The following is a 230686-nucleotide window of genomic DNA, read 5'->3' as shown; positions in this document are numbered from 1 at the left end:
ATCATTGTAAAATTGGTCGGCTTCCGTTTTACGTACTTCAAAAATTTCGTCAAAATCCTCAAAACTATAATTAGCATCTTCAGACAAACGAAGGCGCAGGCTCAAACTTTTCCCGGCCGGGATATTCAGATCATAGTTTACCGCGGCCTTGGTGCCCATGTTTTTGGGATTGACCGTATCGGCACCGTGAACAATATAATCGTTTATGCCATCCTTATAATATTTACGGCCATCATCATAATTATAAAGCCTGCGCGAATTGGTTTCATTATCACAAAACAAAAGGCGGCCATCACCTTCGGTATGTAACCACATCTGCCCAAGGTCTTTATGAAAAACACTGATCACTTTATCGGAAGATCCTACAAGATCGGGCTTACGCGAATCATACCCCCATCCCCAGGTATTCCGAAACCACAAGGTAGGCATCACGTTCAGCGGCGCATCTTGATAACTCCGGTTATGAATGGTTATTTTAATGAGGATATCTTCCTGGGCGTTTTTGGCATATTCGGTAAAAACATCAAAGTATTCGTTATGGTCAAATATGCCGGTGTCCATGATCTCAAACTCAGGGTCCTGACGGCCACGGCGCTTATTTTCATCCACCAGCCAGCTGTACGGGAACTCATTTTGCGGGTATTTGTACAAGGTTTTCATGTACGAGTGTGTAGGCGTACTATCCAGATAATAATACATCTCCTTTACATCCTCACCATGATTGCCTTCCGGGTTACTTAAACCGAAGTACCGCTCTTTAATAATAGGGTCTTTTTTATTCCAAAGCGCTATAGCGAAGCAAAGATATTGTTGCCTGTCACAAATCCCCGCTATACCCTCCTCGCCCCAGCGGTAAGCCTTACTACGGGCCATATCATGGGTGATATAGTTCCAGGCATCGCCGTTGGCGCTATAATCCTCGCGTACGGTTCCCCATTGGCGATCACTTACATAGGGACCCCATTTTTTCCAGCCTGTGTCCTTTAACCTTGATTGTTCTGCATTCATATGGGTAGTGTTAGGCAAAACGCCTAATTTAAAGCATGTGTTTTGCAAAGTATGCTTAGTTGGGTAAAAATACAGTAACGCTCGATTTGTTTTACTGTATTATGAAGAATAAGAGGAATAAAGGCTTATTTATTGCCCATGAAGCAGAATGCTTCTATGCTTTTTTCCTGGTCGAAGTTTAGCGATAGCGTAACTTCGTCCTAAAACTACTTAAGCTTTCAGCTTAAGTAGGCCAATAATATCAGTTTGAAATCCTAAAATCACGGAAGCAGAATGCTTCCATGATTTTAGGTCGAAGTTGCGCTATCGCTAAACTTCGACCAGCGTATCGTATATATTACTGCTCATCGCAAACTAAGAACTGCCCACTGATCAAGCCCAGGCTTTTCTTAAGAAACGCAGCCAGTTACCGTGCATCATATTTTGAATATCCTCGTCAGTATAACCGCGTTTTTTTAGCAGATCAGGAACTTTTTGCAGATCGGCAATGGTTTCCAGATCATACGGGCATTGCTCGCGACCAAAAGCTCCATCAAGGTCGGTACCCATACCTACGTGCAGGGCGTTACCGGCTATCTGGCAAATATGATCTATATGATCAACCATTACTTCCATATTGCAGTTCATGCCTTTAGGTGTGGATACTCCCCTCACCCAACCCGGCACCATCATCCAGGCGTCAAGCGCTGCACCAATAACGGCACCACGGTCAATCAGCACTTTAATCATTTCATCGCTGTACTGCCGGTTGTGGTTTACCAATGCGCGACAGTTATTATGACTTGCCCAAACATGGCCATTAAAATGATCAAGCGCCTCCCAAAAGCTGTCGTCACATAAATGAGTAGCATCTAAAATGATATTCAGGCGCTCCATTTCTTTTAATAACTCGTGTCCTTTTGGCCCCATGTACCCGGTAGCATCTGTACCTTGTGCATACCTGCCCGGACCATAATGCGCCGGGCCAACGGCCCTGAGACCATAGTTATAAGCCCGTTCCAGGTGTTTAACCGTCACAATCGAATCTGCACCTTCCAAACTTAAAATGTAGCCTACTGGTTTCTTTTCAGTTGATGCGCCATCGCTCCAAAGCGACAGATGTTTTTCAAGCGACGCAAGATCGTTCACCTGTACCATTTCCCCGGCATCTTCCATGGCTTTGTACCAGGCTACCTGCCCTTGGGTTTGTGCCCAGGCCTGCTCAGGCGAATGCCATCCAGGTAACGGATTATCAGGAGCTACGTAACGCCCTATCTGTGTGGCTACAACCAGGCCAATGTTACCTTTACGTAATTCGGGCAGTGTAACAACAGCTTTGGCACGATCTGGCTTATCGGTTAAGCCTTCTTCGCGTTGATTTACCTCGGCAAGCGGGCGCGTAAGGTCGCGGTTCCACTCCAGGGCGTTCATGCTTAAATCCAAATGGGCATCTATAACAAACATGGTTTCGGGGGAGATTTAAATGGTGATTTTGCGGTCGCGGGCTTTATTCAGCCATTCGCCGCTAATATTTTCGTTCTCAATAGTATAAACGCGCTCATAAAGCGCAACCGTAGGACAAACATGGTGCGGAATGCCATAAAGCACATCGCCCACCTTGTATTGATGATTAGCGCCGGCTTCAACTACCAAATGCTCTTCGCTTTGACTTACCGGGTAAAGCGCAGGCGCGTTTAAAAAGTAAATACGTTTGCTCAATTCGTTCTCGGCCGATATCGACTTATGTCCAACATCCAAACAAAGCTTGCCTGGGCTGGGTAACGAAATCACCCGTGTAACAACCAGCGCGGCAGGTAAAAAATCCTGCTCGGGCATTTCCAGTTGGTACCCTTTGTCCCAGTAAACAAATGTGCCGGGGCTGCATTCAACATATTTTCGTTTGGCATGGATAGGAAAAGTAGGTGATCCACCCGCAACTATAACCGGCTCAGGGTAACCCTTGCTTTTTATGGTTTGCTGTAATTTAAGCACAGGATCAAACGCGAAGTTGCACCTATCCGCCCGTTTCTGTAAATCCACATCATGAATATGACCATCATAAGCATGCAAACCTACAGGGTTAATTCCAGGCAATACTCCGCAATCCATATAAAGCTGTAAGGCTTCAAAGCCAGGAACTATACCGGTGCGGTTCATGCCCACGTTCATATCCAGGTATACATCGATATTGGTTTTAAACCTAACCGCCGCGTCGGAAATTTCCTTAGCCGATGATGAATTATCAACTAAACAAGAAAAACGCGTTTGAGGATATGCATGGATCAACCGGATAAAACGGTGCAGTTTTGGCCCTTCGGGCTGGTAAGCCAGCAAAACATCAGGAGCATTGCTCATGGCCAATAACTCGGCCTCGGCAATGGTGGCACATTTAAACTTACGGATGCCGGCATTTAACAGCAACCCGGTAACCTCGGCATTTTTATAGGTTTTAACATGCGGGCGCAAACGGGCAGCATCATCAATCATACCCGTAAGCGTGGTTATGTTTGTTTTAACCCTATCGGGATAAACAACCAGCGCCGGGGTATCCAGCTTATTAATATCCTGTATAGTATACCAGTTAGGGGTCATGGTTTTAAGTCGGAAGTATTAAGTAGTAAGTCGTAAGTCGTGCAATTTTTGTAGAGATGCATATTTGCTTCTCTACAAAATCGTATCGAATTATTTATTCTAATTCAAACAGTGCTTCAATCTCAACAGGGATATTATCAGGTAGTGATCCCATGCCTACTGCGCTGCGTACACCAATACCGTTCTCTTCGCCCCAGATTTTAGCAAAAAGTTCGCTGGCGCCGTTAATAATGAAAGGGTGTTTTTCAAATTCGGGAGTACAGTTAACCATACCCAACACTTTGATAACGCGTTTTATTTTATTAAAACTGCCGATGTTGGCTTTAATGGTAGCCAACATGGTTAAACCAACCTGCTGTGCAGCAAGTTTGCCATCTTCCTGGCTAACGGTGTCACCAACGCGACCGATAATCAATGAGGCATCGTCCTGCACAGGGCCATGGCCCGACAGGTAAAGATATTTGCCATCAACTAAACATGGTTTATAAACGCCAAGTGGCTTTGGTGCAGGCGGCAGGTTTAAACCCAGCGCTGCAAAGTTTTCTTCGGGAGTGTTCATGGGCATAAAACTATTGTTTTTAAATAAAAAAGTATCATAAAAAACAAAAAAGCCGGGGATCTCACTCCCGGCTTTATCCAAAATCAACTAAGTAGAATATATAATCTCAAAATTTAAACGACACACCAAAATTGATAGCATAATCGGCAAATGCCGCGTCGCCGATAACATAAGTACCGGTAGCTATCGAGTTCTCTTTGTCAGTAACGCTCTGTGTGCGGTCACGTTTTAGCGCGATTGGTACGCTGGCGAAAATATTCACCCTTTTAAACGCGTAGCTTAGTGAAGGCTCGGCAGAAATAATATACCCCGGGCGACGGAAGCCATCACTTTTGCCAATCAAATCATGAACCGGGATCCCTTCAATCCGGCCACCCGCCGAAATAGTAAATACATGAGCGATAGTGTAGTTAACACCCACACGTGCCAGGTACTGATCCGGCACGCTTGAAATAGCTTCATTAGCCAGCGTTGCGCTCAATGTTTCGCGGTAAGTACGTGTACCGTTCATATTACGCGGATTGCTCATGTAGTATAAATTGCTGTAGCCGCTAAAGCCGCTGCCAAAACCTAAATAACCGTTTGCCTCAGCAATGATACCCAAACCGCCATCACCTAACTGGATTGACTGATCAACAGGGCGCTCAGACGGAATAACATTGTAAAAATGTGATTTGTAGTTAAAATCGCCTGTAGGAAGCTTAATACCTAAACCAACCTGGATATTACCATTGCTTTTACGGCTATCGAACAGCCAGCGGTTAACGATGATACGTGAATCACCAATACCATCAGAGTATGATTTATGACGCTCTTTACCACCATGTTCATATAATGACGAACGGGTATTTACCAGGTAAGGTATACCTACCGAAACCGACCAGTATTGGTTAAAGTTACGGGTAAGGTTGATATCGATGGTATGCTGATGGTTGATCACCTCGTTACCTATAACCTGACGTTGCTTTTGCTCATCGGTACCCTTAAAGTGGCGGAACGATTTAAAATAACGCCATGAAGCGGTTAGTTCCCAGCCTTTGTATGAGGTATCCTGCGTGGTGTGTTCCATATTGGTAAAAGGACCATCACCTTTTATAGCAACGCAACCCTGGGCATGGGCGCTGGTATAGGTAAACAGGCCACATATAGCTGTGCAAAAAAGAATTTGTAAAGTATGTTTCATAATATGTTGTTTATATGTAATTGCATTTTGTAATCTAAGGTTAAATAAAGCCGGAGATCTCACCTCCGGCTTAAACAAAACCAATTCACTATTTAATTCTAAAAGTTACTCCTACGTTAATGGCGTAATCCGCAAATGCGGCATCGCCCTGGGTATAAACACCGGTTAAACTGGTCGAAATTTTATCCGGCACACTTTGCGTACGGTCGCGTTTTAACGCTACAGGTACAAAGGCATAAATTGAAAATGATTTAACACGGTAAGTAACACCGGGCTCAGCCGAAATGATATATCCTGGCCTGCGGAAACCATTGCTGCCACCTACAAGGTCATGAACCGGTAGGCATTCATAACGTACACCTGCAGAGAAATCAAACTTGCTGATACCATAGCTGGCGCCTCCGCGGATCATTACCTGATCCGGCACGCTCATTACATCGCTTCCGTTAGCAACGGCTTTAGCACTCGGGACACTGCCGCGGGCCGAAGACACGCCGTTTTGCTCCCTTGGGCTAATCAGATAGTAAAAACCGCCGTATAATCCAAAACGCTGCGTAAAATTGTAGTATGTATTGATCTCGGTAGTAATGCCTGTACCGCCATCACCCAACTGGATAGACTGATCAACAGGGCCAAGCGTTTTCCCATCGTTGGCCGCTGTATGGTAAAAATAATCCTGATAATTGTAATTTCCGGTTGGCAGCTTTAGCCCTAAACCAACCTGAATATTACCACGGCGGGCTTTTGCCGGGTTTAATAACCAGGCGTAGGCAGTTAAGCGCACATCGCCCAAACCAAATGAATGGGTTTGCAGGCGTTCTTTACCACCGTGCTCATATAATGATGAGCGGCTGTTGTCCAGTATCGGCAAATCAACCGCAAATGACCAACGGTTATTGAAAATGCGTGTCAGGGTTAAATCCTGGGTATAAGAATGATTGATAACATTTGTACCCTGTTCAATACGTTGTTTTTGCTCTTTGGTACCAACAAAATGTTTATATGAGCGAAAGTAGCGGTTATTGCTGTTCAGCAGCCAGCTGCCACTGCTGGTAATACTGTCCGGGTGCTCATCCATGGTACATAAGCCGCCCGTGCTTCTTATAGCAACGCAGCCTTGCGCATTTGCTTTCGCAAAGCCTGCAAATATGATGATCGTAGTAACGTAAGTAAGTTTCAGTATAAATTTTTTCATAGAGTTAGTAGTAGTATTTGTATGCATTTGCGATTGTTTAGATAATAGGTTTACAAGGCAGGGTAATTTTTCACCCTGCACATAAGATATTGATATGTTTTATTGACTTAGCTTGCTTTTAAATGTGATGTTTGTTTAAAAGGCCAAAGTATAGATCCAGCCGGTGCTTTTTTAACCGCGAACCACAAGGCCAGCAGCACACCATAGCTTCCGCCGCGCTCAATCCATTCAAACATTTCGTATTTGGGATAAAAGAGCTCGCTGGATATTTTCCATATGATAAAAACGAGTAGTATATTTTTAAAAGGACGAATAAGCACCATCGCGGCAGCCAATACTTCAAACAAGCCAACCACCTGTGCCGTTTTAGGCGGATCGGCAAAACCAAGGGTGTGGTATTGGTTCAGCAAGCCTTGTTTCTGAATCAGGTTAAGCCAGCCGTGACCTATCAGCAGCATAAAGGCAAATACCCTTAAACTGGTGATAACTTTGGCTAAAGTATCGGCGTTGATACTTACATGATCATCCATACGGGCAAACCATTGCTTTTTCCCGATTTTGACCCCACCCTGCAACAACAGCAATACAAATGGTGCTCCGTAGTTACCGGCGCGTTCGATGAATTCGGCAAAAGGTTCTCCCGATAAAGGGCGCATTGATGCTGTGGCCAATCCCCAAACTACCAGCCATGCGGCTACAGCACGGGTAGGATAAACCAGCATAGATATGCCCATCAATATATCAACAGTACCTACATAAGGCATCAGGGTATAGGCCATCTCTTTACCTATCCCAAATACGCCGAAATAGTTACACCAGATCTGTTTGGTGATTATTCCAAAAGCGCCATGCCCGATAAAGCACATGGCTACCGCCAGGCGAAGTGTATAATATATTTTTTGATCGTTTGTTAAGCTGCGCATTGTTTATTCGTCCTCAATTCAACATCCTTTTATTTTGCGTCGGCACCATCTGCCTTACCCCTGTTAACCGCGTATTGGCCAACTTTATTACCGGTTGTTAAACCAACCTCGCAATCACTACGGTAGTGAATGGCACCATATAACCTTGACATAGCCGCTGCATGCGCCATATCGGTAAACTTGCTTCCCCTATCGGGCAATAAATAAGTTAACACTGTTGATGCCGCACCACTAAAGTTAGAGTGGCCAGATGTATAGGCCGGAAAGTTTGGCACACCGGTTAAGGTTTTGATATTAGGGTTAGCTTGCGACGGGCGCTGGTTAAAGTAAAAATACTTGGTATCCCAGCACACAATAGCAGCATCCATTTCGGCCATGTTCAATAAAGCAAAGTTACGCGCCCAGCGCACTTCACTGTAGTTTTGTTTTACAAATTCATCTGCGGCAATGGCATTCCAATGACCGGCCGGCGTATAAGTACCAACACCATCGGCCCAAAAAGCAACCAGCTCTTCATGGTCGCGGCTGTGGTCTTTGCTGAATGAAAGCACCTCTTCCGTTTCCTTTTTAAACTCAGGCGAATTAGTTGCATACGGTGCCGGTGGCCTGATGGAAACAACAGTAGCCGAATCAAACAGGAATGGGGTAACTTTTGAAAACAATGGCAACATCGGCGGCCTTTTGGGGGTTTCCAGGCTCACCCAAAATTGTTCGCCTTTTGCTGCTGTAACTGTTTCAAAGCTTTTCCAGATATCTGGTGTACCAATAGCTTTACCGGCACGATCATTACGGGCACGGGTTGCAAATAGTAAAGCAACCTGCCTGCCTAACGACTCGCCGGCTGTAAACTCGCCACGGGTATTTGCACCTGAGGATATTCTGTACAACCTTTCTTCGTCAACCTTGCTTTGTATGTAAGCAATCTCGGTTGGGAAAAGCAGCTTCATAATCTCAGATGTAGCACCAGATACAACAGCGTCTTCACATGGATATGAAGGCAGATCAGATGCCGGGATCAGCGCTTTAACACCCGAATCATTTTTATATGGTGCAGTGCGTTTGTAAGTATTTTTGAAGTGCCATGCTGCAACCAAAGCATCATACTGTGCAGCACTTACGTAAGCGTAAGCACGCGCAGCATAAGGCGGGTTTGAAAATGGAAACTCCGGATAATTGAACGGATTGGCCGAGTTTGGCGCCGGATATGTACCGTCGGCGTTTTGATATGGCGGCACGTTGTGTTTAGCTACAAGTTCGCGCAAAATCTCATTCCACCTTAATACCGAGCCGGCGCTCCAATATTGAATTTTTGCCTGTTGATCACTGCTCAGGTTTTTCTGCAATGCCTTGATCTCATTTAAATCAGCCACATAGGCTGGCGATGTTAAAGCATCAGGCGTAGCCACGTTTAAGGTACTAAAATCTGTAACCAGCACCGGTTTCCAGGTATCGGCAGTAAGGTCAAGATTTGAGGGTTTAAGCGCGGGGTAGAGCGATGTGCGGTCTAAAATATCCTTTCGGCATGAGCTAAAAGTTACCGCTGCCAGTGCCGTGATTGTAAATATATTAAGTATAGTTTTTTTCATTTCATTGATCATTTGTTGTCCAACCTCTTATTACTTCTCCTTTTTTGTGCTAAACACGTAATACACACCTGCAAAGCCCGAACGGGTTTGCCCTACGTTACGCCCGTCTAAAACATAGTTACCACCTGCGGTAAACTCAAGTCCGCTTATTGATTGGAAGCTATACTTAAGTATCAAACCAACAGCTGTACTGTTCATGCGGTTACTTGGAAACGGCATATCGTTTTTACGGATATCAAAACCGCTTGTGCTTGTAATTTTGGTAAATGTAGCCTCGGCATTAAACTTAAGACTGCGGTAGCCGCTGCTAAACATAAAGTTGGTAGCGTTTGGCAACTGCACCTCATTGGTGTAATGCATCTCGGTAGTGTAGTATGAATTTCTGTCGATGGTAATGTTGTCACGGCGGATGTACTGGCCAGAACCAGCTACGAAAAACCGGCCTGTCTGGTAGTTAAGCAATGCACGTAACGCAACGCTTTTGCTATGTAAACCTACAGACAAAGGCAAATAATCAGCTTCGTAATTGGCTAAAGGCAAAGTACCGGTAGCAATAGCGTGAACGCTGAATAAGCCACGGCCTATCTCCTCTTTTACTGCCATCCACTTAAATGTAACCGCAAGATCCTGAAATGACTTTTCGCCACGTAAAGTACCTGCAGATGCATTTGTGGTTATATACGGAACCATAAACAAGAGATTTATGCGATTTGAAAGACCGTAGTTACCGCCCAAACTGTAAACATTGGTGCTTACGGTACCTAAGTTTTGATTATCCCGTTTAAATGTACCTTCCCAGTAATGGTCCCAACTCCCATGGGTATATACTGCGGCAGCACAAAAATAATTTTTAGGGATCATCAACGCGTCAGCATCGGTTTGCGCTTTGGCACGTTGTGTTACAGCTAATAAAAAAGAAACAACAATACAACATCTGTAAAAATACAGCGACATAAATTTCATTACGTTTAAATAATAAGGGTAATAACTAATTGTAAAATGGTTGAACAAGCCGGTTGGGTGCTATCAATCTTGATTACCAAGTAATTGAAAACACATCAGCATTAAGGAACATGATCAAAGCCGTAAAAATGGATCTGTTACAACAGCAATCGGCCATGCATGGCGATGCGCCGGTTAAAACAGCTAAATGATAAAAAACGGTTTGTATCCTTAAAACACAGGCACACAAATCAATTTAACTCATAATTTACAGGCAATAATCAGCAGGCAGAGTTAGGCGGTTTGCCGGGTGACTCGATGAAGGGTGAATTTACATGGTAGGATATAGGGTTCGGTTTTACCGTTAACGTCCTTCCATAGGATAAGAATTGGTAGTGCATAACCTGGAAGCTGTATTCGCCGCCAGCGCTTATTTTCTTTTGTGATGAATCATGCGCACCTTTTTTGCTCAGTGGCACGTCACTTATCTCCTTGGCAATAATGAGGTTTGCATTAACCAAACGGGTTTTAACGCTGTTGGCTATACAAATAAACGACATGGTATCCTGCGTAACCTTATAACGCAGGTAGTTGTAGTAAACACCTTTTAACTGGAGTTGTCCCTGATCATGCACATAACCATTCCAGCTGTGGATCTTGGGAAGATGTACCGGAATCTTGATTTCAACAAGCTTGGTAGCATCAACCTTGTTTTCGTAGATCTCTTTAACAATTTGCGCTTCAGATTGATGAATAAAATACTGAAATACCAAATTGTATCCGCCCAAATTGAACAGATGCACATTTAATAATAGTATCGCTATAAGCTTTTTCACCAAAAGAAATTATTGTTCGGGTATATAATCAACAGTAAATATATGTAACAATATTGTTAAAACAAATAAAATGTAAAATTGTATAAATCACAATTACAACGGAACGCAATTAATATTTTGCCAATTTACATCAGCTATATTTGCAGGATAAGTAATCTGTAAATTATGGATCTGATAACCCAACCCTGGCCGTGGTACGTGGCCGGACCGCTGATTGGCCTTGTTGTACCAGCCCTGCTCATCATCGGTAATAAAACTTTTGGAATATCCTCTTCATTAAGGCACATCTGTGCAGCCTGCATTCCGGCTAATATTTCATTTTTTAAGTACGACTGGAAAAAGGAAAGCTGGAACCTGTTTTTTGTTGCCGGGATTGTTTTAGGGGGCTTCATAGCTGCGCAATTTCTATCTGCCAATCACGGGGTTAAAATCAATCCGCAAACGCATGTGCTATTGCAGCAACAGGGTGTTAAGGATTTTAACGGTTTATTGCCGAAGGATATTTTCAGTTTTGATGAGTTACTTACTTTAAGAGGCTTTATTTTTATGGTGATAGGAGGATTTCTGGTTGGCTTCGGTACCCATTACGCTGGTGGTTGTACATCAGGCCATGCTATTATGGGTATTTCAAACCTGCAATGGCCATCGCTGGTGGCTACCTGCTGCTTTATGGCGGGTGGTTTTATCATGACCTGGTTTATTTTACCTTACCTTTTACACCTATAACATGCGTAATATCAAATACCTTTTTGCAGGCCTGCTTTTTGGCATAGTACTGGTAAAATCAGAAGTGATTTCCTGGTTCAGGATCCAGGAGATGTTCAGGCTGCAATCTTTTCACATGTATGGCATTATCGGCAGCGCTATTGTAGTTGGGATAATTTCTGTCATGATCATTAAACGCTTCAATATCAAAACTCTTTCCGGCGAGGCCATTGTTATTCCCAACAAGAAATTTAACTGGGGCAACGTGTACGGCGGGCTGATATTTGGTTTAGGCTGGGCAATTACCGGCGCATGCCCCGGTCCGTTGTTTGCGCAAATCGGAAGCGGCTTTTTGGTTACTTCTGTTACATTATTGAGCGCTATTTTAGGAACCTGGGTTTATGGGTTGCTAAGGGAAAAATTGCCGCATTAAATTGATTTCACGAGCAGGGCTAAGCTTCTATATACTATGATCGCACCAAAAAAGATATCGGTTTCAAACATTTTCAGTATCCTGATCATGGCGCTGGCGCTGCTGGTTATTTTTAACCCCAATGCCAAAGGTTACCTGATCAGGGGCTTAATGTCATTAGGTCTTTTCCAGCCCGATCCGGAAGGCTATGCAAAACATAGCGAAATGCTTGCCAATGTTTCCGACATACAATTTAAGGACGCTGATGGCAATACCACATCGTTAAGCTCTTTAAAATCTAAAGTGGTATTCATAAATTACTGGGCTACATGGTGCCCGCCCTGTTTAGCCGAAATGCCCAAAGTAAATGAGCTCTATAAAAAATTCAAAAACGATTCTAAAGTAGCCTTCCTGTTAGTGGATGTAGACAATGACTTCCCCAAAGCCAAAGCATTTATGCTCAAAAACGGTTACGATATGCCTTTATACAACCAGATCAGCAATGTACCCGAATCGTTGCTCGATGGCACTATCCCTACTACATTGGTTTTTAATAAAGACGGTAAGCTTGTTTATAAACACTCTGGTGCCGCGGATTACAGTAGCGAGAGGTTTGAAGAGTTTATTAAGAACCTTGATTAGCCTGATTAAAGGATTTCCTGATGATACTCATCTTGCGGGATAATCAACTATTTTATTTCCTACATACTTATAAATTAAAGAAAGTAGTTAGTTCCTTTATCACTGAATGTCTTTAACAAAAAGCATTGATTAGGCTGATTTAAGGATTTCCTGATAACTCGAATCTGACAGATTAGCCACCGGCTTGGTTTCCAACATGCTTATAATTCAAGAAATCCTTAAATCAAGCCAATCATGGTTCAGATATTTTTATTGTTATTTTAACACTTATTAACAAATTTTTCTTTTCTTTACTGTACAATCAGTTAAATCCTAAGTTTCAATGAAAAAGAACCCGTTTTTACAACTCGGCGTCATCGCTTTGTCTTTATTGAGCTCGGCATCCTACGGGCAAACAGGTACACTTAATATCAGTACCGATTCAAAAACAACTATCAGCAAACACATTTATGGTCAGTTTGCCGAGCATCTTGGTCATGGCATTTACGGTGGTTTCTGGGTTGATAAAACCCTGCCCGTAAAAAAACAAGACCGTATCAGGCTTGATATTGTTGATGCTCTCAAAAAGATAAAGATTCCTAACCTGCGCTGGCCAGGCGGCTGCTTTGCCGATGAGTATCACTGGCGCGATGGTATTGGTCCAGCAACCGAACGCCCGCGCATGGTAAACACCAACTGGGGCGGCATTACTGAGGATAACAGCTTTGGTACACACGAGTTCCTGGAATTGTGCGATTTATTGGGTTGTGAGCCTTACATTGCCGGTAACGTAGGCAGTGGCACCGTTGACGAAATGTCTAAATGGATTGAATACCTTAACTCAAACAGTACCAGCACCGTGGTACAGCTACGTAAAAAGAATGGTCATCCGGCCCCTTATAAAGTAACATTTTGGGGTGTAGGTAACGAGAGCTGGGGTTGCGGTGGTAACATGACACCCGAATATTACACTGACTTATTTAAACGTTATGCTTCATTCGCTAAAGATTACCCGGGCGGCAGACTTAAAAAAATAGCCAGCGGACCAAACTCCGATGATTACCACTGGACAGAAGTATGCATGAAAAACATCCCCAACTGGATGATGTCGGGTTTATCATTACATTATTATACTATACCAACCGGCAACTGGGGCAAAAAAGGTTCTGCCACTGATTTTAGCGAGAAAGAATATTTTGGCACCATGGTTAACTGCCTAAAAATGGAAGAGCTGGTTACCAAGCACTCGGCCATTATGGACAAATACGATCCTGAAAAAAAGGTAGCGCTTGTTGTTGACGAATGGGGCGTTTGGACAGATCCTGAACCAGGCACAAACCCGGGTTTCCTTTATCAGCAAAACAGCTTACGCGATGCTTTGATAGCCGGCACAACACTTAATATATTCAATAACCACAGCGATCGTGTTAGAATGGCCGCACTTGCACAAACCATCAACGTATTGCAGGCATTAATATTAACCGATAAAGAAAAAATGGTGCTTACACCCACTTACCATGTGTTTGACATGTATAAGGTGCACCAGGATGCCAAATACCTGCCTATTAAACTAAGTGTACCTGATTATGAAGTTGATGGTAAAAAGATTGAAGCGGTAAATGCTTCTGCCTCACAGGATGCATCAGGCAAGGTACACATCTCATTAGTAAACCTTGATCCGCATAATACCATCACCATTACAACCGGCCTTAGCGATGTAAAATGGCAAACTGTTAGCGGCCAGGTATTAACTTCGGCTAATTTAACTGATGTGAATACATTTAAAGATACTAACAAGATCCACCTGAGCACTTTTAGCGGCGCTAAAAAAGACGGCGACAAACTGGTGGTAAGTCTGCCTGCAAAATCTGTAGTAACACTTGAATTAAAATAAACACCCTTTTCCCTAAAAAGCAAACGGCCGGGCAATTTGCCTGGCCGTTTTTGCGATAGGATTTTTTATACTTTTTGCTTAGGCCGATCTGCGGCTATTGCTGATCAATGCCGATTCATATACTGCACTGATAATGTCCTCAGCAGAAAAAGTTCCCAGGAAATCCCAGTCGATGTGGCTGTAAATAACCTGTTTTGATGGCTCGATAATATAAGTAGCCAATAAGGGTGCATTTTCATCGATGCCCGAAAAGCGGTCCCATACAGGGTAATCATCAGAATATACCCTGAACTGTTTTGCTATTTCATTATTGGCATCGTGATAAAAATTAAGCGTTAGACTTTGCTCCCAGGCCCATTTTTCAAGTTCCTCGGCCTGACCATCGGTGATGATAAGCAGGTTGCCCCCGCTTGCTTTAACTTCATGCTGAAGAGCATTCAATTGTTTAAGCTGTGCTAAGCCTTGTTGCCCCCAATGGTGCGAGAAAAAAGAGATCACCAGCGGCTTACTCAATAAATTCCTTTGAGAGATAGCCCCGTGAGTTTCGGCACCATTGTAAAATTGCTGCCAGCGGCTGTAATCATTGCTTAGCTTAAACTCCGGCACAAAATTGCCTGCCTTAACCGGGTGCAACGATTTTATTTTACGAAAATTAAGATCGGGGTCGGCAACAACTTCAAGCAGATCGAAAAAAGGATATTTATTGTGATTTGTAGTTTGCATTTTAAATAGTTTTATGATGTTATGGATAATGTTTTAAGGCATTTGTAGTTGAATTTTAATCAATCAACAACAGCGGCATAATCCATAAATTACCCTGTAACGTATCAGCAAGGCCGGCGGAGCACTATCGCTTATTTGTTTGTTGCGGGATGGGTTCATAAAATTCTTTTAATTATATAGTGAGGTCAGTAATTTTAATTGAGCTTGAGTAACGCGGAGAGGATCTCAACAACAGCAACACACGGGCATATACATCCCGCCCCTATCTTGAGCCGATATGTACTTGTTGTCGATGATTAAATTGTTGCCCGTCATGTATTTTTGAATGTTACGCAACAAATATACTATAATATCTATAAACTTAGTAGAATTTATTAAAAATATTATTTCCTCTCTTTTTAGCGGGCTGATATTTGCCACCCCCGTCCCTATTAAAACAAAACCTTGTAATTTGCGTTCCGTATAACCAATAAATTAACTATGCAGAACAGGCTAAAACCACAGTATATCATACTCCTTATTTTAAGCGTTTTAGCCCTATCTAACTGTAAAAACGGCAGCAAAAAACATCATACCTTAAAAGCCGACTCCCTTAAAAAGAAAATGGCTAAGGAGTGGACCAAAACCATTCCGGGTAACTTTAGTAACCAAACAGAGTTGGTATTTGACAGTGCACAGATTGTTACCTTTATGCAAAAACATCCTGATTTAACCCCATATGAGCAGGATCTCAGAAATTTTTACCGCAAGCGTAAATTTGCTTATGCCTGGTATGAAAAAGGTATACTCATTGAACAGGCAGGCAACCTGAACGACAGGTTAATGAACCTGCAAAATGAAGGTATATATAAAGGTATCCCCTACCAAAAAGATTTAGACTCGCTGATATTTGATAGTCACTCCAAAACCCAAATTAAAAAGCCCGATGTTGGTACCGAATTAATGCTCACGGCGCAATACTTCGCGTTTTCAAAAGTGGCCTTCCGGGGTATGAGTGATTCTGTTAGTCGCGCGGTAAACTGGTTTCTGCCACGCAAAAAGATAGCTTATGATGATTACCTGGATACATTGCTTAAAAAGCCATCGAAAGAAGCGTCTAACATAAATGAGCCGGTATATCGTCAGTATGATTTATTGAAAAACTTCCTGGCTAAATACCGTACGCTTGAGGCCCATGAGAGCTGGGAGCCAATCAAGATCAGCAAAAAACTTAAACCAGGCGACTCATCTGCTGTAGTTGCACTAATAAAAACAAGACTTTATAAACTGGAAGATTTTAAGGGCGATACGCTAAGCAACATCTTTGATGATGAGCTTAAAACCGCGATAACCCAATTTCAGCAAAGGCACGGCCTTAGTGCCGATGGCTTACCGGGGCCCGGAACTGTATCCGAAATGAATGTTCCGCTCAAATCAAGGATTAAACAAATCATTGTAAATATGGAGCGTTGCCGCTGGCTGCCGGTAAGCTTAAACAGCGAATATCTTGCAGTTAATATCCCGGAGTTTAAGCTGCATGTTTACCGTGGCGACAGTCTTTTATGGAGCTGCAATGTAGTAGTTGGCCAAAAGGTACATCAAACAGTTATTTTTTATGGAGAGATGCAATACGTGGTTTTCAGCCCCTACTGGAATGTACCCGAAAGCATTGTCCGTGCCGAAGTACTTCCGGCCATAAGAAGCAACCGTAATTATCTTAATGAACATAATATGGTTATGGCCGGCAAAGAAAATGGACTACCGATAATTCAGCAAAAACCGGGGCCTTCAAACTCATTGGGGCTGGTTAAATTCCTGTTTCCCAATAGCTATAATATATATCTCCACGACACTCCTTCAAGATCGCTTTTCGGCGAATCGTCACGCGCTTTTAGCCATGGTTGCATCCGCGTTGGCGAGCCGGCCAAACTTGCATCATTTGTGTTAAACTACGATAGCACATGGACAGCGCCCCGAATTAATAAAGCGATGCATTTAGGCAAAGAGCAGGTAGTAAAGCTTAAGAAAAAGCTACCCGTATTTATAGCGTATTTCACCGCCTTTACTGATAGAAATAATCTTCTGAACTTCCGCAAAGATATTTATGACCGTGATGACCAGCTTGCATCTATGATCATGTCGGGCACGGGACAATATTAATTTCATTTTCTTCTTATTACTTCTTGCAGCAGTTTAAAATACTGGTAATTAATAATTGTAAAATATTTTTTACGGGTTTGTAGGCAATCGCTAAAATTTAATTGTCCTCACTTTAAATCACCCTTGTGCTCCCTACAAAGGAACATTTTTCCCTTTGGCACGGTGATTCATTAACCAAACTATATGACATTATTAATAAACCCAGGAAAACTGATGCCTATGTAAAAAAAGCTTACTCTCCCCACTACAGGCAATAATTACCCGGAGGGAATTTACTGCCCCGAAAAAAGATTTTTGAATGTTTATAACTGCGTAGTGCTTTCCAGGGCGCTTCGCTATTAACTCCCTTTAAATTCAATAAAATATGAAATTTTTCAAACACCCGGTGGGTGTACACAGGCCATGGGTATCAAAATCCCTTAACCTGTGTAAATTTGCCCTTGCAGGTATGGTGCTCTTGAACATGCAGGCTTCGGCTGCTGAAGCGCCAAAAGCAAATGCCAAATCAAACTACAATTTTAATTTAAACTTCGCTAAGCTTACCGGTAAGGTAGTTGACGAAAAAGGCGAAGCGCTTGTAGGCGTAAGCATCAGAATTAAAGGTACTACAACAGGTACCCAAACGGATGCAAACGGTAACTTTACACTTGATGTGCAGCCCAATGCCGTATTAACCGTAAGCTATATTGGTTACGGCACCAAAGATGTTGCCGTGGGAGGTAAATCAACAATAACAATTACCTTAAACTCAAATACTAACCTGAACGAGGTTGTGGTAACGGCGTTAGGTATTAAAAAAGAAGAGAAAAAGTTAGGTTACGCGGTAACAACAGTTAAAGGCGACCTGCTTGACAAAGCTAAAGAATCAAACATTGCTTACTCGTTAGAAGGCCGCGTAGCAGGTGTAAGCATCAGCGGTGTAAGCGGTGGTCCAGGTTCTTCGGCACGTATCTTATTACGTGGTGTAACCAGTGGATCTGCGGGTTCTCCTTTATTTGTTATCAACGGTGTACCAATGGATAACTCTTCACGTGGTACATCAGGCGAATGGGGCGGTGCTGATTATGGCGATGGTATCGCTAACATTAACCCGGATGATGTTGAAACCATGACCGTACTTAAAGGTCAATCGGCTTCAGCTTTGTACGGTGCCCGCGCAGCTAACGGTGTTATTTTGATCACTACCAAAGGTGGTAAAAAGAACTCTGGTTTTGGTGTTGAGGTTAACAGCAACTATCAGGCCGACAAACCTATCAACTACGAAGATTTCCAAACTCAATATGGCCAGGGCGAGCATGGTGTAAGGCCGGCTAACGTAGCTGCTGCCATATCAACCGGTAACTTAGGCTGGGGCGAAAAACTGGACGGTCAACCAACAATCCAGTTTGATGGTAAAATGTACCCATATTCAAACAAGAGCAACTATCTTGATTTTTACCGTACAGGCAACACTTTTACTAATACCGTATCATTTGACGGTGGTAATGAAACAGGCGCTTTCAGGTTATCATTATCTGATGCGCATGCTAATTCAATTGTGCCAAACAGTAATTTAGACAGGAAAACCTTCAACTTAAACGCTAATCAAAACGTTACCGATAAGTTGAACATTGCTGTTGTTGCTAACTACCTGGTTGAAAACTCTAAAAACAGGCCAAGCTTAAGTGATGGTCCGGGTAACCCTAACAACGTATTGTTCCTTGCGGCTAACGAAGACCAAGCTGCTTTAAGCCCTGGTACAACTGCTTCTGGTGCCGAGCAACAGTGGAACAATGACATTTACGTTACCAACCCTTACTTTGCTGCAAATAACTTCATCAATAACACCGGCAGGAAACGTTTAATTTCATCATTAACTGCCCGTTATGATTTCACAAAATGGATTTATTTACAAGGCCGTATCGGTTATGACAACATTAACGATAGCCGCTTCAAAGTAACCCCTACCGGTACTGCTTATTCAAGCAATGCTGCGGGTGGCTTAGATGAGCAATCAACCGCACAACAATACGAATTAAACTACGACGTATTATTTGGTGTAAAGCATGACATTGTGAAAGACCTGTTATCATTTGATTTTACAGGTGGTGGTAACATCCGCAAAAACAGCTATACTTATACCAGCTTAAGCGGCGGTCCGTTTATTTTACCTTACTTCTATAGCTATTCAAACCTGCAAACTAAAAATGCGGCAAGCTATACCTTCAATCAGTCAGAAGTTCATTCAGCTTACTATACTGCAGACTTTTCACTTAAAAATTATTTAGTGTTAAGCACCAGCGGTCGTTATGACACCTACTCTACCCTATATCCGGTAGTTGTTAAAGGTAATGGTGGTCTGTTTGCACCTTCAGCATCTGCCAGCTTTATCTTCTCTGAATTTACACACTGGCCTGCTCTTGACTTTGGTAAACTTCGCGTTTCGTATGCACAAACCAGCGGTGAGCCAACTGATAAATACATCACTCAACAGTATTATAACATCAACAACCCGGTTAACGGCGTAGTTACAGGTGGTTTTTCAGGCGATCTTCCAAACTACTTCCTGAAACCATTTACCTTAACAGAAACTGAGGTTGGTACCGAAATGAAATTCTTTAACGGCCGTGCTGGTTTAGATGTGGCTTATTTCCACCGCAAAACCAAAAACGAAATCCTTAAAGGTTCATTAGACGTAGCTACTGGTTATAACACCCGTTATATCGGTACACAGTCATTCCAGAACAATGGTATTGAGGTTGAGTTAAAAGGCACACCAGTTCAAACTTCATCATTCTCATGGTCACCATCAATAAACTTTACCTATGTTAAAAACAAGGTATTGAAAACTGATGATGCTATGACAACTCAAGGTTTAGGTACTTACAGGCCATTAAATGCTAACCTTGCATTTGTGGTTGGCTTACCTGGCCCGCAAGTTATGGCTACCGATTACAAACGTAATGCTTCAGGTCAAATCATTTTTGATGCAAACGGCTTACCTGAATCAGATGGAGTGCGCAGGGCCCATGGCACAACCGTTCCGAAAATTTACGGTGGTTTTAATAACGATTTCAGCTACAAACACATCAACTTATCATTCCTGGTTGATTACAGGTTTGGGAATAAAGTGTTATCAGCAACTAACTACTATAGCATGTACCGCGGTTTAAACAAAGCAACTTTAGTTGGCCGTGAAGGTGGTGTAGTTGGCGATGGTGTAACTGAAGATGGCCAGAAAAATACCAAATCAGTTGAGGCCGAAGTTTACTACCAGGCTTTAGCGCAAAGGGTATCTGCACTTAACGTGCTTGACGGCAGCTTCATCAAATTACGCCAGGTTACTTTAGGTTATACATTTACCAGAGGCTTCCTTACCGGCACTCCATTTAGCGGTGTAACTATTTCAGCGGTAGGTCGTAACCTTTGGACAATTATGAAACATACCAACAACATCGATCCTGAATCGGGCTTTGCTAACAGCGTAGCTTATGCAGGTATTGAAGGTACCAGCTTACCAAGCACACGTACCTACGGTATAAATGTTAACTTTAAACTTAAAAAATAACAGAGAGATGAAAAAACGACTCATATATAGCGGTTTATGTTTAGCCGCGGCTCTTGTTTCGGGTTGTACAAAAGATTTCACCAAGATAAACACAAACCCAAATGCTACTTCGGCAGCCGTGTTTAATCCTAACTTTCTTTTAGCACAAGCCCAGATCCAGTATTCACAAACTGGTTACGATCAATTGCTTTACCAAAGCATGTGGTCACAATCGTTAGCTTCAACTTACGATTATTATGGCAACGGTGATAAATACATCTATAAAGGTTCATTCAATGATTACAAAGCAAGGGTTTATAACAGCGGATACTCTGCCGAAACACTTGTACAGGAAATGAAAAACCTTACCGATGGTAAAGCTGAGTACGCCAACTTAAACAAAATTGCCACCATCATGAAGGTGTTCATCTTACAGCGTGTAACAGATGCTTATGGTGACGTTCCTTATTCTGAAGCAGGTATGGCTAAACAAGGTATCTTTACCCCTAAGTTTGACAAGCAACAGGATATTTACAACGCTATGTTGGCTGATCTTGATGGCGCTACTGCAGGTCTTGATGCATCAAAAGATAAGCCAAGCTCTGATCTTTTCTACACAGGTGATATCACCAAATGGAAAAAATTAGGTTACTCACTAATGGTACGTGTTGCTATGCGTTTGACTAAAGTTGACGCTGCTACTGCTCAAAAATATGTTGAAAAAGCATATGCAGGCGGTACTATGGCCAGCATTGACGATAACGCCAAAGTAAAAACTGATAACGCTAATGGTAACTCAAACAGCACCATCAACGCGTTAACTGTTCCTGACGATTTCAGGGAAGTACGTTGGTCAAAAACCTTGATCGACTACATGCAAACCACTGCCGACCCGCGGATTTCAGCTATCGCTGAGGTTGCATCAGGAACCGGTAAAGCAGCTAACTCAAACGAAACCGTTGCCGGTAATAATGATGCATCTGTTCAACACGGTATGCCAAACGGTTATGACCTTAACGGTGGTGCTACCGATATCAGCAAAGCACCTGGCTATCCGGGTACTTCACCTGCCGATCCAGCAGTTGCAAATGACGCTGCTGCACCAGATGGCAAATACTCACGCCCAAGGTTGCAGGTTTACTATACTTCAAGCACCAGCATTAACCCTGTTGACAAAAGCGGTATCAATATGCTTTTAACCTACGGCGAAACCGAGTTGTTATTGGCAGAAGCAGCAACAAGAGGCTGGAATACAGGTACTGCAGCAACACACTATGCAAACGCGCTTGTTGCCAATCAGCTTGAACTTGCTCAATTCAACGCGACTGCTACCATAAACAGTGCTACTGCTACTGCTTATGCAGCAGCACACCCATTGCTACCGGCTACAGCATTGCAACAAATCAATATGGAATACTACGTTGAAACATCTTCAACTTTTATCCATAACGAAACATGGGCTAACTGGAGAAGAACAGGTATACCTGTACTTACACCGGTTAAATATGTTGGTCAGTTCACTGATGGTTCAATTCCTCGCCGTATTATATATCCGCTTACCCTGATCACTACCAACACTGCTAATTATAATGCAGCTGTTGCAAGCCTGTCAGGCGGCGATAACTTTACGTCACGCGTTTGGTGGGATAAATAATAATACCCCTCTATAAATTCCCTTAAAAAACAAGGCTATGGCTTCATAGCCTTGTTTTTTAGTTTTACAACAAAAAGGATTAATAATCCGGTGGCAATTATCAATACAAATAATTAAATTTAAATCCCCTGCAACCCGGAAAAATAAAATCTGTTGATGATGTGTTGTTCTTCTCCCCTCTTTAATTTTAAACTTAAAAGATTAAACACTTTTACATTTTGCACTGTTGCCTTGCTTACCTTACAAAGCATGCACGGCAATGCCCAGCAACCACTTTTTAAGCTGCTCTCCCCGGACGAAACCAATATAAAGTTTCGCAACGATCTGGTTGAGGACGAAAAACTTAACGTACTCTCCTACGAGTATCTGTACAACGGCGGCGGTGTTGCTGTTGGCGATATTAACAATGACGGCCTCGAAGACTTGTTTTTTACCAGTAACCTTGGCCAAAATAAACTCTACCTCAACTTAGGCAATCTAAAATTTAAAGACATTACCCAGCAGGCGGGCGCAGGCCTTGCGGGCAGGCCAGGCGACTGGAAAACGGGTGTTACCATGGCCGATGTTAACGGCGATGGTCTCCTGGATATTTATATATGCTACTCTGGCCTTGGCGATAATGCCAAACGCCGCAACCAGCTCTTCATCAATAAAGGCAACAATAAGTTTGTTGAAATGGCCCAGCAATACGGACTTGATGATCCGGGCTACAGTACCCAGGCTGTATTTTTTGATTATAATAACGATGGTAAGCTGGATATGTTCCTGCTTAACCATAACGTAAAAAAGATCAGCAATCTTGAATTTGCACAGGCTAAAGCCGAAACCGACGAGCTGGCCAGCAATAAACTATTTGAAAACCAGGGCGGCCATTTTGTTGATGTATCCAAAAAAGCGGGCATCATTCAAAATCCCCTCACTTTTGGCCTTGGCGTAGCCATTGCCGATATCAATAAAGATGGATTACAGGATATTTATGTAACCAACGATTACAACGAACCCGACTACCTATATATAAATAACGGAAACGGAACTTTTACTGAGGACAGCAAAAAGTGCTTCAAACACATGTCGCAATTTTCGATGGGAGTTGATATTGCTGATATCAATAACGACGGCCTGCCGGATATGATGACGCTTGATATGCTCCCGCCTGATAACCGTCGCCAAAAACTGTTACAACTACAGGAAAATTATGAATCATTTGAGCTGATGCTGAACCAAAACCTGTATAAGCAATACATGCGTAATATGTTGCAGGTTAATAACGGCGACGGCACATTCAGCGAAATTGGTCAGCTGGCGGGTATTTCCAATACCGACTGGAGCTGGTGCCCCCTCATTGCCGATTTTGACAATGATGGCTACAAGGATATTTTCATCTCCAACGGTTACTTCCGCGATTATACCAATAAAGATTTTTTACGCTACTGGGGCGATTACAAGCTTAAAAAAGCTATGGATCGTGAGCCATTCCTGCTCATGGACCTGGTTAAAGCCATGCCCTCCACTACCCTGTCAAATTATATTTTTCAAAACAATCATAACCTCACTTTCACCGATAAGAAGCAGGATTGGGGGATCAACAAAGGCGGTATTTCCAGCGGATCGGTTTATGCTGATCTTGATAATGATGGCGACCTTGATCTGGTTACCAATAATATCAACAACGAGGCTTCCATATTGCAGAATATGACCATGGAAACCGGCAAGAAGAACTACCTCGCGATAAATCTTAAACAACCGGAAGGCAATACAAATGCCATTGGCGCAAAAGTTTTTGTTTATAACGGTAAGCAAGTGCAATACCAGGAAGCTAACCCTAACAGGGGTTATCTATCGTGCGTGTCAACCGTTTTAAATTTTGGCCTGGGAGACCAGCAACAGGTAGATTCCGTGCGGATCATCTGGCCCGATCAAACATCGCAATTGCTTACCAGTGTCAAGGCTAACCAACGTTTAAATATAACTTACAAAACGGGTAGCCCTGTATTTAAAGCTGATAGCAAAGCAGTTGCAAAATCAATCTTCAGCTTGGCAAAACCGGCCATTGATTATACTCATACAGAAAACACTATTAACGATTTTAAACGTCAGCCTTTGATGCTTTTCATGAGCTCAAAAACAGGACCTGTAATAGCTAAAGCTGATGTAAACAAAGATGGTCTTGAGGATCTTTTCATAGCAGGCGATCAAAATACAGCGAGTAAGTTATTCATTCAGAAAGCAGGCGGCACTTATACGGTTCAGGAAATATCTGATCTTAATAAGGAGAATACTTCTGCTGCCGCCTTCTTTGACGCTAACGGCGATGGCTTTCCGGATCTGTATATAGCCAAAGGCGGATATTCATTGTTGGAACCCGGCGCTAACGAATTACAGGACAAGCTATACCTGAATGATGGCAAAGGCAATTTTAACTTTTCAAGTACCTCGCTTCCCGTATTAACAGGCAGTAGCAAATCATGTGTGCGCCCCTGCGATTACAATGGTGATGGCAAGATTGACCTTTTTGTGGGGTCAAACGTTATCCCCGGCTATTACCCATCGGCCCCAAAAAGTTATTTGCTTACTAACACAGGAGGCGGCCATTTTGAAATTACGGATGCTCCGTTTACGGGCATTGGCATGATTAAAGATGCCCAATGGGCTGATTTAAATGGTGATGGTCGTAAAGACTTAATCATATGCGGCGAGTTTATGCCTGTGATGGTGTTTACCAACACAAAAACGGGGTTCGTTGATGAAACTGCCAAATACTTTGATCATCCGGTAAGCGGTTTTTGGAATACCCTCACAGTTACCGATGTTGATGGCGATGGCAAACCAGATATTATTGCAGGTAACCTTGGCGAAAACACACAGATCCACGCCAGCCAAACAGAACCTGCTGAAATGTATTTTGCCGATTTTGACGGCAATGGTTCGATTGATCCATTCTTTAATTTTTATATACAAGGTGTAAGCTACCCTTTTGTAAGCCGCGATGAACTGAACGATCAGATTTATCCAATGCGTAAACGCTTTACTTCATACAAAGCTTATTGCGATGCGACTATGAAGGATATTTTTACGCCTGAAGAACTTGCCAAGGCAACTAAACTCACCGCTAACGAGGTGGAAACATGCCTTTTCCTGAACAGGGGTGGTAAGTTTATAAAATCGGCTTTGCCTTTACAGGCCCAATATTCATCGGTATCGGACATCCTCACAGGCGATTTTAACCATGACGGCAAAACAGACCTGCTCCTGTTGGGTAATCATTCAGATAATCGCCTTAAACTGGGCAGTTTTGATGCAAACTATGGCTGCCTGCTTACCGGCGATGGTAAAGGTGGTTTCACTTATCAAAATCAACCTATAGCGGGATTATCAGTAAATGGTGATGTTAAATCGGCAACTGAAATAAAAATTAATGGCGCAAACTACGTGCTGATTGGCGCATCGGGACAGGCGCTGCAATTTTATAAGTATTAAGTCAGATGGCCTAAGCCTAAAAAGTGATTTAAAATGATTTCCAATATAAGATCGTCATTGCGAGGAACGAAGCAATCCCAAACTATACAGAGCAGACCTTCTAATCGGGGGTTGCGTCGTTCCTCGCACTGACGCTTCTTTCAAACAATTTTTCAGAAAGAGACTAAAAAATGATCAAACGAATATCCATATTGTTTTTAACGCTGATAGGCACTACTGCCTACGCGCAAAAGAATAAAAAGCCCATTCTTCCGTACCTGCATATTGACAAAACCGTAAACGCAATTTCGGCGGTTATGATCCATGATGTTGTAAATCCTCCGGCAGCCTCGCGTTATTATACTTATGTAACCCTGGGTGCTTATAATTTGGTTAGCCTCAACAATAAAGATGTAGTGCCTGCTGGTAATTTTATCAAAAGTTACACACAGGATAACCAGATCAGCATCCCGGCAGACAAATATGATTACCGTATAGCCGCAATGTATTGCATCCTGGAAACAGGCAAACAAATGCTGCCATCAGGTTTCATGCTGCAAGATGATGAAGATAAGTACCTGACCTTATTGAAAGAGAATGGCATCAGCGAAGATGTAATCAAACAATCTATAGCCGCCGCCACGGAAATGGCTGCTAAAGTAATCAAATACTCCAAATCGGATAATTATAATAAATTAAGCGGCAGGCTCCGGTATTCGCCTATAAAGGGTGGTAAAAACTGGTTCCCTACCCCGCCAATGTACATGGAAGCCGTTGAACCTAACTGGAAAACCATACGCCCGATGTTTATCGATTCGTCCGACCAATTTGTGCCCGTAAGGCCAGCAACTTTCAGCACCGATAGTACCAGCGAGTTTTATAAAGAAGCTTATGCGGTATACAAAGTATCCAAAAACATGTCGGCCGAGCAGATCATGATCGCCAACTTTTGGGATTGCAACCCTTTTGCGGTTACCACATCAGGCCACATGATGATCGGTTTTAAAAAGATCAGTCCCGGGGGGCACTGGATGAACGTTACCGGTATTGCCGTTAAAAAAGCAGGACTTAGTTTCGACAAATCCATACAGGTAACAGCCCTGGTGGCTATGACCGAAATGGATGCTTTTATCAGTTGCTGGGACGAGAAATACCGCAGCAACGGCATCCGCCCCGAAACTTATATTAACAAATACATTGATATTAAATGGGTGCCCATGCTACAAACCCCACCATTCCCGGAATACCCAAGTGGCCATGCGGTACTGTCAAATTCGTCGGCAGGGGTGCTGAGTTATTTATTGGGCGATAAGTTTAGCTATACCGATGATTCGGAAATTCCATACGGTGTTGGGCCGCGCGATTTTAAATCATTCAAACAAGCAGCCGAAGAAGCATCAGTATCCCGTTTTTATGGAGGAATTCACTTTATGGACGCCATTGTAAATGGCAATCAGCAAGGGCGGGATGTAGCAGCAACTGTTATAAAAAAATTAAAAGCAGCGGGAGTAAACTATTTGGGCAATTAGAACGTAGTTAAAAGCAAACAGCTTTCACTATGCGGATCAGGGGGACGGTTTTACTATTATTTTTTATTATTACCGGGCTCCTGAGCCTTAATTCATTCACCGCGAAAAAGAGACCGACAACCACCGCGATTGATGAAGAAGGCCACATTTTGTTTTTGCGGCATTGTACCGTTTGTCATTTAGCGCCTGATCCGGCGGGGCTTACTAAAAGTATCTGGGCTACCCACGTGCTGCCCGTAATGGCTGCCCGGATGGGGATTATTTACCCAAATTATGATCCGCTCAGGGGATTATCTGATGAAGAGCGCGCAATTGTAAAAAAGCATAATATCATCCCCGAAGAGCCCGTTTGTACTGAAACCGATTGGGCTAAGATTAAGGATTACATCATCAGCAATGCTCCGGACAGCGTTAGCCTGGATGAAAAGCGCCTCAGTCGCAATAGCCCGCTTACCCAGTTTGTAAGGCAGGATGTACAAATAGACAATAAAACCCCATCGCTTATTACCGGGCTCAAATACGATAACACAACAAAAACACTTTGGATAGGCAATTACTATAACCAGGTGTTAAACTGGCAATATGGCAAAGGAGTTATCAAAACCGCAAACACGGTCAGCCCGGTTGTTGATTTTAATTTTTATCAAAACAACACTTATCTCACCGAGATAGGTAAATTATACCCTACCGAGCTAAGTACTGGAATATATGCGCAGCTTAATGATACCACCAGTACACCAATCATCACATCCTTACACAGGCCGGTAAATACCCGAATAACTGATTTGAATAACGACGGCATTCCGGAAATTGTAGTATGCAACTTCGGCAATAAAACGGGAGGCTTATCGCTTTTTAAAAAGAACAAGGCAGGCAAATATATTGAAGATGTGCTATTGCCCTTACCTGGCGCTATCAGGTGTTATATCAAAGATATGGATGGCGATGGCAAAAAAGATATTGTGGCCATGTTTTCGCAAGGCGATGAAAGCGTTTACATCTTTTACCAAAAGGACAACCTTAAGTTTAAAGCCAAACGTGTACTACGGTTCCCGCCCGACTATGGCACTACAGACATGCTTTTGCTTGATTATAATAACGATGGGCTTACCGATATTGTAACCGTACATGGTGACAATGCCGATTACTCCAACATCCTGAAAGCGTATCATGGTATCAGGCTCCATATAAACCAGGGAGCAGACGTTTTTAAAGAAAAGTTTTTTTACCCGATATACGGTGTAACCAGGGTTTTAGCAGAGGATTTTGACAAAGATGGCGATATTGATTTTGTAGCGACTTCCTTTTTCCCCGAGACCGGCAAATTGGTTGATGAATCGTTTATCTACCTTGAAAACGTGAATAAAGATCAGTTTACTTTTAAACCGTACATTCAGAAAAGCGATGTTCCCATCAAAACCCTCACCCTCGAAAAAGCGGATATTGACGGTGATGGCGATATGGATATCATCACAGGCAATTTTGCCCAAAGCCCCGGCCCTGCCCCCGCAGCACTTGACGAAAAATGGAAATCGGCAAAGTATGGCTTGAGTATATTTTACAACCAATTATACCAGCCAAAGAAATGACCTTACGATAATTAAGTCGCTTAAAACAAGCGTAATTCCCTTGTTACCAACATCAACTTTACCTTTTGCTGACTTTTCGTGGTTGACATTAGGTAATATCAGGACTAATTTCACATCACAAAATCCATCTACTTATGAAATACAATTTTTTAGGAGGTACCGGCCTGCTGGTATCTGAAATTTGCTTTGGCACCATGACCTTTGGTGGCGGACAAGGCATTTGGTCGGCTATTGGCCAGCTTAAACAAGACGGAGTTAATGAACTTATGAAAACCGTTATTGACTCGGGCATTAATTTCATTGATACCGCCAACGTTTACTCTCAGGGCGAATCCGAAACTTTACTGGGCCAATCCATTATCGACCTTGGTTTTAACCGCGAGGAACTGGTTATTGCCACCAAAGTTCGCGGTAAAATGGGCGATGGTATAAACAGCATCGGCCTTTCACGTTTCCACATTTTTAATTCAGTTGATGCCAGCCTTAAACGTTTGCAGCTTGATCACATCGATGTACTTTATGTGCACGGCGTAGATAAACGCACGCCTATTGAGGAAACCATGCGTGCGCTAAACGATATTGTGTTAAGCGGAAAGGTACGTTATATAGCCTGCTGTAATTGGCCCGCCTGGATGGTAATGAAAGCCGCGGGTATAGCCGAAAAAAATGGCTGGAACAAGTTTGTAGGCTTGCAGTATTACTACTCACTCGCCGGCCGCGATATTGAGCGTGAGGTATTACCGGTTGCCGAAGATCTCAACCTGGGCGTAATGCCATGGAGCCCCCTGGCCGGAGGTTTCCTGTCTGGCAAATATACCCGCGATACTGAAAAAGCAGGTGACTCTCGTCGTGATACGTTTGATTTTCCACCTGTAAATAAAGACAAGGCTTATGACATTATTGATGTGATCAGCGACATTGGCAAACAACACAATGTATCTGCCGCGCAGGTGGCATTGGCCTGGGTTCGTTTACAGAAAGGTGTAACCAGCACCATCATCGGAGCAAAAAACATCAATCAATTAAACGACAACCTGAAATCTATTGAACTTGAGCTATCAGCCGATGAACTTCAACGAATAGATGAAGTAAGTGCCCTCACAAGAGAATATCCGGGCTGGATGGTTGAAAGGCAAGCAGCGGACAGAGGGTAAATATAAAGTCTCAATAAATTATGTCATTGCGAGCGAAGCGTGGCAACCGCATGCTATACAGAGCGGATTTGCTTCCGTGCGATTGCTTCGTCGTTCCTCCTCGCAATGACATGATTTTGGTGTTTTACAGCGATTTCAACGCATCTACAGTATATTCCACCTGCTCTGCATGCACATCTAAATGCGTTACAAAACGGATGCGGTGTTTATCGGTTTCACTTGCCCTGATGCCTTTTTCAGCAAACTTCGCAAGTACGGCAGCAGCTGGTTCAACGGTATCAAACAAAACAATATTCGTTTCAACCGGGATCACATTGCTCACCCATGGCAGGCGGCTCAGTTCCTCACCTAAAATGCGGGCATGGGAGTGATCTATTTTCAGACGGTCTACATGATGGTCAAGCGCGTAGATACCTGCCGCTGCCAAAAAACCGGCCTGGCGCATGCCCCCGCCTAATACTTTACGAATGCGACGGGCATATTTGATCGTCTCCTTATCAGCCAATAAAACCGAACCTACAGGAGCCCCTAAACCTTTCGACAAGCAAACTGAAATACCATCAAAGCATTTTCCATAATCAACCGCGGCATCTCCTGTATGGGTTAACGCGTTAAAAATCCTGGCGCCATCAAGGTGAAGCTTTAAACCTTTCTCCTGGCATAGCTCAGCGATTGGCTTAATCTGTTCAAGGGTATAGCAACTACCACCTCCTTTATTAACCGTGTTTTCGAGCACCACCAGGCTTGTATGCGGATAATGAATATTCTCGGCATTAATCTCAGGTTCTATCATTTCAGGAGTAAGAATCCCCCTGTAACCATTCAGCAAGCGGGTTGATACCGCCGAATTAAAGGCTATTCCCCCACCCTCATAACGGTAAACGTGTGCGGTTTGGTCGGCAATAAGCTCATCAAGCGGTTGGGTAAAACATTTAATAGCTATCTGGTTGGTCATGGTACCTGATGGGCAAAAAATGGCGGCCTCCATGCCAAACATAGCAGCTGCTTTGGCCTCGAGGGTATTTATAGTTTCGTCTTCACCAAAAACATCATCGCCTACTTTGGCGCTCCACATGGCTTCAAGCATGCCTGGAGTGGGTTTGGTTACCGTATCGCTTCGTAAATCAACAGTGATCATATTAAATTTATAAATTTTGCGTTCTTTGTATCAATACTCCAAACTTCTTATGCGCTCAATTTTAATCATTTTATTTTTCATGCTGTGTTTTGTATCAGCAAAATCGCAAAAATGGCAGCCAGGTAGCTTTACCGATGTAAAGGGCAACCGCGAAACCGGGCTCATTCGTACTAACCCGCCGGGAAAAGGCCCTATCAAAGACGAAGGCTTTATTGAGTTTAGAGAAAACGAAAAAAATAACCCATATAAACTGAGTGCCAGCGACCTCAGATCATTTGTTGCCGGCCAGGATAGTTTTGTGGTAGCCCACGCCCCAGCTAACGAGTCATGGACAAAAGAAGAAACCGACTTTGTTAAAGTAGTGCTTGACGAGCCTGTTAAACTGTACATGGCTAAAGGAGGCAAAGGCGGCGGAGGCAGTGGATTTGGCATCTCACCGGGAGTATCAGCTGGATATGGTACAGGCGGCTATGGAGGCGGTGTTGGCGGTGGTATTGGTATTAACCTTGGCGGCGGAGGCGGCCGTGGCAGTTCAAAAACAACTTACTATTACGGCGAATCAACTGCCGGTATGAAACGCCTTACCGACGAAAATTTTGAAGATATCATGAGCGATATTATGGGCGATGAACCTGACCTGGTTGACCAGATCCACGAACATAAATACAATATCAAGAGCATTGATAAACTTGTTGCAAAGTTTAACGAGCTGCAAAAAGCAAGGCAGTAATTAATTATCGCTTTTAAAGTTAAAGACTTACGAAGTTTTGAAAACTTCGTAAGTTTGGATTTCTAAATTTAGTATCGCTCGTTACTTCCCTTTTAACGTCGTAACTACCCGCCAAAACCCCTTTCGCGACATCCATTTTCTTCTTTTTTCTGGCTGAACATCATGTGTTTAACCACAAATGTCAATTAATTAAAAACCATTTAGCGTAATTACAAGTTATTAAACTATAGTAATTAACCAAATAAATAACTTTTAATTAATATTATCGAAATAACGGCTACTCATTACATTTTAATTCACCAACAAAAACAGAAAGAAAGATGAACATGAAAAAGTCAGTTTTAATAGCCGTTGCTTCGGTAGCTATCGGATTTTTCTCGACCCAAGCGATGGCTCAGACACAGGATACAACAAAAAAAGATACTGCTAAAACAACTGCTGCTCCTGCAGCCACATCAACAGCTGCCGCGTCAAATGATGTGGTTGGTGTTATGGCAACCTCAACTAATTACGCGCCTATGGCGCTTGCAATAAAATCAGCACAGCTTGAGCCAACTTTGCAGGCTCCCGGCCCCTTCACCATATTTGCACCAAATGACGTTGCCTTCAGCAAATTGCCAAAAGCACAGTTTGATGCCCTGATGAAAGACCCGGCCAAATTTGCGCCTATCTTAAAATATCACGTAGTTGCAGGTAAATACACCAAGGCTGATATCATTAAGGCTTTAGGTGCAGGTAAAGGAAAAGCCGATCTGAAAACCATTGACGGGCAAACCTTGCATTTATCTGTAAACGATAAAAGTAATCTGCAAATTACCGATGCCAAAGGTAACGCGGTACTGGTTACTGCATTTGACACCGAGGCAAGTAATGGTGTAGTACACGGTATTAATGGCGTTATGATGCCTTAATCACAGATCATTTTGTTTAAATTTTAAATCCACGAAAACCCGGTTATCATGACCGGGTTTTTCATTTAAGGATTGTTAGCCATATAATCAGCTTTGGCCAGCCTGAAATCAAGATATTTACTTCCGGTTTCCTCTTCAGTAAAATCACCGGTGAGGGAAAAACCTTTCTTCTGTAATAACTTTAACGAACTTTGGTTCCCTTCTTGTGGGCACGCGGTTATCAGTTCAAAACCCAGTTTATTAAAGCCAACTTCTAATACCGCAGAAACTACTTCCTGCATGTAACCCAACCCCTGATAAACGGGATTAAGCTCATAACCTATTTCTGCCTTTTTTTCGGCAGGCTGGAGGTTCCAGTAGCAAACGGTTCCTATTAGCTCCTTCTCCCCCTTTTGCGTTATACCCCAGTAATAGCCATTGCCACTATTTACAATACCTTCTATTTTTTTAATAAATGCCAACGCCTGCTCAATGGTGGTATCGTTAGGGCGGTCAAGATATTTATTAACCTCGGGGCTCGAACGGATAACCAAGATCCTCGGGGCATCCGATTCAAGCAATCCGCGTAAATTCAGGCGTTCGGTAGCGAGTGTTGACGTTTCCTGTGCATCCATAGCTATGAGATTTTCTTATTGTCCCTGCCGGCAATAAATACCACAGGTAAGCCAATACAAATTATTAAGGTAAGCATACCGATAAGGATAGTACTTACCGGAATATGGTAACCCGGCTTCATGGTTATTTTACTAAGCGGCACCACGCCCAAATTCATGATAAGCCAGGTAGCTATACCGTAAATAACCGCTACGAAATATTTATTGCGCAATCCGTTGTAAAAGAAGGGATAAAGCAGAAAAAAGACAGCGCTGAATAAAAAAGCAATGACATAATGAAAAATAACTCCCGCGACTATCATTTCGGCCCCGCCCGCGAAAGCAGCCGGCCCAAAGGCACCGCTGGCAATAAACTTAAAAATAATGCCCGGATTAAGCTTATAATTCAGGATCATGGCTGCAAGACCATCAAGTGTACCGGTTATAAACCCTGCAAAAAGGATATTAACGAGTTTACTTTTTTTCTTCGGATTTACTTTTTTTAGCATGGGTAGAAATTTTATCCAAACATAAAGTTATTGTTTAAAAACCTGTTTTTGTAATGAACTTTTTATTGATTAGATAAGCGTACATTGCTTATTTTAGCTACATGCACAATGCGTTCACTGTTGAAATACCTAAACTATTCAGTAACGAGCTTTACAGGAGGGTCCTGATAAGCAACAAGGGTATTACCATCGAAATACCTCAAATTCAAAACCTTGTATCTGCACCATCCAATGAACTTATAGCTTTTAGATATGGGGTAAAAGGAATAAGAGGATATGCGTTCACTATTGGCCGTCATTACTTTATCGAGATAAAAACCGCGCGACAAGATACGATCACCATAAAATTTAGCAGCTACTATGGCTTCCGCAGGAAAGTCTATCGGAAAGCATGGATTGATATCGTCAATAAATTATGGGATTATCACTTTGTGAACCATTATCTCAGCCATTACAACAGATATAAAAATGGCGAAAGTTTTGAATTTTGCGGCATGACCTTTCAGGAAGGTACAATCAGTTGGGATAACAAAAACATACTTCCGTATGCCCAGGTAGGCCTCGGGAACTATGTTAATTATTTTATGGTTTACCATAAAGAAAATAAAAGTCAGCAAAAAAGCTACAACTTTAGGAACGACTGGAACGCGCTGGCATTGCAATCGCTTTTGAAAACTATCGTAAAAGAGCACCAAAGTGCTACGGGTGAAATTACTTCAGATATTCATCCATAAAATAAAATACCCTTTTCCTAATATCTTCAGCATCAAACATTACCCCGTAATGAGGCGCGTTAGGTACGATGATGATCTCATTTTTAACACCTGCAAGTTTGAGATAAGAGCTTAACAATACCGACTGGGTATAATTGACAGATTCGTCCTTTTCGCCCTGAACGATGAGAAATGGTGGATCGTTTTTATCAACGTATGTAACCGGACTGGCAATATTGGCCAGATCGGGCCGGTCAATCGCATAAGCACCAAGCAGCAAACTAACCGGGCTTTTAGGATCATTAACATCACTGCCTTTGAGCGACAGGAAATTTGATGGCCCGTAAAAGTCGAGCGCCAGTTTTATTTTAAAATGAGGTTTGTTTCCTCCGGGATAAAATTCTTTGACATTGTTATTGTTTGATAGAGCCAGCAACGAAGCCAAGTGCCCTCCGGCCGAGAAGCCTATCACCCCAAACTTGTCTTTATTAAGCTTATATTTTGAAGCGTTTTGATACAGGAATTCGATAGCCTGGTTACAATCCTGAATTTGTGCCGGGAATGGTGCGGTAGTGCTCCAGCGGTAATCGATAGAAGCCACGGCATAACCATTATCGATAAAACCCTGAACAGTTTTCTGCATGTAACCCATATCTGCATATTTATCGTTCAGCATCCAGGCGCCCCCATGAATCCAGATGATAACCGGATAGCTATCCTTTACAACCGGCGGCAGGTAGATATCCAGTAAATGCTTTTTTAAAGTATCGCCCGCGTAGTTTACATCGCCATATAAAACAGTCCCCTTCGGAAAAAATGGCTGTTTAGGGCTTGAAGTTTGAGCGTGGACAGATGCAGACAAAGCGCAGGTCAGAATGATCAGCACGTTTTGGGTTATCTTTTTCATAATTGGTTAATCGCTTAAAGATAAGATATATCTCCAATCAAATTCCTAACGAAAAATATAAAACCCAGGCTATAAATAACAATTGCAAAGGAATGCGAAACCAAAGGTAGCCTGTACCGCTGCCGTCGTATGTGGCTTTTTCAAAATTTACATGCTTTATGGTAGCATTGATATTAGCCGGTAGCATTACTATAAACATCACGAGCAAAATAATGCCTGCGATATGCCTTGTGGAGTTAATAACCAATAACGGACCAAGGATTATTTCCATGACACCCGTTAAATAAACCAAGGCAACTTTAAACGGGATAAAGGCAGGCATCATCATCACCATCCCTTTGGTGAACATAAAGTGGCCCAATGAGGCAAACCAAAGCATCAGCATCATGGCAATGTTACCACTAAGCATAATATTCCAATTGTCCATAAAAAGGCGGGACAGAACAGCAGTAAGGATAAAACTTATGATGAGAACGAGCAGGACTTTCATAGTTAACTAAACTTTAGACATGGCAAATACACTTAAGTAACCAAAACTACCAAAATATATTGCGAAGAAGATAAAATCCCAAACCGTGATATCTCTGTTATCAAATAAATCTTTATATTGTTTAGTTGGCATACCTAACTCTTGCCCTTGAATTTTTCTGCTTGCTATTCTAAGTCCCTGGTATAAAAACAACAATATAGTTGTATTTAGCAAAACGCCCCGTGCCCCGTTGTAAACGGTATTGTTTTTCAATAAAAAGAATAAGCAGATATGAACTGCTCCAAACCCACACCAAATTAAAAAGGTTTTTAAATTTCTTAAAGAAACGTAGTTTAGAAAATAATTGAACAGTTGAAGGGGTACCGTGTAAAAAATTAAACTAACAACTTTATTGGGGCCTACATCGCAAAAGTTATAAAATATAAAAATTACTGTTACGACGCCATAGCCCCACACAGTAACTAAATCCCATGTGGATAATGGCTCAAAATAAAATAGTGGCTTTTTTAAACCTTTAGGTCCCGGCATTATTTTACGCCTTTATCAACTGCTCCCCTTCAATCTTCTTCTGCAGTTCTAAAATAGCGCCAATAAGCGCTTCCGGCCGGGGCGGGCAGCCTTGTACATACACATCAACTGGGATTACCCTGTCAACGCCTTTTACCACGTGATAGCCATGCTGCCAGTATGGGCCGCCGCAGTTGGAACATGAGCCCATCGAGATCACGTATTTAGGATCGGGCATTTGCTCGTAAAGGCGTTTAATGCGTTCGGCCATTTTGAAGGTAACAGTACCTGCAATGATGATCACATCAGCCTGGCGGGCAGAGGGGCGTGGGAAAACACCAAAACGGTCAAGGTCATAGGTAGAGGCCATCGACCCCATCATTTCAATAGCACAGCAGGCTATACCAAAACTAAGCGGCCATAATGATGACAAACGTGCCCAGTTGAGCAAATCGTTCATCTTGGTTATCACAATCCCACCATTCTCACTTGTTATATCGTTATTCATTTGCAGGCTTTTTAAAGGCAGGTTTAAACATAGGTTTGCGGGTGGGTTCGGCAGAAGGTGTAGTTGCAGTAGCAGCGGCAGTCGCAGTTGCAGTTACAGCAGCAGGCATCACGGTATCGGCATTGAAAGCTTTTACTGTAAATGTGCTTTGTTCCCGGTTTAGCTGCTCATACAATGATGGCGGGACGTGCACATCGGTATGGGGCACAACTGGGGTAGGTTTTATCCAATCCAGGTCGCCTTTGCGCCAAACGTAAACCAAGCCTATAATCAGGATGCCTAAAAACACAAACATTTCGGCAAGTGAAAGCCATCCCCAGCGCGTGTCCTGCGCCGCAATTTCATGGCTGCCAAATACCGTAGCCCATGGAAAAATAAATACCATCTCCACATCAAACAGCAAAAAAACCAATGCTATAACATAAAAACGAGGGTTAAAGGGCAACCAGGCATTACCGGTAGGTTCCTCACCACATTCGTATGAGCTTAATTTTTCGGCATTGGGATTATTAGGGGCTAAAAGTCTGTTGATAAAAAATATCACACACACCATTATTATCCCCGTAATAATAAAGATGAGTATCTTTCCAAATTCTGATATTTGCGAAACATCCGTCATGAGTACAAATTTAGTAAAACAAACAGATTTTGACGCTATAATAATTGGTGGAGGCGCGTGCGGCCTCATGTGTGCCGTACAAGCGGGCTTTTTGGGCAAACGTGTACTGGTGCTTGAAAAAAACGACCGTGTTGGCGCCAAGATCCTCATTAGCGGTGGCGGGCGTTGCAACTATACCAACCTTTACGCTACAGATCAGCAGTTTATTTCGCAGAATCCACATTTCTGTAAATCAGCCTTTTCGCAATGGACAGTTGATGATACTGTAAGCTTTTTTGAAACTTATGGTATCAGCGGTAAAGAAAAAACACTTGGTCAGCTTTTTCCGGTAAGCGACAAAGCGAAAGACGTTGTTGAGGTTTTCACCAACCTGTGTGATGATCTTGGACAGGAGATTTGGCTTAATGCAGAGGTAAAAGCCATTGAAAAAACTGACGATGGTTTTACAGTCCGCGCCGAGGTAAATGGCAAACAGGAATATATAAGCGCCGCCAGCGTAGTAATGGCGGCGGGCGGTTTGCCTATTCCTAAAATGGGAGCTACCGATTTTGGTCTGCGCACTGCCCGCAATTTTGGTTTAAAAGTTACTGATACCGCCCCTGCCCTGGTACCGCTCACCATTACCGGTAAAGACCAGCCCTGGTATGAGCAGTTATCCGGCAACAGCATTTTTTGCAGGGTTTGGAATGATAGGGCCAGCTTTGAAGAAAATATCCTGTTTACCCATTGGGGCCTTAGCGGACCAGCCATTTTGCAAATTTCTTCCTACTGGAAACCCGGCGAATCTATCAATATCGACCTGCTCCCTAATCAAAACATTGCCGACCTGATTCAACAGGAAAAGGAAACCAATGGCAAAAAAATGTTGCTGGCCTACATAGCATCGTTATATACCCGCAAATTTGCCGAGGCATTGAGTGATAAGCTACCAGCCGAGAAAAACATGGCATCGTTGAATAAAACCGATATAGAAAATATCAGCACACTTATTCATGATTTTAAGGTAAAACCTGCCGGCGATAAAGGCTATGACAAAGCCGAAGTGATGCGCGGCGGTGTGGCTACTGATGAACTATCGTCCAAAACACTGGAAGCTAAAAAAGTACCCGGGTTGTTTTTCGGAGGTGAGTGTGTGGATGTTACCGGTTGGCTCGGCGGCTATAATTTTCAATGGGCCTGGGCAAGCGGCTTTGTAATTGCGCAGAATATATAACCGTTGATTTTATTGATGCCGCTGATTGCGTTGATGCTATTTCACACGTGCCATCTTTCGATTCAAGCCGTGTACATCTCCACCACGTCATTGCGAGGCACGAAGCAATCCCTAATTAGCAGGTTCGCCCTGTATAGTTTGCGATTGCTTCGCACCCCGCAATCACGATAGTTTATCTATCGCTCCACTATTTTGTAGTTTTTATACTCACTAACCCTCCAACCGGTAATGTCTTCTACCTTCTGCAATAGCTTACGCCTGAAGTTCATCTGGTTTCTCAATTTCTTATGATCAAAGTCGATATTCCAATTGGTGGCAGCAATCCGTTTTTGCATTGGCGCAGGGTGTGTCCCGGTAAAACGGATGAGGCGATCTGCATTGCTGTAGTCAAACTCATAAGTTTCAGGCAGATGCTGCGCCATCCAGTTTTCATCATGATAAAACTGGTTAAAATTGCGCACCTTATTGCTTAAGCCTTTAGGTGGCTTGGCCCAACCATAATGATAGATATAAGCATCAATAAGTTTTACGTTTATTTTGCGATCATCAAGCCGGAAGCCCTGGGCATCCCGGTATGAATGGATACCTTTGATGTTCTTGAGCAAACGGATTTCCCGGCGGTACCAGCGTCTTGAATGTCCGTAATAATCATACGATCCGTAAAAATGCAGGTATTTAAAAAGCAGGCCTTCAATATTGGGTTTATTTAAAGCTTCCTGCATTTCTTTTTTTATCAGCGGATGGTATTTTTCATGTACCGCCTCATCACCCTGAATGTAAAAGCACCAGTCTGCATCGGGCGATATGGCGGCGAAGGCTTTATCCGTTTCGGCGGCAAATACTTTCCCCCCTTCTCGCTGGGATTCGTCCCAAACCGAATCGATGATTTTGATAACCGGTGAGTTGATAGCCTCGATCAGTCCGCGGGTGCCATCGTCAGAATTACCTACCACTACGATAAACTCATCGCAAAGCGGCAATATCGACGTAATGGCCTCCACAATAGGATAATCGTTACGTACAGCGTTCCTGATAAAGGTAAAACCGGATACTTTCATAGCTGCGAAGATAATTAACAGAATCAAGACTTATAGAAACAAGATTCGAGACAGTACTCAGTGGCTACAATCAATTTGTGACATTGGGATTAACGCATTTTGCCCGCCGATGCGTTAATTTGTAAATTATTAATTTATCGCATTATTAGCGATAACCCATATCAATCAATATCACTATGAAGGCACTCGCCAAACAGCTTTTTAAAACTTTCCTTTTTTCGGTAATCATATCCATCATAGCAAGTTGTGCTTATTACGCGCTTCAACACAAAGGCGTAGGTGAAGACTTGAAAGTAATACTACCCTCACTATCAGAAAGTTTAGCATTCCTTAATATCATCATTTTTGTAATGACGCTGCCGATGTTGTTTTTAGCAAACCCGGCGTATTATAACAATCTATCAATAAGACTTGTGCTTTATTATGCCGGCTCTATTGTGTTTACCATTACCGCATTCAGATTGCAGTTAAGCCCCGAAAACAAGGCGTTTTACTTTATTACCGCCATTACCTTTGTAATAGTACATAGCGTTTTTTATTACCTGATGACCAAAAAACGTCGTTGATTAGTCGTAGTTTAAAGCATTAATAGGCTTTTTGAAAGATTTAGGCTAAACTTGCAGTTGCAAAATATGAAAGCATTTTACGGAGATTTAAAACTGGGTATTTTAGGCGGCGGACAGTTAGGCCGCATGCTGATACAGCAAGCCATAAACTATAACGTTACTGTTAAAATTCTTGATCCTGACCGCGAGGCACCCTGCCGTAAACTTTGTGACGAGTTTACTGTAGGCTCATTAGGCGATTACGAAACGGTATATAACTTTGGCAAAACTGTCGACTTGCTTACTATTGAAATAGAGAAGGTTAACGTTGATGCCCTTGAGCAACTGGAAAAAGAAGGCGTTTTGGTTTACCCGCAATCGCGTATTATCAGGTTGATACAGGACAAAGGTTTGCAGAAACAGTTTTTTAAAGAAAACGATATCCCAACTGCCGATTTCCAGATCATATCATCACCTCAACAGCTTCAGCAAAGTTTAATTCCTTTCCCATACATTCAGAAGTTACGTAAAGACGGCTACGATGGCAAAGGCGTATATAAAGTAATTGACGAAAGTTACCTTGCAGGCGCTTTTAAAGAGCCAAGCCTTATTGAGCAATGGATTGATTTTGAAAAGGAGATAGCCGTAATTGTTGCCCGTAATGAAAACGGAGAGATCAGTACCTTCCCAATGGTTGAAATGGAGTTTAACCCCAAAGCCAATCTGGTTGAGTTTTTGATTGCCCCTTCTACTCTCCCATTCGCCATACAGCAAAAAGCCGAGCAAATAGCCAAAAAGATTGCCGACAGCCTTAAAATTGTAGGTTTATTAGCGGTAGAAATGTTTTTAGATAAACATGGCCGCATCCTGGTTAATGAACTGGCCCCACGCCCGCACAACAGCGGTCACCAAACTATTGAAGGTAATGTGGTATCGCAATTTGAGCAACATTTAAGAGCGATATTTAACCAACCTTTGGGTGATACCGCCTGCCTTAACAATGCCATCATGGTTAACGTTTTAGGCGAAGCAGGTTACGAAGGGCCCGCTATTTACCAGGGCATTGAAAAAGTATTAAAACTATCTGGAGTGTATATTCACCTATATGGTAAAGCGCTAACTAAACCGTTCAGGAAGATGGGGCATGTTACCATAGTAGATGCCGATAGAGAAAAAGCAATTGAAAAAGCACGTTTTGTGCAAAAAACGTTGAAAGTAATTAGTTAGTTATTACCACGCGTCATTGCGAGGAACGAAGCAATCCCAAACTATACAGGGCGAACCTGCTAACCGGGGATTGCTTCGTTCCTCGCAATGACGCTTATAAAATAAAACCATGAGTACCACTACAAAAGTCGCCATTATAATGGGCAGCAAATCAGACCTAAGCGTAATGCAGGATGCTGCTGATGTTTTAGCCGAATTAGGCGTTGATTATGAAATAACCGTTGTTTCGGCCCATCGTACACCTGATAGAATGTTCAGCTATGCTCGTGCCGCTGCTGATCGTGGTATAAAAGTGATCATAGCCGGTGCCGGTGGTGCGGCACACTTGCCAGGTATGGTTGCTTCATTAACTCACCTGCCCGTAATTGGCGTGCCGGTAAAATCAAGTAACTCTATCGATGGCTGGGATTCTATCCTATCCATATTACAAATGCCAAACGGCATCCCGGTAGCTACAGTAGCATTAAACGCGGCTAAAAACGCCGGTATCCTTGCAGCGCAGATCCTATCGACGGCAGATGAATACCTGGTAAAAAACCTTATGGACTTTAAAGAAAACCTTAAAAAGAAAGTTGAAGAGTCGGCAAAGGAAATGGAAGACGGGGATTAGTGAGTAGCAGTTTTTAGTAGCAGTGGTAGTTCCAGTAATAATTGACTATAAAAAGTAAAGGGCAAGTTTTATAAACATGCCCTTTATTATTTACTGCCACTGAAAACTGCTACTGCCACTAAAAATTGCCACTAATTCAAAGCCGGGTTTTCCGGAAAATTAGCGATGTGGGCATAACGCTGGCCGAGGCTGATTACTACCTGTCGCCACAGGTTTTGCTCATCAAGGGTGAACAGCGTTTCAACGTCAAATTTATTGGTTACTATCCAGCTGTCTTCTTTTATTTCTTCGTCAAGCTGTTGAGGGGTCCAGCCAGAATAGCCTGCAAAAAACTTAATTTCATCCGTTCCTAACTGATAATTGGATACCAGCTCTTTCACCTGGTCAAAATCGCCACCCCAATAAAGGCCATCGGCAATTTCAATCCCACCTTCTATTTTATCGGGAGCGCAGTGGATAAAATGCAGTGTATTTTTTGCAACCGGGCCACCTTCATAAACAGGCATTTCGGAGTATGAAACATCCGGCAACACATCGCCTAATAAATATTCACTTTGATGGTTAAGGATAAAGCCCATAGCACCATCTGCAGAGTATTCTGTCAAAATTATCACTGCTCTTCTAAAATTCGGATCCATCATAAAGGGTTCCGAAATGAGTAAATGGCCTGCCGCGGCCGCTATAGGACTAAGCATAAAGTTTAGCGTTTAAATACATAACAAGCATAGCAAAAATATGTTCAATTATGAATAATGATTTACATCATTATATACGGTTTAATTAATTTGTAAGTTTGCATTAAAATGAATCAGCAGGAAATACAAAATTTAAGGCAGGATTATAGTGCATCTACGCTGTCAGAAAACAGCACCAAGGGCGATCCTATTAAACAGTTTGAACAATGGTTTAACGAAGCATTGGAGGCAAAATTGCATGAGCCCAACGCCATGACGCTTTCAACCGCTACGGTAAACGGTAAGCCTTCGGCTCGTATTGTGCTTTTAAAAGGCTTTAACACAGGTGGTTTCATATTCTTTACCAATTACTTAAGCCGCAAAGGCAAAGAGATAGCCAAGAACCCGCAAGGAGCTCTAACATTTTTTTGGGGAGGGTTGGAAAGGCAGGTACGTATTGAAGGTACCATTGAAAAAGTAAGCAAGGAAGATTCTGAAAAGTATTTCCATTCGCGACCTAAAGGCAGCCAGGTTGGTGCGGTAGTATCTCCACAAAGCCAGGAAATTGAAAGTCGCGATGCATTGGAGCAAAAATGGAACGAGCTGGAAGCTGAATATGCCGACAAGGAAGTGCCTAAACCATCGTACTGGGGAGGGTATATCTTAAAACCGCAATTAATTGAGTTTTGGCAAGGCCGCCCAAGCCGTATGCACGACCGCATCCTGTATAAAAAAACTGATAAAAAAACCTGGAAAAAAGTACGCCTTGCACCATGAGTTTTGATGACATTAAACAACTGCTCGCCGAAAAATTTGGTGATACTGTAATAACAGGCGAAGAAACAGCCGGCTTACAACCGGCATTACTCATCAACCCGGATGATATTACTGCCGTATGCCTGGAATTACGCAATAACTCCAAAACTTATTTTGATTTCCTATCGAGCTTAAGTGGGGTGCATTATAATGACGAAACCAACCGCTATGGCGTGGTTTATCATTTGGCATCCATCCCGTATAAAACACAGCTAACCTTAAAAATCAGCAAACCACATTCAAAAGAAAGCGCTGAACTTCCCGAGTTTAAAAGCGTAACATCAGTTTATCGTACAGCCGACTGGCATGAACGTGAAGCTTATGATCTGTTGGGAATATATTTTGAAGGCCATCCCGACCTACGCAGGATCTTGTTACCTGATGATTGGGACGGTTTTCCTTTGCGGAAAGACTACCAAAACGCCGAGTTTTATAAGGGCATCCGGATAGATTAAATTTGCAGTAGGCCATCGTCATCAGGGTGATTATTTAAAATTCAGGCTTAACTATTTAAGCCCAATCCCGTATAATATCCGTAGTTTAAATAAATCTTTTTTGTAAGATTGTATAACCCTATTTACTAAACCATGGATATTATAAGGAGAGATAACATCACCTACGAGGAATTTATTGAGGAACATTACAAACCCGGCATTCCGCTGGTTTTTACCAAAGCTGCTAAAGTTTGGAAGGCCAATGGCCTCTTTACCCCCGATTGGTTTCGTGAAAATTATCCCGACCGTAAAACTGATGTCCGAGGTACCACTTATACCATGAAACAGATTATGGATATGGTAGAGGCCAGCACCGAAGATAAGCCCGCCCCCTATCCCATGATCTTTGATATCCCCTCAACCATTCCGGAGTTGATGCCGCTTCTGGATCCATTAGATCTGAATTATGCCTCGCCTAACTGGCTGCGCAATAAAATGTTCAACATTGGTAAATGGGGCGGCGCTATTGAAATGTTTGTTGGCGGCCCCGGCGGCAGGTTCCCTTATATGCACATTGATTATTATCACTTGAATGCATGGATAACCCAGCTTTATGGCGAGAAACGTTTCACGGTATTCCCGCGCGGCCAGGAAGAAATGCTTTATCCGCGACCTGATGATCCATGGCGTTCAGAACTGAACATTTTTGAACCGGATTATGAAAAATATCCAAAGTTTAAAGATGCTACTCCTATCCATTTTGTTGTCGGCCCGGGCGAAACATTGTTTATTCCTTTTGGCACGTGGCACTCGGCATATTCATTAACACCAACTATATCGGTTGCTTTTGATACGCTAAACAATAAAAACCATAAAGAATTTATGAAGGACGTTTGGACCTTCAAAAGCCGCGATAGCAAAGCAAAAGCCGTTGCTATGTATAGCTACGCGTGGCTGGTAACTCAAATAAGCAAAATGACCGACAAATCGTCCGTTAAATAACAGACCATTGATTTTACTTCATTTTTACCGGAAATTAGTCCGATAAATGAAAAAAAAAACTGATTTTTGGTATCCGGCCGCGCATCTCATGCAATATGGCCGGATACTAATTTAACAGGATATAAAATTGGTCATTACAAACCCCAAATACGAAGAAGCCCTCCTCAGGTATAATAAAAAAATAGCCGACGCCAGCGTTGAGGACATGATCCTGAATGTAGGTCCGCAGCACCCCTCAACCCACGGTGTTTTGCGGTTAGAATTGATTACCGATGGCGAGATCGTAAAAGAAGTTATCCCCCATATAGGTTACCTGCACCGCTGCTTTGAAAAACATGCCGAATCGTTAACCTATCAGCAAACTATCCCTTTTACCGACAGATTGGATTACCTGGCTTCCATGAACAACAGCCATGCATTTGTAATGGGCGTTGAACGCATGATGGGCATTGACAAAGATATCCCCAAACGTGTTGAATATATTCGCGTACTGGTGTGCGAACTTAACCGCATTGCATCGCACCTGATAGCTATTGGTACCTACGGAATTGATATAGGCGCCTTTACTCCTTTCCTATGGTGTTTCAGGGACAGGGAGCATATTATGGGTATGCTGGAATGGGCTTCGGGTTCACGCATGTTATATAATTACATTTGGGTTGGCGGCTTGTTTTATGATTTGCCGGTTGGCTTTGAAGAACGTTGCCGTGAATTTGTAGAATACTTTAAGCCCAAAATGGTTGAGCTTAACCAACTGCTTACCGATAACCAGGTATTTATATCGCGTACCGCCAATGTAGGCGTTTTACCGCTTGATGTGGCAATAAATTACGGCTGCTCGGGCCCAATGCTTCGTGCATCCGGCTTGAAATGGGATCTGCGCCGTATTGACAATTACTCGGCTTACCCCGAAATTGACTTTGAGATCCCGATTGGACAAGGCCTGATGGGTAAGGTTGGCGATTGCTGGGACAGGTATAAAGTACGTGTTGACGAAATTGAGCAATCATTAAGAATAGTTGAGCAATGCCTTGACCGCTTGCAAAAGGAATTGAAACGCACGCCTGATTTTGATCCGCGTGCTAAAATGCCACGTAAAACCATTCCCAAAGCTCAGGATTATTATGTACGCTGTGAAGGTGCTAAAGGCGAGCTTGGCTTCTATTTTATGACAGATGGTAAATCAGAGATTCCAACCCGTGTAAAATCCCGCGGACCAAGCTTTAATAACCTTTCTGTACTACCCGAACTATCCAAAGGTGTACTCATCGCCGATCTGATAGCCATTGTAGGCTCTATTGACTTTGTTTTAGGCGAGGTGGATAGGTAAACTGTCTGAATCAGAATTTACAGAATTTAAGAATTAGCAGAATTCATCAATTTTTAAAATGTAGAGACTAAGGTTAACTTAACCTGTTCTGAAAATCTTAAAATTCTGTAAATTCTGATTCAGACAAACAAAAAAGAGACACCTCACGGCGTCTCTTCTCATTTTAATATATTAATTTTTATTGAGTGGGCTATTGATTATTGTTTATACACTTTAACCATGAAAACATAGTTTTTAACCTTTTTGCTCTGCTGAGTACTACTTAAACCAGCTAATTTATTTTTAGTGTTCAAATTCAGTGTTTTCGATAATGAATCTGTTGGGATATTCTGTATCGTTTTTAACAAATAGGTCGACTTCTTAGCAAAAAACACGCCTGCAACCTGCGTTTGCCTTGCAGTGATAACGCCAATTACGTTTCCTTTTTCGTCAAGCAATGGTCCGCCTGAATTACCTGGATTTACCGGAACAGAAATCATATACTCTGTACTATCATTTGAATAATTTGCCGATGAAGCTAAATATCCAGCTCCGTAAACCATATTATCTGCAGGGTAGCCAAGTGTGTATAAACTTTCTCCTAAATCGCCTTCCGAGCGTTTAAGATTGTAAGGTATAGGGCCTAAGTTTTTAAATGCAGGGTCATTGATCTGCAGTATAGCCAGATCATATTGAGGCTCGGTATAGATAACCTTAGCGTGAAATGATTCACCTGACGCGTTTTGTACATAAACAGAATCGGCGTTTTTAATTACGTGATAATCTGTAGCCAAATAACCGTTTGATGTAAGTGCGAAGCCAGTGCCCCTGAAGTTAGCAGGTGTGATTACTTTCGGTTTTACAGGAGTACGCCCGTGGCCTATCTGAGCTACAGCATTCTCTACCTTATTAAGTTTCTCACTCAATTGCTGATATTTCGACTTATCGTTATTTAACTTACCAGTTAAGATCAGGATAGTCAAAACACCGAAGATAGCAACCGACGCCGCTACAGATATCTTTGAATGATGGTTACGCCACATACGCACAATCCACACGGGGTGAATTGTTACTTCTTCCTTCAGTGCGTGAACATCAATTTCACTGTGGATAGCGTTTAAACGGCTTTCCAATTCAATACGCTCGCCATACTGTTTAAGTAAACCTATAAACTGAAGGTGCTCGGTAACTTTACTTTCTACAGCCGCGTCATTTTTACGGAGTAGCTCAAACTGAACCCGTTCTTCGGCGTTCATGCTGCCGTCGAAATAGCGCTCAATAAATTCCGTAAGTTGGTTATCACTCATCTCTTGATCTCCTTATTTTTGCTGAAAAAATAATTTCTTCAGCCTTTGCAGGCATTTATACTTCTGGGTTTTGGCATTATCAGCATTGGTATAGCCAAAACGTTCGCAGATCTCCTGCATCGATCTGTTTTTAATATAAAAATCTTCCATAATGGTTTTACAGGGTTCGCCTAATTGCTGGAGAGCACTCTCCATTTTACCAAACTGAATATCCCTGTCACTATGGCTTTCAACTTCTTCTTCAACGGGCAGGTGCTCTTCAAAATCCCTGATATCGCCACCGTACCGGTTCATCTGGCTTAGCCTTTTAAGCCAAAGCCGCCTACAAACCGAATATATATACGTTTTAAGCTTACTGTTAAGCTCAAAATCCCCGCCTTTAATCTTATTGTAAAGAACTATAATGGCTTCCTGGTAAATATCCTTGGCATCGTCCTCATCGCCATTATTATTGATGATCAACTGCAATATCATCGGGAAGTATGTTGTATAGAGCCTTTTCAGCACTACTTCCGAGTTATTCAGTATCCCAAGAACTATTTCACTATCTGTTGGAGCCGAAGCTTTTAAGTCTTTATTCACTCTTAATACTATTTAGGTCAAATTGTAACCCACTATTATCAAAAAAAATCAAACTAAAATAAATTAATAACATTGGCATCACATTTTGTTGCTTGTAACAATTGTGTGTCGCGTTAAAGGCACTGTTTAATACCCGCAGGCAAACAAGGTAACCCAATGTTGAAAAAACTAAGCAAGCAAATCTGCAATAAAAAAATCGCTTGCAAAACAGGCATATTTAAACTAATAATCCTTAGAATTTACAATTAGTTAATTTTTATGGGTTACCTTTTTCATTAAAGCGTATTAATCCTCAAACGATCACAAAACATTAACATTTTAAAACTTCAAAAATGAAAAATTCATTCAAATTAGGTTTCGTAGCTTTAGTTCTTGCAGCTTCTTTCTCAGCTTGTAACGGTGACTCTAAAAAAGGTGGCGAAGATACTACTAAAACTACAGTAGTTGATTCAACTAAAGTTGTTACTGATTCAACTAAAACTGCAACTGATACTACTAAAGTTGCTGCTGATACTACTAAAAAAGACACCACTAAGAAATAATTTTTTCTGATAAAATAGAAAGCAGTTAAATATCATTTTTAATTTTTTTCTATTGATTTTTTAGTTATCCATCAATAATAAAGGTGACTTGTAATTTTTTTTCAAAATTATGGGTTACCTTTTTTCATTTCTTGTATTAAGGTGTAAACTATTAAATCACTTATTAAAAAAATTAAGAAATGAAAAACTTCAAATTAGGCTTTTTAGCTTTAGCTATCGCTGCTTCTTTCGCTGCTTGTAAAGGTTCATCTTCAGCTTCTTCTGCTGATTCAACTAAAGCTGATTCTTCTAAAATGGCTGCTGACACTACTAAAGCTGATTCAACTAAAGCTGACACTACTAAAGGTGCTGCTGCTGACACTACTAAAAAAGACACTACTAAAAAGTAATTTGACTTTTTTTGTTAAAAAACGCCCTGGTTTTCCAGGGCGTTTTTTTTGTTTAATACCTTCCAAACAATTTCATATTGTATTGCTTAATGTGATAAGCAACACAATATGAAATATTCTGAATGGAAATCGCTTGATGCTGATGAGCGTAAAAATATTAGCTGGCACCGCCGCCCTCACATACGTATCGCAACCCTCTTTACCATAGTTTTTGCTATCACGTTTATTGTTGTGATCATGGGCATAAGCAAAAACAGCACAGTGCACCTTAACCGTAAACCAACCTCCAAAGAAGCTTTTGCTATGGCAAAAGAGTTTGTGAAAGAAAAGTTAAAGCAGCCCGATAAAGCAGTTTTCCCTAACGCAGGTTTTAAATTTATTATTGATACAACAGCTAACATCTACCTCCTGCAATCAACAATAAAAATAGAAAACAACAGCGGCAAACTGGAACAATCAAACTGGGAGGTTAAAATGCTATACACAGATGGCGACTGGGCCGAAAAAAATAGCTGGCAGGTAAAATATCTCAATATCGACCCTCAACCACAAAACTAAGCTTTGTTTAACAACAAAAAAGGAGCAGTTGTAAAACTGCCCCTTCTGTTAGTCTAATAATAAATTGCCCGTTAGTTTAGTGAACACTGTCACGCAGGGCTTTAATCTCATCATGCGCATCAAGAAGTTCACTTTCCTGCTGACTGATAGTTTCGCGTAGATAAGCTGGTAAATTTTCATCTTCCAGCGCTGTGCGGTAGGCTTTTAAAATAGCATCTTCACCAAACTCACATTCCTCCAGCACATCATGAGTGTCGTGCCCGGTAAACGCGGCTTTCACATCAAGCCAAACCCTGTGAATTTTGCCGCCGGTAGTTGTGCCGGTTTCAATATCTTTTCCAAAAGCACTTACTTCTGTGCCTAAAGCAAGTTTGTAACCCTGGCTTTGACCTATAAGTCTTGTAAAAAGTGATTTTAGTTCGATATCACCATCCTTCAAATCTTTTGAAGCGCGTTGATAACCCTCAATCCTGTCATTGTTGATCTGGATCAGATCATTTAAAATTTGTACGGTTGCTTGTGTATTTTCCATGATTAGATGTTTTTATACCATATTCAACCAATCAGCAGTCAATTTGTTTAATTAATTATTTAATAATTAACCTTGAAAGAAAATTAACTTTTACCCCGAAACAAGGAAATGATCCAGATAATAACGGCAATAACTACAATAACAGCAATGATGCCCGTAATTGCTCCCGCCTTAAATATGCCGGTTATAACCGAACAACTGCTCAAAGTAAATAACACAAATGCAAATAGTAAAAAATGTAAGTTTTTCATGGTTGTTGTTTAAATAAATTTCAACAACAGAACGCAATAATCAGGCCTTTTTAGCAATCGGCCCGTCAGAGCGCATCTGTTTGTAACACATGAACTTTGGTGAGTGTTGGTGTATACAAATACATACAATAAAAGTAGTCGCGTCTCCTAACAAACCATAACGCAATCGCAATCCATTATAAATACTTTACAAATAACCGTTGACTGAAAAAACAAATGCCGGCAACATATGTTAATATAGCGACTTTGTAAACCGATAGTAAAATCAAAATTTTATTGAAAGTTCAAAGTCAAGCGTTGCTGCCCAGCAGTTATGTAATACGTTCTTATTATAAATCATTAATTAACAATCTATTTTTCACCGTCTATGACGATACAGATACAACCCAACATTCAATGTGAAAACTGCATTAAATGCGGCAGAAGACCTCATATTGAACAAAATAAAAAATACTGGGCAATAACCTGCCCTAACAGCAGCTGCAAAAATTCGGTGAAAGCACTTATTGTTGATTTTGACGCCTGGAACCGGCTTAATAAAAAGACTAATGAAATACCGGCCACAACCGAGCCACTAAAACGCATCGCTTAAGTTTACTGTAAGAAAGGAAGTTACCATTCTAAATTTATAAAAATTTCACGGCCTTGGCACAGATGAGTACATTTACGCGCTACTCTACTTGTTAAGCTATGACAAATGCACTTCTATCAATAAATAACGCCACAGTACGTTTTTTAAACACAACATTATTTACCGGCTTAAGCTTTAACATAAATAAAGGTGAAAGCTGGGCCCTGATTGGCGAAAGCGGATCGGGAAAAAGCGCCTTGCTACAAACCATAGCAGGGCGTTTTAACGTTACCGGAGGCGAAATAAATTACCATTTCTGGAACGATTACGCCGAACTTTTCAACGCCAATGATGTTGCAACACCGCATAAACTAATAGCCCTGGTTGAACCCAAGCACCATTTTCGTAACTTATCAAACACTACCGATTTTTATTATCAGCAACGATATAACTCGTCCGACTCGGAAGACGCACTTACCGTTGTAGATTATCTTAATACTGTACCCAAATTTTCGGCAACTACTGCATCGTGGACTTTTGACAAGGTGGTTTCCTTATTAAGGCTTGAGCAATTGCTTAATAAACAGATCATCAAATTATCTAACGGCGAAACCAAACGTTTAATGCTGGCCGCTGCCTTACTTAAAAACCCGATGTTGCTAATGCTCGACAGCCCATTAACCGGCCTGGATGTAAAAACACGCGAAGAATTTAACGGCATTATTGAGCAGATCACAGCTTCCGGAATTAACGTTATTATGGCTACATCAGTTCATGAAATCCCTGCAGCTATAACTCATGTTGCTGTATTGAGTAAAGGTGCTATTATTCACGAAAGCCCTAAACAGGATTTTAAGCCCGAATTATTCCAGATAGATCTTACAGATAGCATTGATACCGGCGAGCTGAGTGCCTTACTCAATATCGATAAAAACCCGGCCGCGTACAACCTCATCGTAAAAATGGAGAATGTACATATTAAGTATGGAGATAAAGTAATACTGGATAATGTAAACTGGCAAATCAACCCCGGCGAGCATTGGGCTTTGCTTGGCCCAAACGGAGCAGGCAAATCTACCCTGCTTAGCCTCATCAATGGAGATAACCCGCAGGCCTACGCCAATAATATTATTTTATTTGACAAAAAACGCGGCACCGGCGAGAGTATCTGGGATATTAAAAAGAAAATAGGTTTTGTTTCGCCCGAACTGCATCAGTATTTTCCTACCGATAACAGTTGTTTACAGGTGATTGAATCGGGCTATTATGATACCCTTGGCCTGTTCAGGCCAAGCAATAAAGAACGCGCTGAAATAGCCTTACGGTGGATGAAGGCTTTGGAGATTGAAAAATATGCCCGCGTGCTGCTCAAAAACATCCCTGCAAGCGCGCAGCGTTTGTGCCTGCTGGCCCGCGCCCTCATTAAAAACCCGGCGCTGTTAATTTTCGATGAACCATGCCAGGGGATGGATGACCACCAGCAGATTCACTTTAAAAACCTTGTTGACAGCATTTGTAGCCTTGGTAATGTTACGCTTATTTATGTAACCCACTATCAACATGAAATACCTAATAGCGTTGATAAGGTTTTGAGACTGGATAAAGGGACGGTGGTTTTTTAAGCTGAAAGCCAAAGGCGAAAAGTTGAAAGCTAAAGGAATAACAAGCTTTGGGCTTTCTGCTTTTCTATCTTTTTTGTCAATTATTTAACAGCGGGCAAAATCAAATTATCAACTTGCGTATATTTGCTTGATATGAATACAGCCGATCTGTTGCAACGCGCGTTGCGGTTTGATTTTTTAACGCTTGAAGAAGGCGTTTACCTGTATAACAACGCCTCAACTGCCGAGTTGATATATACCGCCAACGAACTTCGTAAAATACAGGTTCCACATGGTAAGGTTACCTGGCAAATTGACCGTAATGTTAATACCACCAACGTTTGTATAGCCAATTGTAAGTTCTGTAACTTTTTCCGTCGCCCCGGCCACGAAGAAAGTTATATAACCGACATTGAAACTTATAAAAAGAAAATCGAGGAAACTTTCCGTTACGGCGGCGACCAACTACTATTGCAAGGCGGCCACCACCCCGACCTGGGATTAAAGTTTTATACCGATCTCTTCCGCGAATTGAAACAGCTTTATCCTAAGCTGAAACTGCATTCATTAGGTCCGCCGGAAATTGCGCACGTTGCCAAATTAGAGGGCATGCCGCATATCGAGGTACTCAGGGCCATGAAGGAAGCCGGTTTGGATTCGTTACCTGGTGCCGGCGCCGAGATCTTGAATGATCGCGTGCGCCGCCTGATATCAAAAGGTAAATGTGGCGGTAAAGAATGGCTTGATGTAATGCGTGCCGCTCATCAGCTTAACCTGCCAACATCAGCTACTATGATGTTTGGTCATATCGAAACCATCGAAGAGCGCTTTGAACATTTGGTTTGGATCCGCGAGGTACAAGCCGAAAAGCCGGAAGGCCATTATGGCTTTATCGCATTTATACCGTGGCCTTTCCAGGACGACGGAACCCTTTTGCGTAAAGTACGTGGTATCACTAATAATGTTACCGGCGACGAATATATCCGTATGATTGCCCTGAGCCGCATTATGTTGCCTAACGTTAAAAACATTCAGGCATCATGGCTAACTGTAGGCAAGCAAGTAGCCCAATTATGTTTACATGCAGGTGCCAACGATTTTGGATCGATCATGATTGAGGAAAACGTAGTATCTGCTGCCGGTGCTCCGCACAGATTTACAGCCCGTGGCATCCAGGAATCCATAAAAGAAGCAGGCTTTGAGCCTCAGCTGCGTACCCAGCGATACGAATGGCGCGATATCCCCGTTGAAATTGAAGAACAGGTTATAAACTATTAAGTTACCGGTGTGCGGTTGGCAGTTTGCAGTTGAAACAAAACTAACTGCCAACCATCAACTGCCAACTGAACAAGATGGAACAATACATAGAAGCACTAATTTTTGCGTCAGAGCAGGCTATCCGGTTGGAAGAGATCATGTATTGTCTCCAGGCTGCTTTTGAGCGTGATTTTACTAATGAGGAAGTAACCGACGCCATAGGCAGGATCCACGAAAAATATCAGCATCATAGCTTAGCTATCGAACTGGTTAAAATCGGGAACGGCTATCAATTTTTGACCAAAAAAGAATACCATGCAGTTATAAACCTGCTACAATTACAACGTTCAAAGAAAAAGTTAAGCCAAGCCGCCCTGGAAACCCTTGCCATCATTGCATACAAGCAGCCGGTAACCAAACCGGATATTGAGCAGATCAGGGGCGTGAATTGCGACTATTCGATCCAAAAATTGCTCGAAAAAGAGCTGATAGCTATAGTCGGCAAATCGGAAGGGCTTGGAAAACCCATCCTTTATGGCACCAGCAATTTGTTCATGGATTATTTTGGCATAAACAGCATTGAGGAATTACCTCAACTTAAGGACTTTACAAACAATACTGCCACTATTGGCGAGCAATCAGAATAATTTTAATTTCTGTTTTAAAAAAAATCAATTTTAGTTATTTTTACTATTGAATCGATAGAGATAAAGGACTTCAAAAAACGCTTTTCTTAATCTGATTTAAATTATTATTATTGACCGAAGTTTAATTTATAAAATCCATTACAATGGGAGCGCCAAAGAAACCGAACACTAAAAAGATCCAAGACTCTGATAACGACGCGGAGGAGGATGATCTGGAGCCAACAAAAGCAACGAAGAAGTATGATGACGATGATGATGACTTTGACGGCCCTTTAGACGACGATCTGGGCAGAGGTGGTTATGAGTCATTTGATGACGAAGACGAAGACGATTATTAATAATTAAAAATATAGTATTTTGTAAAGCATTCAGACTATGCCTCTGGATGCTTTTTTTATTATCTACCGGTAACAGCACCAATGAAAGTAACTGAAGTACAGGACAAAGCATCAAAAAAAGCGTTTTTGGATGTGGCCCGCATCATTTATAAAAACGATCCGAACTGGGTTTGCCCGCTTGATAACGATATCGAGGCCGTATTCAATCCGGCAAAGAATAATTTTCACCAGCACGGACAATGTACCCGCTGGATCCTGGCCGATGATAACGGTAAATTGATTGGCCGCGTAGCTGCATTCATTAATGAAAAAAAGGCATACAACTACGAGCAGCCAACCGGCGGAATGGGCTTTTTTGAATGTATTGATAATAAAGAAGCTGCCTTCCTGCTATTTGATACCGCCAAAAACTGGCTCAAAGAAAAAGGTATGAAAGCCATGGATGGGCCCATCAATTTTGGTGAAAACGATAATTTCTGGGGTTTATTGGTTGAGGGCTTTACGCCTCCCTCTTATGGTATGAACTATAATCATCCGTATTACCAGGCTTTTTTTGATGAATACGGCTTTAAAACCCAGTACGCGCAGATCACTAACCATGTTGACGCGCATAAACCGTTTCCTGAGCGGTTCACTAAAATAGCTAACTGGGTAGCCAAAAAGCCAGGCTACGATTTCAGGCATTTCGAAATAAAAAAGATAGAAAAGTTTGCAGCGGATTTTATCGAGGTTTATAACGATGGCTGGAAAGATTTCGAAAACTTTGTCCCTATCAACTATAACACCATTATGGAAAGCTTTGAAAAAATGAAGCCCCTGATGGATGAAAATTTGATCTGGTTTGCTTACGTTGATGATGAACCAGCTTCGTTCATGATCATATTGCCCGATGCCAATCAAATGTTAAAACCACTTAACGGCAAGCTTAACCTGATTGGTAAACTTAAGTTTTTATATTACCGATGGAAGGGCGTATCCCGTATGCGTGCTATCGTTATGGGTACAAAGCAAAAATATCAAAAGCACGGTCTTGAATCGGCCATGTTTATCAAACTGAAGGAATATGTGTTGCCGTTAAAGCGTTATGATGAGCTTGAATTATCCTGGGTAGGTGATTTTAACGACAAAATGATTGCTATCCATGAAGCGGTGGGCGCTACATTTGGCAAGCGGCATTTAACAATGCGTTACATTTTTGAATAGCCCGGCACCAACCGGGCTTTTCAAAATTATGCGGTTACTTTTGAATGTCGAAGTTCTTCAAATAGTTCAATTACTTTTTTCTGCAAATCAATTACTTCAGTTTCGCGGTCCATTAAGCGTTTGTTAACAGTTTCCAGTTCGTTAACAAATTTTTGATCCTGCTCGGTATCATTAAAGGTAAGCAACTGAACCACAGACATTTCAAACAGATTTGCTATCTGCTCAAGCCTTGATAAGTTTATATCTGTTATCCCTGTTTCAATTTTTGAGAAAGCGGGAATTGAAATATCCAATCTCTTTGCAACATCCTCCTGGCTCCACCCCTTTTGATGACGTAATAATCTGATTTTTTTTCCGAGAGTTTTCATTTGATTAAATTAATAGTGTAGGTTTCGCAAAAGTTAATTACTTTACAATAATATTTATTATCACGCTAATTATCAACTAATTTGCGTAAAATTTTATTTAAAAGTGTAGTTAATTATTGCGACTGGCAAATCCTTTAAATTAAAGCAAAATAATCGTCCAAAAACATACCTACAAAGCGGTATTTTGAGGATAATTTAGGCCTGGAATTTTCATCCCATTGTAATTTAGTGCGCAAAAAAGCGTAAAAAATTCTTCTTTTTAAAATTTAAATTTCATTTTTGTACTGTAATATTTTTTATTACAGATAAATGAACGGACAATTTCAAATAGCCACCCACGTATTAACCCTGCTTTGCAAGCAGCCGGGCGAGCTGCTGTCTTCTGACTACGTAGCCGGAAGCATGAATGTAAATCCGGTTCTGGTGCGTAAAGAGATGCGCAAACTACGTGCCTGTGGCCTTATTGAAAGTAAGGAAGGTAAAACCGGCGGTTATAGCCTCGCTCTCCCGCCGCAAAAAATTACCCTTGCCGATGTTTATAAAGCTGTAAAGTTGCCACCTGCTTTAGGTCAGGCTAAAAACAAACCCAATCCGGATTGTCCCGTTGGCAAACAAATTGGTGCCCATCTCGATCACTTAGCCGATGATGTTGAAGCAGCCATTGTCAAAAAATTAAGCACCATAACCATTTTTGATTTTGTAAATCAATTCGATTAAAAAAATTTAAAACAAACTGTAACAAATTTAATTACAATATAAAACCAGAAAACAATGAAAATCGCACTAATTGGCGCCACAGGCTTTGTAGGTAAAGCCGTTTTAAACGAAGCATTACAACGCGGATATGAAGTAACCGCCATAGCACGTAACCCGAAAGCTGATATTGAAAACCCGAAATTAACGCTCAAAACTGCCGATGTATATAATATTGCTGAACTAACCGAAGCTTTAAAAGGACATGATGCCGTGGTAAACTCATTTAATGCCGGTTGGACAAACCCCGATCTGTATAATGATTTCATCAAAGGTTCTGAAGCTATACAACAAGCTACTAAACAGGCCGGTGTTAAACGTTTGTTGGTGGTGGGCGGAGCAGGCAGTCTTTACATTGCCCCTGGCGTACAGCTGGTTGATAGCCCTCAATTCCCTGCCGAATGGAAAGCCGGTGCTACCGCCGCCCGCGACTACCTGAACATCATTAAAAAAGAGAATGATTTAGACTGGACATTCCTTAGCCCTGCTATTCACCTGCATCCTGGCACCCGCACAGGCGTATACCGTACAGGTACAGATGAGCCGGTATTTAACGACAAGCATGAACACGAAATTTCTGTTGAAGATTTAGCAGTTGCTATTTTGGATGAACTGGAAAACAACCAGTTTGTGAAGAGAAGGTTTACTGTGGGGTATTAACAATTATATGTCATTGCGAGCGAAGCGTGGCAATCGCATACAATGCAGAGCGACTCTGTATACCATGCGATTGCTTCGTCGTTCCTCCTCGCAATGACATAAACTTTGTGGCTTTTACTTTATAAACTTAGCAGCAACCCACTCTTTATCCTTTTTGTGAGTGATATATTTCAGGCCATATTTACGGGCTTCATCAGTGATGATATCCAGGTCGGGCGATTCGTAAAAACCGCTGAAATAGATCTCACCGTCCGCTTTTAATACTTCGGCATAACGCTGCATCTGATCGAGCAGGATATTGCGGTTAATGTTTGCCAGGATGGTATCGTATTGTTCGTTAGGAATAACTTCTTTTGAACCACAAAGCGGCTTAATATCAGGCACATTGTTCAGGGCCGAATTTTCGATAGTACTTTCGTAACAAACCGGATCGTAATCAATGGCGGTAATATCATCAGCACCTAATTTGGCGGCCATAATAGCAAGGATACCCGTACCACATCCCATATCAAGTACTTTTTTACCGGCAAATTCATTTTCCAGCATCAGGCCCAGCATCATGGCCGTAGTTTGGTGGTGCCCGGTACCAAAAGCCATCTTCGGGTCGATAACTATTTCATAAGCAAACTGAGGTTTCGGCTCGTGAAAAGTTGCCCTTACGTAAATCTTATCCCCTATCTCAATCGGCTCAAAATTACTTTCCCATACCTCATTCCAGTTTTTTTGCGGAATAAGCGTTATCTCGTAGCTAAAGGTGAACAGGTCTTTGTAAGGCAGCAACTGCTCGTCAAGCGCCTGCTGATCAAAAACATCTTCAGGGATATAAGCCTTAAAACCAAGTTCAAGCTCTTCAAAAGTATCGAAACCTATCTCGCCCAAAGCGTTAATCAGCAAATCCTGCTGGTAATCTTCGGTGGTGATGGTTGTAAAAAATAGTTCGTAGTAATTCATTTTGATTTTTTTCGTCATTAACCCTAAACAGGAACCCAGTCGACCGGCAGAAATTTAAGTGGCAGGTTCAGCTTCAGGTTCAACCGGTTCGCTATCTGTGTTTACCCTCTTCCTGTCGAGCAAATACAGTACAACAAAGTTAACCATCCAGTATACTGCTTGTATTTCTGTCATATACCACCAAAAACTTAGCAAGGGTCTGTATCCATCTTCGGGTAACCATATAACGTAGCTAAGGCCGCCGGCAAATAATATGCAAACCAGGGCAATGCAAACGCCGGCAATAAAGCGCGCCGAAGCACCTTTATGCTTAACCCAGTTCCAAAGTGGTATAATGATCAGGTATTGCGTGAGAATGCCATCGACAAGCAGCAAGCCCCAAAAAAGGCTGAAATAAGCCATGAGGCTATACAAGTTCCCGTTACCAATTTCGCCAATGCGCATGGAGTGATGAGGCATATTGAAATACACAACTGCCCAAAACACGCCAAAATCGACCAAAACCGGTAAAAGAACTTTTAAAAGCTTCATGCTTTTTTAGATTTGAGACGTGAGATTTGAGATATGAGATTTTATTTTTCAATAAACATCACATACGCTCATTATGTTTGAAATTAAGCTCAAGTTGTCTCAATACTCAATACTCAAATCTCACATCTCATATCCAAATAATATTAATTAAATGTTTTAACGATATCTGTAAAATCGCGCGATTTCAAAGAAGCACCACCGATAAGGCCACCATCAATATCAGGCTGAGCAAATAGCTCGGCAGCATTGGTTGGGTTACAGCTTCCGCCATATAAAATGGTAGTAGCATCAGCAACTTCCTGGCCGTATTTAGCGGCAATTTCCTTACGGATAAACTCGTGAATTTCTTGTGCCTGTGCAGATGTAGCGGTTACACCTGTACCAATAGCCCAAACCGGTTCATAAGCAATAACCAATTTTGCAAACTGATCAGCATCAAGGTGGAAGATACCTTCAACCAGTTGAGTTTTGATCACGTCAAAATGCGTATTGGCTTCACGCTCCTGCAAAGTTTCACCGATACAGAAGATAGGGCGAAGATCATTTTTTAAAGCAGTATCTGTTTTTTTGGCAAGCAAGGCATTAGTTTCACCAAAATACTGACGACGCTCCGAGTGACCCAGGATCACATAAGCGGCACCGGTTGACTTGATCATCTTAGCAGAGATTTCACCTGTGTAAGCACCCTTTTCTTCCTGGTGGGCATTTTGCGCGCCAACAGCAACTTTATTATATCCTTTAGCCAATTGTACGAGGCTATGGATGTGAATAAACGGGCTGCAGATCACTGCTTCCTGCGTGCCGGTAGCCTCATCTTTAACCATGTTGATGATCTCTGAAAATAAAGCTAAACCTTCATTGTAATCAAGGTTCATTTTCCAGTTTCCGGCAACGATTTTCTTTCTCATGATTTTATTTTTAGTTGTTTCTAATTAGTGTGGAAGGTTATTTAGCTGATTAAGTAAGTGGTTATTTGGGTTATTATAAGCGGAAAGCTACTCTCCTAATCAACCCAATCAACTACTCACCAAACTTTCTGTACTCTTCTGTTAGTTCAAATATGGCTGTTAATATATTCTGTTCAGTTTCGTCAAAATCGCGGTGTTCGCGGCGGTCAAACACTTTCTGCACGGTTTCAAACATTTTATTGATCAGATAAACTTCAAAGCCCTGCGCGCCGCCCCATGAAAAATCCGGAACAAAGTGATTTGGAAAACCTGCGCCAAAAACATTGGCCCCCACGCCTACTACGGTACCGGTATTAAACATGGTATTGATGCCGGATTTAGCATGATCGCCCATGATCAGGCCACAAAACTGCAGGCCGGTTTTGCGCAAACGCTGGGTGCTATAATCCCAAAGCTTTACTTCGGCATAATTATTTTTCAGGTTGGAGTTATTGGTATCAGCACCAATATTACACCATTCGCCTAAAACCGAGTTGCCCAGGTAACCTTCGTGCCCTTTTGATGAATATCCCCAGATCACCGAGTTATTTATTTCTCCCCCAACCCGGCAGTACGGGCCAATAGTAGTTGCACCATAAATTTTAGCGCCCATTTTCACCTGTGAGTGTTCGCAAATGGCAAACGGTCCGCGGATATGTGTACCCTCCCAAACCTCGGTATTAGCCGACAGGTAGATAGGCCCGTTAGTAGTGTTAAAAGTTGAGCATTCGGCAACAGCCCCTTCTTCGGCAAAAAAATCATTGCCTATAACAACGTTGGTCGCGCTAATGGCGGCACTCGGGCGGCCCTTGGTAAGCAATTGAAAATCTTTACGAAGTTCGATATCATTTTTCCTGAAAATATCTTCAGGGTATTTTATCGACACATAAAGATTGGGATAGTTTATAATATCGCTAAATTCAGCACCGGCATTAAAGCTTTCCGCTTCCGAGGCATTAAGGTTGACTGCTATTAACAGATCGTTATACTTAAGCGCCTGCCCGCTTTGCAGCTTGCTGATTGCTTCAATCAGGTTTTCATCCGGACATATGGCACCGTTGATAAAAACGTTATCAGCTTCAATATTTACCGGAAACTTTACCTTAAGATAGTCAAGCGTTTTAAAAGAATATGCGCTATTTAAATGCTTAGCCCATTTTTCGGCAATGGTAAGTATACCGATGCGAAGATCGGCTACAGGCCTGGTAAAGGTAAGGGGCAGCAGCGACTGATGTGCGTTATCGTCAAAAAGGATAATTGCCATGGCGCAAAAATAAAAAAAGTCCCGACTGCAAAGCCGGGACTTATAAATATTGTTTGAACAAAAATTACTTTTTGTTGTAACGTGAGCGGAATTTATCGATACGACCTGCAGTATCAACCAGTTTCATTTTACCGGTGTAGAACGGGTGCGAAGTATGAGAAATCTCTAATTTAACCAATGGGTATTCGTTACCATCTTCCCATTTAACGGTTTCGCGGGTATCGATGCAAGATTTAGTGATAAAAGAGTAGTCGTTAGACATATCTTTAAATACAACTAATCTGTAGTTTGATGGATGCAGATCTTTTTTCATTATATTATATAAACTTACCTTCTGTACTTTACTTAAAAGAGGTGCAAATGTAATAATAAAAGTGAAAACTGGAAAAGCAAATTAAAAATAGTTGATAGCGCATAGTTCATGGTTCATAGTAGAATCAAAAACCGAACTGAAAAAACTGGCTATGAACAATTTATAAAACTCGCCTATCAGAAACTTATTATATATTTCCGGACTAAAATCCGTAGCATTTAAGAATTTATAGAAAAATTACTCTTATTTCTTTCGATTCCTAATTCCATAAACTAAATAAACACATTACCTATATCTTCTCTATAACGCGCAATGAACTCATCAAACGAATTTGCTACAACTTCATAAGCGCAGCCACAAATTGCATACACTTCATTTTTGTTACTATCATGTGCATACAACCTGATTGCAAATACCATAACATATATAGAATACTCTGCAAATACAAAGCAGTTTTCATGTAACGGTAAAGTATTAACTATATTTCTGTAATCCGGGATTCCACCATAATCACCCACCACTTCCTTTACACTTTTAAATTCAGGAAATTTAAAAAACGCAAACATATCCTCATTGTAGGCATCAATCTCTTCATCAGTGAGTTTTAAATAAGATCGTAAATCACCAGGAATCAACAATTGATTCCTGGATTGAAACAAATCAAGTTCTTCATCCAAAGTCATTTCGCCGGGTATATTTTTTTATTAGGATATACATGTTTTTTAAACGGGGCCCACTGACTTACTTAACACTGTTAAGCACCATATCTGTGTGTACCACTTTGCCCATGTCCAAATATTGTAAATTATTGGTCAGCTTTGATTATTTGCGAAGGTTTTTAGCTGAATTTAGATAAAAACTTGCGTATCTTTGTTTTGTTAATATATTTCAAAAGGACTATGAATATCCCAATTTATTTAGATAACAACGCAACTACACCAATGGACCCACGGGTACTGGAGGCTATGTTACCATATTTTAACGAAAAATTTGGTAATGCGGCAAGCCGTAACCATGCGTTTGGCTGGGTTGCTGAGGAGGCAGTTGATTACGCACGCGAACAGGTAGCCAAATTAATCGGCGCATCTGAAAAAGAGATCATCTTTACCTCTGGTGCTACAGAATCAGATAACCTTGCTATTAAAGGGGTGTTTGAAATGTACAAAGACAAAGGTAACCACATCATAACCGCGGTTACTGAGCACAAAGCAGTGCTTGACGCCTGCAAACACGTTGAAAAACTGGGTGGTAAGGTAACTTACCTTGCTGTTAAAGAAGACGGCCTTGTTGACTTAGCTGAGCTTGAAGCGGCTATGACCCCGGAAACCATTCTGGTATCTATCATGTATGGTAACAACGAAATTGGTGTGATTCAGCCGGTTAAAGAAATTGCTGCTATTGCCCACAAACACGGTGCTTTGTTCATGACAGATGCAACACAAGCAGTTGGTAAGATCCCTGTTGATGTAAATGCTGACGGTATCGACTTATTAGCGTTATCAGCTCACAAAATATATGGCCCTAAAGGTGTTGGCGCATTATACGTACGCCGTAAAGGACCAAGGGTTAAAGTTACTGCTCAGATGGACGGTGGCGGTCACGAACGCGGTATGCGTTCAGGTACCCTTAACGTACCGGGCATTGTTGGTTTAGGTAAAGCCTGCGAACTTTGCGGCTTGGAAATGGAAAGCGAAGCAAAACGCCTTTCGGCTTTACGTGATAAATTACAATCAGCTTTAACTGTATTGGAAGAAAGTTATGTGAACGGTAATGTTGAACACCGCTTACCACATGTAGCTAACATTTCTTTCAAATATGTTGAGGGTGAAGGTTTGATGATGGCCATGAAAGATCTGGCTGTATCATCAGGTTCGGCTTGTACATCTGCTTCATTGGAGCCATCATATGTATTGAAAAGCTTAGGCCTTTCTGATGATCTGGCTCACTCTTCTATCCGTTTCGGCTTAGGTCGTTTCACCACCGAAGAAGAAGTTGATTACGCTGTAGAAGTAACCAAAAACGCGGTTAACCACCTGCGCGAACTTTCACCACTTTGGGAAATGTTTAAAGAAGGTATCGACCTTAACTCAATTGAGTGGGCAGAACATTAATTTGATTTCGGATTTGGGATGTCCGGTTTCGGATTTTCCATTTACGATTTGATATATAAGGGTTTCAAAGACTCAGAACTTATAACTTACGACTTAGAACTTTAAAAAAATGGCATATTCAGATAAAGTAATCGATCACTACACTAACCCCCGCAATGTGGGCACTTTGGATAAAAGCAGCCACAAAGTAGGTACCGGTTTAGTTGGTGCACCTGAGTGCGGCGACGTAATGCGTTTGCAAATTCAGGTTGATGATAACAATGTTATCACCGATGCAAAATTTAAAACTTTCGGTTGCGGTTCTGCAATCGCTTCGTCATCATTGGCTACAGAGTGGCTTAAAGGCAAAAGCATCGACGACGCTATGAAAATAGACAACATGGATATCGTTGAAGAGCTTGCCCTTCCACCGGTAAAAATCCACTGCTCTGTATTGGCTGAAGACGCCATCAAAGCAGCGATCAATGACTTCCGCGTAAAAAACGGCTTAGCGCCAATTGAAAGCGAAAAAGTACATCACTAAAAAGATGTGAGATGTCAGATATGAGATTTGAGACTTATATCTGATTTAATATTGCATAATTGATTTGATGATTTGCGGTTGAGCCTGGTCTCATATCTCGAATCTCATATCTCAAATCTAAAAAAATGGTAACTGTAACTGATAAAGCAAAAAGCAAAATAGAACACCTGATGCAGGATGCAGGGCTTGATGCCTCTTATTTCCTGCGTGTGTCTGTTCAGGGCGGAGGGTGCTCGGGCTTATCGTACAATCTTGATTTTGATAACGAAGAGAAAAAAGGCGATCAGTTTTTTGAAGACCAGGGCGTACGTATGGCGCTTGACATGAAATCATTCCTGTACCTTGCCGGTACTGAGCTTGATTTCTCAGACGGCCTTAACGGCAAGGGCTTCAACTTCCACAACCCTAACGCCAGCCGTACATGCGGTTGCGGCGAAAGTTTTTCGGTATAAATTCAACCTTAAAATAATTGAAAAGAGGCGCCTAAAGCGCCTCTTTTTGTTTGTCAGTTTACTGCAGTGAGTCTCCATCTTAACTGCCGCGGGCTTCCAGCCCGTGGTTGATTATAGGTTCAGCTTTCAGCTGAACTACCTAAAACATATCTTCGGCTGTTACACCATCAGGTATAGCCTGCTCCACACTCCAATGCTCTTCAATTTTATTATTTGCTACCCGGAAGATCTCATAAAACATAAAGGCTTTGTCCTGCTTGTTCAATTGAGACTGTACAACAACAAAATCACCCTCAGCAATAATCCGATGAACTTTGACTGACATTTCAGAATTGGCAAGGTAGCCAGCTAATCCTTTTCCAGACGTGATCACCGATGCATCATGCTCAAGATATGCTTTATCAACAAACGGATCAGCAGGTTGCTTATCTACTACTGCTTTGTAAAATTGCTCAACAGCAAGTTTGCTGCTTTCAGCAGAAACATTGTGATCAATATCAATTGTGCCATTGGTAGCGGTGACTACCTTCCCGCTTTCATCAGGTAATGACTGTATAGCATCCCAGTGCTCGATCAACATGCCATCTTTTAACTTAAACAGATCGATCACTGCCATTCGTTTTCCCATAAATTGAACATCAAGATGGGTGACTACAAGGTCACCATCCTGTATTGCCCTCACAATGGGTGATTTTGCATCCTCAGGTGGCAGCGGCAGCTTTTTTAAATAATTGATCATTTCAGTTACGCCCTCCCTGCCCTGTTTAACTGTAGGATTATGTTGTTTATAATTTTCAATAATAAATTCGGGGATCAGCTCTGTTTTACGCAGCCCAACTATTTGTTTATAAAACGATAGTACCTTTTGTTTATTAGTTATAGTATCCATATAAGTATACGATTTTGCGGATTGGGCAAGGCACATCAAAATGCAGCACATGCCTAATGCCAATGTTGGAGTAATTTTCATTACCGGTTAAATAAAAACAGATCAGAAATTTTAAGACAATACTAAACACTGCCGCGAAAGCAGCGTATCACCGAACCTGTACCAACAGGCCGGGCCTTAGGCGACCCTTGTTTTATATGTGGAGATAGTAATTATGAAGTGAAGATAAGGAAAGTTTTCAGCACCAGACTTACGAAGTTTTAAAAACTTCGTAAGTCTGCGTTGGCTTTATCAAAAAACCTTGATCACCTGCCCGGTAATAGCTCCAAGCACGCTTTTTACGTAAGCGTTGGCTACCTTATCCATGGAAACCGGCTCATGACCCGGGAAATATTCAAAAAAGCCAGGCGAATCTTCAACAACACCGGGGCTTATGGCATTAATTCTCACACCATTTTCCAGTTCAATAGCCGCACTTATTACAAATGAATTTAACGCGCCATTGATTGTGCCCAGGTTAGCACCGTTTACAACCGGATCTTCAGAAAGAATGCCCGAGGTAAGCGTAAACGAGCCTTTGGCATTAATATGATGCTGCCCTATTAATACCAGGTTGATCTGCCCCAGCAACTTACTTTCAATACCTTTTTTAAAATCGGCAGGAGTTGTACTTGCAAGCGGACCAAAATGGCCAGAGCCGGTTGTGCTTATCAAGGCGTCAAACGGGCCAACCTTTTCAAAAAATGCTTCAATGGACTCCGGAGAGGTAATATCTAACTGAAAAGCGCCTGTTTTTGAGCCCGCGGTGATGATGATGTGTTTTCCTTCCAGCGCTTCCGTAACTTTTCTGCCTATTGTGCCTGAGGCACCAATTATAATTATTTTCATGGTTGTTGTTTTTTATACAAGTTAATAAGTGTTGGCATAAATCCGCATCAGTAAAAAGTAAAACAAAACACCTTTGTCAAATACCTGTGTCAATGCTTGTTTTTATAAAAATAGATTTAGATTTGTTTCCAATATCCAATTATATAAATGACTAACAATACCGAGCTTTCAACTGTTCCGAGTTTCATTCGCAATACCGTTGCCAATATCCATCCCTTAGATCATACTTTTCTGTTGCATAAAGTTAAAGATACCTGGGTTGAGATTAGCTATGGTGAGGTTTTAGAGAAGGTTGACGCTATTTCGGCCTGGTTCCTGCATATCGGCATAAAAAAAGGCGACAGGCTTTCGCTTATCATCGAAAACGGCCCAAACTATGTTTATTATGATCAGGCCCTGCAACAGATAGGCGCTGTTAATACTTCAATATATCCAACCCTTACAGAAAATGAGATTGAGTATATTCTGAACGATTCGGGAGCACGTACCATCATTTGCGGTAATCCGTTCCTGTTCAGGAAAGTATTAAAAGTAGCAAACAATTGCCCCGAGCTGATCCGCCTGATCCCTGCATTTGATGACTTTGAAAAATTCAGTGATAAGGTAAGCCTCAATGCCGGTGTTATTAGTTTTGATGAAGTTATAACCGAAGGCCGTAAATTGGTTGAGCAATACCGTTCAGCTATCAATGCAGCCCGTGAAGCTATTTTAACAACAGATACTTCATGCCTCATCTACACTTCGGGCACTACAGGCGTACCTAAAGGCGTAGTGCTCACGCATCATAACCTTACCCAAAACACGATCAACAGTCTGATCCAGATCCCGTTTGTTGAAAAAACAGACAGGTTCTTGTCGTTCCTGCCTTTATCGCACGTATTTGAGCGTACCATTTATCATATCGCAATTCACCAAGGTTCGCAAATAGCTTTCGCCCAAAGTTTGGAATTACTGGCCAAAAATATGGCCGAGGTTAAACCTACCATACTTTGCTGTGTACCACGGTTACTGGAGCGTATTCACGACAGGGCCATCAAAAGTGGTACATCTGCCGGTGGCTTAAAAACCAAGATCTTCTTATGGGCATTTGAGATAGGTAAAAAAGTACGCCTTGCACAGGAAGCTGGCAAATCGCCGGGCACTATCCTGAAAGCACAACATGGTGTTGCCGAGAAACTGGTATTCAGCAAGATCAAGGAAAAAACCGGCGGTCGTTTAAAATTCATGGTGTCGGGCGGTGGCGCGTTGCCTAAAAACATTGGCGAATTTTTCGGCGACCTGGGTATCGTGATATTGGAAGGTTTTGGTTTAACGGAAACATCGCCGGTAATGGCAGTCACCGAACGCCACAGGGTGATTTACGGTACTGTTGGCCGTATTATTCCGGGTATTGAAGTTGCTATTCAAAATGTAGATACCAAACATATCTACTCTGTTCAAACACACGATAACTTTAAAGAAGATACCCTTACCGAGGAAGGTGAAATTATTGTACGCGGACATTGCGTAATGAAAGGTTACTGGAACAAACCCGAAGAAACCGCTACAGTAATTGATAGCCATGGTTGGTTCCACACCGGCGATATTGGTCGTTTTTTCCGTGGCAACCTTCAGATCACCGACCGACTGAAGAACATGCTGGTTAACGCATACGGTAAAAATATCTATCCAACCCCGGTAGAAAACACCTACCTCAAAAGCCCTAAAATTGAGCAGGTATTTTTAGTGGGGGATAAACGCGAATATATCGCAGCCATCATCGTTCCCGCTCGCGAAGCCTTGCAGGAAAACTTTAACCTTCAAAACGAGTTTTTTGAACGTACTGAAGCTTTTGTTGACGAAAAAGAAATTGTGGACTGGATTGGTGCCGACATCCGCAAGTACAGCAACGAGCTTGCTAAGTTTGAAAGGATTAAATCATTCAAGGTAAAACGCAACCCGTTTAGTATGGAAGAAGGTGAGATCACCCCTACCATGAAAGCCAAACGCAAAGTCATCGAGAAAAAATACGCAGCCGATATTGATGAGCTTTATGTTGGCGAGGCTGAGGAAGATTAAACAGAACCCTGATTTTTAGGATTAAAGGATTCCTTGACAGATTATACATTCAAGGAATTCTTTAGTCAACTAAATATGCGTTATCCCAATAATACGTGTAGTACTATCAGGAAATCCTAAAATCAAGCGCATCAAGGTTCTGTTATTTTTACTAACTTTGTTAGTATGAAGCGATCGGGCAGTGCTGACTTACCTTTACATTATGGCTATGTACCGCAATGGCTTGCCGAACGAATGGCTAAGCTTGGCCTTGCCGTGGTGGAAACCATTGTGATGGATTATGGTAAGGATGAGGTGCTTCGCCGGTTAAGCGATCCGTTTTGGTTTCAGAGTTTAGGTGCCGTTATGGGGATGGACTGGCATTCATCGGGCATAACCACTTCAGTAATGGGGGCTTTAAAAAAATCCATCAATCCGCATAGCCGCGAACTGGGAATTTACATTTGCGGCGGTAAAGGCAAACATTCTACCCAAACACCGGCCGAACTTTTAAAAGTAGGCGAAACAACCGGGCTCGACGGTAATTACCTGGTAAAATGCAGCAAGCTTAGTGCTAAGGTTGATAATACCGCTATTCAGGATGGCTTCCAGCTTTATACCCATAATTTTATTTTAAGCGATACCGGCAAATGGGCCGTAGTACAGCAAGGCATGAGTGATGCCAGCGGCACAGCACGAAGATATCACTGGCATTCGGAACAATTAAGTTCATTTGTTGATGATCCGCATACTTTTATCTACGGCAAAAACAACGGTTATATACTTAATATGACAGACAAGGAAGCCAACGGCTCCCGCAACGGAGTTATGCAGATCGCGGCTGAAAATCCTGGTACCATGATCAATGAGATTAGCAAACTGGTAATGCCAAGTCATCACGAAGTACACGCCAAGGATGTTGACCTTAAACGTTTGGGGGCCGTGCTTTGGCTCGCTCACGAAAAACAGCCCAAAGACTTTGAAGATTTGCTATTGCTGCAAGGCTTAGGGCCGCGCACACTACAATCGCTGGCGTTGGTGAGTGAAGTGATTCATGGTACGCCTTCACGGTTTAAAGACCCGGCCAGGTTTTCCTTTGCTCATGGTGGTAAGGACGGTGCCCCCTTCCCCGTGCCTACCAAAGTTTATGATGAAACCTTAAACACCCTGCAAACGGCCATTCAAAAAGCCAAAATGGGTAACAATGATAAAAATGAGGCTATTAAACGCCTGTCTCAAATAGCAGAAAGAGCCGAAAAAGATTTCACACCCAATGCAAACTTTGATAAAGTGGTTGAAAAAGAGCGTAACGATTCATGGAAATATGGCGGTCGTACAGTTTTTGGCAAAGCCAAACCACCGGTTGAGCAGCAATTAAAGTTATTTTAAAGTAGTGCTGATCAGTTTCGCTGTATCTAAGTGAGCTTGTAAGCCGGGCAAGGTTTTGTTGGCAAAATCGGCAAGAGAAGCATTCTTTTTATCTTTCCCTACGGTTTTATATAATGCAATCTGATCTACGTGATCATTAATCACCATTTGGATATAAGCCCTGTCAAACGCCGCGGCTTTCTTAACATCCAGATCATTGATCATTTGCTGGTGAATAGGATTTATCGTAACCGAATCGGTAATAAGGTTATCCGTTTTTAGTTTCTTGAAATCATCCGCCAGCATAGTGTGATCATCAATCATCAGTTTGGCAAACTGAATAACACGTTGATTTTTTGAATTAGCTATGGCCAGACCCGATGCCTTGACTGATGCAAGGGTAGATTCTTCGCCGCTTTTGAGAAACAGCATGCCGTTATCATCTATCTGTGCTTTATTGTAATTATTAGCTTGCCGGTTACTCTGGCAGGCCTGTAACATCAATAAAAAAAAAATGCAAAATATAACGTTGACTGACCGGCTCATGCTAATAGTTTATTGTTCTAATATAACAAAAAAAAGTAGCCGTGGTTTTATTACCATTCATATTGCATTTCCGGGAAAAAACTGAGGCAATTGTTATTTTAAGTATACAAACGGGGTATAAAAAAACACACTTGCATCTACTGCACATCTTATTTATATTTAAAATACAGCTAATGGCAAGTGTTTCTTATCAAAACATAACAAAATAACGATTCTAATGAACCACCATAAATAATTAAAAATCAATTACTTAAAACAAATAAAAACATCAACCTTTGTGAAAAACAGAGAAATTTTGTAATTATTTTCTTACAAACAAACAAAAGGGCATCAATGTTGAGGCACAAATGAACGAAATAAATAAAACCTTCACTATGACCAACGCCGAAAAGATCACATGTTACTGCTTTAATAAAGAATGTGCTGCCTCTATATATAACGATACTACCTGTCTGTCAATACAAGTTCCGCTTGAAGTTGCGCTATCACGTACACTCAATTGTATTGAATGTGGTGCCGAGCTTTTATCACCATTGCTTATCGAGATAAAAAAGGACATTCTTAATCTTATTAAAGACGATCAACACCGTTCGGTAGCAATTGTTGATGACGATATTATTTTTCACGAAACAGTTAAGAGTATCCTGAAAGAAAACTGGCTTAACGCGAGTTTTTATATGGATCCCGAACCTGTTTACAAAAACATTTACAGTAACCGTAACAGGCACGCTGAAATACCCAACATAATTTTCCTTGATCTGGATATGCCGGTAATGGATGGCTGGGAGTTTTTAGATTTGTTTAACGACATTTACCGTTCGCTGGCTAAACCAGTTTCGATATATATTATTTCAAACTCCGTCGACCCTTCCGACCAAAAACGGATCAAAGCCTACCCATTTGTTAAAAGCTTTATTTCTAAACCATTAACAAGGCATTTTTTGGGCAAAATAAACGAAGAACTTTCCAGGAATACAGCTGGCGTTGATTTGAAACCGGCATCTAACTGGTAAAATAATTATAAGATTTATAGAAGGAGCCCCTAAAGGCTCCTTTTTGCGTTTTATGGCATCAGATAAATGCCGGCGCTAAACTTTACCTTTGCAAAATGGACTATTTTAAAAAACTGCTTAACCTATTACAAATTGAGCAGGACGAAGACCGCCAGGCTTACCTCAAATTAACGGAAACATCTTCGGCCACTGAGCGAAGGGCAGCAGGGCTTACCTGGTATCCCATAGCCATTAAAGGCACCGAAATAGGCAGAGGTGATTACCTCACTGTCGAAGTTGAGCGGCCATCGCACCAGGATCTTAGTCACCAGTTCAGGTTTGGCGCCTCGGCAGCCTTGTTTTCAAACCATGATGCCAAAACAGATCGTATAAACGGAACCGTTTCATACCAGGGCGGTAACCGGCTAAAACTAACCCTTAATACCGACGAATTACCGGACTGGAGCCGTAACGGCAAGCTCGGCATCGATCTGTTGTTTGACGACAACAGCTACGATGAAATGCAGAAAGCGCTTAAATTATCTGCTAAACTCGTTGATGATAACAAAGAAGGTCACCTTACCCGCGTACTAACCGGCCAAAGTGCACCGTCTTTTGTTTCCGAAACCATTCATTCCCCGCTTAATGGCTTAAATGCTTCACAACAACAAGCCGTCCATAAAATAGTTGACGCGCAGGAGCTGGCCGTAGTTCATGGCCCTCCGGGTACCGGTAAAACAACCACACTCGTGCAGGCCATTAAAGCCCTTATCAAACATAATAAGCAACAGATTTTGGTGGTAGCCCCGAGCAATACTGCTGTTGATCTCCTGAGCGAAAAGCTAAGTAATGAAGGCTTAAACGTACTCCGTATTGGCAACCCGGCCAGGGTATCTGAAAAACTGATGTCGCTGACTTTAGATAGCAGGATAAGTACCCATGCCGACATGAAGGAGATCAAGAAGCTTAAAAAGCAGGCTTCTGAGTACAAAAACATGGCGCATAAATACAAGCGCAATTTTGGCAAGGCCGAGCGCGACCAGCGTAAGGCGCTTTTTGACGCGGCACATCAAATCATCAAAGAAGTAGATAAAACCGAACAATTTATTGCCGAAGACCTGATCAGTAAAGCACAGATCATTACAGCCACGCTTGTAGGCGCCAATCACTATACCATCCGCGATTTAAAATTCAACACGGTAGTTATTGACGAAGCCGGGCAGGCGCTTGAGCCTGCCTGCTGGATCCCGATATCAAAAGCAAAAAAAGTGATCCTCGCCGGCGATCATTTGCAACTCCCGCCTACCATCAAATCACAGCAGGCGGCAAAGGAAGGACTGAGCATCACCTTGCTTGAGAAATGCGCCGCCTTATATCCCGAAGCGGTTGTGTTACTTGAAGAACAATACCGGATGAACGAGGCCATCATGGGCTTTTCGTCAAAGGAGTTTTATGATGACAGGTTAAAAGCCCATGAGTCGGTAGCAAGCCGGTTGTTATTCCCGGGAGATATTCCGCTTAGTTTTGTGGATACCGCCGGATGTGGTTTTGATGAAAAGCAGGAAGGTACAAGCACAGCAAATCCTGAAGAAGCCGCGTTTCTGTTCAAACATCTTCATAAACTGGTTGGCGAACTCCGGGAGCATTATACCCCGGAAAACTTCCCAACCATTGCCGTTATCTCCCCTTATAAAGAACAGATTCGGGTGCTGAACCAATTACTATTGGACTCACCGGATTTGTTGATCTACGCCGATAAAATAGCGGTTAACACTATTGATAGTTTCCAGGGGCAGGAGCGTGATGTGGTTTATATCAGCCTCACCCGTAGCAACACCAACGGCGAGATAGGCTTCCTGAGCGATATTCGCCGCATGAATGTGGCCATGACCCGTGCACGCAAAAAACTGGTGATGATAGGTGATAGTTCAACGCTTGCTTATGCTCCCTTTTATGCAGATATGATCAGTTATGCCGAACAACTAAACGGTTATCAAAGCGCCTGGGATTACGCAGGTTACGATTAAACGTCAATTGTTTGTTACAATGAATTTAAACCGTCTACAGCTTAGGATAATGGTTAATTTTATCTTTTAGCCTTATAACCATCGCTCGTATGAATTTTAAACCGAACTGCCTGGCAAAGCTTATCGCTGTAGTAAGCCTTTGTATTTTTTTATCGGAAGCTAACAAAGTATCGGCCCAGGTTAATACTGATGACCCGCATTTAGGAATCATCCCCGCTCCTGCCTCAATTACCAAAGGCAGCGGCACATTTACTTTTAATCAACTTACCCCAATCAAAGCGGATAATCCAAAAGATAAAGCTGTTTTATGGCTGAAAGATTATCTGCAGCAAAACCGCAACCTCAATTTCAAAATAGCCAAATACAATTCAAAGCTTAAGGCCGCTAAAAGTAAAGGTCTTATCTTAACAGCTAAAGGAGCAGATAAACTGCCTAAAGAGGGCTATAAGCTAACCATCACCCCGCATAACATTGTTATAGTAGGTAAAGACGCAGGCTTATTCTATGGTATACAAACGCTGCTACAACTTTTCCCGGTTGAAAACGCGACCGCCTACAAATTACCTTGTGCCGCAATTGAAGATTCACCACGCTTTGGGTATAGGGGCATGATGCTGGATGTATCTCGTCATTTCTTTACCATTCCGCAGGTCAAGAAAGTTATAGAGCTTATTGCCTCCTATAAACTAAATACCTTCCACTGGCATTTGGTTGATGGCCAGGGTTGGCGTATCGAGATAAAAAAATATCCGAAGCTTACTCAGGTAGGCGCTTTCCGTCAGCAAACCATGTTTGGCAGCAACCGCGACTGGCCCGACTCGATTAGCTATGGCGGTTTTTACACCCAGGAGCAGATTAAAGATGTAGTAAAATTCGCGGCCGACAGGTATATCAACGTCATCCCAGAGATAGAAATGCCGGCGCACTCGGAAGCTGCCCTGCGTGCCTATCCCGAATTCAGATGCGATACGGTAGCCGGACAGAAAGCCCCGCGCGATATCAATAACCTATACTGCCCTACCGAGCAAACTTTTACCTTTTTGCAGGATGTGCTTACCGAGGTAATGGCGCTTTTCCCAAGCAAATACATTCATATAGGTGGCGACGAAGCAGGCAAGGAACCATGGAAACAATCGGCGTTTTGCCAGGCTTTGATGAAGGAGAAAGGATTGAAAGATGAAAAAGAGTTGCAAAGCTATTTCATTCAAAGGATAGAGCAATTCATCAACTCAAAGGGACGCAGCATTATTGGCTGGGACGAAATATTGGAAGGCGGCCTCGCCCCTAACGCTACCGTAATGAGCTGGCAGGGCGAAGAGGGCGGCATTAACGCGGCCCGTCAAAAGCATAATGTGATCATGACACCGCAAACTACCGGTAATTACTTTGATCATTATCAAAGCAGTTCGCCGCAAGAGCCGGTGTCATTTGGCCGCTACGCCACTTTAGAGGAAACTTACAACTACGATCCTGTTTCAAAGCAATTGACGCCCGACGAGCAGAAATATGTTATCGGCACACAAGGCAACCTATGGACAGAATATGTACCCACAGTGGCTAAGCTACAATACCAGATTATGCCGAGGGTGTTCGCCCTTTCAGAAGTAGCCTGGACTCAGCCTGCCAATAAGGATTATACTAATTTTTCTGAAGTACGTCTCGCTAAACACTTCGCGAGGTTGGATGCCATGAACTACAATTACCGTGTGCCAACCGCGCTTACTACAATTGATACCATGGTGGTGGGCCCTCATTTTGTTTACACGCTAAAATCGGTTGTACCGGGTGCCAGGATCTATTATACCCTTAACGGTCGCGATCCGCTGGATACCGATCTGCAATATGACGGGCCTATCACCTTCTCTATCCCGCAAAACGAAAAACGGGAATTGCGTACAAGGGTAATTACTCCCTCCGGCCGCAGAAGTATTGCTACCCGTACTTTAATGTATAATAAAGCGCCAATGCCCGCGATAAACTATACAGCCAATAAACAGGGACTTAAATATAAATGGGCTAAAAATACATTTACCTCACCCGATCAGCTTAACTATACTGCGCCTCAGGATTCAGCAACTATCAATAAATTGGATGCCGAAACACTGAAAAAAGACAATCCCAATTTTGGCGTAGTTTATGACGGTTACGTGAATGTTTTGGCCGATGGTACTTATAACTTTACCCTTGCAAATTATGCCGCCAGCCAGTTATTTATTGATGGCGTACAGTTAACAGAAGCAGAATACGCGCTGCCGCTGGCAAAAGGCTTTCATCAGATAAGGGTAAAGTACATATACAACGCGCCACCGCCGCCAACAGGCAGGTACAGGACACGCGTGGCACCGCTTAAAGTATATGTTACCGCACCCGGAAGTTTTGATAAGAAAGAGCTTGCCGCGGCCGATCTATATTATTAATACATGGAATTAGGTATAAGCACCTTTGGCGAGGTACATCCTGACGGTAAAAGCGGCAATGCTGTAAATGCCCATAAACGGGTTCAGGAATTATTGGAAGAAGTAAAATTGGCCGATGAGGTTGGCCTGGATGTTTTTGCCTTCGGCGAGCATCACCGGCCCGATTTTGTGATCTCGGCACCTGAAATATTGATATCCGCCGCAGCGGCTATTACTAAAAACATCCGTTTATCCAGTTCGGTTACCGTACTAAGCTCTGCAGATCCCGTGCGGACGTTCCAAAACTTCGCCACTGCAGATCTTGTTTCGGGTGGCCGGGTTGAAATGATAGCGGGTCGAGGTTCATTCATTGAGTCGTTCCCGCTTTTTGGGTTCGACCTGAATGATTACGATGCCCTGTTCACCGAAAAGCTTGAAATGTTTTTGCAGATCAACAAACAGGAAATTGTTTCATGGCAAGGCAACTTCCGGGCACCTATCAGGAACCAGGGTGTATATCCCCGTCCGCTCCAACAGGAAATTCCGGTTTGGATTGGTGTTGGCGGCACTCCTGCTTCTGCAAAAAGGGCGGGTGCGCTAAACCTGCCTCTGATCATCGCGATATTGGGTAGCGCGCCAAAACATTTTATTCCCTTTGTAGAGTTGTACCGCGAATCAGCAGCTAAAGCCGGGCATGATGTAAGCAAGCTGCAGCTGGCTATCAGCTCACAATTTTATGTGGCCGAAAACTCGCAACGGGCAGCTGATGAATTTTACCCGAGCTATGAAGCCCTCATGACCCGTGTTGGCCGCGACCGTGGTTGGTCGCCCATGACAAGGGAACAGTTTGAATACCTCCGTGATTTTGGGCCTTTGGTTGTAGGCGATCCGCAACAGGCTATCGACAAGATCATGCAGCAATACGAGCTTTTTGGCAATACCCGTTTTGTAGCCCAGCTGGTTACCGGCTTTACCAAGCACACAGATATTTTAAAAGCGATTGAAATTTACGGCACAAAGGTAGCCCCTGTTGTACGCAAAGAAACCAAAGGAAAAGCTTAAGCTTTTCCTTTGGTTAAAAATGCTTCAATAATGGCCACTGCGGGATAGTTGCCGTCTTCACTTACATCCTCAATTTCGCCTATATAGTCGCCATGGCCTCCGGGCAGGATACAAAGTTCCGCATCGGGGAGTGTACGATATAGTTGCAGCGTATGCTCAGGCCTGATCACATCTTTATCACCAGCTATCACCAATGCAGGCATGGTTATGGAACGGATAATATCGTCGCTCCAATCCTGGAAAGCAACCATACGGTCACGATCCCGGTTATGCATGGTTTCTAAAGCCGCATGGTCATTGTTAATTTTAAGAAACGCGTCCTGTAAAGGCTTCGGCATATTCTCTAAAGAAGCGTTAGGCATAAAGTCCCAGAACCAGGAGTCGAAACCATCGCGCTTATAAAACGATGAAGCGATCACAATTTTATGAACCAGTTGCGGATGCCTGATGGCCAATTGCATAGCAGTATTACCACCATTACTGAAACCCATAACATCAGCCTGCCTTATATCTAAATGTTTGAGTAAAGCGGCGATATCATCGGCATCCTGTTCAAATGAAGTTGGTACGCCTCTATCCGGCGTGCGTCCGTGCGCCTGCATATCTACGCCTATCACCTGGTGCTTTTTAGCGAAAGCAGGCAACACGCGGCCAAATGTAACATCGATATCCGACCCACCTCCGTGTACAAGTACAAGCGGAAAACCTTCACCATGAATTTCGTAATACATGTTAAGGCCATTTACAACGGCATAGTTACCGGCAACATTTGTTTGTGTCATATCGATAGATTCTTAATTCAATACAAACTTAATTGCATGAAGATAAGGAGTTGGGTAGCAAATATGACAAATTGAGGTATAAAAAATGACAGCTTCTATTGCTCCTCTGTCGCCATTGCCGTTACAGCTTGCAGATACCATGCGGCATGTGGCAGCCATTGCTCCGTCCAGCGCCATTCGTTACCATCGTCTTTCATTTTAAAGTCGATGCCGCTGCCATCGGGATTTTCCTTTTTACCGGTGATGCCATTAGAAATCCCTCCCTTACCAGATCCGTGCCCGAAGTTTGAGCTCATATAGGGCACATTGTTTTTACCGAATTGGTACATGAAACACATCTGGTAAGGGTTACAACCCAAAATCCAGGCTATCTGATGCGAGGCATATTCGGCCAGTTCTTTTTTTACACCCCAACCGCCCTTTTCTGGATAAACTAACCTTCCTCCTACCAAAGCCGCCGTAGCCAACGAGCCTAAACGGGCATTTTCGCCTTGCCACCACCAGCCGGTTTCATTTTCATGAGGAATAAAAAAGCCATCTTTCACTGCCCCTCTAAATTTAAACGACTGTCGGGCATAGCCAAAGGGGTTATCTACATTGCCGGTCACTTTTAAATTATAGTCCAACGCTTTTTTTATGGTTGATAAAGCAGCCGCTCTTTCGCTACCGTCTTTTTCTTTGTCGAGATAACGACATAAAGCTACAACAGGCAGCCCAGCATCCGCCGCATGCCAGAAAGGTCTGTCGCCATCATCAGCAATAAAATAACCTGCCGGGCTCATTCGTTTGTTCAGGTTACCGGCACGTTTACGGGCTTCGTCCCGGTAGAGTGCGCTATCTGTCGCAATCCATAATTCGGTAGCTGCCATCAGGGCGCAATAATCGTCAATGATATTTTCTTTGCCGTCATCATCATATTTGGTGTTGTTTACCAGCAGATGAGCAAAAGCACGTTTAGCTGCAGCAAGATACTCAGTCGACTTAAAATCACCGTCTTTTTTCAATTGCGAGATCCGGGCCAGTGAAGCTATAGCCATACCTCCACCCTCACGAAACGCCGCCTGGTATTCATCGGTAGTAACGCTGTTGGCTTTTAAACCAACTACCCTACGTGCTTTTGGGTCCTTATTAAAATAACTGAACACGATCATATAAAAGTAATCGTCTTTTGATAATGCGCGCATCATGTAGTCGGCACCCCAAATCGCCTCGTTCACCATGCCATCGTAAATATTGAGCTTATTTAGTAAGCCCGGCGTAGTTTGTACTGAGTTAATCATTGACCAGGTTACCAGTGGTATTTGCTGAGGCGAAACAAAATTAGCATAAGCCAGGTGCGAAAAATATTTACTTACATCGCCAGAGGCGTCGCACCACCCACCACGCATGTCAACGGTTTTATCACTTCCGTATAATTGTACCGCCGCATCAGCTTGCCATTCGGTTGGCGTATTGGCCCGCTGCCTGTTGTAATAACTCAACACCGAGGGAATGGTAGCTACTGCCAACGCATTCTCTTTAATCTCGAACCAATCAGACGCTGGGCCATTATTTTTGCCGATCACAACCCTGTATTTCCCTTCTGCTTTAACGCCCGAAAAATCGGCCTGATAAAAGTATGCGCCCTTTGCCCATTCGTCTACCTGTAAGGCTCTGCTCAATTTTCCGGTAAATGCTATTTTCCCTTCTGCGCTTTGCAATTGAAAAGTTGTACCTACGGCAAATTTGGTATCATTGCGCACAACGATAGTTTTGGCCCCACGCGCGTCAAAAGCAATCTGATTCATATAAAAAACCGGGTCGGCTTTGCACAAGTAACAAAGCAGCGTAAAGAAAATGGAAAGGATAATTTGGCGGTTAAACAGGTTCATGTAAATGCAGATTAATTGGCGAAATGGAACGCCTGCAATTTACAGCATTTATGCAGGGGGACATCTCGCACACAGCAAAAACCAGCCCCTAATTTACCACTACAAAAACAAAGCCCTGCTTATTTGACATATGCAGGGCTTTGTAATTAATGCTGTTCGGTATTACTTCTTCTTTTTGTGCGATGACTTATGGCTACTGCCAGATGACGACGACTTTTTAGAAGATGAAGATTTCTTCGAAGATGAATGTTTAGACGATGATGACGAATGCTTGGACGAATGTTTCGACGATGACGAATGTTTTGACGAGTGTCCGTGCCTGTGTCTGCGTGTAGGTCGGTCTTCATCACCATAATCTACGTTTTCAGGCTTAGGCATCCTTCTGATCTTCGGACCAAAATCGATGGCTTCATCATGGAAAAACTTATCGAACGGATTAAAATAATAGATATTGGCAGCATCGTAAATCTTGATACTTGCCTTTAAACGATTATTAAAAGCCTCTTCATCCTTCAGTTCGGGTGCAGTCCAGCCGGCTTCTGCTAAACCGGCAATACGCGGGAACAACATAAAGTCAAGACGTTTTTCAGAACCAATCATTTCTGTCCAGATATTGGCCTGTACACCTATGATCTGTTTCGATTGCAGATCCCCATTATTCTGTAATTGTCTTTCAGGAAAACCGTAAACACTACCAACAGTGTTATAGACACCTTTCCACCTGCGACCCGAAATATGATCGGCATCCTGCACAAAATCAAAATACATTGGCAGGCGCGGACAAAGTACTACCTGGTAACCTTTTTGTACCGCTAAATGCAACTGACCAGGCAAATTCTGTCTCCACCAAAAAATAATGGTTTTATCTGCCGGCAGGTTTGTACCGGTAGCTTCGTCCCAGGCCAAAACTTTATTACCTGCGTTTAAGGCCGTATCTGCGACTCTTTTAAAGAAATAGCGTTCCAGCTCACCCACATCGGCAAAATTGTTCTTCTGCATAAAACCGGCAATTGATGGGTTAAGCGACCAGGCTTTCACGCCCAAGGCCACCTCGTCACCTCCCAAATGAATCATCTTAGCAGGGAAAAGTGTACTGGTTTCTTTGATAATGTTACCTAAAAACTGGTAAGTACTATCGATTGCAGGGTTAAAAGTAAAATTAGGGTACCCTTCAACGCTGCCACCACTAAATTGTGGATAGGCTTTATTAGCAGCCGTAGCATGTCCCGGCATATCAATTTCGGGGATAACGGTAATAAACCTTTCGGCAGCGAAAGCTATGATCTCTTTGATTTGAGCCTGGGTATAATATTGTGGATCGGCAGATGAATCACTGTAGTTCCCTACTCCGCCAATTAATGTTAGTTTGGGATATTTTTTTATCTCCAAACGCCAGCCTTGCGCGTCGGTTAAATGCCAGTGAAACTTGTTAAGCTTGTAATAAGCCATCCAATCCAGGATCTGCTTCACCTTTTCCATTCCAAAAAAATGGCGCGATTCATCAAGCATTAATCCTCTCCACTGGTAACGTGGGGTATCGGTAATGGTTAACGATGCTAAGTTGACACTCTCTCCGCGGGGTTGATCTTTGATCATTTGCAGCAGGGAGATCACCCCATAAAATACACCATCGCGGTTTGTTGACGAGATGGTGATTTCATTTGCTACAATTTTCAGGGAATATGCTCCGGCGGTTGGATCGCCATTGGTTAAAAGTAAATGGATTACACTTCCGGCATCTTTATTATCAACGGCAAGCGTAAAACCGCTGGACTGGCTTACCTGCTTTTGAAAATAACGGGCAATGGGCAACAATGAAGCATCATTTACGCCAACTGTGCTATGATTATTAAAAGTGAACTGCCCGGTACCGTTAATTACAGACTTGGGCTGAGGAATTATATTGACATTTTGCGCCCGAACGGAACCGCAAAACAAAATAAATACAAGTACGATCTTAAGCTTCATTTAAAACAACTCAAATAGTTTGGGGCTGCTATGATATGAATTTTCTTTGAAAAACAGGGTAATTTGTTTGTAACAAAGTGTTTAAACCTCACAACCGCCGCCGCCTGAGCTTTGCCATTGGCAAATCGATAATGGATAACTTTGTACCATAAACATTCCCGATTCACAAGAAAATCACCGGTCAAATCTACCCAATCAGGTGTGCATATTGCTTTACAATTTTCGAGGTACAATTGTGAAATTTAGCTATGCAGATGTGTGAAGCAAGAGGAAAATCAACGAAATTAACATAACCCGAAGAGACAAAGCGCCAAAGCAAGGGCGCCATAATATTACAAATCAGTAAATTACATCAATTTACTACCAACGAAATCAACATATTCTATGAACGAGGCTCATAGCAGAGATAAGGGAAGGAATATTTCAGGCCTGCTATCCCGCAATAAATACCTGATCATTACTTCCGTTTTACTTTTTGTTTTAGCGGCCTCTGCTTATTTGCTTTTTTCACCAACGAAACACAATGTAAAAATGGAATTAAGCATTTCTGACGATCAGGAATCGCCGGGAATGGCCATTAACGAGGTCCGTTCTAACGTTGCGATAGGAAAAGTGATTAATTCGTTAGGGTTGCAGGTCAGTTACTATTGGAAAGGAACGTTTACCACAACAGAAATTTATGGCGATTCCTTACCCCTTAAATTTATGCTTGGCAAGGGCAGTGCCTACGACTCTCCTACCGACATCACGATCAATTTAATCAACGGCAACGTATGCCGGATCGATCAAAATAATGTACTCACAGATGTGCCTTTATACCACCCTGTGAAATATGCTTTTTTAGATTATACCATAGTAAAAGGTCCTGCCTTTAAACCCATACAGCCACCGCTGACCGTAAAACTCACTTCCTCCGCCGACTTAACTAAACAATTCAGTGAAAGTTTAAATGCGAAAATCCTGGGGAACAACAGTTTTGAATTGAGCTTAAAAGCAGATAATCCTCAAAAGGGAGAGGATTTTTTAAACAAGCTTATAGCAGTTATAAACGCCCAATATGCTAAAAAAAACTCGCCCCAAAAACCTGCTGTTGTTGACACCTCGTTGCTTACAAAAATAAACGACAGTATATACTACTATAAAGCAATGGCCGATAAATTCCGCGAGCAGCAAGCCATACTGAATAATATCAAAAAGCCAAGACCATTGCCGAAGCCCAAGCCGAAACCTATGGTGGTACAAGTGCAAACCGCATTGACCGAAAAAGAAAAAAGTAGCTTAACTGCCATCAGCGCGATAAAATCATACACATCGAAACCTAATGATCCTTTTGTTTTAATACCTGAAGATTATAGCCTTAACGACGGCCGCATTGAAGCGCTTATAAAAGATTTCAATAAAGCACAGCTTAATAAACAACGTGTACAACAAGATTCGGACAATGCCGACGCAAGTGTTTACGCTTTCAAACTCGAAATCAATTCGATAAAGGAAGCGCTTGTTAACAGTGTAACACAAAAGGAGCAAAAAATAAGGGCTGCTCATCAGACTAAAGAAGTTCGCCAACCTGAAGAGGTTGAACAACCAAAGGATATTGAACCGCCGAAAGATACTGCACAGCCAAAAGATTCAAAATCTATAGCGTCATTCATATCAGTACAACTAAATGATTCGCTGGCTCAAATAAATGCAATAATTAAGCGTAAGCAACAACAGTGCAACAGACTCTTGCATGGATCAGACGCACAATCCTCACATCCGAGGTTTACTATAGATGAAATGTCGACCACGCGGGAATCAATGAGTTCTAAATCGCTATATGTATATCTTTTTGCTTTACTGGCTGGTTTGCTGCTCTCTGCTTTATTGCTGACTATAAAAGAAGTAACATCTGCTAAAAAAACGACAGCGATGTAAATACGATCAAGAATACTACCCATTACATGCAAAACGGCGGATCATGATTAATGATCCGCCGTTTCCGTTTTCATAGGGGTAGATAAAGCTTATTTCCAGCCGCCGCCTAATGAGCGATAAAGCTCGGCATTAGCGCTTAGTTGGGCCATTTTAATTGAGGCTAAGTCCAACTCGCTTTGTAGTACATTACCTTGAGCAGTAATTACTTCAAGATAGGTAGCAAGACCGTTTTTAAACAACATGCTGGCGTTAGAAGTAGCCTGTTGCAATGTTTTAACACGATTTGCAGCAATAGCCTGTTGTTCTTTTAGTTTTTGAAGCCTTACCAAAGCATCAGACACCTCACCTACTGCATTCAATACAGACTGACGGAATTGGATCACTGTTTTCTCGCGATCAACTTTGGCAACCTCATATTGGGTACGCAATTGTTTGTGCTGTAACAAAGGCTGAGCAATGCCACCGGCAACAGTACCGAATAGTGAAGCAGGAATATTAAACCAATTGCTTGATTTAAATGAATTTAAACCACCCTGACCAGTAATAGTTAATGAAGGATAAAGCTGTGCTTTAGCAATACCAACCCTCGCGTTAGCAATGTTCAAAGCCAGTTCAGAGCTTCTTACATCGGGCCTGCGGCTCACCATAGCCGATGGTATACCTGTTGAAAGGGTTTCAGGGAAAGTAATATCGTTAAGGGTTACATTACGCTCAATGGCATTAGGTAACCTGCCTGCCAGTATACTCAAACCATTTTCCTGAACGGTTATATCACGCTCAAACTGAGGAACCAACTGTGCAGCGGCTTCTAATTGAGCTTGTGCCTGTTGTACACCTAAAAGGGTAACCTGGCCAGCGTCATATTGTAATTTGATGATGCGTAAGGTACTGTCATTCAGTTTTACGTTCTTTTTCGCAATCTCCAATTGTTCATCAAGCATCAACAGGTTGTAATAACCTTGAGATACGCTTGATACAATATTGGTTTGAACAGCCCTTTTTGCTTCATTGGTTTGCAGGTATTGAGCTAAAGCTTCGCGGTTTTGGCTGCGAATTTTACCCCAGATATCGGCTTCCCATGAAAGCGACAGGTTAGCGTTATAGTCTTCAATATGTTTGGTACCGATGTTATACTGTTTAATACTTAAACCGGTAACGCTGTTATCAGACGGGCGATTAGTGTTTGCAGTAACGTTTAAACCAAGTGTAGGTACATAGTTCCATTTAACCTGTTTAAACTGTAAGTCCGCAGCTTCGATATTTTTAACAGCCACCTGCATATCGTAATTTCTTTCGATAGCACTATCAATTAATTTTTGAAGAGCTGCATCGGTAAAGAAGTTTTTCCACTGCAAGTCGGCAATGCTGCTGGTATCACCTGTGGTAACCGCGTTCCTGAAGTTTTCAGGCAGCCCATCTTTTGGCGTAGCAACATCTTTTGAAACTTTACAGCCAGCCAGCACTACCAGTGCAATAGCCAAGCTGCCTATTATATTTTTCATTGTTGTATCTTTTTTAAACTATCACAGATTTTAAAAACCCGTGATAGTTTTTGTTGATGTTTAATTGATTAAGCTGAATATTCGTTTTCAAACACGGCCACATCTTTACCATGGTCGCCTGCGTTAGCGGCAAGCGGTTTTGGTTTACCACTGATGCGCTCTTGTAAGCCCTGGAATATCACGTATAGTACAGGTATGATGAACAAACCTAATAGTACACCCGAAACCATCCCGCCGGCGGCACCTATACTGATAGAGTGGTTACCCTGTGCAGACGGGCCGGTAGCGATACTCATCGGGAACAGACCGAATACGAACGCCATTGAAGTCATGATGATTGGACGGATACGGAGCTGAGCAGCTTCAATAGCTGATTGAACCAGCCCATGTCCTGCCTTTCGCCGCTGTACCGCGAACTCTACGATCAGGATGGCGTTCTTCGCCAGCAAACCGATGAGCATGATGAGTGCAACCTGTACATAGATGTTATTTTCGATACCTGTTAAGCCTAACACAATGAACACACCGAATAAACCGGTAGGTATTGAAAGTATTACCGCCAATGGCAGGATATAACTTTCATACTGTGCTGATAGCAGGAAGTATACGAACACCAAACACAACAGGAATATCACAGTTGACTGACCACCTGAAGCAATCTCCTCACGGGTTTGGCCGGTGAACTCATAAGCAAAACCTTGTGGCAATTGCTCTTTAGCTGTTTCTTCTATCGCTTTGATGGCATCACCAGAGCTGTAGCCCGGTTTAGGGATGGCATTGATCTCGATAGAGTTGAACAGGTTATAACGTGAAGCTGTTTCTGAACCATAAACACGGGTTAATTTAACCAGGGTGTTGATAGGTACGTTTTGGCCTGATTTGTTTTTAACAAATACACGGTCGATAGTTGAAGGATCGGTCCTGTCGGCAATATCAGCCTGAACTACTACGCGGTAATACTTACCGAAGCGGTTAAAGTCTGATGCCTGGGCAGTACCAAAGTAAGCCTGCATGGTTGACAGGATGTCTTTAACACTTACACCTAACTGGTTAGCTTTTTCGTCATCAACCTCTAATTGTAACTGAGGATAATCAGCTTTATAAGAGGTAAAGGCGAAAGCAACCGCCGGTTTCTGCATCAACTTCATGATAAAGTTATTGGCAACACCGCTGAATTTATCCAGCCTGCCGTTTGTTTTATCCTGCAGCATTACGTCAAGCGCTTCCACGTTACTGAAACCAGGAACTGTAGGGAAACTGAACACGAAGAAGGTTCCACCCGGTATTCCACCCAGTTTGCCCCTTACTATGTTCTGAATAGCGTCGATATTTTTAACCTCGCCCCTCTCTTCAGTAGGCTTTAACAACAGGAAGATAACACCTGCTGATGGACTGCTTGATTGGGTTAAGAAGTTGAAACCAGACAACGCAGTTACGAACCTTGCTGATGGTAAAGTTTTAAGCTGGTCTTCTGCTTGCTTAAATACTTTATTGGTACCACTTAATGAAGTACCTGATGGTGTATTAACAGCTATAGCCACAAAGCCCTGATCCTCGGTAGGAATGAAGCCTGTTTTTGTTTTGTTTATCATATAAACGGTAGCAACAACTACTAAGGCAAGACCCGCCATGCTTATCCATTTATTACGGATCAAAACTTTCAAGCCCCCAACATACCTGTTGGTCATATAATTGAAACCACCATTAAAGCCTGCGTAGAATTTCTCTACAAAGCTTTTCTTAGGAGCCTCGTGACCATTTTCGCTATGTTTATTCTTTAAGAATAACGCAGCCAAAGCCGGACTTAAAGTTAAAGCGTTAACGGCCGATATGATAATTGATATAGCCATGGTTAACGCAAACTGGCGATAGAAGATACCCGTTGAACCAGTCATGAAACTCACCGGTAAAAATACCGCCGCCATAACTAAGGTAATAGATATAATTGCACCGGTAATCTCGTGCATGGCCTCCGTAGTTGCGGCTTTAGGTGTAAGGCTTGGGTTGTGCTCCATTTTGGCGTGCACCGCCTCCACCACCACAATCGCGTCATCCACCACAATACCGATGGCGAGAACCAATGCAAACAGTGTTAACAAGTTAACGGAGAAACCAAACAGGTTCATGAAGAAGAATGTACCGATAATAGCAACCGGAACAGCTATAGCCGGGATTAACGTTGATCTGAAATCCTGAAGGAATACGAATACCACAATAAACACGAGGATAAACGCCTCAACCAAGGTATGTTCAACCTGGTTAATAGACTCATCAAGGTCAGTTTTGGTACGATAGAACTGGTTGTATTTGATACCAACCGGGAAATCTTTAGATAATTTCACCATCAGATTATCGATGGCGATCTGGATTTCGTTGGCGTTTGAACCTGATAATTGTATAATACCAACGATAATACCATCATGGCCGTTCAGGTTACTTACGCTATTATATGAATAAGCACCCAGTTCAACACGGGCTACGTCTTTCAAACGCAACACAGAACCATCTGCATTAGCGCGAATGGCTATGTTCTGATATTCCTCCGGTTTGGTAAGTTTACCTTTGTATTTAATTACATACTCAAATGCCTCGTTGCTGCGCTCACCAAATTTACCTGGTGCTGCTTCAAGGTTTTTATCCTGGATAGCGGCGGTTACTTCGGCTGGAGTAACATTGTATGCTGCCATTTGGGTAGGATTTAACCAAACACGCATTGAATAATCTTTAATACCACCAAAAATACTGGCAGAACCTACACCCGGAATACGTTTAATTTCCGGAACGATATTGATCTGCGCATAGTTGGCTACAAAGGTTTGATCGTATTTTTTTGGATCCTCTGAGTAGATTGCCATAGCACCAATAAAGCTGTTTTGCTGCTTGGTAGTTGTAATACCGTACTGCAAAACCTCGGCTGGTAACTGGCTTGAAGCCTGAGAAACACGGTTTTGAACGTTTACCGCTGCCTGATCGGGGTTCGTGCCTTGTTTAAAGTAAACAGTGATACCTAATGTACCGTCATTACTGGCGGTAGACGTCATATAGGTCATATTTTCCACACCGTTGATCGCTTCTTCTAACGAAGGCGTAACGGAACGGAGGATAGTTTCGGCGTTGGCGCCCGGATATACCGCAGATACCAATACCGACGGAGGGGCAATATTAGGAAACCGCTCTAAGGGCAGTTTTGTTAAACCAAGTACACCCACTATCACCAGCAAAATGGAGATAACAGTTGAGAGTACCGGTCTTTCTATAAATTTCTGAAACATGACTTTAAAGTTTAAGTGTATGTATTAGTGTTTAACTACAGCGGCTACTTTATCAGCCTGTTTTTGAGGCTGAATAACCATGCCTTCCTGTAGTTTATCGATGCCCTCTAACACAATCTGGTCGCCGGCTTTGATACCTTCTTTATCTTTAACCAGGTAGTGATCGCCCGATTTACCAACTATATCGATAGGTTGTTTTTTAACTTTGCTGCTATCACCAACGGTGAACACAAATACTTTGTCCTGCATTTCAACAGTTGCCGATTCAGGCACGATCAAAGCATCTTTGTGGCTCAGGCTCAAACGGATCTTACCTGTATTACCAGAACGTAACAAACCATCAGGGTTAGCAAAGTTTGCTCTTAGTGTAATAGCACCTGTATTTTTATCAAACTGACCGTCTACGATATCAATTTTACCTTGTTTAGCATATTCTGTGTTATCAGCCAACAACAATGATACTGATGGTACATTTTTCAATTTATCTTTCAGATTAGCGCCAGGATATTGTTCTTTAAAGGCAACAAAATCTTTTTCGCCAAGAGAAAAGTAAACGTGTACGTCATGAACATCTGATAGTTGAGTTAGTGGAGCGACATCTGCGGGAGCAACAAGGCTACCTTGCTTTTTAGCAAGCAGACCGATATAGCCGCTCACAGGAGCTTTGATTAAAGTGTAACCTACATTGATCTGCGCTGTAGCTACGTTAGCTTTGGCCGATTCGATATTGGCTTTTGCTACATCTAAAGCTGCTTTGGCAGTTTTTAACTGATAATCTGATACTACTTTATTTGCAACAAGCGGTGTTAATTTATCAACTTCAAGCTGTGCGTTAACATGTGCTGCTTCGGCTGCGTGTAAGCTTGCCAATGCATTATTTAAAGCCGCGCGGTATGGTTGTTCGTTAATTTTAAATATTGGCTGACCTGCAGATACAAAAGCGCCTTCGTCAACAAATACTTTATCTAAAGTACCGCTTACCTGCGGCCTGATCTCTACGTTAACAGTACCTTCAATTGAAGCTGGATATTCCTGGAAAGTAGTTTCAGAACCTGAAGTAATAGTTGCTACCGGTAATGCCGGTGGCGGCGGTGCTGTTGGAGCCTGCGGTGCAGATGAACATCCATATAATGTTAAAGCTGCAACTGCCGCTAAAATGAGTGTTTTCATGAGTGATGATTTTAAGAGTGGTGAATGGATAGGGTTAGAATAAGCCGTTGGGCTTGTGATATATGATGATTTGATTGTTTTCATTGTTTTACTATTGCCGATCATTTTTCAATTGAAATGCCAGTTATACAACCAGCTTATTATCAATATTTTATATAATTTTTATTTTAACTTCAAGTGCCTTATATCGTGATATTCACGTTTTTACATTACGATATATCAAGACGGTGCGCGCTAATTGCAGCTGTTACATAAATTAGATGTTACAACACCGTTAAATCGTTTAACACTGTTAAATGGATTACGTGGGTTGTGAGTGAGCTTTTTCATTGTATTAAGAGTTTGTTTTAAAAGTGCTTTAACATTTACTTAACACTGTAAGGAAATTTAACAGTGTTATTTTTCGGTCATGAAAAAACCTGATCTTTCATCGACCTGATAATACCGCTGATGGTATCTTTCAAAACCTGGCGGTTAACTTCGTCAGAGAAACCTCTGCTTAGTAAATTGATGGATACCAGCCCGTGTACAACCGACCAAAAGGTGTAATATTTTGTACAAATCATTTCGTCGTTGATATCCTTTATATTCATTAGCTGCATAATTGCTTCGCTAACCATGGTGGTGAAACGCTGGGCTTCTGGCATTGCTCTTACTACCTCGCAGCAGCAATTCATCTGTACGCCAAACATAACCTGGTAAAGCTCCTTATTTTCAAAAGCAAAATTCCAGTATGCAAGCCACATAGCTTCAAGCTGATCTTCGGGCATTGGATAGTGCTCTTTTGCTTTTTCCATGTCCTTAGCCAATATTACATAACCTTTGCGGGTAAGTTCCATTAATATGGCATCCTTGTTTGCGAAGTATTCATATATAATGGGCGCGGTGTATTCGATTACATCGGCAATCTTACGCATGCTTAAAGCCTGCCAGCCTTCATGCTTAACTATGTGGAGCGCGGCGTCCAGGATGTTTACCCGGGTTTCTTCTTTTAAGCGCTGTATTCGTTCTTTACTTGCCATTTTGATTACACCATTAAATCATTTAACAGTGTTAAGCAAAAGTATAACGGTTTTAAGGATTATTTACCATCCCTTTGTCATAAAGGTTTCATCCAATTGTCATGGATTAAACCTTTTGTGCAAAATCCGGTCAGCAAGCGCTTATTTTTTTACCAGGTAAACCAATTGCCCAATATGATAGCCCTGGTGTATAGTACGATTAATCAGGATATTCAGTCTGTTACGGTGTGGCTCTTTTTCAAAATCATCTGCAGAAATTGCACTATGCGGTTTAAACCAATCTTCCGGTTGCATGGCATTCATTTTCTCCGTCAGTACCTCATTAACTTTAGCCCAATATTGCTTGAGTTCAGCTAATGATGGTTTTTCAAGACCAGAGTTTTCAGGATTTTTAATAAAAGTAGCGTCAAGCTCAGGATACAACCTTTCGCCTAAACCTAAGTAGGTAAACATTCCGTCGCTCACAGCTGTAAGATGGCCAAGCAGGTAAACACCGGTGTTACGACCGGGAGCTGTTTCAGTTGCAAGGGCTTCGTCGGTAAGTTTGTCAAGCAAACCGTTAAGGCGGCTATTTTGCAGTTCCCAGTTAGAAACTACCATCTTGATAAATAACTCAGTTGACGGCTGTACGTTGGTTTCGGTAATGTTTGTGCTCATTTTTTGCAGATGTAATATCAAACCGGCTGATTTGATATTACAATTATAAGCCAAAACCGAATTGAAGTTATACCGATCTGCTTATTTGACAAAACTATGATACCGCGGGCTCGTCTTCAATTTTTCGTACCAACCATATCATCATGGCAGCAAAGGCGGCGACAACAAAGAAAGCTATTTGCAAATTGGCCGCCTGGGCTATAAAACCTACTATAGGCGGCACTATAACAAAGCCGAGATAGCCAACAGTTGATATAGCTGCCAATGCCTGGCTGCTGTTCATTGTTTTTGACTTGCCGGCCATGCTAAATATCAGCGGTACTATACAGGATACCCCCATGCCTATCATGGCGTACCCCAGATAAATGGTTAGTGTAAACGGCAAAAAAACCGATACCAGTAAACCGGCGAATACCAACACACTACTGTAAGTTAAAACCTTTTTGATGCCGATGGCAGAAACTACCCTATCGCCTGCAAAACGGCCAATCGTCATGGTTACCATGTAAACTACAAAACCGGCCTCGGCAAACGATTTGGTGGCATGTACCACCTTTTCAAAATAAACGCCGCTCCAGTCATACAAAGTATTTTCGCAGGCCATAGAAGCGAAGCAGATCAATGAGAATTTAAGCAGGTGCTTATCGGGCATCGAGAATACAGATTTGTCCGGAGTTTCCGCCGGCTGGTAATCGTAAGTTGAGGGATAAAATATCATTGAAAGGATAAACATTGCAATCCCCACAAACAATAAATGATACGAAGGCGCTACATTAAATAACACCATCAAGTAACCCACTGCAGCACCACCAAAACCAGCCAGGCTCCAGATACCATGAAATGTCACCATGATTGATTTATCATACAAAGCCTGGATCCCCACGGCTTGCGAATTCATGGATAAGCCCAATATATTACGTGTAGAACCGATAAAGAATAATACAACGATCAGCTGCCACATATAAGCCGCGAAACCCGGCAGGCATAACACCAAACTAAAAGCCAGCGCCCCTATCAGCATCATTACCCGACTGCTGAAATGTTTGATCATTTTAGCTGTAAGTGGCATCGTAAGCATCAGGCCAACAGGCATAGCAAATAATACAATACCTAACTGGGCTTCATTTAAATTAAGCTGATGTTTTATGGATGGAATACGTGAGGCCCATGAAGAATAACCGAAGCCCGAAACGAAGAAGAATACACTGTTGGCAATCCGCATTTTTGATTTGCCCGCAGCCGTTAGCTGATCCATACTGTATAATGAAGCCCAAATTTAGCTATATTTTATCAGTATGTACCCGCTATTAGTAATTATACCATGGCTTACATACAAGGCTCGGCACAAGGGTCACGATCTTCCGCTTTATGGAAAATTTTATTGAAACCTTGCTGTACATAAGTTAAGCCTAAATTTAACAAAGCCGATACCTGCAAGGGCGTAGTGTCTGGCAGGGTGAGTGATATCAGGTGTGATATAAGTTTCATGATTATATTATCGTTTCCGGCTGCAAAATTGATACAATAAATCCGAAAAAAATCTTACCCGGATCAACAACTGACCTTGGATAGATAATTGATATTAAGTATGATAAAGATTTGACAGTGCGACAATCAGATGATTATTCAACTTCCAATCTCGGGGCTGATTATCCGCCAATTGCAATATTGAGGCCTTAGTTTGTAAGCGCGTTTTTTTAGCTTTACTTTTGAGATAAGTATTTAAATGAAAGACACCACCAAAACTTTGAGTTCAGGACCTACATATAAAGCAGCCGGTAAAGTGGCAACCATTATCGAAAGGCATTTCAGGCATTTTCATGCCAAAGCGCTTGCCGATAACAACGAGATAGACCTCGCGCCTACTCCGAGCTGCACCACCATCGAATCACTTATTGATATCTCATTTTGGGCAAGCTTACGCCGGGAAGAGGGCTTTTCACCAAAATTCACCCTGGCTTTTTTACCGCCCGAAGCAGCCGGTCAGCCATTGTTGTTTGGTGGCAAAATTAAACTTGCGCCTAATATCCTTACCAAATTTGCTTCGGCAGTACAACAGCCGGGCATCCATTTAGGCATCTGGATAGAAGATGATGAACTATATATTTGGGGAACCACCCTGGCTATTCCGGCTTACTGTTTTGTGCTGGAAGTAATTGAGCCAGGACTACTGGTGATCAAACATCGCCGTATAGAAGGCTTTGGTAAGTTTGTAAACATAGCCATATTAAAAGGCGACGATATTAAAGTAGTTGACGAGCATGGCTCCAGCATTTCTGATTGCCCCAATGTACTTTCGGCCATGCTTGATTTTACTTTGCCATCCCTGTGGAATGATCCGGTGAACGTATTAGTTCAGCTGGCTACCTCCATGCAGGCCCACAAACGTGGCGGCATCTTATTAGTTGTCCCTTCCGAAAGCGAAGAATGGCGCAAATCCATTATTACACCGATCTCCTACCCTGTTGATCCTCCGTTTTCGGGGCTTACAGATCTGATGATTCACGAAGGTATCGACCGTTACCATACCTCATGGCAGGAAAAAATGCGCCGTGCGGTTGATACCATAGGCGGATTAACTTCGATAGACGGCGCTACCCTTATAAATGATAAACACGAGCTGCTGGCTTTCGGTGCCAAAATAGGCCGCTCGGAAGAAAGTTCACCTATTGAAGAGATTGTAGTTACCGAACCAATAGTAGGCTGCTCAACCCGGGTAATCCATCCGGCTCAAAATGGCGGTACAAGGCATTTAGCCGCAGCACAATTTGTTTTTGATCAAAAGAATGCCATAGCTTTAGTAGCTTCGCAAGATGGCCGCTTTACGGTATTTGCATGGTCGCCGGTTGTGGGCATGGTGCATGCACATCAGATTGATATATTGTTGCTGTAGATCTTCAGAACTCGAATTAAATGAATTATTAGAATCAACAGAATAGAAGAAGGACAGCGGAGACAAAATTCGATTAATTCACAAAATTCGTTTAATTCGAGTTTAGACAAAAATATCGATTGCAGCCTCAATCGCAATTCAACAACAAATCGTAATATTTCCGCATGAGTACGGTGTCGTAATTAACCAGCGACTGATAAGCTTCTGAAACAAGCTCATTGAGAATGGATGAACCTAACTGTCCGCCTCCGTTTGGGATGGAGTCGTAATAAACAATAATTTCCTTAACCCTGATTATTTCATACAGTAACTGCTGAACCAAATCAGTCTGAGTACCCGCCTGCATTCCAGCCGAATTTTTATTCAGGAAATCTAAAGGATCATTATTAGTAGCAGGGGTCATTTTTTATCAAACAGGATCGGAATTATGGTTTTAGCAACTATGTATTAACAGTTAATAAGTTTAAACATCCGGTTTTTGTTTTAAAAAAGTTAAAAAAATTTAAAACAAAATAACAAAACCCTCATAAAGAGGGTTTTGTTACTATAAAAAATTGCTTAGTTACTTTGTTTTGGCTCCGGTTTAGGCAATAATACCTTACGCGATAGCTTCAGTTTACCTTGCTTATCTACGTCAAGTAGTTTTACCCTTACCTCATCACCTATCTGGAAGATACCGTCCATAGTTTCAATACGGCGGTGATCAATTTCAGAAATGTGAAGCAAACCATCTTTACCAGGCATGATCTCAACAAACGCGCCGAAAGGCATGATCGATTTTACTTTACCTTCGTAAATTTCGCCTACCTCAGGTTTTGAAGCGATAGCACGGATACGGCCCAAAGCAGCATCGATAGAAGCCTTGTTATCGGCAAAGATCTGAACAATACCCTGGTTGTCTTTTTCCTCGATAGAAATGGTAGCGCCTGTTTCACGCTGCATTTCCTGGATGATTTTACCACCGGGCCCGATAACGGCACCAATAAATTCTTTATCAATTTTGATGGTAACAATACGCGGAGCGTGTGGTTTGTAGTCGGCACGTGCTTCGGTAATGGTTTTAGCCATTTCGCCAAGGATGTGTAAACGACCGTCTTTAGCCTGGTTTAACGCATTGGTTAAAACTTCGTATGAAAGACCGTTAATTTTCAAGTCCATCTGAACAGCAACGATACCGTTTTTAGTACCGGTTACTTTAAAGTCCATGTCACCTAAGTGGTCTTCGTCACCAAGAATATCAGAAAGGATAGCATATTTGGTACCCATTTCGTTAGTGATCAAGCCCATCGCAATACCCGATACCGGCTCTTTAATTTTAACACCTGCATCCATCAGCGCTAATGTACCGGCACAAACTGTAGCCATTGATGACGAGCCGTTTGATTCCAAAATATCAGAAACTATACGGATAGTGTACGGGTTTTCATCTTCAGAAGGCAATACTTGTTTCAATGAACGCTGAGCCAGGTTACCGTGACCAATTTCACGGCGACCAGCACCCCTGTTAGGCCTAACCTCGCCAGTTGAAAAACCTGGGAAGTTGTAGTGCAGCATAAATTTCTGGTAGCCGTTAATGAAAGCACCATCAATCATTTGCTCATCATCCTTAGCACCTAAGGTAACAGAAGTTAATGATTGGGTTTCGCCACGGGTAAATACGGCCGAACCGTGAGCAGATGGTAAATAACCAACTTCGCTCCATATCGGGCGGATCTGGGTAGTAGTACGACCGTCTAAACGTTTACCTTCATCTAATACAAGGTTACGGATAGCATCATACTCTACATCGTGGTAATATTTTTTAGCAAGGCCTTTAGTGATATCATCAATCTCGCCTAAGGTTTCGATGTAAGCATCACGTACTTCTTTAAATTTAGCGCCACGCTCTTCTTTTGCCGAAGCTGCAGAAGCAATAGCGTAAACCTGATCATAAGTAGCAGCGTAGATAGCTTTTTTCAAATCTTCATTGCTGTGCTCATGGCTGTAAACGCGTTTTTCGGTTTTACCAACTTCAATGGTTAGTTCTTTTTGAGCTAAACACTGAATTTTGATAGCAGCATGTGCAAATTTGATAGCCTCAACCAATTCAGCTTCCTGAATTTCTTTTGATTCGCCCTCAACCATGTTGATATCATGCTCGCTGCCTGCAACAATAAATTCTAAAGTGGCATGCTCAAGCTGGCTTAAAGTAGGGTTAATTACTAACTGACCATCAATTTTGGCAACACGAACTTCAGATATAGGGCCGTTAAAAGGGATGTTAGATACAGATAAAGCTGCAGAAGCTGCCAAACCGGCTAAAGCATCAGGCATAATATCTTTATCGGCAGATATTAATGAAATCATCACTTGTGTATCTGCGTGATAATCTTCAGGGAATAATGGACGCAAAGCACGGTCAACCAAACGAGAGATCAAAACCTCATAGTCTGATAAACGGGCCTCGCGGCGTAAAAAACCACCCGGGATACGGCCTGTTGCAGCGTATTTTTCCTGGTAGTCAACAGATAATGGCAAGAAGTCAACACCTTCTTTAGCTTCAGGCGATGATACTACAGTAGCCAGTAACATGGTATCACCCATTTTTACTACTACCGAACCATCCGCTTGTTTGGCCAGCTTACCTGTCTCGATCTCAATGGTGCGTCCGTCGCCCAGATCAATAACTTTTTTAATTACGTTTAAACTCATCTTTTTTTGTTTGTGATGCACTTTTCATCTTCGGGAGCGCATCGGATTTTATGTTTGTAAATATATGTTTCAAAAGTAAAAAAGCCATCCTAAAATGGGGATGGCTTTTAAATAAAAAAGGAGAGAATTACTTAATGATATCCCTAAGCTGTAAAGCTTTGATGATAGCACGATATCTTTCAATGTCTTTTTTGTATAAATAAGCAAGTAACGCGCGACGCTTACCTACTAATTTTTGCAGTGATAACTGAGTTGAAAAATCATGTTTGTTTTTTTTCAGGTGGCCAGTTAAATGTGCGATACGAGTGGTGAATAAAGCTACCTGTCCTTCTGCAGAACCTGTGTCTGTAGCTGATTTACCGTGTTTTGCAAAGATCTCTGCCTTTGCTTCTTTACCTAAATACATTACTTGAATAATATTAAAGCGTTAACTATTTTATTAATTGTGGGTGCAAAGATAGTGATTAATTATGCAAAAGCAAGGGGTGGGTAGATTTGTTTTTATGCTTAGTGAATGGTTTATTGGGTTGATTAAGTGAGTGGTTTGTTTTATGGGGTTAATGGTTGCTGGCTGATTAAGTAAGCGTTATTATTGTCTGAACTCGAATTTCTGGAATTAAAGAATTGGCAGAATTTCAGGCACATTCGATAAGTTCTTTAATTCGTTTAATTCCGGTTAAGACATAATAAATCCAAAATCAAAAATCCCAACTCTTAAATCGATTATGGCGTTACCTTCGGCCCGCGCTATACGCTCATACGCCTGCAGGCTTTACACACAGGCCGGTATCCGCTCCTATCGCTAACGCAGCTTTGTCTGAATGAAAATTTACAGAGTTTTAGGATTAACATAATTTCTTATCGACCATTCGTTATTCTGAAAATTCTCAAATTCCGTAAATTCTGATTCAGACAACAATCAACGCCTCCCTTCTGTCCAGCTTTTAAAAATGGCAGCCTGCAGCTGATCAGGGTTTGGCAAGGGGGTTATCCTGAATGACTTTTCACGCTTTTTACCAAGCGTTACGTTTATATCTTTTTTTTCGCCATTTTTCAGAATGGTAAACTTCACCACATCACCTTCTTTACGGTTATCGAGTGCCTTACCCAAAGCTTCCGGATTAGCTGTTTCGCCGTCAATTTTTAAAACAACGCTACGCCCACGAATGCCAGCATTCCAAGCAGGGGATTGGTAAGCTACTGTGGTGACGCGCATGGTATCCCTAACCTGGCGCATATTTAACCCGGCCCAGGCGTTTGAAACTGTGGTTGTAGCAGTATCTACAGCCAATCCACCGTAAGCAAAATATTTTGGATAATCCGGTGGTTTAACAGTCGACGCGTATTCAAACACTTCTGTTAAAGGCACACCTGCCATCTTTTCGCACTCGTTCCTGAACTCCTGTTCTGTAAAGCCGCGGTTCAGCTTTTTGTAATATTTGTAATAAAGCAAGCGCATTACATCATCAAGCGTTTTCTTGTTTTGTGTAGCGTGGCGAATGCTAAAATCAAGCATCAGCCCCAAAATTGGCCCTTTATCGTAATACGAAATGGTTTTATTAAAATCATCGCCCTGCCTGCCGTTAGGTCCGTCATCCCAGGTATTGTAACTGGCTTGTGTTGCCGATTGATATAAATGCCCCGGCTCGTTTTCATAGTTACGCAGGTTGTTCTGAAAATCGCCAAACATATCTTCGTTAGTCATTAAGCCGGCATGCCTGGTAATCATGTACTCATAATAAACGGTAAAGCCTTCGGATACCCAAAGCATATTGGTATGGTTCTCTTTCGAATAATCAAAGGGCCCAAGCTCAACCGGCCTGATGCGCTTAACATTATAATGGTGAAAATATTCGTGCGCTATAAAGTTGTAAAGCTTTTTACGGGCTTCAGGCGTATTAAACCCTTCGCCGCCGCTAAAACTTAACGAGGTTGAGTTCAAATGCTCAATACCCCCGCCTCCTGCCCCTATCGACAGAAAAGTATAATGCGTATAAGGTATTTCGCCAATGATATTGCTACCGGTTACTACAATCTTTTTCAGATCGTCCATGAATGCCTGCCTGTCAAAAGCGGGCAGTTTGTAGCCAATAAAGTTGTGTGGCTTGTTTTGTACGGTAAATGGCGGTAAAATTTCCAGCTCCCCCATTAAAAACGGACTATCATAAAGCACATCAAAATCAGCAGCTTTATAAACATGGTATTGCCCCTTCAAGGTATCCAGTCCGGTAGCTACCAGATCATTCCATTTGCTGTAAGGTTTCATTTTGATGGTAACCGGGTGACGCAATTCCTGATCGAGATACATGAACAGGCCGCCGGGAGTAATATAGCCACGTGTTTCGTCCAAATAAACGTTGCCTACAAAGGGCACCACAGCCTTTACATCGTACGAGATCTTGACATCGCCTGCAGAAGGGTTATTAACCTGCCAGGTATCTTTAGTCGGTTTATCAAATTTTAGCGGACTGCCTTTTGCATCGGTCACTGTAAAATTTTGCACTGCACCTGCAAAATCTATTAGCTGATAATACCCCGGTGTCCAAACGCACATTTTAAAGTCGAGTGTTTTGAGATGGGTTTTGTTGCTGAGCTCAACATGATACAAATGTTCGGCTGCCTTTTCCATCGACACCGAATATTGCATATTAACAGGTTGCTGAGCTAATGCGCCGGCGCAAAAAAACAGGCAAAATGACAGGGTTAACTTGGATGCTAATTTCATTACCAAAGTGGGTTTTGCCGAATATAATAAATGGGAATTTATTTATCCGGCCACTCACTGGAAATTAGCCTGAAAGATGTGAGGAATTATTAGAGGGAGATAAAATTGATTGGGATTAAATAATGAGCGTCATTGCGAGGCACGAAGCAATCTCCTATTTACAGAGTAACCATATAAGTTCTCCCTGTACAGTTCGCGATTGCTTCGTACCTCGCAATGACGTGTTGTTTTGTAATTTGTGTACCCAACCACTCACCAATCAACCCGATCAACCATTCACCTACTTATCAATCCCCTCCAACGCAAACAAAAACGCGTAGTTTAACGCTTCCTCTTTTAAATAATCAAACCTACCCGATGCTCCGCCATGGCCGTAATCCATATTGGTATGCAGCATTAGCACGTTGTTGTCTGTTTTATTGGCGCGTAACTTGGCTACCCATTTGGATGGTTCAAAATATTGCACCTGGCTATCATGCAAGCCGGTTACAACCAACATGTTTGGATAAGCTTTCTTCTCCACGTTTTCATAAGGCGAATAGCTTTTCATGTATTTGTAGGCATCCTCATTTTTAGGATTCCCCCATTCATCAAACTCATTTGTAGTTAGGGGGATACTTTCATCAAGCATGGTGTTCACTACGTCAACAAAAGGCACTTCGGCAATAATGCCATGCCACAGGTCGGGAGCCATATTGGCTACAGCGCCCATCAGCAAGCCGCCGGCGCTGCCGCCTTCGGCGTACAAATGCTCTTTACTGGTATATTTTTGATCAACAAGGTATTTACCGCAGTCAATAAAATCAGTAAAGGTGTTTTTCTTTTTCATCAACTTGCCATCCAGGTACCACTGACGGCCCATTTCCTGTCCGCCCCGGATGCCAGCCATTGCGAAAACAAAACCTCTGTCGAGTAAACTTAACCGCGCGCTCGAAAAATAAACATCATTGGTATAACCGTAAGAACCATAGCCATAAAGCAGTAAAGGCGCTTTACCATTTTTGTCGAACCCCTTTTTATAAACTAATGATATGGGCACTTTAGTCCCATCTGTCGCGGTGGCGTAAATACGTTCGGTTACATAATCATCGGCCTTATACCTACCCAACACCTCTTGTTGCTTCATCAGTTTGGAGGCCTTTGTCTCCATGTTATAATCAAAGGTTGATGACGGCGTGGTAAGCGAAGTATACCCGTACCTTAATACCTTACTGTTATAATCGGGATTAGCGCCCACATAAATAGCATAAGCGGCTTCTTTAAAATCAACATAATGCTCGGCACCTGATGCAAGGTTACGCACCCTGAATTGGTTTAGCCCATTCTTGCGCTCGGTGATCACGATAAAATCCTTATACTCTTCAACCCCTTCCAGCAACACATCTTTGCGATGTGGCAAAACTTCTTTCCAGTTGCTGCTTTCAGTTTTATCAAGCGGGCATTCCATCAGTTTAAAGTTGATAGCATCCTGGTTGGTTACTATCAAAAACTTATCGGCAAGGGCGGTAACACTGTACAATACATCTTTGATACGAGGCTGAAAAACTTTAAAAGCTTCGTTAGGTTTGCCAGCATCCAGGTATCTGAACTCGGACGATAAAGTAGCCCGCGACTCGATAAAAATATAATCGCCCGATTTTGATTTATCTACACCTATATAGTTCGATTTATCTTTTTCCTCATAAACAACCACATCAGCATCTTTAGAACCTAAAGCGTGGCGTTTAATTTTTTCGGTAAGCAATGTTTCCGGGTTTTTGGCGGTGTAAAACAATGTTTTATTATCCTTGGCCCAAACAGAGCCGCCGGTAGTATTAATTATAGCATCGGCATAAATTTCACCCGTTTCCAGGTTTTTAATGTGAATGGTATACTGCCTCCTCGAAACCATATCAATGCCATAAGCCAGCAGCTTATTATCCGGACTAATATTAAACCCATTGGCCGAGTAGTAACTATGCCCTTTTGCCATTTCATCCACATCAAGCAATACTTCCTCCTTAGCATCAAGACTGCCTTTTTTACGGCAATATTTGTAATACTCTGCTCCTTCGTCGGTACGCGAATAGTAATAGTAACCGTTTTTAAATACCGGTACCGATTCATCTTTTTCCTTGATCCTGGCTTTCATTTCATCAAACAGCACCTTCTGAAAGTTTTTGGTACCGCTCATCATAGTATCCTGGTAAGCGTTCTCTGCTTTCAGGTAATCTACAGCTTTGGTGCTATCGGGACCTTTCTTAAAGTAATCAATCATCCAGTAATAATTATCTGTAACGGTATCATTATGGATAGTGCGGATATGCGGTTTAATTTCGGCAACGGGGGGGGTTACATCGGGCCATTTGTACATAGTAGTTTCTGTTTTTTGTTTGCACGAAGCGGCAAAGATTAAAATACTTACCGGAATAATGATTTTTTTCATTGGATAAAAGGTTTAAAGTACTGAACCTTTTAAAGTTAGGTTTAAGAAATGGGAAAGGCAATAGGGATGTAAAATCAGGCCGCATATTTACTCAGCCTTTAAAATCCCCTCTTGAGAGGAGACGCGGAGGAAGGGGCGGTCAATGTCATTAAGTTAAAGAAAATCCCCCAGAGGGGGAACAGGTATGTAGGAACGTAATTATACCGAAAACAACCGTGCCGTAGGTACGGAACACCGGAGTTGTGTACCTCTGGCACACGAAAATCTGTTATATTTCTACAAACCTTTTGCACCTCTGGTGCAGCCTGATCATCTCTCAACTTAATGAAATTGAACGGGCGGTAGCAGGAGTACGTTTCTGCAATAGACTTATCAAAAAGCAGAAACACACCCCTCCGCCCCTCTCAAGAGGGGAATCGCACATCCCCACGCTCAAACCTACGGGAAGAAAAGAATAACAGGGGGGGGTAACAGGGTTAACACAATTTCGAAAAAATCAATTTACATTACTAATAACCAGACACTTACAAAAGCAAGGGATTACACCTAAAAATTCTATTAATATTCCAAATATAAATCCGTCAAGAAAACTTAGCGCCTTCGCCTGTTCCAATATCGAACTGTCCCCCCTCACTTAATCAACCCAATCAACCGCTCTCCCCAACAACAAAAAATCCACCTGCTATTGCTAACAGGTGGACGGGGATATAAATTAAAACAATAAACTACTAAGCCAAATTGCGCCCGGCATTTACAATACCATAAACCGTACGGATCACCAGCTTATTATAAATATCATTAAGCTCGGTATCCTTTTCATAGTTTATGCATTGAAGCGCATAGTGCTGAATGATCACCAACGGCAATACAATTTTTTCGCGGATGGCGATAGAACGGCGTTCAACCGGGTACTCTTCCATTAGTACCGTACTGCCGGTTACTTCCAGCAGCATTTCGCGGGTGAGTACAAACTCGTCCTTCAGCATTTTCCAGAACGCACCAAACTTCTCGTCTTTTTCAAGATATGCGGTAACGCGGAAATCTGATTTAGACATGGACATCATACAGTTATCCAGCATGGTTTTGAAGAAACCTGATGTTCGGTAAAGTTCTTTAACCTCATCCCAGCCGCCGGTTTCCTTAACTTGCTTAAGCGCGGTACCTACACCATAAAAACCAGGGATGCTTTGTTTTAACTGGCTCCATGAAGTTACAAAGCTGATAGCCCTCAGGTCTTCCAGTTTCAGTTGCGCACCGGCATTACGCTTGGTTGGGCGGCTACTGATATTGATCCTTGACAATAATTTCAGCGGACTGAATTTCTCCAGGTATTCAACAAATAAAGGATGTGCGCGCAAATCGATAAACAACTTGTAACTTATATCGGCCATTTGCTGAATAAGCTCTTTATGACGGGCATCTAACAGATCATTACGGTTTGGATGCAGGGCCGAGATAACGCCGGCATTGATGAGCTGTTCCATATTAAACCTTGCAGTTTCAACCGAGCCATATTGCGAACTTACGGTTTGACCCTGGATAGTTAACTGGATATGCTCATTGGCAATCTCCTTACCCATCGACGCGTAGAAACGGTGTGTTTTACCACCGCCACGTGCCGGTGGGCCGCCCCTGCCATCAAAAAACGCCAGTTGAATGCCGTATTTACGGGCCATGGCTGTAAGTTCAACTTTGGCTTTATAAATCGACCAGTTGGCCATCAGGTAACCACCGTCTTTAGTACTATCAGAGAAACCAAGCATAATGGTTTGCTGGCTGCCACGGTTTTTCAGGTGCTCGGCATAAAATGGATGCGTGTATAACTGCTCCATAATGCCCGCCGCGTGTTCCAGATCGTTAACGGTTTCAAAAAGCGGCATAAAATCAATGCTCAGGCTATCTTTTTTCCAACCGCTCCATAAAAACAGGTCTATCAGTTGCAGGATATCAGATGCACGTTGGCAGTTACTGATAATAAAGCGCTGACAAGCTTTCTCGCCATTACCTTCCTGGATCTGTTTAACCAACCTGATGGTATCCAGCGTATCGTGGATCATAGCATCCTTTTCTTCTTCAGGACAAACAAAATCTGCCTCTTTAAAAACAATGCTCTTTACCTTTTCGTCCTCGCTCAGTTCAGAATAACCTTCGGCAACACCGGTGTCTATGTTTTTGGTACCGTACTCAAAAACCTTGCGTAAAATGCGGCTGTCCTGCCTGATGTCAATCGTTGCAAAATAACATCCAAACAGGCGTACCTTTTGGATCATATCCTCGACAATATCTACAAACAAACCATCGTGATCTTTAAGGATAACATCTTTGATAGATAACAGTAAATCCAGTATCTCGCCCTGCAAATCAACTGGCGTTAACTGCTCATTAGCATTTTTATAAAAGAGGTTCTCCAACTTACCCATCGCTTCTTCCACACCGCGGAAAGTTATACGGCGTTTAAGCGTCCTGAAATCACGATAGTAACAACGGAACAGGCGCTGCCTTAAAAAGCTGGCCACCTCTTTAGTGGTTTGCGTAGTTACGTTAGGATTACCATCACGGTCGCCACCTGGCCAGAAACCCAATTCCAGGATCTGGCGGCTTGCCGCGTCAATATCAAACTCCTCTTCAAGCTTAGCCTGAATGTCTGATACGGCATGGTAAAATATATTCTCCAAAAACCAGGAAAGGCTAACAGCTTCATCAACCGGCGTTGGTGATGTTTTATTAAAGAAAGGTGTTTTACCCAGTTGCTGCAGCAATACATCGATACTATTAATATCATTGGTTTTTACGGCTTCAATCAAATCGGTCATGATGCCAAGCACCGTGCCGGGATAAAACTGTGTAGGGTGAGCAGTAAGCACCAGGCGTAACGAAAAATCTTTCAGCTTTTCGCTGATATCCTGACGGCTTTCATCGCTGATGGCCGCGTGCTGCAATAAACTTTGCAGGGTACCGCTATCATCAAACTTACCTATTTTATTAAATGATGAATCTTCAATGGCGTCAAACAATACTACCTGACGTTCAATGTACTGAATAAACCTGAACATGCGGTTAATCTGCTCACGATGTTCGATATCCGGTACGTACTTTTCAAAAAACGACTCGATGATCTCTGTAGGCGAATCATGGGTGATAGCACCCTTTTCGCAATGTGAGCTGAAGAACGGCAATAAAATACCGGTATCCTTTACCTGGTAAAACGGAAGTGTTTGAAACAAACTGTTATATAACTCAAATCGGGTAACAACCTCATTATTGAAGGCTGCTTCTCTTTGGCTGAGTTTTAACGTTGGCGACATAGTAAAAAATTAAATTGAGGTAAAATTGATTGGTTTAGCTTTTGGCCTTTTCCGGGGGGTGAATTTACTGATCTTTAATTTAAATTCACCAAAAAGTAAATATTTATTAACACTAATCTTCAATTAATAGCATTTTAACAAAATAAGACACAAAAATTAAAAATATGGAAATTCAAAACGCCATTTCGGGGCAATAAATTATATTTAATAAAAACAGCCCGAACAAACAAAATTCCTTATAATAGTTCTGTTATTTATAAAGCTGCTACTACCATGTCTATAAACATCAGGGAGATAAAAAGTTTCTTTTACAGTCAATATTTTTCTGATGGCATCCGGATCTGCATAGGCATATTACTGCCTTCCCTGCTGTTAATGCAGTTTGATAAATTCGATCTCGGCCTTACGCTTTCATTGGGCGCGTTGTGTATCTGTGTTATTGATACGCCCGGACCAGTATCGCACAAACGTAACGCCATGGCAGCCGGTAACCTTTGCCTGTTTTTGGTAGCCGTTATTACCGGTTTCGCAAGGCTCAACGTAATTACCCTCGGTATCGAGATCACCTTTTTCGCCTTTCTGTTTTCTATGTTCACTGTTTATGGTAACAGGGCGGCATCGGTGGGTACCTGTTCGTTGCTCATCATGATCTTTATGATGGATAAGGCATTAGCCGCCCCTGAGGTATTGGGTTACAGTGCTAAGATTTTGGCCGGGGGCGTTTGGTATATGATCTTCAGCCTGGTGTTTTTCGGCATTCGCCCCTACCGCGCGGCGCAACAGGCCCTTGGCGAAAACGTGACCGATATAGCCCGTTTCTTACGCATCAAAGCCGATTTTTATTTATCCGATACCGATATCGACGAAAACTACCGTAAACTGGTTTCCAAACAGATCCAGGTGAGCCAGCATCAGGACGCCGTGCGCGAGTTACTTTTTAAAAGTCGCATTATGGCCCGCGAATCAACGGCACCAAGCCGCATCCTGGTACTAACCTTTGTTGACCTGGTTGATATCTATGAGCAGATTATGGCCACGCATTATGACTACGCCTATATCCGCGAAAAATTTAAGGATACCGGTGTACTTTCAGAAATTGCCCGCATTATCCATAACATGGCCGATGAGCTTGACGATGTGGCCTATATTGTGCTAACAAACACACGCCGCCGCCATCTCACCGACTTTAACATCGAACTGGAAAAACTCAAAGTTAAGATCGATTCCATTGGCAAAAACAACCAGGAAACCAGTAACCTGGTGCTTAAAAAGATCCTGATTAACCTGCGTTCGCTTGGCGAGGGAATTAACAACATCTATAAATACTATAGCTCAAAAGCTGCCGAATCATTAAATGAACCAAAAGGTGATGTAGAATACACCGCGTTTGTAAGCCATCAGGATTTCGCGCCGCATATTTTCACCGACAACTTTACGCTGGCATCCGGCGCGTTTAAGCATGCCTTGCGGGTAGCATTGGTATGCCTGGTAGGCTTTATTACTGCAAAGCTTGTTTCCTTAGGTCACCATAGTTATTGGGTATTACTTACCATTATTGTGATATTGAAACCAGGTTTCAGCCTTTCCAAACAGCGTAACTATCAGCGTTTAATAGGCACCATTGGCGGCGGTGTTATTGGTATAGCCATACTTACTTTTATCCCTAATGCTACCGCCCAATTTATTTTCCTGGTGATATTTATGATGGGGGCTTACAGCTTTCAGCGCCTTAACTATGTGGTAAGCGTTATTTTCATGACACCTTATGTATTGATACTATTCAAGTTTTTAGGCGTGGGATTGTTGAATGTAGCGCAGGAAAGGATCCTTGATACCATTATAGGTTCAACCATTGCTTTGGTGGCCAGCTATCTGATATTCCCAACCTGGGAGTTTGAACAGATCCAGGAAACCCTGAGGGATGTAATTATTGCTAATATCAATTACCTGGTTACTATTGCCGAAAGCATTTCGGGCAAAATGACCAGTATTACTGCCTACAAACTGGCACGTAAGGAGGTTTATGTAAAATCGGCCAACCTTTCGGCCGCATTTGAACGCATGACCTCCGAGCCCAAAAGCAAGCAACGTAAAATAAAGGATATACATAAGTTTGTGGTGCTAAACCATATTCTTTCCTCATATATCGCTACAATAGCATCGGCCCAAAGTAAAAAAGAAATCGCGGTTGCCCACCCCGAGGCCATGAAGCTGATCAAAAAAAGTATAACTGTATTAAACGATACCGGCCAAAAACTACAGGCCGAGAATATCGAATTCAATATCGGTAAAATTCCTTCCCCTAATCCGGAAGCTCAGAAACCTGTGGCCCAGGCGGAGGACGCTTTATTGAAAGAGCAACTGGGCTTTATCAATAAGATCAGCTACGACATCGCGAAGATCACGGATAGTATTTTGGTTTAGATATTACGTAGCAACCTATGCCTTTTACTTTCGCGCACCCGGCTATAGTTTTACCACTCAACAACCTTAAAACACGGTGGCTATCATTAACCGGGTTAATTGCAGGCGCTATGGTTCCTGATTTTGAATACTTCATCAGGATGCATATATACAGTATCTATAGCCATACTATTTGGGGATTGTTTTGGTTTGATATTCCCTTTGGAGTGTTGCTTGCCTTTCTATTCCACAACATTGTTCGTAATAAACTATTCAATAACCTGCCATCTTTTTTAAACAGGCGCTTATATGCTTACAAAACCTTTAACTGGAATAGTTATTTTAGAAAGTACTGGCCTGTTGTTTTGTATTCGATTTTTATTGGAGCCTGTACTCACCTGTTTTTAGATGCTTTTACACACCCTGCAGGATATTTTGTTGCACTATTCCCCAAAGTATTTAATAAAACTATCATAGCTACTACCCCGCTTTATAAAATCCTTCAACATACGTTTACGCTGATCGGTACACTATATATAATGTATTACATCCGAAAAATGCCGGAAGAACGACACACCAATCGATCTATCTCAAAATACTGGATCCTGATAAGTATTTGTACTGCTTGCATCATTGTTTTGAGGTTTTGGATAATGCCAGATTACCAGGTAATTGCTAATGTGGTCATATCCGCTATTTCCGCGTTTTTGTTAGCGTTGATCATTATTCCTCAAATTTTAAAAATCTCTGTTTCACACTGAAAAGTAAAACGTTTTCTGGTTAAAATCTCCACTTAAAACATTCCAAATATGTTTAAACCTTTAAATTAAACTGTTTCCAAAAACAAAAAATACCCGGTTGCATGGATAGGTTCATGATGATTTTTCCCTACTTTAGCCATCGATGATAAACGTAGTTTCAAAATTACCCCAAACAGGAACCACCATATTCACCGTCATGTCGGCCCTGGCCAACGAGCTCGGGGCAATAAATCTGTCGCAGGGTTTTCCTGACTACGACTGTTCGCCCGAGCTTATCGAGCTTGTGAATAAAGCCATGAAAGAGGGTCATAACCAGTATGCGCCTATGGCAGGTGTAATGGCTTTGAGAGAGCGTATTGCCGAAAAAACCGAAAAACTTTACGGCGCTGTTTATAATCCGGAAACGGAAATTACCATAACTGCCGGTGGTACACAGGCTATATTTACAGCTATCAGCGCCGTTATACATCCCAATGATGAAGTGATCATTTTTGAACCTGCTTTTGATTGTTACGCCCCAGCCATTAAACTGATGGGAGGCGTTGTAAAATCGCTTGCTCTTGAACCGCCCAACTATCGTATTGCCTGGGATATGGTGAAGCGGCTGATCAACCAAAAAACAAAAATGATCATCCTCAACTCGCCACATAACCCAACGGCAACTATCCTGCACAAGGAAGACATTGAACAGTTAAGCGCGCTGGTAAAAAACCAGGACATATTAATATTGAGCGACGAGGTATACGAACACCTGATATACGATGGTGAAACCCACCACAGCATGGCCCGCTACCCGGAGTTGCAACAACGCAGTTTCATTGTAGCATCCTTCGGCAAGCCTTTTCATGCTACCGGCTGGAAGGTTGGATATTGCATGGCACCCGCCTATCTCATGAATGAGTTCAGGAAAATTCACCAGTTTTTGGTGTTCGCGGTAAACACACCTATCCAATATGCCATCGCCGAACATCTGAAAAACGAAGAAACTTACCTGGGCTTAGCTGAATTTTTCAGGCAGAAACGTGACTATTTCAGGAATGGGCTCGAACAAACCCGTTTTAAACTTCTGCCTTGCAACGGTTCATACTTCCAGTCAGTAAGTTACCAGCATATTTCCGACGAAAAAGATGTTGATTTTTCTATCCGGATAGCAAAGGAATTTGGAGTAGCAACTATACCTGTTTCGGCATTTTACAGCAAGGGGATTGACCACCATGTGCTGAGGTTTTGTTTCGCCAAAAGACAAGAAACTTTAGATAAAGCCGTTGATAGGTTAATTCGCATTTAATTTTTGGTTAATGGTTCATAGTTAATGGATCATAGCCAAATCTTTAAATTTGATTTTGGTTCATGGTTCACAATTAACGGATCATAGCCAACTTGTATAAGTTTTATCAGTATGGATCAACCATCGTCATGCATTTTTTGCTATGAACCATGATCCATCCACTATGAACCAATTACTATGGAAAATCTTAAAATTACTGTTTTTCAAGGCTACCTTTTTTGGGAAAATATCGATAAAAACCTTCAGAACATCACACTCAGGCTATCGGGCGGAATCCGCGAAAAAACCGATCTCATTATACTTCCCGAAATGTTTACCACGGGCTTTACCATGAATGCCGCGGTACTGGCCGAACCCATGAATGGCAAAACCATGCAATGGATGGAGAAAACCGCCCAACAGTATGATTGTGTGATAACCGGAAGTATTATTATAGAAGAGGGTGGCAAATACTATAACCGCCTCATTTGGATGCGCCCCGATGGCACGTATGAACATTATGATAAACGTCACCTGTTTGCGCTTGGTAAAGAGCATAATACTTACACCGCCGGCACCAAAAAACTTTTTGTTGAGCTAAACGGCTGGAAAATTTGCCCGGTGATCTGTTATGACCTCCGTTTCCCGGTGTGGCTGCGTAACATTGAAGAAAACGCGTACGACCTGCTTATCGTAGTGGCTAACTGGCCCGAGCGCAGGGCCGCACACTGGCGTACCCTGATACCTGCGCGCGCCGTTGAAAATCAATCATATATCATAGCGGTTAACCGTGTAGGCCACGATGGCAACGAAGTTTATCACAGCGGCGATTCTACCTGTATTGACCCTAATGGTAAAGTAATTTACTACAAACGTGATGAAGAAGACCTTTACACATTCAGTATCGTAGCCGACGAGATTGAAAAGATACGCACCGCGCTCCCCTTCCTAAAAGATGCGGATGACTTTGAAATAAATATCTGAACCGGGATTTGGGCTGATTTTCAGGATTAATTGGATTTTCCTATCACATCGAAATTAAAATCCGTCTATCCTGAAAATCCTATAAATCCAGGTTCAGACAAAATCACGGTTCCTTTCTACCATTAGTTTTCCTTCGCTTCATACAAAATTCATAAGTATTTTGAATTTTTGTAATGTTGAATTTTGAAGAAGGAAAATGCGAAATATAAAATCCCTGCTATTTATATCACCCTTATTTTTTAGTTTATTAACACAAAAGGCCGAAGCACAGACAGATACGTTAAAGATCACTTTCCCTGAAGCTGAAAAACAGTTCATTGAAAATAACCTTAGCCTGCTTGCCCAAAAGTATAATGTTGATGCCCAAAAGGCGCTCATTCAACAAGCTAAATTATGGGACAACCCCGTTTTAAGCACCGATCAAAACATTCACGACGGTGGTACCAACAAATTTTTTAACCACGCCAACGGTGGCGGACAAGTTTTTGTTCAGCTAAACCAGGTATTTGCCACTGCCGGCAAACGCGGCAAACAGGTAAAAGTAGCCGAAGACGATGCCAAAGTTCAGGAAGCTGCCTTTAACGACCTGATGCGCAACCTGCGCTACAATCTTCAGCTTGATTTCGGTCAGCTTGGTTCGTTGAATGCCCAACAATTGGTTTATCAAAACGAAATCAAATCGGCTACCGAACTGGTTAATGCCATTCAAAAATCATTTGATGTTGGCAATACTTCCATGAAGGACCTGATCCGCTTGAAAGCATTGCTGTTTGGCCTGCAAAATGATATGGTTGAGAACAACCGCCAGATCAACGATCTGCAGACTGAGCTTAAAACCTTACTCCAAACTAAAGAAACCGCATTTGTACAACCTATCATAAATGATAAGCCGGTTGAAACTGTCGACCTGGACGTACAATCACTAATAAGTCAGGCCATGACCAACAGGCCCGATTACTTATCTAATCAGTACCAGTTAAATTCGGCCACACATAACCTCGCCTATCAAAAAGCATTGGCTGTGCCTGATGTAACCATCGGCGTATCATACGATCAAAATAGCAGCTACGCCCGTAACTACTATGGCTTACAAATTGGTTTGCCAATACCGTTGTTTAACCGCAACCAGGGCAATATCAAATCTGCACAATACAATATCAAAAGCCAGGAGAGCACTTTAAAACAAAGCGAGTTCCAGCTTAAAAACGATGTGGTTGCTGCCGTTAACCAGTATAAGTTGAACCAGCAACTGTTCTCTAACCAGCAGATCACTTTTAATGAGCAATATGATAAACTGTTTGGTGCCATGCTCAAGAGTTTCCAGCAACGCCAGATAAGCCTTGTAGAGTTTGTTGACTTTTTTGACACCTATAAGGATACCAAACTAAAAATATTGCAACAAAAATATAACCTGCAAAAAGCTATTGCCGACCTCAACTTTGCCGTTGGCACAACCGTAATAAAATCCTGACTAACTTTTTAAGACTTACTATGATGAAAAGAGAAACGCTGTTTTCCGGCATCTCAGCTTTACTATTGCTTGCCGCTTGTAAAGGCAAAACCCCTCCTGCTGTTGAAAACAAACAGGTAACTGTGAGCGATTCGATGGCCAAAATTATCACTATCGATACAGCCAAGATCGCTACCATAAAAAATGAGCTAACCCTTTCGGGCGAGGTATCATACGATGACAACGCGGTTGTTAAAGTATTCCCTTTTTCCAGCGGACAGGTGCTGGATGTGAAAGTTTCACTTGGCGATAAGGTGAGCAAAGGTCAAACCCTTGCCATTGTGCGCAGTGCCGATGTTGCCGGTAACTATACTGATTTGAGTTCTTCAAAATCAGATCTTGCCATTTACAAACGTCAGTTAGAGCAGGCAGAATATTTATACAAAAACGGTATCTCAAGCGAGCGCGATTATACCGAGGCTAAAGAAAATTACAACAAAGCCGAAGCGGCTTTTAATAAAGTTCAACAGCAAATTGCTATCAATGGTGGCGGTAACACCAGCCCGGGCGGTACCTTAGTAATTAAAGCCCCTGAAAGCGGTTATGTAGTTGAAAAAAATATTACTGCTGGTGGTTTTATCCGTCCGGATAATGCCAATAGCATGTTTACCATATCAAACATGAAAGATGTTTGGATCTGGGCCAACGTATTTGAGTCGGACATTAGTCGTGTTAAAGTGGGTTACACTGCAAAAGTTACCACCATTGCTTATCCTGATAAAGTATTTACAGGTAAAGTTGACGCAATAAGCTCTGTACTTGATCCAGACAATAAGGTTTTGAAAATCAAAATTGTATTGCCTAACGAAGGTATGCTGCTTAAGCCGGAGATGTTTACCAGCGTGGTTATAGCCAACAGCGAGAAAGCACAGTCGGTTGCTATACCGGCCAAAGCCGTTGTTTATGACAACAGCAAAAACTTTGTAGTAGTTTATAACAGTAAAGATGACCTGAAAGTACGCCAGGTAGCAGTTATAAAAACGGTTGAGGATACCACTTACATATCATCAGGCCTGCAGGCGGGTGATAAGATCATATCCAAAAACCAGCTGCTTTTTTATGATGCCATTGCAGGCAATAATTAAGGGGCGATAAACTAAAAATTGCCGGGCTTTAAAACCGGGCATTTACGTTTTTAAAATACAAAGACTACAATGAACAAGTTCATCAAAAATATCATATACTTCTCGCTTAGGCACCGTTACTTTGTGTTCTTTATGACACTGGTATTGGTAGTGCTGGGTGTGTGGAGCTATACCAACACCCCTATCGAGACCTTTCCTGACGTAACCAATACGCAGATCATTATTATTGCCCAATGGCCGGGCCGCAGTGCCGAAGAAATGGAGAAAATGGTTACCATCCCTATGGAAACCGTTTTAAACTCGGTACAGAAAAAAGCAAACCTTCGTACTACATCGTCATTCGGTCTTTCATATGTCCGCATTATTTTTGATGATGACGTTGATGACGCGTTTGCACGCCAGCAGGTATTAAGCCGTCTTGGAAACGCCGATTTGCCAGACGGTGTTAAACCCGAGGTTGAGCCTCCGTACGGCCCAACAGGTGAGATTTTCCGTTATACCTTAAAAAGCCATACCAAATCGTTACATGACCTTACCGCGATACAGGATTGGGTGCTTGACCGCCAATTTAAATCTATCCCGGGTGTAGCCGACGTGAACAGCTTTGGCGGCGAGGAAAAAACTTACGAGGTGAGTGTGAACCCTTCGTTGCTACAAAAATACGGCCTTACCTCGCTTGATGTTTACACCGCCCTTAACCGCAGTAATATTAACGTGGGGGGTGACATCATCGAAAAAAATGACCAAGCTTATGTTGTACGTGGTATTGGCTTGATCAACAATATTGATGAGATCCAGAATATCATTATCAAAAACGTAAACAACGTACCAATCCTTGCTCGTGACATTGCCGAAATTAAAGAAGGCGGCTTGCCACGTTTAGGCCAGGTTGGTCGCGATAAAAACAACGATGTTATTGAAGGTATTGTGGTAATGCGTAAAGGCGAAAACCCTGCTGAGGTATTAAAGCTGATTAACCAAAAGGTTGTTGACCTTAATAAAAGCGTATTACCGGCCGACGTAAAAATCTCTACTTTTTACGATCGTACCAACCTGATGGATTTTTGTACCGAAACTGTTATCCATAACCTCTGCGAAGGTATTATACTGGTAACTGTTATCGTGTTACTATTCATGGCCGATTGGCGTACTACGCTTACGGTAGCTATCATTATTCCGCTGGCTTTATTATTTGCCTTTATCTGTTTAAGGTTAAAAGGCATGAGCGCCAACCTACTCTCCATGGGGGCGGTTGACTTTGGTATCATCATAGATGGTGCCGTGGTAATGGTAGAGGGAATTTTCGTGGCGCTTGATCACAAGGCCAGGGAAGTAGGCATGCAGAAATTCAACGGGCTTGCCAAGCTTGGCTTGTTTAAGAATGTTGGCGCAGAGATGGGTAAAGCTATCTTCTTCTCTAAACTCATTATCCTTACCTGTTTGGTACCAATCTTCGCTTTCCAAAAGGTTGAAGGTAAAATGTTCTCTCCGCTGGCTTACACTTTAGGCTTTGCTTTGCTGGGTGCATTAATATTCACACTTACGTTGGTGCCTGCATTGTCAAGCATACTGCTCAATAAAAATGTAAGAGAAAAGCACAACCCGGTAGTATTGTTTTTTGAGCATGGTATCCGCCGTATGTTCGGTTATACTTATCGCAATCAAAAATTAAGTCTGATAGTTGCGGTAGCCTTCATGGCAGTTACCTTCTTCTCGGCTAAGTTTTTAGGGTCAGAGTTTTTGCCGCAGCTTAATGAAGGTGCCCTTTGGGTAACGGCGCAGCTGCCAATGAGTACCTCGCTGGAAAGCTCGGTTAAGGTAACTGACAAAATGAGGCAGATCCTCTCAACCTACCCTGAGGTGAAACAAACATTATCGCAGGTTGGCCGTACTAATGACGGTACCGACCCTAAAGGTTTTTTTAACGTACAGATTCAGGTTGACCTTTTACCTAAAAAGGAATGGAAACGCAATATTACCCAGGAAGAGCTCATAGCTGACATGGATAAAAAACTCAGTCAGTTTCCAGGCATTGTATTTAACTATTCGCAACCTATTATTGATAACGTGGCCGAGGCAGTTGCGGGTGTACCGGCATCAATGGCAGTAAAAATATTCGGCCCGGATTTCCAGGTGCTCGATCAAAAAGCTGACTCGGTGATGGCCGTGCTTAAAAAGATCCAGGGCGTTGAAGACCTTGGTATCCTTCGCAATCTTGGCCAGCCAGAGTTCCGTATTGAGCTTGACCAGCGTAAGATGGCACTTTATGGTGTATCAACTGCCGATGCAAACTCGGTTATTGAGATGGCCATTGGCGGTAAAGCGGCCTCGCAACTTTATGAAGGCGAACGTAAGTTCGATATCAGGATCCGTTATCAAAAACAATTCAGGGATACTCAAAGCAAAATCGAGAACCTGATGGTGCCTACGTTAAACGGTTCAAAAATTGCCATTAAGGAAATCTCGAAGATCACCACACTAACCGGCCCGGCATTTATTTACCGCGATAACAACATGCGTTACATTGCCGTAAAATTCTCGGTACGTGGTCGTGATTTGGGTAGTACCATTGCCGAAGCACAGGACAAAGTGGGCGCTGCTGTAAAATTGGATCAGGGTTACTCCTTCACCTGGAACGGTGAATTTGAAAACCAGATCAGGGCCTCAAACACTTTGGCACACGTAGTACCTATATGTTTACTGGTAATATTCCTGATCCTGTTCATCACCTTCGGTAACGCTAAAGATGCCGTACTGGTAATCCTGAACGTGCCGTTCGCGTTGATAGGCGGTATTTTAGCATTGCATATCACAGGTACTAACTTCAGTATCTCGGCAGGTATCGGTTTCATCGCCTTATTTGGTGTCTGTATCCAGAATGGTGTGATCCTGATATCGGTATTCAAGAAAAACCTTGAAGAAAAAATGCACCTTGATGAAGCTATTATGCAAGGTGTAATATCACGTGTTCGTCCGGTAGTTATGACCGCGTTGATGGCCGCCATTGGTTTGATGCCTGCGGCAATTTCTACGGGTATTGGTTCCGAAACTCAAAAACCGCTGGCTATAGTGGTAATAGGCGGTTTGGTAACTTCAACCATATTAACCTTACTGATATTACCTATCATTTACGCCATAGTTTACCGTTTAATCCACCGCCGTGAAAACCGTAAGCTGCTGAAAAAAGTAGGCATGATAAAGGGATAATTAATTATCTATAAATATTTTTCTGAAAAGATAAGTGTAAATCGCCACCCTTAAACGGTGGCGATTTTTTTATTATTACAACATTAAAACTTTAATTTGCAGGAAATACTCCGATAGCTTTTTAGTAAACATGTCATATATAAAACCATTGTTTCGCAGTGCTTTACCGCTCGCTTTTTTATTAACTATCCCAATCCTTTCATCAGCCCAAAAGAAAAAAGAAAAGGATAAGGATTACGCCCAACTGGTTGATCCTTTTATAGGCACCGGCGGACATGGGCACACCTACCCCGGCCCGGTAATGCCTTTTGGCATGGTGCAGCTTAGTCCGGATACCCGGTTAGAAGGCTGGGACGGCTGCTCGGGTTATCATTATACCGATAGTTTGGTTTATGGCTTTTCGCATACACACTTAAGCGGTACCGGCGTACCTGATTATTGCGACGTGCTGTTTATGCCCACCACCGGCGATCCTAAATTCAAAAACACCGAATACCGCTCGCACTTCAGCAAAAAGAATGAAAGTGCTACGCCCGGCTATTATCATACCCTGCTCGATAAATACAACATCGGCGTTGAGCTAACGGCTACAACCCGTGTGGGCGTTCACCGCTATACTTATCCATCAACCGATAAGGCCAACATTATTATCGATCTGCAGCATCGCGATGAAGTGCTTGATTCATGGATTGAAGTGGTAAATGATCATGAGGTTCGCGGCTTCCGCATGTCGAAATCATGGGCCGATAAACAACAGGTATATTTTTATGCCAAGTTTTCAAAGCCTTTTAAAACCTATGGTATCGCGTTAAATAACGAGGTTCAAAATGGGCAGAGCAAAGTACAGGGCAAAAACATCAAGCTGTTTTTACAGTTTGATAATCCCGGTGAGGTGATCAGCAAAGTAGGCATCTCTGCGGTAAGCGCCGAAGGTGCCTTGAAAAACCTGGACGCCGAAGTGCCCGACTTCGATTTTAAAAAGATTCAGAAAGATGCCAAAATAGCCTGGAACCACGAACTCAATAAAATTCAGGTTGAAGGTGGCGCTCCTGCCCCATCCTCGCAAACCCAGGCCGTAGGCGGTACAGGGCCTTATAGCTATACCGCACCTGCAAAAAAAGTAGTTCAGCCCGATTATGCTAAAATAAAGCAAACCATCTTTTACACGGCTCTATACCACAGCATGGTAGCCCCAAGCATATACAGCGATGTTGACGGGCAATACCGGGGCATGGATCAGCAGGTACATACAGCTCAGGGATTTGATTATTACACGGTATTCTCCCTGTGGGATACCTTCAGGGCCGAGAACCCGCTACTGACATTGATAGACCGCAAACGCACACTTGATTTCATCAAAAGCTTTATGGCGATGTATGATCAGGGTGGTTTATTACCGATATGGCCGCTGGCTACTACCGAGACTTATTGCATGATCGGTAACCATTCTATCCCGGTTATTGTGGATGCGTATGCTAAAGGCATTCGCGATTTTGATGCCGAGAAAGCATTTACCGCGATGAAAGCTGCTGTAAACCGCAACCAGTTTGGTTTGGATAATTACCGCAAAAACGGGGCGGTTCAATCAGATGCAGAAGACGCCTCTGTATCAAAAACCTTAGAATACGCTTACGACGATTGGTGCATTGCGCAGATGGCTAAAATGCTCAACAAAACCGACGATTATACCCAATATAGTCAGCGTGCCCAATATTGGAAAAACGTTTACAACAACCAGAACACCTTTATGCAGGCCCGCGCAAACGGCGGCTGGCTGGAGCCTTTTGACCCTACGGAAATTAACGGTAATTATACCGAAGGCAACTCCTGGCAATATTCATTTTTGGTACCACATGACGTAGAAACCCTGATTGATAAAATGGGCGGGAAACAGGCTTTTGAAAACAAGCTTGATGAGCTATTCAGCACACAATCAAAACTAAGCGGCAGCGATATTCCGGATGTAGCCGGTTTGATAGGCCAATATGCACATGGTAACGAGCCAAGCCACCACATGGCTTACCTGTACAACTTTACCGACTCGCCGGATAAAACCCAGTTTTATGTAAGCCGCATTTTGCGCGAAGAATACAGCAATAAACCGGATGGCTTAGCCGGAAATGAGGATTGCGGACAGATGTCGGCCTGGTACGTGATGAGTTCATTGGGGATTTACAATATTGCTCCCGGTCAGCAGGATTTTCAGATTGGTATACCTCAGTTTGATAAAGCGGTGATCAACCTTGAAAATGGTAAAAAATTCAGCATTATTAACCCTGGTGCCGGTATTACCCGAAGCAATATTTACCTGCAGGGCATGAACCTTGATAAAAAAGTATATAGTAAGCTTTTCATCAATTACGACGATGTTGTTAAAGGCGGAGATTTTGAAGTATTTACCGGCAGGCTGGCCAATAAGATATTTACCCAGGACCTGGAAAAACCGGTTTCGAAGATTACAGATAACCTGATTGTTGCCAACCCTTACATTATAGCGCCGGCCAAATCATTCAAGCAGCCTTTCAGCATCCAGATCAAAGATCAGGATGCCGACGCGAAGATCTATTATACGCTTGATGGCTCTGTACCTACCGCTTCATCAACGCTTTACACACAGCCTATCAATATCACTGATAATATCACGATAAAAGCCATCGCTATAAAAGATGGCAAAAGCAGTTTTGTTGACGAGGCAAGTTTTATCAAGCTCCGTAACGATATTAAACTAACGATAATTAACAAATACCTGCCTAACTACCCTGCTAAAGGAGATGAATCATTAATTGACGGGCAGCACGGAACTACCAACTGGCGTTTAGGCAACTGGCAGGGCTATCAGGGTAAAGATTTTATCGCGGTGGTTGATATGAGCGCGGTTAAGCCTATAAAACAGATTAGCATTAATGCCCTGCAGGATAGCCGCGCCTGGATCGTGTTTCCTAAATATGTGCAGTTCTGGACATCAAACGATGGTAAAACCTATAAACTGGCAACCACCGTTAATACCAAAGTTGATATCAAGGACACCAACGTACAAACACAGGAATTTACCGCACCATTAAACACCAATGCCCGTTACATTAAACTGATTGCCAAACAATATGGCCCGCTGCCCGATTGGCATGAAAACAAAGGCAGCCAGTCGTATATTTTTACTGATGAAATAACGGTGGAGTGATTTTTGGATGTGCGGATTTCAGATGTGCAGATGAATGAAGTTTTGCTGTGGCTAACCATTTAAAAATGGATAAAACTATTTCATTTTTAAATGGTTAGCTGTATACAAAAAAACTTTACCACACATGGAAAATTACAAACCAACAACTGACGACGGTAAGACCGCCGGCATCATTAGTTATTTTACGCTTATTGGGTGGCTCATTGCTTATTTTGCATTATACATCAACAATAAAACCCCGCTTGCATCCTACCAAATGAGACAAACCTTATTGTTTCATCTTGTTTCAATCCTTATTTCGTGGGTTGCCGGTTTTCTTATAGGCATAGCCTTTGTAACATCAGGGATATTTATTGGCGCATCCATCCTTTGGATCATCCGCCTGGGGTTGCTGATCATCTGGATCATCGGTTTACTCGGCGCAATTAACGGCGAAAGAAAACCAATGCCACTTATCGGCGAGCCTGCCCAAAATATGTTTTCAGGCATTTAAACTTTTATTAATATTCCAGCCTTACGAAGTTTTAAAAACTTCGTAAGGCTTTGCACTTAGTTCATTGCTTTTCCAACAACTGCTTAGCTTCCTGCAGCTTTTCCATTTCCTCTTTAGGTAAAACCGGGAACTCCAGTTTCAAACCCTTCAAGGTATCATGTATTATTGTTGAAATAGCGATGCGGGTAAACCATTTTTTATCTGCCGGGATCACATACCATGGGCAATCATCTGTTGATGTCTCATTAATGGCTTTTTCATAAGCGCTCATATATTCATCCCAATGTTCCCGTTCCGTGATATCGCTGGCCTGAAATTTCCAATTCTTTGCAGGGTTGTCTATCCGTTTTAAAAACCGTTTCTTTTGTTCCTGTTTGGATACATTCAGGAAAAACTTGATCACAATAGTACCGTTGTTATGGATATGCTTTTCAAAATTTCGGATACTCTCATACCGTTGTTCCCAAAACTTCTTGTCGATATCTTTCACATCCTTTATGTAAGGATTATTCTCCTTTAAAGCAAGTTCGGGATGCACCTTAACTACCAGCACATTTTCATAGTGCGACCGGTTATGAATACCTATCCGTCCGCTTTCGGGCAGAGCTTTATAGTGTCGCCATAAAAAGTCGTGATCGTAGTCCTCAGAACTTGGTTGTTTAAAACTATAAACCTGGCAACCCTGCGGATTTAAGCCCGACATGGTGTGCGCTATGGCACTATCTTTCCCGGCCGCGTCCATCGCCTGAAAAATAATGAGCAATGAATAATTATTGGAGGCATAAAGCTGGGCCTGCAATTTAAAAGTTTCGCCTATCAGCTCCGTTAATACAGCGCGGGCATCTTCCTTTTCATAACCATCGCTAAACGCGGGATCATAGTCACTCAGCGAAAACTTGGTATCGCTTTTTACTTTAAATTGTTCGGTAAGATTCTTCATATTATTAGGTATCTACACAAAATATAAAAAAACTGAATAATGTTTTGGTAACCCGGTTTAAACCTAACCGGTAAATAGCAAAAATCCTCTTTTTTTGATCCGAAATGCTTTTGATTTATTTATTGTGTACTTTGCACATCATAAATATGTATCATACCAGTGTTAACCTAAAATTTACCTGATTATTTTACGTTGTTTATATTTGTCAAACAGCATTATGATGTAGTGCTATAATTTTTCATCTTTACCCAATGTTCAGACGTATACGCAATCGCTTTTTAAGATATTTCGTCATATTAATATACTTCATTATCTTTTTTTTCTGTTCGATAGAACTTAATTTCCTTGGACTTTTCGGATACTCTCCTGACATGCAGGACATTAAAAGCCCCGTACTTTCGGTAGGATCGGAAGTTTATACGGCCGACGGTAAACTGATTGGTCAGTATTATAAGGAAAACCGCTCGCCTATCGAATTTAAAGAAATCTCCCCTAACCTTGTAAATGCCCTTGTAGCCACAGAAGACGCACGTTTTTACAGTCATGGCGGTGTAGATTTTTACTCCTTTTTCACGAGTGTACTTTCAACTGCCAAAGGTGATAAAAGGGGTGCCAGTACCATCACCCAGCAGCTGGCCAAAAACCTTTTTGAAACACGTAAAAAGAAATCGCAAGGGATAATTAAGCATATTCCGGTATTGCGCACGGTTGTTTATAAGTGTAAGGAATGGCTTACCGCCTTTAAAATTGAGCACGTTTACAGCAAACAGCAAATATTAACCCTGTATTTCAATACAGTTCCGTTCGGCAATAATACGTATGGTATAAAAACGGCGTCATTAAAATACTTCAACAAGCAGCCGGGCACTTTAAATCCAGCCGAATCAGCATTACTTATCGGTATGCTTAAAGCTACCTCAAACTACAATCCCATTAAAAACCCGCAACGTGCTATCGAAAGGCGCAACACCGTTTTGGGGCAAATGGAGAAATATAAATACCTCACAGCCGACCAATTTAAAACTAACGTAGCATTACCGCTCGGCCTTGACCTAAGCTATGTGGAAGATGACTCGCACGGCGACTCATACCTGCGCCGCGCTGTTGAAAAATGGCTGGATAAATGGTGCAAGGATAACGATTACAACCTTTATGAGGATGGATTGAAGATCTATACCACCATCGATTCAAAAATGCAGCAATATGCCGAAGAAGCCGTTGCCGAGAAGATGAAGATGCTCCAAAAACGCTTTTATAACCTATGGGGAAACAAAAACCCATGGCGCGATTCAAAAGGTGTTGAGATCAAAGATTTTATCCTGAAAAACGAGCAACGCTTAGGTATTTATAAGTTGCTGGAAAAAAAATATAACGGTGATACCGTAAAGATCCAGGACTACTTCAAAACCAAGAAAAAGATGAAGGTGTTCACCTGGCATGGCGAACGGGATACAACCTTCTCTACCATCGACTCGATAAAATACTATGCCAAGATCCTGAACACCGGCATGATGACCCTCGAGCCATCAACCGGCAAAATAAAGGTTTGGATTGGCGGTATCGATCACCGTTTCTTCAATTACGATCACGTAAACCAAAGCCGCAGGCAGGCAGGTTCAACCTTTAAACCTTTCGCTTATTTAACCGCTCTTGATAATGGGTTCACCCCTTGTGATAAGTTTACCGACAAACCGGTATCTATCAAATACAAAGACAACGGTGAAGATAAAGTTTGGGAGCCAAACAATGCCGATTTTCATTTTTCTTACCGCGAAATGTCATTGCGTTGGGCCATGGGTAAATCCGTAAACTCCATCACGGCGCAGCTAACCGAAAAAGTAGGCTGGGATAAAATTGTTGAATACGCTCACCGTTGCGGTATCGAAAGTCCGCTCAAATCGGTTCCATCAGTATCCTTAGGATCAAACGATGTTTCTGTTTATGAAATGGTAAGGGCATACAGTACCTTCCTGAACAAAGGCGAAAAACTTGACCCGCTGCTGGTAACAAAGATCACCGATCAGCAGGGTAACGTAATACAGGAATTTAAGCTTAAAACCGAGAAAGTATTAAGCGAAGAAACTGCGTGGCTGATGCTATACATGTTCCGTGGCGGTATGGAAGAACCGGGCGGCACTTCACAGGCGCTTTGGGAATACAACGGCCTTTGGAAAAAAGACAACCAGATTGGTGGCAAAACCGGTACATCGTCGGACTATGTTGACGGCTGGTACATGGGCATCACTAAAGACCTGGTAACCGGTGTTTGGGTTGGTGCCGATGACCGCTCAGTACACTTTACCACATCCGAAACAGGCGAAGGCTCACACACCGCCCTGCCTATCTTCGGCAGCTTTATGGAAAGGGTTTATGCTGATAAATCGCTTGGATATACTTATGGGCCATTCCCTAAACCGTGGAGCAAGATCACTAAGACATATAATTGCCCATCGCCACATATTGAGGAAGACACAACTTCAACAGATAGCTTAAGCAATCCTATTGACACAACCGGCGTAACACCTGTACAGGAAAACAATCCGGAAAACCCGGAAAACACACCGCCGGGTAATAAATAAAAGATTATCGGCGCTTACTTTCTGTTAATGAAGAGAAAATGAATAAGGTTGTTTTTTAATTAAGAGCAACCTTATTTTGTTAAATTAGCCATATCTATTTATTAAATAATATGAATAAAGTTTACTCACTTTTCAATAGAGTTAAAAAGCACACCATTGTATTATTTTGTATAGTTGGCTCGCTGTTGATTGGCACCAACGCTCAGGCCCAATACTTTGGCCAAAACAAAGTAAGATATAAAAACCTCAAGTTTAACGTTTACAAAACCCCTCACTTTGAAATTTACTACTATCTGAAAAACGATAGCATGGTGAAGCGTTTTGCCCAGGAAAGTGAGCTGTGGTATACCCTGCACCAGCAGGTTTTCAGGGATACCTTTAAACATGCCAACCCCATTATACTATACGCCAATCACCCCGATTTCCAGCAAACTACCGCTATCGATGGCGAGATAGGCGTAGGTACAGGCGGTGTTACGGAGGGCCTTAAAAACCGTGTGGTGATGCCCGTAATGGAAACCAACCAAACCACAAGGCACGTAATTGGCCACGAGTTGGTGCACGCTTTCCAGTACCGCTTGCTGATGGGGCATGATTCATCCGAGTATGAAAATATAAATAACATTCCGCTGTGGATGATTGAGGGTATGGCCGAATACCTTTCATTAGGTAAAAAGGATACTTACACAGCCATGTGGATGCGTGATGCTTACCTGAACCATGATATCCCTTCGGTGCGTGACCTTACTGAGAGCAGCAAATATTTCCCGTATCGTTATGGCGAGGCATTCTGGTCGTTCATAGGTTCAACTTATGGCGATACGGTTATAGTGCCCTTCTTTAAAAACGCGGCCAAATTTGGTTTGGAATATGGCATCAGGCGGACATTCGGTTATGACGATCGTACGCTCTCCCGCCTTTGGAAAAACTCAATTGAGGCCACTTATAAGCCGTTTTTAAAGGACACCACGCAAACACCTAAGGGCATAAAACTCATTGATAGCAAAAACGGCGGCGACCTGGTGGTTGCGCCTTCTGTAAGTCCGGATGGTAAATATGTAGCCTTCCTATCGGCCAAGAGCCTATTTAGTATTGACCTTTACCTGGCCGACGCCAAAACCGGTCGAATCTTGAGAAAGCTCACCAGCAAGGTGTCCAATACCCATATTGATGAGTTTAACTTCATTGAGTCGGCAGGTGCATGGTCGCCGGATGGAAGCAAGTTTGCCTTTAGTGTATTTAGTAAGGGACGTAATAAACTCGATGTTGTCGATCTTAAAAGCGGCAATGTGATTGACGACTTCTCCATGGAACAGGTTGAACAGTTTAGTAACCTGTCATGGTCGCCGAATGGCAAGGATATAGTTTTCCAGGGCCTGGTTGAAGGGCAGAGTGATTTGTATTCTTATAACTTCGATACCAAAAAGATCACCCAGCTTACTAACGATAAATATTCCGATTATCAGCCAAGCTATTCGCCTGATGGTAAAAAGATCATCTTCTCGAGCGACAGAACCACTTACGATCAAAGCCTTGAGCAGGATATCCCTTTCAACCTTGCCGAGCTTGACCTGGCAACTGGAAAAGTAACCGATATCAAGATCTTTAATGGTGCCAACAACCTGAACCCGCAATATTCGGCTGATGGCAAACAGATCTATTTCCTGTCAAACCGGGATGGCTTCCGTAATTTGTATCGATATACTACAGCTACCGGGCAGATAGACCAGATGACTAACCTGTTCACCGGTATTTCGGGTATCACAGAGTATTCTCCGGCATTGAGCATTTCTAATCACGATGACGTGGTTTATTCCTACTACCGGGCACAAAAATATTCCATCTACAATGCCAAAGCATCCGATTTTACACCCATTGTAGTACAGCCGGGCGATGTTAATTTTGCGGCGGGCACATTGCCGCCAAATCGTTCTGTAGGCGTTGATCTTATTAACTCCAACCTGAATAACTTCCTGGCTTATCGTAAAATCCCAACCGATTCGGTTAAGGCTATCCCATTCCGTTCAAAATTTAAGCTGGATTACCTGGCCGGTAGCGGTATTGGCGTGGGTGTGAGTAACTTCTACGGTACAAGCCTTTCAAGTGGTATCCAGGGCGTATTCAGCGATATTTTGGGCCGTAACCAGATCTTTGCCGCAGCTTCGGTAAACGGGCAGATCTATGATTCGGGCGCTGCCGTGACCTATGTAAACCAAACCGGCCGCTGGAACCTGGGGGTGGGTGTTTCGCATATTCCCTACCAGTTTGGTTTTAATACAACCACTTACCCAACAAGAAACGTAAACGGGAAGAACCAAACGGTTTATTCTGATAACATCGACATCATCCGCAACTTTGAAGACGCGGGCAGGGTATTTACCTCTTACCCTATCTCAAGAACAACTCGCTTTGAAGTTAGTGGAGCGGCATCACACAACTATTATCGTGTTGACCGTTACAGCGATTCCTACCTGCTTGATACCACGGTAGTGAATGGGAAACAACAAGTAAACATCGGTAATTACATCTCATCTGACAGGAAAAAGATCCCTAATGACGAGGAATCGGCAACACTTAATCAAAACTACGGTTCTACTTATTTCTATAATTTAAAGGCTTATTCTATTTTAACCCTTTCAACGGCGTTAATTGGTGATAACTCGTTTTTTGGCGTTACCGCACCGTTAAACGGTTTCAGGTACAGGCTGGAAGCCGGTTATAACTTTGGTACTTACCGCTTTTTTTCGCCAACAATTGACGTAAGGAAATACGTGCGTACCGCCCCGGTTACATTTGCAGCCCGCTTTTTTGCAACAGGCAGGTTTGGCGATGACAAAGGGCTTTACCCATTATTTGTGGGTTATCCTTTTTATATCAGGGGCTATGAAGGGCAAACATTTTATAATAACGGCAAAGCCACAACCAACGGTTTCACTATCGATCAGTTATCAGGCAGCCGTTTAGCGGTATTTAATTTCGAGGTACGTTTACCGTTTACCGGTCCTGAAAAATTGGCTGCCATAAAATCGAAATTCCTGTTTACCGATCTTAACTTGTTTTTTGATGCAGGTTTAGCCTGGAATGCAGGTGATCATATTTATTTCCAGAAAGATCCTCCGGTAATCGGTCAGCAGGAGTTTACTGATAGCAATGGCACTGTAACTACTCAAAACCTGTACGGCCGAGTTCCTGCATTAAGTGCGGGTATCTCATTACGTATCAACGTTTTTGGCGCATTTATTTTGGAACCTTACCTGGCTGTTCCGTTTAACCGTAGCGATGTGAAAAAACCACTGTTTGGCTTAGGCTTTACGCCGGGCTGGTAATAATTTTATATTATAAAAGAGAAAAGCGGCTTATCGGCCGCTTTTTTTGTTTCATGGCAATAAAATATGTGCCGTATCCATCCATTTCTTAATCAGCACAACACGATCTTTCATAAACTTAGGCCCCCAGAACAAGTTGGACCAGTCATCAAAGTTTTCGCATTGAAAACCAAAGTAAAATAGCCAAAAACCAAATCCCAGGTATGGGATGGCGGCTATTTCTTCATTTGATAGCGGTCGCACTTTGCGATAACTATCAACAAAAATCCGAAATGCATCACGTGCCTCTTTCTCTGTGATTTTACCGTAGGTAAACTCTAAAAAGTAGTGAACAAAAAAAGAAGCAATATCGTAGGCCAATAGCCCTTTACCTACGAAATCAAAGTCAAAAAAGGTTATCTCATTATCGCTGGTAAAATGAAAATTTTTAGGCATGAAATCAAAGTGACAATAGCCATAACTAAAACTCCCGTCAAATTGATTACATCGCTCAATTACTTCCGCCGCAGTTTGCTTTAGATAGGCATAATCCTCTTCCAGCCCCGCGAATGCAGGTTCAAGGATCTTTAACGGATTAACGAAAAGAGTTTCTATTGAATACTGCTGACGATGATGGCTAAGCTCAATTGATGAAGTTATATGATGTACAGTCGCCATCTCCCGCCCTACGGTTTCAAGTTGATCATCGCTTATCGCATAAACAACACTGCCTTGCGCCCATGAAAATAGGACGCCATAGCGTGTTCCTTCCGCGGCGTTGAAAGCTTGTATGGTATCACCATTCTTGTCAGGAACTGGTCGCGATACTTTTGCCCCGCGTTGAAACAGGGTGTTTAATAATTCTACTTCTCCCCTGATCTCTTCAAGCTTCCGGTGCGCATCACGATAAATTTTGAAAATGTATTTTTCTGTCGTGTTCTCAATAACGTAAGTATCGCTCACATTACGGATCAATAGCCTGCAGGTAGTATTGCTTAAACCATAACGTTCCTGAAGTTTTACGTTGAGCGCTTTCGACGATAAGGTTGAGTATTGCGTGGGGAAGATCTCCATAGGTGAACAAAGTTAACTTATAATCTACAACCCAGCCATGTATTTCAAAAACCTATTTATATTTTGTATGTTTAGCTTATAACCTACACACTATGAAAAAGTTACTGCTATTTATATTTACTGTGTTTTGCCCGGCGATATTGCTGGCCCAAACCGTAGATAAAAGCAATAACATCCCAACAGGGGCAACCATGCTCCCCAACAATGATATTGTAAAAAATATATCATTAGTACCCTACATCCACACGTTTTATCTCTTCATATTAAAAACTCATTTAACCCGTACCTATACAAGCCGGGGACCAATCACCATGTTTGTACCTGTTGATGAGGGATACACCGATATGCCTACCGGCAGATTTGATTCGCTTGCCAAACCTGCGCACATCTGGGAGCTTACCGACCTGGTTACCTACCATGCCATTGCAGGGCAGCTCAAAGCAAAAGACATTCAAAAAAAGATTAGCAAAGGAAAGGGTATAGCCACGTTTACCACACTTTCGGGCGGCAAATTGTTCGCTAAAATAGATAGTAATAACAATATAGTTTTGGTTGACGGCAGTGGCGGCAAAAGCGTAATCAGTAAGTTTGATATTAAACAAAACAACGGCATCATCCACCTGGTGAGCAAGGTATTGGTGCCTAAAAAGAAGATCATATAAACATACCCTCTGATGACAATCTCCCGATACTATAATTACGTATTTGAGTTATAGTATATAAAAGTTTCCTGCTCCTAATAAGGAGCGTGAATAATCAAATACAACAGGTTATGAAAATATTCATTTTAGCAGTGATAGCCTTAAGCGTCCTGACAGCGTTGGGATGCCAAAATACAAACGGGCAGGATACCAAACGTAAGTTGAGCAAACCTGCTGCCGAATGGAAAAAGGCACTAACATCCAATCAATATCATATTATGGTTGAAAGCGGCACCGAACCGCCTTATCAGAACGAATATTGGAACAACCACGAAAAAGGTATTTATGTAAGTGCCGCAACCGGCGACACCTTATTCACCTCGGATGATAAATTTGACAGTGGTACGGGCTGGCCAAGTTTTGTTAAACCTGTCGACCCAAAAAAAGTAGCAATAGTTACCGATAACAGTTACGGCATGAGCCGCGACGAGGTTATCGAAAAAAGTACAGGCTTACACCTTGGCCATGTGTTTGATGATGGCCCTGCCGACCGCGGCGGCAAAAGGTATTGCATGAACTCAGGGGCTTTAAAATTTATTAAAAAGCCATAACCCTTCGGTTAGCATTCAGCGACGGACGCAGTTGCGGCCTTACACGTAAACCTTGCTCATACTTTAACCCAATGGTCAGATCTATCCAGTCGGCATTAACAGATCTGATCATTTTTTCTTTTTGCGGGCGTGTATAAGTGCTCACCACTTTAAAACGTTCCATAGCCTGCTCTTCGGTATTGATCTCCTCAAAGTAAACCAAACGGTTAAGCTGCTGCGCGTTGTCAAAAAACAAAGTTGGCATTTCGCTGTAAAACTGGATGGTTTTCATCAGGTCAGAACATAAACCAACATGTAAATTTTTACGGTTCCTGTCGGTGATGATATAAACAAAACGTTTCATTTTATGATAAAAAATTTGGTGAACGGATAATTATTACTAACTTTATGAGCATAAAATTACTAATAAATTTAGCAAATCCAAATTTTATGTCAATAATTTCACAAAATATTAAGTTTCTCCGCAAAAAGAAAGGGCTTACACAGCAGCAATTCGCGGATGAATTAGGTATAAAACGTTCATTAGTAGGCGCATACGAAGAAGATCGGGCTGACCCTAAATATGACTTACTAAAAACATTAGCAACCTATTTTGATGTTACTATTGATGACTTCATCAACGAAACCATCAACGAAAAATGGCAGCCAAAGCCAAAAGGCAACCCTGCCAACCTGCGGATCCTGAGTATATCTGTTGATAAGGATGAAAATGAAAATATAGAAATGGTGCCCGTAAAAGCCAGCGCCGGCTACCTTAATGGTTATGCCGACCCTGAATACGTAGCCCAGCTCCCCAAGTTTTATCTGCCTATGTTTAAACAGGGTACCTACCGCGCTTTTGAGATCAAAGGAGACTCTATGTTACCGCTTGTATCCGGTACTATTATAATAGGTGAATACGTAGAAAACTGGGGCGATGTAAAAAGCGGCGAAACCTACGTAGTAATATCTAAAAATGACGGTGTGGTTTATAAGCGCATTGGCAATAAATTTAAAGAGAACAAAAAGTTAAAACTTATTTCTGACAACCCCGTTTACGAACCATACGAAATATCAGGCGAAGACGTGCTGGAACTATGGAAAGCTAAAGGTTATATTTCAACACAGTTACCGGAGCCATCACCCGCACCTACCATGGAAAGCCTTACCAGCATGATGGCCCAGATGCAGCGCTCCATATCTAATTTACAGCAAGGCAACAATTAAGTTACATCAGCTTTTTTAAACCATTACGATATATCTTTATCATACTGTTAAAACGTAAATAAAATAAAAAAGCTATGAAAAAATTATTGTTAATGTGCTGCTTCCTTTTAGGAATTTCTGCAGCCAGCCATGCGCAAGGCGGCATGAGGAAAAGCCCTGAAGAAAGAGCTAAAGATTTGCAAACTCAACTTAAATTAACAGATGATCAAACAACCAAGATCACTGCAGTTTACAAAGAGCAGGCTACCAAAATGGACAGCGTACGTACCGCAGCCAATGGCGACAGGGACGCGATGCGCTCTGCAATGCGCCCAATGATGGAAGCAACAAACACCAAGATCAAAGCTATTTTAACAGCCGACCAAGCTGCTGCTTACGACAAAGCAATGAAGGAAAGAATGGACCGCATGCGCCAGGGTGGCGGTGGCCAGTAAACATTATCACATAGAAAAAAGCGACCAATGGTCGCTTTTTTTATTTTTGCACAAAACGAAGCACATTGAACCCAGCCGAAGATTTTTTAAAACGTAAACTGCAGGAGCGGCAGCAATCGGGCACCTACCGCGAACTGAAACCCGAAAACGAGCTGGTTGATTTTTGTTCAAATGACTATCTCGGTTTTGCCCAATCGGCTGTTTTAAAGCAAAACATTGCCCATGAGGTAAACAACCATCCCCTTAGCCTCAATGGCGCCGCCGGATCGAGGTTATTATCAGGCAACATTCAATATGCTGAAGATCTGGAGAAGCAGATTGCCACATATCACCATAGCGAAGCCGGATTGCTTTTTAATTCGGGTTATGATGCTAATCTCGGTCTGCTTTCATCCCTTGCTCAACGCGGCGATACTATTATTTTAGATGAGCTGGTACATGCCTCCATCATTGACGGGGCGAGGCTGAGCTATGCCAATCGCTACAGCTTCCGGCATAATGATTTGGAAAGTTTAGAGGCCAAACTAAAAATAGCCAAAGGCAATTGTTATGTGGTTATTGAAAGCGTATACTCCATGGATGGTGATGCTCCCCCCCTTTTTGAAATCCTCACCCTGACTGAGAAATATAATGCAGCACTGATTGTTGATGAAGCCCACGCGGTAGGCTTATATCCTAAAGGACTGGTTTGCGAGCTTGGCCTGCAAGAAAGGATTTTTGCCAGAGTAGTAACTTTTGGCAAAGCATTGGGGGGACACGGAGCTATAGTGCTCGGCAGTAATAATTTACGTAACTACCTGGTAAACTTTGCACGCTCTTTTATTTATACTACGGCAGCATCTTTCCATCAACTTGCTGCCATAAAAATGGCTTATCAGCTATTGGAAAACTCAGGCGAAGCCATCATTAACCTGAAACGAAACATCCGGCTATTTAAACAGGAAGTAAACACCGGCGAAAATTTCACATTGCTCGGCAGCGATGGCCCTATTCAATGTATTGTACTCAAAAGCAATGAAATGGCCCGGGAAGCGGCCAGACAATTGCAAATGAATAACCTTGATGTAAGGCCCATTTTAAGCCCTACAGTTGCACAGGGAACTGAGCGGATCAGGATTTGCCTGCATAGTTTTAATACAGAAAATGACTTAACTTTGCTGGCTGTAACTCTTAACAAATTTATACTATTACATGCCTGATAAGCAACCGATATTTATTTCCGGTATTGATACCGGGATAGGTAAAACCTTGGTTTCGGCTATTTTAACCGAAAAGTTAAACGCTGATTACTGGAAGCCTATACAATCCGGCGACCTTGATAAAAGCGATACATTGAAGGTTAAAAGCCTCATCTCAAATCCAGTTACTCAGTTTTTCCCCGAGGCTTACGCGCTTACACAGCCCTTTTCGCCTCACAAATCTGCAGCTCTTGATAAGGTGACCATCGAGCTGGAAAACATCGTTCTGCCCAAAACAGATAACCAGTTGATCATAGAGGGAGCCGGTGGACTCATGGTGCCGCTAAATGATAACTTCCTGATCATCGACCTCATTAAACAACTTAATGCAAGGGTCATATTGGTAAGCAAGCACTATTTAGGCAGTATTAATCACACCCTGCTTTCATTACATGCACTAAAAAAATATGGTATCCCGGTGATGGGCGTGGTTTTTAACGGAGATAAGGATATTTATTCTAAAAGTTATATTCTTGATTATTCGGAAGTGGCTGATCTTGGGCAAATTCCTGAATTAGACACTATCAACAAAAAAACTGTTAAAGAGGCCGGTAAGTTTATTACCTTGTAACACCGGCTGTTTATAAACCGATATTTGCCGGTTTCGTAAATTCATACTATGAAAAACATTACTGTAATTGGCTCCGGCACTATGGGCAACGGTATTGCCCACACGTTTGCGCAGCATGGCTTTGAAGTGTCATTGGTTGATATCAGCGATGATGCCCTGAGCAAAGCCCTGCAAACCATCGGCAATAATTTGGACAGGCAGGTAAAAAAAGGAACTATCACCGAAGATGTGAAAAGCGACACCCTGAGCCGCATCCGCGTGTTTACCGATTTGGCCGAAGGCGCTCAAAATGCCAACCTTGTAATTGAAGCCGCTACCGAAAACCAGGAAATAAAGCTCAAACTGTTTAAACAACTTAGCGAAATTTGCAGCGATAAAGTTATCCTTGCATCCAATACCTCATCTATATCCATCACAAAAATTGCTTCTGTTACCAAAAACCAGGGCAATGTAATAGGCATGCATTTCATGAACCCGGTACCGGTAATGAAGCTTGTTGAGGTGATAAGGGGCTATGCTACTACCGATGCCGTTACCGAAACCATTATGGAACTTTCGCGCACTTTGGGCAAAGACCCGGTTGAAGTAAACGACTACCCGGGTTTTGTAGCCAACCGCATTTTAATGCCGATGATAAATGAGGCTATTTATACCTTATACGAAGGTGTGGCTGGCGTGCAGGAAATTGATACGGTAATGAAGCTTGGCATGGCCCACCCGATGGGTCCGCTGCAACTGGCCGATTTTATTGGGCTGGATGTTTGTCTTGCCATTTTAAAGGTATTGCATGATGGCTTTGGCAATCCTAAATATGCTCCCTGCCCGCTATTGGTAAATATGGTAGCTGCAGGCCACTTAGGGGCTAAAACCGGAAGCGGATTTTATAAATATACTGCAGACAGTAAAGATTTGGTTGTGGCCGATAAATTCAGTGCATAAGCCCGGTTAAACTTTCGATGTTGGATATTGTCAATAGTTATTATAGCGAATAACTAAAAACATCTGAAAATGAAAACCATTGCTAAATTAGGAATAGTACTTGCCTTAACAGGCTCATTATTTGCATCATGTTCAAGCCAGGCTTATGTAACCGAGCGCCCGGCTGAACCGGTTTATGTTCGCCCGGTGGCTCCCTACCCTAATGCGGTTTGGGTACCCGGCGAATGGGTTTGGCGCGGCAACCACTACGTTTACCGCCAGGGCTTTTATGCACGACCACGTTATAACCGTGTTTACGTACAAGGTCATTGGCAACCAACCAATCGCGGATATGTTTGGGTGAAGGGATATTGGAGGTAGCCTCGCCCCCCAGCCCCCTAAAGGGGGAGCTATAAACCAAGAAACGCCCCAGGTATTATTATTTACCCGGGGCGTTTTAATTAACGTTCATTATTCCCCTTCAGGGGGTTAGGGGGCTACATCCTCTCGGGCACTTCGATACCCAAAAGCTTCATCCCTTTGCTGATCACCTTAGCTGATGATGCAGACAAGGCCAAACGGAATTGTTTTGAATCTTCGTCCTCGGCCTGCAATATCGATTTTTCGTGATAGAACTTGTTATATGTTTTGGCAAGCTCATATACATAGTTGGCAATTACTGCCGGACTGTAACTCTTAGCTGCTTCCTTAACTGTTTCAGGATATTTATCAAGCAATACAATTAAATCGCGCTCAACATCTGCCAGTTCAGTAACGGCCGGCTTAGTTTCAGCGTTGTAATCAGCCCTGCTTAGTACCGATTTGATACGGGCGTGGGTATATTGAATAAACGGCCCGGTATGTCCCTGAAAATCTACTGATTCGTTAGGATCAAACAGTAAGCGCTTTTTAGGATCAACTTTTAACAGGAAGTACTTAAGCGCCCCCATACCAATGGTGTGATATAATGCCACCTTATCGTCTTCACTAAAAGCATCAACTTTGCCCATAGCCTCGGTTTGCTCTTTGGCAGTGGTTTCCATCTCGGCCATCAAGTCATCAGCATCAACTACCGTACCTTCACGTGATTTCATTTTACCTGAAGGAAGATCAACCATACCGTACGATAAATGGAATAAACCATCGGCACCTGTCTTACCCAGTTTCTGCAATATCAGGAACAGCACTTTAAAGTGATAATCCTGCTCATTACCTACCACGTAGATGGATTTATCCATGTGATAGTCGTTGTACTTCAACTGTGCGGTACCCATATCCTGGGTAATATAAACCGAAGTACCATCACCGCGAAGAACAAGCTTTTCGTCAAGTCCATCTGAACTAAGATCTATCCAGACTGAATTATCAGCTTTTTTAAAGAACACGCCTTTTGCAAGCCCTTCTTCAATAATATCTTTACCTAACAGATATGTGTTCGATTCGTAGTAGTATTTATCAAAATCAACACCCAGTTGCTTGTAGGTTTCGGCAAAGCCTGCATACACCCAGCCGTTCATGGTGTGCCACAAGTTCATCACCTCTTCATCACCGGCTTCCCATTTTTGCAGCATCTGCTGGGTTTCGATCATGATGGGGGTAGCATTTTTGGCTATTTCCTTGATCTTATCTTCTTCAGCGGCAATTTTCTCGTCCAACTCAGCTATCAACTTTTGATTTGCCTCGTCGGTCTGCGCACGTTTCTCCTTAACCTTGGCTATAGTAGCTAATGATTCCTCAATCTTCGTCTTCTGGTTTTCTTTAAAGGCAGCAAGATCATGTTTTTCGTAAACTTCGGTCAAAACCGGTTTAAGCTGCTCTCTTAGTTCTTTATCAAAAGCAACATAATACTTACCTACCAGGTGGTCACCTTTCATACCCGACGATTCAGGAGTTTCGCCATTACCGAACTTTTGCCAGGCCAGCATGGATTTACAGATATGGATCCCGCGGTCATTAACCAAATTGGTTTTGATCACCTCATAACCATCGGCAGCCAAGATCTCAGCAACCGAATAACCCAATAAGTTGTTACGGATATGGCCGAGGTGCAAAGGTTTATTGGTGTTGGGAGATGAATACTCAACCATTACCTTTTCGCCATTTGGTTTTGCTACCGCGAAATCATCGGCAGTAATATTATTATATAACTGGCTAATCCAGTATTCATCGCTAATAGAAAGATTGAGGAAACCTTTGATCACGTTAAAGGATGCAATTTCCTTCAATTCGTTTTTAAGGTATTCACCTATTTCGATACCGGTTTGCTCCGGCCCCTTGCGCGAAAATTTGGTAAACGGAAAGGTTACAATGGTTACTTGACCTTCAAACTCCTTACGGGTTTCCTGTATGCTAACGGCGGCCGGTTCAATATCAGTTTGGTATAATTGTTTAACTGCTTTTACGGCTGCTTCAATAATAAAATCCATTCGGCAAAATTAAATAAAATGGGCAGATTGCGAATACTAAAATGGTGATGTTTACACGTAGATTAAGAGGCACCTATGGAGCCACTACAAATTTAAGCCTTAGCTATAAACAGGGCACTCCTACGGAGTTTTTAGCAGCGATACCATCATTAATTGGGTGGGCTTATCCGTAGAAGAGTGAAATAAAAACGCGGGTATATGCTTTACTTGGTTATCTGTAATTAAACAAATAAGTGATCAACACTCCGTAGGAGTATCATGTTTATAGGCAAACAGAAACAAAATCAAGGCTCCGTAGGTGCCTCCTACCTCAACTTGCTATTCCCTGCACATTCTTGTTAACAAAGCCTCATGATGAGGATATTGAGACACTAATTCGGCTTTTTTAGCCATTTCAAATTCGCTGAAATCAAAACCCGGCGCTACGGCGCAACTCACCAGGGCAAAACCTTCATTTGCTTTTAGTTCAGCTGCAAACCATAATCCTGCCGGTACAACCACCGAAAAACTGCCGGTACTTTCATCAGATAATTCATGGCTTATCAAACCACCATCATTTTGAATCACGTGAATAATCAATGGCTGCCCTTTATGAAAATACCAGATCTCATCAGAGGCGATGCGGTGAAAACCGGAGAAATCATTATTCTCCAGCAAATAGTATATAGAAGTGCAGGCTTGTTTAACTTCAGCAGTACCAATCCGGTTAACCTCTGCTACCGAACGGAATACTTCCCGGTAATAACCACCTTCGGGATGAGGTAATAAATTTAGCGACTGTATATAGTAAGCTGCATTTTGAGTTTCCATAAAACAAGTATAAACAAAAAAGCCTCCCTTACGGGAGGCCTCCGACATAATTAACCAACCAAAGAAAACCTGTCTATTTGAAGCTTGTTGTTCCGTCGCCCTGGTATGCGTAACGGAAAGTATAATAACGTGATGCCGGCCTGGTAGTAAGATCAGCAAAGGCAGCAGTTGTAGTGTTTGGATTGCCTTTGTAATAGCTTATCATTTCTACTTTGGCATATTTACCATCGGCTGTCTTAATCACGAATATTTTACCCGGAGTAGCAAGTATGGCATGTTGCGGAGCGGTTTCGGCGGTGTAAGTATACCAGCCCGAAATGGCAGGAGCACCCGTTGCATCAGTTTTATAATCGGCAGTTGGGGCCGTTGTTAAAGCTTCAAACGTGCTGCTCACTACCTGGGCCTGGGTTGTCCCGGTACCTGACGTACCACCATTTGTAAATATGCTGGTCGATTTAAATTTAAGGTCCCACTTGGTTGCCGAAGCAGTGTCGGCACCTGTAACCTCCGCGCCTGTTGCAAAGCTGAAATAAACCGTTGCTTTTGACGCACCGTCCAGATCGGCGATGGTTTTAGTGGTAAGCTTGCTTGCTGCAGGAGTTGGATCGTCGTTGTTTTTGCTACATGATGATGCCAGTAATATTACAGCCGAGCCTAATGCCAATGATAAAGTTTTGAATTTGTTCATGTGTGTTGTATGTATGATAGTTTAATAATTATTGCTTATTGAAATTGTAGGCCACGCCGGCGTAAATAAGTCTGCCGGGTAGGTTCAGGATTACCTGAGGGTCTTTATGGTTAAACAGGTTTTGCGCGGTTATCTGCAACCGGAGCGCGTTGTTCATAAACAACTTTGAAACCGATGCGTTGACCAACATATAGCCGTTTGTATATTCATCGGCCCGGTTCACAATACCATTGCCATCGCTGTCTTTATAGCCATATCTGCCGCGGTAAATAGCCCTTACTGAGGTGTTGATACCTGTTTTTTCTTCGTTATAGTTGAGCCTGATGTTATAGGTATATTTCGACCGGCCGAGCAACCCGCCGTAATCGCTGCGTTTTAGGGCTTTGGTGAGATTTGTTTCGGGATCTTTGGTGAATACTTTTCCGGCCTTGATCTGGTCGAGCACATCCTGGTCATATGCTTCAAGGTATTGGAAACCACCGCCTATTTGCAGGGGCCTAAACAGCTGATAAGTAACATCAGTTTCCAAGCCCTGCGTATAAACTTTATTAAGGTTGAAGTAAGAGAAAACCGATTGTCCGTTTGTTTTCAAGGCGATGGCAGCGGTTTCAATCAGGTTGCTGATATTATTGCGGAACAGGTTGGCCGTCCAGTAAAGTTTAGTTACGGGTTTATACCGAAAGCCAAAGTTGAATGCGGTTGAACTCTCGGCATTCAGTCTTTTTAGTGTCGAAGGATCTATCAGTACGGTTTCAATCTGTCCCTCCTGTTGCAAACGGGCTATACCGGCTTGCGCTTCTTCATAACCGAATACACTGTAGCCAACCTCGGCATTAGTAAAGTTGAGATAGAGCTGCCTGAAATCGGGCGCTTTGTAACCTTTCCCCGCCGAACCCAATATGGTCAGCTTATCGCTAAGCGCGTAACTTGCTGCCAGCTTAGGGCTAAACTGCGATTTATAAACGCTGTGCGCGTCAAACCTGCCACCGGCTATAATGTCAAGCTTTTTTACCGGGATCCAATCTGCCTGAAAGTAGCCGTAGCCCGATGTAAAAGATTGTTGTTTGGTGTAGCGGGTGGCCTCAACAGTTTCATACTGGCCACCAATACCTGCCGTCAGTTTCAGATTATCCTGAAGGGCATAATCATTCTGAATCTCGGCACGATTAAAGGTCTGGGTAAAATAGGTTTGATCGTAGATATCATTATTATCCTCGTATCTGATGTCGGAATTGGTTTTATAAACCGAGCGGTAAAGCTGCAATACCGAAACATCTTTTTTACTGAAACGATGGGTAAGCACCGGCGCCAAATTAAAATCCTTCTCGGTGCCTTTGCCGGATGCAAAACGGTTATCATCAACCGAAAAACGGCTGTCCTGATCATTGGTAAAATACCTTACAGATAGCTTCAGACTGGTGTTATCATCAAAACGATAAGCGGTTTTACCATTAAGCGTATACCCATGAAAAGGCGAAACCGTTGGTATGCCTGATGAAGGCTGTAAACTATAGCCGCCACTGCTGTTCCGGTTGGCAAAACCGCTGATGTAGAATTTGTCTGTTCTGTATGATGAGTTCAGGGAGATATCAGCATTTTTATTGGTGCCATATCGCCCGGCTACGCCACCCGAAAAGCCTTTGGCAGGCTCGGCAGTAATGATGTTCACTACGCCGGCCATTGCCTCCGAGCCGTAAAGGGAAGATGTAGGGCCTTTAACTATCTCTATTCTGTCGATATTGTTAGTAGTAATCCTTGATAGCTCCAGGATACCGGTGCTGCGACCGATAAGCGGCAGGCCATCTATCAGGATGAGGGTATAAGCCGGATCAAATCCCTGAATCTGGATGCCCTGCCCATGCGGATCATCTAAAATATTGATGCCGGTTTGTTCCGATAAAACCTCGTTCAGGCGTACCAGTCCCCGGTTTTTTATTTCTTCAGATGTGATGCGGGTTATAGGGATAGGTACCTGTTGCAAACTTTTCGCGGTACGGGTCCCGGTTACTACTACCTCTTTCAGTTGTTTGGTGCTATCCTTCCTTGTTGTGTCGCGCTGCGCAAAGGCAGCAGTTGAAGTAGACAATACAAGTACCAAAGGAAGAATATTTTTCATTTATTTAGACTAATTAAAAATAATGATGCAAATTTGTGGCATAGCTACCAAGTTTGGTTAACGCCAAACGGATTGAAAACAACGCTAAACGGATTTTATGCACATAACCCTTACTCCTGCTTCACAAACAAACCGCCTTCAATTAAATTATCCGGAGGGTTTTGTCGCCGCGTCATGTCTGGCAAAGAGGCATCATGAGATAGCGCTTACCGATGGCGGGATTAAAGTAGATGAATACTGGTTTGATGGTATCTGTGTGGTGTACAGTGTTCTTCATTCTGCTCAATCATTCACTATTAGTCTGGATTATCCTAAACTATGCAGGGTCCTGTTTTTTGCGCTGAATGGTAAGTTGGAGGCAGATACCGGAAGCACATTGATAAGAACGAACAAGGGCAATTGCTCTTCCTACTGCGGGGCAAACCTAAGTGTCAATATGTTACTTCACGCCAACAGCACTATGCTGACAATATGCATCGATGAATTATTTATAGAGAAGCTATCTGCCCAGGGAACTTTGCCTGCAGATGCAAAAAAATATCCTGATCATCTGATAAAAAAAGATCTGACGACAAAGGCACAATCTATCAGCAAAAATATTTTAGACAATAACCAAACGCCTTATATAAAACGCCTGCTGCTGGAAGCCGGCATAGTGGATTTATTGATTAACCTGCATCAGCCGGAGGAAACAACCACACACCCTATTTTTAGCGATGCGGACAAAACGCGTTTATTGGAAGCCAAAAATATAGTAGAGCAAAATTTAAAACACCCCTGTTCGTTGGCGGAGCTTTCACGCAAAACAGGTCTCAATGATTTTAAACTGAAGAAGGGGTTCAAAACCCTATTTGGCCATACTGTTTTCGGTTATCTGGCCGAACGCCGGATGAGCCTCGCCCATAAATTACTTAAAGAAGGGTGCAGCGTTAGCGAAGTTGCCGAGACTGTGGGCTATAAAAACGCGCATCATTTTACTGCGGCTTTTAAAAAGCATTTTGATATGCTACCAAGTAAAGTAAGTAAACTGGTGCTGATATTGATGGGGTGCCTCGCCTGGATGTAAATTTTTGTAGCGACGCATTTATGAATTATTCTTCTGAAACAACTTCAAAACCCCTGCCTGGTTGTTTTGCTGCGCCAATTTCTTAGCAGAGAGGCCATCCTTATTCTCTATATTAAAATCGGCGCCATATTTCAGCAACAGCCCAATCTGGTCAAGCTTGTACTTGCGTTTCACGGCATGAAAAAGTGTTGTATTACCATCCTTATCTGCAAAGTTTACATCAGCGCCATTCTTTAAAAACCATTCGGCTATTTCAAAACGTTTCCAGTTATAGGCAGCCATAAACGGGGTATCGTTTCCAATACCATTATCAGTTTGCGCGCCATAGCTTTTAAACAAATCAGCAGCTTCAACATCATTGTACCAGGTTATAGCATACATACAATGCTCCGGATCGGCACCGTTTGCCAACAGATACTTGTATAATAGTTCATTTCGTCCCCGGGTATAAGCGTACCAAAGTGGTGTAGCAGGAAAAAAGCCACATTCTTCTTTTATCCGGTGTACCGCATTAATATCCATACCTTTGGCAAGCAACATTTTAAGAATAGTTAAACTATCTTCAGCGTTTGCCGGGCGTTTAGCAATTTCAACACCACATAAATAATGAAGCGCGTTTTTACCACTGTCTTCCGCCCAGGTAAGCCACCGCGGATCTTTTCCAATCATGACCTTAACAGCTTCCACATTAAGATCTTTGATATGCTGGATGAATTTGATCATGACTATGTTACTACTTATCCAATATCGCCAACCAGGTTTTTACCGCGTTTTTCAAAGCCTCCTCTTTCGCGGCGACTTCTTCCATATCATGAAAAAAGGCCAGTCTCCGGCCATCCGCGTAATCACCGGAAAGTAAACCGGATGTATCGTTGATCTTAGCTCCCGAAGGAAATACCAGCCTGATACAATCTTTCTGAAACACGTTTGAAACAATCACATACCTTTTATATTCCTTAGGATCAAAGGCCCTCATTTCGCCGGTATACAAAAAACTCGGCGCGTTCCATTTGATATGCTCACCTATTCCGCTGTCAGCGCTCAGGATAATTTTCCTTAAAGCCTCCAATACATCCTTCAGCGGGTGGTCAAGTTTTTTCATGTACACATCTACACCTGCCGAATCTGCAAGTGCGACTGGTGTTGTGGTTTTGGCTTTCATGATTAAGCAGGTAATAATTGATTGCGAAGCGTTATCTAATTTAAAAAAAGAATACTTAATACCAAAGGAACCGTAAATAGTACCATAAAACCAGGCAGCCTCATCTTAACTTTGATGTATCAAATTAGATTATTACCATCATGGAACAGAAGCTGCCACTCCCCCCATTTAATTTTGAAACTGCTACTCAAAAAGTGCAATTGGCCGAAGATGCCTGGAACAGCCAAGACCCGGCAAGGGTTTCCTTAGCGTATACAATCAACACCGAATGGCGCAACCGTTCGGAATTTATAAACGGCCGCGAACAGGTTGTTGAATTTTTAACCAGCAAATGGCAAAAAGAACTCGACTATAAACTAAAAAAAGAGCTGTGGGCCTTTACAGATAACCGCATAGCCGTACGTTTTGAGTATGAATACCGCAATGCCGCAGGTGAATGGTTCCGTGCTTATGGAAACGAGAACTGGGAATTTGACGAAAACGGTCTGATGCAAAAACGTTATACCAGCATCAACGATTTACCCATTAAAGAGCAAGACAGGCGGCTGTAAAACAAAGAACCCATTATAAGGGCCAATAGCCTTTACAATGGGTAACATCAATGTTTAATAATTAAGCAAAAAGGTTTAGGGCTTCCCTTAATTTAGGTTTATCATCTGAGCTATCTTTTTCAATATTCTGATGCTTTTTCATTGGCGTTAGATACTTCACATTGTTATTTTTCAGGGGTACAATTCAAAATCCGGGGATATTTCTTAATATCTCAAATCTCGTTGAAGCGTTAAAAATCAAAAAGGGTGATATCACCCTTTTTTTAGTTCAAAACGGATAATAAAATGAAATACAAGTACATTATTTTTCCTATTTTGCATTTTTTTAACACCGGTTAATAGATATAACCTATAATTAATGCAAACCTCGACTTCGACCCCACCTATACAAATTGCTATTATCGATAACCACACCTTGTTCAGGCAAGGCATGATCAGTTTACTTGGCGATTTTGAGGAGGTTACGGTTGTTTTTGATGCCGAAAATGGGGAGGATATGATCAGCAAGATCAAAAAGTTCCCCTCGCCGGATATCATATTAATGGATATCACTATGCCGGTGATGGATGGTTACGAAGCCACGGCCTGGCTAAAGACAAATCATCCGGCTATAAAGGTACTGGCACTAAGCATGTCTGACGAAGACCGCCCAATTATCAATATGCTCAGGAGCGGTGCCGTTGGCTATATGCTCAAGGAATCAAAAATAAGGGACGTGGTTCACGCAATGCAAACCATCCAAAAACATGGTTATTACCTTAATGAACTTGTAAGCGGGAAACTACTGCATACTATGCAAAATAAAAACACTCCGGCCGACAAATCGAAGGAACTCACATCAAACGAGCTCACTTTTCTGAAGCTAAGCTGTTCGGAGCTTACCTATAGGCAAATTGCTGATGAAATGAACCTGAGCCCCCACACTATCGACAATTACCGGGAATCGTTGTTTCAAAAATTCGGGCTTAAATCAAGAACGGGCATGGTACTTTTCGCTATCAAAAATCAGATCATAAGCGTTTAAGCTTATCCCCTCTTCATTAAAAAATTGTTTTGAATATGAACGGTATCACAATGATACCCAGACTGATTAAAACATAATTACGATATAGTTTGCTATTACGACTGGGATATAAGTTTATCAGCTTGTTATAACGCTGGTTATAAAATATAAGCAGGTGATTCAAAATTGCAAACGGAATAAAAAATACCAATAAGCCTGCCATAAACGCGTTTATGGCCTTATCCCTGGTCAGGTCTATAGTAAAAAGGATAGGGATATCAGTAAAAAAGCGAAGAATAAATAATAGCGTAAGCAGGTTAACACCCTGAATTAACGACATGGAGATAATGGTAAACGCTTTCCAATTACCGTCTGCCCCTTTCTTTGCCCTTTCCTGTGTAATGGCATCAACCCAGATCTTGTAATAAATGCTTAACATTTGTTTCAGATTTAGTGTGCTATATAAATACTAACCCTCCCTTACAAATAAAGTTTGTAGCAATGTTTAAGTAACTGATAATTACTGCATTCCGTCATCAACAGCAAATCGTTACGATATATCGTCATCGCAAAGTCACCAACAAACATAAATAACTCACTATCAGAGATATAAAAAACAGGCACAAGGATTGGTTAACTGGTATTGTTCTCAAGAAAATCACTTTTTCAAAATATCGTTAACCTTAAAAAATCACCTTTATGCCAAATCATTTATCAACATTCGGAGTTATTCATACGGCAATAAGCCTTGTAGGTGTTGCTGTTGGTTTTATCGCTTTATTTCAGGATGGGAAAATCGCCCCTAAAACCAAAAACGGAACGCTTTACGGCATTTTTACCGCACTGGCCTGTTTAACCTCGTTCCTGGTTATGAAAACCGGTCACCTGAGCAGCGCCCATAACCTGTCGTTCCTTATTTTGATATTGTTGCCTATTGTTTACTATGCACCGTCGTTACGCGTTTTCGGTGGCAAAGCCGATTATGTACAAACCATAGGCATGACAGCCACCTTATTCTTTTCCTTAGTGCCAGCCGTGGTTGAAACATTAACAAGGCTTCCGGTTGAACAGCCCCTGGCCGATGGCCCTGATTCGCCCATAGTAAAAACAGGACTTATGATTTTGTTAGTGCTGTTTATAATCATTATGATATTCCAGGCAATTAAACTGAAGAGCCAACGCAAAGGGTTAACACCTGCATTGTAAATAGATATCTGCCGAACCTATAATATATTAACTGTCTGGGGCCTGCCTGTTTTTACGGGCAGGCATTTTTGTTTCCCTACAATACTTCTACATCAGGCTAACCGGATCCTAAAGTTGAATTGATGCAAATAATCATAGCCAAATAATCCTAAATTTATTGAAAGCTATTCCGCGTCAAATCATCGTTAACCTATGAAAGATATCAAAAGGCGATCATTCATTAAACATACCCTACTGGCCGGTGCCAGTACTGTCCTTGCACCGCAATTATTAAGCGCTCAAGATCACGATAATCCAAAGATCATCAGCCCTGATAACACCAACCCAACATCAGGTAAAAAAGTAATTGTTGCCGGAGCCGGCATTACAGGCCTTTGCTGCGCATATGAATTAATGAAAGCCGGTCATGATGTAACTGTATTAGAGGCCGATGGCCGGTACGGCGGTCATGTTTTTACAGGAAGAGACGGCTTATCAGATGGTTTATATGCCGATTATGGTGCCGATCATATCACCAAACCGGGTTACGAAAAGTTTTTTGAATACGTTGATGCGTTTAAGCTTACAGCCCTGCCCTATCCTCATGCTGAAGGCTCGGCCGCGGCACCTAACCGCAATGGCTTACGCATGATTGGCGGTAAGTTTTATACCGATGACGAAATGAAGAGCCCCGCTGTATTAACAAAAATGGGCTTTAATGAACGGGAGGTTAAATTCCTGACCGAAAACCCGTTTTATGCACTAAGTTCCTTCTACCTGAAAAATTATAGCGGCAAGTTCACAGACCCGTATCAGCCTTTCGGTATTGGATATGACGATCTTGATAAAATTCCTGTTAGCGAACTCTATAAAAGAGAAGGGGCATCTGTTGCGGCACTCGGCTATTTAGGCGGTCAGCGGACTTCCGCTTTGTATCATCTTTGGCGGGCTTATGTTATGGAGTCGCGAGGCATTCCACTATCCGAGGGCGACACTTATCATTTAAAAGGTGGCAATGAACAACTGCCCATTGCCTTCGCTAAAAGTCTTGGAAACAGAGTGAAACTAAACCATCGGATAACAGCAATCAACCATTCGGCTACAGGCGTTACGGTAAAATACAAACCATACGGCAAAGCCGAACAGGAAATGAGTGCCGACTTCCTGGTGAATTGTATCACGCTGCCCATTTTTAAAACTATTCCACTTTCGCCGCCCCTCTCACCCGAAAAACAATATGTGGTTAACCGTACCACTTATTCATCGCACCCCTTCTATGTATTTGAGGCAAGCAGCCGTTTTTGGCTCGATGATGGTTTTAAAAGCATTAATATGGAGTTTGAGCATCCGTACATATCATCCATATGGGAAGAAACCAATGAAGTTGGCGGCGAGAAAGTCATTTTGAAAGCTTACGGCCCCGGCGGCCTCACACCACAGCAGGTACTGGATGCCTTCAGGCAGGTTTACCCGGGTAAGCATGATACTATTGAACAAGCCCTAACCAAAGACTGGACACGCGACGCATTTGCCCCTGCCTGCGAGATGGAACCATTCCCAATAGGGCAAATGCACCGTTTTTGGCCCCAGATCATGAAACCCAACGGACGAATCTATTTTGCCGGTACTTATGCCGATAATTTAAGCCGCGGAATGGAATCATGCATCCGATCGGCACAGCGGGTTGCCGGTGAAATTGATAAAGTATAAAACAAAAAAGCACCCCGGCCGGGGTGCTAAAAACAAACTATCGAACCAAACTAAATAACTTTATCTTGAAGCACCATTGAAAAAACACTTTTCAAAGGAGCTCCATTAGTATCGGCGTAGTTCAGCGTCAATTTACGGTCATCAACAACAAATGCCGAGTTCACGTAAAATTGAGCGTCAGAAGACTCAGTGCTAATGACATTACCACTCTCGCTTACCGTTTTTTTAGCGATAACTATGTTTAGGCCATCACCCTTTGTATGGAATTTACCGGTATACTGCACAGTTGTTGAATTACCATTTTTATAAGTCACATCGGCAAGCAAAAAGGTACTATCCGACGCGAAAATTAAGTAACGACCTTGCTCTCCCTCCTTTATTGGTATATACCACTGGCCAAAAAGGGATGTATTTTTCGAAGCGACATGTTGCTGGGCCTTATCTTTTTTACAGGCAGCCAGAAAGAACAAAGCCACGACCAGCAGGACAGTGGCTAATTTTCTAATTTTCAATACAGGCTTTATCATAAAGTGAAGGTTTTAATTGATATTACGATGGCTATCTGTAATTTGCGACAGTAACAACAAAAAAAGACTGCCCGAATGGGACAGTCTTTCAATATTTTAGATGAGCAGTTGATTAATCAGCCTTGCTAACCCTGCCTGAGCCGGCATAGTGTGTTTCGCCTGTTGTGGCTGTGCCTGAATATACAACGCTTCCGGAACCTGAAATACGGGCCGAAACAGTTTTGCTGGCAATAACATTGATATTTCCTGAACCGGCAATCGAAGCTTCAACAGTTTCGGTTCTTAATGATTTACCGTTGATCTCGCCCGAGCCTGAAATATGGCAATCGGCCATACCAGTACTGCCTTTAACGTCAATTGATCCGGATCCGCTGATCCTCATATCCAATGTACCTGATTTAACGGCGGTTTTGATGTTTCCTGAACCACTTAGCGCGATTTTTGCATTTTCACCGGTCATTGTCCCCTCAACAGTTGAATTGCCCGAACCGCTGTTAGCAAGGTAGTTCAGGCTTTTTGCTGTAATGTAGATATTGGCACGTTGAATATTGCGGTGATTTTTCCAGTGATCTTTAAATTCAACTTTTAATACGCCGTTTTCTACTTCGGTTTTGATATCATCAACAATATTGGCATCAACATCAAGCTTCAGGCTTTCGGTTCCGTCAATCTTAATAAATACGTTAAATGGGCCTCCGCAGGCAATACCATTGTAGCCGGATACGTTACGGCTTACAGTTTGTGCGGAAGTATTAAAGGCTACCGAAACCGTTAGTAACGAAGCCATTAGTGAGAAGATTAGTTTTTTCATGATCGCGTGTTTTGTTATATGACGCCTTTTTAATTAAAAACGTTGCACCCTCTTTGACTTTTCCACTAAGGCTCTATCGCAATATAGTTACCGAACCAGATAAAGGCGGTTTCCCCGTTTTCAGATCGATGATATAATAATAGGTGCCTGCCGGTAATTGCCGTCCGTTAAAGTTGCCATCCCATGGCACACCGTAGCCTATCGAATGGAATAATCTTTCACCGTACCTGTTAAATACATCAACTGTCGAGCTTTCGTAAGCTACCAAGCCTTTCACTTCCCAAAAATCATTGAAACCGTCGCCATTAGGGGTAAAAGTATTTGGAACAGTAATATCGGGCGACACTTTAATAATGGTCTGGCTTTGGTTAACACAGCCCCTAACATCAGTAACATAAAGCGTATAAACAATATCAGCGTCGCCGGTTAACACGGGTTCTTTTACTTTATTATTGCTCAAGCCTATATCAGGTAACCATAAGTATTGAACATTTTCATCGCTTACGGTTGGGGTTAAGGTGATGGTATGATTTTTTAGCACGTACCGTATCCCGCCAGCGTTTACGGTTGGCGGCGGAATAAATTTAACTACCATATCATCACTGGCTGTGTAGCACTGCCCCGGCGCGTTTGCGGTAAGGGTAAGTTTCACCGATCCGCTTTTGACATCCTCATCTGATGGTGTATAAACCGCTCCCTGGGCATTTTCAGCAAATTGCATTGTGCCCGTACCAGAGCTTGTCCACTTGCCACCTCCGGATATCAACACATTACCATCCAGCTTAATCGGGTCGGGGCGGGCACAAACTTCCAGATCGGGACCAGCATTTGTACCCGGTGTTTTACCGAAGTTTATGGTCATTTCTGATGTTGCAATAGTACAGTCATCTTTACTGGTAGATGTAAGCACTAATGTTACAGACCCGGCGGCTTTATCTTCGGCTGTAGGCTCATATTTTGCATTCTGTTCGTTGGCAGAAGGTAAAAACTGACCAGGGTTAGATCCTTTTTTGGACCAGACACCGGTAGTAGTGCCACCTCCTATCCTACCTGCCAATTGAATGTACTGATCGGTAACACAAGCTAAAATATTAGAACCTGCAGATGAAGTAGGCGGTTTGTTCACTACAACCTCTTTTGAAACTACAGGACTGCTGCAACCATTAACGGTGATATACAAAGAATAAGTGCCAGTCATATCGGTTGTCACATTCTTAATCTCCGGATTTTGCAGGGCCGATTTAAAACCGTTAGGGCCTGTCCAGGTATAAGTTGCATTTGGCGTGGTTGGTACATTCAATTTAATGGTACTGTTCACACATACGGGCGAGTTTGTTCTCATATCTGGTACCTGCACTTCGGGATTAACTTTTACCACGTAGGCAAATGGGGCACCATCACATTCAAATGCCGATGGTGTGATAACATAAAGCACGTTTACAGGTGACGCCCCTTTATTAACCAGTATTTCATCAATCTTGTTGCCGGTTTTATTGGTTACCGCGGCGTTGCTGATTCCTGGTACAGCAGCACGGCTCCAGGTAAACGTTGCCGACTGAACATTGGAAGTAATGGTATAATTAAGTGGCTCTCCACTACAGGCCTGACCGGAAGCGCTGCTGGTAACATTCACCGATGGATTAACTTTTACAACCCATTTAAAAGGCAAACCGGCACAGTTACTTGTTTGATAATTATAAACATAGGCAACATCAACAGGAGCATTGGTTGTATTAAACAATATCTCGCGGACAGTGCCAGCCATTTGCCCTGATACAGCCAGATTGCTGATACCGGGAACAGCATCTCTCGACCAGCTTGAACTTACACCGGGAATACTAAAAGTTATGGTGTAATTGCTGGCGGTCATATTACACAAAGTACCTGTTGGCGCACTTGTAACCTGTGGCGTAGGGTAAACCGTTACCACATAACTAAACGGCGTACCAGAGCAACCATTAGATACAGGAGTTATTAAATAAGTAACATCAACAGGATCTTTCTTAGTGTTAATTAAAGTTTCGGTTATTTGTGCCGATGTTTGACCGGATACCGCGGCATTGCTTATCCCATCTACCACCGCACGTGACCATAAAAATGTGGTGCCAGCCTGATCAGCAGTAATGGAATAACTCTGCTGCACACCACTGCAAACATTATCGGCCGAACCACTGGTAATAACCGGTAGCGGTTTAATTGTTACATCAACCTTAGTACGTTCGCTGATACAACCATTTACTACGGCCTGTACATAATAGCTTGTATTGGCAATAAGGGCAGGTGTTACGTAAGTACTTTTGACAGATAGCAAAGTTCCTCCAACCGGCGCGTCATACCACTGATATGTACCTGGCGAACCGGTAGCCGTTAAGGTAGTTTGACTGCCTTCACATGCTCCTATGCTGCTGGCTACCGGCGCTGTTGGGGGCACGTTAACCGTTACAGTTACCGCCGTCATATCGCTGGTTAGGCCGTTGGCCGTAGTATTTACATAGTACGTGGTTGTTTGCGTGAGCGCCGGGGTAATAAAGTTAGGGCCCGTCGACAACAGTGTACCGTTTTCCGCCGCATCATACCAGCGATATGTACCGCCGGGGCCTGTAGCGGATACTGTAGCGATGCTTCCCATACAGGTATTAGTGCCTGATGCAATCGGAGCCTGCAAAGTTGAACCTATGTTGATAACAACCCTGTCAAACCCTGGCCCGCAATTGCCCGGAGGATCGTTTGATGTTAAAGTAAGCGTTACTTGTTTTTCGCCTGGGGCTGGTGTATAAGTGGTAACAGGATCTGTAGCCTTAGCAAATTTGCCCAATCCACCCGACCATTTACCTCCGTTAACACCCATTATGCTACCTGTTAAATATACGATTTCTCCGGCTTTTATATTTTGGTCAAGCCCTGCTTTTACCAATGCGCCTGCCTCTATGGTTACTTTTGCAGTAGCTGAGCTACCCACGGTACCGTCCGGGTTATAAATGGTATTGGTAACTTCATAAGTACCAGGCGTTGTTTTACTTAAATTGATTTCGCCTGTTGATGTGCTGGCAAACGTCAGGCCCGAGGGTATTGCCGAAAAAGTACCGGCACTTGAAGTTGGCGGAAACATTGGTTTTGGGTTGGCCCCATACTGGCAAAACGGGCCTCCGTAGCTAAACTTGGCATCAAATATGGAAACAATTTCAACCCCGGCACTATAGGTTGACGAACATTGGCCATTCCCAGTTAGGGTAATAATATATTTACCTGGTGCACTTGCCTTAACGTCAATCTCGCCGGTATGAACATCTGCAAAAACCAAACCAGCCGGCGAAGCGCTGAAAGTACCACCCGATGGATTAGTAATTATTGGCTTAGGATTAGGGCTAAGCGGACTAAAAGTGCCTGAAGTATAAAGAAACTGCGTGTCGCCTGCCGAATTGATAGAAACCGTAACAGGTGCGCGGGTACTTAAGCAATCACCTACCCTGCTTTGAATATAGTAAGTTGTTTGTTCGGAGATGATCGGGGTGTTAAATGTACTACCGGTAAACAGTGGGCTTGCCGATGTTGGGCTTGCAAACCAAAGGATGTCTCCATCGCCGGTGGCTGTTAACCTGGCCGATGTTCCGGAACAAACCGAAGTATTAGAAGCTGTTGGAGCTGATGGTTGCGGATTTACCTTAACAGTAACCGCCGTGCGGGCACTGATACAATCATTCGAGGCACTTTCAACATAATACGTTGCATTTGCCGTCAAATTGGGCGTAACATATGTTGAGCCTGATGAGAGGATCTTACCTCCTAAAGCACTATCATACCAGGTAAAACCTGCACCGCTACCTGTCGCGGTAAGCACTACCGACCCATTATAGCAAACAGTAGTAGCAGGCACCTGGGGTGCAGCTACTTGCGGAATAACAGTTACTGGTACGGCTGTCCTGGCACTGGCACAATCACCAACAGTAGTTTGCACGTAATAAGTAGTGCTTGTTGTTAAAGCCGGTGTAGTATATCCTGCCTGCGATGACAGAAGTTTGCCCCCAGTCGGAGCATCATACCATTGATAGGTACCATTACCTGCCGAGATTGCAGTTAACGTAGCTATAGAGCCATAGCAAATTGCAGCACCATTGGCAACCGGTGCTACTATGAATGGGTTAACATTCACTTTTACCGGTGCCCGATCGCTTGTACAACCTGCCACCGAAGTATTTTCAAGATAATAAGTAGTGGTTTTGGTTAACGCCGGAGTTGTAAATTTCAATCCGGATTTTAGTAAGCGGCCACCTGTTGGTGCATCATACCATGCATATGTGCCGGTAGGATTTACAGCTGCTGTTAATGTGGCTACCGAACCATTACAAACAGTAATGGTTTGCGGTTCCGGTGCTACGGGTATTGGATTAACTGATACTGTTACCGGTACGCGCTGACTTACACAATCACCAAGTACCGTTTGCACATAGTAGGTTTTACTTGCGGTTAATACCGACGTTGTATAATCAGGGCTTGAAATAAGCGGTGTACCACCTGTTGGCACGTCAAACCATTGAAAAAAGCCTGCAGATGCGTCTGCATGTAAAGTTGCAACTGACCCCGAGCAAATGTTGGCATTTGCAGCCACCGGGGTTGGCGGCGGCGCATTAACCCAGGCTGTAACCGGCGTGGGTAAACTGGTGCATCCGTTAATTACAGCTACAACATAATAGGTGGTAGTTTTAGTTAATGGCGGTGTAACAAATGATGACCCTGTTTGCAAAGCAGTTCCCCCATCCGCCGATGCATACCAGGTATAGCTTTGCCCCCCGCTTGCCGATAGCGTAACTACTCCACCCAAACAAGTTGCGGCACTTACAACTTCAGGCCGACCGGTTATGTATACAGAAACCGGCGCGCGCGGGCTGGTACAGCCTGCAACGGTAGTTTGCACATAATAAGTGACTGATGCTGTTATTGGTGGCGTAGTAAAAGTACTTGAGCCCCCTAAAAAATTACCATCAACCGGAGCATCAAACCATTGATAATCGCCACCAGGGCCTGTAGCCGTAAGCGTTGCCGTGCTATTTTGACAAACCACCACACTTTTAGCCGTTGGAGCAGCCGGAGTATTAGCTGCAACAATGATTACACTTTTTGTAACACCCTTGCAACCGGATGTTTTATCGGTAACGGTTACCGTATAAGTACCAGATTTATTTACACTGATGGCCGACGCGGTTTCGCCTGTGCTCCACAAATAGGTATACGGCGCGGTCCCCGAAGTAGCTTCGGCTGTTAACACCACAGAACTGCCCGAACAGATGGTGGTTGACGTTGCCGTGAGATTGACATTCAAAGTGCAGTTTTGCGCTTTTGCTTTAAATGACAATAACAGGAATAATAATACTAATAAACGGTTGTTCATGAACTTTCACAAAGCCTTAAAATCAATTCACTAAATGATGAGGTTGCTAAAGCTTCTATTTGTCAAACCATTTTATATTCAGGGTAAAAAATAGTCTGGCTACCGCTATAACAATAATCAGGTGTCTTTTTATACGGTACGACTGTTCAAATTGTTCAGTTTAAATGCATCAATTATTAACTTTACAGAAAGTTTATTTCAACTTAAAACAAGCGAGCAAAAAAGGAAATAAAAATTAATCATAAAGAAATAAATTTACTACAAAGAAATCATATAGTATTTGGTAACGGGAAGGCTGGTTTGTTTGCCGCGTGGCAGGCTATACCTACTGATGAAGAATGATGTAAAATAAAAAAACTACAAAGAGCAGGTCTTGTTCCCCCGCTCTTTGTAGTTTACAAAAAAAAGCTTAATCAGATAATAGCTATTCTAAGAATTTAGCTTTAAGCGCTTTGATATCATTGTTAGTTAACCCTACCTGTGTTTTAAGATAGTTATCAACTGATCCGTATTGCTTTTTGATGGCAGTGAAGGTAGCATCAAGGTATTCTTTTTTTACAGCCACCACATCTTTAGCCACACCTTCATTCACTTTCATGAACTGAACCATTTGCTTAGCCATTTTTTCATTTTCAGCTGCGCGATAATAGTTTGAGGCTTCGTAGTCCTTCATAATGGTTTCGTACGGCACACCTAAACTATATAACAGCAGCGCAGCGCCGATGCCTGTGCGGTCTTTACCAGCAGTGCAATGAAATACCAGGCTTTTATCTTCGGGCATAGCCAGCAGTTTACCAAAAAACGGTTTATACCTGTCGGCAAGGTAAGTTGTATTGCTATAATAATCTACCATGATCGAGTCGCCATGAGTTTTACCTTTAAAGCTTTGCATCATATTGCCTACGTTATCGCTTCCCGCAGGGCATAAAACATAATCGGTATTGGGATTCATGCGGTCGGGCGCTTGTTTTGATTCCTGCGTACCACGCAAATCAACATCGTAAGCAATTTTACGTTCGGCTAACGTTGCCAGATCCTGATCGGTAAGTTTGCTCATATCGGCACTGCGGTATATTTTACCCCACTTTACATGATGTCCGTCTTTTGTAGTGTAACCACCCAGATCGCGGAAATTTACCGCTCCCTGTAATTCAACTTTGCGCTTAGCACTGTCTACTACCTGGGCGTTTACACTGCCCGCAAGGGCCACAACGGTCAATATTGATAAAACTATGTTCTTCATATCCTTTTAAATTATAAAACAGGGACACTTGTTAGTGCCCCTGTTAAAGTTTTAGTTTAGTGGTTTTTATTATTTAGTTAACCAGGTATCCTTAGTAGGATCATCGGTGCCACCAAATTGCGATGACAGCGCTGCTTTATTATTTGCCGCGTTGTATGCGCCTTCAGAGGCAGGATACAACCAGCGACGAGGGATCAGGTTGTTTGGTGTACCAATACCGCTACCACCCTGGGTAAACGCAGGTATACCTGTTCTCCTGAAGTTATAGAATGCCTCCCAGCCCGAGTTGTTAAACATAGAAATATATTTTTGGGTAAGGATCTGTGCTAAACCAGCCGCGTTATCACCTGCATAAGCAACTTTAGCCATAAATGAAGGGAGGTCTACAGTGGCTGTACCCCAGGTATCGCCTTGCTTAAGATTTTTAGGGTTAATTGAAGGCTCGGTTGATGAAATTGGGAAGGTAACAGTTAAAGACTGGCCATTAGTTAAACCGTATAATGCTAATGACGCATTAATACCGTTGTTATACCAGGTTGAGGTGCTGCCTGTAGCCCATCCCCTGTTGATACCTTCGGCAATGTTAAAGCACATTTCAGAGTACCCGATAAATACAAACGGCTCGGCATTGGCACCGGTTGCCGAAACATAGTAACGGGTGTAGTTGCTGAATGAATAAACACCGTTATTTGAGTTGGTCAACAAGGCTGGTTGCGCCTGGTTTATATCAGAACCAACGTAGGCCGAGAAATCGCCGATAGCTTTACCACCGCTGATCTGTAATGGAGCAGGTGTTGAAGTCACGAACAAACGCGGATCTGATGTTGAAGTTTCGATATTGATATAAGTACTGCCTGGGTTAGCAAAATTATTGTAAGGGTTTAAGCCCAGTGAAAAAGTTGAATAACGGTTAACCGCGTTGAAACGATAAACCAGGTTATCACCATTGCCGGTCATAAGCGGATACTTGGTTGAGTTACCCAATATAGCTGCAAACTGTTGAGGAATCTGCAAATCGGTATTATCGGTAGCACGTTTGCTTAAGCTGATCAGGATACGCAAACGGTAAGCATTGATCACCTTTTGCCATTGCTGATAGGTAAGGCCAAAAATATCGCCGCTATTAGCATCAATAGCGGTATTGGCAAGGCTTGGGTTAGCGGTTACCAATGCACCAATTAATGTATTAGCAGTTTCCAGTTGAGCAAGTGCTGCCTTATAAACATCATGCTGTGTATCATATTTAGGAGTAAGGTTAGACGGATCACCTGCTTGTGAAAACGGAATGTCCCCTACCCTTTGGCTTAACCAAACACCTGAATAGGCTTTAAAAAACTCGCCCAAAGCATAGTATTTATTGGTTTGATTACCTAACTGAGCTGTAGCCTGTTGCTCAAGTTTCAAAGCATACTTTAATATATCGTAACTATCGGCACTGTTACCTAAGTTATAGGTGTTGGTACCCCTGTAGTACGAATAGTTAGCAACAATGTATTGATCGGCAACAGAAGTATAACCAAAAGGCTGCTCATCGCTGCGGATCAATGTTGCGGTAAGGTGGTTCAGCAATAATGACAAAGGCACTATTGAGCTGGAGCCTGCCACGTTGGGGTTATTGATCAAATCCCCTTTCTGACAGCTGGTTATCGATACCATGCCCATTGTTAACAACAAGGCGAATGGGATTAATGATTTTATTTTCATAAATTTTCTTTAAATCAATGTGATAATTAGAATGTTAAATGGAGGTTGAAACCAAAGCGACGGGCTGTTGGGCTTTCAAGGTCGCTTCCACCATTTCCACCAACCAAACTACGATCTGACGCGTTGTAGCCTGATGCAAACTGGTCAAGGTCAATATCTTTACGTGCTGCAAAATAAAGCAAGTTTCTACCTACTACTGAGAAAGTTACTTTCTTGATAAATGAGCCTCTTAAGATGCTTGCAGGTAATGAATAGCCAATGCTTGCCTCACGTAATTTTGCATATGAACGGCTGATCATGTAGTATTCATCAAAATTACCACCGATACCACTTGATACATAGCTCTGTACTGTTACAGGAATGGTATTAGGAGCAAAAGTCAGGTCTTTTAAGTTAGCTATCTGGCCACCAACAAATACTGGCGTACCGCTTACAATGTGAACGCCCGGACCAACATATGATGGAGTTGCACCTACAGTACCTTCTTTAGTGCTGTTCCACTCAGCTAAACGGGCTGCACCAAATGCGCCGGTTGCAGTTTCCAGGTCGGTACCACCGTTCATTGCCTGGTAGTAAGTTCTGTCATAAATTTTACCACCTATACGGCCATCAAACTGGAAGCTTAAGATAAAGCCTTTGTAAGTGAATGTATTGGTGATACCAAAAGAGAAATCAGGATTAGCATAACCTAATAAGCCCTGGTTGCTTATACCACCTGGTGAAGTTAACGGTACACCACCTGATACTTTACCGCTTGCATCAACCGAATAAGTGTTAACGATATTACCATTACCATCTCTTACAAATTTGGTACCGTAGATAGCGTCTGGCCTGTCGCCAACAACATAGTTATGGTTGTTTTGCTGTAGGGTAGATACGCCCGGATAAATTGATTTAATAGTTTCTTTGTAAGTTGAGTAGTTTACGTTAACATCCCAGTTAAGGCCGTTAGGATTTTTCAATACAGAACCCATCAACTCAATCTCAAAACCTCTTTTACGGGTAGTTACACCGTTCACCAATTGGTTTGTGTTACCAGTTGAAGTAGCTACACCCAATGGGAAAATGTTAGGACCGTTCTCGGTAGTAAAGTAAGTACCGTTTAAACCTAAACGGTTTCCTAAGAATTTGGCGTCAAAACCAGCTTCGTATGATTTAACATCGAAAGGTTTGATTTTGTCGTTTGAGATTGTATTTGATAAAGTAACCGAAGGCGTACCGTTGTAGAAAGTTCCGGTAGCGATAGGAGAAGCATTCAGGTAAGTTGGACCGTTGTATGGAGTATATAACTCGGTACCGTAACCTAATAATCCGGTAACCGGTTTTGAGTTCCAGCCAGTACCTAATGCGGTTGAATTTAAAGCATTATATGAAGTACCGATGGTTGGTGAAGTTAAACCACCTTTTACGTCGGCAAATGAACCGCGTACTTTTAAAAATGAGATAAACTCAGGCAATTTAATATAATCGCCAACTACACTACTGATAGCTACTGACGGATAGAAGAACGTGTTGTTACCTGAAGGTAAGGTTGACAGGTGGTCTACACGGTTTGTAGTATTAATGCTGAAGTAGTTTTTGTAACCAAAATCAAACGAGTAGTAACCGCTGTATACCTGCATTTTTGAATCAAAATTGTAGATATAAGGTTTACCGGCAGAGTTGTTAAGGTTATATACACCCGGCAAGGCCAACACCTGAGTTGTACCCCAGTCAGATTTGTATGAGAATGACCTTGCATTACCACCTAATAAACCAGAGATATTCCAGTCACCAAATTTGTGGTTGTAAGTAAAGGTAAGGTCGGTATTGTTATCTAACAGGTTACGGTCGTCCTGCCTGTAATCGCCATACCAGCCAAAAGTATACCATGAAAGGTATTGGTTAAGGTTGGCGCCTGCAGGTACCTGCTCCGTATTTTGCTCATCATAGGTATTCAAAGCTTCGCGTAAGCTAACGTTCAAATCCTGAGTGATTTTGTAGCTAAGCTTTAATGATCCGTAAATAGTTTGTTTGGTTCTGCCTTTAAGCCATTTATCGGCGATAAAGTAAGGGTTATTCAGACGACCATATTCCTGAGCATACTGCTGCAAACCAGGAACACCCTGTGGACCCTGGTAGATATTTTTTAGCGCGTTTACATCATAATCTGCAGAGCCGTATACCTTAAACATGTATACATAACTTTGAGGGCTATAATCAACGTCAGGAATGTTTGGAGAATATAACTGGTTAAGGTTCAAATCACCTTCAACACGCAGTTTTGGGGTAATATCGTAACCCGCAGCTATTTTAAAGTTGTCGATATTTAATTTAGTGTTAGGAAAATCACCTTTTTGATAAGTATGGCCATAAGAAATGTGCATATCATAGTTTGATCCGCTGGCCGCGATTGATAATGAGTTGGTACTGGTAACACCGGTTTGCACAAAATTTTCAAAGTTTTTTGCACCACGTGCTACCCAAGGTGTTTTTTGCCTGATACCTGTTGCAGGATCATAAGGGCTGTCATATTGTTGTGTTTGGAAAACGCCATCAAAACGAGGGCCCCACTCAGGCAAACGCTGCGTGTTATCATATAATACGTTACCGTAAGTATAGGCAAAGTTACTACCACGACCATACTCGGTTTGGCTTTTTGGCAATACCAGGAAGCCTTTTTCCAGCTCGGTAGTACTGTTGAAATCAACCTGCCAGCCTTTTTTATCTTTTGAACCTCTTTTGGTAGTGATGATGATAGCACCGTTGATACCGCGGAAACCATACAGAGCTGCCGCGTTAGGGCCTTTCAGTACGGTGTAAGTTTCAACGTCATCGGCATTGTAATCATATGTATCGGAGTTTACCGGCTCGCCGTCAACTACATATAATACGTCTTTACTACCACGTAATACCACTGTTGGAGCACCTGCAAATTCAGCATTCGCACCAATACTTAAACCGGCAATTTTACCAGACAGTGAGTTTAAAGGGTTTGCGTCACGCGCTGTTGTCATCGCGTCACCTCTAACCTGTGATTGTGAATAACCTAATTTTTGAAACTCTTTTTTAACGCCCAGGGCTGTTACCACAACCTCAGATAAAGCTTTGGTATCAGATTTTAAGTTAACAGAAATATAAACTTCTGTACCTATTACTACTTCCTGGGTAGTAAAACCGATAGTATGGAAAACAAGCGTTTGACCTTTGCTTGCTGATATGGTAAAACGACCACCTTCGTTGGTAAGGCCGCCTTGTTTGGTGTCTTTAATTGTCACGCTTACACCCGGAAGCGGCTGATTGTTATCGTCTAAAACGATACCCCTGATTGTTAAGGTTTGAGCTTGCAGGCTACTATAAGTAAACATGCAAACTATCATAACCAGCAGCAATCGTGAAATTTTAAGTAAATTTTGTTTCATTGCAATACAGTTAGTTTGAAACAAAACTACCCGGGCAGTATTAAGAAAGGATTTTCATATTAATAAGATAGGAATAAGGATTTATGAAGAAATGTATTTTTCAGGGGCATTTCACCACTTAATGTTAAATATTCCTTAATTCTTTTAACATTAGTATATTTTGGCACACACACAACATAACCAACTCAAAACCAAACAATAACAAAAAGAGCCGAAATCTTTCTGATCAGATTCCGGCTCTTTTCTTTATACTTTATACCAGCTTTCGCAAAGGTTAATTAAAGCCTGAAATTAAGCGATATATAAGGATACCATCCCTCGCTTGAATGGCCTGCCAATATTTGCAGCACCGTTAAGCTGGCCGGGGCAAAATACAAACCGCCACCGGTACCGGTATGCCATTTATCTGAGTGCTCGTCCTCTATCCAAACGCGGCCTGCATCATAAAAGCCTACCAAACCTAACTGGCCAGGTATAATATAGCTGGCAATGTCTGCAAGTTTAATACGTCCCTGCAAATTGTTAAACACCATGTGCTTACCCGCGAAACGGTTTTGCAGGTAGCCGAGCAAGTTACCCTGTCCGCCCAAAAACATAGATTGATAGAAGGCCGGCTTACCAAAGCTCACACCACCGCCAACACGGTCAGATAATACGATGGCCCCACCCGGAGTTAATTTTTGGTAATAAGTAAACTCAGGCCTGATCTGTACAAATGATTTAGAGTAACTGTTTAACCCTTCATAACCTTGTACCGTTACAGTAAAATAATACCCCTTTGTGGGCAGGATATTATTATCACGCTGGTTTGTAGTATAATTTATCAGCGCACCAAGGTGTGCTTTATCTTTTCCAACTGTTAAGCTATCGTAAGATTTAATGAGCGATGTTTGGTTAATAAAGCGTCCGGTATTTTGTGATAGATCAAGATGATAAAACTGAAACGAAGGGCCTACACTGATATCACTGTTTTTGCCGGTATGCCAGCGTAAAGCCGGATCAAACTGGTAAATATCATACCGTGTACGGTAATAAGTGCGATAACCCGGAAATTTACTCAGGGCGCTTTCATTACCCAGACCAAAAAAGTTTACTGTATTATCCGGAGACTGGATATTGGCCTGCATGGTAAAATCGGCTTTACCAATGGCATCTATCCACTCGCCCCTATATTTGATCCTGAAGGCATCTGTAGCAAACGAATGCGTGATCATAACCTGCTGCAACGTTGAGTAAGGAAGTTTACGGAACCCGTCGTGCCCTGTGTATTGAAAACCGAGACCAAGTAAAAAGCCATCATCCTTATTTAAAGCTGCTGTTGCAAGCGGCATCCATACATTATATAAGTTGGTTGGCAAAAACTGTGTATTTGAGGTATCGTTTGATAGATGCCTGCTCAACTTATTAACATCACCGGTAAAATTGGTACTGTCTTTACGCCCGTAAAATTTAATTGTATTTACAGATTGCTTAACCTCAACTGTTTTGCTTCCTATGCTATCAATAAGCCGCAACTTAATTGGCGAACTGGTATTATTAATAACGACGTGGTCGTCTCCGGCCGAAACGTATAACCTTATTTCTTTGGTAATTTCCGGCTTATATACCATATCCATAAACTGATCTTTGGTTTCGCCATCCTTGTTCAGTTTATTAATAGTTATACGCATTGCTTTATCAGGAGCATCTGCAACAGTTATCAGCTCACTTTTATCCGTAGTACGGATATCCACAATCCGGTTTATAAACTTATAATACTCACTCATTGCTGCCGGGATGTTATCGCGACGTTTTTTCATTATGGCCAGAAGTTCGTCATGCCTGAATTTATAGCTTTCTGCAGGCAGGCGTTTCAAACTCTCTTCAAGTACCGCGTCAGTTTCGGCTTTAACAAATTCGTTGGCAATCTGCATCCAGCGCTCATAGCTTATTTGCGCATCCGGATACTGCTTCATGAAACGTGTTTTGAAAAGAGAAAATTTCACCCTCGGAATATCTCCGGTGAAATTCTCAAGCAAGGGATCTATCCAAGGCAACGCAGCAATACTCGGAAATACGCCTTGCGTAACGTGAAATACCTGGTCGCGATCGCGAGGTACAGCGGTATAAGTTTTCCCTTTACCATTTTTAGTATCGGCCCAGCGCCATTGATCTTCGTGCCTGTCCCAATCGCCCATTAACAGATCAAGCATCCGGGCACGCAAAAACGTTTCGCCGTCAAGCCTGTTATCATAGCTTTTAAGTAATTGCCCTTCCATTTTTAAAGTATTGTCAGAGGAACCGGTGGGTTCGCGCTCCTCTATTAAACATACCGTTCCAACAAATAACCTACTATATTGTCCAAGTGCGGGATCTTCGGCCACAACACCTATAATTGGGTTGGCATGAGGTACACGCGCCGCTTCGGCAAGGGGCGGTACTATTAATGCAGAGTACGGATGCTGGCCGCTAAACTCATCACCAACCCAATCAACCGCAAATGTTCCCTGTAAGTTTTCGGGCAGCAGCTTATCAGGTGTTTTTTCAACGCTGCGCAATACCCACTCGCGGCCGGTTTTATCTTCCAGCCTTAATGATTTGGATTCCATTCCTCCGCCCTGCTTTATCGGGCTTAATCCACCGTTCACCTGCGATAACCTGATGATGGGCAGCTTCACTTTCATGGCCCAGTCTTTACGATAATTTTCACCAAACAACCAACGATGGATACCACTAACATCATCGTATGAGGCATGAACACTAACAACTGTGCTATCCGGAAATTTTTGCCAGGCCGATGTCGCGATAGCCTGTGCATTTGCGTACACCGCCGAGCCTGTAAGGAATAAAAAGGTAAGTATCTTTTTTGTCATGAGGTAATGTGTTTAAGATGTAGGAACTTAAATATTATAAGCTGTTTACAAGATACGTACCAAACACGCAACTATCTATATAGCAACATATTAACAAACAGCGAAACAGTATAAGTGGCGATATATCGTTATTTAAAAAGGCACGAACCTAAATAAACAACAACTATTCTTAAATAACAGCTTTCAGCTACTGGCCATTGACATCCAATATTTCGATAAAAATAATCAATCCTTGAGTATTTTGCACACCGGCCCATAAGTTATGCCCTTAACTACTGATATTGAAGATCAAATATTTTCTGACAATTAAAATTCTGCTTGATCTATATTTTATTAGTTTTATGCCCGGCACTCCTTATATACTATGATCCGCAACGATAAATCGCCCCATATCCTTAACGCTGCATCAAATTTGCTGGGCTTATGTTTTGTAGTACTTACTTCATTAAAATTCCTGAAACTCTCCGAACGTACTTATATTGATGAAACGGTAACCGTAGCACTTGTTTTCTTTATGCTGAGCTGTATCCTTTCATTCCTTTCCATCAGGGGGAACATTAAACAGGGAGGGCGTACAGAAGCCGTAGCCGATTATCTTTTTCTTGGCGGGATGATTGTGTTATTTATTACCGCTATGCTCATTATATTTAAGATAATGGTTTAACCAATCTTTATAATCAGATTGCCGTTAAATAAGATTGCAGGATCACGCTCATCATTTGCATAAATACAGATACCTTGCCGGCATAAAACCCTTTATTTTTAGGTACGGATTTTTTCAATGGCAAAACCAGTAAAATTAGCTTTTCTAACAGTCGAAAAACACTTTGTAAGAAAAATTTTGCAATAATGTAAACTTGATTGTAACTTGTATTTCAGTTAACCCTACTGCATTTCTGATATTTTATTGTTTCTCTCCTGCGTTATAACGCTCTGTTTAAAGCAATTAACAGCGCGTAACGTTTGTTAATAAATAATTTACTGCATGTCACGGCTTAACGATTTGATAACTTTGGGTTCTCATTATTTAAAAATTGCCCTCCTACATTTATCAAATCGTAAGTTTTAGCCGGACATGGGCGTGGTCGCGACCACTTATTTAAATTCTGGATAAGGAATTTGTAAAGTGGGTGCAGCTGCGATATTTTGATACTTGATATGATAATTATTCAACCTGACAATATTACTGCGCTTGCCGCCCGATCAATTTTCGCGCCTAATAACTACAGAATCTTTACAAAATCGGGTTATACCTTAATGCCTTTCACAAACAAAATTTCAGGGATCTATCGCTAATTGAAATAAAAGGATGAAGAAAATATTATTCATTACCGGTTCAATTAACCAAACCACGCAAATGCACCAGATAGCCAATGAGCTGCCTGAATTTGATTGCTGGTTTAGCCAGTTGTTTACTGATAACGCTACTTTAAATAATATTATAAATAAAACTACGCTACTTAGCGGCACGGTACTTTCTAACAAATTCAGGCTTATCTCCGAAGATTATCTTCAACAAAACGGTTTACAGATTGACTTTGGAGCAAAGAAAAACCAATACGACCTTGTTGTATTTTGTACCGACTTGATTGTGCCGCCACGCATGCGTAACAGTAAAACCATTTGGGTGCAGGAAGGTATGATTGATCGTTATACCCCCTGGAGCGGTGTTGTTAAAGCCCTAAAGCTTCCGCCTACACTTTGCGGCAATACCTCATTAAACGGATCATCAAACATATGTGATGTTTACTGCGCTGCATCAACAGGCTACAAGCAATACTTTATGGGTAAAGGCACCGAGGAACGCAAAATTGTGGTTACCGGTATGCCGAATTATGACAACCTGGTTCAGCATATTAATAATGATTTTCCGCACCACAACTATGTTATGGTGGCCACTACAGATATGCGCGAAACCTTCCGCATTGAAAACCGGATAGCTTTTATAAAAAAGGCAGTAAAAATCGCTAATGGCCGTCCCTTGCTCTTTAAGCTTCACCCTAATGAGAACGTCGCCCGCGCCGAAAAGGAAATCTACGCCAACACCCCGGCCGGTACATTGGTATACAGCAAAGGCAATACCAACCACATGATAGCTAACTGCTGTGAGCTCATTACTCAATACTCAACCGTGGTTTATACCGGCATTGCTTTAGGCAAAAAGGTTCATTCACTTTTTGATATTAATGAACTTAAACGCCTTACACCGATACAGAACGATGGTGTATCGGCAAGAAATATCGCTGCTATTTGCCGTGGCTATTTAAAACACGATGGCAATAAAGAAAGCTTTGATCCGCAACTGGCTATGGATAAATACCATGTTAGCCGGCCGGAGCCTGAGTTAACTGAAGAACTAATAGCTAATTGGTAATCATTTTACCGTGAAAAACAAGATCCTTATAGTAGTACAGGCCCGCATGGCATCAAGCCGGCTGCCGGGTAAGGTAATGCTGCCTATATTAGGCAAAAGCCTGCTTGCCAGGATGATTGAACGGCTTAAAATGATCCGTCATGAAGCCGAAATTATCATAGCCACATCCGAAACACCGGACGATGATATTATCATCAGTGAAGCCATCAACATCGGTATTCCTTATTACCGGGGCAGCCTGAATAACCTGCTCGACAGGCACTACCAGGCCGCGAAACTTCATCATGCCGATATCGTATTAAAAATCCCCTCTGATTGCCCGCTAATTGATCCTCTTATTATTGATCATGTGCTGGACTATTTTTTTGCCAACCAGAACGATTTTGATTTTGTAAGTAACCTGCACCCGGCCACTTACCCCGACGGCAATGATGTGGAGATCATGACCATTGCTTGCCTCACCAAAGCCTGGGAAAACGCAAACCGTGAACTGGAACTGGAGCATACCACTCCTTATATATGGGAAAACCCACAATTATTCAGGATAGGCAACGTAAGCTGGCCTACGGGCTTGGATTATTCCATGTCGCACCGGTTCACTATTGATTATGCAGAGGACTATTATTTTATAGAACGTGTATTCAGGGAGTTGTATGCCGATAATAATCAATTCTCATGCGATGATATCCTTAACCTGCTTAATCAAAAGCCCGAGATCTACAATATAAACGCGCAATACGCGGGGGTAAACTGGTACAGGCATCATGTAGATGAATTGAAAACCATCACATCTGCCCAAACCAAACAGGCGCCCACAAAAAACTTACAGGAATTATAACAAAGCGAATGATAACAGTGGAGAACAACAATTACCAGGAATTAACAGACACCGCTCTGAAAGTGCGGGAGCATATCATCCGCATGTCTACCGACGGCGGGTGTTTTACAGGCGCATCATTATCAGCGGTAGACCTGATCGTTTATTTATACAATCGTTTTTTAAATATTAACAAGGATAACCTTAACAATCCGGAGCGTGATTACCTTTTCCTTTCCAAAGGTCATGACGTGCCTGCCTTGTACGGCACCTTCGCCGAGTTAGGCTTGTTAGAGAAAGAGCGTTTAAAAAATCACCTTTTACTTAACGATCATATTTACTGGCACCCCAACACCAAAATTCCGGGCATCGAATTCCATTCAGGTTCATTAGGCCATTTGCCTTCGGTAGCTATTGGTGTCGCTATGGATTTGAAGATCAGCGGCAGTACAAACAAAGTGATTTGTATTTTGGGTGATGGCGAGCTTAACGAAGGCACCTGCTGGGAAGCCATGCTGGTAGCCAATGCTTATAAACTGGATAACCTGCTGTTTGTGGTTGACCGTAACCACTTCCAGGCCAATATGCGTACAGAAGACCTGATCCCGCTGGAGCCGCTTGCCGATAAGTTTGAGGCTTTTGGCGCGGCAGTTAAAAGAATAGACGGGCACAGTTTTGCCGAGCTTGATCAAGCCTTCGGCGCCTTCCCTTTCCAGGCCGGAAAACTCAATGTAATTATTGCCGATACCGTGCGTGGTAAAGGCCTGCCAAGCATACAGGAACGCGCCGACAGGTGGTTCTGCAATTTCAATGCAGACGAGATTGAACAGCTTTTATTAGAGCTGCATGGCCAGCACAATACAACATTAACATCAGAAACTTTAGTGGTGCGATAAGATGAGTTACGAAGAACTTTTAACCCAAACAGCCCTTGCCAATGAGCAGGTGATTGTAATGACCGCCGAAAACCGCGCATTGGTACGCAACCTGCCCGGCATATTAGGCAAACGTTTTATTGATACAGGTATTACTGAGCAAACCATGATTGGCGCGGCAGCCGGTCTGGCATTGCGTGGCCGTACACCCGTTGTACACGCGCTCGCCGCCTTTTTAACCATGCGCGCGTTTGAGTTTGTACGTACCGATGTTGGCATAGCCAATTTACCGGTTAAGCTAAGCTCATTCATCCCCGGCTTTTTATCGGATGGTAACGGGCCAACTCACCAGGCTATTGAAGATATCTCGATTATGAGGGGCATCCCTAATGTAACCGTATTTGCACCGGCCGATGAAGACGACCTGGTAAAAATGCTGCCCCAGATCTGGGAAAGCAAAAGCCCGGCGTACACCCGCATCAACACGCGCAAAACCACTTATATACACGAGCCTTTTACTCCGGGCAAGGCCGAAGTGATATCAGAGGGCAGCGACGTAACCATCTTAACCTATGGTTTGCTGTTTGAGCAGGCGCTGATAGCCGTTGAAATGCTGAAAAGCGAAGGCCTTTCTGTTGGCTTGATCAACATGCGCAGCCTGAAACCTGTTGATGAGCAGGCTATACTCAAAGCATCGGCACAAAGCAAGCTGGTAGTTACACTTGAGGACCATTTTTTAACAGGCGGTCTTTACACCATTGTGGCCGAGGTTTTATTAAAACACCGCACAACGGCCAATGTATTGCCTATGGCATTGAACGAAAAATGGTTCAGGCCGGCACTGCTTCCTTCTGTATTAGAGCATGAAGGTTTTACAGGCAAACAGATTGCCGAAAAAATACTGGGCTACCAAACTGCCCACAACCAACCACAAATTTTAACACCTGAATTTTCAGAATAAAAATATTGATCATGGCTAATAAAATTGAGCTAAACAACAATTATCCGAACATCACCGAATCGGATAAATTATACGAACGTGCTTTAAAAGTTCAGAAACCGGTTACCCAAACCCTGGCTAAAGGCCCGGGACAATTTACCAAGGGTGTAGCGCCAAAATACCTTGTAAAAGGTAAAGGATCGCACGTATGGGACGTTGACGGCAACGAATTCATCGATTTAAACTCTGCTATCGGCCCAATTTCTTTGGGTTACGCCTACCCTGCTGTTGACGAAGCTATCCGCCAGCAACTGAATGATGGTATCACTTTTTCATTGATGCACCCGCTGGAGGTTGAGCTTTCCGAGCTGGTACAACAGGTTGTGCCTAATGCCGAAGCAGTAAAAATTTCTAAAACAGGCGCTGATGTTTGTTCTGCCGCTATTCGTGTAGCCCGTGCATTCACCGGCCGCGATAAGGTATTTTGCTGTGGTTACCATGGCTGGCATGATTGGTACATTGGTATTACCAGCCGTAACTCTGGTGTTCCTGAAGCTATCCAGGACCTCACCTATACTTTTGAATATAACGATATAGAATCGGTAAAAGCCGCTTTAGATGAAACCGTTGCCGCCCTGATACTGGAGCCCTTCATTTTTGAAGCACCAAAACCCGGTTACCTTCAGGAGCTTTCCGAAGTATGTAAAGCTAACGGCACCCTGCTCATTTTTGATGAAATGTGGACAGGTTTCCGCGTGGCAGTGGGCGGCGCACAGGAGTACTTTAATGTTAAAGCGGATCTGGCCGTATTCTCAAAAGCATGTGCCAACGGTATGCCGATAGCATTGTTAACCGGTCGTGCCGACGTAATGGAGCTTTTCAACTCCGAAGTATTCAGCTATACCACGTTTGGCGGCGAAGCTCTATCATTAGCGGCTTGCATTGCTACCATCAATGAGCTTCGCGATAAAAAGGTACCGCAATACCTTGATGAGCATGGTGCTTTATTGAAAGATGGTTACAACAGCCTTGCCATTGAATTAGGCGTTGATAAATACACCCGCTGTATTGGCTTTAACTGCCGTAGCATGGTAACCTTTACTCCCGATGCCGGTAACGGACTTGAAGTAAAAACTTTCATGCAGCAGGAAATGATAAAACGCGGCATACTTTGGGCAGGTTTCCACAACATGTGCTATAGCCACACCACTGAGGATATCGACTACATCCTTACTGCTTACCGTGATGTATTGCCATTGCTGAAAGCGGCTATCGAAAGCGGTAATATCAAAGATCAACTAAAAGGTGAAGTGTTAGAGGCCGTTTTCCGTAAGGTGAGCAATTACAACATCAAACCTAAAAGCATAGCCTAAATCATGGATCTGTTTTCATTAAAAGGCAAAACCGCCGTGGTAACCGGCGCGCTGGGGCTTATCGGGCGTAAACACTGCGAGGCCCTTGTGGCGGCAGGTGCAAACGTAATAGCAGCCGATATAAACGCCGAAGAAACCAGAACATTTGCTGCACAACTGGGCGATAACCATTTAGGCTTGGGCGTTGACGTAACCAGCAAAGAATCACTGATTGACGCGCTAAACGCGGCACTTGATAAATATGATTCGGTTGATGTACTGGTGAATAACGCTGCCATTAACGATAAGTTCGAGAACCCGGCCATGGCCAAGGAGCTATCTGCGTTTGAAAACTATCCATTGGAGGCTTTCCAGCAATCGCTTAATGTAAATATTACCGGGGTGTTTTTATGCTCGCAGGTATTTGGCACGCACATGGCTTTGCAACACAGCGGCAGTATCATCAACATAGCATCAACCTATGGTATGGTTGGCCCTGATCAAAGTATTTACCGCGATGCGCACGGGCAGCAAACTTTTTACAAGTCGGCAGCCTATCCGGTTACTAAAGGTGCTATCATCAATTTTACGCGTTTCTTGGCAGCCTATTGGGGACATACCGGCGTTAGGGTAAATACCCTTTCTCCTGGCGGCGTTGAAGCCGGGCAAACCGAAGATTTTATAGGGAACTATTCAGCAAAAACTTTATTGGGCCGCATGGCCAAAGCGTCAGACTATCAGGGCGCGCTTATATTCCTGGCCAGTGAGGCATCGGCTTATATGACCGGCGCTAACCTGGTTGTAGACGGAGGGTGGACAGCTATTTAATTTAAACCAACTATTATGAACGAGATTTTGAAACAAAAGGCGGCAGGCATTAAATTATTGCTTACCGACAACGATGGGGTTTTAACAGATGCCGGAGTATACTACAATCATGACGGCGAGCTTTTAAAGAAATTCAGCATGCGCGATGGTATGGGGGTTGAACGCCTTCGCAAATTTGCTGGTGTAGAAACAGGCATTATCACCGGCGAAAACTCGCCATCATTAATTAAAAGAGCCGAAAAATTACACATCACCGAACTGCATTTAGGTATAAAAGATAAAGCAACTACCTTTAAAGAAATCTGCAGCCGTTTAGGTCTGCAACCTAACGAAGTTGCTTTTATAGGTGATGATTATAACGACCTGGAGGTGATGAAACTGGCCGGCCTTACTGCATCTCCTGCCGATGCTTTACCACATGTTAAAGCGCAGGTTGATTTTGTAAGCTCATTAAATGGCGGTGGTGGCTGTTTCCGTGAATTTGCCGAGATGATCATCGAAGCTAAAAGCGACAAATACCTATCAGGTACAAGAAATGGCAGCATCACTTTGCAAAATGGCCGTGTAATTGGCAAAGGCCAGCCAAGCTATATCATTGCCGAAATTGGCATTAACCACAATGGTTCGCTTGAAATTTGCAAAAAATTAATTGATGAGGCTGTGGCTGCTAAAGCCGATGCCGTTAAATTTCAAAAACGCACACCGGAAATCTGTGTACCACGCGATCAGTGGGAAATTATGCGCGATACCCCATGGGGCCGTATAACGTACATCGACTACAAACGCAAAACCGAATTTGGTATAGCCGAATATGCAACCATCGACCAATACTGCAAAAAAGTAGGTATCGATTGGTTTGTATCTGCCTGGGACGCACCATCTGTTGATTTTATGGAGCAATTTGATACTATCCTGTACAAACTGGCATCTGCATCATTAACCGACTTCGCTTTAATCCAGCGAATTCTGGAAACTGGTAAACCGCTAATGCTTTCAACCGGTATGTCGACCATGAAAGAAATCGAAACAACTATGGATTATATCAACGCGTTTGACGAAAATTATCCGTTATTTATCGCTCATTCAACTTCGGCTTATCCATGCCCTCCGCAAGAGCTTAACCTGAAAATGATCCAGACCCTGGAAAACAAATATCCGGGCATCCCTATCGGTTATTCGGGCCATGAAACAGGTCTGGCAACTACGGTAGGTGCTGTGGCTATGGGCGCAACCTTTGTTGAGCGTCACTTTACGCTTGACCGTGCCATGTGGGGCTCTGACCACGCCGCTTCTGTTGAGCCACAAGGGTTACAACGCCTGGTACGTGATATCAGAGATGTAGAAACAGCGGCAGGTGATGGTGAAAAACGTGTTTATGAATCAGAACTTGCGCCAATGAAGCGTTTAAGGGTAAACATCAGCGACGAATACAAAGAGAAACCAAGCGTTAAATAATAATGTCTCCGGAAAAACTAACTACCATAATTACATCCATTATCCTTTTTTGCTGGATAGGATTCATCATTGCCTGGGAACGGATTTCGCCTTACAGAAAAGGTTTAAAATTTTTCAGGGAAGGGTTTTGGATTGATTTAGTGTGGTATACACTGATACAAAGCTACTTTTTAAAGATCCTTATTTTCGATTATATCATTAAGCCCTTAGAGGCACATTTTGATCTGTCGCATCTGCATTTAATAAGTAATTGGCCTGTAGCATTGCAAGTTTTGTTTTTCTTGTTTACGCATGACCTTTATATTTATTTGTTTCACCGCTTTCAGCATTCAAATAAATTTTTCTGGCGTATTCATGAGGCGCACCATTCCGGCAAGGAGGTTGACTTTCTGGCCGGCTCGCGTTCGCATATTATGGAGATCGTCATCAATCAAACTATTGAGTTTGCGCCTATCATTTTGTTAGGTGCAAACCCGATAGTTATACCGATAAAAGCTATGTTAGATGCCATGTTTGGTATGTTTATACACGGCAATATCAAGGTAAACATGGGCAAGCTTAAGTATATCATTAACTCGCCCCAATTGCATTTATGGCATCACGCCAATTACCAGGAAGTTTTTCATGCCAACTTCTCTACCAAGTTTTCATTTTGGGATTACCTGTTTGGTACCGTTTATGACCCAGGTCATGAGCCCGGTGATAAACCCGAAAACTGGGGACTTTATTACGATTACCCCAAAGATTACTTTTTACAGCATGCCTTCAGCGTAAAACGCTTTGACGAAAAAAACCTGCTCAAATACCGTTGGTTCAACTGGTATTATCAGCTTAGGCCCCGGTTTATGAATTGGCTGGTAACAATTGCCCCGGAGAGGTTAAAAACGCTTATCCCGGCTAAAATAAACGAGTCGCCTAAATTGGATATTGAACCGCAACCCGTTACCTTAGTAACCGAACAAGAAAACATACTACAACAAAACTAATAACATATTGGCCTGGCTATATATCTTAATTGCCGCCGCGTTTGAAGCGGCCTGGACATTCTCGCTAAAATTCATGAAATTCAGCGATTTGAAAGCACTCCGTCTTAATTCTGTTTTAAGTTTGCAACATGGTTTACCCGTTTGGTTGCCATTTGTAGGTTATATCGTTTTCGGTATCGGTAACATCTATTTCTTTTCGCTGGCTATAAAACTGGTGCCGACCGCAGTAGCGTACGCCGTATGGACAGCTGTAACCCTCATCCTGATCAAATTAGTAGAGGTTTCGCTTTTAAACCAGCGCCTCTCCTACATGGAAATATTTTTCATGCTGCTGATCATGACAGGCGTTTTAGGTTTGAAATTTTATGGTCCGGAAATAAAGTAAGCCTGGTTATTTACCCAGCGCTTCCTTTTTTAATTTAGCTTTCAGCATATCAAACTTCACCCAGTAAAGGTGACAGTCCTTTTCGCCGGTGCCTTTGGTATAAATCAGGTATTTGCCATCCGGGGTAACATATTCACCCCAGCGGTGTGCATCGCCATCATTAATTAGCGGGCCAAGGTTTAGTGGCGTTGTCCAGCTATGATCAGGTTTGCGGAAAGTGATCCCGAGCTCACACTCGTAATCGGGTTTCTCTTTATAGCTGATGATCATGTATGATTCATCCGGCGCCACATAAAATTCGCCATCGAAGGCAGGTGTATTGATTACCGGGCCGAGGCTTTTAATAACCGTATCGGTCTTTGAGATGGTAAGCGTACAAAAATCGTAAGTACTATAATCTCTTACACTGCCGGCGTTAGCATTGCTGCCAACATAAAAAGTTCCGCTGTTGGTTGGCATAAAATTATATAAACCATAATCTTTTCTCAAAAACACTACAGGGCTTGTCCAATAGTTTTTGTCACGGTGTGATACCCAGACAACGGAGTGTCTTCCATCACCCTTACCAGCAAAGTACATGCTTTTGCCATCAACAGAAAAAGCTGGCGTACTGTAGTCATAATTAAGTACAAGGGGACCTTGCCATTTTTTTCCGTCATACTTAAAATAACAGATCTTGTTACCTTTTGAGTTAAACCAGTGCATGGAGTTTCCATAATAAAACTCCTTGCCATCGGCCGAGAAAGCCGACCTGCCCATAGCTATACCGCTATCGGGCACTAACATCTGCTGCGCAAAAATCCGCGGCGTATCATTAGGGCGCTGTTGGCCCAGGTAAGCATTCTTGCTATTAAAAAAATTGCTTTGAGCGGTTACACTACTATAAAAGCAGCACGATACAAGCAGGAAAATTAAAATTCTCATGGTTAAATGGTTAAGCTTATTCTATTGGATTTATTATCTGCAAAACAAAATTAGCGATGGTAAATGCAAACCCCGGTTCAAACCCGTTCAAGTTTATTTCAATTAAAATCAAACCGGCTTACATGTCCCATATTCCTCCAGATTGCAGCCTTACATTAGTGTAAATAAAATAAAAGCACTTATGAAAAAGACCATTTTATTGACCATCACCGCTGCCCTGCTTGGTACCGGTGCTATGGTAAAAGCAGCCAGCAGTTTAGAAGTACCTGCGGCTGTAAAGCAAAGCCTTGTCAAAAAATACCCTAACGCAACAAAAGTAACCTGGGAAAAAGAGAAAGGAAACTTTGAAGCCAATTGGGGCGGCAAATCAGGCGAGGATACTTCAGTGACCTTTACACCATCGGGCGAGTTTGTAGAAGAGGTGGATGCCATACCGGTTAGCCAGCTTCCTCCTACTGTTTTTGAATACGTTAAAACCAATTATAAAGGCACAAAAATTAAGGAAGCAGGACGCGTAACCAATGCGGCAGGCAAAAAGATGTTTGAGGCAGAAATAAAAGGAAAAGACCTGTTATTTGACGAAAACGGCAAGTTTTTGAAGGTAGATTGAATAAGGAAGTCACAATCCTGTTAATCTTAAAATAATATCATCTTCTGCAACAATTCAAATATAATTTGTACGTTTAGGAAAATTGAAAGCGTATTCCTGGCTCACACCCCGGAATACGCTTAAAACTGAACCCTTTTAGTATTTTTAATCTACCACAATTTGTTATCTTCTTTTGATATTTCTTCCCGAGTGTCAGGTTCAACAAGATGTCTATTCCCTTATACTTCATGGTTATTGCTTGTAGTTATATTGTGTCCGTTATATGGCAGGGCGCAACAGGCAGACAGTCTTAAGAAATCATCATCTCAGGTAGTTACAAGTGTTAAAGGTCAGGTAGTAGATGATGCCTCGGGACAACCACTTCCGGGAATTAACGTTAAGCTTGTAGGCGGCAAATACGGCACCATTGCAGACCCTGACGGAAAATTTGAGGTAAACGCTCCCGGAGCTTTCACACATGTTAGTTTTTCCTATATCGGTTATCAAACCATTACCAAAGTAATTAAAGCAGGGCAGGTTAACGTGCTTCATATCAGGTTGCACGGCAGCCAAACCCAGTTAAAAGAAGTAACCGTAGTTTCGGGCAAAAAACAGCGTTATCGCAACAAAGGGAACCCCGCGGTTGAGCTTATCCAGCAGGTTATTGACCATAAAAAGCAAAACCGCATGGAAAGTGCCGATTATCTGCAATATGACCAGTATGAGCGCATCAATCTGTCATTTATCGACGTTCCTTCCAAATTGATGAACAGCCGTTATTTTAAAATGTATCAGTTTATGCTTGATACAATAAAAAATAACGGGCAAACCCAGGTATTACTCCCCGCCTACCTCAGCGAAAAGCAATACCAAAATTACTATCGTAAGGATCCCGCTAAATCCATCAGTGTGCTCAAAGCGCAAAAGGAAGCCAACATTCTTAAATTCATTGATACAGCAGGCTTGGATATTTATATGAACCGCCTTTACGGCAATAACATTGATATTTATGATAACAATGTTTTTATCATCACCAACCAGTTCCTGAGCCCGATTGCCGATCATTCGCCCAATTATTATAAGTTCTTTATTACCGATACCATACAAACAGGCAAAGAAAAACTGATTGAACTAAGCTTTACACCACGTACCAAAGGCGACTTGCTTTTTGAAGGTAAACTGCTTGTAAGTATGACGGGCAATTATGCGGTACGCGGCTGCGAGCTTGATGTAAACAAACAAATCAACATCAATTTCATGCGAACGCTCAAGATCACGCTTGATTTTGAGCAGAACCCTAATGGCCGGTATTTTTTAAGCAAAAGTGATGTCAAGGCCGACTTCGGTATCTTAAAAAACAAAGGGCTTGGGTTTATGGGCGAGCGAACGGTAGTTTTTTCCAATTACGTTACAGACAAACCACTTCCTGCCACATTTTATGAAGGCAAAGAATTGCAGATAGCGCCTGACGCAGACAAACCCGACACCTCATACTGGACTCATAACCGACCGGATACACTGTCCGATCATCAGTCAAAGATGTATCCGCGTATCTCCAAATTGGAGAAAATGCCGCAGTTTAAAAGGGCTACCTGGTTTGCAGCTACTTTTACAGGCGGCTATGCTAAGGCCGGACCAGTGTTGATTGGCCCTATTGGAACAATTTACTCACGTGACAGCCAGGAAGGATCCAGGTTTCAGCTTGGTGGGCGCACCAACCCCGAATTAAGCAAATCGATATATTTTGAAGGCTTTGGTGCTTACGGATCACGTGATAAGGCATTTAAATACAATATTGCTACATTTTATTCATTCAATAAAACGCCGTTTTACCGCTACCCTAACGATTACCTTAAGGCAAGCTATTTGAACGATGTTGATGTGCCGGGAAGAGACCTTTCAACCATCAACCAACAGGCCGCGCTTGCATCGTTTTCGACAGGAAAAACAATATACTGGCTTTACAGCAAGATCGCTAAAATTGAATATGTAAAGGATTTTGAAAACCATTTTTCGTTCGATCTCGCATTCAGAAACTGGAACCAGCGCCCTGCCGCTTCCCTGCTATTCGAATACAATAATGATGCTAACACTTTAGTGCACGACCTGACTACCAGCGAGCTGAACCTCGCGTTCAGGTATGCCCCGCATGAGCAGATCTTACAGGGAACGGTATACCGCCGCACCGTCTACAGTAAATACCCCATCCTGAATTTACAGATCAATCATGGCTTTAAAGGCCTGTTCAACGGCGCGTATGATTTCACCAGCGTTAAAGCAAGCATTTTCAGACGCTTCTACTTATCTCAGCTTGGTTATACTGATATTACTGTACTCGGAAATTATTTAGTAGGTAAAGTACCTTTCCCGCTACTGAACATCGCCCCGGCTAACCAGTCACTTGCTTATGACGAGGATGCCTATAACCAACAAACCTACCTGGAGTTTATAAGCGATCATTACGCCGGCATCAACTTAACCCATAGTTTCAGCGGTTTTTTACTGAACAAAATCCCATTGATAAAACACCTGAAATGGCGAGAATTCCTGTCGGCTAAGGTATTATTTGGTGGCTTGCGTAACGAAAACAACCCGCTTTATTCACCAAACTTATTCCGTTTCCCGGTAGGTGGCAACGGAGCAAATGGTACTTATGCTTTAGGCACTAAACCTTATATAGAAGCCGGAGTAGGTATAGGTAATATCTTTAAGTTTTTGCGGATAGATGGGATCAAGAGGTTTAACTATCTTGATCACCCGGGTGCCGCAGAATATGGTGTTAAATTTAGTTTCGCCCCGGATTTTTAAGTAATGCCGTACATAGTTGTTTAAAACAACGTGGTAGTAAACCCGATGCCGTAACTTACATAATCCGGATTTAAAATATATTGCGATCTGGCCTTATACAAATGATAATAGGCGGGTTCCAGTACAAGGGCAAAATGTGGTACAATATAATATTCCAGTCCGGCTGCTATTTTTACCGCGGGATGTTTAGTGCTTACGCTGCCTACTGTTATACCATTTGAATTAACAGAGGTGTTATTGTACCCTGAACTGTTATATCCGGCTTGCAGGAGCGTATATATTCCCAACCTGTTTAATTTTCGTCGGTAACCGACACCCAGAAGTAAAAAACCGGCAGACAGTTTACCTTCGGTTACGTTGGTAGGGACTTCGCCCGCTCTACTTTTATATTTGTTATTTAGGGCGTCGTAGTTAAATCGAAAAAAAACAGCATTGATATAAGCAGGGCGGTACTCAACGGCGGTGTTTAAAACACTTCCCCGTTTCATGCTTACCTGCTCATCTCCGGAAGGTATATTTACACCTACCCCTCCGGGAAAATAAAGTCTCGATGTAAATTTTTCGGTTTGGGCATTAACATGCAATGTCATCACCAACAGCACGGCCAACAACGAAAGGTATGTTTTACAAATACACATTCTGTTAAACACGTTTTGAAACAAATGGAATCTGTAAAACCTTAATAAAACTCTTACAAACATTCGTATCGGGATGTGTATCTATCCCAAACACGGTATCATCCGGCTTTAGCTTTCCGTAAGTTCCAAATAACCTATCCCATATAGACAGTACATCACCATAATTACAATCGGTATAAGGCAATTGATAGTGATGGTGAACATGATGTATATTAGGTGTGATAAAGATCAATCCCACCCATTTATCAACGCCATCTGATAGCCGGAACTGCGTATGTGAGGTGATATTTGAAACCGTTTGAATGGTTTGCCTTAACAAAAGCAATTCAAAAGATGCACCGGTTATAGCTATCCACAACATTAAAAAGCACATTCTTACAAATGTTTCACCGGGGTGTTCCCTTACCGTTGTTGATACATCAAGTTTTTGATCAGTATGATGCACAAGATGAAATTTCCATAGCACCCCAACTTTATGCATGATCACATGGTACAGGTATTTACAAAAATCAAGCATAATAAACCCGACAACGTATTTTATCAATATACTTTGGTGCCGGGGAAGTTGTTGCAACAAGCCTAAATGATTCTGGCTTATCCAGGCCGCTTCAAGTAATACAAACATTGTCATAAAAAGCTGAACCGGCAGTGCCGTTACAATAAACAACATATTTGTAAAAGTGTGTCGCCATTTTTTGCCTACAGGTATTGCCAGTATCAAACCTTCAGCAAGCCACAAAGAGGTTATTAACGCTCCAAAAATCAGTATCTGTACCGATGATGGATGGGTAAGGAAAAACGACTTGTAAAACTCCATGCTAAGCCTTTGTATCTCCAATATTACAGGAACATTCTGTAGCAATTATGAGCAAAGCCGCATAAACAAAAATCGGCCTCAGCTTTACAGCAGGGGCCGACGTGCAAACTAAAAATTACAATCTTTTCCGGGATCTATGTTTTCTTTATCGCGTGCAAGTGTCGCCACCCCATTTTTAAAGGTCACAATCCAGATACTGTCATAATCATCGTCCGGCCATTTTAAGTTGTCTTGTTTTATTCCCAGTGAACGCACAATTGGCGCTATACCGCCGTGCTCCCACACAACCAGTATTACACCTGTACGGCTTTTCAAATCAGCAGCCAAACCTAATGAGTCCTTCTCGGTACGTGAGCTGTTTACCGTTAAGTTATATTTAGCGGCAAGCGGAACAATAGTCTGAAACATCCGGGAATGCTTGGTAGCCTCTCCCAGCCCTAAACCAGGCACAAATATTTTATCAGGCACACCAAATTTGGATGTTATTACAGCAGGCAGTTTTAACGACCTGTTTATTCCCTGACAATTCAGGTTATCACCTTTTACAGGTTTCTCGGCGTGGCGGATAAATACAATCTTTAAATCGGTGGACTGAGCTTTAACCGACAATATGGTTAAGGGCGATATAATAGATAAACAAAGTACACAAATAAGTTTTTTCATTTTTTGAGCGTATAAAAAAAGAATAGCCGGATTATCTCCGGCTATTCCTGAAGAATAAATATTGTTATTAGTGTTGATTTCCTGAGCCATTTAACTGGTATGCACCAAGATCGGTACCAGGTAAGGTTGCGTCTGATAAGCCATAGATCTTATCAAGCGGCACGGTAATCAACGGTTTAATTGTTGTATTGCCTTTACCAATAAGCGGCGAACTGGCCAGCAAATGGAAGTTAAAATTCCCGATAGCACTGTATTGGTACAATGGGTGACCAACGGTTGGAAGAGGGAAGTTCAGGAACATCGGGTTATTTTTCTGTACCACATCACTGCCATCATAAATAGAACCTAAAGTATAATTTGAAGGCAGGTATTTTGCAGATGTAGTAATTGATGGAATATCTGTGCTTTGCGGCTGCGTGATATAACCTGTTGGATAAAATTGGTTGGCTACACTTAAAGAATCGGCCCATTGATAGTTATTTCCGTACGAAAGATGCGCAACATCGGCAACCGGGCTGCCTACCACACGATAACCAAACCTGCAGTTGATGGCTACGTTGTTGTAATACATACCCGCTGCACCTTCTTCAAAGTTGATACAACCACCACGACCGCTTTGTACCTGGCGATAACCACCGCTAACGAATGTATTATTGTACATTACGATATTGGTTTGCGGTGCACCTGTAGCCTGGCCTTTGTTTGAAGCTTTTTGCCCGTTGGTTGCAGTACCTATAAACATGTTATAAGCCATGGTACCAACAGTACCACCTTTAGCATTTAAACAGTCGCCACCGCTAACACCATTTTTTTCAAAGGTATTTCTGAAGATAGCGATCTTACCTGCCGAGATACGGATCGGATCATCTACCCCACCGTACAACCAGGAATCTTCCATGATAAAGTTGCCGTTATAATTGGCAAATAAAATGCTATACTGGTTACCGGTACCTGAACCTGCTATAGTTGACGTAGCTTTACCTTCTGTTAAACCGGCGTATTCTACGTGTGTCCACCTTAAAACCAATAATTTACAAGTAGGGCCACCGATAATACCTTTCCATTTACCAGCATAAGCGGGATCAGCAGCAGCAGTGAGGCCACCGGGAGCATCATTTTTTACAATACCAGGAACGGTGATCCAGTTTGGCTGATCTTTTGAACCGTTACTTACCAAAGTTCCCAGAGCTATAAGGCTGCTTCCTGCGCCCATATTTAATGTAACACCTGGCTGCATCAATAACGTATCAGTTGGATTGATCACCAGATCGCAACCATCTTCAACAGAGTAAGTTTTACCGCTAAGCATGGTACCTTTTACCGGGATCACTGTTGAACCACTTGAGCTGCACGAAAGCGGGGCCTTATCACTTACCGGGTTAGCAGCCGGCGGTGTATAGCTATAAATGTCCATGTGCTCACCTTTCCATTTCTGGCAACCGGAAAAAGTCGCTGCCATCAGGATACAAATAACTGGGATTATATATTTTTTCATCGTTGCGTTTATTATAATTTATACCTGAAACCACCAAGGAATAGTGTTTTGTAATAGTCGCTTTGAACAAGCGTTTGACCTGCGATATCCTGTTTGCCTAAAAACTCCTGTTGTTTTGCATCAAGACTGCCATGCGGGAATTTCAAATAGATTTTGCTGGCCGCGTTGGTGATATTATTAACCTTGCCATAGAAAGACAGCCTTTTGGCGATAGTTTTTTCGAAAGAAAAATCTAACTGATTGTAGGCATGCTGATAAAAATCAAGGTTGTAATATGGCGATACCTGTGCAAGACGCTCGCCGGTGTAAACAAAGGCCAGTTGTATATCCAAACCTAACTTAGCGCTTTTGTACAGTACAGATGCGTTACCCACGTGATCTGCCTGACCTTGCAGCGGACGGGTTTCATCCACATTGGTTTGTTTTAAACCCAGGGTTGGGTCATTTGAATAAAGCAGTTTGTTTGTTGTAATCCTTGAATGGGTATAGGTGTAGTTAATTGAGAAGCCTATCACACCAAAGAATTTTGTAGCCAAAGCTTCAAAACCATAGTTGGTAGCGTTACCAGGATCGTTTTGAGGTTTAATAACCTGCGAGCTTGGGCCACCATCACGCACTACGAAATACTCGATAGGATTGTAGATTTTTTTGTAGAACGAGCCTAACAATAACTGATCGGCACCACCCGGGAAAAACTCATAACGTACATCGTAGTTATCTGCTGTGATGTGTTTTAAATAAGGGTTACCAACCTGGTCAAAATACTCGCCGGTAACTTTATATGGCACCTGCTCGCCAAAACCCGGACGGCTGATTGCCGCGAAGTATGACGCGCGGATATTTTGATTATCTGTTAGCTGATATTTTAAGTGGATGCTTGGCAAAACATCAGTGTATTTGATATTACCGCTTCTTTGTGTAACCGTTTCTGGCGATTGGGTAACATAAGTTAAATCGGTGTTTTCGATACGCACGCCACCTAATACCTGAAGTTTAGGGAACAGATCAAACTTAACCTGTAAATACTCGGCATTATCATTTTCCCTTACGTGGTAGTTATTTTGCAAATCGGGGTTGTTAGCACCGATACCATCGGCAGCCGAATTGAACGCAAAAGGAATGGAATTAAAGTTATTATTGAACAAGGTTGATTTACCACCGGTTAATGAATAAGTGATATAATCAGCATCTCTTACTTTATGGCGATATAAGCCACCGGCCGAAAACTCAACATCTTTACCTGCAATTTTTGGAGTATAGATCAGGTTAGCATATCCTGAAAGGTCTTTATCCCGGTTATTTTCCCAATGATGATCTAACTGGGTATTGTTATCAACCTCGGCAGTAACAGCGCCTGAATTATTCAGGGTTTTATTAGCATCATAAAAAAACTCGGTTCTATCCGGCTGGTGCCTGGTAGCTTGTGAATATACTCCATCCCAGTTTAAGCGCCATTGATTGCCAAGCCAATGCTCACCATGTAAGGTTGAGTTATAGATATTTTGCTTGGTTAACATACTCCTGTTTGAGATAGTGATCTGTTTACTTAAACCGGTAGAGTTTAAGCCCAAACCCAATGTATCAGAAGTAAAGCGTGATTCAAATTCGCTTTGATGGATGTAAAGGTTGTATAACGAGATCTTGTTTTTGTCGTTAAAAGCGTAATCTATTTTGTTGTGGATACCTACACGTTCTGTTTGGGTAGAATAGGTGCGATCATAAGCATCAGAAAACTGAGGCGAGTTTGGCAGCGGAATAGCCGATGGCTGCGCGTTTGGCGTAAGCTGTTTTGAATTAGAGCCGCGGTAAATGTTCTGATAACTTGCAGAAACGATAACTCCTAATTTTTTATCCAAAAACCTGTCGCCGATGGTAATACCGGCTGTTGAGCTAAATGGAGTTGACATATTTTTGTCGCTTGTAAGCGCCTTATTACTAAAATCGGCATAAGTAGCAGCATAGCTGTTGCCATTAATAGCTGCCGGAGATTTGCTGTTAGGAGATGCGCTAAAACCAACAAACGGTCTGCTTGATGAAAACAATGTAGAAAAACCGCCAGATACGTTAGCACTGAAAGTAAACTGACTTGGGGCACTTTTCATTACCAGGTTCATTACACCGCCAATGGCGTCGCCTTCCATGCTCGGGGTAAGTGCTTTGATCACTTCAAGCCTTTCCAGCATTTCTGAAGGAAATATATCCATCGGCACAAAACGGTACTGGCCATCCGGACTTGGTATTTTAATACCATTTACCAGTGTTGAGTTGTAACGCTGATCCATACCCCTGATAATGGCGTAACGACCTTCGCCACTTGCCGAACGCTGGATGGTTACACCGCTAACGCGCTGTAAAGCATTTGCCACGGTAACATCGGGCAATAACTTAATAGTGTTTGCCGAAAGCACGTTGATAACCATTGGCGCGTTTTTTTCAATGTTACGTACAGCATGGTCAGATTCTTTGTTGGCCTCACCTTTAATCTGAATCTCGGTCATTTGCATACTTGCGTCTTGCAGCAGTATGTTTACCGTAACTACGTCACTTGCTGATGTGATATTACCTTCATTAATTTTAGATGAGGTATAACCAACATAGTTTGCCTGTACTTTGTATGGGCCGTTTTTTAAATTTTTGAAACTATAGGAACCATTAAGATTAACCGCAACAAACTTGCTAACCCCATCCTGGGTTAAGTGCACTGTTGCTCCGGTAAGGGGTTCGCCGGTTTTAGCATCGGTTACCTTTCCCCTTATAGTTTGGGCCATAGTTGTAAAGGAAAATAGCAGGCATATTGAGAATAATAGCAATAACCTGTTAAGAAAGTAAGGGTGTTTCATGAACAACGGGTTTAATTTTCCGCAAAGAAACCCGCTGAAAACTGGAGAAAAATTGAATAAAGAAGCCTAAGAATAATACATAACCAAAACTTAACACAGGCTTAATAATACAGCGATTAAAGTGCTTCAAAAACCCATCTCATATTTAGGATTGGCAATCACGATCAATTATTATTGGTTATCAGGTTTACAGCTTACCGTTTGATAAGCTGTAAACCTAAATTGGAATAAACCGGATTACACAAGGAAGCGCCTTGTGTAAATTCAGTTTCTATTTAGTAAGCTCGGTTTGGTAAAGCACCTCTCCCTGGTAATTTATCGCCCTTACGTTCAATCGTTTCTCATCTACAGCAAAATACATAAAGCCATGCTCTGATGCCTGGAAACGGCTATAGGGAACACCTGCTGTAACTTTTGTGAGTTCAGAACCTGCGCCTGAAATAAACTGATGGGTAAAACCTTCAGGTTTCAGGTGTTGCAAAGAATGCTCATGCCCCGAAAGGTAAACATCAACTTTATGCTCTTCAAAAGTTTTGGTCAATGCTTTTCTCATCGTCACCGTATCGTAGTTGTCGATACGGGGCCCTACAGAATAACAAGGATGATGACCAATCACGATTTTCCATTTCACATCTTCAGATACATTCGCCAGTGTTTCATTAAGCCATTGCATTTGCTTTTCAACATACTGGGCCTGCGCTTCATGTAAAAAAGGATCTGTATCAATAAATATTAAAAGAGCTTTAGCTTTTGCCTGCTGCTTATTCTCTTTTGGTTCTTTTTTAACCACCTCGTCCTCTTTGTTTTTAGCTTTATTCAGGCTGATCTCTTTGTAGTAATACCGCGCCGGCATATTCCAGCGGCGGCTTATTTTACTGTACCTGATCTGGGCGTCAACATCCGAATGATAATCGTGATTTCCAAAAACCGGGTACCAATCGCATTGCAGTGAATGCGCGGTATAAATATTCTCGAACGAATAATGCCATAAGGGGTCAAATTCGCTGATAACACCTTTGGGATAAAAATTATCCCCAACAGAAACTACAAAATCATTTGGATGCGCCGCTCCCCAAAGGCCCATCTGTTTACCCACTTCCAGCTGATCGTATTCGCCATTACGGCCCCAATCGCCCAGTGCCATAAAATGCAGGGAGTAATCATCTTTAATTGCAGGCAGTAATGTAAGTTCCTCACTTGTTAAATGAGTTACCCTGTCTGCTGCAAGGGCGCCCAAAGGCGCAATAAGCGAAGCTCCTATTGCCGATAGTGCAGTATTTTTTACAAAATCTCTTCTTTTCATCCCAATATTATTGCTGACGGTAAACAAGTAGCTTAAATGTACCAGGCTTCATGGTTTTGGTTCCCTGTTCATAATCGGCAACCGGGAAATAAAGTTTATGTGTAGCCAGATCAATAGCCATGGTTTTAGCGCGATATTGTGTGGTTAAAGTTTGCACAGCGCTGTAAGTATCAGGGGCATTTTGTTTAAAGATACTGGCGGTTCCGTCGCCGTTTGAGGCTACCAGTATTTTTTGAGCCGGATCATACACAACGGCATCAACCCCAGCGCCAATCGGCAGTGTCTGGATCACTTTGCCTGTTGGGATATCAACTACGCTAAGCCCCTTGTTTTCGCGGCAAACAGTAAACAATTTTTGGTTCGCTTTATCCATTGCTATACCTGTAGGGCCGCCACAAGGGCTTAAGGTATAGTTTTTGGAGACCGTTAGTGTTTTTGTGTCGATTACGTTCAGGCTGCTTTTATCCTCCAGGTTGTTATATATGGTTCCTTTACCATCGGCAACAGCAAATTCGGGAGCACCGCCCATATCAATTGATGCAATTTGTTTCATAGCTATCGGATCAATTACACATGAACTGCTGCTATGCCCGTTAAACGTGAAGACCTTTTTTGAATAAGGATCAAAAATAATCGCGTCGGCGCCTTTATGATCTAAGGGAATGCGGGTAATAACAGCCAGTGTTTTTATATCAAACACAATTACTTCATCGGCTTTGCCGTCGCTTATAAAGCCTTTATTAAGCTCATTGTCAACAGCGATGCCGTGCACACCCTTCATATCACTGATTATACCTTTAACCGTTTCGGTTTTCAGGTCAACTACATTTACTTCAGTACCGTGTGACGCATACAAGGTATGATTAGGCTGATCGATAAATACGTAGTCGTAGCCGCCATCGCCGGGTAAAGCGATGGTTTTATCCAATACATAATTTTGAGCAGATGACTTTGATAAACCTAAAAACAGGCCGGCATTTAAAAGGAAGAAAAACGCTATTTTTTTCATAATGATATTATATTAAATATTGATGCTTAATGTTTATTCCCTTTATCGTCGCTGGTATAAGCACCCAGGTCAAGGTTGTATTGTGTGTTGCCCGCACTGAATGCCGGCGATGTGCTTTGCAAGCGAAAATCATTGGTATTAGGATATCCGTTAGGTGCAGCCACCGTACCATCAAACTTTACAAACATTGGATCCTTATCCCCTATCTTTTTTGAGATCAGATCGGTTGGCTGAGGTTTTCCCAAACCAGATGGAGGATAAAATCCATCCCGGATGTTGATCTTTAAAGTCGGATCTACCAAATCGGCATAAGTATCAACCGTGGCATAAAACAGGTTGTTACCATATGTGGTGTGGGCTATATCGCCGTCGTCAAATAATTCAATGCCATGGTAATCGTTAACAATAATATTATTGAAAATGTGGCCAATGGCATTTACACCAACAGAAACAGCACGCCCCGGCTCGGCCGAACCCCTTCGCCAGCCATTTGAAACCAGGGTGTTGTTGTACACATTTACTTCAGTTTGCGGAAAAGGCTTGCTCGAGCTGGTTTCGAGTTTTACACCTGAGCCTGCCTGGCTAAAAATTACGTTATAGGCTACATTGCCGGTAACACCAGTTTTCAGGTTAATGCCCTCTCCATCCGTACTGCCTGATGAGCTGATGGTGTTTCTTAAAATGGTTACTTTGGCACCGTTACTTAAGGCCATCAGATCGTCCTGTCCGTTGGTAAACCATGAATCTTCAATGTCTACTTTGATTGGAGCTTTCACCTTCAGGGTGCCACGTGCACTTCCGGAAGCATCAGGCCCACCGGTGTTATCAACGTGTGTCCAGATTATAGTTATGGCCTGGGCTGTATCGCATTGAAAACCGCCCCAGGTACCGGGCTTATTCGAGTCAGAATTGAAGTATACCGGCTGGTCCTTTGTGCCTTCCAGTTTTAAAACACCCTGAATATTAACCTGCGAATTGTTTTTCACAATAACGTTTGCACCGGGCTGAGCATAAAGTGTATCGCCTTTTTTTACCGTAACATCGGCAGTTATCGTATAAGTTTCGCCGGTTACTAAAGTGCCTTTTACAAAGCCGCTGATATTACCGGGCTGTATCGGACTTGAAGTAGGGATCTTAATTTGAGTAAACGTAGTTAACTCAGCTTTTTTACAGCTATTAAGGGTAACAGTTGCAATAAAGCCAACTGCTAACATAAATATATATTTCACTTTCATGGATTTGATGCTTTTATAATGAATACCTGAAACCTAAATTGAAACTCACGTTGTACAAATCTTTTGATTGAACAAGGTTATTGATCAGTACCGTTGTAGGTGTATTAAGCAGGTTATTCACTTTGGCTGTTAACACAAAATGCTTAGCCACCTGCTTTTCTCCCGATAGCGCCAGGAATGATTGCGGCTGCTGATAGTAATCATATCCATAGTTTGGATAGATCAGCGACAGCGTTTTACTGGTATAGGTATACGCTAACTGAACAAAAGCTTTTTGCTTATCATTTTTGTACAACAAGGATAGGTTCAGTACATCGCCTGTTTGCCCCTGCAATGGCCTGCTTTGCAACCTCGGAACGGAGGTAGAAACCCCATTTGCATCGGTAGAGGTATAAATTTTTGTGGTTTTTATGTTTGAGTAGGTATAGGTGTAGTTACCTGATACGCCAAGATCTCCAAAATACTTACTGTAAACTACCTCCGCGCCTGTAACCTTAGCCGTGCCAAAATTTTGCGGGGAAGTGTTAAGCTGTCCGTTTTGTGAATCATTTAATGCAAACTCAATGGGGTTGATGATATTTTTGTAAAACCCGCCAACGAACAATTGCTGTTCTTTACCCGGAAAAAGTTCATACCTAATATCATAATTATCTGCTTCGGTGTGCTTTACAAGCGGATTACCTGTAACATCGGTACTTTCGCCAAGGGTTGGAGTTGGCACCAGCTCGTATAATGCAGGGCGTGCTATCGATTTAAAATAAGATGCCCTTAAGTTTGAATTTTCGGTAAGCTTATATTTTAACTGAACACTTGGTAAAACATCTGTGTAAGTCTTTTTCGCATTACTGCGGATATCCAAAACAACGGGATGAGTATCATATCCTTGTTTAGTACCTTCAACACGTACACCACCGATAACCGCCAAATTATCCAATACGAGTTTAACTTCGCCGTAACCGGCAGTGATATCTTCATAAGCGGTATAATTGGTTTTATCACTTTGATCGGTACCTGTTTGATTGTACACCACAAAATCGGCCGAATAGATATCGGTAAAGCCACTTTTGCCACCATTGGCGGTCGCAGCCGGTCGTAAAATGTATTCGTTTTGATGGTTGTAGCGTGTGCTATGCCTGTAAAGACCACCGGCTTTTAGTTCGATAGCACTTTTTTCGCCCAGGCCTGTTTTGTACCCGATATTGGCCATAGCGCTAAGGTCTTTATTACCGCTCTTTTGCCAGATCCTTGATATGTTATCAAAATAATCGGGAGTGCTTGTAAAATCAGGGTTAATCAAATGGTTGATAGATATATCAGCCCTGTCTGGCGCGTTTTGGGTAGCATTACTGTAAACACCCGCCCAATCAAAAAGGAAATGTTTTTCAATAACATGTTTACCGCTCAGTTTAAGATTTTCAACATACTGATTCTGTATGTTTGAACGGTTGTCGTTAAAAACGGTACCTGTACCAGGCCCTATCCTGCCCCCGTTGCCTCCTAATATCGAGGTATCGATACTTAAACGCGTTTGTGCAAGATGAGTATAAAGGAAAACGTTATCAACGCTTACCTTGTTATTATCATCAAACTTATAATCAAGATGAGCCGATAATCCATTATTTAATTGTTGGGTTGAATAAGTCCGGTTGGCTACATCGGCAATAACCGGCTGAAAGTTTTTACCGTCCCTGATATCGGGCTGAGCTACGTTAAATTCTGAATTTGTGCCGTAAAACTGATTTTGGTAACTATCGGCAATAATAAACCCTAATTTATTTTTAAGGAACCTGCGGCCGTAAGTAAAACCGAGTAATGCGGTCGGTGGGGCATTCTTTTTGGTAAAGTCCAGGTTAGCCCTTGAAAAATAGCCCGGAGGGGCGTTATAAGCAGCTCCGAACCTTTCAGTCGGGCTTTTACTTTGAACCGCGCCATGATAAAAATCATCAAACCTCCGGTTAAAGAAAATGGCGCTATAGCCTATCGAGCCGTTTGCCTTAAAATACTCGTACTCCGGCGCATCTTTAAAAATCAGGTTCACGGTTCCGCCTATTGCATCACCTTCCATTTCGGGCGTAAGACTTTTGCTTACTTCTACACTTTCCAGCAGGTCTGAAGGAACTATGCTTAATGAAATAAACCGCGAAACAGGATCGGGACTGGTCACTTTAACACCATTAATTAAAGTATTGTTATAACGGGGCTCCAAACCTCTGATAATAGCATATGCTTCATCCGACCCACTATTACGCTGGATGGTTACCGCAGAAACGCGTTGCAGGGCGTTTGCAGCATTAATATCCGGCGACCTTTGCATAGCCTGTGCAGACAGTACGTTAATAATATTGTCTGCCTTACTTTCCTTACGGCGGGATGACGATTCTGACTCTGCGTTGGTTGTTCCGTAAACTTTAACCGTTTTAAGCTCTTCCGGCTTTTCCGAAAGCTGGATATTCATTACAGATACTTTGCCGGCTGTAATGGTAACATCCTGCTTGTACTCAGTATAGCCTATATATTTTACTTTAAGCTTGTACTGCCCGGCATCAACACCGGTGATAGCATAATTACCAAACGCATCGGTAACTGAACCTCCGTTCTTATTATCAAAATGGACAAACGCGCCACTTAAAGGCTCTTTTGTTTGCGCATCAATTATTTGTCCTTTTATCCCCCCTGTTTGTGCAGAGGCAACAGTTGTGAATAAGGTTAACAGGAATAACAGGTAAATTTTATTGATCATAGGGCACGTGTTTTTTGCCAAAACACCGTGCTAAATCTGGAGTAATACTGAATAAACGCGTCCTTGCAAAATCGTTAATCAACTGATAACCATACATTAACATTAGCAAGGTTAATCATCAGTTTTGTGAGTATTTTAAACACATATTGAGAATATGCAGTTAACAAATTATACAAACCCCGGCGGCATTTTTATTGAGCTGCCGGGGTTTAATAACTTTATTGAGCTGTTTGCTCATCGACCGTAATAGCGGGCGGAATCAACTCGTAAACTATAGGAGTTACTATCCTTGATAATAAGGTAGAGCTGATTAGCCCTCCTATCAACACAATAGCTAATGGAGATATTAACGGATTGGTTGAAATGGCTATCGGAATTAAACCGCCGATAGCTGTTAAAGAAGTAAGCACGATTGGTAAAAAGCGTACCTCGCCCGCTTCGCGGATAGCTTCCTGCAGGCTTCGGCCCTGCTGCCGCAACTGGTTGGTAAAGTCAACCAGCAAAATTGTATTCTTAACCTCGATACCGGCAAGCGCTATCAAGCCTATAATAGCTACGAACGAAAGCGAATTACCCGTAACCCAAAGCGCCACGGCTGCCCCTACCACCCCAAGCGGAATAACCGAAAGGATGATAAGCGTACTTTTAAAGGTTTTAAATAATAACACCAGCACAGCCACAAATACAAACACGGTTACCAGGATAATGCTCATGAAACCGCCAAAGGAGTTATTTCTTGATTCAACCTCGCCGCCCATTTCATAGCTATATCCCGGCGGCAATTTTAGCTTATCCATTTTTTGTGTTACATCATCAATCACCCGGCTTACCAAAAAGCTTTTTTGTACGTTGGCCTGTACCGATACTACACGCTTTTTTTCCTGGTGATTAATAACCGCCGGCGATGCTTCCAATTGCAGATTTGCCACCTGGTTAAGCGGCAGCGCGCTACCCTGGGCATTGTTCACATACAAATTGCGGAAAGCATCCATACTTGGGCGACCTTCTTTAACCCGTGTAAGTAAAACGGTATATCCGTATTTATTATCATTATTATAGTATGTACCCATGTCAAGCCCGGTAACGGCCAGTCTTGCAATTTGGTCAACAGCTAAGGAATTGACACCCAGTTGCTGTGCCTTTTCTTTGTTTACAGCTATGCGGATGTCGCTTTTCAGCAAACTTACCGGGTTATTTATATACATAGTGCCTGCAGTTTGGTGCAGCAGCTTTTCAACTTTAAGCGAATAGGCACGCAATGTATCCAAGTTATCTCCAAACAAACGCACCTCTATCGGCGCAACTACCGGCGGCCCCTGTTCAAAGTTTTTCACCTCAACCTTAGCGCCGAGATAATGCGCCCAGCGGCTTTGTAATTTCTGGATGAGGGCAAGCTTTTCGTCGGGCCGGGTATCATTATCAAGCTGCACAAACAGCTGCGCAAAATCGCTGCGGTTGTTTTCGGCAATTACGTTGTAATAGATCCTCGGGTTACCATGGCCCACATTGGTAGCATAGTATTTAATGAGCGGCTCCCGTTTTAACTGCTTTTCTATCTCCCGCGTAATGGTATCAGTATACGGCAAATTGGATTGATTGGGAGTTGTGATATTGATCAGGAATTGCGGTTTCTCTGAGGATGGAAACAAACTAAAACCAATCACCCCAAACAAATAAACAGAAGCCGTGAACAGTACGACCGCAACGCCAATAGTTAAAAACGGTTTCTGTAATGCTTTATCTAACAAACGGGCATAACTGCCGTGAATCAACTTTTTCAATCCACGCATGATCAGGTTGCCGTCCGGGTGACCGGTATGATTTTTCAGCAAACGGCTTGATAAGAATGGGATAAAAGTTAAGGATACCAGCATTGATGCCAATACACAGAATATTACGGCTAATGGTAAGCACCTAATGAAATCGCCGGAACCTTCGGGTAAAAACACCAGCGGCATAAAGGCGATGATCAGGATAACCGTACAGCCTACAACGGCTTTACCAATTTGCCCGGTAGCTTTCAGGGTAGCCTCAAGCCTGCTGTGGCCTTCGAGCATCCAACGCTCAATGTTCTCGACCACCACAATACTATCATCAACCAAAAGCCCCAACGCTACAACCAGGCCTACAATACTTAACTGGTTAAGATTGAAGCCAAAAAGCTGCAGCAATACAATACCTATGGCCAATGAAAGCGGGATAGAGATCATCACAATTACTGCCGGGCGAAACCCCAACGGCATCAGCGTAACGGCTACCAATAAAATAGCGATTATAAAATCGTGGCTTAAGCCGGTTAAACGCCTGTTCACGTTATCGGCCTGATCAAAATTTTGAACCAGGTCGATATTGGCAGGTAGCAACTTTTTGAAGCCCGTGAGTACCTTACTGTAATCGGCCTGGGTTTTATTGATGTTTTCGCCATCTTTTTGGGCGGCTACTACAAATACACAACGATGCCCGTTAAGGCGGGTGATATGCTTTTCTTCGCCATAACCATAGTATACATGGGCAATATCTTTTAACAGGATATTTTTACCGTTGGCCGCATAAACCACGGTGCTATTTACAGCATCCAACGTACGGTAGTCATTACTTTTGATGTTGAAAGTTAAATGAGCGGCATCAATACTCCCACCGGGGATACTGGCCATTTCGCTGTGCAAGCTATTGACAACGGCACCAACCGGTAAGTGCATTTGCGCCATCTTTTCCAGATCGAGTTCAACGCGTACCTGCTGACCGGGTAAACCATAAATAGATACTTGCTTAAGTGACGATACTTTCTCCAGCTCGTCTTGTAATTTTTCGGCAAAATGCTGCAGCTGACTGCGGGCGGCGTTTTCTGATACCAGCGCAACCTGCAACACGTTTACATCGGTAGGTTGCTGTTTCTGGATTTCGATACCGGCTACGTCTGTTGGCAGCTCGCTTCGCTTATTGTTTACCTCGCGAACTATTTCCTGGTATTTAGAGTCAATATTGCTACTGTACTTATATTCAACTCTCAATACAGCTACACCGTTGGATATCGTAGTGCGGATCCGTTTGATATCATCAAGACCTCCTATGGTTTTTTCCAGCGGTGTTACTACCCTATCCTCAATATCCCGCGGACTTGTACCCGGATAATTAACAATAACCAGGAACGAGGGCGGATGCATTTCCGGGTCTTCCGAACGGGGCATATTGAGCATGGTGGTTATCCCTAAAGCTATGATCATGATAAAGATCACGAGGGTAAACTGGCTGTTTTTCACAGCATAATCTGAGATCTTCATCTGGCCGCGGTTTTAGGTGATTGAACTGTGATGGCACTGTTATCTGTAAGATATGCCGACCCGGATATGATCAATGATTTTGCATCGGCCAGTCCGCTGCTGATGGTTACCGTATTTTTATCTATACCGGCAACAGTTACCTTTATTTTATGCGCGGTTTTATTATCATCTGTTACAAATACATAACCGCTATTGCCGTCGCCATCTAATAACGCGTCATAAGGAATTTGCCAGGTGCCATTTTCGGCAGTTGCAGGGCGGGCAGGTGTTATTGTTGCTTTTCCAAACATCCCTGCGGCTATGGCCTGGGGCTTTTTACCGGTGATAGTAATATCAGCACTAAAAGTACCGGTAGCTGCGTCAACTCCTTCAGATTTCCTGCTTAACAAGCCTTGCAGTACCTGTCCAGGCATCGCCGTGGTTTGAATAGTTGCCTTATCATTAAGCTGCAATACGGCCCACTGGCTATCACTTATACCTACCCGTAACATCCACTTACCAGATTCGGCGCCATTAGTTTGCAAAACAGCCGTTCCTGCGGTAACCTGCTGACCTACGTTGGCCAGCTTGTGCAAAATATAACCATCCTTAGGCGCACGGATCTCCGAATACTGGCGGTTAAATGTTGCTGTTTTTAGTTGCTGCTGCGCCTGTTGCAAGGTGGTTTTACTGTTTTGCAGTTGCTCAAGGGTAGCTACACTGTCTTTATAAAGGTTTTGGGTACGTTCATAATCGCGCTGTGCTTTTTCGGTTGCAAGGGTAGCCTGTTGTACCTGCGCGTTAATTTCGGTCGGGTTAAGTGTTGCCAATAACTGCCCTCTTTTTACGGCATCGCCTTCTTTCACATTCAAGCCGCTGATGATACCGCCGATTTTAAAGGAGAGCATCACCTCATCATCGGTAGTGAACTGTCCGGATACAGCCATCGGAGCATTGTTGCTTTGCTGTGTCAGCTGCATAACCTGTACGGGTATGGTATCGGCCCCACCTTCATTACTAACCGCGGCGGGGTGAGATTTGCAGGCATATATAAATGGTATGCACAGCAATAAACCGGTGTATTTAATTTTTTTCATGTCTATCTGTTTTAGTTGGAGTTGTTAATTGGATAAGTAGCCTGTTGACGTTCGAGCTCGGCGAGAGAGATCTGAAGATTGGCCTGCGCACCGGCCATTTGCAGGCGTGCGCCCGTTAGCTGGTCCTGGGCGTCTACCAGTTCAAGGTAAAGAAGCTGCCCTGCACGGTAAGCCTTTAACTGATCATTATAATATTTGGCTGCAAACTGGAGTTGCGCGGTAACGCTTTTATAAGCAGCATTGGCCGACTGGTAGTTATGATAAGCCTGATCGAGCTGTAGTTGTAACGATTGCTCTGTTTGGTCAAGCTGGGCGGTAGCGGCATTATAATTAGCCCTTGATTGTTCGGCTTTATACTTGCGCTGTCCGCCGGTAAAAATATCCCATTGAAGGTTTACACCCCACAAATAGTAGCGGGTTTTGTTGTTCACGTTAAAATCAAACCCCTGAGAGCCCAGATCGATAAAAGTATTAAGCTTAGGGATAAAGCCCGAGCGCTGCAATTTATAATCTAGAGTATAAACCTGCTGCAACGTACGCAACTGTTTTAATTCCTCGCGTTGTTTTGTGCCTGCCGAGGTATCGGGAGCGGCAATAATATCTGCAATAGCTTCAGACTCAACAATAATAGTATCCTGTAAAGAACGGTTGAGTAAAAAATTAAAATATGACTTGGCGTTTTGTGTACTATGCTGTGCCTGAATCAGGGCAGCGTTTGTTTTTTCCTTTTCAGTTTGAGAGCGGAGCAACGCTGTTCCGTTCCGGACGCCGTTACGCAGCATGCTCTCATTTTCGCGAATGTTCTCTTTGATTAGGGTCATTGCGCTGTTATAAGTTGCGATGCTTTGCAACAATTGATAGTACTGATAATAAGCCGTTTTAATATCTTTTACCAAAGCTCTTTTGTAAACATTTACCGCAGCCTGCTGGCTGGTAATCAGTTGCTGTTTAATCAGTTTATTGTACCTGATTTCGGCATTAATCAGCGGCAATGATGTCCGGACTTTGGCATCATAAAAATTATCCGGGTTAAGCAAAAAGGATTCATTTTTTAATTGCGGAAATTTATTAGAGTTGGTTAGCTGATTGAGTGCAGTATAAACCGGATTTACCAAATCACCAACCGGCACATCTATAGTACGGCCCCCCGATGATTTTGTATAACTGCCCAATAAACTCACCGTAGGCAGGTACATGGCCTGGGCTTCTTTCAACGCAGCCATGGCCTTATCCAAATCAAATTGCTGCTCCTTTAAGCCCTGATTTTGAGCAAATGCCGTAGCGATATAATCATCAAGCTGTTTATTGCTGCTTTGCCCCCACGCGCTTATGCCAAGCAACATACATATCGCAATGATGGGGATTGACTTTATTTTGAACGATGTATACATAATGAACAATGTTTAGTATAAGAGTAAAAAAATTTATTTGACAGAACTATATTCAGCAGCAGTGCATTATATGATGTCGGCTGAACCGATATTTTTTATTAACAATTGTTTAACAAATGAACAGTGTTTAGTAATAGATCAATTTTTTTTTAAATTGTTACAGCTGCTAAATAATCTTCCATTGATTTAATTAAAATTTCAGGTATGGCTTCTTCCGGCTGATCCATGATCTTTAAGCGGCAACGCAGATTTAGCGATACCAGGCCATGTGCCGTTGACCATATCAGCAGGGAAGCCTGGTGTAAATCTGTTAAACGAAGCAAATTTTTGCTGATGCAATCATTAAGACAATCAACCAGGAAAGCAAAGCAGTTACCGCCGTTAGCCTTATGAATTTCCTCATCTACGTTCATTGGCGCCCGGATAATGAACATCAAATCATAAAGCTCCGGGTTTTGGAGACCAAAGTTAATATACGCCCTGCCTACCTGCCTCAGCTTCTCAAGCGGATCCGTACTCGTAGCTTCTCTTTTAAAAACTTCCAGCAACTGGCCGTAGGCTTCACCTTGCACTTCGTATAAAAGCTCGTCTTTATCTTTAAAATACAGATATATAGTACCGGGACTATATTCTATGGCTTCGGCAATACTACGGATGGATGTTTTGGCGTAACCATCTTCCAGGAACATCTTCATGGCAGTAGCCCTGATGAGCTCCTTCATTTCTGTTTTTTCCCGTTCCTTTCTGTCAGTTACTCCCATAGTTAATTAAGTACATCACAAATGTAATGAACAGTGTTCATTAATTGCAAACTAAAATTCCATTTGACATTTTGAAAACAAAAACTTATATTGAACATTGAAACAAAACAGTAACTATCTTGTTATCAACTATAAACCAGCCTTATTACGCAAAATTGGATTATTCATCCGCTCAAAATTTCAGCACAAAAAATATGAAGATGCTAAAATCCAATATCGTGAATTAAGAATATAATAATTTTTAGACCTAACATTAAGAATTTGTAAAGCAATTTTCACAGGTAAGCGTGTTAATTGTAAGTTAAAAAACACGAGATAAAACACAGACTTCAAGCCCCAAGCAACGAAAATTCAGTTTTCGTGTGAGATTAAATTGTCATAGAAATGTCACGAAGTGTGCAATTCTTTACAACTGCATACTTTACAAATACACACCATTTTATACGTTTAAACAACAGAATGGAAGCTTTTGAACTATCTAAGCTTTTAGTCTATATCTTTATCTAAAAATCAACGGTAATTTTTAATATAAGACCACGTTTCGAGGGCTTAATTAAAAATTATAACATGCAAAAAACAAAATCTTTAAACAAAATGACATTTGGCAGTTTGGCATTGAGTACGCTTCTTCTCATCGGAAGTTGCTCTAAAAATGCAGACAAACCAGTAACCGTTCCAATTAATGATTTAAATGCCAGTCAAAGCCTGGCGACAACAGCCTCTCCTACAGTCTACACGATGGACGTGGCGTCAATCAGGAAAGATGAAGGCTATGCTTACAAAGTTAGCCCTATTCCTGTAGACGGAGATTCAAACACGGCTCCAACCGCTTCAACGCTTAAAGTTTATGAAAACGGCGTTGAATTAGGTCCGGCCCACTCGGTTCACGCTGATATCAGAGATATTGGTAAAGGCCGCTTCAGCCATTGGTCCAATGGTTTGTACTTCTCAACTTCCGATAACAGTAGCCCTCTGACAAACGGAAGAAAGTACACCTACACCCTTACCGGTACTGCAAGCAGCGGTGCTACAGCTCCCTCAACAAGCGCTCCAGCCACTTCAACTCCAGCCACCGGCTCTGTTTTAAGTACAGTATTAACCGGCTACGCTGCAGTTAACGGAACAACAACCGGTGGTAAAGGTGCAACCGCTGTTACAGTAAGCACACTTGCAGCTTTCAAATCTGCTGTAGCAGGCAATTCGCCTAAAATTGTTTACGTTAGCGGAACAATCAGCGGATCGGGTTTAACCCCTGTGTATGTTGGTTCAAATACCACCATCATTGGTAAAACCGGCGCTGTTATCCAGAGCCTGAACCTTTACCTATTCACTGTAAGTAACATCATCATTCAAAACATTACGTTTAGAAATTACGTAACCGAATGTGGTATCTATGTTAAATTCCAATCACATCACGTTTGGATTGACCATTGCGATTTCGCGACAGACCGTAGCCATGGCTGGGATTACTGGGGTAAAGATATCGGTGTTGCCGAAGGTTCTGACTACGTAACCATTTCTTGGAACAAATTCCACGACACTTACTTGTCATTGCTTATCGGTTCGATATCAAGCGATGCTGTTGCAGCCAACACAGGCAAACTACACGTTACAGTGCACCACAACTACTGGTACAATGTATCTGAAAGGGAACCTACTTTGGTGTTCGGTAGCATCCACATGTACAACAACTACCACTTAAACAATGATGGTTACTCTATCGGTGCAAGGTACGGTGGTACAGTAAGAACAGATAATGAGTATTTCTCAGGCTGTAAAAAACCGCTTACTACCAACTTAGATGGCGACCCGGTAGGTTACTTCAGCGGTACAACAACCAACATTTATTCTAATTGCGGTTCTAACGACATCACTTCATCTTTGTCAAGCTGGGTACCTTCTTACTCTTACAGCTCAGTACTTGATGCTGCTGCAAACGTTCCGGCAGTAGTTACAGCAGGTGCTGGTGTTAAAACAGTTAACTAATTAAATCATTCACCCCACGCTTAAGCAATTAAGCAAAAAGGCCGCTTTATGGATTATCATAAAGCGGCCTTTTTTATTGTTTGCGGTTATGTTTCAGTTTAAAGACCCATGTATTTCGTTTTTACTCAGGTATTGAACATTAGCTTCAGATGCTAATCTTCTTTTCACGAAAGCCGCAACAGTATCGGTATACAGATCGGCTCCCCGGCTGTTTAAATGTGCCCTGTCTGAGTAGTATTCTGGATTTTTGAAATATACATCATTGGTAAAATCGTGAAAAATAACCTTATTGTTATTGCAGATACTTTTCATTTTGAGATAAGAATTTTGTTGGGTATCGTCATTATACCTTGGCGATACAAAAACAAAGAGCTGAATCTTTTTCCGCTTACATTCGCTGATCAATAAATTAAGCGCCTCTACATTATCTGCCGATATACTGTCGGAATATGGTTTAAGCGACGTATGCGTTGACACCTTGCTGGCATCCATTTTATTAGTCAAAGGATCGAACCCCATTACGGCATTTCCTGACGATAAAAAGTAATGCTGAAATATGGAAACTACCTGGCCGTTATACCTATAAGTTTGAAGGCTGCTTTTTAATAGCTCCAGCTTGCCTTTCTTCTCTATCATATTGCCAACAACATCCGATTGTTTTAAATAGGGTAATAGTATGGAAAGCCTGCTTTTTTCATCCTCCTTTTCGCTTAGTACATCACTGGTTACATCTAAAATAACAACTTTGGGGATATGGCGCTGCAACGCCAGCTCAAATATCGCGGTGCTGTATAAAAGCCCTTCTCCATCCCTTCCCCCATTAAAACAGCTTAATTTCAGGCTATCTTTTATAAGTGAAGAGTTATAATGGTGCGAAGCCCTTGAACTGCCCAAAACCAATACATCCTCATTTAAATTATATACTACATGGTTAGCTACGGCATACTCGCCTGAGGCCTGATGAGTGAAAAAATAATAAAGACAAGCACCCGCTATTTGATCAACTGCTACAAAGGCCACAATCATCAACAACAGCCTTATAAAGAACTTATTGCTATTTTCTTTTAACTGTTTCATAATTTAAAACTGAAAATAAATGAATTGCCCGCCATCAAAAACCCCAAACAACAGGATGATAAAAATCAGCCCCAAATAGGAAGCCATGCGTACGCCCCAGTTTTCATTATGCAGAAAGCGCAGCGACCGTAGATTGTATTCTTGTTTTAATTCGTAAAAGAACAAGGCGGCTATAGCCATAAAATCATATAAAAAATAGGTAGGCTCGCCTATAAAGAAACCTGGCTTATAAATAAAAATACCTTTTAGCAAACCCCAGGCCTGCTCCAACGAAGCGGCCCTGAAAAAAATCCAGCTCACAGTAACCAGGCAAATGGTAAAGGCAATATTTAGGAAATTAGCAAATCCCCCTTTGCCTATGCCTAATTTATTCGCCACGGCAGCCCTCCATTTTTGGGTTGCCATTCCGCATACCAGGTAAAAACCGTGCAAAGCGCCCCATACAATAAATGTCCAGTTGGCACCATGCCACAGGCCGCTGATCATAAATACGGCAAATAAATTCAGGTACAACCGGCCTTTACTAACCCGGTTGCCACCTAAGGGTATATATACATAATCTTTAAACCAGGTTGAGAGTGAGATATGCCACCTGCTCCAAAACTCGCTGATGCTTTTTGCAAAATAAGGCCGCTTAAAATTCTCCATCAGTTTAAAGCCCATAACCCTTGCGCTGCCTATGGCAATATCTGAATAACCCGAAAAGTCGCAATAGATCTGAACAGCAAAAAATAGCGAAGCCAGTACAAGAGTGGCCGATCCGTGTTCGGGGTAATTTGCAAAAACAGTTTTTACATATATCGATAACCTATCAGCAACAACAACCTTTTTAAAAAAGCCTATCAGCATTCTTTTTAACCCTTCAGAAACATCAAGGGCGTTAAACTGATGGTATTCCTTAAACTGGTGCAGCAGGTTTTGAGGGCGTTCGATAGGACCTGCAACCAACTGTGGATAAAACATGACGTATAGGGCGTAGATGCCGAAATGATGCTCGGCCTTTTGATGGCCACGATAAACCTCAATGGTGTAGCTCATGGCCTGAAATGTGTGAAATGATAACCCTATCGGCAGCAGGATCTGTAAAAACGGAATTGGGTTAGTGTAGCCCATCCAGTATAATATCCCTGATAAATTGGCATTAAAAAAATTGAAATACTTAAATACCGCCAGTACCCCAATGTTTGCAGTAAGACTTAAAATTAACAGCAGCTTTTTCTTTTTAGGGTCGGTAACTTTTTCAAGATAGATGCCGGCGGTATAATCAATGATAATGGTAAAAAACAGGATGAGTATATATATAGCCTTGAAGAACATATAAAAATAACAGCTTGCCCCAAGCAGGAGCATCCACCTGAATTTGTGAGGCAACAGGAAGTATAAAACTGTCACCATCGGAAAAAAGAGAAGAAAAGTAAATGAGTTAAAAATCATTGTCAGGCACTTTTTGGTCAATTAAACCTACCTGAAAATAAAATGATATAAAATAGCGTCACATCAATCGTATATCATTGTGTAAAATCACGAAACAAACTTCACATTAGTGTTTTCACGGTTTTAAACATTCACAGGGCGGCGCGCGTAAAGTTTTCTTTTCAGGAAAAAAAAACTAAAAACTCAACTAACACTTTGCAATATTTATGTTACCAAGAAATATCCTTTTGGATAAAACGTATTACCTCTCCTGCTTTTTTATATTTTAGACCTTATGAAACATATTTACCATTATACCGGCAGCAGCCTTTGGAGTAAGGCAAGGCCATTTGTTTTGGGCATGTTGCTTTGCAGCGGCATAGCTTCGGCACAATCCAGCAACCCTGTTATCAACAGCATCATGACCGAAGAAACCTCCAACTCACAGTTGGAAAAACTGGCGCATGAGTTGTTTGATGGTATCGGTCCGCGCTTGGTTGGTACGCCGCAAATGAAACAGGCTAATGACTGGGCTGTAGCTAAATATAAAAGCTGGGATATTCAGGCAAAAAACGAAAAATGGGGCGAATGGCGTGGCTGGGAACGCGGTGTATCGCATATTGATATGGTATCGCCAAGGGTAAAATCATTAGAAGGTACCCAACTGGCCTGGAGCCCAGGCATGGGCAAAAAAACCACTACTGCCGAAGTGATCATTCTGCCGGATGTGGCCGATTCTGTTGCGTTCCAGCAATGGCTGCCTAATGTTAAAGGTAAGTTTGTAATGATCTCGATGCTGCAGCCAACAGGCAGGCCCGATTACAACTGGCAGGAGTTTGCGCTGAAAGAATCATTTGATAAAATGAAAGCTGACCGCACCGCCCAAACGGATGCCTGGAAAAAACGTATCAGCAAAACCGGGTTTACCAATAAAACTTTACCGGTGGCTTTAGAAAATGCCGGGGCTGCAGGGATCCTGACCAATAACTGGTCGGCTGGCTTTGGGGTTGATAAGATCTTTGCCGCCTATACTAAAATTGTACCTACAGTTGATATTTCATTAGAAGATTATGGCATGTTATACCGCCTGAGCGAATCAGGAAACAAACCGGTGATCAGCATCCATTGCGAATCAAAAGAACTGGGCGTAGTGCCGACTTTTAACACCATTGCTGAGATCAAGGGCTCTGAAAAACCAAACGAATATGTAATGCTGAGCGCCCACTTTGACTCTTGGGATGGCGGCACAGGTGCAACGGATAACGGTACCGGTACGCTGACCATGATGGAGGCTATGCGCCTATTGAAAAAATTCTACCCGCATCCAAAACGTACCATATTGGTAGGTCATTGGGGCAGCGAAGAAGAAGGCCTGAACGGCTCACGCGCCTTTGTTGAAGATCATCCTGAAATTGTAAGTAACCTGCAGGCATTGTTTAACCAGGATAATGGCACAGGTCGCGTAGTGAACCTTACCGGCCAGGGATTTGTTGAAGCTAAAGATTATTTAAGCAGATGGCTTGCCGCAGTGCCGGATACCATCAAAAACCGGATCAAAACCGTATTCCCGGGCCAGCCTGGTGGCGGTGGATCTGACTTTGCTTCATTTGTAGCTGTTGGTGCTCCTGGTTTTTCTTTAAGCTCGCTTAACTGGTCGTACGGATCATACACCTGGCACACCAACCGCGATACTTACGATAAAGTGGTATTTGACGATTTGAAAAACAACGCCATTTTAGCCGCTATTATGGCTTACATGGCCAGCGAAGACCCGCAAAAAACTGTTAATACCAAAACTGAAGGCATAAAATGGCCGGCACAGGTTAAGGCGACGCGTCGGGGCGGATTGGATAAGTAGGCTAAAAATGAGGCATAATAAAATAATCTTATTTGCATTTCTGTTGATGTTTTACGGCTTTAAACCGAAAGCTCAGGAAAATAACAAAACCAAATTTGTGCACCCTGGTATTTTAAATACCAGGGCCAGTTTGGATTACATCGGCGCGCAACTGAGGGTCGGTGATACCATGCGTACCGCAGCCTATCAAAAAGTGCTTGATTTTATTAAAGATCATGAGTACCCTGCTTCATTCCCGTCAACCATTATAGTTGGCTCAAACGGCGCAACGTCGCCGTCAAAAACGCAGATCAGGAAGGATTGCGAACTGGTTTATGCCTTCGCGCTTGCCTGGGCTGCTACAGGTAATGCAGACTATGCCCAAAAAGCCATTGGCTTGTTGAACGGATGGGCTTATGCTTTTAAGGATTATGGCCTGCTGGCTGGAAAAACCAATCCCAACCAACCCGACCTGGAAGCGTCATGGACTACCCCAAGCTTTGTAGCAGCTGCTGAGATTATCAGGCATTACAAAGTAAAAGGCAAATCTGCGGGGTGGGTCGCTGCTGATATTGAGCAGTTTAGCAAATACCTTGTCACCGTAAAGGATAACTACATCAACAAGATCCCCGATTATAAAAACAACTGGGACGCATCAGCAGGCTATGCAAAAATGACCATCGGTGTTTTTTTAAATCAGGATTCTGTTTATCGTGCAGGTTATAATTTGTTAGTGAAAGAATTGCCAAACGTTATCCAGCCGGATGGCACCTTGCCCGAGCTTTGCGTACGTAAAGACTGTGTGCATTATCAATACTCATTAGCAGCGTATACCTATGCGGCAGCCATTGCTAAAATACATGGCGATAACAGCCTATGGGAGATCAGCAATAAAAACATCAGCCTTGGCTATAATTTTATGCGCAAAGCTTACGAGCAAAAAACAGGCTGCGATTACTGTGATTTAAACAGCCGTATTTTTCCGGGAGTTGAGGTTGCCTATGGTTACTACAACACAGATAATTTAAAATATCTGAGAGGTTTGCAGGCTCCGCTTGGCGTTCCTATTGATAACACTTTTTTAGGTTTTACCACCTATACACATTACAAGGTTAAAGGATTATAAAACTATAACAAACAAGAAAGCCGCCTGAGTCAGGCGGCTTTCTTGTTTTTAGGCTACCGGGTGCTTCTCCAGCTCCGGTGTATATTTACCATCACGGGCAATTGTATTGATATGGGCCCGCTCATAAAGCAATCTTTGTGCTTCCGCGATGTTTTCATCACTTCCACCCCATTTTTCAAGGGCGGGTTGCTGTACCGCACGCGAGTATGAGAAAGTTAAAGCCCATGGCATTTTATCTTTGAAACGTACATGCATAGCATTCAGACGTTCTGAAGCTAATTCGGGAGATTGACCGCCCGAAAGAAACGCAATACCGGGAACAGAAGCAGGCACACAGCGTAAAAAGCAGTTAATAGTGGCATCGGCTACAGCATCTGCACTATCCTGCTGCGCGGCTTTAATGCCCGGAACTATCATGTTAGGCTTCAGAATCATGCCCTCAAAATTTACCCTTTGCTGGTACAGCTGGTTAAATACGGTATGTAAAACCTCGTTAGTTACATCGGCACAGGTTTTAAGTGAATGGTCACCATCCATTAAAACTTCGGGCTCAACAATAGGCACAATACCAACTTCCTGGCATATAATAGCATAACGGGCCAGCAAAAAAGCATTGGCCTTGATGCTGCCGCTTGTAGGCGTATTTTCACCAATGGTTATAACTGCACGCCATTTGGCAAAACGCGCACCCATTTTATAATATTCGGTCAAACGTTCGTGCAACCCGTCAAGTCCCTCAGTTATTTTCTCACCAGGGAAACCATCCATATCCCGTGCGCTTTCATCTACTTTAATACCGGGGATAATTCCTTTTTCCTTCAGGATATCTACAAACAGCTTACCGTTGGTAGTGCTTTGCCGTATTGTTTCATCAAACAAAATGGCCCCACTTATGGCTTCCTCCAGTTTTGGCGTGTTTACGATGAGGTCGCGGTATTTTCGGCGGTATTCTTCGGTTTGCGGGATATTCAAGGCCTTGAAACGTTTGTTACAGGTCGCGGTACTTTCGTCCATTGCCAACAGGCCTTTATTGCCGGCCATTAGCTGCTTTGCGATATCTTTAAGGTTTTGGAATTCCATAAGTAATTTGCTTGATTGTTGCTGAATAACACAAGTTAATTCATACTTGTTTTAAGCAGCTCAGGGAATATTACAGCTTTACTTAGGCATGACTTTAGCAGGTGAATTGATGCGTCAAGAAGGAGCTGTGTACCTCTGGCGCACTAAAAATGGGATTGTTTCATTTCTACAAACCTTTTGCACATCTGGTGCACGCCTTTCACATTCTATAGATATTTCTGTTCCCTCAGGTTTCTCGAAGAGAACCTTGAGGGAACAGAAATGTTAAAAAGCGACGGGCTTTAGCCCAAATACGTGTGCATTTGGGCTAAAGCCCGTTTTATTCATTCATTAACCTTTGACTAAAAACAACGGCAATGAAACAACTTCGTTTTCAGATAACTTTTGAGATGATTTACAACCCAAACCCTTCAGGCACAAAATCAAGCGAAACAGAATTCATGCAAAACCTTTTATGAGTTGGCGGCGGACCATCATCAAAAATGTGTCCCAGGTGCGAATCGCAACGGGCGCAAAGCACCTCGGTACGTTGCATCCCGTATGAGTTATCTTCTTTATAGATTACGCTGTTTTTACGTACCGGCTCGTAAAAACTTGGCCATCCACAATCACTTGCAAATTTGGCATCCGAACGGAAAAGTTTATTGCCACATACCGCGCAATAATAAGTGCCTTTAGTATCCTTATTCCAAAGCTTACCGGTGAATGCACGCTCCGTTTCCTGCTCCCTTGCTGTTGCATACAAGGCCGCAGGCAGGATCTTTTTCCACTCCGCGTTAGATACATTCAAATGTTTGGTATCCGTATTAGAGTAATAAGGATTGTTTTCGTGCCCTTTTATTTTAGGTTGCTGCGCAAATACGCTCGTAGCAAAACAAAACAAGGCTGCTATGATATATACCGCTTTCATTATTGTTTCAGTTTATCTTTAAACACCTTTTTAAATTTTTCCAATTCAGGTTGGATCACATATTTACAATAAGGCTGGCTGCCGTTTTGGTTAAAATAGTTCTGGTGATAATTTTCGGCCTTGTAAAAAGCTTTATAAGGAGTTACCTCTGTTACTATTGGGTCTTTATAGGCTTTTTCGGCATTTAGTTTACTAATGTAATATTGAGCCTTTTGTTTTTGTTGGGCATTATGATAAAATATAGCCGAGCGGTATTGCGTACCCACATCATTACCCTGCCTGTTTAATTGAGTTGGGTCATGCGCTACAAAAAATGCCGCAAGCAGCTCATCATACGTGATCTTTGTAGGATCGTAAATGATATTACAAGCCTCTGCATGACCGGTTGTGCCGGTGCAAACCAACTCGTAAGATGGATTGGCTACGTGCCCGCCTGAAAAACCCGAAATTACCTTTTCCACGCCTTTCAATTGCTGAAATTTGGCTTCGGTACACCAAAAACAGCCGGTAGCAAAAGTGGCTGTATCCAAACCTTTTTTAGGGACAGATGCAAAAACAGAGAAACAAGCCGTTAATAACACAGCTATCGAACAAATGATTTTTTTCATGTATATCAAATAGATTTAATACGAAGCGTATATATAGCAACTAACGTAAAAAATATAGTTAGCGTTGAACAAAGTTACCACTTTAACACTTTGTGATAGTTGTTTGACAAACTCGTTACATTAGCCTCCCGGCATATGCTAACTTTAAACCATGGAAAACCTGAAACTTTTTATGCTGATGCTGGGCTGCAAACCACCCGGAAGACATGTAGAACAACATGACGTTTTCTTTGGGATAGCATCATCACTACGCGACCTTGTTCCCGAGATCCAGGCGTTTTGGCCGGAGCCCGAAAAAATTCATATTGATGCCTGGCGCGAAGTCAATACCGTTGATGGTTATGCAGTAAAGATTGCTCCGCGGAACGATAATACATCTCAGGAAAATAAACTATTCTTCATCAACCTTGGCGGCTATCAGCCTAATAAGTTTGAAGAACAGCACTACGTTGTACTCACTGTTCAGGAAAATTTCGCTTCGGCTTCAAAAAACGCTAAGGAAACCTTCTTCTTTAAAAACAACCAGTTCGATGGTGCTAACTCACACATAGATGATAAATATGGTGTTGATGTTGACGACATTTACAACGTAGAAGATATTTTGAACACCGCCCAGAAGGAAAAATATCAGCTTAAACTTATCCCGAATGCAGATCTCCCTGAAGATAAGATCACCCTTGGTTATTTTAAATTAAGCAATCTATAACAGCCCACTATGAAGAAGCCCGAACATCCTAATATTATTGCCGACCAGGATATCAAAGATTCATTCTCTGTAGAAAGCTGGGAGAAAAAGCATTTTGATGATCAACGGATGCACAGGGCAACTTACAATCGGATATTCTTAATTACATCGGGGTCGGGCGAGGCGATTATTGACAATTCCTCCTATCCTATTGCAGGTGACCAACTTCTTCTGGTTGCCAAAGGGCAACTTTTCACCTTTTCTGCCGATACTGTTTTGACAGGCCATGCCATCTGCTTTGGCGACTGCTTTTGGGAGCGAGCACCGCAAAGCGCTAATAACTGCAAGGCAGTATTATTTAATAATGCCTCTGATAACCAGCAAATACCATTAAACAACGATGATCTGCAGGAGCTAAGTCCACTTTTTGAAATTCTGCATACTGAATTTACAAAAGCACCTTACATCAATAAGCTTGATGCTATGGCGGCATATTTAAAGATCATCATGATTAAAATAGCCAATATCAACGCATCGCTAAGCAAGGGCTATGATAGTTACGACAACCAACTATACCGCCAGTTCCTGGAGCTGGTGAGCCGTCAATATCAGAACACGCATGAGGTTGCCGAATTTGCCAAACAAATGGGAATCTCCACACGCAAACTTACCGAGCTATGCAATCGCTGTGCAGGTAAAGGTGCAAAGGACATCATTAACGGGCAGCTCATTTCTGAAGCCAAACGCTCGTTACAGTTTTCGGCGAAGCCGGTAAAGGAAATTGCTTACCATCTTAACTTTTCAACGCCCGAGCAATTCAGTCATTTCTTTAAAAAGAACACCATGGTATCCCCCCATCAATACCGTTCGCACTTTGTACATATTGGCATGTGATTAGCCTGTTTTAACATCTTTAGCCGATGGTACCGGCATAATTTTGAGGCATATTAATTCCGTTAAAATTATGTCAGTAAACAAAGTAAAATCAATAGCCGGGATCACCATTCCCGATAGTACCATCGCCAATCATGCCACCGAACTTTTATTGGAGCACGGCACCGAATTCATCTACAATCACTCGCTCAGGGTGTTTATCTTTTCGTCACTTAACGGCGAGCGCAGGCAATTAAAATATGACCCGGAATTGCTGTACGTTAGTTCCATATTTCATGACCTGGGATTAACGCCACACTACAGCAGCCCCGATAAACGCTTTGAGGTAGATGGTGCCAACGCTGCACGGGAGTTTCTGAAAAGTTATGGACTGCCTAAAGATCAATTACAACTGGTTTGGGATACCATTGCCCTGCATACCACTATCGGGGTTGCAGAACACAAAGAGCCGGAAGTAGCCCTGATGTATTCAGGCGTTGGCCTTGATGTAATGGGCGAAGGCTATGAAAATCTGAGCGATGCCAACCGGGAAGAGATCATAACCGCGTTTCCGCGTAATGATTTTAAGAAGAAGATCATCCCTACATTTTTCGGCGGGTTTGAGCATAAAACCGAAACCACTTTTGGTAACATCAAGGCAGATGTTTGCGCCTATATGATCCCCAATTTTCACCGCAAGAATTTTTGCGATTGTATCCTGCATTCGCCGTGGAAAGAATAATGGAATTTTAAAACATTTTGCCTTTTTGGTAATTGTATCATTATCAATTAACCAATTAAAAATTTCCGTTATGAAACATGCATTCATTTTTGGGACTACCATTTTTCTAAGTGAACGAAACACGCTCACTTACAGTGATGGGCTTAGCAATATTGAGTTTTTGAGGATATTGTCATTTTATGACAACCAAAAAGGCAAAGTGCTTTCCATTGACGCCAACATTAACGCGCCAAACGGCGAGGTTATCAGGATAAGTGCCAACAACAACGAAAACAACGCCAATGTGCAGCTTGATGTAACCAGCGGACGTATCAAAGTATTTCAGCCGGGCCATGCAGAGCCTGTACTGGATGTTTACCAGTTTGATCCACACGAATATCCTGGTTTATCGAGCCATGTGCTTAATGAAATCCATGCCCAGCACCCGGACCACGTGGTGACTATCAAAGGCAATTTCTTTGTTGCCGGCGCGCATTTCCTGATTGAAAATGAAAAGATGTTCATCGATAATAACGGCTATGCCAATGGTGTTGAAAATGCCCATAACGGTGTGATTTTATCGGCGGCTGTAGCGTAGTTGCAGGTTGTTATTAAATATAGGATAGTAAAATATGTCATTGCGAGGAACGAAGCAATCGCTTGCTTTACAGGGAGATCATGCTTGCGATTGCTTCGTTCCTTATAATGACATTATTGTAAGTTATTGATTATTAATGATATTTTTTTGATTCAATTTTGACGATATGGGCGTTGCCTGCGGCCCGTGCTATCCGCTCATACTACACAGGCATTAGCCACAAGGCCGGTATCCGCTCCTATCACTAACGCGGCCCCCGCACACCATCGCTAAAATATGCGCTATACGTCATCTCGTTTTTTTCAGGCCCGCCTGATCGTTCCTCGTATGACATGGTTTTTATTCGTTACCGCACGCCTATTCAAACACGCTCTTCGCTTTCTTAATTGTTTTCTCCAGGTCGATGCCTTTCGCCAGCACACCTTTAAACAGGTCACCGGTTTCCTTCAGGCGGTCGACGGAATTAAAAATGGTAAAATCCTTCATGGTGAGGCCTGGTTTTACTTCATCCCAATGCAAGGGCATGGAAACCGTTGCACCCGGTTTAGGCCTTAATGAATACGGACCGGCAATGGTAGCTCCTGGGCGGTTTTGCAGAAAATCGAGGTACATTTTACCATTTCGCTTGGCTACCATGCGTTCCAGGCTGGTGTAATCAGGAATTCGTTTGTGCACAATACCAACAACCAGTCGGGCAAACATTTGTGACTGATCATAATCATACTTGGCCCCTAACGGAATATAAATATGCATCCCCGTTGAGCCCGATGTTTTACAGCACGATGGCACGTCGATAGCATCCAATACTTTTTTAACTTCCAGAGCAGCCTCAATAACCTGGTCGAATGTATTTTTATCCGGATCAAGGTCTATCACACAATAGTCAGGGTTATCCGGCGATTTTACCCGGCTAAACCAGGGATTCATCTCAATACATCCCAATGAGGCCATCCACAGCAAATAGGATTCATCAGAACCTACCAGGTATTCTTTGTGTTCCCCTTCCCCATTGGTATATGGGAATGTTTTGGTCATCCAATCCGGAGCTTTACCTTTTATATCCTTTTGATAAAAGCTTGGCCCATGAATCCCATCCGGGAACCTGTTGAGCGACATCGGCCTATCTTTCAAATATGGCAATATATAATCCGCAACCTGGTAATAGTAATTGAACATATCCCGCTTGGTTACACCATCTTCGGGCCAGTAAACTTTACTCAGGTGAGTAAACTTGAGCTCATGCCCGCAAATTTTGCGCACCTGCGTTTCATCCTTAGGGTTCAGCAGTGTTTTACGATCTGTATTTTCCACGGGTTTAATAGCTTTAGCGTGTTCATCTTTATCCTCGCTCGCGGTTTCCTCTACGGTTTCAGCGGTATGTTTAGGCGTTTCCAGCACCACATCTTTCGCCTTTTTATCGGTGCGCATCCCTTTAAAAGATGCCTGCCTGAATACCCCGTCGCTTGTTACCTCGGCAAAGGCAACTTCACAAACAAGCTCGGGTTTAAGCCAGGTTGGCTTTGCCCCCATCCGCTGCGGCCTGAAGCGGGATGGCTTATCTACATCTGGCTCTACCTCAAATGGGCTTTTAGCTGTAATCAGCGGCTTGAATTCCGCCATCATTTCCTTCTGCAGTTTATCCGAAAAACCGGTGCCTACTTTACCTACATATTGTAGTTTGCCCTTATCATCATACAAAGCCAATATCAACGCGCTGAATGATTTTGAAGTGCCGGCGTTTTTAGTAAACCCGGCAACAATCACTTCCTGCCTGCGGTGCACTTTTATTTTAAGCCACTCTTTTGAGCGAAGATCAGACGTATAAACACTGCTTGCTTTTTTTGCGATTATCCCCTCTAAGCCGATACGCTCGGCGGCGTTAAAAAACTCTATGCCGCCGGTATCAAATGACTTGCTCTGCCTGATCTGGTCATTATTGGTTGGCAAAATCGCACTTAAAATAGCCTGGCGCTGTTTCAGTGGCAAGCCCATGAGGTTTTTACCTTCATACCAAAGGATATCGAATACATAATAAACCAGATTACCATCGGCTTCGCTCCGCCAGTTTTGCAATGCGCCAAAATCAGAAATGCCTTTATCGTTCAACACCAGGATCTCGCCATCAATCACCGCATTGATCTGCCATTCTTTTAGCAGCTTATTGATGGGATAATATTTATCAAAAGGAAGGTTATTGCGGGAAATAAGCTCTGCTCCTTTTTTATCGATAACGGCGATGGCCCTGTAGCCATCCCATTTAACTTCGTAAAGCCAGTCGGTGTCATCAAAAGGCTCATCAACTAAAGTGGCCTTCATGGGTTTGATATTGGTTGGCGCTTTTGATTTTGGGGCTTTTTTCAATAATGCCTCAACATCAAAGGTTTCGGTATCGTTAGTATCAACCTTACTTTCCAGTTTCTCAACCGGTTCGTTCGGGGCTTTTTTTTTAACCGGTTTTTGAGGTTTCTCTAAATCTTCTTCGTGGCCATGCTGCCAAACCTTTTCGCTGGTTTTCTCCATGCTTGTAATGGTTTTGCCGGAGAGGATAGATTTATCTTTTTTTGTAATATCTTTTGCCGAAGCAAATTCATCATTATGCTTGATAAGCAACCAGCCGTTTTCGCCCATACCGTGGGTTTTTACTAAAGCAAACTCTCCCTCCAGCTTTTCGCCATGAAGTTTAATTTTTACCGAGCCTGCTTCGAGTTGCTTAAGCAGATATTTTTCCTGCGCCTTTTTGCCCTTGATCTTATCAATAGGTTCATAAGTACCTTCATCCCAAACAATCACGGTACCGCCGCCATATTCGCCCTGCGGAATAATACCTTCAAAGTTTCGGTAATCAAAAGGATGATCCTCAACCATCATGGCCAAACGCTTGACTTTAGGATCGGTTGACGGGCCTTTCGGGATGGCCCAGCTTTTAAGCACACCATCCATTTCAAGCCTGAAATCGTAATGTAAGCGTGAAGCATCATGTTTCTGGATCACGAACATCAGGTGATCCTTATCCTTGCTTCTGCCAGCTTTAGGCTCTTTGGTTTTGCTGAAATCGCGTTTTTCTACATACTTTTCCAGGCTCATAAGGGTAGTACTTTATTTGTTGCTCAAATACTTGGCTACCGCTGCCGCAGAATTACCGACAGCCCGCACCGCTGTTTTTAACCTTTCGGGGCGAACACCAAATTTGTTTGCCCAATATTCAACCTCATAATTTTCGCTGGTATTAATAAGGCTGTTATCCGGTGCGCCGGTTTTGTTCCTGTTGTCCATAACTGGTTTAATGACTAATGCTTTAATAACAGCACAGCCACCTAAAGGTTTGAGTATTATTTAATAAATTATTGTAATAAAATTTACAGACTTTAATAATTACTCCCATCCGTCATTCTGTTCGGCATAGTTTGGCATCATCATATAAACAAGTACAGCGAGGCAGGCAAGCAATACAAAGCGGGTAATCCAGAATATACACATTTCCATAGGTTAGTTTTTTTAGATGTTTTCTGTTTAATTTGTTGTAAAGCTTTATACAGATTGCATGCCATTGAATTAACTACATAAATATCAGCCGGTTACAAACAAACAAAAATTAAACTTTTACTATATTTCGAGTATTAACGATTATTGGCCACTAATAATCGTCGGAAACATAAGCCATTAAGCAATTTCGGCAACACATACAATTCAACTTCAACAGATTTCCAAATAACAAAGCCGGAGCGTTGGGTTACCCAATGCTCCGGCTTTTAGATAGCTTTAGTTAAAGAATGTTACTTCTTTTAGAGATGCGTTTATTTATCAAGAAAGAAATCAAGCAGGCCTTTTTGTACCTGAGCAGTTTGCTCCTGTACTATCCAATGGCCAGAGTCATGAATGATCACCTCTTTTACATTTTCGGCTACAAGCTTAGAGTGATCTGCTAAAAACGCTCCGGCTAAATGATCCGAGCCCATAGCCAGCAATGGCATTGGCAGCTTTTTCTTCATCAGCTCAACATTATCTACTGCGTCCTGGTTAAAGGCGGCAAACCAGTTAAACGCGCCTGTAGTGGCTCCTGGTACAGAGTAAGCCCTTATAAATTCGTCAGTTTCGGCTTTGGTGAATGGTTCTTTAACATAGCCTACTATCGGCCAGAAATTAGTGAGGAATAAACCGGCCTTGCCATCCACAATTTCTCCTGAATGTGGCATGCCAAAAAAACCAAACCACCATGCTTGTGAACGTACCTGGCTCCATACCGGTTCAACACCAGGAAGCAGGGCATCAAGCAAAGCAATTTTTTTAACATCCTCAGGATATTGGGCTGCATAAGCATAAGCTACCATCAGGCCTATATCGTGACCAACCAAATTAATATTTTTAAAGCCCAGGGATTTCATCAGCTCATGCAGATCTGTCGACATTGTTTTTTTATCATAGCCGCCTACCGGTTTGGCCGATTCGCCTACACCTCTCAAATCCGGGGCAACTATGGTAAAATGTTTAGACAGTTCGGGCAATAAGCGGTTCCACATGTACCAGTTTTGACCGAAACCATGCACCAGTAACAAAGGCTCGCCCTGGCCGCCTATAACATAATGGATTTTCACACCGTTCACTGTCGCATACTGATGCTTAAACCCAGCCGGAGGATTTGCCGGTTTAACCTGTGCATTGGCTATAAATGCTACGATGGTAAATGACAGTACCAGCACTGTTTTCAAGATTGAATTTATTGTTTTCATTTTGTTTGTATTGTTATTGTTTATGCTAAAATTGATTTGTCGTTTGGTTAATTACTCTGGCAAAGCGCCAAGCCAGCCGGCGATGTACTCCGCATCTTCTGTCCAGGTTGACTGCCCAAGCACGTAATGATTGCGGCTTTCAGATTCCCGGTAATCGGTAATTGAACTTTTATCACTGTATTTTTTATAGTTGGCGTAATTGAGCGAGGCCGGGATAAAATTGTCGTTACTGCCTGCTAAAAAAAGCAATGGCGCATGCGGCCTGTTAAAATCTACCCGGGCATCGTAAGTCAGTGCATCACGTACCAGTAACTTTGATTCAGGCGTTGCCAGGTCATAGTAGGCCTGCTTTTGATCCTCGTAGTTCATGCCATTGGTAAAAGCGTACTGCCATTCCCTGAACGACATGAGATATGATTTTTTTGATGAGGTAAAAAAGCCCAGTGCTCCCCAGCCTGCTTTATAAAACGAATATTTGAAAGTAAATACCCCTTTAGGCTGCAGGGAATGAATGGCGACACCAGCTACTCCTAAACCCCGCTGCAACAATAATTGTGTTATCAGGCCGCCCATTGAATGCCCTATAAGGATGGGTTTGTGAGGTAATGCCTTTATGATATCGGCAAAATATTCGGTTAAACCGGCCAGGCGCTGTGATGCAATAGCAGCGTCGGGCTGCCTTTGGCGTAAATCACAGGCCGATGCGTTTTTATGCGGCCAGGCCGGTGCCAGGGTAGTATATCCCTGCCCCTCAAAATATATTTTCCAGTTATCCCAACTACTGTTGCTTACAAAAGCGCCGGTTATAAAAACTATTGTTTTTGAAACTTTCTTTTCCATGATCGCTCTAAATTCTTGTGCTATGTTTCATCATTTTGGCACAATCATGGCAATTGGCACACCAATTATTCAAAACACTGATTAACAGATATTTAAATAAAGTTCAAGATTTTACAAATTACTTTATCTCGTGGCGTGACGAAAAAAGGGTTGCGAAATAGAGCGGTAAATAACAAAAATACCACTCGCCATATTTCGTGACACCGGACAGAAAGGACGAAATATCGCAAGGTTTTTTGTCAGGCGTTTTTAACACCTTGGGATTTCATAGGGAGGCCTCTTTTGAATTTATGAATGATAATCAGTATTTTACCGGTGCTACCTGCAAAAAACGCCAAATTATGACTATTAAGTAGTTATTGGCCTGCTTTATGCATAGCCAAAAAACTGATGAAACTGTTATTTACCCTGGGCATTATCTTATTTATACAGTTTTCCGTTTCGGGGCAGTCAAGCGTACCCCAAAAATCAGCTGCCAAATCAGCAAGTCAGCAAAGCGTCAGTCACGACTCAAACAGGTTTAATCTATTGCTCGATAGTGCAGATCAGTTCCAAAGGCAAAACAAACTGCAAAAGGCTTCTCATTTATTAAGGGAAACAGAAAACGGACTTTCATCCGCGCCAATCAGTCAAAAAATACAACTCTACACACGCCTGCTCAATATATCTGCAACACTTAAACAATTCCAGGTAGCGGATAGATATGCGGATAAACTACAATCCCTCTCCACTGGTGTTGATGATGACGAAACAAACCAATACACTGTTTACCAGGCACTGATCCCCTATTTTCTGGCAACAAAAAAGGCTGATAAAGCAGTTGGCTATATCACCCTTCATAATGGATTAAGCAAAGCACAAAACAACACCGCCGGCCTGGCCCAAAATAACCTTTGGCTTTTTAAACTTGATTCTCTTCGTGGTAACCATCTTGCAGCTTTAGCCCATTACCGGCTATATGCCGATTTAAAAGATTCGGTATTTGAGCAAATTAAAAAGGGGCAAATAGCGCAGCTTGATAGTCAATATCATACTAAAAACAAAGACAAGCGGCTTAAAGACCAGGAAATTAATATCGCCCTTTTAAAAAAGCAGGAGGTTTTACAACGCCAGCACCTTAACCAGGTAAGGCTAATTCAAAACATTACAATAGCCTGCGCGGCAGTACTTTTTATGCTATCGGGTGTGATATATAGTCGTTACAGGCTTAAGCAATCTGCCAATACAAAACTGGAGGCCCAGCAACTGGAGATTAATCAGAAAAACGAAACGCTGGAGCATCTTGCCGAACAAAAGGACGTGCTGCTTGAAGAAAAGGAGTGGCTTATTAAAGAGATCCATCACCGGGTAAAAAACAACCTGCAAATTGTGATCAGTCTGCTCAATACGCAGTCGGTTTACCTTAACGATGAAAAAGCCCATGCCGCCATCCGCGAAAGCCAGCACCGGATGCAGTCAATTGCGTTTATTCATCAAAAACTTTACCAGTCAGAAAGCCGGGCTCTCATTGAAGCCCACATTTATATAGCCGAGCTGATAGAATATTTAAGCAATAGCTTTGACACCGGTAAACGGATCTGCTTTGAAAAAGACCTGGTTGATCTTGAGCTTGATGTATCAAGGGCCGTACCCATCGGCCTCATCCTGAACGAAGCGATTACCAACTCCATAAAATACGCTTTCCCTAATGACGCCGACGGCTGCATCAGCGTATCGTTATGTTGTGTTCAGGAAAATAGTTTCAGGCTTTGTGTTAGTGATAATGGCATTGGTTTACCGGAAGGTTTTGAAATTGCCAAATGCCGGTCCTTAGGCATGAATTTAATGCGGGGCTTAAGTAAACAAATTGGTAGCAGCCTCAAACTCGAAAACAATAACGGGCTCAGCATCAGTATTGATTTTAAGGACGAGAAACTGCTAAAACCCAATCTCAATTAAAACCCAATGGCGAAATAAAGTAACGTTACGAAATAAAGTAGTTACAGAAAACTGTATAGACCATAAAACAATATAAATCAACACATTGAAGCAAAGGCATATCATTTGCATACGCACATTAAATAACAACAAGGCTTCATGGTGTGAAGCATACTGATGAACTACGCTAAATCAAGTTTCGGAGAGGTGGTAAAAAAGTGGCTGGCTACATGCTGCCTGCTGCTATGTGCTTTATTGGGTTTTGCGCAGCAACCATCCCTGCCGGCTTTAAAAAAACAATTACAGAAAAGTAATGCCGATTCTGTACGTGTAAACCTGTTGATAAAAACCGGCAACTACTTCTTATCAAAAAAACTTGCCGATAGTGCACAGTATTACGCTTCGCAGGCAGAAAACCTCAGTGCTTCCTTAAAATACGTTGAAGGTACAGGCAACAGTTATATACTAATGGCACAGGCCAGCATTATAAGGAAAGATAAAGATGCCTGCTACCCACTGATACAAAAAGCAATTGATTTGTTTACAAAATACAAATTGTACCGTCCCACCGCGGAAGCCATTATCAGACTTGGCGACGCGCATGCCGTTTTCGAGGGTGACGACGTTAACCGCAAAATAGCATCTCTGCAAAAAGCGTCCGTCGAGCTGCATAAATCAACTGATAAAAAGCGTGAGGCCGATGTATTGAAAGACCTTGGCGATAATTTACAGATCCTCGGCCGTCACGAGGAGTCGTTAACCATACTTAAGCAGTCGTTTGTCGTTTATCAATCTATTCATTATCCTTATTTACAAGGGATTTACGATTTGATGGGGAGTGTATCCGCACAACTTGGTGATTATAACAATGCCATTAAATACGGTTTATTAGCCGTCAAAACTGCCGAAGCTGTCAACGACACCACCATGCAGCTTTGTACTATTTATAACAGGCTTGGCCTCACCTACTATATCACAAGGCAGTTTAAAATAGCTCAAAACTATTTTGAAAAATCGCTGGTGATTGCCGAAAAGTACAAGGATAGCGGCTCCATCATCTTGCTGGCATCTAACCTCTCAGTGATTTACCTGAAATATAATAAGCCCGAAAAAGTAATACCGCTTTTAAAACGAACCGAGGCCAATCAGCCCAACATGAGCATTGAGCAACGCGCTACTATCGAATCGTTGATATTGATTGCTTATGCCACCATGAAGCAATACGATGAAGGGTTAGCATATTGTAAAAAGCAACTTGAAATAGCGAAGCAATTGGATCAGCACGGTAACCCCCAGGAAATTGTACAACATGCTATTGCCAACTTTTATATTGCGTTTAAGATGGATAAACCTGCGCGCGAGCACCTTGCCCATTTTCGCAGCTTGAGCATAGAGCATCAAAACCCGGCAAATATTGCCAAATCATATTTGCTTGCCTTCAAACTCGACTCGGCCGAAACCAAATATGCCGAGGCGGTTGAAGCCTATAAAAAATATACCGCTATTAACGACTCCCTGTTCAGCAAAAAAAAAGCTAATGAAATTGAACGTCTACAAATTCAGTACGAAACTGAAAAAAAGGACCACGAGCTTAAGATAAAAGAGCAAAATATACAACTGCTTACCAAACAAGCACAGCTTCAAAAAGCCAATATTAAACAGGAAAGGCTTACCCGTAACCTGACTATTGCAGGCGCTGCTTTACTGGCGTTGTTGTTGGGTTTAAACTATAACAGGTTCAGGTTAAAACGGCGCATCAATCAAAAACTACAAGTTCAGCAAAACGAAATAAGCCAGAAAAACAGGTCGCTCACTACGCTTGTGCAGGAAAAAGATAACCTGCTGGAGGAGAAGGAATGGTTGATGAAAGAAATCCACCACCGGGTAAAAAACAACCTGCAAATCGTGATTAGCCTGCTTAATACCCAATCAAACTATATTACCAATGATATTGCTTTTAACGCCATACGCGAAAGCCAGCACCGGATGCAGTCCATTTCGCTGATTCATCAGAAGCTTTACCAGTCCGAAAATTTAGCCCTGGTTGATATGCCGGCTTATATTAACGATCTTGTTGATTATTTAAAGACAAGTTTTGATACCGGTACAAGGATCAGTTTTGAAACCCGTATTGTTGATGCTGAGTTTGACGTAACGCGCGCTGTTCCATTGGGTTTGATCCTCAACGAGGCCATCACCAATTCTATCAAGTATGCTTTTAAAGACGGCAAGGCAGGAAAGATCAGCATCAGCATGGAAGAAACCGATCATAATACCTATATTTTAAAGATCAGTGATAACGGCAGCGGCATTGCATCGCCCGAAAACATTACCAAAAGCAAAACCCTGGGCATGAGCCTTATCAGGGGCCTAAGCAAGCAGGTTGGCGGTACATTTAAAGTCGAAAACGATAATGGCCTTTCGGTAATTATTGAATTTACTAATGATAAGTTTATAAAAGCGGTTAAAAACATTTAATACCTATACACTATGAGCCAAAGGATACTTATTGTTGAAGATGAATTTATAGTAGCAAACGATTTGTCGTTCATACTGGAAAAAGCCGGTTATGATGTTTGCGGCATAGCCGATTCGGTTGAAGAGGCCCGGGAAATCATCAAACTGAATAAGCCCCAACTGGTTTTGCTGGATATTCATTTACAGGGCGAGCTCACGGGCATCGACCTGGCGAAGGAACTGGCAGAGGAGAACATAGCTTTCGTTTACCTTTCGGCAAATTCAAACCAAAAAATATTGGAAGAGGCCAAAGCCACCAACCCATATGGCTTTATGGTGAAACCCTTTCGCGAAAAGGATGTGCTGGTGAGCCTGCAGATAGCCCAATATTTGCATGAGCAAAACATGAGCACTAAACGCAACAATGAGCTTACGCTGCAAAACTCGTTAAACGATATTATAGGCGACCCAACCGAATGGGACCAAAAGCTGCTCAGGATAGCTAAAGCACTTCAACCACATATCTCCTTTGATTACCTGGCCATTGGCATGAAAAACCTTGGCCCCATTCCGTACGAAGGATCAAGTTACCTGAGGTTAAGCTTTAATGAATATCAAACTATTGGCGTAGATGAATTGCTGAATATAACCGGTTTAAAAAGAAACGAACTGTTAAAACTCCAAGAGGCAGCCGACGAAGATAAAAGATCGGCATGGTACAACGATGCTGATTTCACGAGGTTAACACAACAAAACCCGGCCAAAAAACTGATCGCGAAAACGTTTCAAATGGCATCAAACCTGGTGATGTATATCCCGGTTGCCGGGCAGCCTGGTTTTACCTTTTCTTTTTATAGCCGTAAGGATGATGCCTACAGCAATAAGCACCTTGCGCTGGCAAACAGGTTGCAGCGATCATTATCTGCCGCAATTGAGGGCATTATGAAGCAGGCAGACAATGTAGTTATCAGACCTGTCGCTAAAAAGGATGTTCTGGCTAAAACCGAAAGCAAATCAGGCTTTGAAGGCATCATCGGCAGCAGCCATTTAATGCTTACCGCGCTTGATCACCTGAGCCTTGTTGCACCTACTGAAACATCGGTACTTATTTTAGGCGAAAGCGGCACCGGGAAGGAACGCTTTGCTAAATGTATCCACCAGCTATCGCCGCGAAGCAAAAAACAATTGGTAGTAGTCAACTGCGCGGCCTTGCCAACGCATTTAATTGAGTCCGAATTATTTGGTCATGAAAAAGGCGCGTTTACAGGGGCAGTTGATAAGCGGGCCGGTAAGTTTGAACAGGCGTCCGGAGGTACTATATTCCTTGATGAAATTGGCGAGCTCCCACTTGAATCGCAAGCCAAATTACTACGCGTATTGCAGGAAAAAGAAGTGGAAAAGCTTGGTGGCAGAGAAACCATTAAGGTTGATGTACGTGTGATAGCGGCTACCAATTGCAACCTTGAAAAAGAGGTAGCAGCGGGTAAATTCCGTTTAGATCTGTATTACCGGTTAAACATCTTCCCTATCATCCTCCCTTCTTTACGTGAGCGCAAGGATGATATCCCTGTACTGGCAGAGCATTTTATCGAAAAATATTCGGCTATGGCAGGCAGGCCAAAACTTACGCTATCCAACCAGGCCTTAGCCGACCTCATGAACTATAACTGGCCCGGCAACGTACGCGAGCTGGAACACCTGATAGAACGCAACGTACTTTTAACCCGGGGAAATGTGATAGAAAGGATCATGTTACCTGGCGCAGTTCCATCTGCAGTGGCCCCTGCCGCTTCAGTTGTATCTATTGGCGACAAGGTTAAATCAATTGATGAAAACGAACGCGATTATATCCTGGCCATACTAAAAAAATGTAATGGACGTATAGCAGGTCCCGGTGGTGCCGCCGAACTGCTGGATGTACCATCAACCACGTTAAACAGCAAAATGAAACGCCTGGGTATTACCCGTAAACATGTATCAGATAGCGGGGATTAAACGGCCCCGGACACCATATCAGTTTGCCAGCTGCGGGGTACACAAAGCCTCGATAACCAGCAGCCCTTTGTCGCCGTCCATAGTTTCGATGGTGTGGATATATTTATACGTTTGCGTTAGCTGGTCAAAACCCTGGTCTATTACGTTGATGCTGAGATCGGAGATTGGAAAATCTTCGCAGTTTTGAATGCAACGTAATCTTTGATTGTTTATCTGCGAAAAATCATTGGTGTAACCTTTGCCGTGCAGATCGATGACCCATTTGGTCAAAGTGCGATTTAGCTTTTTGCAGGTTTTTACGTCTTTCATGGTGCTGATCTTTAATTGTTTACCCTGTTTATTAGCATAGTTCATGAAAAGTTATGAACTAATTTTACGGTAGATGCTGTTCATTTTAGCCGTTTTAAGCCAACAATCGAACCAAAATCACAACACATTAGCAATCAACAAATTAAACAAAATCGACTTTAAATTCATAGCCATATATCGTAAAATTTTCAACATAATAACGAAATACAGCGATCATATAACAACCTAATGTTCAAATAGATAACCACCTACAAACAAAACCGGGTACCAGTAATGCGTACTGATACCCGGTTTTGATTTAGAAATAAACTTTTACAATTATGCTTTTACATTAGCCCTGCCTGCTTTATGCCCTAAAGTTGAATAATACAGGATGAACAGGTAGATAGGAATCAGCATAATATAGGCAGATTGTGCCGAAAATTTTTCAGAGAAATAGCCGTACAGCGGAGGCAAAACAGCGCCGCCAGCAATACCCATAACCAATAATGACGATGCTATTTTGGTAAACCGACCCAAACCAGCCAGTGCCAGCGGCCATATAGCAGGCCACATTAATGAATTGGCCAAGCCAAGCAAGGCAATGCAAAATACCGATGCATAACCGTGCGTTAATAAGGTTGCAATAGTTAAAATGATACCCAATATTGCCGAAGCAACTAAAGCCTTCTGTTGAGTTATGAATTTAGGGATACAGAAAACCCCAACCAAATAGCCCACTATCATAGATACCAGGGTACATGATGTAAAGAATTTAGCTGTTGACAAGGCGATATGTTGCGAAGTACCATAAAGAGAAATGGAATCGCCGGCAATAACCTCGGCACCTACGTAAACAAATAAGGTGGCCACACCCAGCATTAAATGCGGGAACTGTGTAATACTTGTTTTATTGGTGTTTGCTGCAGCTACTTCTTCGTCTTCATGTTCGGTATTGATTTCTGGTAGTGAAGAAAAATAGATAAGTATAGCCAGCAGGATCAAAACAACCACCATGATGCCATAAGGCATGATCACCCTTGATGCAAGCTCATTTAATTCCAATGCTTTTTCGCTGGCGTTTAAGGTTTTTAGCTTTTCGGTTATCGCGTCAATATTGGCAAGTACTACTGTTCCTAAAATAACCGGGGCCAAAGCACCAGCAATTTTATTACAGATTCCCATGATACTGATGCGCCTCGCCGCAGTTTCAGCCGGGCCTAAAATAGTGATATATGGGTTTGATGCAGTTTGTAATACCGTTAAACCGGTACCTTGCACAAACAGACCAATCAAAAATATTCCGTAGGTGCGGGTCATAGCGGCCGGTATAAAAATCAACGCGCCTATGGCCATTACAAATAAGCCTATAGCCATGCCGTTCTTAAAACCAAACTTTTTGATGGTTTTACCGGCAGGGATGCCCATTACAACATAAGCAATATAAAAGGCGGTGGTTACAAAATAAGCTTCCTTGGTACTAAGCTCACAGGCTATTTTTAAATAGGGAATGAGTGTACCATTCATCCAGGTTACAAAACCAAAAATGAAGAATAAAGCACCGATAATTACAATCGGGTTTATCGCTGATTTTTTTACCGGCGATTCAATTACTGTACTTGCTGTTTGGGCCATATTAGTTTGTTTTGATTAGAGGTATTTTATTTTAAATAAACTTTATCGTACCAAAAAAATCCGACAAGTGGAAATCAGGTACAACGCTATCAATATTACTCCAGCTTATAAAATGCGGTTCGGGCAGATCATCGCCGCACTTAAAAAAGTTTGCACGGCAGGTAGTTTCTTTCAATGTTTTAATATCATGATAAACAAAAACATCAAAAGGGATCAGCAATGTCAGCTCCCACACATTTAAGTCGGCAGGATCATCAGCCCAATTAATTGCACTGAAAGCTTTTATGCTACTTACCTTATCGTCCGGAACTTGTTCTCTGCCGTTGCGGTCTTTACCAAAGCCAACTAAGGCGGTCCCGGCAGCATTAAATTCCAGGTTATAGTAATTATCGTCACCTGCAAATGCTATGAAAAACTCCACACAACTATCTCTGTAAACTGGATCATTCACATTTGTAAATGTGGCCTGCGTATGTTGTTCCTGTACAAAGTATTTTAAGGCGATGTCATGCTCCGTATGCGCTACTGAAAAGCTAACCGACGGAAAATATCCTGTATCGCTCCATAAAAGATTATCTATGGCGTATTTTTCTTCCTTATCAAGCAAGATTGACAGCTCATTAAGGCTGTTTTTATCATAAGTACCCGGAATAAAAGGGGCGTAAACTTCCTTCACTATTATTTTATAAGTTATTTCAACTTCAATTTACCAAAAACTCATTCCTAACCAAAAGTTAATGCCGAATTAACAGGCAAACATTAATTATTTCACCAAAATAGAAAAAAGTTTATAAATTTTTTAAAAATCTAATTTTTACTTTTTAAAAAACGATAAAAACTTTTCGAGCCGAGCAAAATCCAACCAACGCAGGTACTTTTCTCTTTCATTTCTGTTTTATAATTAGCTACCTTGTGTTAACCAATTTGTTATGAAAAGAAAAACTTTCATTCAATTAAGTACAACCTTAATGGCATCTCCCCTATTATCATCGCTCCCAACATGGGCACAACAATCACATTTGCAAAACTGGTCGGGCAATTTAACTTACAGCACTGGCAATGTGTTTTATCCAAAAACGGTTGAAGAGGTACAGCAGCTGATCAAAAAACATGATAAGATCAAAGCTTTAGGTACAAGGCATTGCTTCAATACCATAGCCGACAGCAAGGATAACCTGCTATCAACCCGCGACCTGAACAAGGTAGTATCTATCGATAAGCAAAACCACACTGTTACCGTTGAAGGCGGCATAAAATACGGAGAGCTTGCACCATATCTGCATAAAGAAGGCTTTGCCCTGCATAACCTCGCATCATTACCGCATATTTCGGTAGCGGGTTCAATCACTACGGCAACTCATGGTTCCGGTGTAAAAAATGGCAATCTTTCGAGCGCCGTTGTGGGGTTGGAAATTGTTAAGGCCGATGGCAGCATTGTGCATCTGTCCAAAGCAAAAGACGCAGCAAAGCTGAATGCCGCTGTTGTTGGACTCGGCGCTTTAGGTGTGATCACTAAAGTCACGCTGCAAATACAGCCTACTTTTATGATGAAGCAGCACGTATTTACCGGTTTGCCGATGAGCGAACTAAAGCAACACTTTGAAAAAATTGTTTCGGCAGGATATAGTGTAAGCCTTTTTACCGACTGGCAAAGCGACCATATTAACGAGGTTTGGATAAAAAGCCGGATAGGGACAGATAAAGACGAAAATCTGAAAGAGTTTTACGGGGCAAAAGCGGCTACCAAAAATCTGCACCCTATTATAGCACTCTCTGCCGAAAACTGTACCGAACAAATGGGTGTGCCCGGCCCTTGGTATGAACGGTTGCCGCATTTTAAAATGGGCTTTACGCCAAGCAGCGGCAAAGAGCTGCAATCGGAGTTTTTTGTACCTTTTGACCATGCTGTGGCAGCTATTGAGGCTGTGGCAAAATTAGGCAAGCAAATTGGTCCCCACCTTTTCATTACCGAAATCCGTACTATTGCTGCCGATGACCTGTGGATGAGCCCCGCGCATAATCAAAAATCGGTAGCTATCCATTTTACCTGGAAACAGGAAACCGAGGCCGTATTAAAATTACTCCCCCAAATTGAACGCGAACTTTCTCCGTTTAAAGCAAGACCGCATTGGGGTAAGATATTTACCATTCCGGCTAAAACATTAGCGGCTCGTTATGAAAAAATGGATGCATTTAAAGCTCTGGTAGCCGAATATGATCCGCACGGCAAGTTCAGGAACCAGTTTTTAACAACCGAACTTTACAATTCGTAAAATAAATAAGATGCTTATGGCTGCTGCCTGCGCGGACGTTTTGCTCTTGCCGGGGTGGCAGCTTCCTGTTGCTCAAACCTGTTGTTATTTTCCCTCGGGAAACGGGGCTTATTGTAGCCCTGTGGTTTTACTTTATTGAAACCGGGTTTGGGTCTTGCAAACTGCTGCTGCTGTTTTTGTTGCGGCTGATGTTTTTGCTCTGCTATCCTAACGCTTATTTCACGCTCGTCAATAGTAGCACCATTCATGGCATCAATGGCGCGCTGTGCGCCAGCCTCGTCACTCATTTCTAAAAAACCGTATCCTTTGCTAATGCCGCTGTCTTTATCGGTAATTATCCGTACGGTACTAACCGTACCATAAGCGCTGAACAGTTCAACAAGTTCTATTTCTTCCATATCTCGTGGAAAGCCCACGATAAAAAGCTTAATCATACTATATTATGTAATTGCAACAGGTAACCAGTCAGCAAATATAGTGCAGAAAAATGGTATAGCCTATTGCTCAACGGTCAGTTAAAAGCTAATTTGCAAAAAAAGCGCTCCGTATTTTAACCCGGAACGCTAATTTCACACAAATTGTGTAATCAACCCTGCCTATTCACTCTCATTTTGGCAGTATTTTCATTTAATTGTCATTTAAACTTATAATCAACCACTTGCTTTGGGACAGAAAGGCCAAAATGTGGTTCGCAAACGGGAACAGCGCCTATTTTTCCGCTATTTCACCCTGCAGATCGGTGTTATTTACAGGCTCGATAATGGTGCATTATACCGATTAGCCATTTGCAACTTTACTGTTTAGTTTTATGTTACTGCTGTTTGCAAAACCATGCAGAAGCTGTCTAACTGGTGAAATTTGCTGATAAAATTGCCCGCGGCTTCCCCAATAGCTGACGAAGCCGCGAGTTAATAATTGCAAAGCAGGTTGATTATTTGGCCTTACGGATATAAAGACTTCCGAAAGTAGTTTTCATCATCAATTCTTGGCCGCCGCCGGCTATTTTGCCGTAAACCCAGTCCTCCATTTTCAGGCTGTACATTCCTTTTTCGCCAGTGTTCTTGGTAACAACCGGTTTACGCTGCTCGGTTACCACATCAAAATCGGTGAAGATATCGCCCTGGTCTGACTTTAATTTCACGTTGGCTTTAAGGCTGGCCGGGAAGGTAACATCAACCTTACCATTAAGCGTTGAAAAAGCCATAGCCGCTTTGGCGTCAATGCTTCTAAAAGTAACTTCCACATTGCCATTAACCGTGTTGGCTACAACAGAGCCTGCAATATTGTTCAGCTTAATATAACCGTTAACATTCCTGATCTCCAGATCGCCGCTAAGGTTACTCGCGTTGATGTTACCGTTATTTACTGTGGATAACTTAACGCTGGTGCTATTCATTGGCACTTTAATAGTAAGGTTAGTGGTTTTGTTAGGGCTGCCATGAATATTAACCTCATTATTATTTTCCTGCGCCTGTACATCTAAATTATTACCGGCAAATAAACGCTTCATGCCTCCCGGAACGGCCTCCTTTTCACGGTGCTTTCGTTCTTCACCCTGGGCATCAATGATAATATCCTTGCCATCGTACCCGGTTACGGTAATAGAGCCGTTAACTAAACTTATATCCAGCTTGTATGGTTTTCCCGGCTCGCTCAAAGGCACTACCAATTGGCCTTCCTGTGCCCAAAGCCTCGCGCTTAGCAGCACAGTTAATATTAATATTCCTGTAAATCTTATCGTTTTCATGTTGTTATTTTATTACTGTTGTTTTTTGATATAAATATTGCCGTTAAGGGTTTCAAACTTAAATAGTTTCCCTCCTGCTCCTATGCGTACACCGTTATTTTTACTGAGTTTGTAGGTTGTACCGGCACCGCTTTTTGATTCGGATTTGCTTACCCTTGTAGGCAGCACTTCAGCATCCGGAAAATCGGTATAGAACTGGCCGTTCATGCTTTTAAATTCCAGGTCGGCAGCCAGGTTGCCCGGATAAGTGACTTCCAATTTACCGTTAAGGGTATAGTAGTTTGAAGCATCCGGCGGTACCGAAAGATAGGTTACCGTAAGCGGCCCGTTAATGGTATGCGCGTTGGTTGTACCTTTGGCATTGGCAATGGTTATGCCACCATTCACATTGTTTACTTTTAATGCGCCATAAACATCTTTAACTTCAACGTTTCCGTCATTTACTGTTGATACGCAAAGGTTCATGCCATAAGGTACTTTCACGGTGTATTCTAATTTCACGCTATAATGAACATGCCTGTGTTCCTCATCCCTGTTCCAGTTGCGGCGCGGGCGACTGTCATAAGGCTCGGCCGTGTAGGCAATTATGCTATCGGCTTTTTGTTCAAATCCCAGTTTAAATTCCTTTTTACCTTGTTCTACATCAGATGATTCGTTACCACGGATGGTTTCATCTATCTCGATAGATACCTGGTTGCCCGAATACCCCTGCACGTTTATCGATCCAAAAACATTGTAAATAGCCAATGTGGTGCCCGAAGCCGCTCCCTGCAAGGTAAACTGCTTGCTCACGTGCTCCTTAAAATCCTGGGCATGGGCCGAAATTTGGGCAAGGCACAGCCCCAGACCTGTTAAAACAGGTATTAGTGATCTTTTCATGATTTGGTTTATTTTAAATTAGTTGGGTTATAGTTTGCTTGATCTTGTCGCGTACGCCATGATCAAGGTCTTTCTGTTTTAAGAGCTCTTTGAACGAGTTTACAGATCGTTTTTCCTGCAGCTTCAGCATCACATCAGCAATGGCAAGTTGCATCAGCGGTGAATCCTGCCCGACTATCGACTTGATGAGACCTTCCCTCACCTCCGGGTGCCCGGCAAGATGTGTCAGGGCGTCGAGCGTACTCAAACGAACATTCACATTCGGATCGTTATTGAGCGTGGCCAACAAAGCATCTATTACCTGCTTGTCGGCATGTTTGATCTCGCTGGTATAGCTCACCCCCCTGATCCGTTCAGATGCTGATGGATTTTCAAGCAGGGCCAGCATCATGGTTTGCTTAAGCTCATGCACCTGTGAGCTTAATGCTTGCAATTGCCTGTCCTGGTCGTCGCTTTTATTTTTTCCGAACAACAGGTAGCCGCCAACAACCAATACCGCAATAATGACCAGGTTGTAAGCCATAGGCCAGCGCGGCTGCCATTGCCATAAGGTGCTCAGCTGATATTTAATATCGGCCCAAAGGCTTCTTTGCTCTTTTACCGATTCTTTGTAAGTATCGAGCATGGCATAAAATTTCACGCTCATATTGGCCGATGGTTCGGGTGTTTCAAATTGGCCCATATGGCCCCATAGCTGCTGCAAGGCCTCCAATTCGGTACGGCAATGGTCGCAGCCGGATATATGTTGTTCCAGCGCCCCTTTTTCCTCGGCACTTAGCTCTTTGTTTATCCAACCGGTAAACAGTTCCTCGTATAGCTCACATTTCATCTTAATACTGTTTTATCGTTCCATTTTTACATAAATACTTTTAAGCTCCTGCATGGCCCGGTGAATGCGCACCTTCACCGTACCTTCGGTCATGCCCAGTATTTGCGCTATCTCCTGGCATTTTAGCTCCTGGAACCGGCTCAGGGCTAAAATTTCCCGCTGACTTTCGCTTAACTTTCCCATAGCCCGGTGCAGTTCGGCTTTGGCCTGCTTTTTTTCAAAGGCTTCATCAGGTACCAGGCCGCCGGCAATGGTTTCGGCCGCTTCCACACCTTCATGCTGTACCTGCTGCTTGTTTTTGCGCCAATGATCTTTTAAAACGTTGCGGGCAATAGAGTACATCCAATGGATATATTCGCCGGTACCGGTAAAGGTGTGACGGTATTTGAGCATCTTATAAAACACCTGCTGTACCATGTCTTCGCTCAGTTCCCGCTGATAGGTCATGTGGAACAGAAAGCCATACAACTGCCGATTGTAGCGTTCAAAGAGCATACCCATCCTGTCAAGGTCGCCGGCTTTCACCTTTAGCATAATGGCATTGTCTGTAAGCGTGTTCAATCAGTTTGTAATTATGTAATATACCTTAAGTACTTCGGCGACAGAAAATGGTTACAGAAAATTTTTATTTTTTTTTTCGGGGGATACGATCTCGTATCAAACTTAACAGAAATTTAAAGGAAACAAGAGATTGGTTTGAGGGGTTATTAACTAACTTTATATCAACAATTAAAACCATAAGATCATGACCACCACCGAAGTAGCAGAAAAATTAGTACAGTATTGCCGCGAGGGCCAGCATACCCAGGCTATTGATGAGCTTTATGCCGATAATATTGTAAGCCGTGAGCCAAAAGGTTCGCCAATGGAACTTACCGAGGGTAAAGAAGCCGTTAAAGGCAAAACAGAGTACTGGTATGCATCGGTACAGGAGGTTCACAGTGGTGAGGTATCAGATCCTGTTGTTACCGGTAACTTTTTCGCGGTAACTATGGATATGGATGTTACCTACAAAGAAGGCGGCCGTATGCCAATGAACGAAGTAGCCGTTTACGAGGTAAAAGACGGAAAAATTATAGCAGAGCAGTTTTTCTACAACATGGGCTAATAGCACCTAACCAATAATAAGCAATTAAGGCCTTCGCTATATGCAAAGGCCTTTGTTTTTTTATACCGGGGATGGTGAAAATTAATTTTCCAACGAGCGGATAATACCCAACTCAAGCCCCCTCAGCTCGGCCAGGCCACGAAGCCTGCCAATGGCCGAATAGCCCGGATTGGTTTTCTTTTTCAGGTCATCCAGCATTTGGTGACCGTGATCTGGGCGCATAGGGATACTTAACCGGCGCTGTTTCATTACCTGTACCAGTTCTTTTACTACTGCAAACATATCTACATCACCTTCCAGGTGGTTATCTTCATAAAAATCACCAAACTCGTTACGGCGGGTGCTGCGTAAGTGGATAAAATTGATTCTGTCGCCAAATTGCTTAACCATAGCGGGCAGATCATTATCGGGCCTTACACCGTATGATCCCGTACAGAAACACAAGCCATTGTTTAATGATGGAACAGCTGCAATAAGCGCGTTGATATGTTCGGCAGTGCTCACTACCCTTGGCAAGCCCAAAATAGCATACGGAGGATCATCCGGGTGGATAACCATTTTAATATTATTGGCATCGGCAACCGGGATCACCTGCTGCAGGAAAAAGATCAGGTTTTGCCTTAACTTATCGGCATCAATACCATCATAAGCGGCCAAAGCTTCCCTGAATTTATC

The 230686-nt window shown here is 42.5% G+C and carries 193 protein-coding genes (2 of these 193 only partly in view); 93 read left to right on the top strand and 100 right to left on the bottom strand.

Translation table 11 applies throughout. From position 1 onward, the window contains the following. From DEO27_RS07085 to DEO27_RS07045, 9 genes are all read right to left on the bottom strand, one after another. A protein-coding gene (locus DEO27_RS07085) for an MGH1-like glycoside hydrolase domain-containing protein (protein ID WP_112571756.1) crosses the window boundary here: on the bottom strand, nt 1-1008 show its 5' end (the start). It extends 1593 nt beyond the left edge of the window; 1008 of the gene's 2601 nt are visible here — the first part of the coding sequence; its start codon is at nt 1006-1008; its stop codon lies off the left edge, out of view. 372 nt (nt 1009-1380) lie between these two features. Beyond that, nucleotides 1381-2451: a dipeptidase gene (locus DEO27_RS07080; protein WP_112571758.1), complete on the bottom strand. Its 1071-nt coding sequence runs from the start codon at nt 2449-2451 to the stop codon at nt 1381-1383. Nucleotides 2452-2466: 15 nt separating this feature from the next. Continuing rightward, nucleotides 2467-3579: a D-TA family PLP-dependent enzyme gene (locus tag DEO27_RS07075; RefSeq protein ID WP_112571760.1), complete on the bottom strand. Its 1113-nt coding sequence runs from the start codon at nt 3577-3579 to the stop codon at nt 2467-2469. A 94-nt stretch (nt 3580-3673) separates the two neighbouring features. Continuing rightward, nucleotides 3674-4138 (bottom strand): RidA family protein, encoded by a 465-nt coding sequence (locus tag DEO27_RS07070; protein ID WP_112572265.1) that lies wholly within the window; start codon nt 4136-4138, stop codon nt 3674-3676. A 106-nt stretch (nt 4139-4244) separates the two neighbouring features. Continuing rightward, the gene (locus DEO27_RS07065; RefSeq protein WP_112571762.1) at nt 4245-5321 is read right to left on the bottom strand and encodes a hypothetical protein; all 1077 of its coding nucleotides are present in this window, start codon (nt 5319-5321) and stop codon (nt 4245-4247) included. Nucleotides 5322-5409: 88 nt separating this feature from the next. Beyond that, a complete protein-coding gene (locus tag DEO27_RS07060) occupies nt 5410-6516 on the bottom strand; it encodes a hypothetical protein (RefSeq protein WP_190295345.1) in 1107 nt (368 codons plus the stop codon). A gap of 107 nt (nt 6517-6623) precedes the next feature. Beyond that, complete coding sequence (locus tag DEO27_RS07055; protein WP_112571764.1) at nt 6624-7439, bottom strand: hypothetical protein; 816 nt, start codon at nt 7437-7439, stop codon at nt 6624-6626. Between the two features lie 29 nt (nt 7440-7468). Next, complete coding sequence (locus DEO27_RS07050; RefSeq protein ID WP_112572268.1) at nt 7469-9025, bottom strand: phosphatase PAP2 family protein; 1557 nt, start codon at nt 9023-9025, stop codon at nt 7469-7471. A 30-nt stretch (nt 9026-9055) separates the two neighbouring features. After that, the gene (locus tag DEO27_RS07045; protein WP_223818182.1) at nt 9056-9988 is read right to left on the bottom strand and encodes a transporter; all 933 of its coding nucleotides are present in this window, start codon (nt 9986-9988) and stop codon (nt 9056-9058) included. 53 nt (nt 9989-10041) lie between these two features. Between DEO27_RS07045 and DEO27_RS31350 the strand changes: the two genes are divergently transcribed. After that, a complete protein-coding gene (locus tag DEO27_RS31350; protein ID WP_190295344.1) occupies nt 10042-10179 on the top strand; it encodes a hypothetical protein in 138 nt (45 codons plus the stop codon). A gap of 69 nt (nt 10180-10248) precedes the next feature. On the opposite strand, the gene DEO27_RS07040 is transcribed toward DEO27_RS31350, so the two are convergent. Beyond that, a complete protein-coding gene (locus tag DEO27_RS07040) occupies nt 10249-10803 on the bottom strand; it encodes a hypothetical protein (protein ID WP_112571766.1) in 555 nt (184 codons plus the stop codon). Between the two features lie 165 nt (nt 10804-10968). Here DEO27_RS07040 and DEO27_RS07035 point away from each other — a divergent pair, with 165 nt between their 5' ends. The 4 genes from DEO27_RS07035 (at nt 10969) to DEO27_RS07020 (ending at nt 14435) form a co-directional block, all read left to right on the top strand. After that, nucleotides 10969-11529: a YeeE/YedE family protein gene (locus DEO27_RS07035; RefSeq protein ID WP_223818181.1), complete on the top strand. Its 561-nt coding sequence runs from the start codon at nt 10969-10971 to the stop codon at nt 11527-11529. A 1-nt stretch (nt 11530) separates the two neighbouring features. After that, a complete protein-coding gene (locus tag DEO27_RS07030; protein WP_112571770.1) occupies nt 11531-11941 on the top strand; it encodes a DUF6691 family protein in 411 nt (136 codons plus the stop codon). 36 nt (nt 11942-11977) lie between these two features. Beyond that, entirely contained in the window at nt 11978-12562 is a 585-nt protein-coding gene (locus tag DEO27_RS07025) for a TlpA family protein disulfide reductase (RefSeq protein WP_112571772.1), read from the top strand. 322 nt (nt 12563-12884) lie between these two features. Further along, nucleotides 12885-14435: an alpha-N-arabinofuranosidase gene (locus DEO27_RS07020; protein ID WP_112571774.1), complete on the top strand. Its 1551-nt coding sequence runs from the start codon at nt 12885-12887 to the stop codon at nt 14433-14435. Between the two features lie 78 nt (nt 14436-14513). On the opposite strand, the gene DEO27_RS07015 is transcribed toward DEO27_RS07020, so the two are convergent. Further along, a complete protein-coding gene (locus DEO27_RS07015; protein WP_112571776.1) occupies nt 14514-15158 on the bottom strand; it encodes a redoxin domain-containing protein in 645 nt (214 codons plus the stop codon). A 480-nt stretch (nt 15159-15638) separates the two neighbouring features. Between DEO27_RS07015 and DEO27_RS07010 the strand changes: the two genes are divergently transcribed. The 7 genes from DEO27_RS07010 (at nt 15639) to DEO27_RS06980 (ending at nt 30205) form a co-directional block, all read left to right on the top strand. Beyond that, nucleotides 15639-17297 carry a murein L,D-transpeptidase gene (locus tag DEO27_RS07010; protein ID WP_112571778.1) on the top strand — a complete coding sequence of 553 codons (1659 nt, stop codon included), beginning with the start codon at nt 15639-15641 and terminating at the stop codon, nt 17295-17297. A 364-nt stretch (nt 17298-17661) separates the two neighbouring features. Next, a complete protein-coding gene (locus DEO27_RS07005) occupies nt 17662-20844 on the top strand; it encodes a SusC/RagA family TonB-linked outer membrane protein (RefSeq protein WP_208644859.1) in 3183 nt (1060 codons plus the stop codon). Nucleotides 20845-20851: 7 nt separating this feature from the next. Beyond that, on the top strand, nt 20852-22477 hold the full coding sequence (locus DEO27_RS07000) for a SusD/RagB family nutrient-binding outer membrane lipoprotein (protein ID WP_112571781.1): 1626 nt from the start codon (nt 20852-20854) through the stop codon (nt 22475-22477). Nucleotides 22478-22708: 231 nt separating this feature from the next. After that, nucleotides 22709-25954 carry a VCBS repeat-containing protein gene (locus tag DEO27_RS06995; RefSeq protein WP_223818180.1) on the top strand — a complete coding sequence of 1082 codons (3246 nt, stop codon included), beginning with the start codon at nt 22709-22711 and terminating at the stop codon, nt 25952-25954. Nucleotides 25955-26124: 170 nt separating this feature from the next. Further along, a complete protein-coding gene (locus DEO27_RS06990; RefSeq protein WP_223818179.1) occupies nt 26125-27462 on the top strand; it encodes a vanadium-dependent haloperoxidase in 1338 nt (445 codons plus the stop codon). A 29-nt stretch (nt 27463-27491) separates the two neighbouring features. Beyond that, nucleotides 27492-29051, top strand: coding sequence for an FG-GAP repeat domain-containing protein (locus DEO27_RS06985; protein WP_112571785.1), 1560 nt, complete (start codon nt 27492-27494; stop codon nt 29049-29051). A gap of 134 nt (nt 29052-29185) precedes the next feature. Next, complete coding sequence (locus DEO27_RS06980; RefSeq protein ID WP_112571787.1) at nt 29186-30205, top strand: aldo/keto reductase; 1020 nt, start codon at nt 29186-29188, stop codon at nt 30203-30205. A 124-nt stretch (nt 30206-30329) separates the two neighbouring features. Here the strand turns inward: DEO27_RS06980 and DEO27_RS06975 are convergent, their stop codons facing one another. Next, nucleotides 30330-31343, bottom strand: coding sequence for a threonine aldolase family protein (locus tag DEO27_RS06975; RefSeq protein ID WP_112571789.1), 1014 nt, complete (start codon nt 31341-31343; stop codon nt 30330-30332). A gap of 49 nt (nt 31344-31392) precedes the next feature. Between DEO27_RS06975 and DEO27_RS06970 the strand changes: the two genes are divergently transcribed. Together DEO27_RS06970 and DEO27_RS06965 are read left to right on the top strand one after the other, a co-directional pair. Continuing rightward, the gene (locus DEO27_RS06970) at nt 31393-32073 is read left to right on the top strand and encodes a hypothetical protein (RefSeq protein ID WP_112571791.1); all 681 of its coding nucleotides are present in this window, start codon (nt 31393-31395) and stop codon (nt 32071-32073) included. Between the two features lie 326 nt (nt 32074-32399). Continuing rightward, nucleotides 32400-32984 carry a fasciclin domain-containing protein gene (locus DEO27_RS06965; protein WP_162996898.1) on the top strand — a complete coding sequence of 195 codons (585 nt, stop codon included), beginning with the start codon at nt 32400-32402 and terminating at the stop codon, nt 32982-32984. Between the two features lie 65 nt (nt 32985-33049). On the opposite strand, the gene DEO27_RS06960 is transcribed toward DEO27_RS06965, so the two are convergent. Both DEO27_RS06960 and DEO27_RS06955 read right to left on the bottom strand, forming a co-directional pair. After that, nucleotides 33050-33598 carry a GNAT family N-acetyltransferase gene (locus DEO27_RS06960; RefSeq protein WP_112571794.1) on the bottom strand — a complete coding sequence of 183 codons (549 nt, stop codon included), beginning with the start codon at nt 33596-33598 and terminating at the stop codon, nt 33050-33052. Between the two features lie 2 nt (nt 33599-33600). Continuing rightward, nucleotides 33601-34086: a hypothetical protein gene (locus tag DEO27_RS06955; RefSeq protein ID WP_112571796.1), complete on the bottom strand. Its 486-nt coding sequence runs from the start codon at nt 34084-34086 to the stop codon at nt 33601-33603. A gap of 101 nt (nt 34087-34187) precedes the next feature. Here DEO27_RS06955 and DEO27_RS06950 point away from each other — a divergent pair, with 101 nt between their 5' ends. Then, complete coding sequence (locus DEO27_RS06950) at nt 34188-34820, top strand: hypothetical protein (protein WP_112571798.1); 633 nt, start codon at nt 34188-34190, stop codon at nt 34818-34820. On the opposite strand, the gene DEO27_RS06945 is transcribed toward DEO27_RS06950, so the two are convergent. Genes DEO27_RS06945 through DEO27_RS06925 form a run of 5 tightly spaced genes read right to left on the bottom strand, consistent with a single transcriptional unit; the run spans nt 34798 to nt 37830 of the window. Then, on the bottom strand, nt 34798-35706 hold the full coding sequence (locus DEO27_RS06945) for an alpha/beta hydrolase (RefSeq protein WP_112571800.1): 909 nt from the start codon (nt 35704-35706) through the stop codon (nt 34798-34800). The genes DEO27_RS06950 and DEO27_RS06945 overlap by 23 nt on opposite strands. 37 nt (nt 35707-35743) lie before the next feature. Then, entirely contained in the window at nt 35744-36196 is a 453-nt protein-coding gene (locus DEO27_RS06940; RefSeq protein WP_112571802.1) for a hypothetical protein, read from the bottom strand. 6 nt (nt 36197-36202) lie between these two features. Further along, nucleotides 36203-36724 carry a hypothetical protein gene (locus tag DEO27_RS06935; protein WP_112571804.1) on the bottom strand — a complete coding sequence of 174 codons (522 nt, stop codon included), beginning with the start codon at nt 36722-36724 and terminating at the stop codon, nt 36203-36205. A 4-nt stretch (nt 36725-36728) separates the two neighbouring features. After that, entirely contained in the window at nt 36729-37211 is a 483-nt protein-coding gene (locus DEO27_RS06930) for an NADH-quinone oxidoreductase subunit B (RefSeq protein WP_112571806.1), read from the bottom strand. After that, nucleotides 37204-37830, bottom strand: coding sequence for an NADH-quinone oxidoreductase subunit A (locus tag DEO27_RS06925; RefSeq protein WP_112571808.1), 627 nt, complete (start codon nt 37828-37830; stop codon nt 37204-37206). The genes DEO27_RS06930 and DEO27_RS06925 overlap by 8 nt, the downstream gene beginning before the upstream one ends. Between DEO27_RS06925 and DEO27_RS06920 the strand changes: the two genes are divergently transcribed. Beyond that, entirely contained in the window at nt 37829-39043 is a 1215-nt protein-coding gene (locus DEO27_RS06920) for an NAD(P)/FAD-dependent oxidoreductase (protein ID WP_112571809.1), read from the top strand. The two genes, DEO27_RS06925 and DEO27_RS06920, sit on opposite strands and share 2 nt — an antisense overlap. Nucleotides 39044-39219: 176 nt before the next feature. Here the strand turns inward: DEO27_RS06920 and DEO27_RS06915 are convergent, their stop codons facing one another. Next, nucleotides 39220-40101 carry a glycosyltransferase family 2 protein gene (locus tag DEO27_RS06915; protein ID WP_112571811.1) on the bottom strand — a complete coding sequence of 294 codons (882 nt, stop codon included), beginning with the start codon at nt 40099-40101 and terminating at the stop codon, nt 39220-39222. A 176-nt stretch (nt 40102-40277) separates the two neighbouring features. Between DEO27_RS06915 and DEO27_RS06910 the strand changes: the two genes are divergently transcribed. From DEO27_RS06910 to purE, 3 genes are all read left to right on the top strand, one after another. Further along, a complete protein-coding gene (locus tag DEO27_RS06910) occupies nt 40278-40667 on the top strand; it encodes a hypothetical protein (protein ID WP_112571813.1) in 390 nt (129 codons plus the stop codon). Between the two features lie 66 nt (nt 40668-40733). Then, nucleotides 40734-41873: a 5-(carboxyamino)imidazole ribonucleotide synthase gene (locus DEO27_RS06905; protein WP_112571815.1), complete on the top strand. Its 1140-nt coding sequence runs from the start codon at nt 40734-40736 to the stop codon at nt 41871-41873. Between the two features lie 109 nt (nt 41874-41982). Further along, the gene (gene purE, locus DEO27_RS06900; protein ID WP_112571817.1) at nt 41983-42483 is read left to right on the top strand and encodes a 5-(carboxyamino)imidazole ribonucleotide mutase; all 501 of its coding nucleotides are present in this window, start codon (nt 41983-41985) and stop codon (nt 42481-42483) included. Between the two features lie 131 nt (nt 42484-42614). On the opposite strand, the gene DEO27_RS06895 is transcribed toward purE, so the two are convergent. Beyond that, nucleotides 42615-43178: a YqgE/AlgH family protein gene (locus DEO27_RS06895; RefSeq protein WP_112571819.1), complete on the bottom strand. Its 564-nt coding sequence runs from the start codon at nt 43176-43178 to the stop codon at nt 42615-42617. Between the two features lie 108 nt (nt 43179-43286). Here DEO27_RS06895 and pdxH point away from each other — a divergent pair, with 108 nt between their 5' ends. From pdxH to DEO27_RS06875, 4 genes are all read left to right on the top strand, one after another. Beyond that, on the top strand, nt 43287-43934 hold the full coding sequence (pdxH, locus tag DEO27_RS06890; protein WP_112571821.1) for a pyridoxamine 5'-phosphate oxidase: 648 nt from the start codon (nt 43287-43289) through the stop codon (nt 43932-43934). Beyond that, the gene (locus DEO27_RS06885) at nt 43931-44428 is read left to right on the top strand and encodes an NADH-quinone oxidoreductase subunit C (RefSeq protein ID WP_112571823.1); all 498 of its coding nucleotides are present in this window, start codon (nt 43931-43933) and stop codon (nt 44426-44428) included. Before pdxH ends, DEO27_RS06885 begins: the two co-directional genes overlap by 4 nt. Nucleotides 44429-44560: 132 nt before the next feature. Continuing rightward, nucleotides 44561-45409, top strand: coding sequence for a cupin-like domain-containing protein (locus DEO27_RS06880; protein WP_112571825.1), 849 nt, complete (start codon nt 44561-44563; stop codon nt 45407-45409). A 205-nt stretch (nt 45410-45614) separates the two neighbouring features. Continuing rightward, nucleotides 45615-46739 carry an NADH-quinone oxidoreductase subunit D gene (locus DEO27_RS06875; RefSeq protein WP_244228747.1) on the top strand — a complete coding sequence of 375 codons (1125 nt, stop codon included), beginning with the start codon at nt 45615-45617 and terminating at the stop codon, nt 46737-46739. 197 nt (nt 46740-46936) lie between these two features. Here the strand turns inward: DEO27_RS06875 and DEO27_RS06870 are convergent, their stop codons facing one another. Then, nucleotides 46937-48025, bottom strand: coding sequence for a S1C family serine protease (locus DEO27_RS06870; protein WP_112571827.1), 1089 nt, complete (start codon nt 48023-48025; stop codon nt 46937-46939). 12 nt (nt 48026-48037) lie between these two features. Then, nucleotides 48038-48607 (bottom strand): RNA polymerase sigma factor, encoded by a 570-nt coding sequence (locus tag DEO27_RS06865; RefSeq protein WP_112571829.1) that lies wholly within the window; start codon nt 48605-48607, stop codon nt 48038-48040. Between the two features lie 332 nt (nt 48608-48939). On the opposite strand from DEO27_RS06865, the gene DEO27_RS06860 reads away from it, so the two are divergent. From DEO27_RS06860 to DEO27_RS06850, 3 genes are all read left to right on the top strand, one after another. Next, entirely contained in the window at nt 48940-49149 is a 210-nt protein-coding gene (locus tag DEO27_RS06860) for a hypothetical protein (protein ID WP_112571831.1), read from the top strand. A gap of 179 nt (nt 49150-49328) precedes the next feature. Continuing rightward, nucleotides 49329-49538 (top strand): hypothetical protein, encoded by a 210-nt coding sequence (locus DEO27_RS06855; RefSeq protein WP_112571833.1) that lies wholly within the window; start codon nt 49329-49331, stop codon nt 49536-49538. Nucleotides 49539-49646: 108 nt separating this feature from the next. After that, nucleotides 49647-50096, top strand: a complete 450-nt coding sequence (locus tag DEO27_RS06850) for a hypothetical protein (protein ID WP_112571835.1) — start codon at nt 49647-49649, stop codon at nt 50094-50096. Between the two features lie 76 nt (nt 50097-50172). Here the strand turns inward: DEO27_RS06850 and DEO27_RS06845 are convergent, their stop codons facing one another. Continuing rightward, nucleotides 50173-50628, bottom strand: a complete 456-nt coding sequence (locus tag DEO27_RS06845) for a PA2169 family four-helix-bundle protein (protein ID WP_112571837.1) — start codon at nt 50626-50628, stop codon at nt 50173-50175. An 83-nt stretch (nt 50629-50711) separates the two neighbouring features. Next, nucleotides 50712-50879 (bottom strand): phosphatidate cytidylyltransferase, encoded by a 168-nt coding sequence (locus tag DEO27_RS06840; protein ID WP_112571839.1) that lies wholly within the window; start codon nt 50877-50879, stop codon nt 50712-50714. Between the two features lie 367 nt (nt 50880-51246). Here DEO27_RS06840 and DEO27_RS06835 point away from each other — a divergent pair, with 367 nt between their 5' ends. The 6 genes from DEO27_RS06835 (at nt 51247) to DEO27_RS06810 (ending at nt 56496) form a co-directional block, all read left to right on the top strand. Further along, nucleotides 51247-51471 (top strand): hypothetical protein, encoded by a 225-nt coding sequence (locus DEO27_RS06835; protein WP_112571841.1) that lies wholly within the window; start codon nt 51247-51249, stop codon nt 51469-51471. A 98-nt stretch (nt 51472-51569) separates the two neighbouring features. Further along, complete coding sequence (locus DEO27_RS06830; RefSeq protein WP_112571843.1) at nt 51570-53072, top strand: ATP-binding cassette domain-containing protein; 1503 nt, start codon at nt 51570-51572, stop codon at nt 53070-53072. 132 nt (nt 53073-53204) lie between these two features. Then, nucleotides 53205-54329: a cyclic dehypoxanthinyl futalosine synthase gene (gene mqnC / locus DEO27_RS06825; protein WP_112571845.1), complete on the top strand. Its 1125-nt coding sequence runs from the start codon at nt 53205-53207 to the stop codon at nt 54327-54329. Nucleotides 54330-54403: 74 nt separating this feature from the next. Continuing rightward, nucleotides 54404-54955, top strand: coding sequence for an SMC-Scp complex subunit ScpB (gene scpB / locus DEO27_RS06820; RefSeq protein WP_112571847.1), 552 nt, complete (start codon nt 54404-54406; stop codon nt 54953-54955). A gap of 143 nt (nt 54956-55098) precedes the next feature. Further along, the gene (locus DEO27_RS06815) at nt 55099-55293 is read left to right on the top strand and encodes a hypothetical protein (RefSeq protein WP_112571849.1); all 195 of its coding nucleotides are present in this window, start codon (nt 55099-55101) and stop codon (nt 55291-55293) included. Nucleotides 55294-55374: 81 nt separating this feature from the next. After that, nucleotides 55375-56496: a GNAT family N-acetyltransferase gene (locus DEO27_RS06810; protein WP_112571851.1), complete on the top strand. Its 1122-nt coding sequence runs from the start codon at nt 55375-55377 to the stop codon at nt 56494-56496. Nucleotides 56497-56522: 26 nt separating this feature from the next. On the opposite strand, the gene DEO27_RS06805 is transcribed toward DEO27_RS06810, so the two are convergent. Next, a complete protein-coding gene (locus DEO27_RS06805; RefSeq protein ID WP_090524822.1) occupies nt 56523-56864 on the bottom strand; it encodes a helix-turn-helix domain-containing protein in 342 nt (113 codons plus the stop codon). A gap of 309 nt (nt 56865-57173) precedes the next feature. Here DEO27_RS06805 and DEO27_RS06800 point away from each other — a divergent pair, with 309 nt between their 5' ends. Next, nucleotides 57174-57581: an Rrf2 family transcriptional regulator gene (locus DEO27_RS06800; protein ID WP_112571853.1), complete on the top strand. Its 408-nt coding sequence runs from the start codon at nt 57174-57176 to the stop codon at nt 57579-57581. 54 nt (nt 57582-57635) lie between these two features. After that, a complete protein-coding gene (locus DEO27_RS06795) occupies nt 57636-58277 on the top strand; it encodes an NAD(P)-dependent oxidoreductase (RefSeq protein WP_112571855.1) in 642 nt (213 codons plus the stop codon). 114 nt (nt 58278-58391) lie between these two features. Here DEO27_RS06795 and prmA read toward each other — a convergent pair whose 3' ends face one another. The 6 genes from prmA to DEO27_RS06765 form a co-directional block, all read right to left on the bottom strand. Then, nucleotides 58392-59228: a 50S ribosomal protein L11 methyltransferase gene (prmA, locus tag DEO27_RS06790; protein ID WP_112572280.1), complete on the bottom strand. Its 837-nt coding sequence runs from the start codon at nt 59226-59228 to the stop codon at nt 58392-58394. Between the two features lie 54 nt (nt 59229-59282). Beyond that, a complete protein-coding gene (locus DEO27_RS06785) occupies nt 59283-59759 on the bottom strand; it encodes a hypothetical protein (protein WP_146750041.1) in 477 nt (158 codons plus the stop codon). Nucleotides 59760-59902: 143 nt separating this feature from the next. Then, entirely contained in the window at nt 59903-60667 is a 765-nt protein-coding gene (tpiA, locus tag DEO27_RS06780) for a triose-phosphate isomerase (RefSeq protein ID WP_112571859.1), read from the bottom strand. A gap of 112 nt (nt 60668-60779) precedes the next feature. After that, the gene (locus DEO27_RS06775) at nt 60780-61970 is read right to left on the bottom strand and encodes a GlmU family protein (RefSeq protein ID WP_112571861.1); all 1191 of its coding nucleotides are present in this window, start codon (nt 61968-61970) and stop codon (nt 60780-60782) included. A gap of 64 nt (nt 61971-62034) precedes the next feature. Further along, nucleotides 62035-62283, bottom strand: a complete 249-nt coding sequence (locus DEO27_RS06770; protein ID WP_090524811.1) for a type B 50S ribosomal protein L31 — start codon at nt 62281-62283, stop codon at nt 62035-62037. A gap of 272 nt (nt 62284-62555) precedes the next feature. Then, a complete protein-coding gene (locus DEO27_RS06765) occupies nt 62556-62966 on the bottom strand; it encodes an SMI1/KNR4 family protein (protein WP_112571863.1) in 411 nt (136 codons plus the stop codon). Nucleotides 62967-63182: 216 nt separating this feature from the next. Between DEO27_RS06765 and DEO27_RS06760 the strand changes: the two genes are divergently transcribed. The 3 genes from DEO27_RS06760 to DEO27_RS06750 all read left to right on the top strand — a co-directional run bounded on the left by DEO27_RS06760 (nt 63183) and on the right by DEO27_RS06750 (nt 65369). Next, nucleotides 63183-64394 carry an IscS subfamily cysteine desulfurase gene (locus tag DEO27_RS06760; RefSeq protein WP_112571865.1) on the top strand — a complete coding sequence of 404 codons (1212 nt, stop codon included), beginning with the start codon at nt 63183-63185 and terminating at the stop codon, nt 64392-64394. A gap of 109 nt (nt 64395-64503) precedes the next feature. Next, the gene (iscU, locus tag DEO27_RS06755) at nt 64504-64917 is read left to right on the top strand and encodes a Fe-S cluster assembly scaffold IscU (protein ID WP_076378185.1); all 414 of its coding nucleotides are present in this window, start codon (nt 64504-64506) and stop codon (nt 64915-64917) included. Between the two features lie 125 nt (nt 64918-65042). Next, complete coding sequence (locus DEO27_RS06750) at nt 65043-65369, top strand: HesB/IscA family protein (RefSeq protein WP_090526181.1); 327 nt, start codon at nt 65043-65045, stop codon at nt 65367-65369. Nucleotides 65370-65508: 139 nt separating this feature from the next. Here DEO27_RS06750 and DEO27_RS06745 read toward each other — a convergent pair whose 3' ends face one another. Together DEO27_RS06745 and DEO27_RS06740 are read right to left on the bottom strand one after the other, a co-directional pair. After that, nucleotides 65509-66339 carry an ester cyclase gene (locus DEO27_RS06745; RefSeq protein WP_112571867.1) on the bottom strand — a complete coding sequence of 277 codons (831 nt, stop codon included), beginning with the start codon at nt 66337-66339 and terminating at the stop codon, nt 65509-65511. Between the two features lie 210 nt (nt 66340-66549). Further along, a complete protein-coding gene (locus tag DEO27_RS06740; RefSeq protein WP_112571869.1) occupies nt 66550-67146 on the bottom strand; it encodes a short chain dehydrogenase in 597 nt (198 codons plus the stop codon). 147 nt (nt 67147-67293) lie between these two features. Here DEO27_RS06740 and DEO27_RS06735 point away from each other — a divergent pair, with 147 nt between their 5' ends. Next, on the top strand, nt 67294-69204 hold the full coding sequence (locus DEO27_RS06735) for an AMP-dependent synthetase/ligase (protein ID WP_112571871.1): 1911 nt from the start codon (nt 67294-67296) through the stop codon (nt 69202-69204). A gap of 165 nt (nt 69205-69369) precedes the next feature. Beyond that, nucleotides 69370-70572: a DUF763 domain-containing protein gene (locus DEO27_RS06730; RefSeq protein WP_112571873.1), complete on the top strand. Its 1203-nt coding sequence runs from the start codon at nt 69370-69372 to the stop codon at nt 70570-70572. On the opposite strand, the gene DEO27_RS06725 is transcribed toward DEO27_RS06730, so the two are convergent. Beyond that, nucleotides 70564-71097, bottom strand: a complete 534-nt coding sequence (locus DEO27_RS06725) for a DUF4142 domain-containing protein (protein ID WP_112571875.1) — start codon at nt 71095-71097, stop codon at nt 70564-70566. The two genes, DEO27_RS06730 and DEO27_RS06725, sit on opposite strands and share 9 nt — an antisense overlap. Before the next feature lie 347 nt (nt 71098-71444). On the opposite strand from DEO27_RS06725, the gene DEO27_RS06720 reads away from it, so the two are divergent. From DEO27_RS06720 to DEO27_RS06705, 4 genes are all read left to right on the top strand, one after another. After that, on the top strand, nt 71445-72110 hold the full coding sequence (locus DEO27_RS06720) for a two-component system response regulator (RefSeq protein ID WP_112571877.1): 666 nt from the start codon (nt 71445-71447) through the stop codon (nt 72108-72110). A 95-nt stretch (nt 72111-72205) separates the two neighbouring features. Then, complete coding sequence (locus DEO27_RS06715) at nt 72206-74116, top strand: AAA domain-containing protein (RefSeq protein ID WP_112571879.1); 1911 nt, start codon at nt 72206-72208, stop codon at nt 74114-74116. 89 nt (nt 74117-74205) lie between these two features. Next, nucleotides 74206-76533 carry a family 20 glycosylhydrolase gene (locus tag DEO27_RS06710; protein WP_149301870.1) on the top strand — a complete coding sequence of 776 codons (2328 nt, stop codon included), beginning with the start codon at nt 74206-74208 and terminating at the stop codon, nt 76531-76533. A 3-nt stretch (nt 76534-76536) separates the two neighbouring features. Continuing rightward, nucleotides 76537-77574, top strand: a complete 1038-nt coding sequence (locus DEO27_RS06705; RefSeq protein WP_112571881.1) for an Atu2307/SP_0267 family LLM class monooxygenase — start codon at nt 76537-76539, stop codon at nt 77572-77574. Here DEO27_RS06705 and DEO27_RS06700 read toward each other — a convergent pair. From DEO27_RS06700 to DEO27_RS06690, 3 genes are all read right to left on the bottom strand, one after another. Further along, on the bottom strand, nt 77571-78356 hold the full coding sequence (locus tag DEO27_RS06700) for an alpha/beta fold hydrolase (protein ID WP_112571883.1): 786 nt from the start codon (nt 78354-78356) through the stop codon (nt 77571-77573). The two genes, DEO27_RS06705 and DEO27_RS06700, sit on opposite strands and share 4 nt — an antisense overlap. 95 nt (nt 78357-78451) lie before the next feature. Further along, nucleotides 78452-80227 carry a glycoside hydrolase family 9 protein gene (locus DEO27_RS06695; protein ID WP_112571885.1) on the bottom strand — a complete coding sequence of 592 codons (1776 nt, stop codon included), beginning with the start codon at nt 80225-80227 and terminating at the stop codon, nt 78452-78454. Nucleotides 80228-80389: 162 nt separating this feature from the next. After that, on the bottom strand, nt 80390-82195 hold the full coding sequence (locus DEO27_RS06690; protein ID WP_190295343.1) for a beta-N-acetylhexosaminidase: 1806 nt from the start codon (nt 82193-82195) through the stop codon (nt 80390-80392). Between the two features lie 384 nt (nt 82196-82579). Here DEO27_RS06690 and DEO27_RS06685 point away from each other — a divergent pair, with 384 nt between their 5' ends. Next, the gene (locus DEO27_RS06685; RefSeq protein WP_112571886.1) at nt 82580-84112 is read left to right on the top strand and encodes a hypothetical protein; all 1533 of its coding nucleotides are present in this window, start codon (nt 82580-82582) and stop codon (nt 84110-84112) included. Nucleotides 84113-84201: 89 nt separating this feature from the next. Here DEO27_RS06685 and DEO27_RS06680 read toward each other — a convergent pair whose 3' ends face one another. The 7 genes from DEO27_RS06680 to DEO27_RS31345 all read right to left on the bottom strand — a co-directional run bounded on the left by DEO27_RS06680 (nt 84202) and on the right by DEO27_RS31345 (nt 93223). Then, nucleotides 84202-85614, bottom strand: a complete 1413-nt coding sequence (locus DEO27_RS06680) for an efflux transporter outer membrane subunit (RefSeq protein WP_112571896.1) — start codon at nt 85612-85614, stop codon at nt 84202-84204. Nucleotides 85615-85682: 68 nt separating this feature from the next. Then, nucleotides 85683-88886, bottom strand: coding sequence for an efflux RND transporter permease subunit (locus DEO27_RS06675; RefSeq protein WP_223818177.1), 3204 nt, complete (start codon nt 88884-88886; stop codon nt 85683-85685). A 24-nt stretch (nt 88887-88910) separates the two neighbouring features. Continuing rightward, nucleotides 88911-90140: an efflux RND transporter periplasmic adaptor subunit gene (locus tag DEO27_RS06670; protein ID WP_394339761.1), complete on the bottom strand. Its 1230-nt coding sequence runs from the start codon at nt 90138-90140 to the stop codon at nt 88911-88913. Nucleotides 90141-90463: 323 nt separating this feature from the next. Beyond that, entirely contained in the window at nt 90464-91078 is a 615-nt protein-coding gene (locus tag DEO27_RS06665) for a TetR/AcrR family transcriptional regulator (RefSeq protein ID WP_112571898.1), read from the bottom strand. 141 nt (nt 91079-91219) lie between these two features. Then, the gene (locus tag DEO27_RS06660; protein WP_112572284.1) at nt 91220-91735 is read right to left on the bottom strand and encodes a DinB family protein; all 516 of its coding nucleotides are present in this window, start codon (nt 91733-91735) and stop codon (nt 91220-91222) included. A 94-nt stretch (nt 91736-91829) separates the two neighbouring features. Beyond that, the gene (locus DEO27_RS06655) at nt 91830-92990 is read right to left on the bottom strand and encodes an MFS transporter (protein ID WP_112571900.1); all 1161 of its coding nucleotides are present in this window, start codon (nt 92988-92990) and stop codon (nt 91830-91832) included. A 71-nt stretch (nt 92991-93061) separates the two neighbouring features. Further along, on the bottom strand, nt 93062-93223 hold the full coding sequence (locus DEO27_RS31345) for a hypothetical protein (RefSeq protein ID WP_190295342.1): 162 nt from the start codon (nt 93221-93223) through the stop codon (nt 93062-93064). A gap of 238 nt (nt 93224-93461) precedes the next feature. On the opposite strand from DEO27_RS31345, the gene DEO27_RS06650 reads away from it, so the two are divergent. Further along, a complete protein-coding gene (locus DEO27_RS06650; RefSeq protein ID WP_112571902.1) occupies nt 93462-94628 on the top strand; it encodes a putative sensor domain DACNV-containing protein in 1167 nt (388 codons plus the stop codon). Nucleotides 94629-94755: 127 nt separating this feature from the next. Here DEO27_RS06650 and DEO27_RS06645 read toward each other — a convergent pair whose 3' ends face one another. From DEO27_RS06645 to DEO27_RS06620, 6 genes are all read right to left on the bottom strand, one after another. Continuing rightward, nucleotides 94756-95031: a hypothetical protein gene (locus DEO27_RS06645; protein WP_091210495.1), complete on the bottom strand. Its 276-nt coding sequence runs from the start codon at nt 95029-95031 to the stop codon at nt 94756-94758. 155 nt (nt 95032-95186) lie between these two features. Beyond that, nucleotides 95187-97319, bottom strand: a complete 2133-nt coding sequence (pnp, locus tag DEO27_RS06640; protein ID WP_112571904.1) for a polyribonucleotide nucleotidyltransferase — start codon at nt 97317-97319, stop codon at nt 95187-95189. 127 nt (nt 97320-97446) lie between these two features. Further along, nucleotides 97447-97725, bottom strand: coding sequence for a 30S ribosomal protein S15 (gene rpsO, locus DEO27_RS06635; RefSeq protein WP_112571906.1), 279 nt, complete (start codon nt 97723-97725; stop codon nt 97447-97449). A gap of 513 nt (nt 97726-98238) precedes the next feature. Further along, nucleotides 98239-100044 (bottom strand): M61 family metallopeptidase, encoded by a 1806-nt coding sequence (locus DEO27_RS06630; protein ID WP_112571908.1) that lies wholly within the window; start codon nt 100042-100044, stop codon nt 98239-98241. A 280-nt stretch (nt 100045-100324) separates the two neighbouring features. Continuing rightward, entirely contained in the window at nt 100325-102469 is a 2145-nt protein-coding gene (locus DEO27_RS06625) for a S9 family peptidase (RefSeq protein ID WP_112571910.1), read from the bottom strand. Nucleotides 102470-103197: 728 nt separating this feature from the next. Next, nucleotides 103198-105774, bottom strand: a complete 2577-nt coding sequence (locus DEO27_RS06620) for a phosphoenolpyruvate carboxylase (protein ID WP_112571912.1) — start codon at nt 105772-105774, stop codon at nt 103198-103200. Nucleotides 105775-106047: 273 nt separating this feature from the next. Between DEO27_RS06620 and DEO27_RS06615 the strand changes: the two genes are divergently transcribed. From DEO27_RS06615 to DEO27_RS06575, 9 genes are all read left to right on the top strand, one after another. Next, nucleotides 106048-108198, top strand: coding sequence for an FUSC family membrane protein (locus tag DEO27_RS06615; RefSeq protein ID WP_112571914.1), 2151 nt, complete (start codon nt 106048-106050; stop codon nt 108196-108198). Between the two features lie 17 nt (nt 108199-108215). Continuing rightward, entirely contained in the window at nt 108216-108938 is a 723-nt protein-coding gene (locus DEO27_RS06610; protein WP_112571916.1) for a DUF4184 family protein, read from the top strand. 142 nt (nt 108939-109080) lie between these two features. Further along, a complete protein-coding gene (locus DEO27_RS06605) occupies nt 109081-110226 on the top strand; it encodes a methionine aminotransferase (RefSeq protein WP_112571918.1) in 1146 nt (381 codons plus the stop codon). Nucleotides 110227-110403: 177 nt separating this feature from the next. Beyond that, nucleotides 110404-111189, top strand: coding sequence for an amidohydrolase (locus DEO27_RS06600; RefSeq protein WP_112571920.1), 786 nt, complete (start codon nt 110404-110406; stop codon nt 111187-111189). Between the two features lie 196 nt (nt 111190-111385). Continuing rightward, nucleotides 111386-112660 carry a TolC family protein gene (locus tag DEO27_RS06595; protein ID WP_112571922.1) on the top strand — a complete coding sequence of 425 codons (1275 nt, stop codon included), beginning with the start codon at nt 111386-111388 and terminating at the stop codon, nt 112658-112660. Between the two features lie 20 nt (nt 112661-112680). Further along, a complete protein-coding gene (locus tag DEO27_RS06590; protein WP_223818176.1) occupies nt 112681-113784 on the top strand; it encodes an efflux RND transporter periplasmic adaptor subunit in 1104 nt (367 codons plus the stop codon). A 69-nt stretch (nt 113785-113853) separates the two neighbouring features. Further along, nucleotides 113854-116991, top strand: coding sequence for an efflux RND transporter permease subunit (locus DEO27_RS06585; protein WP_112571926.1), 3138 nt, complete (start codon nt 113854-113856; stop codon nt 116989-116991). 130 nt (nt 116992-117121) lie between these two features. Next, nucleotides 117122-120169, top strand: a complete 3048-nt coding sequence (locus DEO27_RS06580; RefSeq protein WP_112571928.1) for a GH92 family glycosyl hydrolase — start codon at nt 117122-117124, stop codon at nt 120167-120169. A 124-nt stretch (nt 120170-120293) separates the two neighbouring features. Continuing rightward, nucleotides 120294-120662 (top strand): hypothetical protein, encoded by a 369-nt coding sequence (locus tag DEO27_RS06575; protein ID WP_112571930.1) that lies wholly within the window; start codon nt 120294-120296, stop codon nt 120660-120662. Between the two features lie 61 nt (nt 120663-120723). Here the strand turns inward: DEO27_RS06575 and DEO27_RS06570 are convergent, their stop codons facing one another. Next, nucleotides 120724-121602, bottom strand: a complete 879-nt coding sequence (locus tag DEO27_RS06570) for a polyphosphate kinase 2 family protein (protein ID WP_112571931.1) — start codon at nt 121600-121602, stop codon at nt 120724-120726. Nucleotides 121603-121853: 251 nt separating this feature from the next. Between DEO27_RS06570 and DEO27_RS06565 the strand changes: the two genes are divergently transcribed. Together DEO27_RS06565 and DEO27_RS06560 are read left to right on the top strand one after the other, a co-directional pair. Further along, nucleotides 121854-124181 (top strand): penicillin-binding protein 1A, encoded by a 2328-nt coding sequence (locus tag DEO27_RS06565; RefSeq protein ID WP_112571933.1) that lies wholly within the window; start codon nt 121854-121856, stop codon nt 124179-124181. A 110-nt stretch (nt 124182-124291) separates the two neighbouring features. Beyond that, on the top strand, nt 124292-127507 hold the full coding sequence (locus tag DEO27_RS06560) for a DPP IV N-terminal domain-containing protein (protein ID WP_112571935.1): 3216 nt from the start codon (nt 124292-124294) through the stop codon (nt 127505-127507). Between the two features lie 51 nt (nt 127508-127558). On the opposite strand, the gene DEO27_RS06555 is transcribed toward DEO27_RS06560, so the two are convergent. After that, entirely contained in the window at nt 127559-128560 is a 1002-nt protein-coding gene (locus tag DEO27_RS06555; protein ID WP_112571937.1) for a phosphotransferase enzyme family protein, read from the bottom strand. A 92-nt stretch (nt 128561-128652) separates the two neighbouring features. Between DEO27_RS06555 and DEO27_RS06550 the strand changes: the two genes are divergently transcribed. Together DEO27_RS06550 and msrB (DEO27_RS06545) are read left to right on the top strand one after the other, a co-directional pair. Beyond that, nucleotides 128653-129222, top strand: coding sequence for a fasciclin domain-containing protein (locus tag DEO27_RS06550; RefSeq protein WP_112571939.1), 570 nt, complete (start codon nt 128653-128655; stop codon nt 129220-129222). A 110-nt stretch (nt 129223-129332) separates the two neighbouring features. After that, entirely contained in the window at nt 129333-129812 is a 480-nt protein-coding gene (gene msrB, locus DEO27_RS06545; protein WP_112571941.1) for a peptide-methionine (R)-S-oxide reductase MsrB, read from the top strand. Here msrB (DEO27_RS06545) and DEO27_RS06540 read toward each other — a convergent pair. Continuing rightward, complete coding sequence (locus tag DEO27_RS06540) at nt 129799-130155, bottom strand: GIY-YIG nuclease family protein (RefSeq protein ID WP_112571944.1); 357 nt, start codon at nt 130153-130155, stop codon at nt 129799-129801. The two genes, msrB (DEO27_RS06545) and DEO27_RS06540, sit on opposite strands and share 14 nt — an antisense overlap. A gap of 86 nt (nt 130156-130241) precedes the next feature. Here DEO27_RS06540 and DEO27_RS06535 point away from each other — a divergent pair, with 86 nt between their 5' ends. The 6 genes from DEO27_RS06535 (at nt 130242) to DEO27_RS06510 (ending at nt 134560) form a co-directional block, all read left to right on the top strand. Continuing rightward, nucleotides 130242-131018 carry an XRE family transcriptional regulator gene (locus DEO27_RS06535; protein WP_112571946.1) on the top strand — a complete coding sequence of 259 codons (777 nt, stop codon included), beginning with the start codon at nt 130242-130244 and terminating at the stop codon, nt 131016-131018. Nucleotides 131019-131092: 74 nt separating this feature from the next. Beyond that, complete coding sequence (locus DEO27_RS06530; RefSeq protein WP_146750042.1) at nt 131093-131452, top strand: hypothetical protein; 360 nt, start codon at nt 131093-131095, stop codon at nt 131450-131452. Between the two features lie 65 nt (nt 131453-131517). Beyond that, entirely contained in the window at nt 131518-132651 is a 1134-nt protein-coding gene (locus DEO27_RS06525) for an aminotransferase class I/II-fold pyridoxal phosphate-dependent enzyme (protein WP_112571950.1), read from the top strand. Continuing rightward, the gene (gene bioD / locus DEO27_RS06520) at nt 132644-133261 is read left to right on the top strand and encodes a dethiobiotin synthase (protein WP_112571952.1); all 618 of its coding nucleotides are present in this window, start codon (nt 132644-132646) and stop codon (nt 133259-133261) included. The genes DEO27_RS06525 and bioD overlap by 8 nt, the downstream gene beginning before the upstream one ends. Nucleotides 133262-133309: 48 nt before the next feature. Further along, the gene (locus DEO27_RS06515; protein WP_112571954.1) at nt 133310-134200 is read left to right on the top strand and encodes a 3-hydroxybutyryl-CoA dehydrogenase; all 891 of its coding nucleotides are present in this window, start codon (nt 133310-133312) and stop codon (nt 134198-134200) included. 69 nt (nt 134201-134269) lie between these two features. After that, nucleotides 134270-134560: a YXWGXW repeat-containing protein gene (locus DEO27_RS06510; RefSeq protein ID WP_112571956.1), complete on the top strand. Its 291-nt coding sequence runs from the start codon at nt 134270-134272 to the stop codon at nt 134558-134560. 116 nt (nt 134561-134676) lie between these two features. On the opposite strand, the gene argS is transcribed toward DEO27_RS06510, so the two are convergent. From argS to DEO27_RS06490, 4 genes are all read right to left on the bottom strand, one after another. Beyond that, nucleotides 134677-136605 (bottom strand): arginine--tRNA ligase, encoded by a 1929-nt coding sequence (argS, locus tag DEO27_RS06505; protein ID WP_112571958.1) that lies wholly within the window; start codon nt 136603-136605, stop codon nt 134677-134679. Nucleotides 136606-136923: 318 nt separating this feature from the next. Beyond that, the gene (locus DEO27_RS06500) at nt 136924-137415 is read right to left on the bottom strand and encodes a cupin domain-containing protein (protein ID WP_112572286.1); all 492 of its coding nucleotides are present in this window, start codon (nt 137413-137415) and stop codon (nt 136924-136926) included. 73 nt (nt 137416-137488) lie between these two features. Then, nucleotides 137489-138103 (bottom strand): HmuY family protein, encoded by a 615-nt coding sequence (locus DEO27_RS06495; protein ID WP_112571960.1) that lies wholly within the window; start codon nt 138101-138103, stop codon nt 137489-137491. Nucleotides 138104-138131: 28 nt separating this feature from the next. After that, nucleotides 138132-140219: a TonB-dependent receptor plug domain-containing protein gene (locus DEO27_RS06490; RefSeq protein ID WP_112571962.1), complete on the bottom strand. Its 2088-nt coding sequence runs from the start codon at nt 140217-140219 to the stop codon at nt 138132-138134. 97 nt (nt 140220-140316) lie between these two features. Here DEO27_RS06490 and DEO27_RS06485 point away from each other — a divergent pair, with 97 nt between their 5' ends. Next, nucleotides 140317-141285, top strand: a complete 969-nt coding sequence (locus DEO27_RS06485) for a helix-turn-helix transcriptional regulator (RefSeq protein ID WP_112571964.1) — start codon at nt 140317-140319, stop codon at nt 141283-141285. A gap of 18 nt (nt 141286-141303) precedes the next feature. Here DEO27_RS06485 and DEO27_RS06480 read toward each other — a convergent pair whose 3' ends face one another. Both DEO27_RS06480 and DEO27_RS06475 read right to left on the bottom strand, forming a co-directional pair. Continuing rightward, nucleotides 141304-142008 (bottom strand): ankyrin repeat domain-containing protein, encoded by a 705-nt coding sequence (locus tag DEO27_RS06480; RefSeq protein ID WP_112571966.1) that lies wholly within the window; start codon nt 142006-142008, stop codon nt 141304-141306. 10 nt (nt 142009-142018) lie between these two features. After that, nucleotides 142019-142447 (bottom strand): DUF1801 domain-containing protein, encoded by a 429-nt coding sequence (locus DEO27_RS06475; RefSeq protein WP_112571968.1) that lies wholly within the window; start codon nt 142445-142447, stop codon nt 142019-142021. Between the two features lie 140 nt (nt 142448-142587). On the opposite strand from DEO27_RS06475, the gene DEO27_RS06470 reads away from it, so the two are divergent. Together DEO27_RS06470 and DEO27_RS06465 are read left to right on the top strand one after the other, a co-directional pair. Beyond that, a complete protein-coding gene (locus DEO27_RS06470; RefSeq protein WP_112571970.1) occupies nt 142588-142998 on the top strand; it encodes a DUF1348 family protein in 411 nt (136 codons plus the stop codon). Nucleotides 142999-143356: 358 nt separating this feature from the next. Then, nucleotides 143357-144022 carry a response regulator transcription factor gene (locus tag DEO27_RS06465; protein WP_112571972.1) on the top strand — a complete coding sequence of 222 codons (666 nt, stop codon included), beginning with the start codon at nt 143357-143359 and terminating at the stop codon, nt 144020-144022. Between the two features lie 16 nt (nt 144023-144038). On the opposite strand, the gene DEO27_RS06460 is transcribed toward DEO27_RS06465, so the two are convergent. Continuing rightward, entirely contained in the window at nt 144039-144440 is a 402-nt protein-coding gene (locus tag DEO27_RS06460; RefSeq protein ID WP_112571974.1) for a hypothetical protein, read from the bottom strand. A gap of 260 nt (nt 144441-144700) precedes the next feature. Here DEO27_RS06460 and DEO27_RS06455 point away from each other — a divergent pair, with 260 nt between their 5' ends. Next, a complete protein-coding gene (locus DEO27_RS06455; protein ID WP_112571976.1) occupies nt 144701-145207 on the top strand; it encodes a hypothetical protein in 507 nt (168 codons plus the stop codon). A gap of 192 nt (nt 145208-145399) precedes the next feature. Further along, entirely contained in the window at nt 145400-146896 is a 1497-nt protein-coding gene (locus DEO27_RS06450) for a flavin monoamine oxidase family protein (protein WP_112571978.1), read from the top strand. A 50-nt stretch (nt 146897-146946) separates the two neighbouring features. Here the strand turns inward: DEO27_RS06450 and DEO27_RS06445 are convergent, their stop codons facing one another. The 7 genes from DEO27_RS06445 to DEO27_RS06415 form a co-directional block, all read right to left on the bottom strand. Next, nucleotides 146947-147423 (bottom strand): hypothetical protein, encoded by a 477-nt coding sequence (locus DEO27_RS06445; protein WP_112571980.1) that lies wholly within the window; start codon nt 147421-147423, stop codon nt 146947-146949. A 112-nt stretch (nt 147424-147535) separates the two neighbouring features. Then, nucleotides 147536-148234 (bottom strand): head GIN domain-containing protein, encoded by a 699-nt coding sequence (locus DEO27_RS06440; RefSeq protein WP_112571982.1) that lies wholly within the window; start codon nt 148232-148234, stop codon nt 147536-147538. A 73-nt stretch (nt 148235-148307) separates the two neighbouring features. Further along, nucleotides 148308-153620, bottom strand: coding sequence for a PKD-like domain-containing protein (locus tag DEO27_RS06435; protein WP_112571984.1), 5313 nt, complete (start codon nt 153618-153620; stop codon nt 148308-148310). 424 nt (nt 153621-154044) lie between these two features. Further along, entirely contained in the window at nt 154045-154863 is an 819-nt protein-coding gene (locus DEO27_RS06430) for a tyrosine-protein phosphatase (RefSeq protein WP_112571986.1), read from the bottom strand. A 69-nt stretch (nt 154864-154932) separates the two neighbouring features. Further along, nucleotides 154933-156567 (bottom strand): SusD/RagB family nutrient-binding outer membrane lipoprotein, encoded by a 1635-nt coding sequence (locus tag DEO27_RS06425; RefSeq protein WP_112571988.1) that lies wholly within the window; start codon nt 156565-156567, stop codon nt 154933-154935. 26 nt (nt 156568-156593) lie between these two features. After that, nucleotides 156594-159968 carry a SusC/RagA family TonB-linked outer membrane protein gene (locus DEO27_RS06420; protein WP_112571990.1) on the bottom strand — a complete coding sequence of 1125 codons (3375 nt, stop codon included), beginning with the start codon at nt 159966-159968 and terminating at the stop codon, nt 156594-156596. Between the two features lie 278 nt (nt 159969-160246). Then, the gene (locus DEO27_RS06415) at nt 160247-162820 is read right to left on the bottom strand and encodes a BamA/TamA family outer membrane protein (protein WP_112571992.1); all 2574 of its coding nucleotides are present in this window, start codon (nt 162818-162820) and stop codon (nt 160247-160249) included. A gap of 364 nt (nt 162821-163184) precedes the next feature. Between DEO27_RS06415 and DEO27_RS06410 the strand changes: the two genes are divergently transcribed. From DEO27_RS06410 to DEO27_RS06365, 10 genes are all read left to right on the top strand, one after another. After that, nucleotides 163185-163484, top strand: a complete 300-nt coding sequence (locus DEO27_RS06410) for a hypothetical protein (RefSeq protein WP_223818175.1) — start codon at nt 163185-163187, stop codon at nt 163482-163484. A gap of 645 nt (nt 163485-164129) precedes the next feature. After that, nucleotides 164130-165194 (top strand): hypothetical protein, encoded by a 1065-nt coding sequence (locus DEO27_RS06405; protein ID WP_112571994.1) that lies wholly within the window; start codon nt 164130-164132, stop codon nt 165192-165194. A gap of 10 nt (nt 165195-165204) precedes the next feature. After that, entirely contained in the window at nt 165205-166032 is an 828-nt protein-coding gene (locus tag DEO27_RS06400) for a cytidylyltransferase domain-containing protein (protein WP_223818174.1), read from the top strand. An 8-nt stretch (nt 166033-166040) separates the two neighbouring features. Further along, nucleotides 166041-166907: a transketolase gene (locus DEO27_RS06395; RefSeq protein ID WP_112571996.1), complete on the top strand. Its 867-nt coding sequence runs from the start codon at nt 166041-166043 to the stop codon at nt 166905-166907. Nucleotide 166908: 1 nt separating this feature from the next. Continuing rightward, on the top strand, nt 166909-167847 hold the full coding sequence (locus DEO27_RS06390) for a transketolase family protein (protein WP_112571998.1): 939 nt from the start codon (nt 166909-166911) through the stop codon (nt 167845-167847). Nucleotides 167848-167858: 11 nt separating this feature from the next. After that, a complete protein-coding gene (locus DEO27_RS06385) occupies nt 167859-169199 on the top strand; it encodes an aminotransferase class III-fold pyridoxal phosphate-dependent enzyme (protein ID WP_112572000.1) in 1341 nt (446 codons plus the stop codon). A gap of 3 nt (nt 169200-169202) precedes the next feature. Then, nucleotides 169203-170006, top strand: a complete 804-nt coding sequence (locus tag DEO27_RS06380) for an SDR family oxidoreductase (protein ID WP_112572002.1) — start codon at nt 169203-169205, stop codon at nt 170004-170006. A gap of 15 nt (nt 170007-170021) precedes the next feature. Continuing rightward, complete coding sequence (locus DEO27_RS06375) at nt 170022-171461, top strand: N-acetylneuraminate synthase family protein (protein ID WP_112572004.1); 1440 nt, start codon at nt 170022-170024, stop codon at nt 171459-171461. Between the two features lie 2 nt (nt 171462-171463). Further along, a complete protein-coding gene (locus tag DEO27_RS06370; RefSeq protein WP_112572006.1) occupies nt 171464-172447 on the top strand; it encodes a sterol desaturase family protein in 984 nt (327 codons plus the stop codon). A 7-nt stretch (nt 172448-172454) separates the two neighbouring features. Beyond that, nucleotides 172455-172832: a DMT family transporter gene (locus DEO27_RS06365; RefSeq protein ID WP_208644864.1), complete on the top strand. Its 378-nt coding sequence runs from the start codon at nt 172455-172457 to the stop codon at nt 172830-172832. 6 nt (nt 172833-172838) lie between these two features. On the opposite strand, the gene DEO27_RS06360 is transcribed toward DEO27_RS06365, so the two are convergent. After that, on the bottom strand, nt 172839-173756 hold the full coding sequence (locus tag DEO27_RS06360) for a PD40 domain-containing protein (protein WP_112572010.1): 918 nt from the start codon (nt 173754-173756) through the stop codon (nt 172839-172841). A gap of 181 nt (nt 173757-173937) precedes the next feature. Between DEO27_RS06360 and DEO27_RS06355 the strand changes: the two genes are divergently transcribed. After that, on the top strand, nt 173938-174366 hold the full coding sequence (locus DEO27_RS06355; RefSeq protein WP_112572012.1) for a PepSY-like domain-containing protein: 429 nt from the start codon (nt 173938-173940) through the stop codon (nt 174364-174366). 234 nt (nt 174367-174600) lie between these two features. After that, nucleotides 174601-177153 carry a DUF5686 and carboxypeptidase-like regulatory domain-containing protein gene (locus tag DEO27_RS06350; protein WP_190295341.1) on the top strand — a complete coding sequence of 851 codons (2553 nt, stop codon included), beginning with the start codon at nt 174601-174603 and terminating at the stop codon, nt 177151-177153. Between the two features lie 20 nt (nt 177154-177173). Here the strand turns inward: DEO27_RS06350 and DEO27_RS06345 are convergent, their stop codons facing one another. The 13 genes from DEO27_RS06345 to DEO27_RS06285 form a co-directional block, all read right to left on the bottom strand. Further along, entirely contained in the window at nt 177174-177791 is a 618-nt protein-coding gene (locus DEO27_RS06345) for an outer membrane beta-barrel protein (RefSeq protein WP_190295340.1), read from the bottom strand. 4 nt (nt 177792-177795) lie between these two features. Continuing rightward, on the bottom strand, nt 177796-178608 hold the full coding sequence (locus tag DEO27_RS06340) for a sterol desaturase family protein (protein WP_112572018.1): 813 nt from the start codon (nt 178606-178608) through the stop codon (nt 177796-177798). A gap of 108 nt (nt 178609-178716) precedes the next feature. Continuing rightward, nucleotides 178717-179271 (bottom strand): histidine phosphatase family protein, encoded by a 555-nt coding sequence (locus DEO27_RS06335; RefSeq protein WP_146750043.1) that lies wholly within the window; start codon nt 179269-179271, stop codon nt 178717-178719. A 67-nt stretch (nt 179272-179338) separates the two neighbouring features. After that, nucleotides 179339-180766 (bottom strand): hypothetical protein, encoded by a 1428-nt coding sequence (locus DEO27_RS06330; RefSeq protein WP_112572022.1) that lies wholly within the window; start codon nt 180764-180766, stop codon nt 179339-179341. Between the two features lie 11 nt (nt 180767-180777). Beyond that, nucleotides 180778-183534 (bottom strand): TonB-dependent receptor, encoded by a 2757-nt coding sequence (locus DEO27_RS06325; RefSeq protein ID WP_190295339.1) that lies wholly within the window; start codon nt 183532-183534, stop codon nt 180778-180780. 343 nt (nt 183535-183877) lie between these two features. Further along, the gene (locus DEO27_RS06320; RefSeq protein WP_112572026.1) at nt 183878-184909 is read right to left on the bottom strand and encodes a metallophosphoesterase; all 1032 of its coding nucleotides are present in this window, start codon (nt 184907-184909) and stop codon (nt 183878-183880) included. Nucleotides 184910-184916: 7 nt separating this feature from the next. After that, nucleotides 184917-185918, bottom strand: a complete 1002-nt coding sequence (locus DEO27_RS06315; RefSeq protein ID WP_112572028.1) for a YncE family protein — start codon at nt 185916-185918, stop codon at nt 184917-184919. A gap of 26 nt (nt 185919-185944) precedes the next feature. Continuing rightward, nucleotides 185945-187153, bottom strand: coding sequence for a right-handed parallel beta-helix repeat-containing protein (locus DEO27_RS06310; RefSeq protein WP_112572030.1), 1209 nt, complete (start codon nt 187151-187153; stop codon nt 185945-185947). 13 nt (nt 187154-187166) lie between these two features. Next, nucleotides 187167-189893: a TonB-dependent receptor gene (locus DEO27_RS06305; RefSeq protein WP_112572032.1), complete on the bottom strand. Its 2727-nt coding sequence runs from the start codon at nt 189891-189893 to the stop codon at nt 187167-187169. 218 nt (nt 189894-190111) lie between these two features. Then, nucleotides 190112-193174, bottom strand: coding sequence for an efflux RND transporter permease subunit (locus tag DEO27_RS06300; RefSeq protein ID WP_112572034.1), 3063 nt, complete (start codon nt 193172-193174; stop codon nt 190112-190114). Then, nucleotides 193171-194250: an efflux RND transporter periplasmic adaptor subunit gene (locus DEO27_RS06295; protein ID WP_112572036.1), complete on the bottom strand. Its 1080-nt coding sequence runs from the start codon at nt 194248-194250 to the stop codon at nt 193171-193173. Before DEO27_RS06295 ends, DEO27_RS06300 begins: the two co-directional genes overlap by 4 nt. A gap of 11 nt (nt 194251-194261) precedes the next feature. Continuing rightward, a complete protein-coding gene (locus DEO27_RS06290) occupies nt 194262-195641 on the bottom strand; it encodes a TolC family protein (RefSeq protein WP_112572038.1) in 1380 nt (459 codons plus the stop codon). A gap of 149 nt (nt 195642-195790) precedes the next feature. Beyond that, on the bottom strand, nt 195791-196402 hold the full coding sequence (locus DEO27_RS06285) for a TetR/AcrR family transcriptional regulator (protein WP_112572040.1): 612 nt from the start codon (nt 196400-196402) through the stop codon (nt 195791-195793). 567 nt (nt 196403-196969) lie between these two features. Here DEO27_RS06285 and DEO27_RS06280 point away from each other — a divergent pair. Further along, a complete protein-coding gene (locus DEO27_RS06280) occupies nt 196970-198388 on the top strand; it encodes a pectate lyase (protein WP_112572042.1) in 1419 nt (472 codons plus the stop codon). Between the two features lie 93 nt (nt 198389-198481). On the opposite strand, the gene DEO27_RS06275 is transcribed toward DEO27_RS06280, so the two are convergent. Together DEO27_RS06275 and DEO27_RS06270 are read right to left on the bottom strand one after the other, a co-directional pair. Beyond that, nucleotides 198482-199465 carry a hypothetical protein gene (locus tag DEO27_RS06275; RefSeq protein WP_112572044.1) on the bottom strand — a complete coding sequence of 328 codons (984 nt, stop codon included), beginning with the start codon at nt 199463-199465 and terminating at the stop codon, nt 198482-198484. A gap of 3 nt (nt 199466-199468) precedes the next feature. Next, nucleotides 199469-200899 carry an MBOAT family O-acyltransferase gene (locus DEO27_RS06270; RefSeq protein ID WP_112572046.1) on the bottom strand — a complete coding sequence of 477 codons (1431 nt, stop codon included), beginning with the start codon at nt 200897-200899 and terminating at the stop codon, nt 199469-199471. Between the two features lie 274 nt (nt 200900-201173). Here DEO27_RS06270 and DEO27_RS06265 point away from each other — a divergent pair, with 274 nt between their 5' ends. Next, complete coding sequence (locus DEO27_RS06265) at nt 201174-202736, top strand: M20/M25/M40 family metallo-hydrolase (RefSeq protein ID WP_223818173.1); 1563 nt, start codon at nt 201174-201176, stop codon at nt 202734-202736. 7 nt (nt 202737-202743) lie between these two features. After that, nucleotides 202744-203841 (top strand): alginate lyase family protein, encoded by a 1098-nt coding sequence (locus DEO27_RS06260; RefSeq protein ID WP_112572048.1) that lies wholly within the window; start codon nt 202744-202746, stop codon nt 203839-203841. Between the two features lie 48 nt (nt 203842-203889). On the opposite strand, the gene DEO27_RS06255 is transcribed toward DEO27_RS06260, so the two are convergent. The 3 genes from DEO27_RS06255 to msrA form a co-directional block, all read right to left on the bottom strand. Further along, nucleotides 203890-204921 carry a class I fructose-bisphosphate aldolase gene (locus tag DEO27_RS06255; RefSeq protein ID WP_112572050.1) on the bottom strand — a complete coding sequence of 344 codons (1032 nt, stop codon included), beginning with the start codon at nt 204919-204921 and terminating at the stop codon, nt 203890-203892. Between the two features lie 394 nt (nt 204922-205315). Next, nucleotides 205316-205831 (bottom strand): peptide-methionine (R)-S-oxide reductase MsrB, encoded by a 516-nt coding sequence (msrB, locus tag DEO27_RS06250; RefSeq protein ID WP_112572052.1) that lies wholly within the window; start codon nt 205829-205831, stop codon nt 205316-205318. Then, nucleotides 205831-206439 carry a peptide-methionine (S)-S-oxide reductase MsrA gene (gene msrA / locus DEO27_RS06245; protein WP_112572054.1) on the bottom strand — a complete coding sequence of 203 codons (609 nt, stop codon included), beginning with the start codon at nt 206437-206439 and terminating at the stop codon, nt 205831-205833. The genes msrB (DEO27_RS06250) and msrA overlap by 1 nt, the downstream gene beginning before the upstream one ends. A 151-nt stretch (nt 206440-206590) precedes the next feature. Here msrA and DEO27_RS06240 point away from each other — a divergent pair, with 151 nt between their 5' ends. The 4 genes from DEO27_RS06240 (at nt 206591) to DEO27_RS06225 (ending at nt 209316) form a co-directional block, all read left to right on the top strand. Further along, nucleotides 206591-207145 (top strand): DUF1543 domain-containing protein, encoded by a 555-nt coding sequence (locus tag DEO27_RS06240; protein WP_112572056.1) that lies wholly within the window; start codon nt 206591-206593, stop codon nt 207143-207145. A 9-nt stretch (nt 207146-207154) separates the two neighbouring features. Further along, nucleotides 207155-208018: an AraC family transcriptional regulator gene (locus tag DEO27_RS06235; protein WP_112572058.1), complete on the top strand. Its 864-nt coding sequence runs from the start codon at nt 207155-207157 to the stop codon at nt 208016-208018. 70 nt (nt 208019-208088) lie between these two features. Further along, complete coding sequence (locus tag DEO27_RS06230; RefSeq protein ID WP_112572060.1) at nt 208089-208739, top strand: HD domain-containing protein; 651 nt, start codon at nt 208089-208091, stop codon at nt 208737-208739. A 70-nt stretch (nt 208740-208809) separates the two neighbouring features. Continuing rightward, the gene (locus DEO27_RS06225) at nt 208810-209316 is read left to right on the top strand and encodes a hypothetical protein (RefSeq protein WP_146750044.1); all 507 of its coding nucleotides are present in this window, start codon (nt 208810-208812) and stop codon (nt 209314-209316) included. Between the two features lie 357 nt (nt 209317-209673). Here the strand turns inward: DEO27_RS06225 and ligD are convergent, their stop codons facing one another. The 4 genes from ligD to DEO27_RS06205 all read right to left on the bottom strand — a co-directional run bounded on the left by ligD (nt 209674) and on the right by DEO27_RS06205 (nt 214883). Continuing rightward, nucleotides 209674-212400, bottom strand: a complete 2727-nt coding sequence (gene ligD, locus DEO27_RS06220) for a DNA ligase D (protein WP_112572064.1) — start codon at nt 212398-212400, stop codon at nt 209674-209676. 12 nt (nt 212401-212412) lie between these two features. Further along, nucleotides 212413-212589, bottom strand: a complete 177-nt coding sequence (locus tag DEO27_RS06215) for a DUF3606 domain-containing protein (protein WP_112572066.1) — start codon at nt 212587-212589, stop codon at nt 212413-212415. A 521-nt stretch (nt 212590-213110) separates the two neighbouring features. Beyond that, nucleotides 213111-214043, bottom strand: a complete 933-nt coding sequence (locus DEO27_RS06210; protein ID WP_112572068.1) for an alpha/beta fold hydrolase — start codon at nt 214041-214043, stop codon at nt 213111-213113. A gap of 51 nt (nt 214044-214094) precedes the next feature. Then, nucleotides 214095-214883, bottom strand: a complete 789-nt coding sequence (locus DEO27_RS06205) for an alpha/beta hydrolase (protein ID WP_112572070.1) — start codon at nt 214881-214883, stop codon at nt 214095-214097. A 390-nt stretch (nt 214884-215273) separates the two neighbouring features. On the opposite strand from DEO27_RS06205, the gene DEO27_RS06200 reads away from it, so the two are divergent. From DEO27_RS06200 to DEO27_RS06190, 3 genes are all read left to right on the top strand, one after another. Then, nucleotides 215274-216821, top strand: coding sequence for a sensor histidine kinase (locus DEO27_RS06200; protein WP_112572072.1), 1548 nt, complete (start codon nt 215274-215276; stop codon nt 216819-216821). A gap of 156 nt (nt 216822-216977) precedes the next feature. After that, a complete protein-coding gene (locus DEO27_RS06195) occupies nt 216978-219278 on the top strand; it encodes a histidine kinase dimerization/phosphoacceptor domain -containing protein (protein WP_112572074.1) in 2301 nt (766 codons plus the stop codon). 12 nt (nt 219279-219290) lie between these two features. Then, on the top strand, nt 219291-221252 hold the full coding sequence (locus DEO27_RS06190; RefSeq protein ID WP_112572076.1) for a sigma 54-interacting response regulator: 1962 nt from the start codon (nt 219291-219293) through the stop codon (nt 221250-221252). 18 nt (nt 221253-221270) lie between these two features. Here the strand turns inward: DEO27_RS06190 and DEO27_RS06185 are convergent, their stop codons facing one another. The 3 genes from DEO27_RS06185 to DEO27_RS06175 form a co-directional block, all read right to left on the bottom strand. Next, nucleotides 221271-221606, bottom strand: a complete 336-nt coding sequence (locus tag DEO27_RS06185) for a hypothetical protein (RefSeq protein WP_112572077.1) — start codon at nt 221604-221606, stop codon at nt 221271-221273. 273 nt (nt 221607-221879) lie between these two features. Continuing rightward, entirely contained in the window at nt 221880-223175 is a 1296-nt protein-coding gene (locus tag DEO27_RS06180) for a sugar MFS transporter (RefSeq protein WP_112572079.1), read from the bottom strand. A 31-nt stretch (nt 223176-223206) separates the two neighbouring features. Further along, nucleotides 223207-223851 carry a carbohydrate-binding family 9-like protein gene (locus DEO27_RS06175; protein WP_190295338.1) on the bottom strand — a complete coding sequence of 215 codons (645 nt, stop codon included), beginning with the start codon at nt 223849-223851 and terminating at the stop codon, nt 223207-223209. Between the two features lie 253 nt (nt 223852-224104). Here DEO27_RS06175 and DEO27_RS06170 point away from each other — a divergent pair, with 253 nt between their 5' ends. Next, nucleotides 224105-225448, top strand: coding sequence for an FAD-binding protein (locus tag DEO27_RS06170; protein WP_112572083.1), 1344 nt, complete (start codon nt 224105-224107; stop codon nt 225446-225448). A 14-nt stretch (nt 225449-225462) separates the two neighbouring features. On the opposite strand, the gene DEO27_RS06165 is transcribed toward DEO27_RS06170, so the two are convergent. From DEO27_RS06165 to DEO27_RS06145, 5 genes are all read right to left on the bottom strand, one after another. Continuing rightward, entirely contained in the window at nt 225463-225882 is a 420-nt protein-coding gene (locus DEO27_RS06165; RefSeq protein ID WP_112572085.1) for an RNA recognition motif domain-containing protein, read from the bottom strand. 497 nt (nt 225883-226379) lie between these two features. Next, on the bottom strand, nt 226380-227195 hold the full coding sequence (locus tag DEO27_RS06160) for a DUF4097 family beta strand repeat-containing protein (protein WP_112572087.1): 816 nt from the start codon (nt 227193-227195) through the stop codon (nt 226380-226382). A gap of 12 nt (nt 227196-227207) precedes the next feature. Continuing rightward, on the bottom strand, nt 227208-228074 hold the full coding sequence (locus DEO27_RS06155) for a hypothetical protein (protein ID WP_112572088.1): 867 nt from the start codon (nt 228072-228074) through the stop codon (nt 227208-227210). Between the two features lie 13 nt (nt 228075-228087). Continuing rightward, nucleotides 228088-228903, bottom strand: coding sequence for a HEAT repeat domain-containing protein (locus tag DEO27_RS06150; protein WP_112572089.1), 816 nt, complete (start codon nt 228901-228903; stop codon nt 228088-228090). A 12-nt stretch (nt 228904-228915) separates the two neighbouring features. Further along, on the bottom strand, nt 228916-229464 hold the full coding sequence (locus DEO27_RS06145; protein WP_208644865.1) for an RNA polymerase sigma factor: 549 nt from the start codon (nt 229462-229464) through the stop codon (nt 228916-228918). A 184-nt stretch (nt 229465-229648) separates the two neighbouring features. Between DEO27_RS06145 and DEO27_RS06140 the strand changes: the two genes are divergently transcribed. Beyond that, nucleotides 229649-230011 (top strand): nuclear transport factor 2 family protein, encoded by a 363-nt coding sequence (locus tag DEO27_RS06140; RefSeq protein WP_112572091.1) that lies wholly within the window; start codon nt 229649-229651, stop codon nt 230009-230011. An 81-nt stretch (nt 230012-230092) separates the two neighbouring features. Here the strand turns inward: DEO27_RS06140 and uxuA are convergent, their stop codons facing one another. Beyond that, a protein-coding gene (gene uxuA / locus DEO27_RS06135) for a mannonate dehydratase (RefSeq protein WP_223818172.1) crosses the window boundary here: on the bottom strand, nt 230093-230686 show its final stretch. The gene runs 603 nt beyond the window's last position; the window shows 594 of its 1197 coding nt (coding positions 604-1197); its start codon lies off the right edge, out of view; it ends in the stop codon at nt 230093-230095.

The sequence above is a fragment of the Mucilaginibacter rubeus genome (assembly GCF_003286415.2).
GTDB lineage: Bacteria > Bacteroidota > Bacteroidia > Sphingobacteriales > Sphingobacteriaceae > Mucilaginibacter > Mucilaginibacter rubeus_A.
This window is presented reverse-complemented; position numbering and strand designations above follow the sequence as displayed.

Coding starts and splice junctions, on each gene's coding strand:
- DEO27_RS07080 (WP_112571758.1), bottom strand. CDS start 2,451: ATGTTTGTTATAGATGCCCATTTGGATTTAAGCATGAACGCCCTGGAG.
- DEO27_RS07075 (WP_112571760.1), bottom strand. CDS start 3,579: ATGACCCCTAACTGGTATACTATACAGGATATTAATAAGCTGGATACC.
- DEO27_RS07070 (WP_112572265.1), bottom strand. CDS start 4,138: ATGAACACTCCCGAAGAAAACTTTGCAGCGCTGGGTTTAAACCTGCCG.
- DEO27_RS07065 (WP_112571762.1), bottom strand. CDS start 5,321: ATGAAACATACTTTACAAATTCTTTTTTGCACAGCTATATGTGGCCTG.
- DEO27_RS07060 (WP_190295345.1), bottom strand. CDS start 6,516: ATGAAAAAATTTATACTGAAACTTACTTACGTTACTACGATCATCATA.
- DEO27_RS07055 (WP_112571764.1), bottom strand. CDS start 7,439: ATGCGCAGCTTAACAAACGATCAAAAAATATATTATACACTTCGCCTG.
- DEO27_RS07050 (WP_112572268.1), bottom strand. CDS start 9,025: ATGAAAAAAACTATACTTAATATATTTACAATCACGGCACTGGCAGCG.
- DEO27_RS07045 (WP_223818182.1), bottom strand. CDS start 9,988: ATGAAATTTATGTCGCTGTATTTTTACAGATGTTGTATTGTTGTTTCT.
- DEO27_RS07035 (WP_223818181.1), top strand. CDS start 10,969: ATGGATCTGATAACCCAACCCTGGCCGTGGTACGTGGCCGGACCGCTG.
- DEO27_RS07030 (WP_112571770.1), top strand. CDS start 11,531: ATGCGTAATATCAAATACCTTTTTGCAGGCCTGCTTTTTGGCATAGTA.
- DEO27_RS07025 (WP_112571772.1), top strand. CDS start 11,978: ATGATCGCACCAAAAAAGATATCGGTTTCAAACATTTTCAGTATCCTG.
- DEO27_RS07020 (WP_112571774.1), top strand. CDS start 12,885: ATGAAAAAGAACCCGTTTTTACAACTCGGCGTCATCGCTTTGTCTTTA.
- DEO27_RS07015 (WP_112571776.1), bottom strand. CDS start 15,158: ATGCAAACTACAAATCACAATAAATATCCTTTTTTCGATCTGCTTGAA.
- DEO27_RS07010 (WP_112571778.1), top strand. CDS start 15,639: ATGCAGAACAGGCTAAAACCACAGTATATCATACTCCTTATTTTAAGC.
- DEO27_RS07005 (WP_208644859.1), top strand. CDS start 17,662: ATGAAATTTTTCAAACACCCGGTGGGTGTACACAGGCCATGGGTATCA.
- DEO27_RS07000 (WP_112571781.1), top strand. CDS start 20,852: ATGAAAAAACGACTCATATATAGCGGTTTATGTTTAGCCGCGGCTCTT.
- DEO27_RS06990 (WP_223818179.1), top strand. CDS start 26,125: ATGATCAAACGAATATCCATATTGTTTTTAACGCTGATAGGCACTACT.
- DEO27_RS06985 (WP_112571785.1), top strand. CDS start 27,492: ATGCGGATCAGGGGGACGGTTTTACTATTATTTTTTATTATTACCGGG.
- DEO27_RS06980 (WP_112571787.1), top strand. CDS start 29,186: ATGAAATACAATTTTTTAGGAGGTACCGGCCTGCTGGTATCTGAAATT.
- DEO27_RS06975 (WP_112571789.1), bottom strand. CDS start 31,343: ATGATCACTGTTGATTTACGAAGCGATACGGTAACCAAACCCACTCCA.
- DEO27_RS06970 (WP_112571791.1), top strand. CDS start 31,393: ATGCGCTCAATTTTAATCATTTTATTTTTCATGCTGTGTTTTGTATCA.
- DEO27_RS06965 (WP_162996898.1), top strand. CDS start 32,400: ATGAAAAAGTCAGTTTTAATAGCCGTTGCTTCGGTAGCTATCGGATTT.
- DEO27_RS06960 (WP_112571794.1), bottom strand. CDS start 33,598: ATGGATGCACAGGAAACGTCAACACTCGCTACCGAACGCCTGAATTTA.
- DEO27_RS06955 (WP_112571796.1), bottom strand. CDS start 34,086: ATGCTAAAAAAAGTAAATCCGAAGAAAAAAAGTAAACTCGTTAATATC.
- DEO27_RS06950 (WP_112571798.1), top strand. CDS start 34,188: ATGCACAATGCGTTCACTGTTGAAATACCTAAACTATTCAGTAACGAG.
- DEO27_RS06945 (WP_112571800.1), bottom strand. CDS start 35,706: ATGAAAAAGATAACCCAAAACGTGCTGATCATTCTGACCTGCGCTTTG.
- DEO27_RS06940 (WP_112571802.1), bottom strand. CDS start 36,196: ATGAAAGTCCTGCTCGTTCTCATCATAAGTTTTATCCTTACTGCTGTT.
- DEO27_RS06935 (WP_112571804.1), bottom strand. CDS start 36,724: ATGCCGGGACCTAAAGGTTTAAAAAAGCCACTATTTTATTTTGAGCCA.
- DEO27_RS06930 (WP_112571806.1), bottom strand. CDS start 37,211: ATGAATAACGATATAACAAGTGAGAATGGTGGGATTGTGATAACCAAG.
- DEO27_RS06920 (WP_112571809.1), top strand. CDS start 37,829: ATGAGTACAAATTTAGTAAAACAAACAGATTTTGACGCTATAATAATT.
- DEO27_RS06925 (WP_112571808.1), bottom strand. CDS start 37,830: ATGACGGATGTTTCGCAAATATCAGAATTTGGAAAGATACTCATCTTT.
- DEO27_RS06915 (WP_112571811.1), bottom strand. CDS start 40,101: ATGAAAGTATCCGGTTTTACCTTTATCAGGAACGCTGTACGTAACGAT.
- DEO27_RS06910 (WP_112571813.1), top strand. CDS start 40,278: ATGAAGGCACTCGCCAAACAGCTTTTTAAAACTTTCCTTTTTTCGGTA.
- DEO27_RS06905 (WP_112571815.1), top strand. CDS start 40,734: ATGAAAGCATTTTACGGAGATTTAAAACTGGGTATTTTAGGCGGCGGA.
- purE (WP_112571817.1), top strand. CDS start 41,983: ATGAGTACCACTACAAAAGTCGCCATTATAATGGGCAGCAAATCAGAC.
- DEO27_RS06895 (WP_112571819.1), bottom strand. CDS start 43,178: ATGCTTAGTCCTATAGCGGCCGCGGCAGGCCATTTACTCATTTCGGAA.
- pdxH (WP_112571821.1), top strand. CDS start 43,287: ATGAATCAGCAGGAAATACAAAATTTAAGGCAGGATTATAGTGCATCT.
- DEO27_RS06885 (WP_112571823.1), top strand. CDS start 43,931: ATGAGTTTTGATGACATTAAACAACTGCTCGCCGAAAAATTTGGTGAT.
- DEO27_RS06880 (WP_112571825.1), top strand. CDS start 44,561: ATGGATATTATAAGGAGAGATAACATCACCTACGAGGAATTTATTGAG.
- DEO27_RS06875 (WP_244228747.1), top strand. CDS start 45,615: ATGATCCTGAATGTAGGTCCGCAGCACCCCTCAACCCACGGTGTTTTG.
- DEO27_RS06870 (WP_112571827.1), bottom strand. CDS start 48,025: ATGAGTGATAACCAACTTACGGAATTTATTGAGCGCTATTTCGACGGC.
- DEO27_RS06860 (WP_112571831.1), top strand. CDS start 48,940: ATGAAAAATTCATTCAAATTAGGTTTCGTAGCTTTAGTTCTTGCAGCT.
- DEO27_RS06855 (WP_112571833.1), top strand. CDS start 49,329: ATGAAAAACTTCAAATTAGGCTTTTTAGCTTTAGCTATCGCTGCTTCT.
- DEO27_RS06850 (WP_112571835.1), top strand. CDS start 49,647: ATGAAATATTCTGAATGGAAATCGCTTGATGCTGATGAGCGTAAAAAT.
- DEO27_RS06845 (WP_112571837.1), bottom strand. CDS start 50,628: ATGGAAAATACACAAGCAACCGTACAAATTTTAAATGATCTGATCCAG.
- DEO27_RS06840 (WP_112571839.1), bottom strand. CDS start 50,879: ATGAAAAACTTACATTTTTTACTATTTGCATTTGTGTTATTTACTTTG.
- DEO27_RS06835 (WP_112571841.1), top strand. CDS start 51,247: ATGACGATACAGATACAACCCAACATTCAATGTGAAAACTGCATTAAA.
- DEO27_RS06830 (WP_112571843.1), top strand. CDS start 51,570: ATGACAAATGCACTTCTATCAATAAATAACGCCACAGTACGTTTTTTA.
- mqnC (WP_112571845.1), top strand. CDS start 53,205: ATGAATACAGCCGATCTGTTGCAACGCGCGTTGCGGTTTGATTTTTTA.
- scpB (WP_112571847.1), top strand. CDS start 54,404: ATGGAACAATACATAGAAGCACTAATTTTTGCGTCAGAGCAGGCTATC.
- DEO27_RS06815 (WP_112571849.1), top strand. CDS start 55,099: ATGGGAGCGCCAAAGAAACCGAACACTAAAAAGATCCAAGACTCTGAT.
- DEO27_RS06810 (WP_112571851.1), top strand. CDS start 55,375: ATGAAAGTAACTGAAGTACAGGACAAAGCATCAAAAAAAGCGTTTTTG.
- DEO27_RS06805 (WP_090524822.1), bottom strand. CDS start 56,864: ATGAAAACTCTCGGAAAAAAAATCAGATTATTACGTCATCAAAAGGGG.
- DEO27_RS06800 (WP_112571853.1), top strand. CDS start 57,174: ATGAACGGACAATTTCAAATAGCCACCCACGTATTAACCCTGCTTTGC.
- DEO27_RS06795 (WP_112571855.1), top strand. CDS start 57,636: ATGAAAATCGCACTAATTGGCGCCACAGGCTTTGTAGGTAAAGCCGTT.
- prmA (WP_112572280.1), bottom strand. CDS start 59,228: ATGAATTACTACGAACTATTTTTTACAACCATCACCACCGAAGATTAC.
- DEO27_RS06785 (WP_146750041.1), bottom strand. CDS start 59,759: ATGAAGCTTTTAAAAGTTCTTTTACCGGTTTTGGTCGATTTTGGCGTG.
- tpiA (WP_112571859.1), bottom strand. CDS start 60,667: ATGAGAAAGAAAATCGTTGCCGGAAACTGGAAAATGAACCTTGATTAC.
- DEO27_RS06775 (WP_112571861.1), bottom strand. CDS start 61,970: ATGGCAATTATCCTTTTTGACGATAACGCACATCAGTCGCTGCTGCCC.
- DEO27_RS06770 (WP_090524811.1), bottom strand. CDS start 62,283: ATGAAAAAAGATCTGCATCCATCAAACTACAGATTAGTTGTATTTAAA.
- DEO27_RS06765 (WP_112571863.1), bottom strand. CDS start 62,966: ATGACTTTGGATGAAGAACTTGATTTGTTTCAATCCAGGAATCAATTG.
- DEO27_RS06760 (WP_112571865.1), top strand. CDS start 63,183: ATGAATATCCCAATTTATTTAGATAACAACGCAACTACACCAATGGAC.
- iscU (WP_076378185.1), top strand. CDS start 64,504: ATGGCATATTCAGATAAAGTAATCGATCACTACACTAACCCCCGCAAT.
- DEO27_RS06750 (WP_090526181.1), top strand. CDS start 65,043: ATGGTAACTGTAACTGATAAAGCAAAAAGCAAAATAGAACACCTGATG.
- DEO27_RS06745 (WP_112571867.1), bottom strand. CDS start 66,339: ATGAAAATTACTCCAACATTGGCATTAGGCATGTGCTGCATTTTGATG.
- DEO27_RS06740 (WP_112571869.1), bottom strand. CDS start 67,146: ATGAAAATAATTATAATTGGTGCCTCAGGCACAATAGGCAGAAAAGTT.
- DEO27_RS06735 (WP_112571871.1), top strand. CDS start 67,294: ATGACTAACAATACCGAGCTTTCAACTGTTCCGAGTTTCATTCGCAAT.
- DEO27_RS06730 (WP_112571873.1), top strand. CDS start 69,370: ATGAAGCGATCGGGCAGTGCTGACTTACCTTTACATTATGGCTATGTA.
- DEO27_RS06725 (WP_112571875.1), bottom strand. CDS start 71,097: ATGAGCCGGTCAGTCAACGTTATATTTTGCATTTTTTTTTTATTGATG.
- DEO27_RS06720 (WP_112571877.1), top strand. CDS start 71,445: ATGAACGAAATAAATAAAACCTTCACTATGACCAACGCCGAAAAGATC.
- DEO27_RS06715 (WP_112571879.1), top strand. CDS start 72,206: ATGGACTATTTTAAAAAACTGCTTAACCTATTACAAATTGAGCAGGAC.
- DEO27_RS06710 (WP_149301870.1), top strand. CDS start 74,206: ATGAATTTTAAACCGAACTGCCTGGCAAAGCTTATCGCTGTAGTAAGC.
- DEO27_RS06705 (WP_112571881.1), top strand. CDS start 76,537: ATGGAATTAGGTATAAGCACCTTTGGCGAGGTACATCCTGACGGTAAA.
- DEO27_RS06700 (WP_112571883.1), bottom strand. CDS start 78,356: ATGACACAAACAAATGTTGCCGGTAACTATGCCGTTGTAAATGGCCTT.
- DEO27_RS06695 (WP_112571885.1), bottom strand. CDS start 80,227: ATGAACCTGTTTAACCGCCAAATTATCCTTTCCATTTTCTTTACGCTG.
- DEO27_RS06690 (WP_190295343.1), bottom strand. CDS start 82,195: ATGAAGCTTAAGATCGTACTTGTATTTATTTTGTTTTGCGGTTCCGTT.
- DEO27_RS06685 (WP_112571886.1), top strand. CDS start 82,580: ATGAACGAGGCTCATAGCAGAGATAAGGGAAGGAATATTTCAGGCCTG.
- DEO27_RS06680 (WP_112571896.1), bottom strand. CDS start 85,614: ATGAAAAATATAATAGGCAGCTTGGCTATTGCACTGGTAGTGCTGGCT.
- DEO27_RS06675 (WP_223818177.1), bottom strand. CDS start 88,886: ATGTTTCAGAAATTTATAGAAAGACCGGTACTCTCAACTGTTATCTCC.
- DEO27_RS06670 (WP_394339761.1), bottom strand. CDS start 90,140: ATGAAAACAATCAAATCATCATATATCACAAGCCCAACGGCTTATTCT.
- DEO27_RS06665 (WP_112571898.1), bottom strand. CDS start 91,078: ATGGCAAGTAAAGAACGAATACAGCGCTTAAAAGAAGAAACCCGGGTA.
- DEO27_RS06660 (WP_112572284.1), bottom strand. CDS start 91,735: ATGAGCACAAACATTACCGAAACCAACGTACAGCCGTCAACTGAGTTA.
- DEO27_RS06655 (WP_112571900.1), bottom strand. CDS start 92,990: ATGGATCAGCTAACGGCTGCGGGCAAATCAAAAATGCGGATTGCCAAC.
- DEO27_RS31345 (WP_190295342.1), bottom strand. CDS start 93,223: ATGAAACTTATATCACACCTGATATCACTCACCCTGCCAGACACTACG.
- DEO27_RS06650 (WP_112571902.1), top strand. CDS start 93,462: ATGAAAGACACCACCAAAACTTTGAGTTCAGGACCTACATATAAAGCA.
- DEO27_RS06645 (WP_091210495.1), bottom strand. CDS start 95,031: ATGACCCCTGCTACTAATAATGATCCTTTAGATTTCCTGAATAAAAAT.
- pnp (WP_112571904.1), bottom strand. CDS start 97,319: ATGAGTTTAAACGTAATTAAAAAAGTTATTGATCTGGGCGACGGACGC.
- rpsO (WP_112571906.1), bottom strand. CDS start 97,725: ATGTATTTAGGTAAAGAAGCAAAGGCAGAGATCTTTGCAAAACACGGT.
- DEO27_RS06630 (WP_112571908.1), bottom strand. CDS start 100,044: ATGAAATTAGCATCCAAGTTAACCCTGTCATTTTGCCTGTTTTTTTGC.
- DEO27_RS06625 (WP_112571910.1), bottom strand. CDS start 102,469: ATGAAAAAAATCATTATTCCGGTAAGTATTTTAATCTTTGCCGCTTCG.
- DEO27_RS06620 (WP_112571912.1), bottom strand. CDS start 105,774: ATGTCGCCAACGTTAAAACTCAGCCAAAGAGAAGCAGCCTTCAATAAT.
- DEO27_RS06615 (WP_112571914.1), top strand. CDS start 106,048: ATGTCTATAAACATCAGGGAGATAAAAAGTTTCTTTTACAGTCAATAT.
- DEO27_RS06610 (WP_112571916.1), top strand. CDS start 108,216: ATGCCTTTTACTTTCGCGCACCCGGCTATAGTTTTACCACTCAACAAC.
- DEO27_RS06605 (WP_112571918.1), top strand. CDS start 109,081: ATGATAAACGTAGTTTCAAAATTACCCCAAACAGGAACCACCATATTC.
- DEO27_RS06600 (WP_112571920.1), top strand. CDS start 110,404: ATGGAAAATCTTAAAATTACTGTTTTTCAAGGCTACCTTTTTTGGGAA.
- DEO27_RS06595 (WP_112571922.1), top strand. CDS start 111,386: ATGCGAAATATAAAATCCCTGCTATTTATATCACCCTTATTTTTTAGT.
- DEO27_RS06590 (WP_223818176.1), top strand. CDS start 112,681: ATGATGAAAAGAGAAACGCTGTTTTCCGGCATCTCAGCTTTACTATTG.
- DEO27_RS06585 (WP_112571926.1), top strand. CDS start 113,854: ATGAACAAGTTCATCAAAAATATCATATACTTCTCGCTTAGGCACCGT.
- DEO27_RS06580 (WP_112571928.1), top strand. CDS start 117,122: ATGTCATATATAAAACCATTGTTTCGCAGTGCTTTACCGCTCGCTTTT.
- DEO27_RS06575 (WP_112571930.1), top strand. CDS start 120,294: ATGGAAAATTACAAACCAACAACTGACGACGGTAAGACCGCCGGCATC.
- DEO27_RS06570 (WP_112571931.1), bottom strand. CDS start 121,602: ATGAAGAATCTTACCGAACAATTTAAAGTAAAAAGCGATACCAAGTTT.
- DEO27_RS06565 (WP_112571933.1), top strand. CDS start 121,854: ATGTTCAGACGTATACGCAATCGCTTTTTAAGATATTTCGTCATATTA.
- DEO27_RS06560 (WP_112571935.1), top strand. CDS start 124,292: ATGAATAAAGTTTACTCACTTTTCAATAGAGTTAAAAAGCACACCATT.
- DEO27_RS06555 (WP_112571937.1), bottom strand. CDS start 128,560: ATGGAGATCTTCCCCACGCAATACTCAACCTTATCGTCGAAAGCGCTC.
- DEO27_RS06550 (WP_112571939.1), top strand. CDS start 128,653: ATGAAAAAGTTACTGCTATTTATATTTACTGTGTTTTGCCCGGCGATA.
- msrB (WP_112571941.1), top strand. CDS start 129,333: ATGAAAATATTCATTTTAGCAGTGATAGCCTTAAGCGTCCTGACAGCG.
- DEO27_RS06540 (WP_112571944.1), bottom strand. CDS start 130,155: ATGAAACGTTTTGTTTATATCATCACCGACAGGAACCGTAAAAATTTA.
- DEO27_RS06535 (WP_112571946.1), top strand. CDS start 130,242: ATGTCAATAATTTCACAAAATATTAAGTTTCTCCGCAAAAAGAAAGGG.
- DEO27_RS06530 (WP_146750042.1), top strand. CDS start 131,093: ATGAAAAAATTATTGTTAATGTGCTGCTTCCTTTTAGGAATTTCTGCA.
- bioD (WP_112571952.1), top strand. CDS start 132,644: ATGCCTGATAAGCAACCGATATTTATTTCCGGTATTGATACCGGGATA.
- DEO27_RS06515 (WP_112571954.1), top strand. CDS start 133,310: ATGAAAAACATTACTGTAATTGGCTCCGGCACTATGGGCAACGGTATT.
- DEO27_RS06510 (WP_112571956.1), top strand. CDS start 134,270: ATGAAAACCATTGCTAAATTAGGAATAGTACTTGCCTTAACAGGCTCA.
- argS (WP_112571958.1), bottom strand. CDS start 136,605: ATGGATTTTATTATTGAAGCAGCCGTAAAAGCAGTTAAACAATTATAC.
- DEO27_RS06500 (WP_112572286.1), bottom strand. CDS start 137,415: ATGGAAACTCAAAATGCAGCTTACTATATACAGTCGCTAAATTTATTA.
- DEO27_RS06495 (WP_112571960.1), bottom strand. CDS start 138,103: ATGAACAAATTCAAAACTTTATCATTGGCATTAGGCTCGGCTGTAATA.
- DEO27_RS06490 (WP_112571962.1), bottom strand. CDS start 140,219: ATGAAAAATATTCTTCCTTTGGTACTTGTATTGTCTACTTCAACTGCT.
- DEO27_RS06485 (WP_112571964.1), top strand. CDS start 140,317: ATGCACATAACCCTTACTCCTGCTTCACAAACAAACCGCCTTCAATTA.
- DEO27_RS06480 (WP_112571966.1), bottom strand. CDS start 142,008: ATGATCAAATTCATCCAGCATATCAAAGATCTTAATGTGGAAGCTGTT.
- DEO27_RS06475 (WP_112571968.1), bottom strand. CDS start 142,447: ATGAAAGCCAAAACCACAACACCAGTCGCACTTGCAGATTCGGCAGGT.
- DEO27_RS06470 (WP_112571970.1), top strand. CDS start 142,588: ATGGAACAGAAGCTGCCACTCCCCCCATTTAATTTTGAAACTGCTACT.
- DEO27_RS06465 (WP_112571972.1), top strand. CDS start 143,357: ATGCAAACCTCGACTTCGACCCCACCTATACAAATTGCTATTATCGAT.
- DEO27_RS06460 (WP_112571974.1), bottom strand. CDS start 144,440: ATGTTAAGCATTTATTACAAGATCTGGGTTGATGCCATTACACAGGAA.
- DEO27_RS06455 (WP_112571976.1), top strand. CDS start 144,701: ATGCCAAATCATTTATCAACATTCGGAGTTATTCATACGGCAATAAGC.
- DEO27_RS06450 (WP_112571978.1), top strand. CDS start 145,400: ATGAAAGATATCAAAAGGCGATCATTCATTAAACATACCCTACTGGCC.
- DEO27_RS06445 (WP_112571980.1), bottom strand. CDS start 147,423: ATGATAAAGCCTGTATTGAAAATTAGAAAATTAGCCACTGTCCTGCTG.
- DEO27_RS06440 (WP_112571982.1), bottom strand. CDS start 148,234: ATGAAAAAACTAATCTTCTCACTAATGGCTTCGTTACTAACGGTTTCG.
- DEO27_RS06435 (WP_112571984.1), bottom strand. CDS start 153,620: ATGAACAACCGTTTATTAGTATTATTATTCCTGTTATTGTCATTTAAA.
- DEO27_RS06430 (WP_112571986.1), bottom strand. CDS start 154,863: ATGAAGAACATAGTTTTATCAATATTGACCGTTGTGGCCCTTGCGGGC.
- DEO27_RS06425 (WP_112571988.1), bottom strand. CDS start 156,567: ATGAAAATAAAATCATTAATCCCATTCGCCTTGTTGTTAACAATGGGC.
- DEO27_RS06420 (WP_112571990.1), bottom strand. CDS start 159,968: ATGAAACAAAATTTACTTAAAATTTCACGATTGCTGCTGGTTATGATA.
- DEO27_RS06415 (WP_112571992.1), bottom strand. CDS start 162,820: ATGACAAAAAAGATACTTACCTTTTTATTCCTTACAGGCTCGGCGGTG.
- DEO27_RS06410 (WP_223818175.1), top strand. CDS start 163,185: ATGATCCGCAACGATAAATCGCCCCATATCCTTAACGCTGCATCAAAT.
- DEO27_RS06405 (WP_112571994.1), top strand. CDS start 164,130: ATGAAGAAAATATTATTCATTACCGGTTCAATTAACCAAACCACGCAA.
- DEO27_RS06395 (WP_112571996.1), top strand. CDS start 166,041: ATGATAACAGTGGAGAACAACAATTACCAGGAATTAACAGACACCGCT.
- DEO27_RS06390 (WP_112571998.1), top strand. CDS start 166,909: ATGAGTTACGAAGAACTTTTAACCCAAACAGCCCTTGCCAATGAGCAG.
- DEO27_RS06385 (WP_112572000.1), top strand. CDS start 167,859: ATGGCTAATAAAATTGAGCTAAACAACAATTATCCGAACATCACCGAA.
- DEO27_RS06380 (WP_112572002.1), top strand. CDS start 169,203: ATGGATCTGTTTTCATTAAAAGGCAAAACCGCCGTGGTAACCGGCGCG.
- DEO27_RS06375 (WP_112572004.1), top strand. CDS start 170,022: ATGAACGAGATTTTGAAACAAAAGGCGGCAGGCATTAAATTATTGCTT.
- DEO27_RS06370 (WP_112572006.1), top strand. CDS start 171,464: ATGTCTCCGGAAAAACTAACTACCATAATTACATCCATTATCCTTTTT.
- DEO27_RS06360 (WP_112572010.1), bottom strand. CDS start 173,756: ATGAGAATTTTAATTTTCCTGCTTGTATCGTGCTGCTTTTATAGTAGT.
- DEO27_RS06355 (WP_112572012.1), top strand. CDS start 173,938: ATGAAAAAGACCATTTTATTGACCATCACCGCTGCCCTGCTTGGTACC.
- DEO27_RS06345 (WP_190295340.1), bottom strand. CDS start 177,791: ATGTGTATTTGTAAAACATACCTTTCGTTGTTGGCCGTGCTGTTGGTG.
- DEO27_RS06340 (WP_112572018.1), bottom strand. CDS start 178,608: ATGGAGTTTTACAAGTCGTTTTTCCTTACCCATCCATCATCGGTACAG.
- DEO27_RS06335 (WP_146750043.1), bottom strand. CDS start 179,271: ATGAAAAAACTTATTTGTGTACTTTGTTTATCTATTATATCGCCCTTA.
- DEO27_RS06330 (WP_112572022.1), bottom strand. CDS start 180,766: ATGAAAAAATATATAATCCCAGTTATTTGTATCCTGATGGCAGCGACT.
- DEO27_RS06325 (WP_190295339.1), bottom strand. CDS start 183,534: ATGGCCCAAACTATAAGGGGAAAGGTAACCGATGCTAAAACCGGCGAA.
- DEO27_RS06320 (WP_112572026.1), bottom strand. CDS start 184,909: ATGAAAAGAAGAGATTTTGTAAAAAATACTGCACTATCGGCAATAGGA.
- DEO27_RS06315 (WP_112572028.1), bottom strand. CDS start 185,918: ATGAAAAAAATAGCGTTTTTCTTCCTTTTAAATGCCGGCCTGTTTTTA.
- DEO27_RS06310 (WP_112572030.1), bottom strand. CDS start 187,153: ATGAAAGTGAAATATATATTTATGTTAGCAGTTGGCTTTATTGCAACT.
- DEO27_RS06305 (WP_112572032.1), bottom strand. CDS start 189,893: ATGATCAATAAAATTTACCTGTTATTCCTGTTAACCTTATTCACAACT.
- DEO27_RS06300 (WP_112572034.1), bottom strand. CDS start 193,174: ATGAAGATCTCAGATTATGCTGTGAAAAACAGCCAGTTTACCCTCGTG.
- DEO27_RS06295 (WP_112572036.1), bottom strand. CDS start 194,250: ATGAAAAAAATTAAATACACCGGTTTATTGCTGTGCATACCATTTATA.
- DEO27_RS06290 (WP_112572038.1), bottom strand. CDS start 195,641: ATGTATACATCGTTCAAAATAAAGTCAATCCCCATCATTGCGATATGT.
- DEO27_RS06285 (WP_112572040.1), bottom strand. CDS start 196,402: ATGGGAGTAACTGACAGAAAGGAACGGGAAAAAACAGAAATGAAGGAG.
- DEO27_RS06280 (WP_112572042.1), top strand. CDS start 196,970: ATGCAAAAAACAAAATCTTTAAACAAAATGACATTTGGCAGTTTGGCA.
- DEO27_RS06275 (WP_112572044.1), bottom strand. CDS start 199,465: ATGAAACAGTTAAAAGAAAATAGCAATAAGTTCTTTATAAGGCTGTTG.
- DEO27_RS06270 (WP_112572046.1), bottom strand. CDS start 200,899: ATGATTTTTAACTCATTTACTTTTCTTCTCTTTTTTCCGATGGTGACA.
- DEO27_RS06265 (WP_223818173.1), top strand. CDS start 201,174: ATGAAACATATTTACCATTATACCGGCAGCAGCCTTTGGAGTAAGGCA.
- DEO27_RS06260 (WP_112572048.1), top strand. CDS start 202,744: ATGAGGCATAATAAAATAATCTTATTTGCATTTCTGTTGATGTTTTAC.
- DEO27_RS06255 (WP_112572050.1), bottom strand. CDS start 204,921: ATGGAATTCCAAAACCTTAAAGATATCGCAAAGCAGCTAATGGCCGGC.
- msrB (WP_112572052.1), bottom strand. CDS start 205,831: ATGAAAGCGGTATATATCATAGCAGCCTTGTTTTGTTTTGCTACGAGC.
- msrA (WP_112572054.1), bottom strand. CDS start 206,439: ATGAAAAAAATCATTTGTTCGATAGCTGTGTTATTAACGGCTTGTTTC.
- DEO27_RS06240 (WP_112572056.1), top strand. CDS start 206,591: ATGGAAAACCTGAAACTTTTTATGCTGATGCTGGGCTGCAAACCACCC.
- DEO27_RS06235 (WP_112572058.1), top strand. CDS start 207,155: ATGAAGAAGCCCGAACATCCTAATATTATTGCCGACCAGGATATCAAA.
- DEO27_RS06230 (WP_112572060.1), top strand. CDS start 208,089: ATGTCAGTAAACAAAGTAAAATCAATAGCCGGGATCACCATTCCCGAT.
- DEO27_RS06225 (WP_146750044.1), top strand. CDS start 208,810: ATGAAACATGCATTCATTTTTGGGACTACCATTTTTCTAAGTGAACGA.
- ligD (WP_112572064.1), bottom strand. CDS start 212,400: ATGAGCCTGGAAAAGTATGTAGAAAAACGCGATTTCAGCAAAACCAAA.
- DEO27_RS06215 (WP_112572066.1), bottom strand. CDS start 212,589: ATGGACAACAGGAACAAAACCGGCGCACCGGATAACAGCCTTATTAAT.
- DEO27_RS06210 (WP_112572068.1), bottom strand. CDS start 214,043: ATGAAAACAATAAATTCAATCTTGAAAACAGTGCTGGTACTGTCATTT.
- DEO27_RS06205 (WP_112572070.1), bottom strand. CDS start 214,883: ATGGAAAAGAAAGTTTCAAAAACAATAGTTTTTATAACCGGCGCTTTT.
- DEO27_RS06200 (WP_112572072.1), top strand. CDS start 215,274: ATGAAACTGTTATTTACCCTGGGCATTATCTTATTTATACAGTTTTCC.
- DEO27_RS06195 (WP_112572074.1), top strand. CDS start 216,978: ATGAACTACGCTAAATCAAGTTTCGGAGAGGTGGTAAAAAAGTGGCTG.
- DEO27_RS06190 (WP_112572076.1), top strand. CDS start 219,291: ATGAGCCAAAGGATACTTATTGTTGAAGATGAATTTATAGTAGCAAAC.
- DEO27_RS06185 (WP_112572077.1), bottom strand. CDS start 221,606: ATGAACTATGCTAATAAACAGGGTAAACAATTAAAGATCAGCACCATG.
- DEO27_RS06180 (WP_112572079.1), bottom strand. CDS start 223,175: ATGGCCCAAACAGCAAGTACAGTAATTGAATCGCCGGTAAAAAAATCA.
- DEO27_RS06170 (WP_112572083.1), top strand. CDS start 224,105: ATGAAAAGAAAAACTTTCATTCAATTAAGTACAACCTTAATGGCATCT.
- DEO27_RS06165 (WP_112572085.1), bottom strand. CDS start 225,882: ATGATTAAGCTTTTTATCGTGGGCTTTCCACGAGATATGGAAGAAATA.
- DEO27_RS06160 (WP_112572087.1), bottom strand. CDS start 227,195: ATGAAAACGATAAGATTTACAGGAATATTAATATTAACTGTGCTGCTA.
- DEO27_RS06155 (WP_112572088.1), bottom strand. CDS start 228,074: ATGAAAAGATCACTAATACCTGTTTTAACAGGTCTGGGGCTGTGCCTT.
- DEO27_RS06150 (WP_112572089.1), bottom strand. CDS start 228,903: ATGAAATGTGAGCTATACGAGGAACTGTTTACCGGTTGGATAAACAAA.
- DEO27_RS06140 (WP_112572091.1), top strand. CDS start 229,649: ATGACCACCACCGAAGTAGCAGAAAAATTAGTACAGTATTGCCGCGAG.